The 225,425-nt window shown below is 69.3% G+C and carries 216 protein-coding genes, 1 tRNA gene and 4 pseudogenes (1 of these 221 running past the window's edge); 104 read left to right on the forward strand and 117 right to left on the reverse strand.

Annotated elements, in window-relative coordinates:
- From B7W94_RS02465 to B7W94_RS18035, 4 genes are all read right to left on the reverse strand, one after another.
- Positions 1–654, reverse strand: a 654-nt coding sequence (locus B7W94_RS02465) for an FtsW/RodA/SpoVE family cell cycle protein (RefSeq protein WP_172400048.1), incomplete at its 3' end; no start/stop codon positions are given.
- Positions 651–1,955: a PP2C family protein-serine/threonine phosphatase gene (locus tag B7W94_RS02470; protein ID WP_025102895.1), complete on the reverse strand. Its 1,305-nt coding sequence runs from the start codon at positions 1,953–1,955 to the stop codon at positions 651–653. The genes B7W94_RS02465 and B7W94_RS02470, both read right to left, overlap by 4 nt.
- 7 nt (positions 1,956–1,962) lie before the next feature.
- On the reverse strand, positions 1,963–2,484 hold the full coding sequence (locus tag B7W94_RS02475) for an FHA domain-containing protein FhaB/FipA (protein WP_025102896.1): 522 nt from the start codon (positions 2,482–2,484) through the stop codon (positions 1,963–1,965).
- Positions 2,481–3,206 carry an FhaA domain-containing protein gene (locus B7W94_RS18035; protein WP_025102897.1) on the reverse strand — a complete coding sequence of 242 codons (726 nt, stop codon included), beginning with the start codon at positions 3,204–3,206 and terminating at the stop codon, positions 2,481–2,483. Before B7W94_RS18035 ends, B7W94_RS02475 begins: the two co-directional genes overlap by 4 nt.
- 144 nt (positions 3,207–3,350) lie before the next feature.
- Between B7W94_RS18035 and B7W94_RS02485 the strand changes: the two genes are divergently transcribed.
- Positions 3,351–3,433: transfer RNA gene (locus tag B7W94_RS02485), tRNA-Leu, on the forward strand.
- A 160-nt stretch (positions 3,434–3,593) separates the two neighbouring features.
- On the forward strand, positions 3,594–4,268 hold the full coding sequence (locus B7W94_RS02490; RefSeq protein ID WP_062765915.1) for an alpha/beta fold hydrolase: 675 nt from the start codon (positions 3,594–3,596) through the stop codon (positions 4,266–4,268).
- A 33-nt stretch (positions 4,269–4,301) separates the two neighbouring features.
- Here B7W94_RS02490 and B7W94_RS02495 read toward each other — a convergent pair whose 3' ends face one another.
- A complete protein-coding gene (locus B7W94_RS02495) occupies positions 4,302–5,564 on the reverse strand; it encodes a tyrosine-type recombinase/integrase (RefSeq protein WP_062765919.1) in 1,263 nt (420 codons plus the stop codon).
- A complete protein-coding gene (locus tag B7W94_RS02500; protein WP_139833230.1) occupies positions 5,561–6,214 on the reverse strand; it encodes a helix-turn-helix domain-containing protein in 654 nt (217 codons plus the stop codon). The genes B7W94_RS02495 and B7W94_RS02500 overlap by 4 nt, the downstream gene beginning before the upstream one ends.
- 98 nt (positions 6,215–6,312) lie before the next feature.
- Here B7W94_RS02500 and B7W94_RS02505 point away from each other — a divergent pair, with 98 nt between their 5' ends.
- The 4 genes from B7W94_RS02505 to B7W94_RS18040 all read left to right on the forward strand — a co-directional run bounded on the left by B7W94_RS02505 (position 6,313) and on the right by B7W94_RS18040 (position 7,869).
- Complete coding sequence (locus B7W94_RS02505) at positions 6,313–6,537, forward strand: helix-turn-helix domain-containing protein (RefSeq protein ID WP_062767035.1); 225 nt, start codon at positions 6,313–6,315, stop codon at positions 6,535–6,537.
- Between the two features lie 111 nt (positions 6,538–6,648).
- Positions 6,649–6,849, forward strand: coding sequence for a hypothetical protein (locus B7W94_RS02510; protein WP_062765926.1), 201 nt, complete (start codon positions 6,649–6,651; stop codon positions 6,847–6,849).
- Between the two features lie 21 nt (positions 6,850–6,870).
- Positions 6,871–7,644, forward strand: coding sequence for a Fic/DOC family protein (locus tag B7W94_RS02515; protein WP_062765930.1), 774 nt, complete (start codon positions 6,871–6,873; stop codon positions 7,642–7,644).
- 57 nt (positions 7,645–7,701) lie between these two features.
- A complete protein-coding gene (locus B7W94_RS18040; protein ID WP_157544403.1) occupies positions 7,702–7,869 on the forward strand; it encodes a hypothetical protein in 168 nt (55 codons plus the stop codon).
- 75 nt (positions 7,870–7,944) lie between these two features.
- Here the strand turns inward: B7W94_RS18040 and mobF are convergent, their stop codons facing one another.
- The 5 genes from mobF to B7W94_RS02540 form a co-directional block, all read right to left on the reverse strand.
- A complete protein-coding gene (gene mobF / locus B7W94_RS02520; protein WP_231729538.1) occupies positions 7,945–11,415 on the reverse strand; it encodes a MobF family relaxase in 3,471 nt (1,156 codons plus the stop codon).
- A gap of 468 nt (positions 11,416–11,883) precedes the next feature.
- Positions 11,884–12,726, reverse strand: a complete 843-nt coding sequence (locus tag B7W94_RS02525) for a fumarylacetoacetate hydrolase family protein (protein ID WP_062765933.1) — start codon at positions 12,724–12,726, stop codon at positions 11,884–11,886.
- Positions 12,727–12,756: 30 nt separating this feature from the next.
- Entirely contained in the window at positions 12,757–13,815 is a 1,059-nt protein-coding gene (locus tag B7W94_RS02530) for a Gfo/Idh/MocA family protein (protein WP_062765936.1), read from the reverse strand.
- On the reverse strand, positions 13,812–14,660 hold the full coding sequence (locus B7W94_RS02535) for an amidohydrolase family protein (RefSeq protein ID WP_062765939.1): 849 nt from the start codon (positions 14,658–14,660) through the stop codon (positions 13,812–13,814). The genes B7W94_RS02530 and B7W94_RS02535 overlap by 4 nt, the downstream gene beginning before the upstream one ends.
- Positions 14,657–15,751 carry an enolase C-terminal domain-like protein gene (locus B7W94_RS02540; protein WP_062765943.1) on the reverse strand — a complete coding sequence of 365 codons (1,095 nt, stop codon included), beginning with the start codon at positions 15,749–15,751 and terminating at the stop codon, positions 14,657–14,659. Before B7W94_RS02540 ends, B7W94_RS02535 begins: the two co-directional genes overlap by 4 nt.
- A 104-nt stretch (positions 15,752–15,855) precedes the next feature.
- Here B7W94_RS02540 and B7W94_RS02545 point away from each other — a divergent pair, with 104 nt between their 5' ends.
- Genes B7W94_RS02545 through B7W94_RS02560 form a run of 4 tightly spaced genes read left to right on the forward strand, consistent with a single transcriptional unit; the run spans position 15,856 to position 19,984 of the window.
- Positions 15,856–16,890: a zinc-dependent alcohol dehydrogenase gene (locus tag B7W94_RS02545; RefSeq protein WP_231729540.1), complete on the forward strand. Its 1,035-nt coding sequence runs from the start codon at positions 15,856–15,858 to the stop codon at positions 16,888–16,890.
- A 27-nt stretch (positions 16,891–16,917) separates the two neighbouring features.
- Positions 16,918–18,207, forward strand: a complete 1,290-nt coding sequence (locus B7W94_RS02550; RefSeq protein ID WP_062765947.1) for an ABC transporter substrate-binding protein — start codon at positions 16,918–16,920, stop codon at positions 18,205–18,207.
- Positions 18,208–18,218: 11 nt separating this feature from the next.
- Positions 18,219–19,163 (forward strand): carbohydrate ABC transporter permease, encoded by a 945-nt coding sequence (locus B7W94_RS02555; RefSeq protein ID WP_062765950.1) that lies wholly within the window; start codon positions 18,219–18,221, stop codon positions 19,161–19,163.
- Complete coding sequence (locus tag B7W94_RS02560) at positions 19,160–19,984, forward strand: carbohydrate ABC transporter permease (RefSeq protein WP_062765953.1); 825 nt, start codon at positions 19,160–19,162, stop codon at positions 19,982–19,984. The genes B7W94_RS02555 and B7W94_RS02560 overlap by 4 nt, the downstream gene beginning before the upstream one ends.
- 14 nt (positions 19,985–19,998) lie before the next feature.
- On the opposite strand, the gene B7W94_RS02565 is transcribed toward B7W94_RS02560, so the two are convergent.
- The 7 genes from B7W94_RS02565 to B7W94_RS02595 all read right to left on the reverse strand — a co-directional run bounded on the left by B7W94_RS02565 (position 19,999) and on the right by B7W94_RS02595 (position 27,656).
- Positions 19,999–21,156 (reverse strand): ROK family transcriptional regulator, encoded by a 1,158-nt coding sequence (locus tag B7W94_RS02565; protein ID WP_062765957.1) that lies wholly within the window; start codon positions 21,154–21,156, stop codon positions 19,999–20,001.
- Positions 21,157–21,247: 91 nt separating this feature from the next.
- On the reverse strand, positions 21,248–22,567 hold the full coding sequence (locus B7W94_RS02570) for an FAD-dependent oxidoreductase (RefSeq protein ID WP_062765961.1): 1,320 nt from the start codon (positions 22,565–22,567) through the stop codon (positions 21,248–21,250).
- On the reverse strand, positions 22,567–23,406 hold the full coding sequence (locus tag B7W94_RS02575; protein ID WP_062765964.1) for an IclR family transcriptional regulator: 840 nt from the start codon (positions 23,404–23,406) through the stop codon (positions 22,567–22,569). Before B7W94_RS02575 ends, B7W94_RS02570 begins: the two co-directional genes overlap by 1 nt.
- Entirely contained in the window at positions 23,403–24,539 is a 1,137-nt protein-coding gene (locus B7W94_RS02580; protein ID WP_062765967.1) for an SGNH/GDSL hydrolase family protein, read from the reverse strand. Before B7W94_RS02580 ends, B7W94_RS02575 begins: the two co-directional genes overlap by 4 nt.
- Positions 24,536–25,426, reverse strand: coding sequence for a carbohydrate ABC transporter permease (locus tag B7W94_RS02585; RefSeq protein WP_082758470.1), 891 nt, complete (start codon positions 25,424–25,426; stop codon positions 24,536–24,538). Before B7W94_RS02585 ends, B7W94_RS02580 begins: the two co-directional genes overlap by 4 nt.
- Positions 25,423–26,274: a carbohydrate ABC transporter permease gene (locus B7W94_RS02590; RefSeq protein ID WP_231729541.1), complete on the reverse strand. Its 852-nt coding sequence runs from the start codon at positions 26,272–26,274 to the stop codon at positions 25,423–25,425. The genes B7W94_RS02585 and B7W94_RS02590 overlap by 4 nt, the downstream gene beginning before the upstream one ends.
- A 95-nt stretch (positions 26,275–26,369) precedes the next feature.
- Positions 26,370–27,656: an ABC transporter substrate-binding protein gene (locus tag B7W94_RS02595; RefSeq protein ID WP_172400049.1), complete on the reverse strand. Its 1,287-nt coding sequence runs from the start codon at positions 27,654–27,656 to the stop codon at positions 26,370–26,372.
- Between the two features lie 313 nt (positions 27,657–27,969).
- Here B7W94_RS02595 and B7W94_RS02600 point away from each other — a divergent pair, with 313 nt between their 5' ends.
- Genes B7W94_RS02600 through B7W94_RS02615 form a run of 4 tightly spaced genes read left to right on the forward strand, consistent with a single transcriptional unit; the run spans position 27,970 to position 36,394 of the window.
- The gene (locus B7W94_RS02600; RefSeq protein ID WP_172400050.1) at positions 27,970–28,755 is read left to right on the forward strand and encodes an IclR family transcriptional regulator; all 786 of its coding nucleotides are present in this window, start codon (positions 27,970–27,972) and stop codon (positions 28,753–28,755) included.
- Positions 28,755–31,229, forward strand: coding sequence for a hypothetical protein (locus B7W94_RS02605; RefSeq protein ID WP_062765976.1), 2,475 nt, complete (start codon positions 28,755–28,757; stop codon positions 31,227–31,229). Before B7W94_RS02600 ends, B7W94_RS02605 begins: the two co-directional genes overlap by 1 nt.
- Positions 31,230–31,289: 60 nt before the next feature.
- Positions 31,290–33,767: a glycoside hydrolase family 2 protein gene (locus B7W94_RS02610; RefSeq protein WP_062765980.1), complete on the forward strand. Its 2,478-nt coding sequence runs from the start codon at positions 31,290–31,292 to the stop codon at positions 33,765–33,767.
- A 56-nt stretch (positions 33,768–33,823) separates the two neighbouring features.
- Positions 33,824–36,394, forward strand: a complete 2,571-nt coding sequence (locus B7W94_RS02615; RefSeq protein WP_085604162.1) for a family 78 glycoside hydrolase catalytic domain — start codon at positions 33,824–33,826, stop codon at positions 36,392–36,394.
- 40 nt (positions 36,395–36,434) lie between these two features.
- On the opposite strand, the gene B7W94_RS02620 is transcribed toward B7W94_RS02615, so the two are convergent.
- Together B7W94_RS02620 and B7W94_RS02625 are read right to left on the reverse strand one after the other, a co-directional pair.
- Positions 36,435–37,175: an SDR family NAD(P)-dependent oxidoreductase gene (locus B7W94_RS02620; RefSeq protein WP_197426477.1), complete on the reverse strand. Its 741-nt coding sequence runs from the start codon at positions 37,173–37,175 to the stop codon at positions 36,435–36,437.
- Positions 37,172–37,891 (reverse strand): FadR/GntR family transcriptional regulator, encoded by a 720-nt coding sequence (locus B7W94_RS02625; protein WP_172400051.1) that lies wholly within the window; start codon positions 37,889–37,891, stop codon positions 37,172–37,174. Before B7W94_RS02625 ends, B7W94_RS02620 begins: the two co-directional genes overlap by 4 nt.
- Positions 37,892–38,034: 143 nt before the next feature.
- Here B7W94_RS02625 and B7W94_RS02630 point away from each other — a divergent pair, with 143 nt between their 5' ends.
- The 8 genes from B7W94_RS02630 to B7W94_RS02665 all read left to right on the forward strand — a co-directional run bounded on the left by B7W94_RS02630 (position 38,035) and on the right by B7W94_RS02665 (position 48,042).
- On the forward strand, positions 38,035–39,105 hold the full coding sequence (locus B7W94_RS02630) for a sugar ABC transporter substrate-binding protein (protein WP_197426478.1): 1,071 nt from the start codon (positions 38,035–38,037) through the stop codon (positions 39,103–39,105).
- Positions 39,106–39,176: 71 nt separating this feature from the next.
- Positions 39,177–40,280, forward strand: a complete 1,104-nt coding sequence (locus B7W94_RS02635) for an ABC transporter permease (protein ID WP_085604168.1) — start codon at positions 39,177–39,179, stop codon at positions 40,278–40,280.
- Positions 40,277–41,848 carry a sugar ABC transporter ATP-binding protein gene (locus B7W94_RS02640; protein ID WP_062765992.1) on the forward strand — a complete coding sequence of 524 codons (1,572 nt, stop codon included), beginning with the start codon at positions 40,277–40,279 and terminating at the stop codon, positions 41,846–41,848. The genes B7W94_RS02635 and B7W94_RS02640 overlap by 4 nt, the downstream gene beginning before the upstream one ends.
- 1 nt (position 41,849) lies before the next feature.
- On the forward strand, positions 41,850–42,890 hold the full coding sequence (locus B7W94_RS02645) for an ABC transporter permease (protein WP_062765995.1): 1,041 nt from the start codon (positions 41,850–41,852) through the stop codon (positions 42,888–42,890).
- Positions 42,887–44,221, forward strand: coding sequence for a four-carbon acid sugar kinase family protein (locus tag B7W94_RS02650; protein WP_062765998.1), 1,335 nt, complete (start codon positions 42,887–42,889; stop codon positions 44,219–44,221). Before B7W94_RS02645 ends, B7W94_RS02650 begins: the two co-directional genes overlap by 4 nt.
- 9 nt (positions 44,222–44,230) lie before the next feature.
- Positions 44,231–45,061, forward strand: a complete 831-nt coding sequence (locus B7W94_RS02655; RefSeq protein WP_062766001.1) for a phosphogluconate dehydrogenase C-terminal domain-containing protein — start codon at positions 44,231–44,233, stop codon at positions 45,059–45,061.
- 39 nt (positions 45,062–45,100) lie between these two features.
- Entirely contained in the window at positions 45,101–46,795 is a 1,695-nt protein-coding gene (locus B7W94_RS02660) for a hypothetical protein (RefSeq protein WP_062766005.1), read from the forward strand.
- A complete protein-coding gene (locus B7W94_RS02665) occupies positions 46,792–48,042 on the forward strand; it encodes a ribulose-bisphosphate carboxylase large subunit family protein (protein ID WP_062766009.1) in 1,251 nt (416 codons plus the stop codon). The genes B7W94_RS02660 and B7W94_RS02665 overlap by 4 nt, the downstream gene beginning before the upstream one ends.
- 20 nt (positions 48,043–48,062) lie before the next feature.
- Here B7W94_RS02665 and B7W94_RS02670 read toward each other — a convergent pair whose 3' ends face one another.
- The 3 genes from B7W94_RS02670 to B7W94_RS02675 are packed head-to-tail and all read right to left on the reverse strand — an operon-like array spanning position 48,063 to position 50,186.
- Positions 48,063–49,040, reverse strand: coding sequence for an NAD-dependent epimerase/dehydratase family protein (locus B7W94_RS02670; protein ID WP_062766012.1), 978 nt, complete (start codon positions 49,038–49,040; stop codon positions 48,063–48,065).
- A complete protein-coding gene (locus B7W94_RS18045) occupies positions 49,037–49,198 on the reverse strand; it encodes a hypothetical protein (protein WP_157544405.1) in 162 nt (53 codons plus the stop codon). Before B7W94_RS18045 ends, B7W94_RS02670 begins: the two co-directional genes overlap by 4 nt.
- Before the next feature lie 52 nt (positions 49,199–49,250).
- Entirely contained in the window at positions 49,251–50,186 is a 936-nt protein-coding gene (locus B7W94_RS02675; RefSeq protein WP_082758519.1) for a nucleoside hydrolase, read from the reverse strand.
- Positions 50,187–50,349: 163 nt separating this feature from the next.
- Here B7W94_RS02675 and B7W94_RS02680 point away from each other — a divergent pair, with 163 nt between their 5' ends.
- From B7W94_RS02680 to B7W94_RS02695, 4 genes are all read left to right on the forward strand, one after another.
- A complete protein-coding gene (locus B7W94_RS02680; protein WP_062766015.1) occupies positions 50,350–51,324 on the forward strand; it encodes a carbohydrate ABC transporter permease in 975 nt (324 codons plus the stop codon).
- A gap of 1 nt (position 51,325) precedes the next feature.
- Positions 51,326–52,147, forward strand: a complete 822-nt coding sequence (locus tag B7W94_RS02685) for a carbohydrate ABC transporter permease (RefSeq protein ID WP_062766018.1) — start codon at positions 51,326–51,328, stop codon at positions 52,145–52,147.
- Positions 52,148–52,217: 70 nt separating this feature from the next.
- Entirely contained in the window at positions 52,218–53,492 is a 1,275-nt protein-coding gene (locus B7W94_RS02690; protein ID WP_062766022.1) for an ABC transporter substrate-binding protein, read from the forward strand.
- Between the two features lie 134 nt (positions 53,493–53,626).
- Positions 53,627–54,400, forward strand: coding sequence for an alpha/beta hydrolase family protein (locus tag B7W94_RS02695; RefSeq protein ID WP_062766025.1), 774 nt, complete (start codon positions 53,627–53,629; stop codon positions 54,398–54,400).
- A 10-nt stretch (positions 54,401–54,410) separates the two neighbouring features.
- Here the strand turns inward: B7W94_RS02695 and B7W94_RS02700 are convergent, their stop codons facing one another.
- The 3 genes and pseudogenes from B7W94_RS02700 to istA form a co-directional block, all read right to left on the reverse strand.
- Positions 54,411–55,304, reverse strand: a complete 894-nt coding sequence (locus B7W94_RS02700) for a substrate-binding domain-containing protein (protein WP_082758478.1) — start codon at positions 55,302–55,304, stop codon at positions 54,411–54,413.
- A gap of 114 nt (positions 55,305–55,418) precedes the next feature.
- Positions 55,419–55,601: pseudogene (locus B7W94_RS18575) on the reverse strand (Mu transposase domain-containing protein); the annotation flags it as partial.
- Positions 55,602–55,779: 178 nt separating this feature from the next.
- Positions 55,780–56,577: pseudogene (istA, locus tag B7W94_RS02705) on the reverse strand (IS21 family transposase); the annotation flags it as partial.
- A 99-nt stretch (positions 56,578–56,676) separates the two neighbouring features.
- On the opposite strand from istA, the pseudogene B7W94_RS02710 reads away from it, so the two are divergent.
- The 4 genes and pseudogenes from B7W94_RS02710 to B7W94_RS02725 all read left to right on the forward strand — a co-directional run bounded on the left by B7W94_RS02710 (position 56,677) and on the right by B7W94_RS02725 (position 66,114).
- Positions 56,677–57,911, forward strand: a pseudogene (locus B7W94_RS02710) (IS30 family transposase).
- 357 nt (positions 57,912–58,268) lie between these two features.
- Entirely contained in the window at positions 58,269–58,730 is a 462-nt protein-coding gene (locus B7W94_RS02715; protein WP_085604171.1) for a hypothetical protein, read from the forward strand.
- A 120-nt stretch (positions 58,731–58,850) separates the two neighbouring features.
- A complete protein-coding gene (locus tag B7W94_RS02720) occupies positions 58,851–65,582 on the forward strand; it encodes a DUF7507 domain-containing protein (RefSeq protein ID WP_139833232.1) in 6,732 nt (2,243 codons plus the stop codon).
- Positions 65,583–65,646: 64 nt separating this feature from the next.
- The gene (locus B7W94_RS02725) at positions 65,647–66,114 is read left to right on the forward strand and encodes a hypothetical protein (RefSeq protein WP_025105166.1); all 468 of its coding nucleotides are present in this window, start codon (positions 65,647–65,649) and stop codon (positions 66,112–66,114) included.
- A gap of 22 nt (positions 66,115–66,136) precedes the next feature.
- Here the strand turns inward: B7W94_RS02725 and B7W94_RS02730 are convergent, their stop codons facing one another.
- Complete coding sequence (locus B7W94_RS02730; protein WP_085604177.1) at positions 66,137–66,997, reverse strand: ribokinase; 861 nt, start codon at positions 66,995–66,997, stop codon at positions 66,137–66,139.
- A 49-nt stretch (positions 66,998–67,046) separates the two neighbouring features.
- Here B7W94_RS02730 and B7W94_RS02735 point away from each other — a divergent pair, with 49 nt between their 5' ends.
- On the forward strand, positions 67,047–67,979 hold the full coding sequence (locus B7W94_RS02735; RefSeq protein ID WP_025105168.1) for a nucleoside hydrolase: 933 nt from the start codon (positions 67,047–67,049) through the stop codon (positions 67,977–67,979).
- Between the two features lie 3 nt (positions 67,980–67,982).
- Here B7W94_RS02735 and B7W94_RS02740 read toward each other — a convergent pair whose 3' ends face one another.
- A complete protein-coding gene (locus B7W94_RS02740; protein ID WP_161973058.1) occupies positions 67,983–68,984 on the reverse strand; it encodes a LacI family DNA-binding transcriptional regulator in 1,002 nt (333 codons plus the stop codon).
- A 131-nt stretch (positions 68,985–69,115) separates the two neighbouring features.
- On the opposite strand from B7W94_RS02740, the gene uriT reads away from it, so the two are divergent.
- Positions 69,116–70,525 (forward strand): uridine transporter UriT, encoded by a 1,410-nt coding sequence (gene uriT, locus B7W94_RS02745; RefSeq protein ID WP_025105170.1) that lies wholly within the window; start codon positions 69,116–69,118, stop codon positions 70,523–70,525.
- A 6-nt stretch (positions 70,526–70,531) separates the two neighbouring features.
- On the opposite strand, the gene B7W94_RS02750 is transcribed toward uriT, so the two are convergent.
- The 5 genes from B7W94_RS02750 to B7W94_RS02770 all read right to left on the reverse strand — a co-directional run bounded on the left by B7W94_RS02750 (position 70,532) and on the right by B7W94_RS02770 (position 73,669).
- Complete coding sequence (locus B7W94_RS02750; RefSeq protein ID WP_253247363.1) at positions 70,532–71,668, reverse strand: calcium:proton antiporter; 1,137 nt, start codon at positions 71,666–71,668, stop codon at positions 70,532–70,534.
- A gap of 122 nt (positions 71,669–71,790) precedes the next feature.
- Positions 71,791–72,594: an SDR family oxidoreductase gene (locus B7W94_RS02755; RefSeq protein ID WP_025105172.1), complete on the reverse strand. Its 804-nt coding sequence runs from the start codon at positions 72,592–72,594 to the stop codon at positions 71,791–71,793.
- Entirely contained in the window at positions 72,591–73,064 is a 474-nt protein-coding gene (locus B7W94_RS02760; protein ID WP_085604182.1) for a MarR family winged helix-turn-helix transcriptional regulator, read from the reverse strand. The genes B7W94_RS02755 and B7W94_RS02760 overlap by 4 nt, the downstream gene beginning before the upstream one ends.
- A gap of 27 nt (positions 73,065–73,091) precedes the next feature.
- Positions 73,092–73,406: a hypothetical protein gene (locus tag B7W94_RS02765; RefSeq protein WP_025105174.1), complete on the reverse strand. Its 315-nt coding sequence runs from the start codon at positions 73,404–73,406 to the stop codon at positions 73,092–73,094.
- A complete protein-coding gene (locus B7W94_RS02770) occupies positions 73,403–73,669 on the reverse strand; it encodes a hypothetical protein (protein ID WP_025105175.1) in 267 nt (88 codons plus the stop codon). Before B7W94_RS02770 ends, B7W94_RS02765 begins: the two co-directional genes overlap by 4 nt.
- A gap of 359 nt (positions 73,670–74,028) precedes the next feature.
- Between B7W94_RS02770 and B7W94_RS18435 the strand changes: the two genes are divergently transcribed.
- Together B7W94_RS18435 and B7W94_RS02775 are read left to right on the forward strand one after the other, a co-directional pair.
- Positions 74,029–74,163 carry a hypothetical protein gene (locus B7W94_RS18435; RefSeq protein WP_255218720.1) on the forward strand — a complete coding sequence of 45 codons (135 nt, stop codon included), beginning with the start codon at positions 74,029–74,031 and terminating at the stop codon, positions 74,161–74,163.
- Positions 74,164–74,300: 137 nt separating this feature from the next.
- A complete protein-coding gene (locus B7W94_RS02775; protein ID WP_025105176.1) occupies positions 74,301–74,612 on the forward strand; it encodes a hypothetical protein in 312 nt (103 codons plus the stop codon).
- Between the two features lie 8 nt (positions 74,613–74,620).
- Here B7W94_RS02775 and B7W94_RS02780 read toward each other — a convergent pair whose 3' ends face one another.
- From B7W94_RS02780 to B7W94_RS17835, 4 genes are all read right to left on the reverse strand, one after another.
- A complete protein-coding gene (locus B7W94_RS02780; protein ID WP_085604185.1) occupies positions 74,621–75,598 on the reverse strand; it encodes an SRPBCC family protein in 978 nt (325 codons plus the stop codon).
- On the reverse strand, positions 75,595–75,840 hold the full coding sequence (locus tag B7W94_RS02785; RefSeq protein WP_025105178.1) for a hypothetical protein: 246 nt from the start codon (positions 75,838–75,840) through the stop codon (positions 75,595–75,597). The genes B7W94_RS02780 and B7W94_RS02785 overlap by 4 nt, the downstream gene beginning before the upstream one ends.
- Positions 75,841–75,909: 69 nt before the next feature.
- Entirely contained in the window at positions 75,910–77,094 is a 1,185-nt protein-coding gene (locus tag B7W94_RS02790) for a zinc-dependent alcohol dehydrogenase (RefSeq protein WP_085604961.1), read from the reverse strand.
- 194 nt (positions 77,095–77,288) lie between these two features.
- Complete coding sequence (locus tag B7W94_RS17835; RefSeq protein ID WP_139833233.1) at positions 77,289–77,651, reverse strand: hypothetical protein; 363 nt, start codon at positions 77,649–77,651, stop codon at positions 77,289–77,291.
- Positions 77,652–77,685: 34 nt separating this feature from the next.
- On the opposite strand from B7W94_RS17835, the gene B7W94_RS17840 reads away from it, so the two are divergent.
- On the forward strand, positions 77,686–77,955 hold the full coding sequence (locus B7W94_RS17840; protein WP_139833234.1) for a hypothetical protein: 270 nt from the start codon (positions 77,686–77,688) through the stop codon (positions 77,953–77,955).
- A gap of 112 nt (positions 77,956–78,067) precedes the next feature.
- Here B7W94_RS17840 and B7W94_RS02800 read toward each other — a convergent pair whose 3' ends face one another.
- The 3 genes from B7W94_RS02800 to B7W94_RS02810 all read right to left on the reverse strand — a co-directional run bounded on the left by B7W94_RS02800 (position 78,068) and on the right by B7W94_RS02810 (position 81,223).
- Positions 78,068–78,814, reverse strand: a complete 747-nt coding sequence (locus B7W94_RS02800; protein WP_172400052.1) for an ABC transporter — start codon at positions 78,812–78,814, stop codon at positions 78,068–78,070.
- Positions 78,811–79,797 carry an ABC transporter ATP-binding protein gene (locus B7W94_RS02805; protein ID WP_085604194.1) on the reverse strand — a complete coding sequence of 329 codons (987 nt, stop codon included), beginning with the start codon at positions 79,795–79,797 and terminating at the stop codon, positions 78,811–78,813. The genes B7W94_RS02800 and B7W94_RS02805 overlap by 4 nt, the downstream gene beginning before the upstream one ends.
- Before the next feature lie 106 nt (positions 79,798–79,903).
- Positions 79,904–81,223: a cytochrome P450 gene (locus B7W94_RS02810; RefSeq protein ID WP_085604197.1), complete on the reverse strand. Its 1,320-nt coding sequence runs from the start codon at positions 81,221–81,223 to the stop codon at positions 79,904–79,906.
- A gap of 150 nt (positions 81,224–81,373) precedes the next feature.
- On the opposite strand from B7W94_RS02810, the gene B7W94_RS02815 reads away from it, so the two are divergent.
- Complete coding sequence (locus B7W94_RS02815) at positions 81,374–81,811, forward strand: SRPBCC family protein (RefSeq protein WP_085604200.1); 438 nt, start codon at positions 81,374–81,376, stop codon at positions 81,809–81,811.
- 7 nt (positions 81,812–81,818) lie between these two features.
- Here B7W94_RS02815 and B7W94_RS02820 read toward each other — a convergent pair whose 3' ends face one another.
- On the reverse strand, positions 81,819–82,517 hold the full coding sequence (locus B7W94_RS02820) for an aspartate/glutamate racemase family protein (RefSeq protein WP_085604203.1): 699 nt from the start codon (positions 82,515–82,517) through the stop codon (positions 81,819–81,821).
- Positions 82,518–82,521: 4 nt separating this feature from the next.
- Positions 82,522–83,343 carry a shikimate 5-dehydrogenase gene (locus B7W94_RS02825; RefSeq protein WP_172400053.1) on the reverse strand — a complete coding sequence of 274 codons (822 nt, stop codon included), beginning with the start codon at positions 83,341–83,343 and terminating at the stop codon, positions 82,522–82,524.
- Positions 83,344–83,823: 480 nt separating this feature from the next.
- On the opposite strand from B7W94_RS02825, the gene B7W94_RS02830 reads away from it, so the two are divergent.
- On the forward strand, positions 83,824–84,030 hold the full coding sequence (locus B7W94_RS02830) for a cold-shock protein (protein ID WP_017203899.1): 207 nt from the start codon (positions 83,824–83,826) through the stop codon (positions 84,028–84,030).
- A 92-nt stretch (positions 84,031–84,122) separates the two neighbouring features.
- On the opposite strand, the gene B7W94_RS02835 is transcribed toward B7W94_RS02830, so the two are convergent.
- On the reverse strand, positions 84,123–84,788 hold the full coding sequence (locus B7W94_RS02835) for an HAD hydrolase-like protein (RefSeq protein WP_085604209.1): 666 nt from the start codon (positions 84,786–84,788) through the stop codon (positions 84,123–84,125).
- Positions 84,789–84,932: 144 nt separating this feature from the next.
- Here B7W94_RS02835 and B7W94_RS02840 point away from each other — a divergent pair, with 144 nt between their 5' ends.
- The gene (locus B7W94_RS02840; RefSeq protein ID WP_085604211.1) at positions 84,933–85,148 is read left to right on the forward strand and encodes a hypothetical protein; all 216 of its coding nucleotides are present in this window, start codon (positions 84,933–84,935) and stop codon (positions 85,146–85,148) included.
- A 2-nt stretch (positions 85,149–85,150) separates the two neighbouring features.
- Here B7W94_RS02840 and nucS read toward each other — a convergent pair whose 3' ends face one another.
- Both nucS and B7W94_RS02850 read right to left on the reverse strand, forming a co-directional pair.
- The gene (nucS, locus tag B7W94_RS02845) at positions 85,151–85,846 is read right to left on the reverse strand and encodes an endonuclease NucS (RefSeq protein ID WP_085604214.1); all 696 of its coding nucleotides are present in this window, start codon (positions 85,844–85,846) and stop codon (positions 85,151–85,153) included.
- 35 nt (positions 85,847–85,881) lie between these two features.
- Positions 85,882–86,730, reverse strand: a complete 849-nt coding sequence (locus tag B7W94_RS02850; RefSeq protein ID WP_085604217.1) for a GAP family protein — start codon at positions 86,728–86,730, stop codon at positions 85,882–85,884.
- A 115-nt stretch (positions 86,731–86,845) separates the two neighbouring features.
- Here B7W94_RS02850 and B7W94_RS02855 point away from each other — a divergent pair, with 115 nt between their 5' ends.
- Together B7W94_RS02855 and B7W94_RS02860 are read left to right on the forward strand one after the other, a co-directional pair.
- Positions 86,846–88,042, forward strand: coding sequence for a sensor histidine kinase (locus B7W94_RS02855; RefSeq protein ID WP_085604220.1), 1,197 nt, complete (start codon positions 86,846–86,848; stop codon positions 88,040–88,042).
- A complete protein-coding gene (locus B7W94_RS02860; protein ID WP_085604222.1) occupies positions 88,039–88,683 on the forward strand; it encodes a response regulator in 645 nt (214 codons plus the stop codon). Before B7W94_RS02855 ends, B7W94_RS02860 begins: the two co-directional genes overlap by 4 nt.
- A gap of 1 nt (position 88,684) precedes the next feature.
- On the opposite strand, the gene B7W94_RS02865 is transcribed toward B7W94_RS02860, so the two are convergent.
- The gene (locus B7W94_RS02865; RefSeq protein ID WP_025105189.1) at positions 88,685–89,923 is read right to left on the reverse strand and encodes an MFS transporter; all 1,239 of its coding nucleotides are present in this window, start codon (positions 89,921–89,923) and stop codon (positions 88,685–88,687) included.
- 60 nt (positions 89,924–89,983) lie between these two features.
- Between B7W94_RS02865 and B7W94_RS02870 the strand changes: the two genes are divergently transcribed.
- Positions 89,984–91,045 (forward strand): LacI family DNA-binding transcriptional regulator, encoded by a 1,062-nt coding sequence (locus B7W94_RS02870; RefSeq protein ID WP_085604225.1) that lies wholly within the window; start codon positions 89,984–89,986, stop codon positions 91,043–91,045.
- 13 nt (positions 91,046–91,058) lie between these two features.
- On the opposite strand, the gene B7W94_RS18335 is transcribed toward B7W94_RS02870, so the two are convergent.
- Complete coding sequence (locus tag B7W94_RS18335) at positions 91,059–91,712, reverse strand: hypothetical protein (RefSeq protein ID WP_253247364.1); 654 nt, start codon at positions 91,710–91,712, stop codon at positions 91,059–91,061.
- Positions 91,636–92,562, reverse strand: coding sequence for a hypothetical protein (locus B7W94_RS18340; RefSeq protein WP_253247365.1), 927 nt, complete (start codon positions 92,560–92,562; stop codon positions 91,636–91,638). Before B7W94_RS18340 ends, B7W94_RS18335 begins: the two co-directional genes overlap by 77 nt.
- Positions 92,563–92,682: 120 nt before the next feature.
- Here B7W94_RS18340 and B7W94_RS02880 point away from each other — a divergent pair, with 120 nt between their 5' ends.
- Genes B7W94_RS02880 through mnhG form a run of 6 tightly spaced genes read left to right on the forward strand, consistent with a single transcriptional unit; the run spans position 92,683 to position 99,037 of the window.
- A complete protein-coding gene (locus B7W94_RS02880; protein ID WP_062766063.1) occupies positions 92,683–95,655 on the forward strand; it encodes a Na+/H+ antiporter subunit A in 2,973 nt (990 codons plus the stop codon).
- Complete coding sequence (locus B7W94_RS02885; RefSeq protein ID WP_025105193.1) at positions 95,655–96,245, forward strand: Na(+)/H(+) antiporter subunit C; 591 nt, start codon at positions 95,655–95,657, stop codon at positions 96,243–96,245. Before B7W94_RS02880 ends, B7W94_RS02885 begins: the two co-directional genes overlap by 1 nt.
- A complete protein-coding gene (locus B7W94_RS02890; protein ID WP_062766066.1) occupies positions 96,242–97,795 on the forward strand; it encodes a Na+/H+ antiporter subunit D in 1,554 nt (517 codons plus the stop codon). The genes B7W94_RS02885 and B7W94_RS02890 overlap by 4 nt, the downstream gene beginning before the upstream one ends.
- Positions 97,792–98,385: a Na+/H+ antiporter subunit E gene (locus B7W94_RS02895; protein WP_062637626.1), complete on the forward strand. Its 594-nt coding sequence runs from the start codon at positions 97,792–97,794 to the stop codon at positions 98,383–98,385. The genes B7W94_RS02890 and B7W94_RS02895 overlap by 4 nt, the downstream gene beginning before the upstream one ends.
- The gene (locus tag B7W94_RS02900) at positions 98,382–98,651 is read left to right on the forward strand and encodes a monovalent cation/H+ antiporter complex subunit F (RefSeq protein WP_025105196.1); all 270 of its coding nucleotides are present in this window, start codon (positions 98,382–98,384) and stop codon (positions 98,649–98,651) included. Before B7W94_RS02895 ends, B7W94_RS02900 begins: the two co-directional genes overlap by 4 nt.
- The gene (gene mnhG, locus B7W94_RS02905; protein ID WP_025105197.1) at positions 98,648–99,037 is read left to right on the forward strand and encodes a monovalent cation/H(+) antiporter subunit G; all 390 of its coding nucleotides are present in this window, start codon (positions 98,648–98,650) and stop codon (positions 99,035–99,037) included. Before B7W94_RS02900 ends, mnhG begins: the two co-directional genes overlap by 4 nt.
- A gap of 66 nt (positions 99,038–99,103) precedes the next feature.
- Here mnhG and B7W94_RS02910 read toward each other — a convergent pair whose 3' ends face one another.
- From B7W94_RS02910 to B7W94_RS02930, 5 genes are all read right to left on the reverse strand, one after another.
- A complete protein-coding gene (locus B7W94_RS02910; RefSeq protein ID WP_085604228.1) occupies positions 99,104–99,865 on the reverse strand; it encodes an alpha/beta fold hydrolase in 762 nt (253 codons plus the stop codon).
- Positions 99,866–99,900: 35 nt separating this feature from the next.
- Complete coding sequence (locus tag B7W94_RS02915; RefSeq protein ID WP_139833235.1) at positions 99,901–102,543, reverse strand: penicillin acylase family protein; 2,643 nt, start codon at positions 102,541–102,543, stop codon at positions 99,901–99,903.
- 132 nt (positions 102,544–102,675) lie between these two features.
- Complete coding sequence (locus B7W94_RS02920; protein ID WP_085604231.1) at positions 102,676–104,511, reverse strand: YhgE/Pip family protein; 1,836 nt, start codon at positions 104,509–104,511, stop codon at positions 102,676–102,678.
- The gene (locus B7W94_RS02925; RefSeq protein ID WP_216353862.1) at positions 104,508–105,269 is read right to left on the reverse strand and encodes a hypothetical protein; all 762 of its coding nucleotides are present in this window, start codon (positions 105,267–105,269) and stop codon (positions 104,508–104,510) included. The genes B7W94_RS02920 and B7W94_RS02925 overlap by 4 nt, the downstream gene beginning before the upstream one ends.
- Entirely contained in the window at positions 105,266–105,892 is a 627-nt protein-coding gene (locus B7W94_RS02930; protein WP_025105202.1) for a TetR/AcrR family transcriptional regulator, read from the reverse strand. Before B7W94_RS02930 ends, B7W94_RS02925 begins: the two co-directional genes overlap by 4 nt.
- A 202-nt stretch (positions 105,893–106,094) precedes the next feature.
- Between B7W94_RS02930 and B7W94_RS02935 the strand changes: the two genes are divergently transcribed.
- Positions 106,095–106,802 (forward strand): GntR family transcriptional regulator, encoded by a 708-nt coding sequence (locus tag B7W94_RS02935; protein WP_085604234.1) that lies wholly within the window; start codon positions 106,095–106,097, stop codon positions 106,800–106,802.
- Between the two features lie 48 nt (positions 106,803–106,850).
- Here B7W94_RS02935 and argG read toward each other — a convergent pair whose 3' ends face one another.
- From argG to B7W94_RS02950, 3 genes are read right to left on the reverse strand one after another with little or no spacing between them, the layout of a single operon-like run.
- Positions 106,851–108,296 carry an argininosuccinate synthase gene (argG, locus tag B7W94_RS02940; RefSeq protein WP_025105204.1) on the reverse strand — a complete coding sequence of 482 codons (1,446 nt, stop codon included), beginning with the start codon at positions 108,294–108,296 and terminating at the stop codon, positions 106,851–106,853.
- 42 nt (positions 108,297–108,338) lie between these two features.
- Positions 108,339–108,776, reverse strand: coding sequence for a PIN domain-containing protein (locus B7W94_RS02945; RefSeq protein ID WP_253247366.1), 438 nt, complete (start codon positions 108,774–108,776; stop codon positions 108,339–108,341).
- A complete protein-coding gene (locus tag B7W94_RS02950; RefSeq protein WP_249521388.1) occupies positions 108,739–108,972 on the reverse strand; it encodes an AbrB/MazE/SpoVT family DNA-binding domain-containing protein in 234 nt (77 codons plus the stop codon). Before B7W94_RS02950 ends, B7W94_RS02945 begins: the two co-directional genes overlap by 38 nt.
- 79 nt (positions 108,973–109,051) lie before the next feature.
- On the opposite strand from B7W94_RS02950, the gene B7W94_RS02955 reads away from it, so the two are divergent.
- The gene (locus tag B7W94_RS02955; RefSeq protein WP_085604240.1) at positions 109,052–109,759 is read left to right on the forward strand and encodes a ZIP family metal transporter; all 708 of its coding nucleotides are present in this window, start codon (positions 109,052–109,054) and stop codon (positions 109,757–109,759) included.
- A gap of 21 nt (positions 109,760–109,780) precedes the next feature.
- On the opposite strand, the gene B7W94_RS02960 is transcribed toward B7W94_RS02955, so the two are convergent.
- From B7W94_RS02960 to B7W94_RS03035, 18 genes are all read right to left on the reverse strand, one after another.
- On the reverse strand, positions 109,781–110,188 hold the full coding sequence (locus tag B7W94_RS02960; RefSeq protein ID WP_025105208.1) for a pyridoxamine 5'-phosphate oxidase family protein: 408 nt from the start codon (positions 110,186–110,188) through the stop codon (positions 109,781–109,783).
- An 86-nt stretch (positions 110,189–110,274) separates the two neighbouring features.
- Entirely contained in the window at positions 110,275–110,973 is a 699-nt protein-coding gene (locus B7W94_RS02965; RefSeq protein WP_085604243.1) for a phosphotransferase family protein, read from the reverse strand.
- Between the two features lie 27 nt (positions 110,974–111,000).
- Entirely contained in the window at positions 111,001–112,104 is a 1,104-nt protein-coding gene (locus B7W94_RS02970; RefSeq protein WP_085604246.1) for a DUF4064 domain-containing protein, read from the reverse strand.
- The gene (locus tag B7W94_RS02975; protein WP_025105211.1) at positions 112,098–112,847 is read right to left on the reverse strand and encodes a hypothetical protein; all 750 of its coding nucleotides are present in this window, start codon (positions 112,845–112,847) and stop codon (positions 112,098–112,100) included. The genes B7W94_RS02970 and B7W94_RS02975 overlap by 7 nt, the downstream gene beginning before the upstream one ends.
- Positions 112,848–112,975: 128 nt before the next feature.
- The gene (locus B7W94_RS02980; protein WP_253247367.1) at positions 112,976–116,140 is read right to left on the reverse strand and encodes a PKD domain-containing protein; all 3,165 of its coding nucleotides are present in this window, start codon (positions 116,138–116,140) and stop codon (positions 112,976–112,978) included.
- Between the two features lie 5 nt (positions 116,141–116,145).
- A complete protein-coding gene (locus tag B7W94_RS18345) occupies positions 116,146–116,514 on the reverse strand; it encodes a hypothetical protein (RefSeq protein ID WP_253247368.1) in 369 nt (122 codons plus the stop codon).
- Between the two features lie 215 nt (positions 116,515–116,729).
- Positions 116,730–117,782 (reverse strand): vWA domain-containing protein, encoded by a 1,053-nt coding sequence (locus B7W94_RS02985; protein ID WP_085604249.1) that lies wholly within the window; start codon positions 117,780–117,782, stop codon positions 116,730–116,732.
- Positions 117,779–118,765: a VWA domain-containing protein gene (locus tag B7W94_RS02990; protein ID WP_253247369.1), complete on the reverse strand. Its 987-nt coding sequence runs from the start codon at positions 118,763–118,765 to the stop codon at positions 117,779–117,781. Before B7W94_RS02990 ends, B7W94_RS02985 begins: the two co-directional genes overlap by 4 nt.
- Positions 118,756–119,244 carry a hypothetical protein gene (locus tag B7W94_RS02995; protein ID WP_085604255.1) on the reverse strand — a complete coding sequence of 163 codons (489 nt, stop codon included), beginning with the start codon at positions 119,242–119,244 and terminating at the stop codon, positions 118,756–118,758. The genes B7W94_RS02990 and B7W94_RS02995 overlap by 10 nt, the downstream gene beginning before the upstream one ends.
- On the reverse strand, positions 119,231–120,118 hold the full coding sequence (locus B7W94_RS03000) for a DUF58 domain-containing protein (RefSeq protein WP_085604257.1): 888 nt from the start codon (positions 120,116–120,118) through the stop codon (positions 119,231–119,233). Before B7W94_RS03000 ends, B7W94_RS02995 begins: the two co-directional genes overlap by 14 nt.
- A gap of 31 nt (positions 120,119–120,149) precedes the next feature.
- On the reverse strand, positions 120,150–121,238 hold the full coding sequence (locus B7W94_RS03005; protein ID WP_172400054.1) for an AAA family ATPase: 1,089 nt from the start codon (positions 121,236–121,238) through the stop codon (positions 120,150–120,152).
- Positions 121,239–121,345: 107 nt separating this feature from the next.
- Complete coding sequence (locus B7W94_RS03010; protein WP_085604260.1) at positions 121,346–122,137, reverse strand: DMT family transporter; 792 nt, start codon at positions 122,135–122,137, stop codon at positions 121,346–121,348.
- A gap of 184 nt (positions 122,138–122,321) precedes the next feature.
- Positions 122,322–122,582: a hypothetical protein gene (locus B7W94_RS18350; RefSeq protein ID WP_231729549.1), complete on the reverse strand. Its 261-nt coding sequence runs from the start codon at positions 122,580–122,582 to the stop codon at positions 122,322–122,324.
- A gap of 97 nt (positions 122,583–122,679) precedes the next feature.
- Entirely contained in the window at positions 122,680–123,570 is an 891-nt protein-coding gene (locus B7W94_RS03015) for a F510_1955 family glycosylhydrolase (RefSeq protein WP_025105219.1), read from the reverse strand.
- 77 nt (positions 123,571–123,647) lie between these two features.
- A complete protein-coding gene (locus B7W94_RS03020) occupies positions 123,648–124,244 on the reverse strand; it encodes a DUF305 domain-containing protein (protein WP_025105220.1) in 597 nt (198 codons plus the stop codon).
- A gap of 75 nt (positions 124,245–124,319) precedes the next feature.
- Positions 124,320–124,769 carry a DUF6153 family protein gene (locus B7W94_RS03025; protein ID WP_126894224.1) on the reverse strand — a complete coding sequence of 150 codons (450 nt, stop codon included), beginning with the start codon at positions 124,767–124,769 and terminating at the stop codon, positions 124,320–124,322.
- 46 nt (positions 124,770–124,815) lie between these two features.
- Positions 124,816–125,409, reverse strand: a complete 594-nt coding sequence (locus B7W94_RS18355; protein WP_025105222.1) for a heavy-metal-associated domain-containing protein — start codon at positions 125,407–125,409, stop codon at positions 124,816–124,818.
- Positions 125,410–125,433: 24 nt separating this feature from the next.
- A complete protein-coding gene (locus B7W94_RS03035) occupies positions 125,434–125,715 on the reverse strand; it encodes a metal-sensitive transcriptional regulator (protein ID WP_025105223.1) in 282 nt (93 codons plus the stop codon).
- Between the two features lie 110 nt (positions 125,716–125,825).
- Here B7W94_RS03035 and B7W94_RS03040 point away from each other — a divergent pair, with 110 nt between their 5' ends.
- The 5 genes from B7W94_RS03040 to B7W94_RS03060 all read left to right on the forward strand — a co-directional run bounded on the left by B7W94_RS03040 (position 125,826) and on the right by B7W94_RS03060 (position 129,961).
- Positions 125,826–126,230, forward strand: a complete 405-nt coding sequence (locus B7W94_RS03040; RefSeq protein WP_025105224.1) for a four-helix bundle copper-binding protein — start codon at positions 125,826–125,828, stop codon at positions 126,228–126,230.
- Positions 126,231–126,371: 141 nt separating this feature from the next.
- Positions 126,372–127,001 (forward strand): DUF305 domain-containing protein, encoded by a 630-nt coding sequence (locus B7W94_RS03045; protein WP_197426480.1) that lies wholly within the window; start codon positions 126,372–126,374, stop codon positions 126,999–127,001.
- A gap of 166 nt (positions 127,002–127,167) precedes the next feature.
- Positions 127,168–127,764, forward strand: coding sequence for a recombinase family protein (locus tag B7W94_RS03050; protein WP_025105226.1), 597 nt, complete (start codon positions 127,168–127,170; stop codon positions 127,762–127,764).
- 5 nt (positions 127,765–127,769) lie between these two features.
- On the forward strand, positions 127,770–129,155 hold the full coding sequence (locus tag B7W94_RS03055) for a Mu transposase C-terminal domain-containing protein (RefSeq protein ID WP_025105227.1): 1,386 nt from the start codon (positions 127,770–127,772) through the stop codon (positions 129,153–129,155).
- Positions 129,155–129,961, forward strand: a complete 807-nt coding sequence (locus B7W94_RS03060) for an AAA family ATPase (RefSeq protein ID WP_025105228.1) — start codon at positions 129,155–129,157, stop codon at positions 129,959–129,961. The genes B7W94_RS03055 and B7W94_RS03060 overlap by 1 nt, the downstream gene beginning before the upstream one ends.
- A 697-nt stretch (positions 129,962–130,658) precedes the next feature.
- Here B7W94_RS03060 and B7W94_RS03070 read toward each other — a convergent pair.
- The 4 genes from B7W94_RS03070 to B7W94_RS03085 all read right to left on the reverse strand — a co-directional run bounded on the left by B7W94_RS03070 (position 130,659) and on the right by B7W94_RS03085 (position 134,789).
- Entirely contained in the window at positions 130,659–131,504 is an 846-nt protein-coding gene (locus B7W94_RS03070) for a F510_1955 family glycosylhydrolase (protein ID WP_085604263.1), read from the reverse strand.
- Positions 131,505–131,649: 145 nt separating this feature from the next.
- Complete coding sequence (locus B7W94_RS03075; RefSeq protein WP_025105230.1) at positions 131,650–132,246, reverse strand: DUF305 domain-containing protein; 597 nt, start codon at positions 132,244–132,246, stop codon at positions 131,650–131,652.
- Positions 132,247–132,334: 88 nt separating this feature from the next.
- Positions 132,335–132,814, reverse strand: coding sequence for a DUF6153 family protein (locus B7W94_RS03080; protein ID WP_085604266.1), 480 nt, complete (start codon positions 132,812–132,814; stop codon positions 132,335–132,337).
- 46 nt (positions 132,815–132,860) lie between these two features.
- On the reverse strand, positions 132,861–134,789 hold the full coding sequence (locus B7W94_RS03085; protein ID WP_025105232.1) for a heavy metal translocating P-type ATPase: 1,929 nt from the start codon (positions 134,787–134,789) through the stop codon (positions 132,861–132,863).
- 39 nt (positions 134,790–134,828) lie between these two features.
- Between B7W94_RS03085 and B7W94_RS18440 the strand changes: the two genes are divergently transcribed.
- Positions 134,829–134,960 carry a hypothetical protein gene (locus B7W94_RS18440; RefSeq protein WP_257721412.1) on the forward strand — a complete coding sequence of 44 codons (132 nt, stop codon included), beginning with the start codon at positions 134,829–134,831 and terminating at the stop codon, positions 134,958–134,960.
- Positions 134,961–135,119: 159 nt separating this feature from the next.
- Here the strand turns inward: B7W94_RS18440 and B7W94_RS03090 are convergent, their stop codons facing one another.
- Together B7W94_RS03090 and B7W94_RS03095 are read right to left on the reverse strand one after the other, a co-directional pair.
- The gene (locus tag B7W94_RS03090; RefSeq protein ID WP_025105233.1) at positions 135,120–135,443 is read right to left on the reverse strand and encodes a heavy-metal-associated domain-containing protein; all 324 of its coding nucleotides are present in this window, start codon (positions 135,441–135,443) and stop codon (positions 135,120–135,122) included.
- Between the two features lie 26 nt (positions 135,444–135,469).
- A complete protein-coding gene (locus B7W94_RS03095) occupies positions 135,470–135,751 on the reverse strand; it encodes a metal-sensitive transcriptional regulator (RefSeq protein WP_025105234.1) in 282 nt (93 codons plus the stop codon).
- 261 nt (positions 135,752–136,012) lie between these two features.
- Here B7W94_RS03095 and B7W94_RS03100 point away from each other — a divergent pair, with 261 nt between their 5' ends.
- From B7W94_RS03100 to B7W94_RS03110, 3 genes are read left to right on the forward strand one after another with little or no spacing between them, the layout of a single operon-like run.
- Positions 136,013–136,345 (forward strand): ArsR/SmtB family transcription factor, encoded by a 333-nt coding sequence (locus B7W94_RS03100; protein WP_025105235.1) that lies wholly within the window; start codon positions 136,013–136,015, stop codon positions 136,343–136,345.
- A complete protein-coding gene (locus B7W94_RS03105; RefSeq protein ID WP_025105236.1) occupies positions 136,342–136,950 on the forward strand; it encodes a cadmium resistance transporter in 609 nt (202 codons plus the stop codon). Before B7W94_RS03100 ends, B7W94_RS03105 begins: the two co-directional genes overlap by 4 nt.
- The gene (locus tag B7W94_RS03110; RefSeq protein ID WP_025105237.1) at positions 136,947–137,504 is read left to right on the forward strand and encodes a signal peptidase II; all 558 of its coding nucleotides are present in this window, start codon (positions 136,947–136,949) and stop codon (positions 137,502–137,504) included. Before B7W94_RS03105 ends, B7W94_RS03110 begins: the two co-directional genes overlap by 4 nt.
- A 54-nt stretch (positions 137,505–137,558) precedes the next feature.
- Here the strand turns inward: B7W94_RS03110 and B7W94_RS03115 are convergent, their stop codons facing one another.
- Positions 137,559–138,878: an FAD-dependent oxidoreductase gene (locus B7W94_RS03115; protein ID WP_085604269.1), complete on the reverse strand. Its 1,320-nt coding sequence runs from the start codon at positions 138,876–138,878 to the stop codon at positions 137,559–137,561.
- 92 nt (positions 138,879–138,970) lie between these two features.
- Here B7W94_RS03115 and B7W94_RS03120 point away from each other — a divergent pair, with 92 nt between their 5' ends.
- The 13 genes and pseudogenes from B7W94_RS03120 to B7W94_RS03185 all read left to right on the forward strand — a co-directional run bounded on the left by B7W94_RS03120 (position 138,971) and on the right by B7W94_RS03185 (position 150,172).
- Positions 138,971–139,318 carry an ArsR/SmtB family transcription factor gene (locus B7W94_RS03120; RefSeq protein ID WP_025105239.1) on the forward strand — a complete coding sequence of 116 codons (348 nt, stop codon included), beginning with the start codon at positions 138,971–138,973 and terminating at the stop codon, positions 139,316–139,318.
- A 20-nt stretch (positions 139,319–139,338) separates the two neighbouring features.
- Positions 139,339–139,823 (forward strand): annotated as a pseudogene (locus B7W94_RS03125) (GNAT family N-acetyltransferase).
- Positions 139,824–140,571: 748 nt separating this feature from the next.
- Positions 140,572–141,231 carry a DsbA family protein gene (locus B7W94_RS03135; protein WP_085604272.1) on the forward strand — a complete coding sequence of 220 codons (660 nt, stop codon included), beginning with the start codon at positions 140,572–140,574 and terminating at the stop codon, positions 141,229–141,231.
- A gap of 62 nt (positions 141,232–141,293) precedes the next feature.
- Positions 141,294–142,199, forward strand: coding sequence for a cation diffusion facilitator family transporter (locus B7W94_RS03140; RefSeq protein WP_025105242.1), 906 nt, complete (start codon positions 141,294–141,296; stop codon positions 142,197–142,199).
- Positions 142,192–142,860: a copper resistance CopC family protein gene (locus B7W94_RS03145; protein ID WP_085604275.1), complete on the forward strand. Its 669-nt coding sequence runs from the start codon at positions 142,192–142,194 to the stop codon at positions 142,858–142,860. Before B7W94_RS03140 ends, B7W94_RS03145 begins: the two co-directional genes overlap by 8 nt.
- On the forward strand, positions 142,826–143,383 hold the full coding sequence (locus tag B7W94_RS03150; protein WP_231729554.1) for a signal peptidase II: 558 nt from the start codon (positions 142,826–142,828) through the stop codon (positions 143,381–143,383). Before B7W94_RS03145 ends, B7W94_RS03150 begins: the two co-directional genes overlap by 35 nt.
- Positions 143,380–143,727, forward strand: a complete 348-nt coding sequence (locus B7W94_RS03155; protein ID WP_025105245.1) for a DUF6804 family protein — start codon at positions 143,380–143,382, stop codon at positions 143,725–143,727. Before B7W94_RS03150 ends, B7W94_RS03155 begins: the two co-directional genes overlap by 4 nt.
- Positions 143,724–144,668: a cytochrome c oxidase assembly protein gene (locus B7W94_RS03160; RefSeq protein ID WP_025105246.1), complete on the forward strand. Its 945-nt coding sequence runs from the start codon at positions 143,724–143,726 to the stop codon at positions 144,666–144,668. Before B7W94_RS03155 ends, B7W94_RS03160 begins: the two co-directional genes overlap by 4 nt.
- Entirely contained in the window at positions 144,652–146,223 is a 1,572-nt protein-coding gene (gene lnt, locus B7W94_RS03165; protein WP_238695659.1) for an apolipoprotein N-acyltransferase, read from the forward strand. The genes B7W94_RS03160 and lnt overlap by 17 nt, the downstream gene beginning before the upstream one ends.
- 69 nt (positions 146,224–146,292) lie before the next feature.
- Positions 146,293–146,628: a Cd(II)/Pb(II)-sensing metalloregulatory transcriptional regulator CmtR gene (gene cmtR / locus B7W94_RS03170; protein ID WP_029989944.1), complete on the forward strand. Its 336-nt coding sequence runs from the start codon at positions 146,293–146,295 to the stop codon at positions 146,626–146,628.
- 86 nt (positions 146,629–146,714) lie between these two features.
- On the forward strand, positions 146,715–148,679 hold the full coding sequence (locus tag B7W94_RS03175) for a heavy metal translocating P-type ATPase (protein ID WP_085604976.1): 1,965 nt from the start codon (positions 146,715–146,717) through the stop codon (positions 148,677–148,679).
- A 269-nt stretch (positions 148,680–148,948) separates the two neighbouring features.
- On the forward strand, positions 148,949–149,176 hold the full coding sequence (locus B7W94_RS03180; protein ID WP_025105249.1) for a DUF2188 domain-containing protein: 228 nt from the start codon (positions 148,949–148,951) through the stop codon (positions 149,174–149,176).
- A gap of 3 nt (positions 149,177–149,179) precedes the next feature.
- The gene (locus B7W94_RS03185; RefSeq protein ID WP_313959678.1) at positions 149,180–150,172 is read left to right on the forward strand and encodes an ATP-dependent DNA ligase; all 993 of its coding nucleotides are present in this window, start codon (positions 149,180–149,182) and stop codon (positions 150,170–150,172) included.
- A gap of 7 nt (positions 150,173–150,179) precedes the next feature.
- Here B7W94_RS03185 and B7W94_RS03190 read toward each other — a convergent pair whose 3' ends face one another.
- Complete coding sequence (locus tag B7W94_RS03190) at positions 150,180–150,512, reverse strand: hypothetical protein (protein ID WP_025105251.1); 333 nt, start codon at positions 150,510–150,512, stop codon at positions 150,180–150,182.
- A 531-nt stretch (positions 150,513–151,043) separates the two neighbouring features.
- Between B7W94_RS03190 and B7W94_RS03195 the strand changes: the two genes are divergently transcribed.
- Entirely contained in the window at positions 151,044–151,403 is a 360-nt protein-coding gene (locus tag B7W94_RS03195; RefSeq protein ID WP_025105252.1) for a hypothetical protein, read from the forward strand.
- A gap of 329 nt (positions 151,404–151,732) precedes the next feature.
- On the opposite strand, the gene B7W94_RS03200 is transcribed toward B7W94_RS03195, so the two are convergent.
- Positions 151,733–152,437, reverse strand: coding sequence for a hypothetical protein (locus B7W94_RS03200; RefSeq protein WP_025104224.1), 705 nt, complete (start codon positions 152,435–152,437; stop codon positions 151,733–151,735).
- A 990-nt stretch (positions 152,438–153,427) separates the two neighbouring features.
- On the opposite strand from B7W94_RS03200, the gene B7W94_RS18230 reads away from it, so the two are divergent.
- On the forward strand, positions 153,428–153,712 hold the full coding sequence (locus tag B7W94_RS18230) for a helix-turn-helix domain-containing protein (RefSeq protein WP_025104223.1): 285 nt from the start codon (positions 153,428–153,430) through the stop codon (positions 153,710–153,712).
- A gap of 275 nt (positions 153,713–153,987) precedes the next feature.
- On the opposite strand, the gene B7W94_RS03210 is transcribed toward B7W94_RS18230, so the two are convergent.
- From B7W94_RS03210 to B7W94_RS03225, 4 genes are all read right to left on the reverse strand, one after another.
- Positions 153,988–155,118: a hypothetical protein gene (locus B7W94_RS03210; RefSeq protein ID WP_126894221.1), complete on the reverse strand. Its 1,131-nt coding sequence runs from the start codon at positions 155,116–155,118 to the stop codon at positions 153,988–153,990.
- A 1,348-nt stretch (positions 155,119–156,466) separates the two neighbouring features.
- On the reverse strand, positions 156,467–156,814 hold the full coding sequence (locus tag B7W94_RS03215) for a helix-turn-helix domain-containing protein (protein WP_231729555.1): 348 nt from the start codon (positions 156,812–156,814) through the stop codon (positions 156,467–156,469).
- 9 nt (positions 156,815–156,823) lie between these two features.
- Positions 156,824–157,936, reverse strand: a complete 1,113-nt coding sequence (locus B7W94_RS03220) for a tyrosine-type recombinase/integrase (protein WP_085604278.1) — start codon at positions 157,934–157,936, stop codon at positions 156,824–156,826.
- Positions 157,937–158,078: 142 nt separating this feature from the next.
- On the reverse strand, positions 158,079–158,399 hold the full coding sequence (locus tag B7W94_RS03225) for an EamA family transporter (RefSeq protein WP_253247371.1): 321 nt from the start codon (positions 158,397–158,399) through the stop codon (positions 158,079–158,081).
- A gap of 214 nt (positions 158,400–158,613) precedes the next feature.
- On the opposite strand from B7W94_RS03225, the gene B7W94_RS03230 reads away from it, so the two are divergent.
- A complete protein-coding gene (locus B7W94_RS03230; protein WP_085604283.1) occupies positions 158,614–159,975 on the forward strand; it encodes an NAD(P)-binding domain-containing protein in 1,362 nt (453 codons plus the stop codon).
- A 79-nt stretch (positions 159,976–160,054) separates the two neighbouring features.
- On the opposite strand, the gene B7W94_RS03235 is transcribed toward B7W94_RS03230, so the two are convergent.
- A complete protein-coding gene (locus B7W94_RS03235; RefSeq protein ID WP_085604286.1) occupies positions 160,055–160,738 on the reverse strand; it encodes a Pr6Pr family membrane protein in 684 nt (227 codons plus the stop codon).
- A 215-nt stretch (positions 160,739–160,953) separates the two neighbouring features.
- Between B7W94_RS03235 and B7W94_RS03240 the strand changes: the two genes are divergently transcribed.
- The 10 genes from B7W94_RS03240 (at position 160,954) to B7W94_RS03285 (ending at position 171,211) form a co-directional block, all read left to right on the forward strand.
- On the forward strand, positions 160,954–162,240 hold the full coding sequence (locus B7W94_RS03240) for an adenylosuccinate synthase (RefSeq protein WP_025104217.1): 1,287 nt from the start codon (positions 160,954–160,956) through the stop codon (positions 162,238–162,240).
- A 5-nt stretch (positions 162,241–162,245) separates the two neighbouring features.
- Positions 162,246–163,349, forward strand: a complete 1,104-nt coding sequence (locus B7W94_RS03245; protein WP_085604289.1) for a lactonase family protein — start codon at positions 162,246–162,248, stop codon at positions 163,347–163,349.
- A 68-nt stretch (positions 163,350–163,417) separates the two neighbouring features.
- Positions 163,418–164,806, forward strand: coding sequence for an MFS transporter (locus tag B7W94_RS03250; RefSeq protein WP_085604292.1), 1,389 nt, complete (start codon positions 163,418–163,420; stop codon positions 164,804–164,806).
- 75 nt (positions 164,807–164,881) lie between these two features.
- Positions 164,882–165,463, forward strand: a complete 582-nt coding sequence (locus B7W94_RS03255; protein WP_085604295.1) for a biotin transporter BioY — start codon at positions 164,882–164,884, stop codon at positions 165,461–165,463.
- A 610-nt stretch (positions 165,464–166,073) separates the two neighbouring features.
- Positions 166,074–167,510, forward strand: coding sequence for a dihydrolipoyl dehydrogenase family protein (locus B7W94_RS03260; protein WP_085604298.1), 1,437 nt, complete (start codon positions 166,074–166,076; stop codon positions 167,508–167,510).
- A gap of 135 nt (positions 167,511–167,645) precedes the next feature.
- Complete coding sequence (locus B7W94_RS03265) at positions 167,646–167,948, forward strand: DUF427 domain-containing protein (RefSeq protein ID WP_085604301.1); 303 nt, start codon at positions 167,646–167,648, stop codon at positions 167,946–167,948.
- Between the two features lie 51 nt (positions 167,949–167,999).
- Positions 168,000–168,860 (forward strand): ABC transporter ATP-binding protein, encoded by an 861-nt coding sequence (locus B7W94_RS03270; protein WP_025104211.1) that lies wholly within the window; start codon positions 168,000–168,002, stop codon positions 168,858–168,860.
- Positions 168,857–169,540 carry an ABC transporter permease gene (locus B7W94_RS03275; RefSeq protein WP_085604304.1) on the forward strand — a complete coding sequence of 228 codons (684 nt, stop codon included), beginning with the start codon at positions 168,857–168,859 and terminating at the stop codon, positions 169,538–169,540. The genes B7W94_RS03270 and B7W94_RS03275 overlap by 4 nt, the downstream gene beginning before the upstream one ends.
- Positions 169,537–170,256, forward strand: coding sequence for an ABC transporter permease (locus B7W94_RS03280; protein WP_025104209.1), 720 nt, complete (start codon positions 169,537–169,539; stop codon positions 170,254–170,256). Before B7W94_RS03275 ends, B7W94_RS03280 begins: the two co-directional genes overlap by 4 nt.
- A gap of 34 nt (positions 170,257–170,290) precedes the next feature.
- Positions 170,291–171,211 (forward strand): ABC transporter substrate-binding protein, encoded by a 921-nt coding sequence (locus tag B7W94_RS03285; RefSeq protein ID WP_025104208.1) that lies wholly within the window; start codon positions 170,291–170,293, stop codon positions 171,209–171,211.
- A 157-nt stretch (positions 171,212–171,368) separates the two neighbouring features.
- On the opposite strand, the gene B7W94_RS03290 is transcribed toward B7W94_RS03285, so the two are convergent.
- The gene (locus tag B7W94_RS03290) at positions 171,369–172,595 is read right to left on the reverse strand and encodes an AI-2E family transporter (RefSeq protein WP_025104207.1); all 1,227 of its coding nucleotides are present in this window, start codon (positions 172,593–172,595) and stop codon (positions 171,369–171,371) included.
- 62 nt (positions 172,596–172,657) lie between these two features.
- Between B7W94_RS03290 and B7W94_RS03295 the strand changes: the two genes are divergently transcribed.
- Positions 172,658–172,957 carry a chorismate mutase gene (locus tag B7W94_RS03295; RefSeq protein ID WP_025104206.1) on the forward strand — a complete coding sequence of 100 codons (300 nt, stop codon included), beginning with the start codon at positions 172,658–172,660 and terminating at the stop codon, positions 172,955–172,957.
- 9 nt (positions 172,958–172,966) lie between these two features.
- On the opposite strand, the gene B7W94_RS03300 is transcribed toward B7W94_RS03295, so the two are convergent.
- The 4 genes from B7W94_RS03300 to B7W94_RS03315 all read right to left on the reverse strand — a co-directional run bounded on the left by B7W94_RS03300 (position 172,967) and on the right by B7W94_RS03315 (position 177,077).
- The gene (locus B7W94_RS03300) at positions 172,967–174,673 is read right to left on the reverse strand and encodes a long-chain-fatty-acid--CoA ligase (protein WP_085604307.1); all 1,707 of its coding nucleotides are present in this window, start codon (positions 174,671–174,673) and stop codon (positions 172,967–172,969) included.
- Positions 174,674–174,740: 67 nt separating this feature from the next.
- On the reverse strand, positions 174,741–175,283 hold the full coding sequence (locus B7W94_RS03305) for a GNAT family N-acetyltransferase (RefSeq protein ID WP_085604310.1): 543 nt from the start codon (positions 175,281–175,283) through the stop codon (positions 174,741–174,743).
- Positions 175,283–175,876, reverse strand: a complete 594-nt coding sequence (locus B7W94_RS03310) for a short chain dehydrogenase (protein WP_085604312.1) — start codon at positions 175,874–175,876, stop codon at positions 175,283–175,285. The genes B7W94_RS03305 and B7W94_RS03310 overlap by 1 nt, the downstream gene beginning before the upstream one ends.
- Positions 175,877–175,979: 103 nt before the next feature.
- The gene (locus B7W94_RS03315; protein WP_085604315.1) at positions 175,980–177,077 is read right to left on the reverse strand and encodes an ROK family transcriptional regulator; all 1,098 of its coding nucleotides are present in this window, start codon (positions 177,075–177,077) and stop codon (positions 175,980–175,982) included.
- 122 nt (positions 177,078–177,199) lie between these two features.
- Between B7W94_RS03315 and B7W94_RS03320 the strand changes: the two genes are divergently transcribed.
- A complete protein-coding gene (locus B7W94_RS03320) occupies positions 177,200–178,363 on the forward strand; it encodes an ROK family protein (RefSeq protein ID WP_085604318.1) in 1,164 nt (387 codons plus the stop codon).
- Between the two features lie 179 nt (positions 178,364–178,542).
- Here B7W94_RS03320 and B7W94_RS03325 read toward each other — a convergent pair whose 3' ends face one another.
- The 3 genes from B7W94_RS03325 to B7W94_RS03335 are packed head-to-tail and all read right to left on the reverse strand — an operon-like array spanning position 178,543 to position 181,719.
- A complete protein-coding gene (locus B7W94_RS03325; RefSeq protein ID WP_025104200.1) occupies positions 178,543–179,469 on the reverse strand; it encodes a carbohydrate ABC transporter permease in 927 nt (308 codons plus the stop codon).
- Positions 179,470–179,471: 2 nt separating this feature from the next.
- Entirely contained in the window at positions 179,472–180,443 is a 972-nt protein-coding gene (locus tag B7W94_RS03330; protein ID WP_025104199.1) for a carbohydrate ABC transporter permease, read from the reverse strand.
- 31 nt (positions 180,444–180,474) lie between these two features.
- Positions 180,475–181,719, reverse strand: coding sequence for an extracellular solute-binding protein (locus B7W94_RS03335; RefSeq protein ID WP_025104198.1), 1,245 nt, complete (start codon positions 181,717–181,719; stop codon positions 180,475–180,477).
- A 282-nt stretch (positions 181,720–182,001) separates the two neighbouring features.
- On the opposite strand from B7W94_RS03335, the gene B7W94_RS03340 reads away from it, so the two are divergent.
- Genes B7W94_RS03340 through B7W94_RS03360 form a run of 5 tightly spaced genes read left to right on the forward strand, consistent with a single transcriptional unit; the run spans position 182,002 to position 186,562 of the window.
- Entirely contained in the window at positions 182,002–182,901 is a 900-nt protein-coding gene (locus B7W94_RS03340) for an SIS domain-containing protein (RefSeq protein WP_085604321.1), read from the forward strand.
- Between the two features lie 25 nt (positions 182,902–182,926).
- Complete coding sequence (locus B7W94_RS03345) at positions 182,927–183,919, forward strand: ROK family protein (RefSeq protein WP_085604324.1); 993 nt, start codon at positions 182,927–182,929, stop codon at positions 183,917–183,919.
- Entirely contained in the window at positions 183,916–184,860 is a 945-nt protein-coding gene (locus B7W94_RS03350) for a 1-phosphofructokinase family hexose kinase (protein ID WP_085604327.1), read from the forward strand. The genes B7W94_RS03345 and B7W94_RS03350 overlap by 4 nt, the downstream gene beginning before the upstream one ends.
- A complete protein-coding gene (locus B7W94_RS03355) occupies positions 184,857–185,789 on the forward strand; it encodes a class II fructose-bisphosphate aldolase (RefSeq protein ID WP_085604330.1) in 933 nt (310 codons plus the stop codon). Before B7W94_RS03350 ends, B7W94_RS03355 begins: the two co-directional genes overlap by 4 nt.
- Entirely contained in the window at positions 185,786–186,562 is a 777-nt protein-coding gene (locus B7W94_RS03360) for a DeoR/GlpR family DNA-binding transcription regulator (RefSeq protein WP_085604333.1), read from the forward strand. Before B7W94_RS03355 ends, B7W94_RS03360 begins: the two co-directional genes overlap by 4 nt.
- A 256-nt stretch (positions 186,563–186,818) precedes the next feature.
- Here B7W94_RS03360 and B7W94_RS03365 read toward each other — a convergent pair whose 3' ends face one another.
- From B7W94_RS03365 to B7W94_RS03380, 4 genes are read right to left on the reverse strand one after another with little or no spacing between them, the layout of a single operon-like run.
- Positions 186,819–189,263, reverse strand: a complete 2,445-nt coding sequence (locus B7W94_RS03365; protein ID WP_085604336.1) for a CHAT domain-containing protein — start codon at positions 189,261–189,263, stop codon at positions 186,819–186,821.
- Between the two features lie 48 nt (positions 189,264–189,311).
- Positions 189,312–190,883 (reverse strand): S8 family peptidase, encoded by a 1,572-nt coding sequence (locus tag B7W94_RS03370; protein WP_025104191.1) that lies wholly within the window; start codon positions 190,881–190,883, stop codon positions 189,312–189,314.
- 50 nt (positions 190,884–190,933) lie between these two features.
- Complete coding sequence (locus B7W94_RS03375; RefSeq protein ID WP_025104190.1) at positions 190,934–191,389, reverse strand: hypothetical protein; 456 nt, start codon at positions 191,387–191,389, stop codon at positions 190,934–190,936.
- Positions 191,386–192,009 carry an RNA polymerase sigma factor gene (locus tag B7W94_RS03380; RefSeq protein WP_231729557.1) on the reverse strand — a complete coding sequence of 208 codons (624 nt, stop codon included), beginning with the start codon at positions 192,007–192,009 and terminating at the stop codon, positions 191,386–191,388. Before B7W94_RS03380 ends, B7W94_RS03375 begins: the two co-directional genes overlap by 4 nt.
- A gap of 119 nt (positions 192,010–192,128) precedes the next feature.
- Here B7W94_RS03380 and B7W94_RS03385 point away from each other — a divergent pair, with 119 nt between their 5' ends.
- Positions 192,129–192,347: an SCO4848 family membrane protein gene (locus tag B7W94_RS03385; protein ID WP_025104188.1), complete on the forward strand. Its 219-nt coding sequence runs from the start codon at positions 192,129–192,131 to the stop codon at positions 192,345–192,347.
- A 201-nt stretch (positions 192,348–192,548) separates the two neighbouring features.
- Positions 192,549–193,082 carry a hypothetical protein gene (locus tag B7W94_RS03390; RefSeq protein WP_025104187.1) on the forward strand — a complete coding sequence of 178 codons (534 nt, stop codon included), beginning with the start codon at positions 192,549–192,551 and terminating at the stop codon, positions 193,080–193,082.
- Positions 193,083–193,097: 15 nt separating this feature from the next.
- Here the strand turns inward: B7W94_RS03390 and B7W94_RS03395 are convergent, their stop codons facing one another.
- Entirely contained in the window at positions 193,098–194,396 is a 1,299-nt protein-coding gene (locus B7W94_RS03395) for an MFS transporter (RefSeq protein WP_085604339.1), read from the reverse strand.
- A gap of 70 nt (positions 194,397–194,466) precedes the next feature.
- Between B7W94_RS03395 and B7W94_RS03400 the strand changes: the two genes are divergently transcribed.
- The gene (locus B7W94_RS03400) at positions 194,467–195,057 is read left to right on the forward strand and encodes a winged helix-turn-helix domain-containing protein (RefSeq protein WP_025104185.1); all 591 of its coding nucleotides are present in this window, start codon (positions 194,467–194,469) and stop codon (positions 195,055–195,057) included.
- 1 nt (position 195,058) lies between these two features.
- On the opposite strand, the gene B7W94_RS03405 is transcribed toward B7W94_RS03400, so the two are convergent.
- The 4 genes from B7W94_RS03405 to B7W94_RS03420 all read right to left on the reverse strand — a co-directional run bounded on the left by B7W94_RS03405 (position 195,059) and on the right by B7W94_RS03420 (position 198,342).
- Positions 195,059–196,177, reverse strand: a complete 1,119-nt coding sequence (locus B7W94_RS03405) for an FUSC family protein (RefSeq protein WP_139833236.1) — start codon at positions 196,175–196,177, stop codon at positions 195,059–195,061.
- 175 nt (positions 196,178–196,352) lie between these two features.
- Positions 196,353–197,039: a hypothetical protein gene (locus tag B7W94_RS03410; protein WP_085604342.1), complete on the reverse strand. Its 687-nt coding sequence runs from the start codon at positions 197,037–197,039 to the stop codon at positions 196,353–196,355.
- Positions 197,039–197,956 carry an ABC transporter ATP-binding protein gene (locus tag B7W94_RS03415; RefSeq protein ID WP_025104182.1) on the reverse strand — a complete coding sequence of 306 codons (918 nt, stop codon included), beginning with the start codon at positions 197,954–197,956 and terminating at the stop codon, positions 197,039–197,041. The genes B7W94_RS03410 and B7W94_RS03415 overlap by 1 nt, the downstream gene beginning before the upstream one ends.
- On the reverse strand, positions 197,953–198,342 hold the full coding sequence (locus B7W94_RS03420; RefSeq protein WP_025104181.1) for a GntR family transcriptional regulator: 390 nt from the start codon (positions 198,340–198,342) through the stop codon (positions 197,953–197,955). The genes B7W94_RS03415 and B7W94_RS03420 overlap by 4 nt, the downstream gene beginning before the upstream one ends.
- Before the next feature lie 204 nt (positions 198,343–198,546).
- Between B7W94_RS03420 and B7W94_RS03425 the strand changes: the two genes are divergently transcribed.
- The 6 genes from B7W94_RS03425 (at position 198,547) to B7W94_RS03450 (ending at position 206,068) form a co-directional block, all read left to right on the forward strand.
- Positions 198,547–199,662 carry a class I SAM-dependent methyltransferase gene (locus B7W94_RS03425; protein ID WP_085604982.1) on the forward strand — a complete coding sequence of 372 codons (1,116 nt, stop codon included), beginning with the start codon at positions 198,547–198,549 and terminating at the stop codon, positions 199,660–199,662.
- 331 nt (positions 199,663–199,993) lie between these two features.
- Positions 199,994–201,355 carry a quaternary amine ABC transporter ATP-binding protein gene (locus tag B7W94_RS03430; RefSeq protein ID WP_253247372.1) on the forward strand — a complete coding sequence of 454 codons (1,362 nt, stop codon included), beginning with the start codon at positions 199,994–199,996 and terminating at the stop codon, positions 201,353–201,355.
- Positions 201,355–202,314 (forward strand): ABC transporter permease, encoded by a 960-nt coding sequence (locus B7W94_RS03435; protein ID WP_085604344.1) that lies wholly within the window; start codon positions 201,355–201,357, stop codon positions 202,312–202,314. Before B7W94_RS03430 ends, B7W94_RS03435 begins: the two co-directional genes overlap by 1 nt.
- A gap of 162 nt (positions 202,315–202,476) precedes the next feature.
- Positions 202,477–203,385: a glycine betaine ABC transporter substrate-binding protein gene (locus B7W94_RS03440; protein WP_085604347.1), complete on the forward strand. Its 909-nt coding sequence runs from the start codon at positions 202,477–202,479 to the stop codon at positions 203,383–203,385.
- Positions 203,386–203,531: 146 nt separating this feature from the next.
- A complete protein-coding gene (gene bsh / locus B7W94_RS03445; protein WP_085604350.1) occupies positions 203,532–204,509 on the forward strand; it encodes a choloylglycine hydrolase in 978 nt (325 codons plus the stop codon).
- A gap of 56 nt (positions 204,510–204,565) precedes the next feature.
- Positions 204,566–206,068 (forward strand): lipase maturation factor family protein, encoded by a 1,503-nt coding sequence (locus B7W94_RS03450; protein ID WP_085604985.1) that lies wholly within the window; start codon positions 204,566–204,568, stop codon positions 206,066–206,068.
- A gap of 135 nt (positions 206,069–206,203) precedes the next feature.
- On the opposite strand, the gene B7W94_RS03455 is transcribed toward B7W94_RS03450, so the two are convergent.
- Genes B7W94_RS03455 through B7W94_RS03470 form a run of 4 tightly spaced genes read right to left on the reverse strand, consistent with a single transcriptional unit; the run spans position 206,204 to position 208,452 of the window.
- Positions 206,204–206,971 carry an ABC transporter permease gene (locus tag B7W94_RS03455; RefSeq protein ID WP_085604352.1) on the reverse strand — a complete coding sequence of 256 codons (768 nt, stop codon included), beginning with the start codon at positions 206,969–206,971 and terminating at the stop codon, positions 206,204–206,206.
- Positions 206,968–207,741, reverse strand: coding sequence for an ABC transporter ATP-binding protein (locus B7W94_RS03460; protein WP_085604355.1), 774 nt, complete (start codon positions 207,739–207,741; stop codon positions 206,968–206,970). The genes B7W94_RS03455 and B7W94_RS03460 overlap by 4 nt, the downstream gene beginning before the upstream one ends.
- A complete protein-coding gene (locus B7W94_RS03465; RefSeq protein WP_085604358.1) occupies positions 207,738–208,109 on the reverse strand; it encodes a DUF1048 domain-containing protein in 372 nt (123 codons plus the stop codon). The genes B7W94_RS03460 and B7W94_RS03465 overlap by 4 nt, the downstream gene beginning before the upstream one ends.
- Position 208,110: 1 nt before the next feature.
- Entirely contained in the window at positions 208,111–208,452 is a 342-nt protein-coding gene (locus B7W94_RS03470) for a PadR family transcriptional regulator (protein ID WP_062637516.1), read from the reverse strand.
- Positions 208,453–208,886: 434 nt separating this feature from the next.
- Between B7W94_RS03470 and B7W94_RS03475 the strand changes: the two genes are divergently transcribed.
- The gene (locus B7W94_RS03475) at positions 208,887–214,085 is read left to right on the forward strand and encodes an isopeptide-forming domain-containing fimbrial protein (protein WP_085604360.1); all 5,199 of its coding nucleotides are present in this window, start codon (positions 208,887–208,889) and stop codon (positions 214,083–214,085) included.
- A gap of 50 nt (positions 214,086–214,135) precedes the next feature.
- Here B7W94_RS03475 and B7W94_RS03480 read toward each other — a convergent pair whose 3' ends face one another.
- Entirely contained in the window at positions 214,136–216,697 is a 2,562-nt protein-coding gene (locus tag B7W94_RS03480) for a helix-turn-helix transcriptional regulator (protein WP_253247373.1), read from the reverse strand.
- Between the two features lie 48 nt (positions 216,698–216,745).
- Between B7W94_RS03480 and B7W94_RS03485 the strand changes: the two genes are divergently transcribed.
- From B7W94_RS03485 to B7W94_RS03495, 3 genes are all read left to right on the forward strand, one after another.
- The gene (locus tag B7W94_RS03485; protein ID WP_029989525.1) at positions 216,746–217,300 is read left to right on the forward strand and encodes an ECF transporter S component; all 555 of its coding nucleotides are present in this window, start codon (positions 216,746–216,748) and stop codon (positions 217,298–217,300) included.
- A 44-nt stretch (positions 217,301–217,344) separates the two neighbouring features.
- A complete protein-coding gene (locus B7W94_RS03490) occupies positions 217,345–217,734 on the forward strand; it encodes a DUF6153 family protein (protein WP_085604366.1) in 390 nt (129 codons plus the stop codon).
- A gap of 66 nt (positions 217,735–217,800) precedes the next feature.
- Positions 217,801–218,394, forward strand: coding sequence for a DUF305 domain-containing protein (locus B7W94_RS03495; RefSeq protein WP_025104166.1), 594 nt, complete (start codon positions 217,801–217,803; stop codon positions 218,392–218,394).
- A gap of 130 nt (positions 218,395–218,524) precedes the next feature.
- Here B7W94_RS03495 and B7W94_RS03505 read toward each other — a convergent pair whose 3' ends face one another.
- The 7 genes from B7W94_RS03505 to B7W94_RS03535 all read right to left on the reverse strand — a co-directional run.
- Entirely contained in the window at positions 218,525–219,859 is a 1,335-nt protein-coding gene (locus B7W94_RS03505; RefSeq protein ID WP_025104163.1) for a threonine/serine ThrE exporter family protein, read from the reverse strand.
- 1 nt (position 219,860) lies between these two features.
- The gene (locus B7W94_RS03510; RefSeq protein ID WP_085604369.1) at positions 219,861–221,216 is read right to left on the reverse strand and encodes an anaerobic C4-dicarboxylate transporter family protein; all 1,356 of its coding nucleotides are present in this window, start codon (positions 221,214–221,216) and stop codon (positions 219,861–219,863) included.
- Positions 221,213–221,953 (reverse strand): peptidase E, encoded by a 741-nt coding sequence (locus tag B7W94_RS03515; RefSeq protein ID WP_085604372.1) that lies wholly within the window; start codon positions 221,951–221,953, stop codon positions 221,213–221,215. Before B7W94_RS03515 ends, B7W94_RS03510 begins: the two co-directional genes overlap by 4 nt.
- Positions 221,954–222,050: 97 nt before the next feature.
- Positions 222,051–222,788, reverse strand: coding sequence for an SGNH/GDSL hydrolase family protein (locus B7W94_RS03520; RefSeq protein ID WP_253247374.1), 738 nt, complete (start codon positions 222,786–222,788; stop codon positions 222,051–222,053).
- A 166-nt stretch (positions 222,789–222,954) separates the two neighbouring features.
- A complete protein-coding gene (locus B7W94_RS03525) occupies positions 222,955–223,482 on the reverse strand; it encodes a hypothetical protein (protein ID WP_025104159.1) in 528 nt (175 codons plus the stop codon).
- A gap of 123 nt (positions 223,483–223,605) precedes the next feature.
- On the reverse strand, positions 223,606–224,607 hold the full coding sequence (gene corA, locus B7W94_RS03530; RefSeq protein ID WP_085604376.1) for a magnesium/cobalt transporter CorA: 1,002 nt from the start codon (positions 224,605–224,607) through the stop codon (positions 223,606–223,608).
- Between the two features lie 288 nt (positions 224,608–224,895).
- Positions 224,896–225,425, reverse strand: partial view of an SDR family NAD(P)-dependent oxidoreductase gene (locus tag B7W94_RS03535; RefSeq protein ID WP_085604378.1) — the 3' portion only. 265 nt of this gene lie beyond the right edge of the window; 530 of the gene's 795 nt are visible here — the last part of the coding sequence; its start codon lies beyond the right edge, outside the window; the stop codon is at positions 224,896–224,898.

Here is a 225,425-nt window from a genome sequence, read left to right on the forward strand (position 1 = left end):
CCGCTTGCCGACCGAGGTCAGGCTCTCCCGCGTGCGCACGAGGTAACCGGCGAAGAAGATCGCCAGGCAGATCTTGGCGAGCTCGCCGGGCTGGAAGGCGAACATGCCGCCCAGCGACACCCAGACCTGGGCGTTCGCGTCGGGGATCCGCAGACCGGGCACGAACGGCAGGAGCAGCAGGAGGATGCCGGCGAGGCCGAAGATGTAGGTGTACCGGAAGAGGATCCGGTAGTTGCGCAGCAGGATGACCACCGCGATCGCACCGGCGAGCGAGATGGCCGTCCAGGCGAGCTGCTTGGTGGAGTAGGCGTTCCACCCGGTGTTCCCGAACGCGATGTCGATCCGGTAGATCATCGCGACGCCGAGGCCGGTGAGCAGCGTCGCGATCGGGACCACGAACGGGTCGGCGTCGGCGGCGACGAAGCGGAGCACGACGTGCAGCGCGAAGGCGAGGGCGGCGAGTCCGCCGCCGATCGCCAGGATCATCGGGTCGATCGTGCCGAGAGCGCCGAGCTGGACGAGGGTGAGGGCGGCGCCGCTGATCGCGCAGGCGAAGAGGAGCAGCCAGAACTCGCGGTTGCGCTGCGTCTGAGGCATGCGCAGTCGGCGCAGGGCCTTGATGACGGTGGTGTCGGCTTGGACGTCGGTGCTCATCCGGCACCTCCCGACGGCGTCTCGCTCGGCGAGGGGAGCGGGGTGGGCAGCGGCGTCTGCTCGATGATGTTGGCCTCGGCGCCGGAGCGGAGCCGGTCGACGATGGCCATCGCGTCCGAGAGCGAGCGGGCGCTGATGGTGCGCTCGACCGAGGCCCGCTGGTACGGCGGCAGATCGGCGAGGAGGATCTCGGTGTCGTCGACCGGGGTCGACAGGGTGATCGGACCGATGTTCTGCTGCACGCCCTGGAAGATCACCACGCTGTCCTCGTCGGCGCCGATGAAGTAGCGCGTCTGCGTCCAGCTGTATGCCGCGAACGCGGCGAAGCCGAGCATCGCGAGGACGACGACCGCGCCGGCGATCCAGCCCAGTCGGCGGCGCTTGGCGCGACGGCGATCCTCCTCGATCAGCTCCTCGAGGTACTCGGGCGCCGGCTCGAAGTGGCTCGGCTCGTTCGCGGCCTGCCGCACCGGGTGCAGCCAGTTGCTCCGCGGCGCGCGGACCGGCGGCACGTAGACCCCGGACGGGTTCGACGCCGCGCCGACGATCGTGGCCGTGCCGGAGTGGACGGGGTGCTGTCCGCCTACGTCGACGATCACGATCGTGACGTTGTCCGGGGCGCCGCCGTCGAGGGCCTGCTTGAGGAGGTTGTCGGCCGTGCGCCCCGGGGCGAGCCCGAGCTGCATGGCCTTGAGGATGCGCGCCTCGTCCACCACGCCCGAGAGGCCGTCGGAGCACAGCAGCCAGCGGTCGCCGGGCTGCGCGTGCATGACGAACATGTCGAGCTCGGGGTCGGCGTCCATGTCGCTGAGCACCCGCATGAGCACCGAACGACGCGGGTGGTATCGGGCCTCTTCCGGGGTGATCCGGCCGGAGTCGACCAGTCGCTGCACGAAGGTGTGGTCCGCGGTGATCTGCGTGAGCGCGTCGTCGCGGTAGAGGTAGATGCGCGAGTCGCCGATGTGGCCGATGACGGCGTACTCGTCGACCATGATGATCGCGCTGAGCGTGGTGCCGAGCCCGGCGAGCTCGGGACGATCCTTCGCGGCGCGGATGAGGTCGCCCGCGGCCGTCGTGGCGGCGGCCTGGAGGGCGGCCTGCGCGTCCTCCGTGGAGGAGTACGGCTGATCCAGCGGCTCCATGCGCTGGATCGCGATGCTGGAGGCGACGTCGCCGCCCGCGTGTCCGCCCATGCCGTCGGCGACGACGAACAGGTTCGCCCCGGAGTACCCGGAGTCCTGGTTGTTGGAGCGGACCTTCCCGGTGTGGGAGATCGCGGCGCTCGAGCCTTCGAAGACCATGCCGGCGTTAGGCCCTCAGCTCGAACGTCGTCGCGCCGACCTTGACCGGGGTGCCGAGGCTGAGGGAGACCGGGCCGCCCGTCACCCGCTGGCCGGCCACGAACGTGCCGTTCGTCGAGTCGAGGTCCTGGATCGCCCACGTGTCGCCGCGGAGCAGGAGCCGGGCGTGATGGCTGGACGTGTAGTCGTCGCGGATCACCAGGGCGGATTCGCTGGAGCGGCCGATCGTCATCGCGTCGGAGCCCAGGGGCAGTTCGAGACCCGCCTTCGGTCCGGACGTGATCACGAGGCGCTTCGCCGTGGCCACGGTCGCGGGGCCGGTCGACGGTCGCGCCGACGAGGGACGGGGCGGGGCCGCCGGTGCCGCGGCCGGAGCGGCGGCGGGTGCTCCCGCTGTCGCCTCCGCGGGGAGCTTCCGAGCCCGCACCCCGAACAGGTCGGCGCGCAGGGAGTAGACGACCCCGAACACGAAGAACCACATCAGCACGAGGAAGCCGATGCGGAGCAGGAGCAGGACCAGTTCACTCATCCGAGGGCTCCGAACACGCGGGTCGCGTCGTCGTCGGGGCGCGACGACCGCGACGGGGTGGCGACGGGGACGATGCGGAACACGAGGTCGGTACGACCGATCGTGATCGTGGTGTCGGAGGGGAGGGCGGCCTCGCGGAGCTTCTGCCCGTCGACCTTCGTGCCGTTGGTGGATCCCATGTCGCGGAGCATGGCGCGCTCGCCGTCCCAGAGGATCTCGGCGTGACGACGGCTGGATCCGGCGTCGGCGATGGTGATGTCGGCGTCGGAGCCACGGCCGATCACGGTGCGGGCACGGGTGAGGGTGTGCCGGCGTCCGTCGACGTCGACCACGGCCTGCCAGCTCACGCGTCCTTCGACGGTGCCCGAGGTGACGCGCACGGTGCCGGTGGCGACCTTGTCGTCCGCCTCGAGCGTGAGGGACAGGGGGCCGGCGAAGCTGTAGCCCTGCGACTTCGCGTGTTTCGTCAGGAGTGCGTGCAGCTCGTCCGTCAGCGCGCCACCGAGCCCGCGCATGCGCTCCGCGTCGTCGGGGCTCAGGCGCACGACGTAGTTGTTGGGCGCGATGATGCGGTCACGGCTCACCACGGCCGCAGTGGTATCCGCCTCGCGTCGCAGCGCCGAAGCGATCTCCACGGGCTGGATGCCGCTGCGGAAGGTCTTCGCGAACGCGCTGTTCACTGCGCGCTCGAGACCCTTCTCAAAGCTGTCAAGTAGTCCCACTGGGCTCCTCTGGCATGCCGACCGGTAGGGACATCGTAGCCAGGTGACCTGGGGGAACGCCGCCGACGCCCCTGCCGGGGTGTGCAACGCGGGCGAAAACGCGTGATATCCTCGGAAAGTTGAGTTCTTCGGAGCGAGACGCTCGCGCGAGTGGCGGAATGGTAGACGCGCTGGCTTCAGGTGCCAGTGTCCGTATGGACGTGGGGGTTCAAGTCCCCCCTCGCGCACGCGAGTGAAAAAGGCCCCTGATCTGGGATTTAGTTCCCAAGGTCAGGGGTCGTTTTCGTCGGAAGTGCTAGAAAAAGTGCTAAGCCCCCGCGCTGGTGGCTGTCCGAGTGGTTTCATTCGGCGCTTCGCTGTCTTTGGTGCCGTGGGATCATGGAGGGTATGCAAGCCGCCCAGACTGTCGTGTTCCTGCACGGGCTGGGTGAGAGCCCGGATGCCTGGGATGCGCAGCGTGCCGTGTTGCCGTCGGGCTTCGACTCGTTGGCTGTGGACGTCTTTGGCTCCGGTGACGGGTCTGACAGGGCGGTCTCGTTCAGCCTCGATGGCGCGGCTGACGCGGTGTGGGAGCAGATCGAGCGGCACGGTGCTGACAGGGTGCATCTGTGCGGGCTGTCGCTGGGGGCGATGATCGCGTTGCAGGTCGCGCTCGATCGCCCGGAGCGGGTTCGGTCGTTGACGTTGGCGGCGGGGCAGGTGAAGCCGCCGCGTGCGCTCATGGCCGTGCAGGGCGCAGTGTTCCGCCTACTTCCGGCCAAGGTGCTGGAGAAGCAGGGCGCGCGCAAGGATGTGATGCTGTCGGTGATGCGAGCGGTCAGCCGCGCCGATTTCTCAGGTCAGCTCGATGCGGTGTCGTCTCCGACGCTGGTGCTGTGCGGTGAGAAGGATCGTCCGAACATGCCCGCGGCTCGCACTCTCGCGGCGGGCATCCGCGGCGCGGAGCTATGCATCATCCCCGGCGCTGGGCATCAGTCGCACATGCAGGCACCCGAGGCCTTCGCGACGCTGCTGAGAGAGTTCCTGACTCGCGTGAGCGCACAGGAGGCAGACAACGACTGACGAACCGAGGGGTGTTCGTCGTTCGTGCGGGGCTCAGGAGCCGAGGTGGGCGGCGAAGCGGTCTACGGCCGAGCGCTGCATGGTCGGGGTGACGTGGGAGTAGATGTTCATCGTCGTCGTGATCGTGGAGTGCCCCAGACGCTCTTGGACGACCTTGGGGTGTTCCCCGAGTTCGAGTAGCAGGGTCGCGTGGGTGTGGCGCAGGCCCTTGATCGTGACGCGGTGCAGGGTGTCGAACTTCGCGGTCGCCCACTTCAAGCGGCGGTCCCAGCGGCTGGTCATGGCGTCGGGTGACCGGAGCTTGCCGTCGTCGTCTCCGAAGACATAGGCGTCGGCTTTCGCCAGCTCGAACGACACCTCAGCCCGCGCGACCTTGTAGGAGGCGAGCACTCGGAGGGTTTCGGTGTCTACGTCGATCACGCGAGCCTGCCCGGTCTTGGTGGTCTTCGTCTTCGTCCAATCGTCGGTATCGACGGCGCGACGGATGCTGACCCGCATCGTCTTGGCGTTGATATCCGACCATCTGAGCGCGAGGGCTTCGCTTCTGCGCATGCCGGTGTAAGCGATGAGCCGCCACAGCGGGAACAGTTCGTCTTCGAGGGTGTCGCGGTTCCAGGTGAGGAACGTCTGCAACTGCTCGGCCGTCCACGTCGCGATCTCGGGCTTCTGCGCCCGCACCTCGCTGGACTTCGGGGGCTTCACGGTGCGCTTCTTCTTCGCCGGGTTCACCGTCAGGTGACCATCGTCGATCGCGGCGTCAAGGATCGCACCGAGCACGACATGCACCTTGTGGACCGAGTTCGCGGAGAGTGGCTTGCCCTTGCCGTATTCGTCGTTGCGGCCGTGGTCTTCGAGGTCGCGGTAGTGGCGGGCGATCCGGGTGGCGGTGAGCTTGTCGAGCCGAATCGCGCCGAGCTGGGGCCGGATGTGGTTGCGGATGATCTTCTTGTACCCCGTGATCGTGGACGCGGCGAGCTTCAACCCCGCCACCCACTCGTCGGCGTAGACGCCCACGGTGGGCACTTTGTTGCCGAACTTCTCGTTCTGCTTGCGCTGCCTGAGCGCCTCCTGCAGGGCGTCGTTGGCTTCGTCGGTGCTGGTGAACCCGGAACGGGTGAGCCTGCGCGATCCCATCTCGGGGTACTCGGGATCTTTCAGGACGTAGATCTGGAACCGCCACCGCTTCCCCTGGTCGGTGTCGTAGGACTGGATCGAGCCGGGCTGCCGAGAGCGGGAGCGTCGCTGCTGCTTCTCACCCCCGCGGCCCTGCCCTGCGGACTGTCGTTTCTTGGTCATGACAGGGTGCTCCTCGCGGTGGTCTGTCCGGGCCGGTGGGTGTTGCCGTAGTTTTCGGCGTAGTCGGCGGCGTTGAACACGCGCCCCTCGGGGTCGAGCTGCACGCCCCGCTCCTGGATCACGCGTGCGCGTGCCCGGGCCGTCTCCAAGCGTTCCTGGTAGGCGGCGATGGTCTTCGGGTGCGCGCTCGTCTTCTCGGGGTCGTCCTTGCTGGGGGCGGTCATGCCTTCGAGGGTGGTTTCGAGGTGATGGATGCGGTCAGTGCAGATCACCCATTCCTGCTGCCAGTAGTTGAACAGCCCCTCATCGGTGAGCACGAGTTCCCCGCGCATCCACCTGTCGATCTCTTCCGGCTCATACCCCTCGGGCACGCCGGTGAGCGTCGTCTGCTCGTCCGGTGGGGTCAGGAGCGCGGCGGGGGTGGTGCGCAGCAGGTAGGCGATGACGGTGAGGTCGTCCACGTCCACGCGGCGATCCCCGGTCTCCAGCTTGCTGATCCCCGACGGCGACAGCTTCCGGCCTGCCGCGTGCAGTCCGTCGGACATGGTGCGCAGGTCCATCCCGATCGCTTGGCGGGCGGCGCGGATGTTCTGCGCGACGTGCGTGTTCGTGATCCCTGCGGGGTTGCCCCGCACCCTTTCTGTTTCCATGTAAGAAATCTACAGTGCGATACTTGACAGCGCAAGTGCGATTCTCTACGGTAGGGAGAATCACATTTACGCGCGCGACTGGAACGGATGGTGTGACCATGCGGCAGAGCACCCTCGACATGGACGACCTTCGCAAGCGGCGCAGCCTGGTCATCACCCGCAAGGAAGCTGCCGAAGCTCTCGGGGTCGATCCCCGCACGATCACGACGAGCATCAACGAGGGCACGATCCCGCATGTGAAGCTCGGGCGGCGCATCGTGATCCCGCGCGAGAAGTTCCTCGCCCTCTTCGCAGACACCCCGGCCGACAATGGCGAGCCCTGACGCTCCGCTGCCGGTGGTGCCGAATCGGCACCCCCGATCCCGGCTTCCCTGTGAATGTCGGTGTCGCGACGTAGACTGATCTGAGAACGCCGACCACAAGGAGGCACCCGAATGGCTCTCAAGACTCCCGTATCCGAGGCCCATGTCCGGCGTGTGCTCGCCGAGGTCGAGGCTGGTCAAGAGACGGCCGGGGCGGTTGTGTCCGAGGCGGATCGGGAGATTGCCCGCCGCCAAGTGCGCGGCGAGCTGTCCGGGAATGAGGCGGTGCGCGAGGCGATCGCAGCCGCGCTCGACCGTTTCTCCGGCAAGTAACCCGTCCGGGCAGGAGCACCAGTGCCCGACCGCTACAGCTACCCGAACAGCGATGTTCTCATCAACAAGCTCGGCATCACCGACTACGACCGCTGGAAAGCCGTCGAGACGGCCGCGATCCATCAGCGCATGGTCGAACTCACCGAGCACCCCATCCCCGGCCGCTTCGACCTCGCCCACTTGCAGGCCACCCACCGGCATCTGACGCAAGACCTCTATGTCTGGGGTGGCGACATTCGCGACACCGACACCCACCCCGGTGGCACCGGCGTCGCGCATTGCCGCCCCCAGTTCATCGTTCCCGAGGCCGAGCGCGTCTTCGGTGCACTTGCTGAGCGTGACTACTTGCGCGGGCTGGACGCGGATGCGTTCTCCGACGGGCTGGCATGGGTGTGGGGCGAGACGACGGCGATCCATCCGTTCCGTGACGTGAACACGCGCAGTCAGCACATCATGTTCAACCAGCTCGCCCGCGACGCCGGATGGGTCATCGACTGGGCGCAGATTCCCGGCGACGTGTTCGCCCACGCCCGCACCCTCGCCATCGTGGAAGATCACTCGGGCATCGACGCTCTGATCCGCCCGAACCTGCACCGTCTCGAACATATCCCCACCCTGACGGTGGAGCAGGTGCGCAGCTTCCAAGCGCGGGGCATCTCCCGAACACCGGACGTCCTGGATCGCGAACTCGACGCAGCACGCACACGACGACACCCCGGCCCGGGAGCGGGGCCATTCAGGACAGAGACGCGCCGCCCGGAACCGCCAGCACCGCACGGCGGGCTATCTCTGTAGCGCGTGATGAAGGCTGAACAGACGATCACTCAAGCAACGATGGCAAGGAGGTGCACCGTGCCCGATCAGAGCTTCGTAGAGCATGAGGTGGCGAATATCGTCGCGTCCTGGGCAATGGAGGGGCAACACTGCACGGCAGAGGAAATCGCGCTGCTGCACGACGTTGCCGCCGGTCGCGTCAGCGGGAACATCGCTGACATCGTCCGGCTGTTGGACGCGGACTGAGGTTCCAACGCTCAAGGCTCCCGAGCCGAGTGCATCGGCGCAGAGATTGCCTACACGCAGCACGAACGCACTGCGTCACAAACTGAGCCCGGGGGCTCCTCGTTGCTGATCCGGGCCGGTCCTCGTCGGCCCGGCGTTCCGGCGCGTGAGCGCCTCCTGGCGGGCTTCGAGCGCTTCGCGCTCGATTCGCTGCTGCTCGCGCCTTTGGGTGAGCCATTCGGCTGCTTCTGCGACGGGGCGTGCGTCTAGTTCCGCGATGATCTGCCGCGCACGGGCGGCGCGCTGCCTGGCGCGTTCGGCATCGGCTCTAGGGCTCGGGATGCGGAAGGTGCCGCGCATCTGCCGCATTTGCTCCGCCCCGTACACCTCGATGGTGAGGCGGTCCTGCTCGATGCCTTGCCGCTCGCGCGTCTGACGTTTCGCGGTCTGGGCGTTGCTGAGGGAGTGTTCGGCCTCTTGCACTTCTGGGTGGGCGCCGGCTTGTTGCGTCGCGATGGTGTTCGCCCATTCGGTGATGGAGTGCCAGGGCGATGGCGCGGTGCCCCAGGTCTGGGTGATGAGCTGCTCGATCCTCTCGACAGATTCGGCGGCGGCGTCGCTGTTCCGGGCGGTAGTGCGCTTGCGCCCGAACTTCGCTGCTCTCGCCTCGCCGCGGGCGTCGTGGAGGCGTGCCCGTGCGTGGGCGAGTTCTTGCCCGTCGGCGCGCGCCTGCGTCTCGACCTCGTCGGTGACCTCGTGGCGGGTGTGCTCCACACGCTCCTTCGCATGGGTGACGAGTTCTCTGATCGCCTGAGTTTCTGCGCGGTGGGTGTCTTTCTGCGCGGCGAATCGGGCGGCGGCCTCCTCGAACACGGACGCGCTCTGCTCCGCTCGTTCGATGATCTGGGTGAGGCGTGCTCGCTCGGTCTGCACGAGACGCACCGGCCCCTCATCCACGAGCCCGCGCACTGCCTCGGCCGCCCGCTCGGTGGCGTCGGTGAGGCCGCGGTCGGCGCGGTCGCGTTCCATCGCCTCGATGAACTGCGCCCTCGCGTCGGCCTGGTTCTCGGCCACGATATGCAGCACATTCGACTCCCGGCCACGGGTCATGCCGACGTAGACGCTCGCGGCGCTGGTGGTCTCGGTGAGGATCGTGTGCGACCCGTCCACCGTCGCGCCCTGCACCCCGTAGGCGGTCGCCGCATACGACAGATGCGCGTACCCGGCCACATAGTCGGCGGGCAGGCGCACGGTGCGCTGCCGCTTCCGCCCGTCCCCGGCCTCCCGCACGCGCAACGACCCGTCTTGCTCGACGTGCTGCACGATCCACTGCTGCCGGTTCGCCACACCAAGCTCGGTGTTGTTCTTACGGGTCTGGATCAGGTCACCCGCACCGACGGGGAGGCCGTCGCTCCCGGAGACGGTGCCGTGGTCGTCGACCTCCCCGCGGGCAACCCGCTCATCCCGGACACGGGCGTTGATCGTGCGGGCCTCATCGTTCGAGGTCACCGTGACGGCTTCCCCATCGCCTCGATGCTGCGCGATGTGCTCTCTCGCGTCGTCGCCGCTCGCGTGGAGACGGACAAGACCAAGCACGGCGAGCTGGTCGAAAACCTCGCCGGGGTTCCGGCCGTCGCGCATCCGCACCGTGACCTCGGCATATGCGGGGTCGGTGAAGCGATGCACCTCAGCCATATCGAAAGTGCGGCCCCGGATGTGTGCGGCCATGTCGAGCACCCCGCCGCGCCCGACCGCGGCGAGCTGCGCGCGATCCCCGACGAGCGCGACCGTCGCACCCGCCTCAGCGGTCACGGTCAGGAGGGCGATGGCGGTGTCCTGGTCGAGCATCCCCGCCTCGTCCACGATCACCCGCTCACCCCGCACCAGCCGCGCATCCTCGGACGCGCCTTGGTAGGTGCGCCCGGTCTCGGGGTCGGTGTCGCCGGGTGTCAGGCGTGTCCATACGCCGTCGCTGTTCCATCGCCACCCGTGCGCGTGCACGAGCGCCGCAACACTGGTCGCGGGGACGCCGAGTTCGTCGTGTGCGACCTGTGCGGCGCGCAACGTCGGCGCAACCACCCGCGACACCCGCCCGTGCTCCTGCGCGACCTCGATTGCAACACCGAGCATGGTGGTCTTGCCGCTTCCGGCTGCGCCTTCCACGATCACCAGCGGATCGGTCGACGCGACCGCGGCGGCGGCGCGCTCCTGCCCGGCGTCCAGGCTCCGCGCTCGCGCCGCGCCGCGCACGTCCGGGTGCTGCGGTTCGCGCTTCGGAACTCGTGCGGCGATCAGGTCGCGCAACTCTGTCTCGGCTTGCACCACGCGTAGGCTCGTGAAGTGCGCCACATGCTCCGGCGTTGCTGCGCCGGGCGGGAGGATCGAGAAGCAATCCTCCACCGCCAACGCGGTGGCGATGGTCGCGAAGTCGCGTATCTCGGTCGAGGCGGCTTGCACGCCGTACTCGGTCATGATCCGGGTCGCGTGCTCCTGCACCGTGTGCCGCGTCCACGCCGACCCGCCCGCGGCGCACCGATCCAGCGCACGGTTCGCAACGGTCTGCACGGCAAGGTCGTCCAGTGATGCCGGCGCACGACGCGCGGGCCGACGCAACGTCTCGGGGTCGTAGCCGGCGTCGTGCAACTCTGCGATCCAGGCGTGTTCTTCGCGGAGCGTGGTGGGCTTCTTCGCGGGCCGCTCATGCGCCCACGCCTTCGCCGCAAGCCGGGCCGAGACGACCGGGCCTATCGACTCGCCGGGATGGGCAGCCTCCCACTCGGCTTCGAGTCGTTCCAGGTGGCGGCGTACTTGCTCGCCGCGCTTGCTCATCACGCCGTTGAACCGCTCGAGCTCGACCACCTCACCCGATACCGGATCGAGGGTGAGGCCGCGCCGATCCAGCACCTCCGCAAGTTCCGGGTGCGCGGCGATCACGGCGGTGCCGAGGGCGCGGATCGCCCCCTGCTGCCGGAACAGCGCCGCGGTGTCCAACGCCCGCCACTTCCTCGCCGCCCACACGCGGGTGCCGATCTGGAAGTGGATATGCCGGTGCGGATCACCCGCCCGCGACGTGCGGTGCGACACCGCCACGGTCTGCAACGCCTCGACGGGCACAACCTCCTGCTTGCCGCGCGGCCCAACGCGGGTCACGGAGTGCTGGGCGAGCCAGCGCTGAATCTCCGCCACAGCATCCTGCTGCGCCCGGTCGAGGGCTGCGGACACTTCGGGGTGGAGGGCTGCGGCGATCGAGAGGGACTTCGGGGCGTTCACCACCATCTCCGCGAACCGCGGCGACCCCTGCCGCCCCTCACCCGGCAGACGCGGCCTCCCCATCGACTCACCCGTGAGCGGGCTCGTCCAGTCCACCCACGCGGCATACGCCTCCGGGTCGAGCCCCAGCGCAGCGGTCACGTTGCCGTCGCCGTCAAGCGCGGTGAACTCCGCCACAGACGCCTCCCCGCTGAGGTAGTAGTCATCGGCGCGGGAGCGGTCGGCCTCTACATAACGGCGCGCGTCAGCTCCGGTTCCCCGGAACAGGATCACGCCGCCATGCATGAGGATCACCACCGATGTTTCTAGTACCGCAACTACACTATCTACCACAGTAGCATACGTTCATTCAGAAGGACAGCGTCAGATCTCAAGACACTGTTCTTCTGAATGAGATCGGTGGATACTTCATGTCCCAAGACCTCGCTGATATTCGGGTCCTCGGGTGTCTGGTCGGGAATCAGGGTTTTGCGGGTTGTAACGGACGTAGCCGACGTGTGTAACGCCACGTTCGGGGATTGCGTTTTTGGTGTAGAGAGCGCCAGTGTGGAACCTTGATCGGTCTGGTGTGTATTCAAGTGGTCCTGCTGTGCGCGTCACCGACGACGGGGCCCAGAAACAAGATGGGAGCCCGTATATTCGTCGTTGGTGCGAGGGACCGTTCTTGGCGTGCTAACCACGGATGCTACTCATGCAGCCGTTGAACCATGGCAACGGTTCCCAGCGCATCTAGGAGACCCGAACCTGCAGCACCGGAAGACCCGCTCAGACCACCCGCTGGCGCTGCACCCCGAGGCCCTCGATACCGAGCTCCACCACATCGCCCGGCTGAAGGTAGGGGAACCGGCCGGAGAGCGCGACGCCCTCCGGCGTGCCGGTGTTGATGAGGTCACCGGGCTCCAGGACCATGTACTGCGACAGGTGCCACACCAGGGTGGGCACGTCGAAGATGAGATCCGCGGTGCTGGAATCCTGCCGGGTCTCGCCATTCACCGTCGACCAGAGCCGCAGCGCGTGCGGGGTTGCGATCTCGGACAGCGGGACGAGCGCCGGGCCGAGCGGATTAAATGACGGGCCGCTCTTGCCCTTCGACCACTGGCCACCGGATTCCTCGATCTGCCACGCACGCTCGCTCACATCGTGGCTGACGACGAATCCCGCGATCGCGTTCGCCGCCTCCTCCGGCGAGCGAAGCCGATGCGTCCGCCGTGCGATCACGACGCCGAGCTCCACTTCCCAGTCGAGCTTCGTCGCCCCCTGGGGGAATGGCAGGTCGTCGTTAGGCCCGACCACCGTGTTCGGATGCTTGAAAAAGATGATCGGCACCTCCGGTGGGGCATCGCCGGACTCCGCCGCGTGCGCGGCGTAGTTCTGCCCGACGCAGATCACCGCCGTGGGCCGTGCGATCGGGGCGCCGACCCGGAGTGCTTCGGCCCCGTTGAGGAGCGGCAGATCTGCAGCAGCAGCCCGTGCTCGCTCGATGCCATCGGCCTCCAGGAACCGCCCGTCGATATCGGCGGTGAGGGGGCGCAGGTCGCGCACCGCGCCGGTGTCGTCGCGCAGGGCAGGGATCTCCTGGCCGAGGGGGCCGAGGCGGAGGAGGTGCATGAATGGTCCTTCTTCGTGAATCGAGGTCTGTCAGCGGGGAACGAAGACAGCGCGTTCGCGTCGGCCGCTGTCGGCAGAGCGGAGCACAGCCTCGATGCCGGCGACCGCCGCAGCGGCCGGCCAGACCGGGGCGGGATTGTGCGCGGTGCGACTCACCATGTCGGTGCGAGCGTCGCCGTCCGCTGCGGCGTCGAGCATTCCGAGGAAGGCGCGCACCGGCGCACTCGCCGGATACGGCACCTCCGAGTGCGGTGGCGACACCTGCCGCGAGGAGCCGTCGACATCGTCGAGGCGGGCTGTCGACATCAGCAGGTCATGTTCGACGATGCCGTCGCTGCCGATGTAACGCACGACGTGCCGCATCGGCAGCCCCGGCGGCAGGGTCCCCGTCGAAGCGGCGGCGCCGGTCACGCCTCCCTCCAGCCGGAACGCGACCACGTCATCGACGTCGACGGGGCCACCACGCTCAGCGGTGAAGGCCGAGACGTCAGTGAACGATCGCCCCGTGGCGTAGCAGATCGCCGCGAACGCGTGCGTGAGCTGCGTGGTCGCCTGCCCACCGCCGGATGCCGCGGAGTACGCGCTGCGCGCGTCGTCCGGAGCGGTCTTCGCATACAGGGCGCCGGCGCGCGACGAGAACTCGACGATGACTTGGCGCAGCTCGCCGATGCTCCCGGTCACCCAGTCGCGCACCGCGCTTGCCGCCTGCGTGTACTGCGCCGTGTACCCGACCATGAGCAGGGCATCCGTCTCGCGCACCCGGTGCACGATCTCGATCGCTTCGGCAGACGTCAGGGTGAGCGGCTTCTCCACCAGGACGGCGAGCCCGGCATCCATGGCGGTCGTCACGAGGGGCGCGTGGGTCGAGTGCGGGGTGGCGACGACCACTCCGTCCAGCTCTGCTTCGGTGAGCGCGTCGTCGAGGGAGGATGCCGTGGGGGCGCCGAACTGCGCGCCCGCCTGTGCGCGCCGGTCGGCGTCGGCGTCCACGATCACCGCGATCTCGGCGCGGGCATCATCAGCGAGTGCGGGCAGGTGGTGGCGGCGGGCCCAGTCGCCGGCACCCACCACCGCGATGCGGTACGTCATGCGGTACTCCTCCTCCAGAGGGCGGCCATCGTGCCGCCCAGCACTGCCTCGCAGGCTTGTGCGCCGAAACCCATCGCGACGTCGCGCACGAGTTCGAGCGCCCGCGCGTAGTCGATCCCGTGCTCGGGCGACACGGGAAAGTCCGACCCCCAGACGACCCGATCAGGCCCAAAGGTCTCGAGGACCGTTCGCAGCACCCGGATGCCGGTGGGGAACGAAGCATCGGCGCCCTCGGGATCCACATAGGCGAAGCCCGACGCCTTGACGAAGACACTGGGGGCGTCGGCGAGGGAGACCAGTCCCGCCAGCTCGTCCTCGTCGCGGACCAGACCGAGGTGGTGCAGCAGGACGGGCACGTCCTGGTGGCGGCGTGCCCAGTCACCGATTGCCGGATGCCACGGCGGGGGTGCATGCAGACTCAGCAGCATCCCACGTTCTGCGAGCGCGATGCCGAGGCCCTCGGCATCGGGGGAGTCCCACCATCCGTCCGCACCGTCAGCGAGATAGTGGCCCACTCCGATCCGTGCCACCTCCTCGGGCAGTGCCAGCACGCGCTCGGTCATCCGACCATCGTGGTAGGTCGAACTCCACCGGGAGTCCATGTCCGCCACGAAGGACAGCGTCTCCGGATCCTCACGGGCGGCAGCGGCGACGTGGGAATCGTCATCGATGGGAGGATCGCCGATATTCGCCGACACGACCAGAGCGCGGCTGACCCCGGCATCCGTCATCGCGGCCCGCAGGCGCTGGATCGAGCCGTACCGCTCGGTGTCGATCTTGGCGGCGTCGGCCGTACGGGGGTACGGCCACCGCGGCCATGCATGGCAATGCGCGTCGATGATCATGCGAGTCCCAGCTCCGCAGGCTCGAGTCCGACGCCCGGCCGGTCGTCGAGGGTGGGCACGCTGGCGGTGCCGTCGACGCCCACCAGCACCTCCAGCCAGACGCCAGGTCCGAACGCGCTCACCAGATGCAGTGCCCAGGGCTGCAGGCTCGCCGCGTGCGGGGCGAAGAGCAGGCCCGCGTCGACGGCGTGCCGCCCGAGCGTGCGTGCCACCTCCAGCCCTCCGCACCAGGTGACGTCGAACTGCGCGACGTCCACGCATCCCTCCTCGATGAGGCGGATCCCGTCGCGCAGGGAGAAGATGTGCTCCCCGGAGGCGATCCGCGGGGCCACGGTGTCGCGCAGGCGGCGGTGGCCGTCGAGGTCGAGCGGATGCACCGGCTCCTCGATCCAGTCCAGTCCGAGCCCCTCCGCTGCGCGCGCGACCTGCCGAGTGAAGCCGACGTCCCACGACATGAAGCAGTCCAGCGCCAGGGGGATGGGTTCGGGCACGGCCTCTCGTACGCGCTCCAGGTCGGCGATCACCCCCGCCACGGCGCCGGGGCCGTCGGCGGGGCCGAGACGTGCGGGAACCTTGATCGCACACGCCTGCCGCACGGCCTCGGGATCGAGCCGGGCGAGAAGATCGGGATGCGGGACGGTCAGATAGTGGGGCACCGGCCCCCGCGCACCGCCGAGCATGCCGACGAGAGGCAGGCCGGCCGCGCGGGCGGCGAGGTCCCAGAGTGCGAGTTCGACGGCGCCGATGCCCATCGCGGCGATGCCGCCCTCGGCGTAGGGCTGAGTCGCCCGTCGCAGCTCCTCCACCCGTTCGGAGCGCGCAAGCGGGTCCTGCCCCTGCAGGAGATTGGCGAGGTGACCGGTGATGAGGGCCTCCGTGACGACGCCCCCGCGCGACTGCCCCACCCCCCACACGTCAGGGTCATCGGTGCGCACGAGCACCCACACCAGGTCGGCACCGGGGCCCCGCCAGGTCGAGCGCTTCTCGGCGTGCCGTGGGAACACGCTCATCGGCGTCGAGACGCGCGTCTCGTCCAGCCAGGTGCCACGGGAGAACGGCGCCACCTTCGTGACGACATCGGTGATCCGCATCTATTTCCTCGCTGAACTGGGGCCGGAATGCCCTGCTTTACATTGTGCAGCCACCGTAGTAGCTTTCAGGCAGTTGTTCAACCAATGGATCGGATGTTCGATATATGGAACTTGTGACGGCCACCATGCAGGCGCTGGTGCTCGCGGAGTACGGACGGATGTCGGTCGAGCCGCGACCCGTGCCGGCCCGCGGCCCTGGCGATGCGCTGCTGCGCATCCTCTTCACCGGCATCTGCGGCTCGGACCTGCACGGCTACACCGGAGAGAACGGTCGTCGCTCACCCGGCCAGGTGATGGGACACGAGACGGTCGCGCGGATCGCCGAGCTGCCGCCCGGATACGTCGGGCCTCTGAGCGTGGACCAGCTCGTGACGATCAATCCGACGCTGGCGTGCGGCGAATGCGCTGCGTGCGCAGCCGGGCGAGACAACAACTGCGCCACGCGCCGGGTAATCGGCGTCGACCCCAGCGTCAGCAGCGCGTTCGCGGAGTACATGGCCGCGCCGGTGGGCAACATCGTGCCCCTGAGTCCGTCGATGACCGCCGAGCACGGCGCGCTGATCGAACCCCTTGCCGTCGGTTACCACGCCGCGGTGCGCGGTGGGATGAAGGCCGGTGACGACGTGCTCGTGATCGGGGCCGGGCCCATCGGGCAGGCGGCGATCCTCGCCGCCCGGCGCATCGGAGCACGACGAGTCCTCGTGAGCGAACCGTCCCCATCTCGGCGCGCGCTCGCCGAGACCCTCGGTGCCGAGCCCGTCGACGCCTCGGACGCCGACCGGATGAAGGAGAGCGCCCCGGGCGGCGTCGACATCGCGATCGACGCCGTCGGTGTGTCCGCGACGCTGGCGACCGCCCTCACCGCGACCTCGCCGGGCGGGGCCGTCGTCCTCGTCGGGATGAACGCTCCAACGGTGTCGATGCCTGCCTACGAGGTCTCGACCCAGGAGCGCACGGTGCTGGGGGCGTTCTGCTACACCGACGACGAGTTCAGAGCGACCGCGCTGTGGGCGGCATCGGCCGACCTGGACCCTCTCATCTCGCGGGTCGTCGACCTCGCCGATGCCCCGGACGCCTTCGCGGCACTCGCCGCGAGTCCCGAGACGGCCAGCAAGATCCTGGTCAGCTTCGACAGCTGACCTTCCCCTCAAAAGAAGGAGTAAGACATGCGCTTCGCATCCACCCGGCAACGTCGCCGGCTCGCCACCGGGATCGCCGGTGTCGCGATCGGTGCCCTGGCACTCACAGCGTGCTCCGGCGGCGGCGGCGACGCCGCCGAAGGAGAGGCACCCACCGAAGTCACGGCCCTAATCACCCCCGAGCAGGATGCCGGCTTCGAGCCGTACTACGCGGGGTTCACCGAGGACACCGGATTCGAGTTCGACCCCACCACGGTCGAGGTGAACTCCCTGGTCGAGCAGCTGCGCATCGAGATCAACTCCGGCACCGCCTCCGACATCGTCCGCGTCTCGCTCGGCAGTCTGACCGTGGGCGTGCTGCCGCTCGCCGAGGAGGGTGCGCTGCTCGACCTCAGCGATGAGCCGTGGGCCGCGGACGTGCCCGAGACGTTCAGCGGGCTGCTGAAGACTGACGACCAGACCTGGGCCTACCCGACCTCCGGCCAGTCGATCCTCATGTTCTACAACAGGGCCGTCTTCGAGGAGGCGGGCGTGGAACCGCCCACCACCTGGAGCGAGTTCCTGGACGTCTGCGCCGACCTGAAGGACGCCGGGGTCACCCCGGTGGCGCAGGGGCTCGGCACCCCGGCCATGGTGCAGTTCATCCCCTACATGCTGGCAGCGACGCTCGTGAGCTCGGAGAACGACGACATCGACGCGCAGATGCAGGCCGGAGACACCAGCTTCGTGGACGACGAGGGCTGGAACGAGGTGTTCGACAAGTACACCCAGCTCATCGACGAGGAGTACATCACGCAGGACGCGATCGGGGCCACTCTGGATGCGGCGATGCAGCAGACCGCCGCGGGGGATGCCGCGATGATCCCGCTCGTCTCGTCGAACTCGCCCGCGCTGTTCTCCTACTTCGAGGACGGCGAGGACGGTGTCGGAGCGTTCGCGCTGCCGGCCACGGACGACCCGGAGGAGACCTTCGTGCCGCTCTCGCCCGAGCTGCTCGCGGTCAGCGCGACGGCGAAGAACCCCGAGGGTGCCAAGGCGTTCCTGGAGTACCTCTCGGATCCCGAGCGCGCCGCCGAGTACGCCGACGCGACCAAGACGCTGCCGATCCTCGCCGGCGTCGAGGCCCTGCCGTCGACCGTCGGCGACGCGCTGCAGCCGTTCCTGGCATCGCAGCAGTTCGTGCCGTTCGTCAACCACCGCTGGGTCAACGGCGACACGCAGGCCGCGCTGATGCAGAACGGTCCGCTGCTCGCCACGGGCGGGGCGAGCATTCAGGACGTGCTGGCGGCAATGGACGCCGCGTACGCACTGGGCTGAGAGGAACGACGATGACGACGAGCGTGGCGCCCGCCCCTCCACAGCCGCGGGCGGAGTCTCCTGCCTTCCGCGGGCCGACGGGCCGACGGAAAGGGCGCCGCACGGGATTCCTGTGGTTCGCCCTGCCGGCCATCGTGCTCTACGTGCTGGTGGTGGTGTACCCGACCCTCTCGGGCGCCGCGCTCGCGTTCACCGATTCGAAGGGCGGTCGCAGCGCCGACTTCATCGGACTGCAGAACTTCGTCCGTCTCGCGAACGACCCTGCGGCACTGGCATCCATCGTGAACACGGTCGTGCTCACGGTGTCGCTCGTGGTGGTGCAGACGATCGTGGCTCTGATGCTCGCCCTCGGCCTGCACCAGCGGCTGCGCACCCGCGGCATCCTGCGCACCGTGTTCTTCCTGCCCTTCATCCTGCCGTCGCTGATCGTCGGTGTCCTCTGGCAGTTCCTCTACAGTCCGGACGGCCCGATCGACAGCGTCCTCGACTCCGTCGGGCTGGGCTTCCTCGCACCACTGTGGCTCGGGGACTCCTCGATCGCGCTGTGGTCGGTCATCGTCGCACTCATCTGGCAGAACGTCGGGTTCTCGATGGTCGTCTATCTCGCGGGGCTCGAGCAGATCCCCGGTGAGCTCTACGAGGCCGCGGCGATCGACGGTGCAAGCGGCTGGCGGACCTTCTGGAACGTCACTCGGCCCCTGCTCGGCCCGGCCACGACCATCAACCTGACGCTGACCATGGTCGGGGCGCTGAAGATCTTCGACCAGATCTTCGTCATGACCAACGGCGGCCCCGGGTACGCGACCGACGTGCTGTCGCTGGTCACCTACCGACAGTCGTTCGTGCTGGGCAACTGGGGCTACGGGTCGGCGATCGCGCTGGTGCTCGCGATGATTGTCGCGGCAGCGGCCTTCGTGCAGCTCTGGCTTCGCGGAAAGGTGGAGGTGGACCGATGAACCGCTATGGCCCGCGGACCTTCGCGCTGGAGATCGCGTTCGTGGTGCTGGGTGTGGTGGCGCTGTTCCCCATCTACATCCTCGTCACGGTCGCATTCAAGTCGCCTCCGGCGGTGGCCGAGTCCACGCTGGCTCCTCCGCCCGAGCTCTACCTGGAGAACTTCATCACCGCGTGGACGGAGGCGGATCTGCTCGCCGCGCTGGTGCAGACGGCGTTCATCACGGCGCTGAGCGTCGCCGGTCTCGTGGCGCTCGGCTCCGCCGCCGCCTACGGGCTGGTGCGCGGGGCCGGGCGGATGCACCGGCTGCTGCTGCTGTTCATCACGCTCGGGATCACGGTCCCGATCCAGCTCGGGATGGTGCCGCTCTATCAGCTGATGCGCGACCTGCATCTGCTCCAGACCCCGTGGTCGGTCATCATCTTCAGCGTGGGCTCGCAGCTTCCGATCACGGTGTTCCTCTACAGCGGGTTCCTCGCGGTCCAGTCGCGCGAGTACGAGGAGGCGGCGCGCGTCGACGGAGCGAACGGGTTCCAGACCTTCTCGCGGATCGTGTTCCCGCTGCTGCGGCCGATCACCGGCACGGTCATCATCCTGTCGTCGATTCACGTCTGGAACGACTTCCTCACGCCTCTGCTGTATCTGAGCGGCAGCGACGCGCGCACCCTGACGGTCGCCATCTTCTCGTTCCGAGGTGAGTTCGCCACGCAGTGGGGCATCGTCTTCGCCGGCATCCTCATCGCGATCATTCCGGTCGTGACGCTGTTCTTCCTCCTGCAGAAGTACGTCATCAAGGGATTCGCGAGTGGCCTCAAGGGGTGAGGCGGCGCGCGCGTCTATTCGGCGGTGGGGTCGAGCACGTCGGCGTGGAGCACCACGGCCGCCGCGCCAACGGCTGCAGCATCCCTGGGGTTCACCGACGACTGCACGGCAACGGGGGCGACCCCGCGTGCCTTCGAACGACGGTCCAGCTCCTGTTGAACGGCGCTGATGTAGAACGAGATGGCGCTCGCGAAGCCGCTCCCGGCGAGCACGATGCGCTCGACATCGAGGAGGGTGACCAGAGCACCCGCGGCCTGAGCGAGCGCCGTGAACGAGGGGGTCAGAGCCTCCAACGCGTCGCGTTCACCGGCCACCGCGGCGGCCCCGAGTCGCGACATGGTGACGACCTCGCCGGTGCTGCGGCGGTAACGCTCCAGAGCGGCGGCGGGGGAGGCGATGAGATGCAGGCACCCGCGGCCTCCGCAGGGGCAGGGCGCGCCGTTCACGTCGAGGGAGAGGTGCCCGAGGTCGCCCGCTCCGCCGTGCGCACCGCGGAGCGGGCGTCCCCGGGTGACGACGCCGACGCCGATCTCCGTCTCCATGTGGATCACGGCCAGCTCGCCGATCTCTCCCGCGGCACCGCTCCAGTACTCTCCGACGGCGGCGGCGATGGCCTCGTTCTCCAGCACGATCCGCATCCGGAGCCGTTGGGCGAGTCCCTCCCGGAGAGGATAGCCCTCCCGTCGGCGGTCCGCGGAGGCCGAAGCGGACGGGCCGAGATCGCGGTCGGGGGTTCCCGCGCCCGCCACCCCGACCCCGGCGACGAGGGCGGGGTCGATGCCGAGCGAATCGAGCAGGTCCCGCAGACTCGTCGCGAGCCCGTCGAGGAACTCGTCGGGAGGTGTCTCGGCGGGCGCGGCGGCACGCGAGCGACCGACGATCGCACCCCACAGGTTCGAGACGATGAGGACCGTGGACTCCGCGGCGATGTGGATCCCGACGGCGAACCGCGCGGTCGGGTCGATCTCGACGAGGATCGGGCGCTTGCCGCCGGTGGAGGCGCCGTGCCCGGATTCCACGACGAGGCCATCGGCGAGAAGATCGCGCACCACGCGCGTCATCGTCGCGGCCGTGAGCCCGGTCGCCTCCGCGAGCTCGATGCGACTGATGGGGCCGCGCGTGCGGATCACGTCGAGGACGATGCCCCGGGTGTTCTTCCGCGGAGCGCGCACCGCACCTGAGTCTCTGACCACGTCTTTCTTGCTTGCTTCGATGGAATGAACGGTTGCGCTCAGTGTACACAGGATCGACTCTGCGCCGTACTCAGGAGCGGCTCTGCGCCGAGGCGAGCGGAGCGATCGCGACGTCGCCCGGCAGGATCGCCCCGCCCGCCCGCAGCCGCTCGCGCAGCGATGCGAGCGGGACGCCGCTCATCGGAACCCCGGCGCTCGCCGAGAGCGCCGCGTTCGCGCCGGCCGCCTGTCCCATCGCCATGCACGACGCCTGGACCCGGTACGCCGAGTTCGCCTCCTGATCGCCGGCGACCGCGCGCCCGGCGACGATCAGATGCGCGCTGCCGCGGGGGATCATCGCCCCCCGCGGGATGGAGGGGACCGTGCCGTACTCCAACGGCCGGATGTCGATCCCGTCCCCGTCCGGCTGGTGCACGTCGATCGGGTAGAAGCTGTGGGAGACGGCGTCCTCCCACTGTCTTCCGCTCACGTAATCCTGCACGGTGATGCGCTCGTGCCCGTCGATCGTGAAGGTCTCGCGGATCCCGCACTCGACAGCCCACGACTCGATGCGCACCTGCTCGAGCCCGGGTTGGCGCCGGAGGAACCCGTAGATCCGGGTGAGCGTCCGTCGTCCCTCGACCTCGGCGGCCGTGCGCGTGAGGCTGGTGCCCCCCTCGATGCCGGTGACATGGATGGCGTTCTCCCCGCGCCCGCGCAGGAAGCGCGCCATGGGGCGCTCGGTCATCGAGAGGTCCTCCGCGCGCAGCTCGCCGGACGCAACAGCCCGTTCGTGCGCGGCGTCCAGGGCGTCGATGTCGAGTCGGTCGAAGTCGTAGCCGCCGAAGCGGACCATGATCGTCCCGGGCTGACGCTGCTCGTTCCGGAGGCGCTCGAAGCCGGCGAGGGCCACCGCATCGGCATCGCCGGAGCAGTCCACGATGCGCCGAGCATGCACGGTGTACAGACCCTCCTTGTCACAGAGTGTGACCGTCCACCCGCTGTCCGCCGGCTCCACCGCACCCAGCATCGTGTGCAGCCGCAGGTCGACTCCCGCCTGCAGCACCTCGGCGTCGAGGACGCCCGCGTAGAGCGCGGCGTTCACCGGCACCTGCAGCTTGTAGTGCGGCAGGCGCCAGTCGCTGAAGTCCGGCAGAACATCACCGGCGACTCGCACCGCCGTGGTCACCAACCGCCAGCCGATACCGGCGATCACCTGATGCCCCCAGGCGTGGAAGAGCCCCGGCAGGGCCACGCCGGCCACCGTCGTCGTACCGCCCAGAGCGCCGTTCTTCTCGACGAGCATCGTGCGGGCACCCATGGACGCGGCCTGGATCGCCGCGGGGACTCCGGCGGCTCCTCCGCCGACGACGAGGACGTCGATCTCGGCACCTTCGCGCTTCCCGAGCATCAGGCTCGCTCCTCGGCGATGTCGCCGGAGTACCCGAGCACTGCGGAGAGCTCGGCCGCGGACTCGACCACGGCGTCGAGGAGCGCCCGGTCGTGCACGTCGCTCCTCCGGGCCGCCGGATAACCCACGCAGATCGCGGCGGTCACCCGTCCAGTGTGGTCGCGCACCGGGGCGGCGATGCCGCAGACTCCGGGCGTCTCCTCCTCGAAGTTCGTGGCGTAGCCGGCCGACCGCACCGCGGCGAGCTCGGCATCGAGTTGCGCCCGGTTCGCGGTGTGGGCTGTGAGGTTCACCAGCTCCGCCGGAGAGGCGCCGGCGAGCAGGACCTTGCCGGCTGCCGTGTGTGCGAGGGGATCGGGCTGATCCGCGATCGCGCGCATGTTGCTCGGGTTGATGTTGAGCAGCTGCCGGCTCACCAGCACCGAGATGTCGACGCGGCGACCGTGCTGCAGCGTCGAGAGATGCACCGTCTCGTCCGTCCGCTCCCAGATCCTGCGCAGCACAGGGGCGGCGACCGCGCTCAGATCGTTCTGCAGCTGATACGTCCGATTCAGCTCGAAGAACCGCGGTCCGAGCACGTAGCGGCGGTTGGAGTCGATCTGGCCGACGAGTCCGTGGATGGCGAGCGCGCTCAGCAGCGTGCGCCCGGTCGACGCGTGCAGGCCCGCCTGCTCGACGAGCTCCTTCAGCGAGACCCCGGCGGGGCCCGCCGCCGCGATCGCGGTGATCAGGTCCACGGTGCGGTCGATGGTCTGGATCGGACTGCGCTGACCGAGCGTCGGGCGCGAGGACGGCTCGGACTTCGACGAATCCGGTGTCTCGTTGTCTGTCGTCGTCATGCGTCCTGCCTTCTGTCGTCGTACTGGTGGGGATGTGAGCTTCGGGTCCGCTCGAGGAACAAGCGGGCGACGCCGGCCACCGCGATGTGGCCGCGCGTGCTGAAATGGATGCCGTCGTCGGAGGCGCCAGGACGCCAGCGCCCAGGTCGATCCGGATCCTCCACGGCAGCGGCGAGATCGATCACGCCGGAGAGGGGATCCGGTATCGTGCGGATCCACCGGTTGATGGCGACGCGCGTCGCCTCGGCGCCGCGGGGAACGCCACCTGAAACGTGCGGCGGCGCGGTCACGGGCGGCACGGTGCAACCGACCACCGGCACGCCGAGAGCCTGCAGGGCGGACCAGTGCGCGAGGAGGTCGCCGCGCAGCGCCTCGGCATCCGCCGTCGCGTCGGCAAGATCATTGGTGCCCAGCGCCGAGACGAAGACGTCCGGCCGCACCTCGCGCAGCAGTGCGAATCGGTGTCGCAGATGTGCGGCGCTCCGCGATCCACGTGCCGTTGCGCCGCTGATGCTCAGGTTGATATGGGCGATGTCCGGTTCGCAGGCGCGCCGCAGCCACCCGTGGTGCAGCGTGCCGGCGCCGCCGTCCCCGAAGCCCACCGCGTTGGAGTCGCCGAGCACCGCGACGAGGAGTCGGTCGTCGTCGGCGCTCGCCTCGGTGAGGATGAGGCGGGGGCCGAAGCCGTAAGATTCGTGGTCGCCGGGGATCTGGGAGCCCAGCGGGATCCTCTCGCCCGCGTGATCCACCTCGACGAGGGTGCTGCTGATGAGCACCTCGCCCGCCCCGGCATGGATGGGGAGGGGGTCGGAGAGGACCTGCCCACCCGGTTCCAGGAGCACTCGGGCGGCGCCGCCGAACGTCGCCTCGTGCTCGTGACTGTCGGCGGTGCGGACGGCCGCGGAGACGCGTATCGGATTCGTGCCGGGCGCCTCTCGCCCGCCGTCGTTGATCCAGTTGGCGTACACGAGGCGGATGCTGTCGGTCGCGCGCTGCATCGTGTGTGACATGCGGGTGCGCAGCGAGAGAACGCTACCGTCCGTGGCGTTGTGCGCCACACGGACGGGCAGGTGAAGGTCGGTGCCGACCGGGCGCAGAGTGAGCTGCCCGGTCGGCGCCGTGGGTGCGATCATCCCTTCAGCCCCCCGGCGAAGCCCTGGATGATGTGCCGCTGAAGGAAGAAGTACACGATGAGCACCGGGAGCGCCGCGATCACCATGCCGGCGAAGATGAGCCCCCACTCACTCGCGAACTCGCCCTGGAACGAGAAGACGGCGACCGGAAGCGTCCGGTTCGGCGTGCCGGCGAGATAGAGCATGGGAGTCAGGAAGTCGTTCCAGATGTTGATCGTGTTGATGATGATGACGGTTCCCGTCACCGGCCGCAAGAGCGGGAAGACCACTCGCGAGAAGGTCTGCCACCACCCGGCGCCATCGATCTTCGCCGCCTCTTCGAAGGTGGGCGACACCGTTTTCAGGAAGCCTGCATAGAGGAAGACGGTCATCGGCATCAGCGACCCCGCGTAGTAGATGATCAGCGACAGGTGGGACTGCAGGAGCCCCAGGTCTCGCATCAGGATGTACAGGGGCACCATCCCCAGCTGCCCCGGGATCATCAGGCCGAGGAGGAACAGCACGAGCTTCGGGGTGCTCCAGCGGCGTGTGCCCCGGACGATGGCGTACCCGGCCATGGCTCCGATGAGGACTGCGACGGTGATGCTGATCACGGTGACGATGAGGCTGTTGGTCAGCGCTCGACCGAGGTCCGCCTCGGACCATGCGGTCGCGTAGTTCTCCAGGTAGAGGCTTTGCGGCGGGGAGATGGGGGAGCCCGCCGCCTCCGCCGCCGTCTTGAACGACATCGAGACCATGATGTACAGCGGGAACATGTACGCGACCGTGGCGAGGACCATCACGATCTCGAGCACGGGCTTGCCGTAGCCGCCGATCCCGCGCCGGCGCCGCGGTGTGCGGCGAGCAGGCGCCTCTGCGGGCACCACATTGCTGATGGACAGACTCATGCTTCGACCTCTCCTCGACGGGTGATCGACATCTGAAGGAAGACGATCGCGGCCACGATCATGGTGAGGACGAGGGCGATGGCAGACCCGTAGCCGTACTCGCCGTAGACGAACGCCTCTTTGTACATGATGAGCGACAGGGTCTCAGTGGCCACACCGGGGCCGCCGCCGGTCATGACGAACACCTGGTCGAAGAGCTTGAGCGATGAGGTCATCGTCAAGGCCATGGCGATCGTCGTGGACTGACCGAGGAGCGGACGCGTGACGCTCCAGAACCGGCGCAGCGGACCCGCACGGTCGATCGCCGCGGCTTCATACAGCTCCTGGGGGATCGACTGCAGGCCGGCAAGGTAGATGACCATCGACATGCCGACGTGGTGCCAGATCACGCTCGCGATGATCGACCACAGGGCGATCTGCGAATTCCCCAGCCAGCTCTGCGAGAGAGCTCCGAGACCGACGATCTCCAGAAGGGAATCGAGCGGACCGTTCGGGGTGTACACGTACTGCCAGAGCAGACCGATGATGACGGGCGGGACCATCATCGGCGCGAAGAACAGGGTGCGCATGAGGTTACGTCCGCGGATCGCGGCGTTCAGCGCCAGCGCGAGAAGCAGCCCGAGACCGGTCTGCACGAGAGTGAGGGTGACGGCGATGGTCAGCGTGTTGACCAGCGATGCGACCGCAGCGGAGTCCCCGACGAGCGCGATGAAGTTCTCCAGGCCCGTCCAGTTCGCTTCGGTGCCCCCTCGCCAATCAGTGAACGCGTAGTAGGCGCCGGCAACGCTCGGATACAGCACCACGACGGCGTAGAACACGAGGGCTGGGATGAGGAACCAGTTCGGCACCCGGCCGACGCTGCTGCGTCGCGACCCGGTGGAAGGGGCACCTCCCAGTGAGGAGGGCCGCGCGGAGGCGTCCCCCCTCACTGCGAGGCCGGCACTCACGAGAGGCTCTCCTGATATGCCGCGTCGAGCGCTGCGAGGACGTCGTCGATGGTCTTCGACCCCTCGACCACCTGCTGGCTGGTCGTGATCAGCGCCTCGGCCACCTTGCCGCCCGGCCACGCGTGGTTGGCGAACGGCGCGGTCCGTCCCTCGTCGAGGAAGGGCTGAACGGTGTTGTTGAGCGCGTTGTCGATCGGCTCCGCGTTGCTGAGCGCCGGGATGGATCCGGTGGCAGCCGCGATGGACGAGATGTTCTCCGGCTCCGCGATGTACTCGAGGAAGGCGAGCGCGGTGGCCGGGTTCTTGGCCTTGGCGTTGACGACGAGGTAGTCCGGCGAGAACGCGACGTACGTCTCCGACGCATCGTCGGTGGCAGGAACGGCGAAGTTGCCCATCTCGTCCTCGCCGCCGGCCATCATGCCCGCCAGGACCGGAGACGCGGCAGACGGCATGATCACCATCCCGGCTTCACCGTTGCCCACCTGCTGCATTGCGGGGTCCCCCGGCATGCCGAGCGGCGACGGGGTGGTGTAGCCGTCCTCGATCAGCCCGAAGGTCTTCTCGAGCACCTCTCGCCAGCCCTCGGATTCGACGAACGAGGTCTCGCCCGCTTCGAGGCGGTCGTAGAAGTCCGGCTCAAGTCCGTCGACGAGGGTGGCGGCGAGCGCCAGGGGCGTGAACTGGGCGATGTAGCTGTCGGCGAGCCCCAGCGAGATCGGGACCTTGCCGGCATCCTTGAGCGTCTCGCATGCCTCGATGAACTCGGACCAGGTTGTGGGAACCTCGATGCCGAGGTCGGCGAACAGGGTCGTGTTGTAGAAGGCGAGCATCGCCTGCCCGTAGGTGGGAAAAGCGTAGGTTCCGCCGTCGGCCTGCTGCAGGGAGTTGAAAGACTCGGGCACGAACTCAGCCCACGGCTGGTCGGACAGATCCATGAGGTTGCCCTCGGCCTGCAGGTTGAGCACCGAGGAGGGGGACGAATACCCGGGCGAGGAGCGGAACAGATCGGGAGCCGTCCCCGATGTGATCTGGATGCGTAGCTGCTCGTTCAGGGCGCCCGCCTCTGCGAACGTGCCCTCGATCTTCGCTCCGGTGTCGGCCTCGAACGATTCGATGAGAGGTGCGAGCCCGCGGTCGCTCGTCGTGGCGAGGTTCATCGTGCCACCGACCTCACCCTCGGTCGCATCGGCGTCGCCGGCGCCCGGGTCCCCACAGGCCGCCAGGCCCAGCGCGGTGATGGCGGCAACGGTCAGGGCTGCGGTGGCCCTGCGTCTGGTCCTCAAACGCATTATGTCCTCCATTGGATCTGTGTGTGCACCCAGCGATCGTGGGAGCGGATGAGGTGCTGCAGTAGTTCGACAATATAGAACGTCGTTCGTGAATGTCGCTCTCGACGATGACATGCTCGCGTAGCGGGTGTCAAGACTGCAGCTGTTCCATATATGAAACTACGCTTTCAAGACTGGAACGAGCTGACTCTAACCCAGGTTCCGGCCCCGATCAAGCACTCCTCGCCGCGTGATTGACTCCCGACCCGCGGCTGGATAGCGTGAATCCGTTCGTTATCTGAAACCCACGTTCTAAATGAGGAACTTCATGTCTGCTGAGAATCTTGCGCGGTCATCCGCTCCCGCCGTCGTCCGCGCCCTGCGAATCCTGGAGCTGCTCGCCGAAGCGGATGACCGGATGAGCCTGACCCGCATCGCGGAGGAACTGGGGCTGGCGAAGTCGACCGCCCATCACGTGCTCTCCGCCCTCATCGACCGCGGGTGGGTCGAACGCGATCCCGGGTCGCGGGAGGTCTCGCTGGGGCTGCGTGCCTGGGAGGTCGGACAGGGGTACGACGTGGCTCAGACGTTGAGCCAGCGGGCGCGCGCGTTCATGGATGAGATCCGTGACGAGCTCGGCGAGACGGTGCGCCTGGCAGTTCGTTCGGGTAGCGACCAGGTCTGCATCGCCAAGAGCGCTGGACAGCAGAAGCTCGTGTTCGACCAGCGCATCGGCGCTCGACTGCCCTGCCACGCCACGGGCCTGGGCAAGGCGTTGCTGAGTGGGCTCGAGCCTGATGAGGTGAAGCAGATGTACGCCGAAGGGCTTGAGCAGTTCACGGAGACCACCATCATCGATGTCGATGAGTTGATCGAGAACCTGGCTGCGGCCCGCGAGGCCGGCTTCGCCGAGGATCACGGCGAGTACATCCTCGGCATCCGGTGCGTCGCCGTCCCGGTGCGCTCGCGGGACGGTCGCACGATCGCGGCGCTCTCCGTGAGCGGTCCCACAGCCCGCTTCGACGATGAGCACATCGCCTCGTGTCTGGAGGCGCTCCGCATCGGGGCGGATGCTCTGAGCGCGAGACTCGGCGATGAGACGGAGCTGCGCTGATGTCAAGGATCGGATCGTCGATCGACTGCGTCACACTCGAGCTCTCGCTGAAGCCGTTCCCCGGCTTCGATGAGGCGGCGCTGACGCAGACGGTCTCGGAGGCGTTCCGCCAGTGGCTGCCGCTGCTGCGAGCCGCGAACTCCTGTTCGATCATGCTGTGGATCTCCGACGGCAGCGAGATCCTGGAGTGGGCCGGAGACCTCGATCAGCAGATCGAGTGGGCGCGCTACATCGGATTCAACAACACCGGGGCCGGCGCGTACGGCGAGGTCAAGGCGCCGGAGCGGGTGGCGCGACCGTTCGCGAAGTCGAGCCCCGACCTCGACTACGCGGCGGTCGCTCGTCTGGTGCGAGTGATCAAGCGGATCGGCACGGAAGAGCTCGGCATCCCGACGAGCGTGGGGGCGACCTTCGACCCGGGGCCCGAGTTCGCGCCGTCCTCATTCAAGTTCGAGCGTCACCCCGAAGTCGTCGCGCGCGGTGAGGACGTGGGCATCGGACCGATCATCCAGATGCTGAGGCACTCCAGTTCGCTGCGCGCAGACGACCGCGCTTATGCGGCCTACCCGAAGGGCATCCCGGAAGGCACGAGTTTCGGGGAGTTCCTGGGACGGCAGGCCCAGGACTATGCGACGGCGATGGGCTTCGACTACCTGTGGCTGTCCAATGGCTTCGGATTCAGCGCCTTCGCGTGGACGGACCTGGGGGCCGGCTTCGACGGCCGCGCCTTCCACGACGACAGAGCGGCCGCGCTGCGGCGGGAGTCGCTCTCGTTCTGGGAGGACTTCGCGCGCAACTTCCATCTTCCCGTCGAAGTCCGCGGCACGAACCACACAGCAGGGATCGACATCGGCTCGGACGCCGTACCGGCCCTGGAGCTCTATCAGGCCGGGCACTTCCAGTCGCCGCCACCGAACTCACCCTGGGGGCCGCTGAACGAGGACTTCGGAATCGAGATGTCCGGCTTCCTCTCGCGCATCGCCATGCTCCCGGCCGGCTCGCAGGGGTATCGGTACCGCTTCTACGCGAACGACCCCTGGTTCTGGCAGCAGCCGTGGTGGGACTTCTACAACCGGGAGCCGTTCGACATCTACCTGCCGCTCGGTGTCTCGCGCATCGACGGCCTCGGCCGAGTGCAGACGCCGTCGAGTGTCAACATCCTGTCGATCGACACCGCTCACGGCGTCCTGGACGAGCGGGTCGGACGCGAAGTGGGCGGACACATCCTCGCGGCGCTCGAATCCTCGCCCGACGAGGCGGGACCGCTCGTCTGGGTCTACCCGTTCCGGGAGTATCACCAGGCCGACACATCGCTGGGTCAGCCCTACTTCGAGGACTGGCTCCTCACCTCCGCGCTCAACGCGGGACTGCCGGTGAGCACGGTCGTCAGCACCGACGACCTCGGCCCCGCCCTGCGCGCAGATGCTCTGGCCGGCCGGACCCTGCTCGTGCCGACGGGCGCGATGACCGAAGCGATCAGCGCAGAGCTCAGCGACCATGTGACCGGCGGCGGATCCATCGTCGTGTATGGAGCCCCGACGAGGCTGGGCGCTCGCGCGGCCGACCTGCTCGGCCTCAGCGTGGAGACCGGTGAGCAGCCGCTCGCCGGCGACCTGCTGCTGCTCACCGACCTCGAGAGCGATCGCAGTGAGCAGGGCGAGATGCCCCGTGTGCTCCGTCATATCGAGCTGCTCTCAGACGGGGGGATCGGTGCTGTGCGCATCGTCGATCCGCACACCGAGTCCGCTGTCCGTGTGCAGGACGAGGAAGGACGCGAGCGGGTCTACGCCACGGCTCGACGCGACCCGGCGTGGGGCGGCGGTGCGGCGATGTGGGTGCGCGGTTCCTCGCCGCACGCGTTCGCCGAGCCGGACGAGCGCGGGGTTCCGGCTCAGGTGCCCCACGACCCGGATAGCTTCGTCGACCCCGGGGTGCTGCTGCGGGACGTCGCCGGGATGGCCGGGTACCTGATCTCTCACGACCTGCGCCGGCCCTCGTCAGGCCGGGCGGTGCTCGGCCTGCACCGCAACCGCTCGGCGTTCTGGTTCAACGGCTACCTGACCGACACCACCTCGCGAGTGCGACTGCGTTTCCCCGCCGGCGTGCCGATCCTTAACCATCAGGAGTGCTGGCTCGAAGGCGGCGTCGGTCACTACCAGCTGCCGAAGTCGATCCACGCGGAGTGCCGAGTCTTCGTCGAGCAGTCGGCCGACGGCATGATCCGCTGCAGGGAGATCGCGCCGTACCCGGCATGGATGACGCGGGGGATGCGCATCAGCGGGCTCCGGGACGCCACTGTCACGCTTCACCTGCCGCCGACCGATCGCGGGCGAGTCCGGCTCGACATCGACGGCGAGCTTCTCGACGAGGCGGCGTTCTCCATCGATGTCGCTGGGAGCTGCACGCTGCACGACATCAGTGGGACGCTGACGGTCGCTTGGGAGGACCTCGGAGTGATCCGCGCGCGGAACTAACTTTACTTAAGTTATAAAGATCGTTACTCTCGAGCCATCCGCCGCGAGGAAGAGGAACAGATGACGTATCACGCCCTGACGACCGGGTGGACGGCCCGCATCCTGACGGAGACCGCTCCCTCGGAACTGGCCCCGCAGCTGGGCGCCGGCATCCCGGCCACCGTTCCGGGCGTCGTGCACACCGACCTCCTCGCAGCCGGGCTCATCACCGACCCGTTCGTCGACGACGCCGAGTCCGCGCTGCAGTGGATCGGGCGCAGTGACTGGGAGTACCGCACCACGTTCGACTGGAGCGACGACGGGTCCGACCGCCGCGACCTCGTCGCCGAGGGCCTGGACACGGTGGCTCATATCGAGCTCAACGGGAGCGCCGTGGCCGATACGGCGAACCAGCACCGCAGCTATCGCTTCGACGTGAGCGAGCTGCTGCAGCCGGGATCCAACGAGCTCGTCGTGCGATTCCGTTCTCCCGTGCAGTACGCGCGGGAGCAGGAGGCCGTGCTCGGGGAGCGTCCGCATTCGTACGCGCATCCGTTCAACGCCATACGCAAGGCGGCGTGCAACTTCGGATGGGACTGGGGTCCGGACCTCGCCTCGGTGGGCATCTGGAAGTCGATCGGAATCGACACCTGGTCGACATCGCGCATCGAGTCGGTTCGCCCGCTCGTCGATGTGCGCGACGGCGAGCCGACGCTGACGACTCACGTGCAGGTGGACTGGGCAGACGAAGCGACGGGGTCGGCGACGCTGTCCTTCAATGTCGCCGGAGCACACGCGTCCCTGGATCTCCTCGCCGGCCAGACGACAGCGACGGTGACGCTGGACGTCCCCGATGCCGAACTGTGGTGGCCGCGCGGTCACGGGGCGCAGACGCTCTACCCGCTGAACGTGGAGCTGGCCGCCGGCGACACCGTGCTGTCCCGCTGGAGCCGCCGTATCGGGTTCCGCGGCGTGTCGCTCGATGTGGGACCTGATCCCGACGGCAGCGCCTTCCGCTTCGCCATCAATGGAGAGGATGTTTACATCAGGGGTGCGAACTGGATCCCGGACGACGTGTTCTTCCCCCGCATCACCCGCGATACGCTTCAGCGGAGCATCGACGACACCCTCGACGCGAACATGAACATGCTGCGCGTCTGGGGTGGCGGCATCTATGAATCGGACGATTTCTACGATCTCTGCGACGAGAATGGCATCCTGGTCTGGCAGGACTTCCTCCTCGCATGTGCGGCGTACTCCGAGGATGCGGCGCTGTGGGACGAGTTCGAGGCGGAGGCCACCGAGGCCATCACCCGGCTGACCGCGCATCCGAGCCTCGTCCTCTGGAACGGCGGCAACGAGAACATCTGGGGCTACGTCGACTGGAACTGGCGGACGCCTCTCGACAGCAGGACTTGGGGTGAGGGGTACTACACCGAGTTGTTCCCCCAGCTCGTCGCCGAGCTGGCGCCGAACACGCCCTACTCCGAGGGAAGCCCCTTCTCGTTCAGCCCGTACCTGCACCCGAACGACCCCGCGCACGGAACGATGCACATCTGGGACGTTTGGAATCAGGTCGACTACTCGCACTATCGCGACTATCGCCCCCGCTTCGTCTCCGAGTTCGGCTTTCAGGGGCCTCCGGCGTGGTCCACGCTCGAGTACGCCGTGCACGATGAGCCGAGAGACCCCTTCGGACCGAACATGCTGGTGCACCAGAAGGCGACTGACGGGAACGAGAAGCTCCGCCGAGGGCTCGGCGAGCACCTGCCGGAGCCGCGCTCGTACGAGGACTGGCACTGGGCCACTCAGCTCAACCAGGCCCGAGCGGTGAGCTTCGGAATTGAGCACTTCCGCTCGCTCCTTCCCCTGAACCAGGGGTCGATCGTCTGGCAGATCAACGACTGCTGGCCGGTCGTCTCGTGGGCTGCCGTCGACAGCCTCGGCCACCGCAAACCGCTGTGGCACGCTCTGCAGCGGGTGTATGGCGAACGGCTCCTCACCGTGCAGCCCAGGGAGGACGACCTCATCGCAAGCTTCCACAATGACGCGCCAGAAGCCGTCTCCACCCAGGTTATGATGCAACGCCGAGCCCTCGACGGAACCGTGCTGGCCGAGCAGACGATGCCGCTCGAGGTCGACGCGCGGGAGGCGAGCGCGCTCGTCGTCCCGGCCGACGTCGCGACGCCGGGGGACGGCGCCTCAGAGTTCCTCGTCGTGACCGCGTCGACCGGAGAGCGCGCGTTCTGGTATTTCGTCGAAGATCCCGCTCTTGCCCTCGAAGCCGCGCCGATCGATGCGAGCGCCGAGGAGGTGGACGGAGGGTACCGTGTCCATGTCACCGCCACCGGGCTCGTGAAGGACCTCACGCTCCTCGTCGACAAGGTCGACCCGTCGGCGCACGCGGATGCCGCGCTGCTGACGCTCCTGCCGGGGGAGAGCGTCGAGGTGATGGTCCGTGCGCGCCCGGGACTGGACCCGTCGGAGTTCATCGCCGAGCGCGTCTTGCGCTCGGCGAACGACCTCGTGGCCACGGCGGGCGTCGCGGCGCAGCCATGATCGTTCAGGGCGCTGTGGAGTCGACACCGTGATGAACCGGGATGTAGAGCGCGACGATGCCTAGCGTCCGGCGTCTCCGTGTCGAGGGTGTGACGGAACCGATCGGGATCGACGTGCAGCGACCCCGGTTCTCCTGGATCGTCGAGGCGAGCGAGAACGGTGTGCAGCAGGTCTCCTACCGTCTGACGGTCGAGAGGGTTGCGCCGGCCGGTGCGGAGACGGTCTGGGATTCCGGGCCGGTGACGTCCTCCGACGCCCGGTCAGCCGACTACGACGGCGAGGAACTTCTGGCCGGCACCGGTTACCGGTGGCGGATCACCGTGGTGACCTCGGCCGGAGAAGCAAGCGCACGGGCGTCGTTCCGGACCGGACTGTTCCGCGAGCAGGACTGGGGCGGGGCGATGTGGATCGGGGGTCATTCGGAGCCGGCGTCCCCCGGCGCACATCCGGCTCCGCTCCTGCGCCGCGAGTTCGTCCTTCCCGCTCCGATCGTCTCCGCCCAGCTCTATGTGGCCGCGGGAGGGTACGCCGACGTTCGCATCAACGGCCGGCATGCGCCGCGCGGCGTCCTCGCACCGGGATTCACCGACTACGACTGCACGGTGCAGTATGACGCCACAGAGGTGGCGCAGCTGCTGCGGCCGGGGCGCAACGCCGTGAGCCTCGAACTCGGCCGCGGCTTCTACGGCATGACTGCGGCCAACACCTGGCAGTGGCAGCGCTCTCCATGGCATGCAGAACCGTGCGCGAGAGCAGTCCTCATCGTCTCTCACGAGGACGACACGCGAACCGTCCTCACCACGGACGGAGCGTGGCGCACCGCTGACGGACCGACCACGTTCGATGATCTCTACGCCGGGGAGTCCTTCGACTTCCGACGGGTCGTGGAGGGGGTCGACCGGGTCGGATTCGACGATTCCGGCTGGAGACCGGCCGCCGTCGTGTCGGGTCCGCGCGGCGAACTGCGGCGTCAGCGGCAGCCACCGATCGTCGTCGCTGAAGCGCTCATGCCGTCCTGCGTCAAGCGGCTTGGCGAGGGCACCTACCTCGTCGAGTTTTCCCGCACCATAGCGGGGTGGGTCACCGTCGCTGCGGCGCCGGTGGCGCAGGCCTCGGTGCAGATCGGCTACGCCGAGAGCTTGCGCGCGGACGGCACGGCCAACACGGACGACCCGCACTCCTATTACGACGGCCGCTTTCAGACGGCTCAGGTGGAGTTCGCCGGCACGGGCGAGCGGCAGGAGTGGGCCCCGAAGTTCACCTACTACGGCTTCCGATACGTCCAGCTGACCGGATGGCCGGACGATCATCCGCCGACCGCGGACTCCATCTCCGCCCAGTGCGTGCACACCGACGTCGAGCCGGCGGGCTCCTTCTGCAGCTCGGAACCGTTGCTGAATGACATCCATCGCATCGTCGTGGACACCGTGCTCAACAACCTGCACGGCATCCCCACCGATACTCCCACGTTCGAGAAGAATGGGTGGACGGGAGACGGCATGGTGGGAGCCGAGCTGATGCTGCTGAACTTCGATGCGCATGAGCTGCTGGCCAAATGGGCGGCTGACATCGCCGCGACCGCGCGGCACACCGGCATCCCTCGTGTCATCGCTCCGCACGGCGGCTGGTCCTATGACTGGGGATCGACTCCGACCTGGAATGCGGCGATGCCGTTGATCGCATGGTGGCTGTATCTCTATGCCGCCGATGAGCGGACCATGGCCACCCATCTCGACACCCTGGTGAGACACGCGCGGCTCGAGCTCGAGCGCGCGGACGCTGAGATCGCTGCGACCACGCTCGGGGACTGGGTCGCGCCGGATGCTTCTCCGGGCGGCGGTAACCCCCCGGAGGATTCGCGAGTGCCGGCCACAGCCTTCCTGCATCAGACGATGGTCGCCGTGGCACGTGCGGCGGAGACGCTCGGCCGCACGGACCTCGCGAACGAGTTCCGTGCACACGCCGATCGCATCGCCGCGGCATTCCGTGCGCGCTTCTTCGATCCGGACCGGAACATCGTCCGTGGCGAGCAAGAGGGGGAGTTCCGGCAGTCGCACAACGTCCTCGCGCTGGCCTTCGGGCTGATACCCGCAGGCCGAGAGCAGGCGGTGGCGGATGCCGTAGCGGCCGACGTCGTAGCGCGGGGATTCCACCTCAACACTGGCGCGCTGGGTACGAAGTACCTCTTGCCGATGCTCAGCAGGCATGGACATGCTCAAACGGCCCTGAGAGTTGCTCTGCAGACCTCGTATCCCAGTTGGGGCTTCTGGCTGGAGCATGGCGCAACGACGACGTGGGAGCATTGGGCGCTGGCATCCCGCTCGCGCGGGCACTACTTCCTCGGAACGGTCGACGACTGGCTCTATCACGATGTCGCCGGCATCCGCCCCGTCGCCCCGGGGTATCGGATCTTCGAGATCGCACCCGCCGTGACCTCGATTCTGGAGGCGCAGGCGTCGGTGTCGACAGCCTTCGGAACCGCTGCCGTGCACTGGAGGCGTCTGGGCCACGAGATCGCGCTCGACGCGACTGTTCCCGTCGGAGCCGAAGCCATACTGCGGCTCCCCGGCACTGAGCCTCAGGTCCTCCGTTCTGGGCGGCACACCGTGCGTGTTTCGTGCCCGTGAACCGCGGGCTGGTGCGGGCATCGCGAGCTGAGCGCAGGCATCAGAGGGTGGTCATCCCGCCGTCGACCACGAACATCGATCCGGTCGCATAGCGGGACTCGTCTCCGGCGAGATAGACCATGATGCCCTCGATATCGGCGACGTCGCCGGCGCGCCGCATCGGGATGCGAGAGAGGATCGCCGCCCGCGCGGCCTCGTCCTCGACGATGCCCGACACCAGCGGGGTGAGGACGTGTCCCGGTACGACCACGTTCACCCGGATTCCGACGTTTGCATAGTCGGCCGCCGCCGTGCGGGCGAGGCCGTGCACGCCCGCCTTCGAGGCGCTGTAGGCCGCGAACCCGGCTCCCTCGCCGTTGAGCGCCGTCGGACTGCCCGTGACGATGATCGATCCGCCGCGCTGCGTCATCGCGCGCACCGCGTGTTTCAGCGTCAGGAACGTCCCCGTGAGGTTGACGTCCTGCGTGCGCCGCCAGACCTCGAGGTCGAGATCGCCGACGCGCGCGTCCGAACCGATGAGCTGCACGCCCGCGTTCGCGACGACGATGTCGATCGGCCCGGCTGCGGCGAAGGCGGCGGCCACTGACGCCTCGTCCGCGATATCCATGCGGATGGCGCGGGCCGAACCGCCGCTCTCCTGCGCAGCCTCCCGGGCCCCGTCGACGTCGCGGTCGGCGAAGACGACCCTCGCGCCCTCGCGGACGAAACGCTGCGCCGTGGCACGACCGATGCCCGAGGCTGCGCCGGTCACTATTGCGGTGCGTCCCATCAGGGCGTTCACGAGGGCTCCGTCCCGTCCACCGGCTCGTAGTACTGACGCGAGTCATCGAGGTGCCCACCCATGGCGGCGCGCGCACCCCGTGGATCGCGGGCGCGCAGGGCGTCGAGCACGGCGCCGTGCTGGGCGAGAGTGCGCTCGCGCCGTCCCTCGAGCTCGAGGCTGTGCTCACGGATCGGCATCATCACCGCGTTCAGGGATTCGAGCAGAGCGACGTACAGCGCGTTGTGCGTGGCGAGTGCGATGCGGCGGTGGAACTCGGCGTCCTCAGCGGCGGCGGCGGCCGCGGTCGCCGCCGCCGCCATTTCGGTGAGGCTCGCCTGGATCTCGTCCAGATCGGCTTCGGTCGCCTTCTCGCACGCGAGTTCAACCAGGCGCAGCTCCAGCGTCGCGCGCACCTCGCTGATCTCAGGCGGCCCGAGCAGTTGCTGCGATTGCGCCCCGCTCAGATAGAGCTGCAGGCTCTCAGACACGCGCGAGGAGCTCACATGCGCGACGCGGGCGCCTCGGCCGGAGCGCACCTCGACGACGCCCTTGGCCTCCAGGCCACGGACTGCCTCGCGGATCACGGTGCGCGAGACGCCGAATTGATCGGAGAGCTCCCGCTCGGAGGGAAGCCAGTCGCCCGGTGCGAAGCCGCCCGACGCGATCGTCGCCAGCATGCTCTCGGTCACCCGCGAGGCCAGGGACGGCTCGCGCTGCAGCTGAGTGAACTCCATCGGTCCTCCTGTTTTTCTTCGGACGCGCCTCCATTCTCGCAGGTGGCGGCTTTCCTCCGACGACGTTGTGTTACGGCATTCGGCCTGGCTATAGTGTGGCATACCAGAGACCAAGCGTGTCTCTATCGAGTCAAGGAGGCCTCGTGTCCCGCACACGCACCCTCGCTGCCGGCGTCGCCGTCGCAGCGTTCACCGCACTGGCACTGTCCGGTTGCGCCACCACCGGAGGTGGCGGCGGGGACACGGGATCCACAGAGAAGCCGGCCATCGATGTCGGCGTCTCTCTGCAGGGCAAGACGATCTGTTTCGGGTTCTCGGGAAGCGAGACCGAGTTCTGGGCGGCAGGCATCGCTGCGATCTCAGACTCGCTCGAAGCCGCGGACGCCCGGGTGATCGAGCACAACTCGAACGAAGACCCGAACAAGCAGCTGGAGCAGATGAACGACTGCATCACCCAGGGAGTCGACGGGATCATCATCATCCCGGAGGACGGATCGAGCGCCGACACGATCATCGCCGAGGCGAACAAGGCCGACATCCCGATCGGCGTGTTCAACCGTCCGCCGGCATCCGAGGACGGCGCAGCCATCGTGGCCGTCGCCGACAACCGTGGCGTATCCGCGGCGACGATGGAGCACATGGTCACCGAGGCTGAGGCGCTCGGACTCGACCGGAAGATCCGCTCCATCATCATGGTCGGCAATCTGAGCGACCAGAACGCCGTCGAGCGCCGCAACGGCTTCTACGACGTCGTCGACGCGAACCCGGACCTCTTCGAGGAGCCGATCGAGGTGCAGACGAACTGGGACGCCGCGACCGGCCAGGCGAATCTCGAGGCCGCGATGCAGGCGAATCCCGAGATCGATCTGCTCTTCACCTCGTCTGACTTCCTTTACCCGCAGATCCGCTCCGTGCTGGAGCCGCTCGGTCTCTGGAAGGCCGCCGGCGAGGACGGGCACGTGATCATGGGCGGCATCGACGGTGACAACCGCGCCTGCAACCTGCTCAAGGATGGGTTCGTCGACGCCACCGGCGTGCAGGACCTCTTCACGGAGGCGGAATCCCTGCTGACCGCGCTCGCCGAAGCGATAGACGCCGGCGAGACCGACGCGGACGAGTTGCTGCTCGACCCCGGTTTCGCGCTCACCCAGGACAACGTCGAAGAGAAGGAGAAGGACACCTGGGGCTGCGTGATCACGCCCCCGAACTCCTGACCGTCCCCGGTGCGGCGCGTCCTCGGCGCGCCGCACCCCGACTCTGCCCGCCACCCGTCGGAGGAACCCACGTGTCCACCACCCAGAAGACCGCCCCGCCCGCCGCGGCGCCCGAGAGCGCGCGACGCGTCGACGGGCTCCATCGCTTCCTCGCCGGCGAGGGCTTTGTCCTCGCCCTGATCGTCGTTTACGTCCTCGCCGTCTCGCCTTTCGCGAACGGCCTGCTCACCGAGCGCAACGCCGTGAACGTGCTGTCCAATCTCTGGCCGCTCGCGATCATCGTCATCGGCCAATCCTTCGTGCTCATCCTCGGGGGTATCGATCTGTCCCAGACGGCCGTGATCAGCGTGGCGAACACCTTCGGCGCGCTGTTCATCGCCCAGGCGTTCGCGCCGGCTCTGTTCTCGGACACCGTGTTCTGGGGCAGCGTGATCGGGGAAGAGGGGGGAGCGCTCTCAGACGCGGGCCTCGGCGGCACCGTGCTCGCGATCGTGCTCACCGTCGCGGCCGGGTGCCTCATCGGCCTGTTGAACGGCTGCGCGGTCGCCGTGCTGCGCATGCCGCCCTTCATGGTCACCCTCGGCACGATGCTGCTCTTCGGCGCCGTGGCCATCTGGATGACCCGGAGCGAGAACGTGACCAGCCTTCCGCCCGAGTACCTCGCGATCGGCAGCACGCAGGGGGGCGGCGTCGCATCGTTCCTCACGCTCTCGATGGGGGTGGCGGTGGTCGTCGCGATCGGCGCGCACTACGTGCTCTCGCGAACCACCTACGGCGCCTGGCTCTATGCCGCGGGGACGAACCGGCGCACCGCAGTGGTGTCCGGCGTGCCGCACACCCGGATGGTGATCTCCGCCTACGTCATCAGCGCCGGTCTGGCGGCGCTGGGCAGCGTGCTCTACTCCTCTCGACTGGGGGCGGGCCGCCCGACGCTTGGCGACGACATGTTGCTCGATGTGATCGGCGCCGCCATCATCGGCGGAATCTCGTTGTTCGGCGGCAAGGGCAGCGTGCTCGGAGCGTTCCTCGGGGCGCTGTTCTTCGTGATCCTCAGCAACAGCCTCAACCTGATGAATCTGCCCTTCCACGTGGTGTGGGTCGTGAAGGGACTCGTGATCGTGGCGGCGGCGCTGCTCGACGTGGGCCGCAACCGTCTGATCGGAGGCCGGCGATGACCTCGACCCCCCGCCTGGAGCTGCGGGGCATCTCGCACGCCTTCTTCGGCATGCCGGTGAATTGCGACATCTCGCTGCGGGTCGAGCCCGGCGAGGTCCTCGGCCTCGTCGGCGAGAACGGAGCCGGGAAGTCGACGCTGATGAACATCGTCGGTGGTGTGCTGACACCCGACGAGGGTCGGATGCTGATCGACGGCGACCCCTATGCTCCGAAGTCCACCGGCGAGGCACGAGCGCGGGGCATCGCGCACGTGCACCAGGAGCTGAACCTCTTCTCGCAGCTCTCCGTCATCGACAACGTGTTCCTCACCGCGTACCCCCGACGCTGGGGCGTGTTCACGGACCGGCGGAAGGCGCGCCGCGACACCGCGGACGCCCTCGCCCAACTGGAGCTTCCCTTCTCGCCGTCCACCATCGTCGAGCAGCTGAGTCCCGGTCACCGCCAGATGCTCGAGATCGTGAAGGGCACTCTGGGAAGCCCTGGGCTCATCATCCTCGACGAGCCGACCACCTCGCTCACCAGCCGCGAGACACACCTGCTCTTCGCGCTCATCGAGCGCCTCACGGCTCAGGGAACCTCGTTCATCTACGTCTCCCACATTCTCGATGACGTCAAGAAGCTCTCAGACCGCATCGCCGTGATGCGCGACAGTGCCCTCATCGACGTGCGGGCCGAGGCCGACCTCCCCGTCCGGGAACTCATCACGCTGATGGTGGGCCGCCCGCTCGACAGTCTCTACCCCGACCGGGCAGGTCACACGCCCGCCGATGTCCAAGCAGCCCCGGCATTGCGTCTCGACGACGTATCGGCGACCGGGCTCGTCCACCGCGCAACGCTCACCGTGGATCGCGGCGAGGTCGTCGGCATCTTCGGACTCATGGGCGCGGGACGCACGGAGCTTGCACGCGTGATCGCGGGGCTCGACGCCGCCGACAGCGGCCGCATCGAGGTGGCGGGCACGGACGTGACGCGCCTGTCGCCCCGCGCGCGGATCGCGGCAGGGTTGGCCTTCGTCACCGAGGACCGCCGTGGCGAGGGGCTGCTCATGGAGTTCCCGGTGGTCGCGAACGCCGCGCTGCCGTCGCTGGCACGGTGGAGCGGGGGAGTGCTGGCGCCGCTGCGCCGCCGCTCCCTGCGTGCGCGCGTTCAGGCGGTGACCGAGGCCCTGCGTTTGAAGGCGACGGACCTGACGCGCTCGCCCGTGCAAGCCCTCTCGGGCGGGAATCAACAGAAGGTCGTGCTGGCCAAGTGGCTGCTCACCGAGCCGGAGCTGCTGATCCTCGACGAGCCGACCCGCGGCGTCGACGTCGGCGCGCAGTACGAGGTGTACCGCACGGCGCTGGAGCGTGCCGATGCCGGGACGGGCATCCTCGTCATCTCGTCCGAGCTGCCGGAGCTCCTCGGCATCGCGGACCGCATCGTCGTGATGCGCCTCGGCCGCATCGTCGCCGAATACCCGCGGGCGCAGTTCGATGCTCGCATCATCCTCGGCGCCGCGTTCGGCGAGCGACCCGACGAGGTCGCCGCGGGCGAGGCCGCATCCATCCAGATCCAGGGAGGCGTCTGACATGTCGCGCGTGAAGGACCTCGCACTCCAGAACGTCCCGGTGATCCTGCTGGTCGTCGTGTTCCTGGCTTTCGCCGCAGTGGACCCGCGCTTCCTGTCCGGGGACACCATCACCCTCATCCTGCGCCAGTCGGCGTATGTCGGGATCCTGGCCGTGGGCATGACGCTCGTGCTGATGACCGCCGGCATCGATCTGGCGGTCGGGTCGCTGCTGTACCTGACGGCCGTCGTCGTCGGTCAGATCGTGCACACCGTGGCGATGCCGATCTTCGCGGTCCCGATTCTCGCCGTGCTCATCGGAGCGATGTTCGGCGCCTTCAACGGCTTCGCGGTGTCGGTGCTGAAGATCATCCCGTTCATCGTCACCCTCGCCATGCTCACCGCCTTTCGAGGCCTCGGCTACGGAGTCTCCGACTCGCGCGAGGTTAACTATCCCGACGCGATCACCGCGCTGGGCGCGCAGTCGGTGCTCGGCATCCCCCTCCCCATCGCCGTGTTCGCACTCGTGGTCCTGCTCGCCCATGTGACGGTCACGCGCACGCCCTTCGGGCGGCAGCTCCTGGCGACGGGTGAGGACCGCCAGGCCGCAGCGCGCGCCGGCGTGCGCGTCGGGCGCATCCAGTTCGCCGTCTACGTCATCTCCGGCGCCCTAGTGGGGTTGGCGAGCTTCATCGCCGTGATCCAGCAGTTCTCCGGCACGGTCACCCCGGCGGCCGGGAAGGGTATAGAGTTCGACGCGATCGCCGCCGCCGTGCTGGGCGGCACGAGCCTGTTCGGTGGACGCGGCTCGGTGTTTCCCGGCACCGTGGTCGGGACGCTCCTCATCCAACTCGTCAACACCGGACTCGGGTTCATCCGCGTCGACCTGTACCTGACGCAGATGGTACAGGCCGGCATCATCCTGCTCGCCGTGCTGATCGACAGCCTCCGCACGGGGCGACTCGAGAAGCTGCGACGCACCGTCATCACCAGCGGGCGGCAGGACGATGATCCTCCGCCGAAACCCGCGGCACCGGCCCAGACGCAGGAGGCGGGGCGATGACGACACCGCTGCTCACCTTCTACGGCGATGACTTCACCGGCTCGGCGGACGTGATGGAGGCGCTCACGACCGCCGGCGTCCAGACAGTGCTGTTCCTCGAGACGCCGACCGCCGCGGACCTCGCGCGCTTCCCCGACGCCCAGGCGGTCGGGGTCGCCGGGATCGCCCGGACCATGACTCCCGAGCAGATGGACGCCGAGCTGCCGCCGATCCTCGAGGCCCTGCGCGCCGCAGGAGCGCCTCTCTTCCACTACAAGATCTGCTCGACGTTCGACTCCTCACCGACGATCGGCAGTATCGGCCGAGGACTGGACATCGCGCGCCGCACCTTCGACGCGGGCCTCGTTCCGATGGTCGTCGGAGCGCCTGTGCTGCGCCGCTACCAGGTGTTCGGAACCCTCTTCGCGACGGCGGACGGTGTGACGCATCGGCTCGATCGTCACCCGACGATGACGCGTCACCCCATCACACCGATGGATGAGGCCGAGCTGATCGCACACCTCCGACACCAGACTGCCGCGAGGGTCGCCCTCGTCGACCGCCTCACGCTCGCAGCCGGGCCCGACGCCGTCGACGCCCGCAGGGCTGCCGCCGCGGCCGACGGTGCCGACGCGCTGCTGTTCGACGTGCTGGACGAGAGCGACCTCGTGCAGATCGGCCGCGCGATCGACGCGATGATCCGGGACGCCGACCGTCCGGTCGTCGCGGTGGGGTCCAGTGGTGTGGAGTACGCGCTCGCCGAGTTCTGGGCGGAGCGGCGCGGCGCGCCGGCTTCGCCGTTCCGACCGCGGCATGGTGCGCGCGTGCAGACCCTCGCGGTCAGCGGGAGCCGCGCGCCGGCCAGCGACGCGCAGGTCGCTGACGCCCTGGCGCGAGGATTCGTCGGCGTGCCGGTCGATCCGGTCGCCGTCACAGCCGGGCCGGACGGGATCGCCGCGCTCATCGCCGCGGCACGACGTGCCCTGGAGACCGGCAGGGACGTGCTCCTGCACACACCGCCCCGAGACGAGCGGCCCATCGACCCGCACGGCCTGGGTCTCGCCCTCGGCGAGGTCACCGGTCAGGTCGTCCGGGGAAGCGGCGTGCGGCGACTGGTCGTAGCCGGCGGCGACACGTCCGGACTCGTCGCCCGCTCGCTCGGAATCCTCGCGCTTCAGATGATCGCCGAGGTCGCGCCCGGTTCCCCCCTGTGCCGCGCTACCGCGGACGATCCCGCCGTCGACGGTCTGGAGATCGCCCTGAAGGGCGGCCAGGTCGGCCGCCCGGACTACTTCACCACGGTGGCCAGCCTCGACGGCGCCGCATCTTCCACTCCCACTCCCAACCAGTAAGGAAAGACAATGACCTCGATCGCGATCGTCGGTGCCGGTGGCAAGATGGGCTTCCGCACCAGCGCGAACCTTCAGGAGACGGACTACGCCGTCTCGCACGTCGAGCCGAGCGAGCAGGGGCGAGCGCGCCTGACGACTCTCGGCATCGACGCGGTGGATGTCGCAGACGCTGTCCCGGGCGCCGACGTGGTGATCCTCACCGTGCCGGACAACCGGATCGGCCGCGTCTCGAAGGAGATCGTGCCGCAGATGCAGACCGGTGCCACCCTCGTGGTGCTCGACGCCGCCGCCCCCTATGCGGGGGAGATCGCTCTGCGCGACGATATCAGCGCCGTCGCTTGTCACCCGTGCCATCCGCCGGTCTTCAGCGACGAGGTCGAGGCCGAGGCGCAGCAGGATTACTTCGGCGGTGTGGCCGCCAAGCAGGACGTCGTCATCGCGCTGATCAGCGGAACCGACGCGGACTACGACCGCGCGGAGCCGGTGGTGCGCGCGATGTTTGCCCCGGTGCGCGACGCCTACCGCATCACCGTCGACAACATGGTCCTGCTGGAGCCGGTCCTCGCCGAGACCACCGCGGCCACGTGCGTGACGATCATCCGTGAGGCTACCGACGAGGCAATCTCCCGCGGCGTGCCCGCGGACGCCGCGTTCGCTTTCATCCTCGGCCACCTGCGCGTGGAGCTCGCGATCCTGTTCGACCAGATCGGATCGCCGTTCTCGGATGGGGCCATCAAGGCCATCGAGTCCGCGCGCGACATCCTGTTCCGGCCCGACTGGAAGCGCGTGTTCGACGAGGAGAACGTCCGCGCGTCGGTGGCGGAGATCGTGGCGGAATAGCGGCGTCGACAGGACGGGAATCGAGGCACGATGACACGGATGCTGCATGCCGGAGCCTGGACGCTCGAACTGGACGAGCAGGGCGTGCTGCGCCACATCCGGTTGGGCGATCGGGAAGTGCTGCGCGGCCTCGCCGGTGTGGTGCGCGATGCGGACTGGGGCACGGTGGAAGGTTCGGTGACGATCGAGCGGTGCGAGGTCGAGGAGGAGGGGTTCTCCGTGCTCTTCACATCCGAGCACCGCGGAGCGGGAGTCGACCTGGTCTGGGCCGGGACAGTCACCGGTCATCCGGACAGCACTGTCCGGATGACCTTCGACGGCCGTGTGCGCCGATCGACGCGCACCAACCGGATCGGGCTGGTAGCACTCCACGCCCTCGAGGGAGCCGATCGTCCCGTCGACGTCGTCCACGCCGACGGCACGGTCGAGTCGTCCCGGTTCCCCGATCTGGTCTCGCCGCACCAGCCGTTCCTCGATGTCGCGGCGTTCCGGCAGCGCACCCAGGACGGCGCGCAGATCGAGATTCTTTTCGAGGGAGACGTGTTCGAGACCGAGGACCAGCGCAACTGGTCGGACGCCTCGTTCAAGACCTACAGCCGTCCGCTCTCCCTGCCGTTCCCCTACACGCTGCAGGAGGGGGAGCTCGTCACCCAGTCGGTGACCCTCCGAGCGACGGGCGCGCTGCCATCGCGCGCCGGCAGCGCGCCGGCACCCGTCACCGTGCACGTCGACGACGCCCCCGCACCCTGGCCGCGCCTCGGCGTGGGCTGGGCGGCGCCGTACCCTGCTGCGGCCGACGCTATCGCCGCGCTGGGCCCGGCGTGGCTCCGCGTCGACCTGAACGTCGACGCGGACGGACGGGTTTCGGACGCACCCGCGTTGCACGCCGCAGCCGCGACCGGGCTGCCGCTCGAACTCGCCCTCACCGTCGCCGAGGATGCTCCGGCCGAGGCGCTCGCCGGGCTCTTCGCCACGGACCAGGTCGATCACGTCCTCGCGTACACGGAGGGTGTGCCGACCACCCTCGCGTCGACGCTCGACGCCGTGCGTTCCGCAGCCCCCGCGGGGACGCCGGTTCGCGGTGGGACCGACGGCAACCTCGCCGAGCTCAACCGCTTCCCGTCGGCGTCCGGCGGCGAGGGGGTCGTGCTATCGATCAACGCCCAGGTGCACGACGGTGCGGATCTCGCCGTCATGCAGACGACCGAGGCGTACCCGTCGATGATCTCGACCGCGCGAGGCCGCGGCAACACGGATCACGTCACCGTGTCGCCCGTCACCCTGCGGCCCCGGCGCAATCTCTACGCGACGGCGGAGGCATCTGCGCACCGTGTCGACGGCGTGGACCCCGCCTCGGTCGACCCCCGGCAGCACGAGCCCTTCGCGGCGGCATGGACCGTGGCGGTGCTCTCCGCGCTGTCCGCCGCCGGCGCCCGCGAGGTCACGCTGTTCGAGCACGCCGGTCCCCGCGGCATCCTCGATGCCGATGGCAGTAGCACACCCGTGACCGACGTGCTGACGCGAGCGTTCGCGGCCGACGTAGCCCTCCGCCTCACGAGCGACGATCCGGCAGCCGTCGCAGGGGTCGCCCTGCGACTCGACGCCGGCGTCACCATCGTCCTCGCGAACCTCACGGATCGACCCCGAGACGTCACCCTCACCGGAATCGTGTCCGCGACGTCGCGCACGATCGCCCCCTTCGACATCCTCCTCCTCACCGATGGGACATCATGAGCACCGACCGCATCCACGCCCACTACGTCATCGAGACCGGTGGCAGCCTCGAAAGCGCCGCTGCAGCGATGGCGGGGGAGCAGTCCACGGGGACGTTCGTCGCGTTGCCGGGCGAGACCCCCGAGCTGCACGCGCGTCACGCGGCGACCGTCGAGCGCATCACGCCGCTCGACGACGCCGTCGTTCCATCGCTGAGCGGTGCCGTCGCATCTGCCGACAGCCGCTATCGTCGCGCCGAGGTGGAACTGTCCTTCCCGCTGGAGAACGTGGGGACGGCGCTGCCGAACCTGCTGGCGACGGTCGCCGGGAATCTCTTCGAGCTGCAGCAGCTCAGCGGCATCCGTCTGGAGGCGCTGGACCTCCCGCCCGCGTTCGGGGCGGCGCACCCGGGCCCTCAGTTCGGCATCGAGGGAACCCGCCGGCTCGCCGGCGTTCAGGACCGCCCCATCATCGGCACCATCATCAAGCCCAGCGTGGGACTCACCCCCGATGAGACCGCAGCCCTGGCCGGTGACCTCGCCCGCGCCGGACTCGACTTCATCAAGGACGACGAGCTCATGGCGAACTCGCCGCACTCGCCATTCGACGAGCGGCTCAGCGCGGTCATGCACAGCCTGCAGGATGCGGCCGACGACACCGGTGCTCTGGCCATGTACGCGGTGAACGTCACCGACGAGCTCGACGAGATGCTGCGGCATGTCGACGCCGTCGCCGAGGCCGGCGGCACCTGCGTGATGGTCAGCGTGAACGCCGTCGGTCTCGGGGCGCTGCGGGCGGTTCGCGAGCGCAGCTCACTTCCGATCCACGCGCACCGCAACGGATGGGGCGCGATGACTCGGCACCCGCTCCTCGGCTACTCGTATGCCGTGTGGTCGCAGCTGTGGCGACTGGCGGGCGCCGACCAACTGCACGTGAACGGCCTGCGCAACAAGTTCTGGGAGCCGGACGCCTCGGTGCTGCGCTCGGCGCGGGCCTGCCTGCGGCCCGAGAACGGACACCCGGCGGTGATGCCGGTGTTCTCGTCGGCGCAGTCCGCCGACCAGGCCGCCGACACGTATGCCGCACTCGGAACGGTCGACCTGATGTACGTGTGCGGCGGGGGCATCATGGCCCATCCCGACGGGCCCGCTGCGGGCGCGACGAGCATCCGGCAGGCGTGGCGGGCCGCCGTCGACGGCGTACCCGCGTCCGAGTACGCGCAGACGCACGCGGAGCTCGCGGCCGCACTGAGTCTCTTCGCGCGCTGACCCGACGCCGCGGCACCGGCTCAGGCGCCGCGGAAGGCGCGGTACGCGCCGATGTACTCCGCGATGCCCTCGGAGAGGTCGGGGAACCGGAGGGCGTAGCCCAGCTCGTCGCGCAGGGCCGACACGTCCAGCACCCCGCGGTAGGCGCTCTCTACCGATACGTCGGTGCCCGCACCCGGCTCGAAACGTACGCGGAGGTCGGGCAGTTGACGACGGACGGTCTCGATGAGCTGCTCCTCGCTCACCAGCGAACGCCCGGTGGCGGCGAAGAAGACCCTCTGCGCGGTGTCCGGCCGCTCGAGCAAGCGAGAGACGACCCCTGCGACATCGGCGACGTGAGTGAAGTCGCGTGCCGGCATCCGCTGGGTCCCCAGGTCCACGTCGATGCCGTCGACACCGCCCTCGACGAGGGGCTTGAGTCCGATGGGCCATTGCATCCCGAACCCGTACACCGCGGAGGGCCGGACGATGCGCACGTTCATGCCGAAGCTCGCCGCGTACTCGAGGGTGAACACCTCAGCCGCGGCCTTCGACGCGCCGTAGAAGCCTCCGCCGGGTCCTTCCGTCTCGGTCACGAAAGGGTGGCGTACCGGGATCGGCTCCACCTGGACTGTCGGCAGCACGGCGATCGACGAAAGGTAAACGAAGTCCTGCACTCCGGTGTCCCGCGCGATCTCGAGCAGGCCGATGGTGGGCAGGACATTGCTCTCCAGCGCGCGCAGTGGTGCCGTGCGGAGCTCGACGACATCGACCACCGCGTCGACGTGCACGATTCCGTCCGGGCGGTGGCGTTCGCACACGCGACGTAGGCCGTCCTCGTCGTCGGCGGCGAGAACCTCGAGACGCAGCCGGTCGGTTTCGTGCCCGAGGAGGTGCCGGGTCTCAGGACGGAGCGGATGCCGGCTCACTCCGACCACGTCGTGACCGTCGTGGAGCAGCTCTCGCACCACATGACCGCCGATGAATCCCGTCGCTCCGGTGACGAGGACTCCGCTCATCGCCCCGCGTCCCGGGTGCCGGCGCGCACTTCGCGTCGATGTAGGCCGTGGGGATGGTCGGGTCCCGCCTCGGCGAGCGCGACTCCGTCGTCACGCAACGCCGTCCCCAGGAGGGTGAGTTCGAAGCGGTCGGTGAGCAGCGCCGTCGACGAAGTCATGCCCTCAGCATAGTGAGGCGGTGCACGGCGCCGGCGAGGCCGCTGCCGCTTCTCACGGCTGCGCGTCGGGAGCGCTTTTCGTCGTCGACGGCGGGTGTCGACGCTCTGATTCCGCTTGACGGATCTTTGCGAAGAAGTCTGCGAGAAGGTAGCGGGTGTCGACGCGCTCACAGACTCGGATGCGGCGATCTCCCGCCCCTGCGATCATCGAGCCATCCGGCGCGAAGCGGGGAGCGATGCGCTTTTTCCACACTGCGCCGAACGGATTGAGGATGACACCGATCGCCGGCGAGTCTCCCAGCGAGCGGAAGTCGACCGCGCGCCCCATGTTCGACGCATTCCATTCGAGCAGCTGGCGAACCAGGTAGGCGCCGACTTCGCCGTGCGGTCTGACTTTCGCATCGAGTTCGGCATAGCCCACCCCCACCAAGGTGTAGACGTTCATCGGCAGCTGCCAGAGGGTGACTCCGGACGCGAACACGACGTTCGCGGCGTTCACGTCGTTCGAGAGGTTGTACTCCGGCCAGTACACCGCTTCGATGTCGTCATAGGGCGGACCTCCGATCCACACCACGGTTATGTCTCGGTCAGCGATCGACGGCTCCAGGAGCAACGCGCTCGCCACATCGGTGAGGGGCCCCAGCACCGCGATGAAGAGGGGTGAGCTGTCGTCCGTGAGCGACTCCTCGATGATGAGTCGCGCGGCAGCGGAATCGATCGCGGTTCGCTCGTCGGGAAGGGCGGTGGGCGAGCCGTCCGCGATTCGAATCGCGTCGCTGGACGGCGTGAGTTTCAGCAGCAGATCGACCTCTCTGCGACTTTCGCCGAGTGAGTCCGGTGTGCGCGCATTGCCGAAGTGGGCCGGGAGGATGCCCCGTATGTCGAGCGTCGGCGACAGGAGCGCGTGCACGATCGCGAACTGATCATCTGCCTCGTTCTTCGCGTCCGTACTGATGAGAACACGCGTGCGGTTCGGTGTGGGTGTCATGTCATCGTGCTCCGCTCCGGTGCGCTGGATGGGCGATTCCCGCATCCATACTAGTCATTCAACCATCTTTATTAAGTGGTTGTAATTAGTTGGAGAACTTTGCTAGCTTTCCACTGGTCGATGAAGCAGCAACCACACTTCGACGACGATGTGCGAGAGGACGATGACGTTGAGTGCAACGGTTTCCGGGCTGAACTCGGTCCCCGCCGCTGTTGCGGCACAGGAAGAGGCTGCCCGGCTCAAGCCGCCGGCACCCGCGCGCAAGCGGGTATCCCGCTCGGGCATACGGGCCCCGTGGTGGTTCCTGGTCCCCGCTCTGGGGATCTACCTCTTCATCGTCGTCTGGCCGAGCATCACCGGCGCGATTTACTCGTTCACGGACTGGAACGGCCTCGCATCGGATTGGAGCTTCGTCGGCTTCGAGAACTTCGCCGAGGTGTTCAGCGATCGGCGCGCGGTCGCCGCGCTCGTCAACACCGTCGTGCTCGCGGCTGTCGTCATGGTCGTGCAGAACGTCATCGGGCTCGGGCTCGCGCTCGCCGTCAACAACACCATCAAGAGCCGTTCCATCCTCAAAGTGGTGTTCTTCGCGCCAGTCGTGCTCACCCCGCTCGTGGCCGGCTACATCTGGAGCTATCTGCTCGCCCCCGAGGGCGGCATCAACTCGGTGCTGTCGTCCGTTGGGCTGTCGGACCTCGCGCATGACTGGCTCGGCGACCCCAACACGGCCCTGTTCGCCATCTGCGGCGAGATCATCTGGCAGTTCTCGGGTTACTCGATGGTGATCTTCCTGGCCGGTCTTCAAGCCGTTCCCGAAGAAGTCCTGGAGGCGGCGACGATCGACGGGGCCGGCGTATGGCGCAGATTCTTCAGCGTGATACTTCCGCTTCTCAACGGCGCCATCGTCATCAACCTGATGCTGTCGCTGATCGGCGGACTCAAGCAGTTCGACCAGGTGATGGCGATGACCGGCGGGGGGCCGGGGACGGCCACCGAGACGATCTCCACGACGATCTACAAGAGCGCGTTCAGCACGGGGGAATATCCCGTGTCGATCGCGCTCGCCGTGGTGATGACCATCCTTATCGCGGTCCTCGCGTCGGTCCAGTTCCGGCTCACCTCGCGAAAGGCAGACTGACATGAACAGGTACACAAGACTGAGCTTCGTGCGCGAGGTCGCGCTCATCATCGTCGGAGTCCTCTTTCTCGTTCCGCTCTTCGCGCTCGTCAACGTCGCATTCAAGCCCTCGAATTCGCGCACCTCAGCACTTGAGCTCGACTTCCCGCCCAGCGTCGCGAACTTCGGTCTCGCGTGGGGGCAGGGGGCGCTCGGGGGAGCGCTGATCAACAGCTTCATCGTGGCCGTGTGCAGCGTCCTCGGCGTGGTCGTCATCGCGGCGTTCGCCTCTTATCCACTCGCTCGCATCACCCGCCGGTGGTCGCGGCTCACCTTCTACCTCTTCATCGGTGGACTGCTCATACCGACGCAGCTGGGACTCTTGCCGCTTTACGTCACCATGCGAGACCTCGGTCTCCTCGGCACTCTCGGCGCGCTGATCCTCATGAACATCGGCACCCAGCTTCCCTTCTCGATCTTCCTGTACACGACGTTCATGCGTGAGATGCCCCTGGACTACGAAGAAGCGGCGCTGTTGGACGGTTGCGGCCCCGTGCGCACGTTCGCCAGCGTCGTCTTCCCGCTCCTGCGAGCGGTGACGGGCACGGTCGTGATTCTCAACTCGGTCTCGGTGTGGAACGAGTTCTTCACACCGCTGCTGTACCTGTCCGGGAGCGGAAACACCACAGCTCCCGTCGCCATCTACAACTTCGTCGGCCAGTACGTGGCGCAGTGGCCGTTGGTTTTCGCCGGCCTCATCATCACCGTCCTGCCCATTCTCGTTCTGTACTTCATTTTGCAGAAGCACATCATCAAGGGCTTCGCAGGCGGCCTCAAGGGCTGATCAGACTTCTCACCCCGCACCCGAACCAGCTGCCTGCGATGCAGGAGCAGCGCACACAAAGGAGATACCAGTGGCATCACATTCACGAGGCCTCAGCGCCGCGAGCCTGGCCGGCATCGGCATCCTAACGATCGTCCTCGCCGGCTGCTCGACGTCAACGACCGGCGAGGGCGCCGGTGATGGGAACACCCTCACCTTCGCGAGCGGTCAGCAGGCGGCGGCGCAGGCGCTGATCGACGGATTCGAGGAAGCGAACCCGGAGTACACGATCAAGGCCGACTTCATCGAGCAGGATTCGGCATACATCCAACAGCTCCGCACGCAGCTTTCGGCGGGCACCGCCCCCGACGTGTTCAAGGTGTGGCCGAGCGGTGGCGACGCGATGGCGATCTGGCAGGTGGCCAAGGACGGCCTCGTCGCGCCGCTCGATGACGCCGAGTGGGCCTCTGACGTTCCCGAGAACCTCTTCGACGTATCGTCCCTCGATGGCACGCTGTACTCTCTGCCCGCCACGACCGGCGGGATCGGGGCCATCTACAACGACCAGGCACTCGAAGAGATCGGTGCGGTCGCACCCACGACCTGGAGCGAAGTGCTCGAGCTGTGCCACGCGGCGACATCGGCAGGCAAGGTCGCGTACGCACTGGGCAACAAAGACGCATGGACGGCGCAACTGCTGCCGTACGCGCTGACGGCAACGCTGGTCTACGGGCCGAACCCCAGCTTCACTGCTGACCAGGAAGCCGGTGAGGCGAGCTTCTCCGAATCCCGGTGGGTCGAAGCTCTTGAGAAGGTGCAGCAGATGCGGGATGCCGGGTGCTTCAACGAAGGCCCGAACGGAACGAGCTACGACGCGCAGATGACGCTCGTCGCTACGGGGGATGCCCTGGGAGCTGTACACGTGAGTCAGGCGGTGTCCGCGGCGATCCAGTACGCAGACGAGGCAACGACGTTCTCGCTTGCACCGATGCCGGCGACCGACGACCCGGCAGAGACATACGTCCCGGTAGCTGCGGGCATCAACTTCGCCATCAACGCCGAGGCGAAGAACCCGGAGCTGGCGGCGAAGTTCCTCGCATACGTCGCATCCCCGGAGGGTCAGGCTCTCTTCGCGGTCGCATCGAACAGCTCGCCTGCCCTTCCGGCGGACGGCTACGAGCCTGACGCGATCAACAAGACGCTGCTCGAGGCGCAGGAATCCGGCCGCGCCAGTGTCTATCCGGACCAGACGTGGCCGAACACGCAGGTCAAAGAGGAGTACCTGATCGCGATGCAGGAGCTCTTCAATGACGGCGTGCAGCCGGCTGAGCTGCTGCAGCGACTCGACGACGCTTTCAACAGCTGATTCGAGCTCATCGACCTGAGACCGGATGGTGCACGGGCGGTGCCTCTCGTCGTTCTCGCCGAGGGGCACCGCCGGCGGTGTCGGACTTTCGTGTGGGGGGAGTCGATATGAATCGATGTGCTGAGCGCCCGCTCGTGCGAGCGACGGTGGACGACATACCCCTGCTGTGTGCGCTTCCGGAGGAATCCAACGGCAGGCTCGCGCTCTGGATACCGTACTTCGGCGGCACCAAGGAGGACGGCGCCCGCACCCTTCGTCGTTTCGCGCAAGCAGGGTTCATCGGTGTGGGCATAGACCCCTGGCAGCACGGCGACCGGGCGACGAGCGAATCGCCCGGCGAGTTCTCCGCAGGGGTTTTCGCAGCATTCCGATCTCGGATGTGGCCGATCCTCGGGCGAACGACGCTTGACGCGATGCGCGTCATCGACTGGGCTGACGAACTGCACGGAGTGGGCTCACGCGGTGTCGTGGCGTGCGGCGTTTCGATGGGCGGCGATATCGCGATCTCGCTGGCCGGTGCGGATCGGAGAGTGGCCCGCGTCACCGCGATCGGTTCGTCTCCGGACTGGACCCGTCCCGGCATGGAGCACGTGGATCGTCGCGGGGTGATCATCGACCAGGGATCCCCCTCGTTCTCCGGGCAGTGGTTCTACGACAGGTTCGACCCCGTTTCTCATCTCGGCGCGTTCACCAGGGACCTCGAGCTGACTTTCGAGGTGGGGACAGCGGACACCCACGTGCCACCGGCTGGTGCCGCGGAGTTCCTCGAGCGACTCGAGGCGGAGCACCCGTGCGAATCACGACGCATCCGCATCATCCGACACCCTGGACTGGACCACACGGCTCTCGTGCAGAACGTCGGTATCAGAGAGCGAGCTCTGGACTGGCTCCTGGCACCTGAAGCGTGATCGATTGAACTCAAGCATCGCCTGCGCGATACGGGTGGACTGGGCCGGTCGACTCTCGGGCGATGAGCTGCGGAGTCGGGGCCGCGATGAGTGCAGGATCTGCTCCGTCGAGGATGCGCATGATGGCTTCGCCCGTCTTCTCTCCGAGCGTATGAACATCGCGGCTCACCGCCGTGAGCGGCGGCTTCGTGATGCGACACAAGACGGAGTCGTCGCAGGCGAGGATCGAGACGTCCTCCGGTACGCGAAGACCCATCGCGACGATCGCCTCGACGGCTCCGGCGGCCATCACGTCGTTGTCGAACATGATGCCCGTCGGCGGTGTGTCGGACCGCAGGAGCTGGCGCACCGCAGCCGCACCGCCCTCGCGTGAGAAGTCCGCAGCTGCGATCGCCGTGCTCGCCCCTGCAGCCGCGGCTGCGGTGATGAAGGCCGTGGTGCGATGCGTCGTGTGCGAGAAACCGACCGGTCCCGACACTCGGCCGAGTCGGGTGTGACCGAGCTGCACCAGGTGATCCACGGCCGATTGAACCACGGCGGCCTCGTCCGTCCACAACACCGAATGCTCCCCCGCGTCCTGCGGGTTGGCCAGCACGAGGACCGCGAACCCCAGTTCATCGACCAGGCTGAGCCGTGGGTCGTCGTCCACGAGGACGTCCACGAGCAACACCGCTCCCACCTTGCCGCTCTCGTGCCAGCGATGATATGCATCGAGCTCGGATTCCATATCGGGCACGACCTGCAGCAGGAACGGCCGGCTCTGCCTGGTCAGAGCATCCTCGACACCCGCCATGAAGTCGTTGTAGAAGGCCTCGATGCCGAGAGTACGGACAGGACGGCGCAAGACCAACCCGACCGCGCGCCCGTCCCACCCTTTTCCAACCGGATCCGTGTTCTGAGCCATGCTCAGCAATATTACGCATCCCGGAGGAGCGACGGTCGACTCCGGAGCGCGCAACCCGCGTAGATGCGAACGGCGGTCCGGCTCGCGCTGTCTGCTCGCGACAACCCCGGAGGATTAGTCGGCCAGATCTCGGACGAGGTCATCGCCCGCGGCGACCGGCCGCGGAGCGCGGAACTGCTCCCGCAGTGCCTTCGCGGTCTCCAGATGCGCTGGGTCCGTGATCGTCATCCCGCGCGCCCAAACCCGCGCATGCTTGGCGATCAGCCGCCCATCGACTCTGACTCTGACGCGGTCGAGATCCGCGGAGACATCGACGAGACGCCCGACTGCGCGAGGATCGGCGGAGTAGTCGTTCTGTGTCGACGCGGACGTAGTAGTCCCGCCGCAGCCGGACCCGGTTCCGCCAGCCCAGGTGCAACGGCAATATCGCGGCCCGGTCCGCGTCGATGCGCTGCGCCGACGACGCCTTCAGCGTGCGGACCGTGCGCGCGTTGGCGATCTGTAACCAGTCGGTGAACTGCTCGTTGAAGTCCGCAGGAGATGCGAACAAGCGTCCCGGCATGAACGACGTCTCGAACCAGCCGTTGCGGCGCTCGACGATCCCCTTGGACTCCGGATCCCGAGGAGGCAGCAGCACCAGCTTCGCTGCCAACGTCCCCATGAACGACGCGACACCTTCCGCCCGCCTGGGGCCCCGCCCGATCCCGGGCTCGTTGTCCCAGATGAATCGGCGCGGGACCGCACTGATCTGCTGCAACAGCTCCCAGGACCCCAGCAGCAGGTCCTCCGTCTTGCGGGTCGGAATCATCCGCCCGGCGATGAACCGCGAGTGCGCGGCCGTGATCACCAACACCGGCAACAGCTTCGCCGTCCTGTCCTCGAGCGGGATCTTCCTCGGCGGGAACCACAGATCACACTGCGCCGCATCTCCCGGCTCCCAGACCAACCGGTCCGCCGGATCGATGCGCCGCTGCTCGGGCCGCAACCCTTTCACATCGTCACGGAACCAGCGGATCGAGCCCGTCCACCCCACCCGCTCGGCCAGCACCGTCGCCGGCATCTCGGGCGTCTCCCGCAAAAGTTCCTTCACCCGCGCTTCGAACGGCGTGAGCGACGTCACCGTCGCCGTCCGCTCATACCTCGGCGGGGAATCCGACGCCAACGCGGCATACACCGTCGTCCGCGAGATCCCCAACCTCGTCGCGATCTGCGCCTTCGCCACACCCTCCCCGGCAAGCCGGCGAATCAGTGCCCAGTCCTCCAAAGTGATCACACTCCAATCGTCGAGTGTTCACTTTTCAAGCGGGGAGGTTCAAGTGATCGTTGCAACACTTCGTCCATTCTGGGAGTTGTGTTGTCGTCGATTCGTCGTGTGAAGAAGGGACCGGGGCGTCGTCCGCAGTCGGCCAAGCGTGAGCGGTTCATGAGACTGCGCGATCAGGGGTGGAGTATTGCGGCGGCTGCCCGGGAGGTCGGTGCTTCGCGGACCGCTGGGCACAATTGGGCCCGCGGCTACAAGACCTATCGCGACGGTGCGGTCGTCGGGTTCGTCCCGGCGCTGGATCGGCGCGAGGCCCGTCAGATCAGCCCCCGGTTCTTGTCAGAGGATGACCGTGTCCGCATCGCCGATCTGCAGCACACGGGTGCGAGCGCGCGGGAGATCGCGACTGCGTTGGGGAGGGCCCCGTCGACGATCTCACGCGAGCTGGCCCGAAACACGACCTCGCAGGGCGAGTATCGCCCCTTCGAGGCGCAACGCTTGTCCGCGAAGCGCCTGGGCCGCGACCATATTCGTCGTGTCGATCGCGATGCGCGATTGTGGGCTGTGATCGACGAGAAGCTGCAGTCCCGGTGGAGTCCGCAGCAGATCAGCCGGCATCTCGAGGAGACGTTCCCCGACGACACCGCGATGCGGTTGAGTCACGAGAGCATCTACCAGGCCGTCTACCGGCCAGGGTCGACACTGATGCGGCCGTCCACGCTTGCCCCGCACTCGCCATCGCCGTTGCGGACCGGTCGCGATCATCGCAAGGCGCAGCAGCGCACAGATAGACGCAGGCCACGGTTCGAGCAGCCTATGCTCACCATCCACCACCGGTCCTTCGACCCGAGCGATCGATCGGAAGCGGGGCATTGGGAGGGAGACCTCATCATCGGGAAGGACCAGGGTTCAGCGATAGGCACGCTGGTGGAGCGGCAGACCCGCTCGACGCTGCTCCTCCACCTCCCACAGCGCGACAGCGAAGCTCTCCACGACGCGCTGGCCATCACGATGGCAGGCCTCCCACCGGGGCTGGTGAGGTCGATCACCTGGGACCAGGGCACGGAGATGGCTCGACATCTCAAGATCACCAAGACGCTCGGCGCGCCCGTTTTCTTCTGCGATTCGCACTCGCCCTGGCAGCGCGGAACGAATGAGAACACAAATGGGCTGCTCCGGATTACTTTCCCAAGGGCACCGATCTGAGCGCGCACTCGATCGAGCACCTGCGCGCCGTCCAAGACGAGCTCAACCACAGACCCCGCGCTGTGCTCGACGGTCGCTCGCCCGCGCAGCTCTTCGCCGCCCTGATAGCCTCAGAAAATCCATCAGTGTTGCGACGATGAGTTGAATCCGCCGCGCCGCTACTGTCCAGTTTTCGAGCGTCGCTGGCAAGGGCTCCGCAGACGCGAGCGTGCTCCATTAGCTGAGTCTTGAGAAGCGATACCGCGGCCAACCAAAAGTGCTAAAGAAAGTGCTACGCAATTTGTAGGTCGGGGTATCGCGGTGGAGTTACCCACAGGTCACATGTCGTAGATCGTTGATTTTATGCGGCAGAACGCGCTACTGAGATTCGCGGCGCGAGCGGGTCGAGGTCAGTTCAAGTCCCCCCTCGCGCACAGCGAGATATTCATGAAAGAGTCGGTCAGAGTCTGACCGGCTCTTTCTGTTTCCCCGCGAACGCTTATCGAACGGTCTGCCGCATGAGCCCCTGGATGCACACCGTCGGACTCGTCCTCGTCCGCATCGTCTTCCCCGGTGCCCTGGCTCTGACCGCGTTGCTGCTCATCTGGTACGGCTTCGGCGTTCTGGACGAGACCCCCGGGTTCGCCTGGGTGATGATCGCGACGGGGGCCGCAGGGTTCCTTCTCTCCCTTCTGCTGCTCTGGCGACTCAACAATGCCCGCGGTCGCGAGGATTACCGGTGGTACGTCGTGCCGGAGGACGAGGCGGAGGAGGCCGTCCCGCCGGAGCCGCTCTCGGCCGAGGAGAGGGAGCGCCTCACTCGCGAGCTGGAAGAAGTGAACCGTCGGTGGCGGGAGGCGCTGGAGGCCGGTTTCCTCTCCGGTGGCTCGCTCGCCGCCCACGAGATCCGCGCGGAACTCGAGGAGCGCGCGACGGCTCTGCGCTGTCGACTCGAGGCGCCTTCCCCTCCCGGACAGTGACGAAAGTCCTCATCCTGTAGCGACGAAAGGTGACCTGGAGTTCCATCCGGGGCCGCCCTACTCTCAGCCGTATCCCAGTTCGGAGGGGTGGGTGGACTGGGCAGGAACAGGGGAGTGTTCATGCAGTTCTCTCTGCACACGAATTCCGAGCGCGAAGAGAAGAAGGACCGGAGAACGCGACGGCGGCTGCTGTCGCCGCGGCGTCCGTGGGCGGTGGCGACCATGCTCGCCCTCGTGCTGGGATCGCTCGTCGCGCCCGTGCTCCCCGCGACGGCGGCCCCGGGTGACCCGGCTCAGCTATACCTCGGCGTGTCGTATGAAGGACCCGTCGTCGGGTCGGACAAGGATCTGACCGCCCCGACGGAGTGTCCGGCGAACTCCGTCCTCACGGCCGTGCGGACGGAGAACCGCACCGCGGACGCGCCAGGCTCCTCGGCGAACTCGATCCTCACGCGCTTCAGCCTCCAGTGCTCGTCGATCACCGTGAGCAATGCGGGGGTCATCACCTCCACGGTGAACCCCACGTGGATCGAGGGGCCGGTCTACGACCAGAGTCGCGGCAACGTGCAGACGGCGACGTGTCCGGCGAACACCTTCGTGCATCGCATCACCGGCACCACCTTCGTCGGCGACAACGGCGCGCGGTGGCCCTCGTCCGTGCAGATCACGTGCCGTCCGATGACTTTCACCACCGCGGGGGAGCTGCGGATCGACCTCGCGGCCTCCGCCACCGTCCTCACCGCCGGGCAGAACTTCAACACGAACGGCGGCCTCAACACGCCGACCCCTCGATGCGGCCCCGCCGGGACCACCGGGACGAGCGACATCGTCGTGCGCGGCTACCGGGCGCAGAGCGGTGGCGAGGGCATCGACGGGTTCAACCCCTCCTGTACGACCATCCCCGACGACTTCGGCGATGCGCCGGCCAGCTACGGCTCGGTCTCCCAGGAGCTGAATGCGGCGACGTATCTGGGGTGGTCGGCCGATGCCGAGACGGCGATGCAGTACAGCGCGAACGCGACGGGCGACAACGTGGTCGGCGGCACGGCCCCGAACCAGACCATCAACGACGAGACGGGGGTGGCGTCGTTCGGGCCGATCATGGCCAGCGTGACGAACACCTATTCGGTGTCGGTGCTGGCGTCGAACAAGGTGCCGGGAGTGCCGGCAACCCTGGTCGGCTGGATCGACTTCAACCGCAACGGCGTGTTCGACGCGAACGAGGGCGCCACCGCGACGGTCCCGGCGGGCACGGCGGACGGCTCGTCGGTGACGCTGAACTGGTCCGGCATCGCCTCCCAGACGGTGGGCGGGCAGACGTTCGCCCGATTCCGCATCCAGAGCGGGACGGGGTTGACCACGGCGACGCCGACGGGGACGGGCGGTCCGGGTGAGGTGGAGGACTACGCCGTCACGATCACGGCTCCGGCGCCCTCTCTGGCGTTGACGAAGACGGTCACGCCGACTACCGCCAGCGCGGCGGGGGACACGGTGACCTATTCGTTCGCGGTCACGAACACCGGCAACGTCGCCGTCTCGGGGCTCGGCATCCGCGAGTCCGCGTTCAGCGGTACCGGGACGCTCGGGGCGGTGAACTGTGCGGCGACGACGCTCGCCGTGGGGCAGAACACCACCTGTATGGCGGCGTACACGCTGACCCAGGCGGACATCGACGCGGGCACGGTGACGAATACCGCGCTCGCCACCGGAACCTCCGAGGCCAACACCGGCGTGGAGAGCAACCCGAGCACCGCGACGGTCACGACGACCCGCACCCCGGCGCTCACGGTCGTGAAGTCGGCGACCCCGTCCGGACCGGACGACTTCACGGTCGGACAGGTGATCGACTACTCGTTCATCGTCACCAACACGGGCAACGTGACCGTCTCGAACATCGCGGTGAATGAGACGGCGTTCACGGGTTCCGGCACCCTGTCGGCCGCGGTATGCCCGACGGCACCGCTCGCCCCGGGCGCGCAGGCGACCTGTACCGCGAGCTACACCCTGACCCAGGCCGACGTGAACGGGGGATCGGTCAGCAACACGGCGACCGCCACCGGTGTGCCGCCGGGGTCGCTGACGCCTCCGGTGTCTCCGCCGTCGACCGTGCGCGTGCCGGTGGACCCGGCTCCGGCGATCTCGCTGGAGAAGAGCTCCGAGACGACCGCGATCACCGGCGCCGGGCAGACCATCGACTACTCCTTCCTCGTCACGAACACCGGGAACGTGACCCTGACGAACGTCGGCATCGACGAGGAGTCCTTCTCCGGCACCGGAGCCCTCGACGTGACCTGCCCCGCCGGCGCCGGATCCCTCGTTCCGGGAGCGCAGGTGACCTGCACCGCGAGCTACACCGTGACGGCCGCGGACTACAACACCTCGGCGCTCACGAACACGGCCACCGCGACGGGAACGCCGCCGACGGGCACGGCACCCGTGTCGTCGCCGTCCACGGTCGAGATCCCCGTCACCGCCGCCCCGGCGCTCACGGTGACGAAGTCGGCGGACCGCACGGAGATCACCGCGGCCGGACAGACGATCACCTACTCGTTCCTCATCACGAACACGGGGAACGTGACGATCGCCGACGTCGGCGTGACGGAGACGGCGTTCACCGGAACGGGAACCGCCCCCGTCATCACCTGCCCCGCGGCCGCCGCCTCCCTGGGCCCGGGCGCGCAGGTGACCTGCACCGCGCCCTACGTGGTGACCCAGGCCGACATCGACGCGGGCGGGGTGACCAACACCGCGACCGTGACCGGGGAGCCGCCCACGGGCGAGCCGCCGGTGTCACCGCCCTCGACCGTGGTGGTCCCCGCGGACGAGACGCCCGCGATCACCCTCGTCAAGACGGCCGATCCGACGTCGATCACCGCCGCCGGGGCGACCGTCGACTACGCCTTCCTCGTGACGAACACGGGCAATGTGACCCTCACCGACATCACCGTGACCGAGACCGCGTTCTCCGGCACGGGCACGGCGCCGGAGATCACCTGCCCCGCCGCCGCGGCGACACTCGCTCCGGGTGCCCAGGTGACCTGCACCGCGTCCTACGAGGCGTCGCAGGCGGACGTCGACGCGGGTCAGGTGACCAACACCGCCACCGCGACGGGCACGCCGCCCCGCGACCTCGAACCGCCGGTGTCGGCGCCCTCCACGGCGATCGTCACGGTGCCCGGCGCGCCCGCCCTCACGGTCGCGAAGACGGCCGACCGGACGGAGATCACCGCCGCGGGGGACGTCATCACCTACTCGTTCCTCCTGACGAACACGGGCAACGTGACCATCGCGGACGTGACCGTCGACGAGGTGTCGTTCTCGGGTACCGGTGCGACTCCCGTCGTCACCTGCCCCGCAGCGGCCGCGTCCCTCGAACCCGGAGCTGAGGTGACGTGCACGGCGACCTACGAGGTGACGCAGGCCGACATCGATGCAGGCGGCGTGACGAACACCGCCACCGTGACGGGCGACCCGCCCGGAACCCTCGAGCCGCCGGTGTCGCCGCCGTCGGAGGTCGAGGTGCCGTCGATCCAGACGCCCGGCATCACGGTCGTGAAGTCGGCCGATCCCTCCACCGCCGCCGGCTACACGGTGGGGACGGAGATCACCTACACCTTCGTGGTGACGAACACGGGCAACGTGACCCTCACCGACGTGACGGTGGACGAGACGGCGTTCACGGGCTCGGGAGAGGTGTCGGCGATCACGTGTCCCGCGGGGGCCGCATCGCTCGCGCCGGGGGCGCAGGTCGAGTGCACCGCCACGTACACGCTGACGCAGGCCGACATCGACGCCGGGCAGCTGTCGAACACGGCGACGGCGACGGGCACGCCGCCGTCGGGGACGCCACCGGTGTCGCCGCCGACGACGGTGGAGATCCCCGGCGACCCGGCCCCGGCGCTGACCGTGACGAAGACCGCTGACCGGACGGAGATCACGGCAGCGGGGCAGACGATCACCTACTCCTTCCTCGTGACGAACACCGGGAACGTGACGGTGCGCGACGTCACGGTGGAGGAGGGCACCTTCACCGGTACGGGTCCTGCTCCGGTGGTGACCTGTCCTGCGGGTGCCGCCACGATGGTTCCCGGCGCGCAGGTCACGTGCACCGCCGAGTACGTCGTCACCCAGGCCGACATCGACGCGGGTGGGGTGACCAACACCGCCACGGTGACGGGCACGCCGCCGTCGGGAGAGCCGCCGGTGTCGCCGCCGTCCGAGGTCGAGGTGCCGTCGGAGCCGTCGCCGGCGCTGACGGTGTCGAAGACGGCGGACCGGACCGAGATCACGGCCGCGGGCCAGACGATCACCTACACGTTCGTCGTCGCGAACACCGGCAACGTCACTCTGACGGACATCGAGGTGACGGAGGCCTCCTTCACCGGTACGGGGACTCCGCCGGTGGTCGAGTGCCCGCCTGCGGTGTCCTCGCTCGCACCGGGGCTCGACGTCACCTGCACCGCGGAGTACGTCGTCACCCAGGCCGACATCGACGCGGGCGGAGTGACCAACACGGCGACCGCCACGGGCACGCCGCCGTCGGGGGAGCCGCCGGTGTCGCCGCCGTCCGAGGTCGAGGTGCCGTCGGAGCCGTCGCCGGGCCTGTCGGTGGTGAAGTCGTCCGACCGGTCGACGATCACCGCAGCGGGTCAGACGATCACGTACTCCTTCCTGGTCACCAACACGGGCAATGTGACGATCGCGGACGTGACGGTGGACGAGACGGGCTTCACCGGCACCGGCACGGCTCCGGTCGTGACGTGCCCGGCGGGCGCCGCGTCCCTCGCGCCGGGAGCCCAGGTCACCTGCACCGCGCCGTACGTGGTGACGCAGGCCGACCTCGACGGCGGCGGGGTGACGAACACCGCGACCGTGACCGGCACGCCGCCCTCGGGCGAGCCCCCGGTGTCGCCGCCGTCGACCGTCCTGGTCCCCGGTGACCCGGCTCCCGCGCTGACCGTGGCGAAGACGGCTGACCGCACCGAGATCACCGCGGCGGGCCAGACGATCACGTACTCGTTCCTCCTCGCGAACACGGGCAACGTCACGCTGACGGATGTCGGGGTGGACGAGGTCTCGTTCACCGGCACCGGCACGGCGCCGGTGGTGACCTGTCCCGCGGGAGCGGAGTCGCTCGCTCCGGGAGCGGAGGTGACGTGTACCGCGCCGTACGTCGTGACGCAGGCCGACATCGATGCGGGTGGCGTCACGAACACCGCCACCGGCACGGGGACACCGCCGTCGGGGCAGCCGCCGGTCTCGCCGCCGTCGACGGTCGAGGTGCCCTCGGACGGGTCGCCGGCCCTCACGGTGGCGAAGACCGCGGACCTCACGCGGATCAGCGCCGCAGGGCAGACGATCACGTACTCGTTCCTCATCACCAACACGGGCAACGTCACGATGACGGATGTCGGCGTGGACGAGGTGTCGTTCTCGGGGACGGGAACCGCGCCGGTGATCACGTGTCCGGCCGCGGCGGCCTCGCTGGCCCCCGGTGCGTCCGTGACCTGCACGGCGCCGTACGTGGTCACCCAGGCGGATGTGGATGCCGGGCGACTCACGAACACGGCCGTCGCGACGGGAGAGCCGCCGACGGGTCCGCCGACCGGCGAACCACCGCTCACGCCTCCGTCGACGGTGGAGGTCCCCGGTGACCGGAACCCGGCGATCGCCGTGGTGAAGTCGGCCAGCCCCGACACGGCAGCGGCCTACGTCGTGGGCCAGGACATCACCTACTCCTTCGTCGTGACCAACACCGGCAACGTCACGCTGACCGATGTCGCGATCACCGAGGGCGACTTCTCCGGGACGGGTCCGCTGTCGGCGATCGACTGCCCGGCCGGGACCGCGTCGATGGCCCCCGGGGCCCAGCTCATCTGCACGGCGACGTACGTGCTGACGCAGGAGGACATCGACGCCGGCCAGGTGACGAACTCCGCGACCGCGACCGGTGTGCCGCCCGGGGACCTGCAGCCCCCGGTGTCGCCGCCGTCCGAGGCGCGCGTCCCCGCGCTGCCGACCCCGGGCGTCAGCATCGTGAAGTCCGCGACCCCGGCCGTGATGACCACCGTGGGGGAGACGCTGGAGTACTCCTTCGTCGTGACCAACACGGGCAACGTGACGCTGAGCGACGTGGCGGTCGAGGAGACGGAGTTCTCCGGAGAGGGCGACCTCTCGGCCATCTCCTGCCCCGATGAGGCCGCGCGCCTCATCCCCGGGCAGACCGTGACCTGCACGGCGACGTACACGACGACGCAGGCGGACGTCGACTCCGGCCGGCTGACCAACACGGCCACGGCCACCGGCACACCGCCATCGGGCACGCCGCCGGTGTCGCCGCCGTCGACCGTCGAGGTGCCCTTCGACGGGACGAACGAGCTTGCGATCGAGAAGCGCGCGACGACCGTGGACGTGAACGGCAATGGGATCGTCGACCTCGGCGACCGGGTGGAGTGGACGATCGTCGTCAGCAACATCGGGGCGCAGACGGTCTCCGACATCGTCGTGTCCGATCCGACCGCGGGCCCGGTGACCTGCCGGGCGACCAGCCTCGCCTCCGGGGAGCGGATGACGTGCACCGTGCCGCCGCACACCATCGATGCCGCCGACGTGCGTCGCGGTGAGGTCCGCAACGTCGCAACCGTGAGCGGGAACACGCCGGGCGGGCCGATCGATCCGCCGACCTCGCAGACGGTCACCCGCGTGGTGCCGACGCCGCCGACCGGGCTCGCGGTCACGGGTGGGACGCTCGCCGCCGGCGGCCTGCTGCTGGGCGGAGTGATGGTCCTCGCCGGCCTGGGTCTCGGCCTCACGCGGGTGCGACGGCGAGAGGAAGAGCAGGAACAGCGCTGACCGAGCGTCGTCCGTGGCGGGTGCGTCCACCCGCCACGGGCGATCCCGGTCGAAGGAGGAGCCCATGATGTCCACACGCCACCGCAGCACTTCGCGCCTCGCGGCACCGATCCTGATCCTCGGTCTCCTGCTCAGCGGTTGCTCCCCCGCCGCCGAGGAGCCGGCCCCGACGCGCACGGCCGCGGAGGGGGCGCCGCAGATCCCCGGTGAGGACGAGGGGGTCGTCGGAGCGACGAGCGTGCCGGAGGACGTGCCGGACGCCCCAGAGGTGCGCGCCGGGACCCAGATCACGACCTGCACCACGGAGGACGACGGCGGGACGGCGGAAGGCGTGGTCGGCAATCCCACGGACGCGGACGCGACCTACGTCGTGACCGTGTTCTTCACCACCGATGCGGCCACGGTCGTCGGGTCCGGTCAAGCGACGGTGGAGGTCCCCGCCGGCGAGGAGGCCGACTGGTCCCTCACCGCGGACTTCGTGCCGCCGAGCGACCTCCGCTGCGCGCTGCGCGGAGCGGGCGCCGCGTCCTGACCCGATCCCGGTCGCGGGGCCGCTACGACACGGGCACGTAGCGCGCGAGCGGCTCGAAGGGCGGCTGCGAGGAGAGGTCCGCGACAGCGGCCGCGCCGACCGCGCAGGCCGTCTGCAGGGCCGCTCGCGGGGAGAGTCCGCTCTGCAGGGCAAGCACGAGCGCGGCGCAGAAGGCGTCCCCCGCGCCCACGGTGTTGACGGCGCGGGTGGGCACGCCGTCCGCCCGGGCGATCTCCTCGCCGCCGCGGAACAGGGCCGCGCCCGCGGCGCCGTAGGTCACGGCGACGAGTGCGGCATCCGCCAGCTCCGGCATCAGCTCGCGCTCGGTCTCGTTCACGATGAACAGATCCACCCGCTCGAGCAGCGCGTCAGGGAGGGGCCGTGCGGGGGCGGCGTTGACCGCGACGAACCCTTCGGCGCGGGCGACCACGTTCTCGACGACGGACAGCGCGATCTCCAGCTGCAGCAGAACGGCCTCGTCCGGCGCGAAGGCGACGCCCTCGGGGGAGACGAGCTCGTTCGCGCCGGGACACACCGCGATCTGGTTCTCGGCCTCGGCGTCCACGACGATCAGCGCGGTCCCGGTGGGTGCGGCGACCTGGCGGAGATCGGTGGTGTCGACGCCGGCCCTCGCGAGCTCCTCGCGCATCCAGGCGCCGTCGGCGTCCGCCCCCACCGCGCCCACCATGCGGACCCGCCCTCCCAGCTTCGCGGCGGCGACGGCCTGGTTGGCGCCCTTGCCGCCGAGGTCGCGGGAGAGTCGGCCCCCGGCGACCGTCTCCCCGGCGGTCGGGAGCCGGTCGACGAAGGCGGTGAGGTCGACGTTCGCGCTTCCGACGACGACGAGGGCGGGGGCGAGGACGGCGTCCGGCTTGAGGTTCATGAGAAAGAGTGTAAACGTTTACGCACACCCGATTGCAAAGGAGCACCCCATGCCCGTCCCCGTCCTCCTCGACTGCGACCCCGGCCACGACGACGTCTTCGCCATCTGGCTGGCGGCCGGGAACGAGCAGATCGACCTCCGCGGCGTCACCACCGTCGGCGGCAACGGCTACCTGGAGCACACCACGAGGAATGCCCAGATCGCCCTCACGGTCGCGGGCGTGACCGGCGTGCCGGTCGCGGCGGGGGCCGACAAGCCGCTTCGCCGTGAGCTCACGCCGGGGGCCTGGATCCACGGCGACAACGCCCTCGGCGGACCCGTCCTCCCCGAGCCCACGGTGCCGCTCGACCCCCGGCACGCCGTCGACTTCCTCGCGGAGACCCTGAACGCGTCCGCGGAGCCGATCACGGTGATCCCCACAGGCCCCCTGACGAACATCGCGCTGCTGCTCCAGCAGTACCCGGAGGCCGCCCGCAACATCAAGGAGATCATCTGGATGGGCGGATCGACCGGGCGCGGCAACGTCGGCGCCTACCCCGAGTTCAACGCCTGGGCCGACCCCGAGGCGGCTGCGGTCGTGTTCGCGTCCGGTCTGCCGCTCACCATGGTCGGACTCAACATCTCCCATCAGGCCCTCATCACCGAGGAGGTCGTGCAGCGGATCGCGGCGGTCGGCAACCGCACGGCGGCGTTCGGTGTCGAGCTGCTGCGCTTCTTCTCCGCGTCGTACGACCGGGCCGAGGGGATGCCGGAGGGGCCGCTGCACGACCCGATCACCGTCGCCATCGCGATCGATCGCGCCGTCGCCACCGTGCAGCGCTGCCACGTCGACATCGAGACGGCGGGCGAGTTCACGGCCGGTGCGACCTGCGTCGACCTCCACGACATGCTGGGCAAGGAGCCCAACGCCGACATCGCGCTGACCCTGGACGTGCCGGCCTTCTGGAATCTGGTGACGGATGCCGTCGCAGCGCTGGCCTGACGATCACGCGCCCGGCGGGGGAGACGTCGACTCCGCCACGCGCAGAGTCGGCGTCACGCGCCGCAGGGCGTATGGCGTCTCCGGATCGTCCATCCGCCGCACGAGCGCTTCCACCGCTTCCGCGGCGAGCTCGTCGAACGGCTGGACCACGGTCGTGAGCCGCGGCTCGCACACGTCCGCCAGCATGGTGCCGTCGAACCCTGTGATGAGGATGTCGCCCGGGACGCGCAGGCCTGCGCGCTTCAACGCGGCGATCGCGCCCGCGGCGACCAGGTCGTCCCCCGCGACGATCGCATCGGGAAGCGGACCGCGGGCCCGCAGCCGCGCGACGGCGGACTCTCCGAAGGAGAGAAGGTACTCGCCGAACACGTTCTCCTCCACCGGCAGCGACCGCGCACGGACGATCGACTCGAACGCGGCGCGGCGCTCGCGGCCGACCGACGTCACGTCGTTGCCCGACACGAGGACGATGCGAGAGGCGCCGCGGGAGGCCAGATGGTCGACGGCGAGCCCGATGCCATGATCGTTGTCCACCCCGACGAAGTCGGCATCGAGGTCCAGCACCCGCCGGTCGACCTGGACCAGCGGGAGCCGCTGGGCGGTGTCGGCGACGGCGTCGAAGGACAGCTCCGCGTCGGACGGAACGACGAAGACCCCCTCGACACGGCGCTCGACGAGCATGCGCAGGCGGGCGCGCTCGCGGTCGACATCGCCGTGCGAGTCCGCGATGACGAGATCGAACCCGCGACGCTGCAGGTGGTCCTCGAGCCGGTGGACGAGTTCGCCGTAGAACGGGTTGCTGATCACCGGGACGACGACGCCGATGGTCGCGCCCGTGCCCTCGCGCAGACCGCGGCCGATGAGGTTGACCCGGTAGCCGAGCTGCTCGGCCACCCGCGCCACATGCTCCGCGGTGGCTCCGGACACGCGCTCCTTGCCGTTCAGCGCGCGGGACACCGTGGCGATCGACACCCCGGCCGCGGCTGCCACATCGTGCAGCGTCACCGACGGCTTCCTCATCCGCACCTCGACTCCCGACGGGCACCGACATCGGCGCCTCGACTCCCAAGATAAGCCGCGCGTAAAGGATTACGCATTCCGGCGCCCCCGCACCGACACGAAGAAGTGAGTACGACATGCACACCACCGCCCTCCGGCCCCGAACGGCCGTCGCGCCCCTGATGGTCGCCCTCCTCGCGGCCTGCCTCGCGTTCCAGCTCAACGCGAGCATGCTCAGCCCGGCGCTGGTCACGATGGAGCGCGAGCTCGACGCGACGGCCTCCGAGATCGCCGCCACCCAGACGGTGTTCTTCACCGCCGCCGCCCTGTTCACCCTCTTCCTCCCGCGGCTGGGCGACCTCATCGGACGGCGCCGGGTGCTCGTCGGCATGCTCGTGGTGATGGCGGTCGGCTGCGTGGTCGCGGCGCTCGCGACCAACGTCCCGATGCTCTTCGTCGGCCGCCTCATCCAGGGTGTCTCCGGTCCCGTCGTCCCGCTGTGTCTGATCATGCTGCGCGCGGCCGTCAGCGACCCGAAGATGTACGGCACCCTGCTCGGCGTCGTGACAGCCGTCAACGGCGGGATCGCCGGCGGCGACGCGCTGCTCGGCGGCTACCTCGCCACGAACCACGGTTTCGCCTCGATCTTCTGGACCATGGCCGGCGTCGCTGTGGTCGCGGCACTCGTCGTGCGCCTTCTCGCCCCGGAGACGATGGCGGAGGACCGCCCGCGCATGGACTGGTGGGGGTCGTTGCTCCTGGTCGTCTCCGTCGGATCGATGCTCATCGCCCTGAACGAGCTCGGGAAGCTCGCAGAGGCGGACGTGCTCCTGGTGGTCGTGCTGGCCGTCGTCTCCGTGGTGTCCTTCCTCGCGTTCTGGAAGCTCGAGGGTGCGCTGCGGGACCCGCTCGTCTCGCCCGCCCAGTTGAAGCAGCGTGCCACCTGGGCGCTCTCCGCGACATCGTTGCTGACACTCTCCGGGATCTTCGCGGTGATGAACGGCGTGGTCCCTGCACTGGCGCAGGACACCGCGATGGGACTCGCGATGAGCGCGGAGGAGGTGTCGTTCTGGATCCTGATGCCGTACGCGCTGGCGGGCCTGCTGATGGGACCCCTCACCGGACGGCTCGCCGCGACGGTGGGCTACCGGGCGATGCTGCGGATCGGGCTGGTCGGCACGATCGTGGTGCTCGTGCTGATGGTCGCGAACGTCGGAACCTCGTCGCGGATCATCCTGCTGTTCCTCTCAGTCGCCGCCGGCATCACCTACGCCGGCATCGGCAACATCATGTTGAACGGCCTGGGGGTCGTGCTGTCGCCCACGGAGAAGCCGGGCTCCCTCCCCGGGCTGAACACCGGTGCGATCAACCTCGGGGCCGGGCTGAGCTTCGTCGTGATCTACGCGGCCCAGACGTCGTTCGGCGGCAGCGGGGACGCGGCGGGTGGCTACGTCGCCGCGCTCCTCACCGGTGCCGTCGTGCTCGCCGGCGCGCTGACGTTCTCCCTCTTCATCCCGAAGCCCGTCCATGCCGAGCTGACCCGCTGAGGCGGCTCAGCTGAAGAGGATGAGGACGTAGACGGCGAAGGTCGCCAGGTGCGCCGCGCCGTGCATCGCGGTGACCCGCTTCGCCGCGAACGTCGTCAGCGAGAGCAGCAGCGTCACGGCGAGCATGAGGAGGTTCGCCGGCGACTCGGCGAGCACCACCTCCTGGCCGGTGAGCATGCCGATCAGGAGGACCGCCGGGATGGTCAGGCCGACCGTCGAGACGAGCGCGCCGTGGCAGAGGTTGTTCACCCGCTGCGCCTCTCCGTTCAGGGCGGCGCGGATCGAGGTGATCGACTCGGGGAGGAACACGATGCCCGCGATCAGCAGTCCCGCCAGGGCGATCGGAGCGCCGAGCCGGCCGAGACCATCGTCGAGCAGGGCCGCCATGTCGTGCGAGAGCAGCACGATCGGGACGACCGTGACGACGAGGAGCACGAGGCGGGTCAGCACCTCGACGCGGTGGGCCGCGAGCACCTCGCGAATGGGGGTCCGGGGTTCTTCCCTCTCCGCCGCACGGACCGGTCGCAGCCGCTCGTCCACCTCGGTGAAGTCATCGGCCTGCGCACCCATCTGCCGGAACAGGAAGAACGCGTAGAGGGCGAGGGTGAGCACGATGATCGGGATCTCCTGGCCGATCGTGTACGCACCGTTGTCGCCGATGAGGCCGGGGAGCCCGAACGCCAGGGCGACGAGGACCACGAGCATCGACAGGTACGCGGACGTGCCGGTGCGGTTGTGCGCCATCCCCCGATGGCGGAGGCCGCCGAGGAGGAGGGCCAGACCGATCACGAGGTTGAGGATGATCATCGACACGGCCATGACCGAGTCGCGCGCGATCGTGGCGTGCTCGCCCGGTCCGAGCATGACCGCCGAGATGAGGATCACCTCGATGAGCACGATCGACAGCGTCAGCACCAGAGAGCCGTAGGGGTCGCCCAGTCGGTGGGCGAGGGCCTCGGCCTGCTTCACGACCCCGAAGGCGCACACGAGGATGACGGCGACGATCGCGAGGAGGGCCACCACCAGGAGCGGCCCGGGCACGGGCGGCGCGAGCAGCGGGTGCAGGGCGAGCAGGGCGGCGAACGCCCCCCACCCCAGCGCCACGCGCAGCACATCGGTGCGGGTGATGAACGACCGGATCATGACGGACTCCTTCATGAGTCAGTCGTCGTGTGCGGGTACTGCTCCCTCGTCCGCTGCTCCGGGTGCCGGAGACACCTCGAGGATACCCGCGCTCCCGGAACAGCGGCTGAGCAGAGCCGGACTCAGCCCTGCGGGGCGTCGTTCCAGGACCAGATGTCGTCGCCGCGCAGCACCGCGTCGGCCCCGCCGTCACAGTAGATCGTCTGCCCCGCCATGTGGGTGTTGGCCGGACTGGTCAGCCAGACGAGCAGCTCGGCGATGGAGGACGCCGGCTGGTGGTAGTTCAGCGGCATCGGCACGGCGGCATCCACCATGGCCAGGCCCTCGGGCGAGTCGAGCAGGCCGGCCGTCATCGCCGTGGTGACGGTACCGGGGGCGACGGCGTTCAGCGGGATGCCCGCTCCCGCCCACGCCGGGGTGACGCTCTCGCGACGGACCCAGCGCGACAGGGCGCGCTTGCTGGACGAGTAGTTGAGGAACCCGGCCTCGGGCGTCGCGGCCAGGCGGTCGCCGATCTCGATCGCGCGCGCCTCGTCGCCGGCGAGGGCGGCGTCGACGAGCTCGGGCGACACCGGCTGCAGCGAGGCCATCGACGACACCACGGCGGCGCGGGGTGCGTCGGCCAGGCTCAGCGTGGGCTGCAGCGCGGTCAGGAACTCCGTCACGCCGAAGAAGTTGATGGACACCGTCTTCGAGATCGGAGCCGAGATGCCGGCGCAGGCGATGACGGCGTCGATCCCGTCGTCGGCCGCCTCGACCACGGCGCTCGCCGCGGTCAGCCGCCCCTCGTGGGTGGACAGATCTCCGTCGACCTCGACGCCGGCGAGGTCGACGCCGATGACGGTGTGGCCCTGAGAGCGGAGCAGTTCGGCGGTGGCGGCGCCGATGCCGGATGCCGATCCGGTGACGACATAGGTGCGGGTCATGAGGTTTCCTCCTTGATGGACACGACCGGCGGCGTGCCGGACAGTGCGGTGACGAAGCGGCCGAGCTGGCGGCGGAATCCGTCGATCTCGTCCGGTGACCAGCCTGCGAGCGCATCGTCGACCATGCGATGGCCGGCCTCGACCAGGCGCGCATAGGCCGTCCGGCCCGCGTCCGTCAGGCGGACCTCGACCGCGCGTCCCGAGCGCACGGGGTCCACGACGCCGTGCGTCGCCATGCGAGCGACGAGCTTCGACGTGGTCGGCCGCGACAGCGTCGCGTGCGCGGCCAGGTCGCCGAAGCCCATCGCACCCCCGTTCATCCCGAGCAGGTAGAGCGCGCGGATGGCGGACGGATCGAGGGCGACGTCGACGGCTTCGGCGACCTGACGTTGCAGGTCGCTCTCACTCCATTCCGACACCACCCGGACGAGGGCCAGGTGGATGCCGGCGACGTCTTCGCCGGTGGTCATGTGTCCAGGGTACGCCTCAAAGTTGCCTCAGGCAACAGTTGTGATGTACCCCGCGCTCGCCGTGTCCTCCACGAGCGCGAAGAAGTGTCGACCGCCCGCGCGCCGCGCGCGCCGCCACCGGCGCTGCTGCCCGTCGCCGTAGTCGAGCACGATCCACGCGGGCGCAGGCGTGCCCTGCGGGCCGAGGACGAACGAGCACGCCCCGAGGCCGGGGGAGGCGAGCTCGGCGACGAAGCGGTCGTCCCCGGGGGTGAACGGCGCCGTGTCATGGAGCTCGGCCGGCTGCAGGCGGAGGACGGTGTCGGCGTGTTCCTGGGTCTCCGTGCGGAGCCGGCGCCTCATGCGGCACCGCCCTGGCGTGCCGCCCACTCCCGGGTGTCCCGAAGGCCCTGGGCATCGAGGTAGGCGCGGATCACGTCCGCGGTGAGGCGGATCTGCGCCTCCGTGCCCATCGCCGCCTGCATGACGCCGATCGCGGGCGCCGGCTTGCCGTCCACCCGCTCGAGCGCCTCCCAGACGATGTCCTCGCGGCCGCCGCGGCCGAGGGCGTGCGGCATCGAGGTGAACCCCGTCCTTCGCTGATCAGTGGGTCGTGTCTCTGGCATGCGTGTTCCTCTCTCGGGGCGGATGGGCAGGCTCGCGCCGAGGGACGGGGGTCCCTCGCGAGGCGCACGTCGGACGGCAGGGTGGTCTCCCCGGGGTCGGTGCGCGTGGTGCGGTGGCGCGCGCTCCGCCGGCGGCCCGGTGAGGGGCGTGCGGAGCGGTCGGCCTGGCCGGTTGCTGTCCTCCGACGGTACCACGTTATTTTTAGTCATTCAAAAGAAGTGGCGAATCGTCCGCACGCCGGGTGGGGTCCTGAGCGATTGCCGCGTGCGTTTTTCTCCCGTTCAGCGGGAAATTTGACTTCCCTGTGCTTCCGGGTATGGTCGGGGGTTACGCCAGCCAGTCACAAAGGGGAAGCGCCATGTCAGGAAAGTCCACACCGGGTCGCGCAGGGAAGAAGGCGCCGCAGCTCTCGCTCAAGGAGAAGCGGGCGGCGAAGCGCGCGAAGAACGCCCCGGACGAGTTCCTCAAGCCTCGCAAGGGCGCGAAGAGCTGAGGACTCCGGCCCGGTGGGGGTGGCGGTGCTCCGCCGCGCCCACCGGGGCTACCGGGGCGACGGCGACCTGTCAACGGGCCTTGTCCTCAGCGCGGATCCGACGCACTCTGGAGTCCCCGCTACGAGAGGAGCGCGTCATGTCGAATCCGGAAGCCTTCATGTACCCGGACGAGCCGTTGCTGTCGGAGGAGGCTCTGCGGCTCGCGGAGGAGGACGACGTCGATTCCGACGAGGAACCGTCCCGCGAGGGCGTCGCGGCGCATCTCGCCGAACGGGGCGGCGACGACCCCGACGCCCTGCAGGACGTGCCCGCCGGTGGCGCCGGTGCGGACGCCGGTGCCGGAAACGCGGCCCGCGTCGACCCGTCGTCGAAGAACCCGCCGGAGCCCGCCTACGAGTCGACCCACAGCAAGGAGCCGGGCGTCGGTCCGCGCCACGAGGGCGCCTGAGCCGGCGCTCAGCGGAAGAGGCGGGTGATCCCGCTCTCCACCTGCGCGAGCTGGATGAAGACGAGGCCGCGCCAGAGCGGACGCAGCGGTGCCTGCAGTGCCCGTCGCACCGGACCGCGGGGCCCGGTCTCCCACGTGATCGTCGCGCGGAGCTGCGTCCCTCCCGCGGCCGGTTCGAGTGCCATCGTGAGGGTGCGCGGATTCGCATGGGGCGCGTCGGGGTACTCGAAGCGCCAGGTGAGCGCCCCGTCCTTTTCGTCCCGGATCACGCAGAGGCGATGGAATTCGGGCTTGCGGCGCAGGGGTCGTCCGTCCGGCGATGTCGTCGGGGCGAACGCCTCCCAGGGGCCGTCACTCCCGGCGGGGAGGACGCTGGCGACGCTCTGCTCCCACTCCGGGAGCCGTTCAGGATCGGCGAGCACCGCCCGGACCTCGGCGTCGGCGGCCGGCACGAACATCGAGCGGGACCCGGTGATCCCCCCGGCGGCCGGCTTTCGGCCCGGCTGAGGGGAGCGCGCGGTGCCTTCGACCTCGTCGAGCTGGGCCGTGAGGTCGTCTTCCGTCACGGCCAGCCGGCCGAGGATGGCGGCGATCAGGCCGCTGGGTTCCGCGAGCAGGGCGCGAAGTACGGCGGCGGAGTCCCCGCGGCGACCTCCTTGGGATGCGGCTCGGAGCACCGCGAGGGCACGCTCGGTCCAGTCGTAGCCGTCGGTCTCGTGGAAGACGATGCGACCCGGACCCACCGCCGGGGCATCGATCCCCATGGCGAGGAGCTGCCCCGCGTGCTGCGCCTCGACGGCCGCCCGGGCGGTATCGAGGCGGATCCCGGCCCTCCGGAGCACCTGCCCGCCGGTGTCCGCATCGAGCGTGAGAGCGAGCAGCAGATGATCGATGTCCGCGTCGTGCACGCCGAGGCGCGACGCCTCCTCCATCGCCGCGAGCGACAGCGTGTGCATGGTGGCAGCCGCCTGCGTGAACCGGCTCATGCGTTCCTCCGCGGCACCGGGATGCTCGGATCGATGCGGCGGCTGTGCTTCTTGTGCACGGCCTGCCGCGTGACGCCGAGGGCATCCGCGATGGTCTGCCAGCTCATTCCGGCGCGGAGCGCGGCCTCCACCTGACGCAGCTCGAGGGCGTCGGCGAGGCTCCGCAGCGAGGCCACGGCGCGCAGCCCGGCACGCGGATCGGTCGTGTCCGCCGCGGTGCGGGCGATGTCGAGGGACTCCATGCTGTCAACCTACGTTGCTTGCCGAAGCCCTGTCAACCCGGGTTGCTCCGGGGCCCCTCGACGGGCCCGTCAGGCGCCGGAGGGGTGCAGCACGACCTTGATGCAGCCGTCCTTCTTCTCCTGGAACGTCCGGTACAGCTCCGGGGCGTCCTCCAGCGCCGCGTGATGCGTCGTCAGATCCATCACGCCGAGCGGGTCGGATGGGTCCTCGACGAGGGGAAGGATGTCGTCGATCCAGTTCTTCACGTTGCACTGCCCCATCCGCAGGCTGATCTGCTTGTCGAACAGGGTCTTCATCGGCAGGATGTCGGCGTCGCCCGCGTACACGCCGCTCAGCGAGACCGTGCCGCCTCGGCGGACGGCGTCGATCGAGGCGTACACCGCCGCGAGCCGGTCGACACCGGCCTTGTCGAGCATCTGCCGCGCTGCGGGATCGGGCAGCAGGCCCACCGCTTTCTGCAGGAACTCCACTCCGCTGTTGCCGTGCGCTTCCAGCCCCACCGCATCCACCACGGCGTCGGCGCCACGGCCTTCCGTGGCATCGCGGATCTCCTCCACGGCCGTGTCGGTGAGATCGAGCGTTTCGATGCCGTGCCGCTCGGCCATCGCGCGCCGCTCCGCCACCGGTTCGACCGCGATGACGCGGTGGCCGCGGTGGCGGGCGATCCGGCTGACGAACTGTCCGACGGGTCCGAGGCCCATCACCGCGAGGGTGCCGCCTTCGGGGAGCTGCGCGTACTCCACGCCCTGCCACGCCGTCGGCAGGATGTCGCTGAGGAAGAGGTAGCGCTCATCGGGCAGGTCCGGCGCCACCGGGATGTGGTTGTAGTCCGCCAGCGGCACGCGGAGGTACTCCGCCTGCCCGCCGGAGACCTGGCCGTAGAGCTTGGTGTAGCCGAAGAGCGCCGCGCCGCTGCCGTACTTGCGCACCTGGGTCGTCTCGCACTGCGATTGCAGCCCGCGGAGGCAGAAGAAGCACACGCCGCAGGCGATGGTGAAGGGGATCACCACGCGATCGCCCGGCTTCAGCTTCGTGACGTTCGCACCGACCTCCACCACGACGCCCATCGGCTCGTGTCCGAGGATGTCTCCACGGTCGAGGAACGGCCCCAGGAGCTCGTAGAGGTGCAGATCGGAGCCGCAGATGGCCGACGAGGTGATCCGGATGATGGCGTCCGCCGGCTGCTGGATCACCGGGTCGGCGACCTCCTCCACCGTCACGTTCCGCTTGCCCTGCCAGGTGAGTGCCTTCATCATGTCCTCCACGTCTCGATGTCCGTCGTCCCTCCACGCTCTCGGGAGAGCGGATGCGTGGCCACCCGGTTGACAGGTCGTGGCCGACGTGCGATCCCCGGGAATCAGTGGAAGGGGCAGCCGCGCCCGGATCCGGTGGCGGATTGTCGACCGGGGTTGCTCGAAGGGTCGCTCGAACCGTCTGAGGCGGCCGATCAGAGCACCTGCTCAGAAGCTCCCTCGCGCACGATGCGTCGCTCGTGCCACTTCCAGGTCACCACGCCGACGAGCCCCCATGCGGCACCGACCACGATCGCCGTCAGCATCTCGCTGCCCGCCGCAGCGAGACCTCCGGATTCGATGAAGGACCGTGCCGCGGTCGTCACATGGGTCAACGGAAGTACGCCCGCCAGCGCTTCGAGCGGCGCCGGGAAGAGCGTGACGGGTGCGATCACCCCGCATACGAGAGGGAGCGCGTAGCCGGCGACGTTCGAGGCGACGAGCGGGTCGCGCATACCGAGCCCGAGGCCTCCGATGATGACACCGAGGCCTGCACTGGCGACCACAGCCGTTGCCACGAAGAGAGGGATCTGCGACCAGACCGATGGCGCGATGGACGCCCGCGACAAGAGAAGGATGGCGTACGACGATGCGATTCCGGTCACCACGCCGATCAGCACGGGTACGGACAGCCGCCCGAGCCACAGCGACGTGTTCGTGCGGGGTGAGAGAAGGAGGAACGCTCTCGTTCCCTCGAAACGATCGGTGACCACAAGAGTGCTCACCGTCACCGTGGCAGCGATCGCTCCGGAGGCGAGAGACGCCGCCAGGGCGTCGCCGGGCCTGAGGCTCGCCGTCCCGCCGGAGGCGAGCAAGAGGTAGAACAGCGCGGTGAGGAAAGGGACCACCACGAGCCCGACCAGGAAAGTGATCGGGGATCGTGTCTCCGGCAGAGACACGTAAGAGACCCGGGCTCCCACCGCGAATGCGCCCCTCACGAGACGGCCAACGTTCCGTTGACGCGGGCGCGCGTGATCGCCGCGCGCAGTCCCACACCGGCCAGCACCACCCACACACAGCTCACGGCGACCGAGAGCCCGCCCCATGCCACTGCGGCACCGACGGATTCTGCGTGGCCGGCGAGAACCGCGCTGGTGAGCGGGTGCACCAGGGCGACGGGTGCGAGCCAACCGGGGAGCTCCGCGAATGGCACGACGATTCCGATGAGCATCCACACCGGAACCAGGATGAGGGGTTCGAGTGCGGAGGCGGAGGGGTTCACGACGAACAAGGAGGACAGCAGCGCTGCTGATCCGATGCAAGCGATGAGTGCTACCAGCACGCCGATCGTCGATTCGATCGTCAGCTCGAGCTCATGCGAGATCACGAACTGGATGAGCATTGCGAACGGAATCCCCACCATCCCGATGAGCGCCGCAGACGCGGTCAGGGCTCCGAAGACGACTCCAGGCCGGTGCACGCTCAGAACGTGCGATTCCAGAGTGCCCTGGAATCGCTGATACATGATGAGTCCCGCTGCCGTGGTCGTGGTTGCCCAGACGCCGGCCGTCGACGCGTCCAGCCACGTGAGCGGCGCCAGCGGGGCGCCGACGTTAATCGCGCCGAGTCCCCGCAGCAGGAGGAAGCTCACCGGAGCGAGCAATGCCGTCTGCATGAAGAACGGCACCCGCAGCAATTGCCGGGCGTGGAAGCCCGCGAGAGCGAAGAACACGCGCATCACGCGTCGCCCGGATTCTCTGCCGGGACGCGGCTCCTCGCCAGAAACGCGAGGTAGGACTCTTCCAAGCTCGGCCTGCGCAGCCCCAGCGGCTCGAGGTTCAGCCGCTGCGCGAACGAGGAGTGCGGGTCGGTGTCGGACCATGCGACGTCCACATTCCACCCCCCGTAGGTCTGCGTGGGGAGCACCTCGACGACACCCTCGACGCTCCTCAGCGTCGCCTCGACCTCGTCGGAGAAGGTGAGCGTCCGGTAGCTGGTCACTCCTGTCAGCCCTGCGGCGGAGGCGATGTCCTCCACGCTGCCCTCGACGGCGATGCGCCCATTGTCGATGACAGCGATGCGATCCGCGAGTTCTTCCGCCTCCTGCATGTAGTGGGTAGTGAGGAGCACTCCCGTGCCGGCCTCACGAAGACCTCGGGCGAGGGCCCGCAACTCCCGGGCCCCTTCCGCGTCGATGCCGATGGAGGGTTCGTCGAGCAGGATCAACTCCGGTTCACACAGGACCGCACGGGCGATGTGCAAGCGTTGCCGCATTCCGCGCGAGAACTGCTCGACCCGGTCCTTGCTCCGCTCGCCGAGCCCGACCATCTCCAGAGCATCGGAGATCCGCTGATCACGCTTCCTCCGGGGGACGCCTTGCAGCTCTGCGAAGAACCGAAGGTTGTCTGTGGCGGATGCTCTCATATAGAACCCGCGGTCACCGCCGAGCACCAGACTCATACGAGCACGGACATGCCGGTAGTGCGTCGTGACGTCCATCCCGCGGAAGAGAATCCGCCCATCCGTGGGCGTCAGCAGAGTGGCGATCATCTTGATCAGAGTCGTCTTGCCTGCACCGTTGGGACCCAGATAGGTGACGATCTCCCCTGATCGGATCTCCCCGGAGACACCCCGCACCGCCTCCACTTCGTCGGCGCCGCGGGAGTACGTCCTCGTGACGTTCTCCAGCGTGATAAGGGCCGCGTCCGAGCGATGACCCCCCATTCGCACAGCCTCCCGTCCATCGATGAGTCGTCAGCGTACAGCAGTGTTCGGAATCATCCGGTCGGGCGAAGGGGGCGAGGAGGGCCCGGGGGTGGGGGGCCGATCTCTATCCGGCCGTCAGTCGGCTGATAGGGCAGACCCGTCCTCCGGACGTGGGCTTGGTGGGCAGACGGCGGCGGTTCACGTCGAGCCCCTCGTCGAGCACCGTCAGCTCCGGGTCGCTCAGCACGGCGACGGCCGCGGAGAGTCCCGCGATGACGAGCTTCTCCCCAGGACAGCGGTGACCGGTGGCGACGTCGCCCCCGCCCTGGGGGACGAAGGTCGTGATCTCCTCGTAGTCGTCCACGTCGGTGAACCGCTCGGGGGCGAAGCGCTCCGGGTGGGACCACGACCGCTCGTCGGTGTTCGTGCCGAGGATGTCGAGGACGACCCGGCCGCCCTCCGGGACCGTGACGCCGTCGATCTCGACCTCGGCGATAGTGCGACCAGGCAGCATCGGCACGAACAGTCCGGTCCGCCGCACCTCCTGCGCGAACATCGTCGCGAGCGTTCCACCCACGAGCGATCCCCGCTCGGCGGTCTCGGCGGCGATCCGGGTACGCCACTCGGGGTGGTCGTGCAGCTGCTTCGCGGCGAAGGCCACGAACCGCGCGGCGGCGATCATCGGACGGATGCTGTTCTGCAGCTCGACGCCGGCCACCTGGGCGGGCAGCAGCTCGCCGTTCTCGTCGCGATGCGCGGCCCACAGGGCGAGCGCGGTGCCCTCCGGTGCCGTCAGATCGCCGGCGCGGACGGCTTCGATGAGGCGACGCGCGTGCCGGTCCGAGAAGATCCGGTTCGCGAAGGCCTCGACGTAGGCGGGGGAGTAGGGGGCGCCGAACCCGTCCACGATCTGCGCAAGGCGCGTGGCCCAGCGGGTCTGCGCCGCCGCCGTCCCCGGCAGTCCGGCCCAGCGCATCATGGCGCGCCCGAAGGCGCCGACGGCCGCGTCGTAAGCGCTGCGGGTGCCGCCGGCACGCCAGTCCTCACGCTCGGCCGCCCACTCCCGTTCGAGGAACGGTGTGAGCCGTTGGACCTGCGCATCCTCGTACGCGGCTTCGACGAACGTGGCCTTGCGGTGGCGGTGGGCGGTGCCGTCGAGCGCGTGCACGGACCCGTGCCCGAACAGGGGCTCGCGGACGATCCCCGGCATGGCGCCGGCGCGGGCGATGCGGCTCTCGTCGTAGAACAGCTCCACCCCCTCGGCACCGCGGACGAAGGCCGCCGGGTGCCCGAGGAGGCGCATCGGGGCGGACCTGGCGCCGGGGCGGGCTCGGCGCCAGATGCGCTCGCCGAAGTCGTAGCCGCGGGTGAGCAGCGACGGCGAGTCCTCGTGCAGGACCGCGTCGAGGCCGTCGGAGAGTCGGGAAGTCAGTCGCTGAAGCATGATCCGACCCTGTCACGCGAGCTCGACGGGCCCCAAGGGGGCGGCGTCCTCGAGGCGTTTGTGCTAGCCGGGACGGTCGGTGTCGCCGATGTCAAGCACCTGCCCGAGCGAGGCCCGCGGCGCGCAGGATGGGGGCAGAACGGAGGAACCATGGCCACCAACACCCACGACCTGACGTGCACCACCCATGACGTGTTCCGCGTGCTGGCGAACGGCTGGCTCTACCCCGCGTGGGTGGTCGGCGCCTCCCGCATGCGCGACGTCGACGACTCCTGGCCGGCGGCGGGCGCCCAGCTGCACCATTCGGTCGGCACGTGGCCCGCGCTCCTGGACGACACGACCGAACTGGTGGAGTGGCACCCGCCGCACCGTGCGGTCATGCGGGCGCGCGGCTGGCCGGTGGGCGAGGCGCAGGTGACGATCCGCGCGCGGACGACCCCGAGCGGATGCCAGGTGCGCATCGATGAGGAGCCGGTCAAGGGCCCGGCGACGATCCTGCCCCGGTTCCTGACCACGCCGATGCTCCGCTGGCGGAATGCGGAGACGCTCCACCGTCTCGGCTACCTGGCCGAGGGCCGCGCGTCCTGACACGCGTTCAGCGCGTCGGCGCCATCGCGGCCGCGACGGCCGCCTCCACATGCAGGGCGGTCGTCGGGAACACCGGCACCGATGTATCCGCCGCGGAAACGAGGAGCTCGATCTCCGTGCACCCGAGGATCACGCCGCCCACGCCGCGGGCGATGAGCCGGTCGATGACCTCGACGTAGCGACGGCGCGATTCGTCGCGGATGATCCCGTGGACGAGCTCGTCGTAGATGACCGCGTGCACCACGCGGCGGTCGTCCGCCTCCGGCACGAGGGTCTCGATGCCGTGAGCGGCGAGGTGTGCGGCGTAGAACGGCCGCTCCATCGTGAAGGCGGTGCCCAGCAGCCCGACCCGACCGAGCCCCGCGTCGGTCACTGCGGCGGCCGTCGCGTCCGCGATGTGGAGGAACGGGATGTCGACGGCGGCAGCGATGCGGTCGGCGACCAGATGCATGGTGTTCGTCGCGAGGACGAGCAGTTCGGCGCCGGCGGTCTGAAGCGCCTGTGCGCGGGCGGCGAGGAGTCCGGCGGCGGCGTCCCAGTCGTCGTGAGCCTGCATCGCCTCGATGTCGGCGAAGTCGAGGGAGTCGAGCAGGATGCGGGCGGAGTGGTGTCCGCCGCGCAGGGCGCGGACGCGTTCGTTGGCCAGGCGGTACCACTCCAGCGACGACTCCCAGCTCATGCCGCCGAGCACGCCGATGGTCTTCATCGGGTCACGCCCCCGCCCGCATGAACTCCTCGGCGGCGCGCACCTGCTCCGCCGAGGGGCGGATGCCGGTGTAGAGGACGAACTGCTCCAGCGCCTGTCGCGTCGCGACCTCGGCGCCCGTGATCACCGTCTTACCCGCGGCCCGACCGGCGGCGATGAGCGGCGTCTCGGCGGGCAGCGCGACGACGTCGAACACGACCGCGGCGGCGTCGATGGTCGGCTCCGGGAAGGCGAGGGCGTCGGCCTCCGCACCTCCGGCCATGCCGAGCGGGGTGACGTTCACGATCACGTCGGCCCTCGCGTCTCCGACCTCGGCGCGCCAGGCGAACCCGTACAGCTCGGCGAGGGCGCGGCCCGCTGTCTCGTTCCGGGCGACGATGGTCACGTCCGTGAAGCCGGCGTCGCGGAACGCGGCGGCCGTCGCCTTCGCCATGCCGCCCGAACCCCGGAGGAGGACCGACGACGCCGGGTCGAGGTCGTTCTCCGCGATCAGCTGCGCGATCGCCGAATAGTCGGTGTTGTGGGCCGTGAGGACGCCGTCGTCGTTCACGATCGTGTTGACGGAGTCGATGGCCTGTGCCGAGGGGTCCATGCGGTCGACGAGCGCGATGACGTCCTCTTTATAGGGCATCGAGATCGCGCACCCGCGGATGCCGAGGCCGCGCACCCCCGCGATGGCCTGCGCCAGATCGGTCGGCGCGAATGCCTTGTAGATCCAGTTCAGACCGAGGGCCTCGTACAGGTGGTTGTGGAAGCGCGTGCCGTTGTTGCTCGGCCGCGCGGACAGCGAGATGCAGAGCGTCATGTCCTTGTTCAGCATGGTCACCGAATCAGGCTACCCCTGCGTCTGTCAAGGTCCATGGCGGAAGATCGCGTCCTCCCCTATGGTGAAAGTGCATGCAAGGGGATCGATCGTCTACGCCTCTCCCCAGGAGGCGGAGGCCCTCCCCACGGGCCGGGCGATCCGTGCATGCGATTGGGCCCTCTCGAGTAGTTCAGTCCCCAATGAACTCCTCGAGAGGGCCGCTACCCGGCCGTCCGCCACGAAGATTTTCAAATTTGTCCCCCAAAAGGGGGACAAGAAGCGCGCGGAGGGGTTAGGCTGTTTCTGACGCACCCTCCGGTCGTCTTCGGCCCTCATCGCTCCCCCCGCGGTGAGGGCCACACCATTTTCCGGGCGCGTCCGCTCATGCAACATTTGGATTACCTTCTCGCAACGGCTATTCCGCCGGGGGTCCCCTCCACTAGCGTTAGCGATGTCGGTGCACCCCTGCGTCGGCTTCTACATCAGCAGAACAGGCAGTACATGAGCACCCAGGGCACGGTCAAGTGGTTCAACTCGGAGAAGGGCTTCGGCTTCATCTCCCCCGACGACGGAGGCGCTGACGTCTTCGCGCACTACTCCGCCATCCAGTCATCCGGCTACCGCTCTCTCGAAGAGAACCAGCGGGTCGAGTTCGATGTGGCGCAGGGTCCCAAGGGCCTGCAGGCAGAGAACATCCGCCCCGTCTGAGGCGGAAGCAACACCGGGAACTCCCCGTCGGATCCACGCGCAGGCGCTGACCCGGCGGGGAGTTTCGTCTTCCCTGACGGCCCTGGAGCCGGTCAGGGCAGCAGGAGTGCGCGCAGCTCGTCTACGCTCGAGACGCGGAACGCCGCGTCGTCGCCCTCGTGCGGGTCGCTGAAGCCCCAGCCGACGAAGATCACGGGCACGCCGTTGGCGAGACCGCCCTCGACGTCGTGGTGCCGGTCGCCCACGAGGACCGGGCGGGAGGTGTCGGCACCGAGCGCGCGCAGCCGGCGCAGCGCCTCGGCCACGATGTCGGTCTTTGACGCGAGCGTGGCCTCGTCCGGCGTGGCGCCCACGGTCGTGAGGAACGACGGCCGCAGTCCGAAGTGATCCACCAGGGCGTCGACTTGATTCTCCGGCTTCGAACTCGCCGTCGCCTGGGGGACGCCCGCCGCGTGCACGTCGTGGATCAGCTCGGCGACCCCGGGGTACGTCTGCACGTCGGTCGTGTACCCGTCGGCCTTGCCTAGGGTGCGGTAGAACGCCACAGCCTCGGTCGATTGCTCCGGTGTCATCCCGGCCTGGTCCTGGAAGGACTGGAACATGGGAGGGCCGATCCAGTGCACGAGTTCCTCGCGCGTCGGCGCCGGGTGGCCGAAGTGCGTCAGGGCGATGTTCAGGCGACGCAGGATCCCGACCGAGGCGTCGACGATGGTCCCGTCGACGTCCCAGAGCACACACGAGTAAGGCGAAGAGGGCATGCCTCCAGCCTAGGGTCCCGCGAACGGGTGCCCGCCCGTCCTGCACAGGTGTGCACGAAACGGGTTTCTCCACCGAACGCGTGAACACCCTTCACGCCGATCTAGAGTCGTGACAGCCGCGGGATCACGGGTGAGAATGGGGGCATGTACGTGTCGGTGGAAGTCATCACGATGCTGGCGACGGCCGCGACGACTCTCGTCGCGATCATCAGCGGATTCGGCTGGATGATCGGTCGGATGGACACGCGGTTCGCCGCGGTGGACGCGAAATTCGACCGGATCGAGCACGAGCTCACCGAGGTCAAGATCGCGATCGCGCGGCTGGAGGGTCCGCGGCCGCGACTGGTCTCGACGCGCTGAGGTCAGAAGAGGCGGGGGATGCCCGACTCGATGCCCTTCATGTCGTCGTAGTCGAGCACGAGGCACCGGATGCCGCGATCCTCGGCGAGGACGCGGGCCTGCGGCTTGATCTCCTGGGCGGCGAACACGCCCTGCACCGGGGCGAGGTGGGGGTCGCGTCCCAGGAGCTCGAGGTAGCGGGTGAGCTGCTCGACGCCGTCGATGTCGCCGCGGCGCTTGACCTCGACCGCGATCGCCACGCCGTCGGCGTCGCGCACCAGCAGGTCGACCGGGCCGATGGCCGTGGGGTACTCGCGCCGGACCAGGGTGGCGCCCTCGGCGACGCGGTCCACCTGTTCCGCGAGCAGGCGCTGCAGGTCGGCCTCGACGCCGTCCTTCTGCAGACCGGGGTCGATCCCGAGCTCGTGGCTGGAGTCGTGGATGACCTCGTAGATCTGCACGCGGAGGGCATCGCCGGTCTTCTTGTGGGTCACGCGCCACACCTCGACGACGCCGGCGCCGGCCTCCTCTTCGCCCGGTTCCTCGGTCGCGAGCGCGCACGGCGGGCTCATCCAGTTCAGCGGCTTGTAACTGCCGCCGTCGGAGTGCACGAGCAGACTCCCATCACCCTTGTGCACGAGCAGGCGGGTGGCGAGCGGAAGATGGGCGTTGAGCCGGCCGGTGTAGTCGACCGAGCAGCGGGCGATGACGAGACGCACCCGACGAGCCTACTTCGTCGTCGCCGGTCACGCGGTCAGAGGAACGCGTCGAAGAGTCCGAGCTCCGTCGCGGCCGAGCGGGCGATGAGGAAGCCGATGATGCCGATGATCCACGCCGTGTTCTCCGCGCCCGTCCGCTCCATCCAGGCGGCGAAGCGCTCCAGCGGACGCTGCACGAGCGGGGCCGCCACGAGTCGGAGCACGAGGAGCACGAGCGCCGGGGCGATCATCAGCGCGCAGTACCCGGCGAGGGAGAGCACCCGGAGCGGCGTGTCGACGCCGGCGTCCGCGAGCATCGTCATCGCCACGATGTACGGGAGCATCGTCGCGACCTCCACGAGCCCCGCGGCGATGGCGACGGCCATGACCGCGAACCCCCGAGTCTGCGGGTCGAGCAGGCGTTCCCGCCACCGAACGATCCGACCGGGACGCGCAGCGGCCGTCGCGGCGGCGGACGGAACGGGAGGGGATTCCGGGGCGTTCGGCCCGGACAGCGGTTCGCCGGCCGGTCCGCCGGGGCCGGTCGCCGCGGTGGTGGCCGCGGGCGCTCCGACCGGCGCCGCCTCCGCAGGCTTCGTCGGCATCACGAAGGCGGTGACGAGCAGCGCGGCACCGACGACGAGACGGGTGATCATGCCCGCGGGAGAGCTCAGGAAGTCGGAGGCGACGTCGACGAGGTTCACCAGCCCCCAGAGGAAGAGGAGCCCGACCACGAGATAGAACACGGCGATCGTCGCGAGATAGAGGAGGATCCGTCCGGCGCGTACGCGTCCGGGGTGCAGGAGGAGGAAGACCGGGATGAGCAACGTCCCGACGCTCAGACCGTCGATGAGCGCGAGCACGGCGAGGGAGAGGGGCAGCGGCAGCCCGCCGAAGAGTTCCATGCTTCCACGATCCCGGCGGCACGCCGAGCGCGGATCGGGCGAAAGTCGGGGTCGTCCGGATGCCCTCATCCTTTGGTCGGATGCGACGCCGTCCGCGCCGTGGTTGCATGAGGACATGCACGATCCGGCCGACGGAGGGCCCGCCGCCTGGTACCGGCGGCACCGTTGGTGGGTGGACCCGCTGGGCATGGCCGCTCTCGCGACGGTCATGGCGGCGCTCGGGTTCCACGGCATCTGGGGACCCTTCTCCCTTCTACCGGAGGACGTCTCGCCGTGGTGGGCCCTGGTTCTCGCGATCCCGGCCTGCGCTCTCGCTCTCGGCAAGCGGCGTCATCCGTGGACGGTGCTCGCGCTCGTCGCCGGGCTCTTCATCGCCGACCTCCTCACCGTCGGCGGCGTCGGGACGCTCGTGGTGCTGCTGGACGTGCTGTGGACGGCGGCCTTCCTCGCCGGCCCACGCGGGCGCCGCGTGCTGCTCGTGCTCCTGGGCGTGGCGACCGTCGCCCTCTTCCTCGCCGCCCTGCTCCTCTCGGCGGCGACGCCCGCGGTCGCGGTGCTGTTCGCGGTGCAGTTCGGCGCGATCTTCGGTACGGACTACTGGTGGGCGGTGGCGGTGTCGCAGGCGCACGAGTTGGCCGACCTGCACCGTCAGCGGGCGGAGGACGCCGCAGCGACCGCCGCCCGAGATCGGGCGCAGGCCGTGCAGCGCGAGCGCGAGGCGATGGCGCGCGAACTCCACGATGTGGTGGCGGGACACGTGATGGCCATGGCCATCCGGGCGGAGGCGGCGCTCGCAGCGCCCCCGACCCGGGCGGACGATCGCGCCGCGCTGCAGGCCGTGCGCGATGCCGGGCTGGACGCGCACGGAGCTCTGCGCACCATGATCGGGGTGCTGCGCCGCGGCGACGGGGCGCTCGCGCCGACCCCGGGATGGGCCGACCTCGAGGGCCTCGCCGCGGAGGCCCGACGCTCGGGCTTGGACGTGCGCCTCGCCGTCGAGGATCCGGGTGCGCTCGGCGGCGGCGGAGAGCAGGCGGTTGTGCGGGTGGTGCGTGAGGCGTTGGGGAACTGCGTCCGCCATGCGAACGGCGCCGTGGTCGACGTGGCCATCGGCCCTGTCGACGGTCAGGCGCACGTGACGGTGCGGTCGCGGGGCGGCGCGCCGACCGTCACCGCCGGGCAAGGCGGCGAGGGGTGGGGGCTGCAGATGCTTCGCGAGCGCATCACCGCGCTGGGCGGGACGTTCCGGGCCGGTGCGGAACCCGACGGCTGGCTGGTCGAGGCGCGACTGCCGGTGGGGGGCCGGGCATGACGGCACCGACTGTGCTGCTCGCCGACGACCACGGCGCGATCAGGGCCGGCCTGCGCATCATGCTGGAGACGCACGACATCACGGTCGTCGGGGAGGCCGCCGACGGCGAGGTGGCCGTGCGCAACGCCGCAGCGCTCCGGCCGGATGTCGTCCTCATGGATCTGCGCATGCCGGGACGCGACGGGGTCTCGGCCACCCGCGAGATCGTCGAGCGCGGACTGGGGGATGTGCTCGTCCTGACGAGCTTCGACGAGGACGAGCTCGTGCTCGCGGCGATCCGGGCGGGAGCGGTCGGATTCCTCCTGAAGACGGTCGACGCGCCGACTCTCGTCCAGGCGGTGCGTGCTGTCGCCGCCGGAGACGGGGCGCTGGATCCGCGGGTCACACGCCGCGCGCTCGCCGCGGTGGCGGCGTCCACCCCGGAGCCGGCGCCGATGACGACGTTCGCGCTGCCGGAGCTGACGCCCCGGGAGCGCGACGTCCTCGACGGGATCCTGCAGGGGTGGTCGAACGCCCAGCTCGCCGCGCGCCTGCGGATCTCCGTCCCGACGGTGAAGACGCACGTCTCGAACGTCCTCACCAAGCTCGGCGCGCGCAGCCGGTCGCACGCGGCCGCGCTCGTCCGCGGGGTCGAGGACTGAGTCAGCCCTCGACGGTCGGAACCGCCGGAGCCTTCTCCTCCGCGCGGAGCGGGCGGGCGGCGCCGGAGAAGAGCCCCGAGAGCACCACGAGTGCGACGAGGATGAAGAGCGTGTTGAGCAGCCCGATGTGCTCGCTGATGACCCCGAGCACGGGCGGGCCGCCGAGGAACGCCACGTATCCGATGGTCGCCGCCGCGCTCACCCGTGCGGCGGCCTTGGCCGGATCGTCCGCCGCGGCCGACATGCCGAGGGGGAAGCCGAGCGACGCACCGATGCCCCACAGCGCCGCGCCGACGAGGACCAGCGGCAGCGTGGGCGCGAGGATGAACAGGAGGATTCCGGTGGCGGCGGTCGCGGCCAGGATGCGCAGCACCAGCACCCGGCCGAAGCGGTCGACCAGCGGCCCGCCGAAGAGGCGCACCACCGTCATGCCCACGGAGAAGACCGCCAGGGCGACGGCGCCTGTGCCCTCCGCGAAGCCGTGTCCCTGCTCGGTGCCCAGGGCGATCCAGTCGTTGGCGCCGCCCTCCGCGAAGGACATGCCGAGCATGACGGTTCCCAGCAGATACGTGCGCGGTTCGCGCCAGGCCTCGAGCGCGGTGTGCATGCGCTGGCGGAACGGGGGCTTCTCGTGGTCCTCGGGGTCGAGGGCGGCCTCCCGCACGGGCACCTGGAAGAAGCAGACGACGGCGATGACGGCGATGAGGACGCCCATCGACACCGCGTGCGTGCCGACGTCGACCTGGAGGGCCGCGGCGAGGGCGCCGATGCCGGCGCCGAGCACGGTGCCGAAGCTGAAGAACGCATGGAAGACCGGCAGGATGGTGCGGCCCATCTGCTGTTCGATGGCGGTGGCCTCGACGTTCATCATGACGTCGACGCAGCCGTTGCCGAAGCCGAAGAGCACCATGCCGATGAGGACTACGGGCACCGACCCGAAGACGGTCGCGCCGAGGCCGACGAGGGCGATGCCCGTGGCGAACGTGAGCATCGCCAGGAGCATGCCGCGCCGCGCACCGGTCCGGGCCATGACGGCGGGGCTGGTCGAGATGCCGAGGATGGACGCCACGCCCATGCCCAGGAGGATCAGGCCGACCTGCGCATTGTCGAGGTCGAGCGCCTCCTTGATCCCGGGCACGCGGGAGGCCCAGGTCGCGATCGAGAGGCCGCTGGCGAGGAAGATGGCGAAGATCGCGGTGCGCCAGCGCACGAACTGCGAACGGGAAAGGGCGGTGTCCATGGCGGACAGCCTATCGAATCGATTCGACCTTGCGCGACCGAACCGGGCTATCCTCGGAGTATGACCAGGGAGACGCCGCGCCGGCCCACGATCGCCGATGTGGCTCGCGAGGCGGGGGTCGCCACCTCGACCGCGTCGGTCGTCTTCAGCGGCAAGGCCAAGGTCGCACCCGCCACCCGCGACCGGGTGCTGGCCGCCGCGACCGGCCTCGGCTACACGGGGCCCGACCCGCGCGCCGCCTCCCTCCGTCGCGGACGCAGCGGCATCGTGGCGGTGGTCCTCGAGGGGCATCTGCGCGCGGCCTTCCTCGACCCCGTGACGACCGCCATGATGGACGGCCTCACCGACGGCCTGGCCGACCTCAGCGCCGGAATCCTCCTCATGCGCGACGAGCCGGGCGAGGACGGCTCGGCCATCGCGAGCGCCCCCGTCGACGCGGTGGTGCTCATCGGCTGCTCCGGCCGCACCCGCGCGTCTCTCGAGATCGTGCGCGGACGGGGCCTCCCGGTCGTCGTCATCGAGGGGGACGCGGGGCTCGACGTCCCGCGCATCACCCTGGACAACGTCGCCGCCTCCGCCGAGATCGCCCGGCACGTGCGCGACCTCGGACACCGGGACGTCGCGCTCGTCACGCTCTCGCTGGACGCCGAGCGCGAGCGCACCCTCATCACGCCGGAGCGTCTGGCCCGCGCCACCGTCGACGTGACGGTCGACCGCCTCGCCGGCATGCGGGAGGTCTTCCCGGACGCACCGGCGATCTCGGCCTCGGGCAGCCTCATCGACGAGGGCATCCTCGTCGGGCGGATGCTGCTCGCCGATCCCGACACCCGCCCGACCGCGGTGCTCGCGCAGAGCGACCTGCTGGCCGTCGGTGTGATCCGCGCCGCGGAGGAGCTCGGACTCCGCGTTCCCGAAGACCTCTCGGTCGCGGGTTTCGACGGCATCCCCCTCGATGGCCTCGGCGATCTCACCCTCACCACGAGTGTGCAGCCGGCGGTCGAGAAGGGGAGGGCGGCGGGAGAGCAGGTCGCCAGGATGCTGCGCGGTGAGCCGGGCATCACGCAGGACCTGCACTGCGTCTTCCGCGCCGGCACCACGACCGCGCCGCCTCCGTCGCGCTGACCGCGCGCACCGGTCAGGAACGCGCTGGCCCGAGGGGAAGCGTCGCCGGCGCGTAGTCGAGGATGCGGTAGCGCCCGCACGCGACGACGTCCGTGGGCGTCGCGGCGGTCGGCAGGTTCCACGCCACCGTCTGCGCGTCCTCGACGAGGAACGACACCTCACCCGCCGCGAAGTCGCGGCGGTCCACCAGCCACGCGTACCCGTGGAGCTCGTGGTCGACCTGCACGAGCCGGGCCGGGTCGGTCGCGTGCAGCTTCGGCAGCCGCACGGTCCAGAACTGTCCTGCCCCGGTGCGCCCCGACGAGTCCACCCAGTCCGTGACGCAGGCGAGGTCGGGGTCGGGAGCGCTCGCCGCCTGCACGATGCGGGGTACGGACGCGGCGCCACCGACGAGGAGGACGACGGCGACGACGGCGGAGACGACCCGCGTCAGCGTGGCTCGCCGCGTCCGGACGCGCGGCACGGTGAGGAGAGCCAGGATCGGGGCGAAGACGAGCGGCTGCAGGTATCGCGCCGCGTGCGTCCCCGCCGCGATGCCGCCGACGAGCACGATGAGCGGGAGCGCCCAGGCGGCCGTGGCCACCAGGCGGTCACCGGCGTCCGACGCGTGGGCCGTCCGCACGACCGCGAGCAGCGTCAGCGCCAGGACGGCGACCGTGCCGAGCACCCCCCCGGGGGGACGACAGCCGATCGATCGCGAGGCCGGCGTAGTACGCGGCGGAGTGGATCCATTCCGCGGGCTGGATGTAGCCCGCGCCGGAGTTCGCGATCCATGCCGAGAAGGGAATGCGACCGAGGAAGCCGAGAATGCTGCCCCCGACCAGCGCGGCGATCAGCGCGAGACCCCGGCGCCGGACCGCGAGCGTGGTGAGACAGAGGCCGCCCAGGACGAGGGAGAGGGGCACCGCGGCCCAAGCGGCGAACAGCGGATTGCTGAGGGTCGCCACCGTCGCGACCATCCCCAGAGACACGGGCAGTGCCGCACCCTTGCGGGGGCGATCGAGGAAACGCCGACACAGGCCGACGGCGAGCAACACGCCCACGACGGTCGCGGAGTAGTACGTGGTCGTCAGCACCAGCGATGCGAGTTCGAGCGCGTCGCGGGACGGCGAGGACTCCGTGACGATGAGGAGACAGAACACGGCGAGGGCGCCGACCGACCAGGCGACCGGTGCGCGACCCTCGACGCACCGCCCGGCGACGAGCCGGATCGCCCCGTAGAGCGCGAGCACGTTCACGACCGCATTGACCGCCAGCACGCCGTTCACGTCGAACGGCAGCACGGCATCGAGGGCCGTGAACACCGCGATCTCGGGCAGGAAGAGCACGCTGGACAGCGCCCAGTCGCCCCCACCCCCATCCAGGATCGATCGGCCGACGAGGGCCACGATCAGCGAGTCCCCGTCGTCGAACATCAGGAGCGATCGGGGTGACGTCGCCAGGTGTCCCACGGCGAGGAGCGCCAGCGCCAGCGCGGCCGCCCACCCCGCCAGCTCGCGCCCCCAGACCCGCCGCATGCGACCACTCTGACACGCGATCTCGAAGCTCGCGGGGCCGACAGGCGCCTCGGCCCGGTAAACTGTACGGAGACCGCCCGCCTGAGCCACACGGCCGACGAGCCCCGAGGAGCCGCGTATATGCTGATGCTCCTCGCAGTGTTCCTTCTCGGGTCGCTCTTGATGCCCGTCCTGGTGCGCTGGCTGGGAGCTCAGGCTTTCGCCGTCGCCGCCCTCGTTCCGGCCGCCGCGTTCGTGCATGCACTCGTGCTCACGCCGCAGGTGCTCGACGGCCCCGTGCCGTTCGTCTCCGTGCCGTGGATCCCGCAGCTCGGACTGAACCTGTCCATGAACATGGACGTCCTCGGGTGGGTCCTCACGCTCATCGTCACGGGCGTCGGCGCGCTGGTGCTCCTCTACTGCCGCTGGTACTTCCACGACGAGGCCGCCGGCATCGGGCAGTTCGCGGGCGTCCTCCTCGCGTTCGCGGGGGCGATGTACGGTCTGGTCCTCACCGACGACCTCGTGATGCTCGTGATGTTCTGGGAGGCCACGAGCATCCTCTCCTACCTCCTCATCGGTCACTACCGCCGCCGTGCCGCCAGCCGACGCGCCGCGCTGCAGGCGCTCCTCGTGACCACCCTGGGCGGACTGGTGATGTTCGTCGGCGTCGTGCTGCTCGTCGTCGACACCGGGACGTCGAGCATCCGGGAGATCCTCGCCATCGCGCCGACCGGCCCGATCGTCGATGCGGCGATCGTCATGCTCCTGATCGGCGCCATCAGCAAGTCGGCGCTGTTCCCCTTCCACTTCTGGCTGCCCGGCGCCATGGCGGCCCCCACCCCGGTCAGCGCCTACCTGCACGCCGCGGCCATGGTGAAGGCCGGCATCTACCTCATCGCCCGCTTCGCGCCCATCTTCGCCTTCAGCCCGACGTGGCGGCCGATCGTGCTCACGCTCGGCATCCTCACCATGCTGCTCGGCGGCATCCAGGCGCTGCGGGAGACCGACCTCAAGCGCGTGCTCGCGTTCGGCACCGTGAGCCAGCTCGGCTTCTTCGCGGTCGTCGTCGGCTACGGCACGCAGGCGGCGGCGCTCGCCGGCATCGCCCTCGTGATCGGGCACGCGCTGTTCAAGTCGGCGCTGTTCCTCATCGTCGGCGTGATCGACCGGCAGCTGTCCACCCGTGACGTGACCGAGCTCTCCGGCGTCGGCCGCCAGGCACCGGTCATGGCCACGACCGCGTTCATCGCCGTGGCGTCGATGGCCGGCGTGGCCCCGACCATCGGATTCGTGGCGAAGGAATCGACGCTCACGGCGCTCCTGGACGACGCCCTCGGCGGCTCGGTGTGGGGCCTCGTCGCCCTGATCGGCGTCGCTCTCGGATCCATGCTCACTGCGGCATACGGCGTGCGCTTCCTCTGGGGCGCGTTCTGGACCAAGCGCGATGCCGAGGGACAGCGGCAGCCGGACACGGTCTGGCCCGACCCGCCGGTGGGTTTCCTCTCCGCGCCGATCATCCTCGCCGGAGTGACGCTCGCCGCGGGTATCGGCGCCCCGGCCCTCGACGTCGCCCTGCAGCCGTATGCGCTGACCGCGACCCCGGGACTCGACCACGAGGGGGCAGCCGTCGAGGGACCTGGTCACCTCGCCCTCTGGCACGGCCTCGAGCCCGCTCTCGGCATCTCGATCCTGTCGATCCTGCTCGGCATCGGACTCTTCCTGCTCACGCGCCGGACCGGGTGGGACCGCCGCCCCCGCCTGCTGCCGTTCACCGCCGCCGACGCCTATTACGTGGTGATGCGCGGCATCGACAGGCTCTCGGTGCTGAGCACGACGCTCACCCAGCGCGGCTCGCTGCCCGTCTACGTGGGGACGATCTTCGTCGTCTTCGTCGCCGCCGAGGTCACCGCGCTGGTGGCGAGCGACATCGACCGCTACCAGCTCTCGCTGTGGCACACGCCCGCCCAGCTCGCCGTCGCCCCGATCATGGCCGTCGCCGGCGTCGTGGCGGTGCGTGCGCGCAAGCGCTACACCGGCGTCGTGCTCGCCTCGGTCACCGGTCTGGGCATGGTCGTGCTCTTCGCCACCAGCGGGGCACCGGATCTCGCGCTCACCCAGATCCTCGTCGAGACGGTGACGATGGTGACCTTCGCGCTCGTCCTGCGCCGACTGCCGGCGCGCATGGGCGAGCACAACGCCTCCGTGAGCCGCATCCCGCGCGCTCTCCTCGGCATCGGCGTCGGCCTCACCATGGCGTTCGTCGCCGTCGTCGCGACCCAGTCCCGCGTGGCCGACCCGATCTCGGCGATCTTCCCGGAGATCGCGTACGAGATCGGCCACGGCAAGAACGTGGTCAACGTGGCGCTCGTCGACCTCCGCGGCTGGGACACGATGGGCGAGCTCTCCGTGCTCGTGCTCGCCGCGACCGGTGTCGCCTCACTCGTGTTCGTCACGCACCGCGCCGATCTCCTCGCCGCCACGAAGACCCTGCCCCGCTCGGTGCGGAAGTCCGCGCGCAGTCGGCCACTCGTGGAGACCACGGACGGTGTGCGCTTCCAGACCGCGGAGAACCGCTCGGCGCCGCGCGCCTGGCTCGTCGGCGGCCAGAAGATGAAGCCCGAGAACCGGTCGATCCTGCTCGAGGTCATCGTCCGCATCCTGTTCCACACGATCATCGTCGTGTCGATCTTCCTGCTCTTCGCCGGGCACAACCTCCCCGGCGGCGGCTTCGCGGGCGGGCTCGTCGCCGGCATGGCGCTCGTCATGCGCTACATCGCGGGAGGGCGCTGGGAGCTGGGCGCTGCGGCGCCGACCGATGCCGGTCGCCTCCTCGGCACGGGTCTGATCCTCGCCGTGGGCACCGCGGTCGTGCCGCTGTTCTTCGGCCTCGCGCCGCTCACCAGCACCTTCTGGGAGTGGGAGATCCCCGGCATCGGACACATGGAGTTCGTCACCTCGACGATCTTCGACATCGGCGTCTACCTCGTCGTGATCGGACTCGTCCTCGACGTGCTCCGCAGTCTCGGTGCGGAAGTGGACCGGCAGGCGGCACAGCGCACCGGCGCGGGCGTCGCCGTCGACTTCTCCTCGCGGGCAGGGGGGAACGGCTGATGGACGTCTCGCTGGCCCTCATCGCGATCATGGCCGTGCTCTTCGCGTGCGGCGTGTACGCGATGCTGGAGCGCAGCCTCACCCGCGTCCTCATCGGTTTCCTCCTGCTCGGCAACGCCACGAACCTCCTGCTGCTCATCGTGATGGGCGTGCCGGGCAACGCGCCGTTCTTCGGCACCGAGGGCGACCTGAGCGACCCGCTGCCGCAGGCCCTGACGCTCACCGCCATCGTCATCACGTTCGCGGTCTCCGCGTTCCTGCTCGCGCTCATCTACCGGTCGTGGCAGCTCGGCCAGGCGGACACGGTCGAGGACGACGAGGCCGACATCGCGCTGCGCGAGCGCACCGACGCCGACGAAGACCTCATGGACGACGAGTCCGAGTCGGGCGACGACGACGCCACCACCGACTTCGTGGGCGTGCAGACCGCTCCGATCACCGTCCTGCACATGCGCGACAACCCGGCGATCCACGATGACGCGCCGTACGACGCGCCCTTCGTCCCCGAGCCGGAGCCCGAACCCGATGGCGCCGCCGACGGCGCTGCAGACCGGGACGACGACACGACAGACGGGGAGGGCAGGCCATGACCACGCTCGTCCCGCTCCTCGTCGCCCTGCCGCTCCTCGGTGCGGCGATCACCCTGGTCTTCGGTCGCAATGCGCGCCTGCAGGTGTTCGTCACCGTCGCGACACTCGCGGTCGTGTCCGTCATCGCGGCGGTGCTGCTCGTCGTCGTCGACGCGGGCTCCCCGCTGGCGGTCTCGGTGGGCGGGTGGCCGGTGCCGTTCGGCATCGTCCTCTACGTCGACCGTCTCGCCGCGCTCCTGGTGCTCGTCTCCAGCGTGGTGCTGCTCGCGGTCCTCCTCTTCTCCATCGGTCAGGGCGTGGCCGACGGGCCGGACGAGACCCCGATCTCGATCTTCAACCCCTCGTACCTGATCCTCGCCGCCGGCATCTTCAACGCCTTCATCGCCGGCGACCTGTTCAACCTGTACGTCGGGTTCGAGATCCTCCTCGTGGCCTCGTACGTGCTGATCACCTTGGGCAGCACGGAGTCGCGCATCCGCACCGGCGCGGTCTACATCGTCGTCTCGCTCGTCTCGTCGATCCTGTTCCTCGCGTCGATCGCGATGATCTACGGCGCCCTCGGCACGGTCAACATGGCCCAGATCGCCGAGCGGATGGCGGAGCTGCCGCAGGACACGCAGCTCGTGCTGCACCTCATGCTCGTGGTCGCCTTCGGGATCAAGGCCGCGATCTTCCCCGTGTCGTTCTGGCTGCCCGACTCCTACCCGACGGCCCCCGCGCCGGTGACCGCCGTGTTCGCCGGCCTGCTGACCAAGGTCGGCGTGTACGCGCTGATCCGGACGGAGACGCAGCTCTTCGCCTCGAACAGCATCGACACGCTGCTGCTCATCATCGCGCTGGCGACGATGATCGTCGGGGTCCTCGGCGCCGTCGCGCAGGCCGAGCTCAAGCGGATCCTGTCGTTCACGCTCGTCAGCCACGTCGGCTACATGATCTTCGGTCTCGCGATCGCGACCCCGGCGGCGATCGGCGCGACCGTGTACTACATCGTCCACCACATCGTCGTGCAGACCACTCTGTTCCTCGCGGTGGGACTCATCGAACGTCGGGCCGGCAGCACCTCCATCCTCCGGGTCAAGGGTCTGCTCAAGATCGCGCCCGTGATCGCGCTGCTGTACTTCATCCCGGCGATCAACCTCGGTGGTCTGCCGCCGTTCTCCGGGTTCATCGGCAAGTTCGCCCTGTTCGAAGCGGCCGCGTCCGTGGGCACCCCGCTCATGATCGTGCTCATCTTCGGCGGCATCATCACGTCGCTGCTCACCCTCTACGCCCTCATGAGGGCCTGGAACCTCGCGTTCTGGCGTGAGGAGGAGGACTCGACCGAGACCGAGGGGCGCATCTCGTACCTCACCGGAGCCCCCGCCGCGGATGAGCAGCAGGAGCGCCGGCACATCCCCAAGATCATGACCGTGGCCACCGCCGGGATGGTCACCGTCACGGTGGCCCTGACGATCTTCGCCGGACCGCTGTACGCTCTGTGCGACCGTATCGGGGCGGGCCTGCTGCAGCCGGTCAACCTCGTTCAGCTGGAAGACGAGGTGGAGGGATGAGCCCCGAGACCAAGAGCGTCTGGCGGGACATCGGCATGCAGCTGCCGTTCCTCGCCTGGCTGATCGTGCTGTGGATGCTGCTGTGGGCCCAGTTCACGGTGCTCTCCTTCCTCACGGGGCTCGTGGTGGCGATCTTCGTGACGCGGGTGTTCCGCCTGCCCACGGTCGAGCTCTCCGGGCGCATCAACCTCTGGTACGGCGCGCTGTTCGTCGTGCAGTTCCTCTTCGCGATCCTCCGTGGCGCGCTCTCGGTGACCGTGCAGGTGTTCGACTTCCGCCGTCAGCCCGGCACCGCCATCATCGCGGTGCCGCTCCGCTATGCCGACGACCTCGTCATGACGCACGTCGCCGTGGTGTCGTCGCTCATCCCGGGCTCCCTGGTGGTCGAGGCCGATCGCGACCGCGGGATCCTCTACCTGCACGTGATCGGCGTGCGCAGCCGGGAGGACGTCGAGAAGCAGCGGCAGGGCGTGCTCGGCTGGGAGAAGCGCATCGTCCGGGCGCTCGGCAATCCGACCCAGTACCGGGCGCTCAAGGCCGACGAACGTGCCGGCCGCATCGACCCCGCGACGATCGGCGGTGCCCGATGAACACCCTGCTCCTCATCATCCTCGCCGTGTTCGGTGTGGCCGCGATCCTCGCCGTCATCCGCATCGTGCGTGGTCCGTCGATCCTCGACCGTGCCGTCGCCGCCGACGTGCTGCTGACCGAGGTCATGTGCGTGCTCGGCGCCGAGATGGCCATCAACGGCCACACCCGCAACATCCCCGTGCTCCTCATCATCGCGGCGGTCGGTGTGTTCGGATCGATCGCGGTCGCCCGGTTCGTCGCGAGAAGGGACAACACGACACCATGAACGTGTTCGGTCTGATGATCCCTGACGCCGTCGTCGACGTGGCGGTGCTCGTGCTCATCCTGCTCGGGGCGATCCTCTGCCTCTCCGCCTCCGTGGGGCTCCTGCACTTCCGCGACGTGCCCACGCGACTGCACGCCGCGACGAAGCCGCAGGTCCTCGGGCTGCTGCTGATCTGCGTGGCGATCGCGCTGTCGCAGCGGTCCGTCGGCGGTGTGCTGTTCGGCCTCGTGCTCGTCGCCCCCGTGGTGCTCATGCAGTTCGCGACCGCACCCCTGTCCGCGCACATGGTGGGCCGGCAGGCGTACCGCAACGGCACGATCGAGCAGCGCGGTCTCGTCGTCGACGAGCTCGCCGAGTCGAAGCAGACCCCTCCCGCCGCCGGCTGACCGTTTCGAGTCGCGCACTGTGCTCCATTTCGGCCGCAGATGCCGCACAGTGAGCGATTCGAAGGGCTAGGTGCGGGCGGCGAAGGCCTCGATGAGGCGGGCGGCGGGCTCCGAGTCGCTGATGAGGGTGCCGTGTCCGTGGTCCGGGATGACGGCGAGCTCCGCCCCCGGGATGGCGTCGAGGATGTCCTGGCACCAGCTCATCGGGGCCAGCGGGTCGTCCTCGCCGCGCAGCACCAGCACCGGGCAGGCGATACGCACGAACGCCTTCTCCGGCTGATGCACGATGGTCGCCCGCATCTTGCGGATCAGTTGCGGGCCGCCGCGGAGGTATTCGCGGGCACCGCGCCAGATCACGAGGGGGCGCTCGCCCAGGAGGTCCTGGAGGAGGTAGCGGGCCTGGGCGCCGATGTTCCGTTCGGCCTTGTCGACGGTCGGGCCCGCCAGCACGACCCCGGCCACGAGGGACGGATGCCGGGCGGCGAGTTCCGCCGCGATCTGACTGCCCATGGAGTGCCCGATCACCACGACGGGATCCGCGCCGACATGCCGGAGATAGGCGGCCACCAGGTCGGCGTGCCGCTGCATCGTCAGCGTCCGTGTGGGCTCCGGGGCCTCACCGAAGCCGGGGAGGTCGAGCGCGATCACCCGCCCCTGCAGCCGCTGGGTGAGGTCGAGGTAGACGCTGCGCCCCATGCCGATGCCGTGCAGCAGCAGGTAGGTGGGCGGACCGTCGCCGAAGGTCTCGGCGATCAGGGTCGCACCGCCGTGCTCGAACTCGAGGAGGGTGGCCGGCGTCCCCTTCGGGGCGAGGTAGCTGGTGGGCACCTGTCCACGCTAGCCGAGCACCCTCCACCCGCCTCTCAGCCGGCGGGCGTGAGTGTCAGGGTGTCGACCGCGGCCGCCTTCACGGCCTTCGGCGTGAACGCCCAGTGACGCTGGACCCCCGTCGACCAGTCCTTCGTCTGATCGACGTAGTGCGCGTGGAACGCGTGACCGGAGGCTCCGGTCAGGTGGATCCAGGTCGAGTCGTCGAAGTCGGCGAGGTCGACGACCATGCGCATGGAGGGCACGGTGGTGGTGGCGTACGAGACGCCGAGCTGCCACCCCGTCGCATCGACCACGGAAGCCCCGCCGCCCACCGGATAGGGCCCACGGTTGAAGAGGGCCTCGATCGGGGCGATGCCCGAGGAGCCGAACGTGTCGCTCGTGAGGGTGAGGGCGTGCAGGTCGCCCCAGTTCCAGCGCGCCACGTCCGTGCCCTGGATCCCGGACAGCTCATCGTACGCCTCCTCGGCCGACAGCGCGAGCATCTCGTCCCGGCCATCGACATCGAGCTCGGGGTTGCTCCACAGCGGGTCATCGGGGTCCTCCAGCATCGCGCCGACGACGGTGAACAGGCGGCCCTGGCCGTCGATCGGGAGCGGCTGCTCGCGCTCGGCGAAGATGTTCTGCACGAGGTTCGACCACAGCACGTTCGCGTACGCGGCCCCGGCGGACGACGCGCTGTTCTGCCCGTCCCACCCGCGCAGCAGCTCTACCGCGCGCTGCGGACCCGCTCCCTCGACCTCGACGTCGGCCATCGCGGCCACGAGCTGTGTGCCGATCCACATCTCGCCGTCCATCTGGATCTCGCGCATGTCGTCTGCCGTCAGTGGCCCGGCGGCGGCCCGGCGTTCGATGAGGTGGGCGATGCGGGCGGCGCGGTAGCCCTGGTCCCAGTCCCGCGAGAGGAAGTGCTCGTAGTCGTCGGTGACGATGGCGTTGTTGGCCGTGACGATGTATCCGGAGCGGGGGTTGTAGGACACCGGCAGCTCCTCGAACGGGATGTACCCGGTCCAGTCGTAGCTGCTGTCCCATCCGGGCTGCGGCATCCAGCCGTCGCCGGCCCCGCGGATCGGGAGGCGGCCGGGGGTCTGGTAGCCGATGTTGCCGTCGACGTCGGCGTAGATGAGGTTCTGCGCCGGCACGTCGAACAGGGAGGCCGCGCGGCGGAAGTCCTCGAAGTCCTGGGCGGTCGACAGCGCGAAGATCGCCGTCGCCGTGGTGCCGGGGTCGAGCGCCGTCCACCGCAGGCTCACGGCGTACTCGGCATCGTCGGACCCGGGGGCGTCGGGCACGGTGCCCTCCGCTGTGAGCCCGGGCGTCGGGTCGTCCGCGATCGCGGTGAAGTCGTCCGTGAGGCCGGAGATGATCGGTCCGTGCACGGTGGAGCGGATGGTGAGCTCGATGTCGTCCCCGCCGGCGACCTCGATGGTCTCCGTGCTCTCCTCCAGCGGCACGAGTTCGCCGTCGCGCCAGTAGGAGTCGCCCTCGATGCGCTCGACGTACAGGTCGGTGACATCGGTGGTGAGGTTGGTGAAGCCCCAGGCCACGCGCTGGTTGTGGCCGATGACGATGCCGGGCAGTCCGGAGAAGGAGAACCCGCCGACGTCGAACGGGCAGTCCTCGTCCACCGTCGAGCACTTGAGCTGCACCTGGTACCAGACCGACGGGAGCGAGGCGCCGAGGTGCGGGTCGTTGGCGAGCAGCGGCATCCCGGACTCGGTGAGGTCACCGGAGACCACCCAGGAGTTGGAGCCGATGCCCTCGCCGACGTCGCCGACGAGCATGCTCGCCGCTTCGATGACGGAGGACGTCTCCTCCCACTCCACCGTGGTGAGCGCCTGCTGCGCCTCGCCGTCGCCCTGAGGCGTGGGGAAGGCCGCAGGCTCGGCGCCGGGCTCCAGCGGCGGGACGGTGGAGATGGTGGGCACGATCACCGGGTTCCGGTCGAAGGGGTAGTCCGGGTAGAGCGTGCCGAGCAGGGCCTCCACGTCGGCGTCCGGGTCGTCGGCGAGCTGCCCGGCGAGCAGTGCGCGCTCGGTCTCGTCCTCGACGTTGGTGCGGAGATCCCAGGCCATCGCCTTCAGCCACGCCACCGAGTCCGCCGGCTCCCACGGCTCCGGCTCGTAGTCGGGGTTCTGCAGTCCGAGGACCGCGTACTCGAGCGACAGCTCCGCGCCCGAACGCGAGGACAGGTAGGCGTTGACGCCGGCCGCGTAGGCCTCGTAGTAGCCGCGGGTGACGTCGTCCATCGCCTCGACCTCGGCCTCGGCGGTGGTGCGCCAGCCCAGGGTGCGCAGGAACGCGTCGGTGCCGGCCTGGGAGGCGCCGAACAGCTCGGCGACCCGCCCGGAGGTGACGTGGCGGCGGAAGTCCATCTCGAAGAACCGGTCCTGCGCGTGCACGAAGCCCTCGGCGAAGAAGAGGTCGTCCGAGGAGTCGGCGGTGATCGTGGGCACCCCGCTGGCGTCGCGCTGCACCGTGACCTCCGCCGTCAGGCCGTCGAGCGTCGTGGTGCCGGAGGTCTGCGGGAAGGAGCGCTGGATCGTCCACGTCACGAAGAACGCGGCGGCGACGGCCACGATCACGACAGCGGCGACCACGAGGAACGCGATGCGTCCGATGCGGGCACCCAAGGAGAGGCGCGGGGGAACGGCGGACGCCGGCGAATCGGTCATCATCGTCGAGAACTCTTTCGGGTAGCCAGGTGGGACTCAGTCCCACCGAGCCCCAGTACGCGTTTCACGGGTACGCGCTCTCGCATCATAGCCCTCCCGCGCTCGCCGCGGGACGGACCGCGGCGAGCGGGAGGCTCAGCCGATGAGGCTGGGCTGCAGATCGCGCAGCGTGCGGCGATGCGTCATGCGGGTCACCCCGATCATCGCCAGCAGCAGGGCCCCCGCCAGCCAGGCACCCAGCACCGCCAGATCCCAGCCGGCCCGGGCGTAGTCGCCGCCGTACATGAGCTGGCGCATGGCATCGACGACGTAGCCGAGGGGCAGCACGTGATGCAGCGCGGCGAGGGGAGCGGGCAGAGTCTGCCACGGGAACGTCCCGCCCGCGGTGACGAGCTGGAGCACCATGAGGACGAGCCCGAGGAACTGCCCCACGGAGCCGAGCCAGACGTTGAGGGCGAGGATGATCGCGGCGAACGTGGCCGAGGCGAACATCATCACCCCGAGGGTGCCCAGCGGATGATCGAACGTGAAGCCGAGCGTGAGCGCCAGGATGCCCATCAGGCCGAGCATCTGCACCGCGCCGAGCATCGCCGGCGTCAGCCAGCCCGCGAGCGTGATCCGGATCGGGGAGTGCAGCGCCGTGACCGCGCGGCGGGAGATCGGCTTCACGATGAGGAACAGCGCATAGATGCCGATCCACGCGGAGAGGGCGGCGAAGAACGGGGCGAGGCCCGCGCCGTAGTCCTCGGCGGAGGCGACCTTGTCGCTGGAGACCTTCACCGGGTCGGCGATCGTGTCGGCCTGCAGTGAGCGCAGGTCGGGGGTGGAGGCGGGGATGGCCTGCACGCCGTCGGCGAGGCCGTCCCGCAGCTCCGCGGTCCCGGAGGACAGGGTCTGCAGACCGTCGCGGAGCTGGGCCGCGCCCGCGTTCGCCGCGGCCGCGCCCGTCGCGAGGGTGCCGGCGCCGCCGGCGAGATCACTCGCCCCCGCGGCCAGCGAGGCGGAACCGGCGGCGAGCTGATCGACCTTGCCGACCGCGTCCTGCACCTGGGCGTTGCCCTCCTCGATCCGGGTGCCGAGAGGATCCAGGCGCGCGAGCACCGCGTCGATCTCCTCAGGCGCGAGTCCCTGCTCGGTGAGGACGTCGGTGATGTCCGCGCGCACCTGCGGCAGCGCATTCGTCGCCTCCTGCACTGCGGCTCCGGCCCGGTCGGCGACGTCGGCGAGCTGGCGGTTGCCGGCACTCACCTGCTGGGCGCCGTCGGCGAGGGTCTGCGCCCCGGAGGCGAGCTGCGCGGAGCCCTCGGCGAGCTGCGCTGTGCCGTCGGCGAGGGACGTGCTGCCGGAGGCCGCGGTGCTCGCGCCGTCGGCGAGCTGCGTGGCACCGTCCGTCGCGGAGACCAGGTTGTCGCGCACGTCGCTGAGCCCGGTCAGCAGTCTCTCCGCGGCCTCGCTGCCGACCATCTCGGCGACGGAGCTGCGGATCTTCTCCACGGCCTGCGAGCCCATCGACGAGGCGAGGTAGTTGTTCGCGTCGTTCGTCTCCAGCTCGATCCGGGCCTGGTGCGGGTCGTCGCCCGCCGCGGAGGTGAGGGCGGCGGAGAAGTCGGCCGGGATCGTCACGGTGAAGTCGACCACGCCGTGCCGCAGGGCGTCGGCGGCCTCGTCCTCGGTCATGCGCTGCCAGTCGAAGGCGTTGCCCTCGATGAGGTTCTCCGCCACGTCCTCGCCGTAGTTGACGGTCTCGTCGGTCGCCGGCTCGGTACCGGTCGTGGGGGCGGGAGCGCCCTCGTCGTCGACCACGAGGGCCACGGGGACCTCGGAGAACTTCGCATACGGATCCTGGTTCGCCCAGAGGTAGAGGCCGCCGTAGAGGATCGGCACGCAGATCAGGGCCACGAGGGCGAGGATGCCCATCCGGCTCGCGGTCAGGCGGCGGAGCTCGGCGGCGATCATGGCGGGAACCTTCATCGCGCTTCTCCTTCCTCGTCGGTCGTGGGTTCGCCCTGGTCTGGGGCGTCATCGTCGGTCGCGGATCCGTCCGCCGCCACGCTCTCCTCCGGCGTGTCCGCCGCGGGTTCCGGACGTTCGAGCACCAGGGGCTCGATCGGTCCGGACGCGTTGATCGCATCGAACTCGTGCATCCGCTCGAGGGCGACGGCGGCGGAACCGCCGACGATCACGAGCATCGCGTACCCGCGGTCCGCGAACTCGGCCGCGATGCGCCACCATCCGTCCGGGCTGCCGCCGTGACGATCCGGGGCGACGAGGACGATGCCCTCGACGCCCTCGCGGAGCACCGCGAGCTCGCACAGGATGCGCACGCGCGCGGCCGGGTCGACCGAGCCGATGGGGACGGAGGCGAGCTCCTGGTACCCCACCCGGCCGAGCCAGCGCCGGGCGTGGAGCGGGGTCGCGCCGCGTCCGGCGAACATCAGCTCCTCGCCCACCACCCCGGCGACGGTGATGTCCGGGTGCGGGTCGCTGACGTCGGGGGCGTCCACGAGCGCGACGCGGCGGCGCAGCTCCTTCGGGCTCGCCGCCGCATCGATCGTGACGCGGCCCGTGTCCGGACGCATCCGCCCGCTCGCGATGAGGCCGAGCACGGTCGGCCGCTGCTCGGTCTCCGCGAGGGCGTAGCGGACCGCGCCGGAGTGGAACTCGAGACTCATGGACGGAAGCGCCTGGCCGGCGCGGCCCTTGCTGACCTCGTGCAACGTGATTCTCATGCGCGGACCTCCTGGTCCTCGGCGGTGATGTCCTGGTGAGTGGAGAGCAGCTCGTCGGCCTCGCGCCAGGAGAGCCCCGCGATGCTGAGCACGGCCCGGACGGCGACGTCTCCCGCGCCGCGGCTCTGCGCGTCGGTGCGGGAGACGACGGTGCGCGCCATCTCCTCGATCAGTCGGGCGAGCGTCGGGGCGGCGAGGTCCGTGCGGAAGCTGCCGTCCTCCTGTCCCCGTCGTACGAGGGCGGCGACGCTCCGGCGCAACGGCGCGAGGGCCGCGGCGGTGTGCTCGACGTGCGCCTCGTCGAGGGCGAGCGCGGCGGCGACCTGGATGTGCCCCGCCTCCTCCCAGAGCCGGGCGGCCAGTCGGGCGAGAGCGAGGCGGGCGTCGGGGTCGTCGATCGAGGCGGCGATGGCGTTGAAGCGCTGGGCGCCGGTGGAGACGAGTTCGCGGATCAGGGCGTCCCGATCCTCGAAGTGCCCGTAGAGGGTGCGGCGGGACAGGCCGGCGGTGCGGGCGATCGCGTCGAGGGAGGCGTGCGGGTCGGTGGCAAGGGCGCTGCGAGCCGCGGACAGGATGCCGGCGCGGTTCTCCGCAGCGTCGCGACGAAGGGCGCGAGTGGTCATCCCTTCATGGTAATAACATGCACAGCTCTGTGCAAGATAACTCAGCAACCTCGCAGCGTTCCGGCCGTGCGGGAGGACGCGGAGGTTCCTCCGGGCCGCGCCGTGTTATGTTACGCGTCGCGCTTCGGCGCATTCTCAGCGGAGAGACCGGTCCGGACCGGGACTCCGGCGGGATCGGTCCAGGGAACGGCGGGGGGACGCCATGATCGAGAAGAAGGATGATGTGCGCGCGGGGAGTGCGACATCGGTGGCAGGGGATCGGCACCGCGGTCTGCAGGACAGGCTGACGGACGCGATCGTCTCGGGGGCGCTCGCGCCGGGGACACGGCTGGACGAGCGAGACCTCGCTGTCGCACTCGACGCCCGGCCGGCCGAGGTGCTCCGCGCCCTCGACCGCCTCGCCGCGGTCGGGCTCGTCGCGGTGCGCCGCGATGGCACGCGGTGGGTGACCGCGCTCGACGGCGACCGGGCGCGTGACGTGGTGGCCCTGTTCGGCGACGTCTGGATCGGCTCCGTCCGGCGCACGATGACGGTGCTCCACGCCGACGACCTCGCGTACCTGGACGAGCTCGTCGACGATGTGGCCCTGGCTGTCCGGTGGCGGGACGGAGCCGCGTTCGGCGGAGGCCTGCGTGCTCTCGCCGTGGCCTTCGCCCGGATCGAGGGCAACACGGAGCGTGCCGAGCTGGTCGGGAACCTGGGCACGCTTCTCGCGTGCGTCGCCCGTCGCGCGGGAAGTGTCTTCGACTGGTCGGATGTGCGCGCCGCGGTCGCACGGATCGCCGTCGTGCTCCCGGGACGAGACGCCGCGGCGATGCGCGCCGCCCTCATGACGCTGTTCGATGACGTGCTGCCGGGGATCGTCGACCGCGCGGTGGCACCGACGCGTCCGCTCGCCGCCGCGTCCTGATCGCGGCCCCAGGAAGGGGCGCCCGGTGAGCCGCGGCGCCCCGTGCGCTCAGTCGGTGCCGGAGTCGAAGGCCGCGCGCTCGGAAGCGGTGTCGACCGCGTCCGCGAGATTCTCGTCGGCCTCCGAGATCGAGCCGTGCACCGATTCGGTGATCTCGGCCGACTCGCCCGCGGTCACCCGTCCGACGAGCTCGCCCGTCGCGCCGCCGACGAGGCCGAGGCCCGCATACTGCTCCAGGCGGGCGCGGGAGTCGGCGATGTCGAGGTTGCGCATCGTGAGCTGGCCGATCCGGTCCACCGGGCCGAACGCGGCGTCGCCGACGCGCTCCATCGACAGCTTCTCCGGCCCGTACGACAGGTTCGGCGAGACGGTGTCGAGGATCGTCCAGTCGTCGCCGCGGCGCAGGCGGATCGTCACGGTGCCCGAGATCGTCGAGCCGACCCAGCGCTGGATGGACTCGCGGAGCATGAGCGACTGCGGCTCGAGCCAGCGGCCCTCGTACATGAGGCGACCGAGGCGGCGACCCTGCTCGTGGTAGGTGGCGAGGGTGTCCTCGTTGAGGATGCCGTTGACGAGGCGCTCGTACGCGATGAAGAGCAGCGCCATGGCCGGAGCCTCGTAGATGCCGCGCGACTTCGCCTCGATGATGCGGTTCTCGATCTGGTCGCTCATGCCCAGGCCGTGGCGCCCGCCGATCGCGTTCGCCTCCTGAACCAGGGCCACCGGGTCGCTGAACTCGACGCCGTTGATCGCGACCGGACGGCCGCCCTCGAACGTCACCGAGACGTCCTCGGTCTCGATGGCGACGGACGGGTCCCAGAACTTCACGCCCATGATCGGGTCGACGGTCTCCAGCGACACGTCGAGGTGCTCGAGCGTCTTCGCCTCGTGGGTCGCGCCCCAGATGTTCGCATCCGTCGAGTACGCCTTCTCGGCCGAGTCGCGGTACGGGAAGCCGTGCGCGACCAGCCATTCGCTCATCTCCTGGCGACCGCCGAGCTCCGTGACGAAGTCCGCGTCGAGCCAGGGCTTGTAGATGCGCAGGCGGGGGTTGGCGAGGAGGCCGTAGCGGTAGAACCGCTCGATGTCGTTGCCCTTGTAGGTCGAGCCGTCGCCCCAGATGTCGACGCCGTCCTCGCGCATCGCACGCACGAGCAGGGTGCCGGTGACCGCGCGACCGAGCGGCGTGGTGTTGAAGTAGGTCTTGCCGCCGGAGCGGATGTGGAAGGCGCCGCAGGAGAGCGCGACGAAGCCCTCCTCGACGAGCGCCGTCTTGCAGTCGATGAGGCGCGAGGCCTCGGCGCCGTACTCCAGCGCGCGCCCGGGGATCGAGGCGATGTCGTCCTCGTCGTACTGTCCGAGGTCACCCGTGTAGGTGAAGGGGACGGCGCCCTTGTCGCGCATCCAGGCGACGGCGACGGAGGTGTCGAGTCCTCCGGAGAAGGCGATGCCGACGCGCTCGCCGACGGGCAGGGACTGGAGGACCTTGGACATGGCTCCCAGTCTATCGGCGGCGGCGTGTCGTCCCGTCTCGCCTCAGACGAGCCGCGTCATGACGCCGAGCACCGCATAGGTGCCCAGCGCGCGGCGATCGCACGTGACGAGCGGGACGCCGGCATCCCGTGCGGCGAGGCCGACGAGGCCGTCATAGACCGCCCCGCCGGAGATCCCCGCATCGGCGAGAACATCGACGGCGGTGAGCGCGGTGTGCCCCGCGAGTGACGCCGAACGGGGAAAGGCGGTGCGGATGGCGAGCGCCGCGGCCGAGGGGGTCAGTCGATCGGGGGGCGGCAGGCGGGTCAGGACGGAGTACGTCTCTGCCGAGGCGTGTCCGGCGAGACCGAGGGCCGCACCGGCGCAGAAGGTCTGCACCGCGCCGTGCGCCGTGTGGTCTTCCACGAGAAGAGCGACCGCCGCACTCGTGTCGAGGACGAAGTCAGCGCTGGTCGGCAAGGCGGAGCTCGCGAACGTCATCAGGTGTGAGGGTGGTGCCGGAAGAGCGGACGACGAGGCGGCCGTCTTTCTCGACGAGGTTGTCGGGGGCCTCGATCTCGATCCGGATGCCGTTGCCGTCGAGGACGAGGTCCACCGGCCCGGGAACCAATCCGACACGCTCGCGGAGTGCGGCAGGGATCACGATTCGTCCTGCCTTGTCCATGGTTGCCTTCATGCCGAGAGAATACCATTCGGGTGGGTGGCACGAGTCTCAGCTGCGGGAAGTGAGAGAGTGGGCGCACGGGAGGTCGGACATGGGTGGAGCGATTCTGTGGGGAGCCGTCGCGGCGGCTCCGCTGTTCGTCGGCGCGGTGCTCGCGATGCTGCGCAGCTGGCCGCCGCGGTGGCTGGGCATCGTGCTGGGTTTCGGCGCCGGAGCGCTGATGGCCTCCATCGCCTTCGAGCTGTGGGAGGAGGGGCTCGACCGGGGTGGTCCGATCCCGCTCGTCACCGGCGTCGCCCTCGGAGCCCTCAGCTACTACATCGCCGCCCGCATCCTCGACGCCAGGGCCGCGAGGAAGAAGGGCGAGGCCGGGGGAGGCCAGCTCGCGGTGGGCGCCCTCCTCGACGGGATCCCGGAGCAGCTCGTCCTCGGCATCGGTCTCGCCTCGGGGGAGCCGGTGAGCATCGCGCTCGTCGTCGCCATCCTCGTCTCGAACCTCCCGGAGTCCATCGGCTCCGCCGCCGACCTGCTCGACGGCGGCATGCGACGGTCCAGAGTGCTGCTGCTGTGGGCCGGCGTCGCCGTGGTCTGCGCGCTGGCGACGGTCGCCGGCTTCGCGCTGGCCAGCGTGACCGGCGAGGTCTTCCGTTCGGGGGCGAGCGGTTTCGCCGCGGGCGCCCTGCTCGTCATGCTGGTGGACTCGATGGTCCCGGAGGCGCAGTCGAAGGCGAAGGAGTCCACGGGGCTGGCGACCGTCCTCGGATTCGCGCTCGCCGCCGGTCTCGCCTTCGCGTCCTGAGCGGAACGCGCGCTCGGCGGCTCAGACGCCGCCCGTGCGGGCGTCGCGGCGGACGCTGCGTCCGGTGATGCGCTCGATGCGGAACGACAGCGGGAGGTCGCGGTCGTCTCCGGCCCACGGATGCACCCGCGCCGCCGCCCCGGCCGCGTCCTCCTCGGGTACCTGCGACAGGACACCGTGCATCAGCACGCTCCAGCCCAGGCCGCCGATCGGATCGTGGTAGTCGACCTCGAACGACACCTCGGCCGACTCGCGGGAGAGGGCCGCCAGGTGGCCATCCGGAGATGTGCGCAGGAGCAGCTCGTGCCCCGAGACGACGAAGTTCACCGGATGGATCTGCACCAGGCCCTCGTCGACGAATCCGATGCGGCCCACCGTGGTGGTCGCCAGCAACTCGTAGGACTGCTGCTCGTCGAGTTCGTGGATCATGCGGACGCTCCCTCCCCCTGTGCCGCCAGTGTAGCCACGGCGCATCGGATCATCGAGGGCGTCCGACCGGAATCACCCGGTGAGCGTCAGTCCGACCACCTCTCCAGGTCGGCGGTGAGCGCAGCGAGGTACGCGGGAGGGCCGGCCTCCGCGAACCACAGCCACAGCTCCGCGGCGTGCACCGGGTACCACGCGCGGACGCGGGCGGGATCGGCGCCGTAGCCGTCGATGAGCGCCCGCTCGGACCGCGGATCCTTCCGGGCGGCTCCCCACGCGGCTCGCGCCAGCTCCCGCAGCGGATCGCCACGGTGGGACGCCTCCCAGTCGACGACCCCGGAGATGCGGCCGTGCTGCGCGAGCAGGTTGCCGTCGGTCCAGTCGCCGTGGCAGAAGACGGTCCCGGACGACGGCGGGATGCGCAGCGGGAGGGGAGGCGCACCGGCGGCGCGATACCGCTCGATGATCATGGCGTCGTCGGGTGCCGGAAGAAGGTCGTCGGGTGGGTCGAGCCGATGCAGGGCGCGGAGCAGCGGTGCCGACGAACCGAGGCCCAGGATCCGGGCGTCGGCGGCGGCGTCGTCGAGGCGGGTGCCGGGGAGCGCCGTCATGAGGATCGCCCCCGGCCGCTCCTCGACCACCTCGGGCACCGGGAGCCCGGAGCCGACGAGTCGGCGGAGGGCCCGCAGCTCGTTGTCGTGCCGTGCCGGATCGGCGAGGCGCTTCTCGACCAGCCGGCGTCCGCCGCGCTCGACGAGCCGCACCGCGCCGACCGCTCCCTGCCTCATCCCGTCATCCTCGCACCGGGCGGGTGGTCACTCGAAGCCGGGATAGTCCTGCAGCCGCTCCTCGAACTCCGCGCGGTCGGCCTCGCTCAGCACCTTGCCGGCGATGACCACGAGCTGGAGCCCCTCGACCGGCTCGCCGGTGCGCGCACTCTGCGCCTCCCGCGAGGTGCGGAAGCCGCCGTCGGCATCGTTCGACAGGTCATAGATGTTCGCGTAGAAGCGCAGCGGGTCGGGGTAGTTCTCCGTGTAGTACTCCCACGTCGTCTGCGTGCGCGGGTCGCCACTGCCGTAGAGCTTGGCGATCATGGACGGGTCGATCCCGGAGTTCGCCGGGTCGTTGAAGGAGTACAGGTTCCACAGGCCGTGCGCCGCCACCACCTCGTCGATCGCAGCCATCACCTCGAGCTTGCGCGCGTAGCCCTGCACGGGCTGCTCGGTCGCCCAGGCCGCCGAGGTGTACTCCGACAGCATCGACTCCCCGCCGTAGCCGTTGCGCTCCGGCCGGATGTCCTCGTCGCCCACCTGAACCCAGGTGAACCCGAAGTCGGCGGAGAGCCGCTCCCGGATGTCGGTGAAGAGAGCGTCGGCCTCGGCGCGCACCTCCTCCATGGACTGCTGGGTGAGCGCTTCCTGCGGGGCCGTGCCCTTGATCCCGGGGTAGGCCTCCGCATGCCGCTGCTCCGCGGTCTTCACGCCTTCGTAGTTGCCGGACGCCGAGGTGCGCAGTGCGCTGAGCGCCCCGACGGTCGCGACGTTGAACAGGATGGTGAGGACGAGCGCGATGATCCCGAGCCGCCGTCCGCCCGGCGTGAAGAGCGCGGCCACGATGACGGCGAGCACCACGAGCTGCAGCGTGATCATCGTCACGCCGTACAGCAGGTCGGTGCCGCCGACCACGAGCGTGCCGAACAGGATCAGGACGAAGAGGATCGCGGCGACCAGCGCGATCCAGCCCAGGGCATTCGCCGAGGGCTTCTTCTCCTCGGGCGGCAGCGGGGAGAGGGCGGGCGGCGTGGGACCCACCTGGTGCTGCCGCCGGGCGCCGCGATAGCCCCCGGGCGGCGGGACCGGCGGGGCGCCCTCGGTGCCGCCCACATACCGGGCGCGCTGTCGCTCGTGATCGCTCACCATGGCTTGTCCACCCCGGTGCCGCCGGGCTCATCGCCCTGCTGCTGATCGCGTTCCTGCGTCCCCTGCTCGAGCTTGTCCTGGAGATCCTGCAGCTTGTCCTCCGACGGCTGCGGCTCCTCCTGCTCGTCCTGCGGCTCCTGCGGCTGCTGTTGCTGCTCCTGTTCCTGCTGCTTCTGCTTGAGGCGGTCCTCGGTGCTGTCGAGAGTGTCCGTCATGTCGCGCTCGGGATCGGGAGACTGCTGCTGCGCCTCCTCGCTGTGGCACTCCTCCGGGGTCTCGACCGTGATCGTCAGCGCCTCGCCGTAGAGGGTGGTCGCCCCGGCACCGTCGCCCTCGGCCCTGGCGGCGTCGCCCATCCGCTCGACCACGAGGGCGAGATTGATCCGGACCGGGCAGACCTCGAGCCCGGTGGCGAGATCCAGGGCACGCTCCAGTTCTGCGCGGGAGGCGGGGAGTTCATCGGCCCCGGCCAGTGCGGTGCCGATATTGTACGGCGCCTTGAACGGCTCGAACCAGTTCAGGACGTCCTGTCCTCGCGCCGAGGACTCGGAACCCGCGAAGTCGTCGACGACGTAGGCGGTGATGGCCTGATGGGCGAACGCGTACATGCTGAGCAGCTTGCCGACGAAGAGCAGCGCGGCGAGGGTGAGCGGGATCGTCCCGATCGCGACCCAGCGGCGGATGAGCCGGCGACGGCGGTTCGAGCGGAGGAGGTCTGTGGCGGCCTCGTCCCGGGCAGGCATCACGACGCACCTCCTCCCCTGTCGTCGGCGTCTGAACATCCTATCCGCGGCCAGTGGACGGGAGGCTCCAGACGACGGACGCCGGCCCCGAGGCGATCGAGGCCGGCGTCCGTGCGTGAGCGGTCCGGTTACTCCGCCGCCCTGACGCGGAACGTGTCGAAGGACACGCCGAGCGGTGCGGTGGCGCTCGCAGAGCGGCTGCCGCTGAGACCCACGCCACCCGCCGGAAGCGGGGCGGCGTCGGTCGCCCGCAGCTGCCAGTCGGCGGGCTCCGCGGCATCGGTCGCCCAGAGCTTCGCGACGAGGGAGGCCTTGTCCGCCCCCGTCACGGCCGCCTTGAGCGTGTAGGTGGTGCCCGGGGTGACCGTGACGCCGTTCAGTGCCCGGGTCGCGAGGACGGTGCCGTCGCGGTGCGCCACGAGCCAGACCGTGCCGTCGGGGCGGAGCCAGGCGCGCACGAGATACCGACCGGCGGACGAGTCCCGGGCGATGACCCCGATGTAGGAGCCTCCCGTGCTCGACGGCTGATCCACGCGGAAGGTCGTCTCCAGCGCCGGGTTCGGCACCGACGGGGCGTTCAGCGTCGCGTGGCGGGTGTCTCCCGCGGCCAGCTTCAGCTGCCCCGAGCCGTCGGCGACGCTGGCCGCGGCGGCGGATCCGCCGGTGATCTTCCAGGCGCCGCCGGCGAGGGCTTCGCCCCAGCCGGGACCCGCCGTGCGCTCGAACTCGTCGCTCGCGAGCGGCGCGGGCTCCGCCACCACGGCTTCCCGGGTGGTCGTCGCCGAGCCCCCGACGTCGTCCGTCACGGTGAGGGTGACCGTCCGCGTGCCGGCGGTCGCGTAGGTGTGCGTCGCCGACGCGCCTTCGCCGGTCGTGCCGTCGCCCCAGTCCCAGCGGTAGCTGCGGACGCTGCCGTCGGCGTCCGTCGATGCCGACGCGTCGGCCGACACCGTCAGCCCCGAGGTCGAGAGCGTGAACGAAGCCGTGGGCAGCGCGTTGGCGCCCTGGACGACGACCGGTTTCGTGACCGATCCCATGAGGCTCTGGCTGTCGGTGATCGTGAGCGTGACCGTGTACGTGCCGGGCTTCGCGTACGTGTGCGACGGCGTCTTGCCGGTGCCCGCGGACCCGTCGCCGAAGTCCCAGCGGTAGTCCGAGATCGTGGCGGAGCCGGGCGGCACGGACGTGCTCGCGTCGAAGGTCGCGGTGAGGCCGCTTGCCGCGGCCGTATAAGCGGCGACGGGGGCTGTGGAGCCATTCCCGACGCTGTAGTGGGTCTTGACCTGTCCCGCGGTCAGGCCATACGGGTAGACCGCGAACTCATCGACATTGCCGACCAGGTGGGCATCGCCGGCAAGGTTGGCAGGGGCAGCAAGCGTCTTGGTCGGCTCATTCGCCCAACCCTTCAGCCTGCCACCGCCAATCTTCCAGTACCCGTTGAAGTCCTGCGCTTTGGTGACGGTAGGGAGCTGGCCGTCGAGCTTTCCGTCGATGAAGAGCTTCATTCCCTCGGGGCTCACCGACGCGACGACATGATGCCAGCGGTTGTCGTTGTATGCCGTCGCGGTCGTGAGCACTTTGGTGCCGTCGTTGTATACCCCGAAGTTCAGGCGGCCATTGTCTGACATGTAGACGGTTCGGTCGTAGTTCTTCGAGAAGAAGCCAACGGCCGAGCTCTCGAAGTCGAACAACACGCCGCCCGCGGTCGTCGAGGTCTGGAACCACATCTCGGCCGAGAACGATGCTGGCGCCGCGGCCTTCGTGGTCGTGTCGACTCGTCCGGTCTCCGTCCCGTCGAGGGCTGTCGCCCCGGCCACGCCCTTCGGCACGCCTGATGACCGAGGCGTCGCTCCTGAGCGGATGAGCGGGCTGTTCGTACCTGCCACATCCTGCGCGACGGTTCCCAACGGGTAGTACAACTGGGGGCCGTCAGCGAGCACGGCGTTGGAGTACGCAGGTGTGGACGCGGCCGCCGTGGCGGTCGTCGTCTTGCTCGAAACCGTGTGGCCGTTGCTGTCCGTGGCGGTGAAGGTGTACTGCTGCTGTGCGCCGACCGGAGCCGTCGTGTCCTCGAAGCTGACTGCGGGCAGGTTCCACCACGTGGAGTCCACCTTGGTGGTGAACAACGGGGTGGTCGAGTCGGCGCGGCGCAACTCGTATGTGAGCGTGAGATCGTCACGGTCCCAGTTGGCGGGAATGGTGACCTTCACGCGCCCGGGGGTGAGCGAAGTCGCGGTCGGCACCCACTTGTCGCCGGAGAGGCGCGGTCCGTCCTTCGGGCCCTCTGGAGGGGTGGTCGAGAAGCGGACGAGTCCTTCGAACTGTCCGTTGTTGACGGAGCGGAACTCGCCGCCGATGGAGATCATGTTGCCGGTGCCGGTGATCGACAACCCGGCCTGACCGAGTCCTGTGGTGGTCCCGACCGCCCAATCGGGTGACCAGGCGTACGGCGACGGGGCGGGCGTGCCGCCCCAGTCCTTGCGACTGGGCGCGGTCGGCGCGGGTGCCAGCGTTCCGCGAGCATCCGCCGTGTATGCCTCGGAATAGCGGTGTACGCGCGGAGCCTGCTCCGGGTGGAGTCCCAGAGTTTCGCATGAATGCGTGTGGCTGGTCGTGTAGACGACCTTTCCCGTGGAGTAGACGCCGTAATGGTCGCCGAGGCAATCCGCGATCCAGCGCACCTTACCGGTGCCGGCCTCGGCGGCGAAGGTGCCCTCGAGGCTGCCCGTCGCCGCGTTGGCGAAGCCCCAGCCTGTGCCGTACACGCCGGTCGCGTCGGTGGCGAGACCGAACGTCCCGGCCTTGCCGGCGTAGATGCCGGAGCCGGCGCCGTTCTTGACCGTCTTCGCAAGCTCCCACTCGGTGTTGAGGGCGCCCGTGGTCTTGTCGACGGAGGCGCTGCCGCGCATCTCGGTGTTGCCGTTGACCTGGGAGAAGCGTCCGCCCACGATCGTGTCCGCGCCGGCAGGGTCCATGACCATGGCATCGACCTGGAGGTCGGTCTGCGGGGCCCACGGACGGAGGGCGCCGTTGGTGGTGTCGAAGGCGGCCAGGTTCTTCCGCGGCGAGCCGTTGGCCTGGGTGAACAGGCCGCCCGCGTAGACCGTCGTGCCCGACGTCGCCAGCGCGTAGACGCCGGATCCGCCGATGGAAGGCACGAAGCCCGGGACGAGCTCGCCGGTCTTCGCGTCGATCGCGGCGATGTTCCAGCGGTCCTTGCCGTTCACCTTGTTGAACGAGCCGCCGATGTAGATGCGGGTGCCGTCTGGCGAGGCGGCGACGGCCTTGATCACGCCGTTCACCTGCGGGGCGAACGGCAGCAGCGCACCGGTGTCGATGTCGTAGGCGAGGACGTCGAGCGCGCCGTCAGTGCGGTCCCGGGAGGGGCCTTCGGCTCGCGGGCGTTGTCGAACTTGCCGACCGCGTACACGGTCGAGCCGATCGTCGTCTGGGCCCAGACGTACCCGTTGTCGATCTGCACGGTCGGGATCGGATCGGAGGTGACGACGTTCTCGTCCCGCTGCAGCAGCGGAGGCAGTCCGCCCGGATCGTCGGCCGCCGCGGCGGCACCGCCGCCGAGGGCGACCAGTCCCGCGGTGACCATCACCCCCACGATCGCCCCGGCCACGCCCGTGCGTGCGCGCTTCCAGACAGCACTGTTCCCCATGTGTGTTCCCCAGTCATTCGATGGCCGACCCCACGTCGGCACGACATCGTCGGACGATCGACCGCGAGAGCTCCCCCAGAGATGCTCGGACCGCGGCGGTTCGTCCCGACGAACCCCCACCGAAGGCACAAAAGCCTCCGGCGGGTAACACAATACCATCGCCGGACGCGGAGTACACGCCGTACCCGCACGGATGCCCGGGGTCTCGGGGCCTGTCAGGGAGTGTCGAGTGGAGCGGGCCGTGCCGAGCGGGGAGCGCGCAGCCCGCGGAGCCGGGCGACCAGGATCGTCGCGCGCGTGAGCTCCACGCCGAGCGCGGCGAGGACGACCAGCGCGGCGACCCAGTACAGCTCGATCACGTTCCCCACCTCGCCGGCGTCGGCGTAGGCGGTGGTGCTCGACGGTGCGGCGGGGAGGGCCGGGGCGACATCCGCCTCCCGGTGCTCGTACTCGACGCCGAGCTGCCCGGCGATCGTCTCGAGGTTGCCCTCGTCGATGACGGACAGCGCGTCCGCACCCTGGTACTGGATGTACTCGGATTCGCTCTGATCGAGTCCCCCCGTCGTCACGCGCATGGGCCCGCCCTCCGCCGTCCCGTATCCGAAGACGGCTCCGGCGTCGGTGTACCGCGCGCTGTCGGCGAAGGACTCCGGGTCGGACCCCGTGGTCTGCTCGCCATCGCCGAAGTAGAAGACCATGCGCGAACGGTCCGGCGACGACTCCGCCGCGGCGGCGAGGGTCTCGCTCAGCAGCGGAGCGGCCACGCCGATCGAGCTGCCGCGCGACTGGCTCGTGACCTCGGGGCGCAGCACGTCGAGTGAGCCGAGCAGGGCGGTGGTGTCGGTGGTCAGCGGGATCCTCAGCTGGGCTGCTGCATCCGAGGTGAGGAGGGCGAAGCGGGCGCCGGGGTACTCCTCCACGAGCGCGCGCACGTCGGCGCGCACACCGTCGAGCCGGGGGGAGTCGTCGTCCCAGTCCTCGGCCACGATGCTCGCGGTGGTGTCGACGACGAGCACGATGTCGGTGTCGGTCGCCAGGGTCTGCGTGGAGCCTCCGGGGAGCCCCGGCCGCAGCAGCATCACGGCGCAGGCGAGCACCATCACGAGGCGCAGCGCCCAGAGGGACCGATGCACGGCGAGAGCGCGTCGGTCGGTCACGACCTCACCCCCGGCCCGCGGAGCACGCACGAGCATCCAGACCGCCACGCCGGCGACGCCGGCGCACAGCAGCAGGATGAGGAACACGGGGAGCACGGGCTGGAAGATCACAGGCGCACCCTCCACACCAGCACGAGGAAGCCGAGCGCGAGGACCGACAGGACGGCGATCCACAGGTTCGGGGTGTCCGTCCAGACCACCTGCGCCTCGCCGCGCAGCGCCGTGGCCTCCTGCTTCTGGACCTCGTCGATGATGTCCCCGACGGTGGTCGTGTCGCGGAGCCCGTAGGCGGCGCCTCCCGTGGCCTCGGCGGCGGCGGCCAGCTCGGCGCTGACGTCGGCGTCCTTGCCCTCGACCGGGTTGATCGCGAACACCCGCACGTCCTTGGAGGCCGCATACGCCGCGGCCTCGTCGAGCGTCACGATCGAGGCACCGTTGATCTCGTTGTCCGTCGCGAAGATCACCGACCGGGACCGGTCGTCGTCCGGGTGATCGAAGCCCATGGTGCAGGCCGCGAGTCCGTCGCCGATGAGGGAGGCGCCGTCGCCGTTGAGCGTGCCCAGCCAGTGCTCCGGGATCTCGTCCACGTAGTCGAAGCTCGACATCATGCTCGCGAGGTGCTCGCGGATGAAGTCGTAGTCGTCGGTGAGGGGGAAGATCTGCACGGGAGAGCTGTTGAAGATCGTCAGGCCGATGCGCTCGCCCTCGAAGCCGTCGAGCAGCTCGTCGAACACGGAGAGCACCTCGACGTCGACCTCCGACATCGACCCCGACACGTCCAGGCAGAGCATGATGTCGCGGCTCGTGTCGACGGGTTGGATCGACTGGGCGGACATCGGACGCGCGGCCACGACGCCGGCGACCAGCGCGGCCCCCGCACCGAGGGCGAGTAGACCCGTCAGGGCGGCGGCGCGACGGGACAGCGCCTGGCGGAAGGACGGCAGGGCCCGCAGCCGCTCCGCCCTGGCCACGCGAGCGGTGTCCGCCGCCCGCCGGTCGCGGTGGCGGCGCAGGCCGACCGCGAGACCGATCGCCACCGCGGCGACGACGACCGCCGCGGCGAGGACCGGCATCCAGACGTTCGCTAGTGCCACGCGCGCACCACCGTCCTGGCGGCTTCGGCGCCGGCGGCCGGATCGATGGCGGGTCCCTGCCGGAAGATGCTCGGATAGTAGTGGCGGCCCATCGCGTCGATGAGCGCCGGGTGCACGCCGCGGGAGACGAGGTCGTCGAGGGTGAGCACCGGTGCTTCCAGACCGCTGTACTCGTTGACGAACGTGCGCACGACGCGGCTCAGCTCCAGGTTCGCCTGCCGCGCGGAGAGATGGCGGTCCCGGTAGTCGTGCTCGACGCGGTCGATGCGGTCGAGGTACTCCGAGCGCAGAGCAGACAGCACGTCGAGCGTGGACGGCTGACCGGCACCCGAGGCCGCTGCGGAGGCGGCGGTGCGGGGGCGCGTGAGCCGGAACAGCAGCCACGTGCCGACGATCAGCAGGGCCAGGATGCCAAGGGCGAGCAGCATCCATCCCCACCCGTACTGCGCGGGCGGGTAGAGCTCGTCAGAACCGGGCATCGGACCTCCGGTTCAACAGGTGCAGCAGCTGGGGAACGGCGTCGTCCTGACCGTCGAGCGCGGCGTGACTGATCTCCATCCGCGTGAGCAGGTCGGCGAGTCGGGCGGCGTCGGCCGCCCGCTGCGCACGGAGCTCGTTCACGATCGTGCGGTCGCCCTGGATGAAATCGGGGACCTCCCAGAGGCTGTCGACGTCGGCGCGCATCCGGGCGGAACGATGGTCGAGCACCGGTTCGGCGTCGCGCAGGGTGAGCCAGAGCACGTCGTGCTGCACGCGCAGGCGGCGCAGCAGGCGCTCGGTCTCGGTGGTGACCGGGGCCTCGTCGGTGAGCACGACGACGATCATCCGCCGCGCGATCGTCCGCGTGACGAAGGACAGCAGGGCGTCGCGATCGCTGGGGGCCGCCGCGTCGTCGACCGCGCGGTCGATCGTCCGCAGCGCGTGTTCGAGGGCGCCCTCGCTGCGGCCCGGCGCCAGCCGGCGGACGCGGGAGGCGTCGCCGTAGACGACCGTGAAGTCGTCGCCGTGCCGGAGTGTCAGCACCCCGAGGGCTCCCGTCGCCAGGATGGCCAGGTCCTTCTTCGAGCGCTCGTCCGCGGCGAGAGCGGTCATCGAGCGTCCCGTGTCGACGACGAACATCACCGTGTGCATGCGCGTGGCCCGCGACCGCTTGACCAACGGTGTGCCGAGGCGGGCGGTCGCGCGCCAGTCGATGTCGCGCACCTGGTCGCCGTACTCGTACTTGCGCAGGTCCTCGAAGTCGAGGCTCCGCCCGTGCAGCAACGACGCGTAGGCGCCGTCGAGCGCGTGCAGCGACTTGCGGTTCGAGTGGATGAAGAGCTTGCTCTTCACCTGCGTGATGAGACTGGGCATCGGGCGCGGGATCCCTGGACGTGTCGGCGGGTCAGGGGGTGGGCACGGCGGCGAAGATCTGGTCGATGATCTCCTCGCTGCGGATGCCCTCGGCGTCGGCCTCGAACGTCAGCAGCACGCGGTGCCGCAGCACGAGGTGGCGCAGGGCGCGGATGTCCTCGGGGAGGACGTGGGTCCGGCCGCTGAGGAGGGCGAGGGCGCGGGAGGCCTGGAGGAAGGCGATGCTGGCCCGAGGGCTCGCGCCGTACTTGATGAAGCGGGCACGCTCCTCCCCGATGTACGGCGCGGGATTCCGGGTCACATACGCGATCGACACGATGTAGTTGCGGATAGCGGGGTCGACGTAGACGCGGCTCGCGACGTCCTGCAGCAGGTGCACGTCGTCCAGGGTGACGGCGCTGTGCACGTGCCGGTCGGGGTCGAGCACTCCCGAGTCGATGCGGCTGAGGATCTCGAACTCCTCCGCCGGGCTCGGGTACTCCACGATCTCCTTGAGGAGGAACCGGTCCATCTGCGCCTCGGGCAGCTCGTAGGTGCCCTCCTGCTCGATGGGGTTCTGCGTCGCGATCACGAGGAACGGCTTCGGCAGCGGGTGGATCTCGCCGCCGATGGTGGTCTGGTGCTCCTGCATCGCCTCGAGCATGGCGCTCTGGGTCTTGGCGCTGGAGCGGTTGATCTCGTCGAGCAGCACGAAGTTCGCGTGCACGGGTCCGAGCACCGTCCGGAAGCTGCCCGTCGCGGCGTCGTAGATCTGGTTGCCCGTGATGTCGCTCGGCAGGAGGTCGGGCGTGCACTGGATGCGCTTGAACTTGGCCTTCACGGTGTCCGCGAGCGTGCTGGCGGCAGTGGTCTTGGCGAGGCCGGGCACGCTCTCCAGGAGGATGTGGCCGCCGGCGATGAGCGCGACGAGCAGGCTGGTGCGCAGGCGTTCCTGGCCCACCATCTTCGCGGAGTACGCGTCGGAGATCGTCTGCAGCACGGCACCGGCGCGCGCCATCTCGGCGTCGGTCGGTGCCGCGGAGCCAGCGGCGGGTGCCGGCGCGGCGATCGGCGCGGCGGGCGCGGGCGGCGGCGGGGGTGCGGAGATCGTCGGCGGGGTCTGCGCGTCGGCGTCGGTCATCGGTCTTCGTCTCCCTCGGTCACACGCGGGCCCGCACGGCGCGCCCCTCCGCCGACCAGCGTAATCGCATCCGCGCGGACCGACCTCGACCCGCGCGGGCGGCGCGCTCAGCGCGAGCGCCGCCCGCGCATGCGCGTGATGAGCACGCCGAGCAGGCACAGCGCGCCACCCACGAACATGAGCGGGGTGGGCACCTCCCCGAGGATCAGCCACGACAGGAGGATGGCGAGGGCCGGGACCACGTAGGTCGTCGCGGAGGTCTTCCCCGCGGTGCTGCGCTGCAGCACGTACGCCCAGGTGGTGAAGGCGATGGCGGTGGGGAAGATGCCGAGGTAGACCACCCACAGCGTCGCGTCGAGGGGCGCCGTCTGCACGTCGGCGATCAACGCGCCGAGCCAGGGAAGCAGGGCGATCGTGCCGGCGGCCGCTCCGAGCCAGGTCAGCGTGGTGGCGTCGACCCCCGAGGTGAGCAGGTGTTTCTGCAGCAGGGTGCACCCCGCGTACATGACCGCGGCGAGAAGGCCCAGCAGGAGGCCCGTGAGGTCGGGGCCGGTGCTGCTGGTGGAGTTCATGCCGATGAGGACCACCCCGAGGAAGGCGATGGGGGCGCCGATCACCAGGGGGCGGGGGAATCCCTCCCGGAGGAAGAGACCGCTGAAGACGACGACCATGAGCGGCGCCAGGTTCACGACCATCGCGGCGGTCCCGGCGTCGAGGGTCCGTTCGGCACTGTTGAGGGCTGTCGGTAACTTACGAAGTTTGAAAGTGCGAAGTTGCCAGTGCGGTCGACTCGCGCCGCGGGAGCCATCGAGCGGGGTCGATGGTCTGCGCTGTCTGTCGGCAGGTTCTGGGGGTGGTTCCGAGGTGGGCTCGGAAGTCGCCGGTGAGGTGGGCGGCATCGGTCTAGCCGGATCGTGGGCCAGCGCTGCCAGATTGAGTGCGGGGTTGTCGCAGAGCTCTTGCGCTGCCTCCTGGAGTCTGCGGCGGCGTATCAGGGTCCCCGGGGGAAACGCCGACGTCTGTGGGCGAGCGGTTGCGTGGTGCGGGTCGACGTGGGCAGGTGGCTGGCTAGGTTCTCCACGGTCAGTATGGTGGGGTCGGTTTCGGCGACGTCGAACAGGCCCGTTCGCAGCCGGCGGCGCGAAGCTCGGCGGCCTGCGCGTCCGGGTTTTGCTCGCGCTTGGAGACTCGGGCGTAGCCGACTTCATGTGCCATGCCGAAAACGGTACCTCTGCCGTTCCGGCGAGGATTGGTTTCGGCAGGGGGTTTCGGCGGATCGGTTCTCGGCGTGTCGTGCACCTGGTCTGTGGACTTGAGTGCTTCGTGGCGGTGGACTTCGGTCATTCGCTGACGCACGCTTCAGCAGCTAGGGGGCTTTGCCCTCTGGGCGATTACCGTCGCTTGGCCGTCAGTCCTTGGTGAAGTCGTACGCCGCGAGTTCTTACAGGTGGGGGTCTGGTCGGAACAACACCTGTCCGGGGCTGTCCGGGCTGGTGAAGAGTCGGATACCGCGGTCTTCGGCGACGATGACCCCGTCGGCCTTGGTGGTGGTGAGGGCTTGCAGTCCTGTACCGAGCTCGCTGCCTGAGGCCCAATTGCCCGAGGGTGCTTGATACACGAGCTGTCCGTCGGTACCTGCTCCGACGAGGCGTCCATCGCTGAACGCTGCGATGAGGACCATTCTCGGTGCTTCCGGCTCGAGGGTGAAGGTCCTGCCTCCGTCGCGGCTGATGTGCAAGCCGGTGGAGGTGGTCGCGTAGATTACGTCGGGGTCGGCGGGGTCGACGAGGATGTCCCATGCGTCGATGCCGGCGCCGTTGTTCCAGCTGTGTCCGCCGTCGTCGGAGCGGTGGACGATACCGAAGTTGTTCACGTAGATGCGGTTCGGGTCGCGGGGGCTGACGGTGAGGTCGTGGAAGTCGGCTTCACCTGCCAGTGAGACGTTCTGCCAGGTGTCACCGCCGTCGTCGGAACGGATGAGTCCGAGGTTGCCGGACCCGAAGTGGCCGGGACTGTTCTTGCCGGGGTGTCCAGAGGCGTAGAGCGCACCACCGGCGGCGGTGAATCCCATCGCGTCGAAGTCGTTTCCGGCGATGGGGCCGGTGAGTTCTGCATCGCGGGTGAGTGCGTCGAGTTGGTATATGCCGCCGTGACTGGCGATGAGGAGGCCGCCGGTGCCCGGGTTCTCGGCGAGCCCGTGAATGTGTTCGAGGGCGACCTGTGTGTCGTGATCAGGGTCGGTGGGCCCGATGCAACCGGTCAGGATCAACATCGCGGTGGTGGCGAGGGTGAGCGCGGTGACGGCGCGGCGATGGGCGGGATGGGCGGGCATATTTTCTCCAGGGCGCAGATGGGCGACACCGGGTGGCCGTCTGTCGGGGACAGCCACCCGGTGGGGAGGGGACATGCTCACCGTTGGGTGAGCATGTCCTCCATCTGCGCGATCTCGGCTTCCTGGTCGTCGACGATCTTCTGCGCGAGGGCGAGAGCGTCGGGGTTCTCACCCTCGTTCAGCTCGGTCTGCGCCATGTCAATAGCACCCTCGTGGTGGACGATCATCTGCTCGAGGAACAGCGTGGAAGCGGTCTCGCCGTCGGCTTCTTCGAGGGCCGTCATGTCCTCTTCGGACATCATCCCGTCGCTGTGGTCCATGCCTCCCATGCCGGTGTCCTGTCCCCAGGTTTCTAGCCACTGGTTCATGGTCTCGATCTCGGGGGTCTGGGCGGCTTTGATGTCCTCGGCGAGGGCGGCGACTTCCGCATCGACATCGTCCTTGGCCAGCAGCGTGTCGGACATCTCGATGGCCTGCTGGTGGTGCATCGCCATGCCCATCGCGAAGGAGACGTCCGCGTCGTTGAACGTCGCGTCGCTCGCATCGGCGGTCGCGCTGCTGCTGTGGTCCATGCCTTCCATGTCGCTGCTGCCGGCGGTGGTGTCACCGCATCCGGCGAGGACGAGCGCCCCGGCGAGGAGGCCGGCGCTGACGGTGAGAGTGCGGAACTTCATGATTACTCCAATGTCGTGAGGTGGGCGTGTGCGGGCGCGTGAAAGCGCCCCGTGTCTGCGAGGGGCAAACACAGTTCACGTACGACTGATGGAGAGGACGGTCAGGTTCGGCGGGCGGACCGGTGCCCGCACCACTGGATACGTAGCGGGTGGCACGATGGCGGTCCGAGGGAGGAGGAAACCCGGCCCGGGGCGGATGGTGAGGACGATCGCTGCGGCGAGGAGCGCGAGCACGCACGCCATGAATCCCATGGCGTCCATATCGCCCGCGCACCCATCTCCATCGGAGCAGGGCGCCGCGGCACCGGGCTGTGCCGTCACGGGGGTTGCATCGTGAGTCCCGCTGTCGTGGTGCGTGATGTGTGCGCCAGCGGTGACGGCTGCGTGGTGTGCCGGGCCGGTGCTGAGCACGTGCATGCCGAGCAGTCCGATCAGCACGCCGAGCACCAGCGTGGAGGTGAACAGGACAGCGCGCAGCAGCGACGGGCGCCGGTTCATCCAGCGACGCGGTTCCGTTGCCCGCATGCGACGTCCTCCTTCCTGCACGACGGGACCCTACAGAGCTGTCCTGTCAGCTCCCCTGAAGTACCGCGCTAGGGGTGACGTCGGGGCGCAGGTCGAGCCGGCGCAGCAGCTGCGCGTTGAGGGCGACGACGATCGTCGATAGCGACATCAGGATCGCACCGACCGACATCGGCAGCACGAAACCGACCGGGGCGAGGATGCCCGCCGCCAGCGGTACGGAGATGAGGTTGTACCCCGCCGCCCACCACAGGTTCTGCTTCATCTTCCGGTAGCTCGCCCGCGACAGCTCCATCACCGTCAGCACGGAACGCGGGTCGTCGCTGGCGAGGATGACGGTGTAGCCGGCCTCGTCAACGGCCACGCGGACGGCGTCGAGGCGCAGCGGAGCGCTGCTGTGAACGGTGACAGTCGATACCCCACCGGCATTCAGGTCAACGCTCACCTGCTCGACCTCGTCGAGGGCAGAGAGTTCTTCGGTGACGCTACTCACGCAGTGCCCGCACGTCATACCCTCCACCAGAATCTGCGTCGTCGCCCCGGCCGGCGCGGCGGTCTTCTGCGCGGGCGCTTCCGGGGCCGCGCAGCAACTGCACCCGGCACCGGAGTCCTTCAGTCCCAGTTCGACACGTTCAATCGTCATCAAGGATTCCTCTCGTCGGAATGGTCAGGAGCGCACAAGCCGGGCGATCGCAGCGTTCGCCTCGCGGACTTTCTCCTCCGCCACCGCCCCGCCCTGCGCGGTGGCCTCGGCAACGCAGTGGCTGAGATGATCACCGAGTAGCGAAAGGGCGACAGCCTCGAGCGCCTTCGTCGCCGCGGACACCTGAGTGAGGATGTCGATGCAGTAGTCGTCGTTCTCCACCATCCGTGCGATGCCCTGCACCTGACCCTCCGCCCGACGCAACCGTTTCAACAGCGCGCCCTTGTTATCCGCATACCCGTGCATGGCGGTCATACTATACCCGAGGGGGGTATATCAACCCCCTTCGGTGCACCCCCTTCCTCGCCCTAGCGTCACCTGCGCCGGGGAGAGCCCCCGGGGAAGGGGAAACAGTCATGACTGTCGCAGATCAGATGCTCGCCACCCATCCGAAGGTCGGCTCCGCCGCAGCACAGGACACACTGCTGCGCTGTATCGAGGCGTGCGTGGAATGCGCGCAGGCGTGTACCGCCTGCGCCGACGCGTGCCTCGGAGAGGACATGGTCGCCGAGCTGGTCACGTGCATCCGCAGAAACGCTGACTGTGCCGATATCTGCGCGGCCACGGGCGCAGTACTCTCCCGGCAGACCGAGCCCGACGCGGCGACCGTCCGCGCGCTCCTCGAAGCGTGCCGCATGGCCTGCGCGTCCTGCGCGTCCGAGTGTGAGCAGCACGCCGACATGCACGAACACTGCCGGGTGTGCGCCGAGTCCTGCCGCCGCTGCGAGCAGGCGTGTGCCGACCTGCTGGCCGCGCTGTAACCCGCCGCCGCGCCACAACCCAGGGTGCTGCTGAGCAGCAGCGCGCTCGTCGCACCACCAACCTCACGGGCGGCGCATCGCCGACGACCGCTTGCCCCGTCCTCAGCGCCCGCGCCCGCCACCGATTGCACCAGGAGAACCATGACTTCCAACGAGCAGCACGGAACGCACGCCCACCAGAACCCTCAGGGTAGTGATCACTCGAAGGAGAGCAAGCACGGCTCCGGCGGGCACTCATGGAAGATGTACCTGCGGTTCGGGGCGATGATCCTCACCGGCATGGTCGTCATGTACTGGGTGATGTTTGTCGGCTCCTGGGAATGGAGCCACGTCCGCTTCAGCGAGAGTCGCGTGTTCATGGCCCTCACCATGGGCGGCACCATGGGGTTGGTGATGCTGGCCTGGATGCTCAACATGTACAAGAACACCAAGGCGAACATCGCCGTCGTCGCCGCCAGCGTGCTGCTCATCGGCGGCGGGATAGCCTTCGACCGCAGCCAGATCACCGTCGACGACACCGACTGGATGAGCGCGATGATCCCTCACCACTCGCTTGCCATCACCCGCTCCGAGCGGGCCCAGATCCAGGATGTCCGCGTCTGCGAACTCGCCGCCGAGATCAGCAAGGCGCAGCGGAACGAGATCCTCGAGATGGACTGGCTGATCGACGACATCCAGCGCAACGGCGTCGCCGACACCGTGGAGGAAGCGGAGGCGCGGCCCGCGCCCACCTTCGACCGGACGGCGCAACGCCAGTGCCCCACCCAGTAACCAGGGCGTCTCACAAAACAAAAGCTTTTCAAGACGCCTCTGACATCCCGTGGGTTGAGCACCGCGACCGGCGTGCTTCCGGCATGCAGGGTGTCTCGGGAACTCGTCTCAACGAGAATTGTCTCAGCACTGTCCCTGGTGAGGGTTTTCGAGTCAGAATGATCGGGTGAGGCTTCTCGGATACACCCGCGTAAGCACGGCGGCCCAGGATGCGCAGCTTCAGCTCGACGCGCTCATCGGCGCCGGCGTGCAGAGACGAGATGTGTTCTCGGATGTCACCTCCGGAAGTCGTGCGGCGGTTGAGCGGCCCGGCATGAAGCGTCTCCTCAACTACGCGGAGGCAGACGACACGGTCGTGGTGTGGAGGGTGGACCGGTTGGGGCGCTCCCTGATCGATGTTCTCAACACGGTGAATCTCTTGCGCGAACGTGACGTTCATGTGCGATCGATTTCCGATGGCATCGATCCGGCGACGTCGACGGGGCGGTTGATGCTGAACATGCTCGCCACCCTCGCCGAGTACGAACGCGAGCTCATCGTCGAACGGGTCAATGCGGGCATTGCAGCCGCCCGCCAGAACGGCACGAAGTTCGGCCGGCCCGCTTCCGATCCGGCCGTGATCGCCGAGAAGCTCCAGGTCGTCGCCGACGCACGCAAACGCGGCCGCACTGCAGAAGACGCAGCCCGGCTCGTCGGGTGGAGCCGAGCGACCCTGTACCGGCACCAGCGAATCCACGCCCCGCGCGAGCACGTCCCGATGTAGATGTCATGGATGGCCAGGAAAGGTGGCGGTTGCTTCGACTGCACGTCGAAGACCAGGTGCCCCTCGCGGCGATCGCCCGCGGCACGGGAGTCAGCACCCGCACACTGCAGCGCTGGCACCACCTCTACCGAGCCGGAGGGATTTCCGCCCTCGACCCGCACACTCGCGCCGACGCCGGAAAAAGGCGCACTGCTCCTGACACCGTGGCGTTCGTCGAGTGGCTCGCGCTGACCAAGCCCCGCCCCAGCCTGGCAACCCTGCATCGACTCACCGCCGAGTTTGCACGACTCCACGAGCTTTCCGCGCCAAGCTATGCCACCGTGCGAGAGATCGTGCTCTCCCTCGATCCCGCCCTTGTCACTCTGGCCCTCGATGGGCCCAAGTCATACCGAGACCGGCACGAGCTCGTATACCGGCGCCGCGCTGAACGACCGAACCAGATCTGGCAGGCTGACCACACCGAACTCGACATCCTCATCGCCGGAGCGGACGGGAAACCTGACCGACCCTGGCTAACAACGGTGCTGGATGACTACTCCCGCGCTATCTGCGGGTACACCGTCTTCACCGGCGCACCCTCCGCCCTCAACACCGCGCTCGCACTGAGGCAAGCGATCTGGCGCAAAACCGATCCCGCATGGGCGATGTGCGGGCTCCCTGACATCCTCCACGTCGACCACGGCTCCGACTTCACCAGCCGCCATCTCGAACGCACCGCGGTCGCGCTGCACTTCCGCATCATTCACTCCGCTGTCGCCCGCCCTCAGGGGCGCGGGAAGATCGAGCGGTTCTTCGGCACCATCAACACCGAACTCCTCGCCACCCTGCCCGGCCACCTCGGCCCTAACCACCGCTCGCCCCGACCCGCACTCGACCTCCCCGCCCTAGACCGCGCTATCGGCTCGTTCGTCACCACATACAACGAACGACCCCACCGCGAACTCGGCACCTCCCCTCGAGACGCATGGATTGCGGACGGCTGGCTGCCGCGAATGCCGGACACCCTCGACGACCTCGACGGGCTCCTCCTCACCGTTCCAAAGAACCGGGTGGTGCAACGCGACGGCATACATTTCCAGGGCCAGCGCTACCTTGCACCCACCCTCGCACCCTTCGTCGGGCGCACCGTCACCATCCGCTACGACCCCCGCGACATCTCCGAAGTTCGCGTCTACGACCACGACTCGTTTATTTGCATCGCCGTCGACGAAGCCCACCCGAACCTCCGACTCAGCCTCCGCGACGTCGAAACTGCTCGCCGCGCACGCCGCCGCGAACTGCGCCGTGCGATCAACGACCGCATCCCCACCACAGCTCCTCGGGAAGAGCCACGGGAAGCACCGCCCCCGCGCCGACGGCCGCGGCTGCGCACCTATGAAGAGGACGACTGATGAGCGAAGCATTCATCATCACCAAGGAACACCGCCGCTTCCGAGAGTTCGCGAACGCCGTCCGCAAAGAGCACACCATCGGCATCTGCCACGGCGACGCGGGCGTCGGGAAGACTAACTCCGCTCGCCGTTACGCGAACTGGGATGCGCTTGAACCCTTCCTCATGCGATGGGGACCACGCGGCGACGATGACGCGAAACACTATGCACTCGCCAACCGTTCGCGCGCCGTCTTCTACACCCCCGAGGTTCTCTGCCGACCCAAGGACCTCATGCATGACATTGAACGCTGGGAAAGCAAGGTCGGCGTCTGTGCGGACGAACACCTCCGCACCCTCGATCCCGAACCTCTCCCGCCCGGACGCTCCGCACATCTCGTCGAACTGCTCATCATCGACGAAGCCGAGCGACTCACTGCCACCGCCCTAGAGCTACTTCGCGACAAACACGACCGCACCCACATCGCGATCATCCTCATCGGCATGCCCGGCATCGACCAGCGCTTCCGCCACTACCCCCAGCTCTACAGCCGCCTCGGTTTCTCCCACCACTACCGCTCCCTCGCGCGAGACGAGCTGCTCTTCGTCCTCGACCGCCACTGGAAACGGCTTGGGCGCACTCTCGATCCTGACGACTTCACCGACGCTCAAGCCATCGCCGCGATCGAGCGCATCACCCGTGGAAACTTCCGCCTCCTCGAGCGACTCTTCCCCCAGATCATCCGCGTCCTCAAGATCAACGACCTTGAGACCATCACCGACGATGTCGTAGAAGCTGCCGCTAGCGTCCTCGTCATCGGCACCTAGCGACATCGAACGGTCTCAGAAAACCGCCGTGCATCACCCAACTCCACACACCTGGTCGTCGACGTCGACGAGGCCACCGAAAACGATCGTTATCGGCGGGGCTGGTCTGGCCCTGGTCGCGGCTGATTCCGCTCGGCGCGAAGCTGAGCTTCTACTCGGTCTCGCGCTCTCCGTTCGGTGCGGTCCGCTCGCAGGATCGATCGGATGACGAACCAGAAGAACCCGGCGATCCCTATCGTGGGGATGATGGACCAGACGGCGTTGACCCAGTAGTTGTCGAGGGCCATGCGTTGTTCCTTGGTGGTTCGCGCCAGATGAGGGCGGCTCCGATGATGGCGAGGACGACCGCTGTTTCGGAGCTCCCGACGGTGGAGGTCCAGAACGAACTCGCGGTGGTCGTCAGGTCGATGGTGAAGTGGGTGGCGAACAACACAGCCGCCAGCAAGACGATGAGTGTCCCAAGCCGCACGAGCCGACGATGCCGCTGGAGGGGAGATCGTCGGGCCGAGAGGCGGTTACCCGTGGGCTGTTTGGTCCGGTGTGGTGTGAGGTGGTGGAGGTTCACGAGAACATCGCTCCGATGAGGAAGAAGCTGCCGATAGCGAGCAGGACAGCGAGAACGGTGGCACCGGCGATGAAGACGGACATGTGCCGGAAGGGGTTGCGCCGTTGAATCATGGTCGGGATCTTTCGCGCGTCATCGGGCCGGTGCCAGGACCGTGGTTGTGTCGGGCGTGATCTCGACGATGCCCCTGTCGTCGACGACGAGGAACCGGTCCTCTGCGAGGGCTGTGAAGGCTTGCGCGGCGCCCTGGAGGCGTTCGAGGCTCTCCCAGGTGCCATCGGGCTGCTGTACCCAGAGGGCACTGCCGGTTCCTATCCCGGCTAGCGTCCCGTCCGGTTGTGCGTCGAGGGTGTAGAGCAGCGGGGCGTCGGGGACGGGGGTGAAGGTCGCGCCGTTGTCGGTGCTGAGGAGGAGGCCTTCTTCCGCTGCCGCGTAGACGCCGTTGTCGGTTGCGGCGAGATCCGCGGCCGAGAGGGCGGCCCCCGTCGACCACGTGTCGCCGTTGTCGGCGCTGATGAGCACATCGACGCTGTCGGAGGCGATTCCGAAGAGGGTGCCGTCGGTTGCGGCTGTGAGGGTGTGGAAGTCAGTCGTGCCGTTGAGGGCGATCGGCGACCAGGATTCGCCGTAGTCGTCGCTGCGGATGATGCCGAGGTTCGGGGCGCCGAGGTTGGGCGGCGTCTGGGTACCCGGGTGCCCGGACGCGAACAGCACGTCGCCGTGGACGGTGAAGCCCATCGCGTCGAAGTCGTGGCCTCCGATCGGACCGCTGACGGCGCCTTCAGATGTGAGGGTGAAGATCCCTCCGTGCGTGGCGACGAGGTAGTTCTCTCCACGAGGGTCGGGGGCGATGCCGTGGATGTGCTCGATGACGGGGGGCGCAGCACCGGTGGGGGCGAGCTGTGGTGCGGCGCAGCCGGTGAGGGTCAGGATCGCTGCAGTGAGCGAGAGGGCGGACAGGGGTCTGCGGCGGTTCATGAAACTCCGAAGTAGCAGCGGGATGCGGCTGAGACGCACCCCCAGAGGGTGAGGATGGCGCGGGGTCGCACGCGCGCCCCGTGATGTCGAGCGATGTCGAGTGACGCCGTGGGGCGCGGGTAGATGCCGCGCCCCACGGGTCGGGTCACAGAGTGGCGAGGATGTCTTCCATCTCGGAGATCTCGCTGGTCTGCGCGTCGATGATCGTCTCGGCCAGCGCGACAGCGTCGCTGTTCTGGCCGTTGTCGACTTCCTCCTGCGCCATCTCCACGGCGCCCTGGTGGTGCTGGATCATCTGCTCCAGGAACAGACGCCCGGCGTCTGAGCCGGAGGCGTCTTCGAGGGCCTGCATGTCGTCCTCGGACATCATGCCGTCGCCGTGATCCATGCCCTCCATGCTGGAGGTGTCCGCACCCCACTCTTCGAGCCACTGATCCATCTTCTGGATCTCGGGCTCCTGGGCGGCCTTGATCTTCTCTGCAAGCGCGACGACACGCTCGTCGACGCCGTCCTTGCTCAGCAGCATGTCGGACATCTCGATCGCCTGGGCGTGGTGTTCCTTCATCATGCTCGCGAACATGATGTCGGCATCGTTGGCGTCCGCGGAGGCGGGGGCGGAGCTGCTGCTGCCGCCGTGGTTCATGCCTTCCATGTCACCGCCGGAGGTGGTGCCGGCGCACCCGACGAGGGCGAGCAGGGCGGTGAGGGTGACTGCGGCGGATGCCGCGAAACGGGTCTTCATGATGTTTCTCTCCAAGAGTCGGTGATGAAGCGCCCAGCAAGGATGCTGAGCGCAAGGGCAGTGCCGGCAAGACGCGGCACGCCGGTGATCACGTACGACTGATGCAGAGAACGGTGAGCGAAGGCGGCTTGAAAAAGTGCAGAGCTCCGTGAGTCCGGGCCGGCGTCGCGGGCTGTGCGAGCGCGTGGATCAGCTGACGCCACCACCCGGTGGGGCGTGCGAGCAGAATGACGGCGACGAGGAGGGCGAGCACGCACGCCATCCACGCCATCCCGTGATCGTCCGAGCACGTCGCACACCCCGCGTCCGCAGCCGCAGAACCCGGAGCCGATTGCGAAAGGTGAGTGCCTGCATGGTCGGTGCCGGCCGTGTGGCCGGTGCTGGCAGCGGCGAGGTCGCTGTGTCCGACAGCGACCGTGTCACCGTGCCCGGAGGTCATCGCGTGCGTGTTCATCGAGTGCATCGCCAAGAGCCCACAGATGACCGCGACCGCGACCGCGACGACCGTGAGGAGGGTTCGGGTGAGCGTGCGCTGGTCGTGCACGCGCCGCGCGACTGTGATCAACACCGCTCCACCTCCTTTCCTCCAGGGTACGTCGCCGCCGCGACAACGCCTACCGGGTGATGACCGCTTCTGGGGCGAGGTCCAGTCGTCGCAGCAGCTGCGCGTTCAGCGCGACCACGATCGTGGACAGCGACATCAGCACCGCTCCGACCGACATCGGCAGCACGAACCCGATCGGGGCGAGCACGCCGGCCGCGAGGGGGACGGAGAGGAGGTTGTAGCCGGCTGCCCACCACAGGTTCTGCTTCATCTTGCGGTAGCTGGCGCGGGACAGGTCGATCACCGACAGCACTGATCGGGGGTCGTCGCTGGCGAGGATGACACCGGCGGACGCGATCGCGACGTCCGTGCCCGCACCGATCGCGATACCCACGTCTGCCTGCGCGAGCGCGGGTGCGTCGTTCACCCCATCACCCACCATCGCCACCGAGCGGCCCTCGCCCTGCAGCTCCTTCACCTTCGACGCCTTGTCTTCTGGGCGAACCCCGGCGAAGAACCTGTCGATGCCGAGATCCGCCGCCACGGACGCCGCGACAGCCTCCGCATCACCGGTGATCATGACCACCTGCACGTTCCTCTCATGCAAGGCTCGGATCGCCTCCCGGGACTCCGGACGGATCTCATCGGCCAATCGCAGGGCACCGGCCACCGTGCCGTCGACGAGGACGTGCAGGATGATCGCGCCGTCCTCGCGCCACTGATCTGCAACACCCAGCTCGCTCGCGTGCTCCTGCTCGAGCATGTACGGGCCACCGACCTGCACGGTACGGCCGTCGACGCGGGCCTTGACCCCCACCGCCGGCGAGGACTCGAAGTCCTGCGACGCCGCGACAGTCAGGCTCTTTTCCTTCGCGGCGTTGACGATTGCACGAGCGAGGGGATGCTCCGAATCGGCCTCGGCCGCGGCAGCGAGGGCGAGCAGTTCGTCCGCGCTCAGGGAGCCTGCCGGTTCGATGGCGGTGACCGCGGGGGCGCCCTTGGTCAGTGTGCCGGTCTTGTCGAACAGCACCGTGTCCACGGTGCGCATGCTCTCCAGCGCGAGACGATCCTTCACCAGGACACCAGCCCTGGCGGCACGTTCGGTCGCGATGGACACGACGAGCGGGATCGCGAGACCGAGTGCGTGCGGGCAGGCGATCACCAGCACCGTGATCGTCCGAACCACGGCCTGATCGGGAAGTCCGACGAGCGTCCACACGATCGCGGTGATGACACCGGCACCGAGGGCAAACCAGAACAACCACCCCGCGGCGCGGTCCGCGAGGCGCTGCGCCCGCGACGACGAACTCTGCGCCTCCGTCACCAGCTTCTGAATGCCCGCCAGCGCAGTGTTCTCCCCGACCGCGGTGATCTCCACCCGGACACCGGAGTCAGTGGCAACCGTGCCCGCGATCACCTGATCCCCGTCGGCGCGGCGCACCGGACGGGACTCACCCGTGATCATCGACTCGTCCATGCTCGCCGACCCCTGCACGATCCGCCCATCGGCGGGAACGCGACCGCCGGGGCGGACCACGACGACGTCCCCGACCTGCAGATCGGACGGGGCCACTGTGACAGTGGCATCACCCTCGACCTTCTCCGCCTCGTCGGGCAAGAGCGCGGCAAGAGAGTCGAGCGCGGACGTGGTCTGCGCGAGCGAACGCATCTCGATCCAGTGCCCGAGCAGCATGATGACGATCAGGAGCGCCAGTTCCCACCAGAAGTCCAGCTCGTGGTGCAGCAGGCCGACGCTCGCGCCCCACGAGGCAAGGAACGCGACCGTGATCGCCAGGGCGATGAGCAGCATCATTCCGGGCTTGCGGGAACGCAGCTCACTGACTGCGCCCGTGAGGAACGGGGCGCCACCCCAGACATACATCACCGTGCCGAGAACAGGCGAGATCCACATCACCCATGCCGCATCGGGTAGCGAATACCCGAGCAGCATGGAGAACATCATCGAGAACGCGACCACCGGAACAGCCAGCACGAGCATGATCCAGAACAGCCGCCGGAACTGCCCGACATGATCACCGTGACCCCCGTGCCCCCCATGGCCGCCGTGGCCGCCGTGGCCCGCATGGCCGCCATGTGGGGCATGCCCGTCGTGCTGCGCGTGACCTGCGTGCGGGTCGTGTCCGGCATGCGGGTCGTGGCCTGCATGTGAAACGGGTGCCGCGTGATCTGCTCGGGACTCGTGAGCCACCGTCGGCGGTGTCCCCTCGGCATGCTGTCCGTGGTGGTGCATAGAGGTGTGATCCTGCTGGCTCACGATGAGCCTCCTTCGCTTCAGATGCGTGCAGAGTCGGGTGGAGAGACCCGCCGGTCAGCTGGGCTGAGGCGCGAGCGTGTATCCCGCTTCCTCGACGGCGGCCTTGATGAGCGACGGATCAACCGCCACTGCGCTGTGAATCGTCACACGCGAGGTCGCCCCGGCGTTCAGGGAAACGGTCACGCTCTCGACACCGTCAACGGACGATAATTCGTCGGTCACGCTGGACACGCAATGTGAGCACGTCATCCCGTCAACGAAGACGTCCCGGGCGAGAGCCGACTGACTCGTCTCCGCGGCCGCGGCATCAGTCGGGGACGCGCAGCACGCGCACCCTGCGTTGGCGTCCTTCAACCCGAGTTCGATGCGTTCGGTCATTATGCGATCCTCCAGATCTCAGATGGTCAGGAACGGACGAGACGAGCGATAGCGTCATTCGCTTCACGGATCTTCTCCGCCGCAACCTCGCCACCTTCGGCACTAGCCTCCGCGACACAGTGGCTCAAGTGATCGCCCAGCAGCGAGAGCGCGACCGTCTCCAGAGCCCTCGTCGCCGCGGACACCTGCGTGAGGATGTCGATGCAGTACTTGTCCTCATCAACCATTCGAGCGATCCCCCGCACCTGACCCTCGACACGACGCAGACGCTGCTGCAACGCCTCCTTGTTGCCCTCGTATCCGTTCACCCTCTCAGCATACCCCGTGGGGGTATGTGGCGGGGTGGAAGCGTCAGACCTGGGCGCCGAGCGCCACAAGTGGGGGCTGACTCGGCCACCACACGGACTTCTCCACCCGCCCGGCCACGGGACTCAACCAAAAGCGCCTGCCGCAACCCCATTCCGGAGACCGTTAGTGGTGACCTCGGGCTGCTCCCTGACAGAACTACGCCGTAAACGATCGTTTTTGGACGGTTAGTTCTCATCGGCGAAACCCGATATAATCGGTGAATGACGATGACAACTGAGATGACCGCCGCTGTATCGCTGTTCCACTCGCTTGCCGATCACAGTCGCTTGTCGATACTGCGGCGACTGTCGATGGGCGAGGCTCGGGTGAGGGACCTCACCGACGAGCTCGGGTTGGCGCAGTCAACCGTGTCGGAGCACGTGGGATGCCTCCGCGAATGCGGACTTGTCATCGCCCGCAGTGAAGGTCGACAGAACTTTTACTCCGTCTCCACTCCGGAAGTCATCGACATCCTGGAAGCCGCCGAGCGACTCCTCGCCACGACCGGCTACAAGGTCGATCTGTGCAAGACCTACGGGCGTGATGCCCGATGATTGGAACCATCGCGGCCGCCATCGGACTGTTCGCGGCCACGAACATCGACGACATCGTTGTCCTCACGGTGCTGTTTCTCGCGTCGACACGCGGCTCCCTTCCAGGATGGAAAGTCGTTGCAGGGCAATACCTCGGCTTCATCGCTCTCGTCGCGATCAGCGTCATCGCCGCCGCCGGCCTCACCATCGTCCCGGACCAATGGGTCGGATTCTTGGGCCTGATCCCACTCGCAATTGGTGTCTATGGCCTGATCCGAACCCTCCGGCGCCGGGGCGACGATGACGACGACGACAGTGCGATCAGCGCAGGAGGACTGTTCGGAGTCGCCGGCATCACGATCGCCAACGGCGCCGACAACATCTCCCTCTACACGCCGGTCTTCCGCACCAACCCCGTTCCGGACACCATCGTCACCATCATCGTCTTCTTGGTGCTCGTCGCCGTGTGGTGCCTCGTCGCGCGCTTCGTCGGCACCAACAAGACCGTCACAGAAGCATTGGAGAAGATCGAGCATTGGCTCGTGCCCGCCGTTTTCATCGGGCTCGGCCTGTACATCCTGATCGAGTCGGGCGTAGTCCTCCGTCTCATCGACGTTCTGTCATGACCAAGGTCGCCAGACTGGCCGTCGCCGCCGGTGCCATCGCTGCAGCGTTCGCGATCGACCAACTCACGAAGGCCTGGGCACTGTCCTTTCTGGGTAACGGCGAGGAGATTGAACTCGGCCTCGGGGTGAGCCTTCGTCTCGTGTTCAATCCCGGCGTCGCCTTCGGTCTCGGTGGGGACGTGGGAGCACCTCTCGTCGTCGGCATCATGGCACTCACCACCGGACTTCTGGCCTGGATAGTCGTCCGAGCTGTGCGCGGACGCAACATGGGCCCCACCGCTCTTCTGGCCGTCGCGGCCGGTGGGGCGATAGGCAACCTGTGGGACCGCACTACTCGCGCGCACACCGAACCGCTTAGTGGAGAGGTCGTCGATTTCATCGCCGTCGACTGGTTTGCCGTCTTCAACATGGCTGACGTCTTCACCACCCTCGGCCTCCTCGGATGGGCCGTCCTGCTCCTGCTGCACCGCGACCAGGCCTGGGACGCCGAGGCCGTGCGGCCGCTGCGCGAAGCCGTCTCCGACAAGATCCAGACCACGCTCCTCGCGCGCTGAGCAACGAGAAGGGGGCGGGATCGCTGATGCGATCCGCCCCTCTCATGTGTCCGGTCAGACGGTGGCCGGGGCGCGGCCGATCTGGAGCACCTGAGCCGGCGGGGCACAACAGGCACCGCCCAGAGATGCCCCGGAAGCATCGAACAGTCCGGCACCGCCGCATACCCCCGTGTCGGGCAGCACCAGCTCGACCCGTCGAGCGGCCTCGTGGTCGCCCGCGAGCTCCGCGACGACGCTGCGCACCTGCTCGTACCCGGTGAGCGCGAGAAAGGTGGGTGCCCGCCCGTAGGACTTTGCGCCCACGAGGTAGAAGTCAGGCTCCGGCTGGGCAAGGTCGGCAGCTCCCGTCGCGGCGACCGAACCGCAGGAATGCACGTTCGGATCGACCTCCGCAGCGATCCGCACGGGCGCCTGCAACGTGGGGTCCAGTTCCAACCGCAGCTCCGACAAGAACGACAGATCGGGGCGGAAGCCGGTGAGCACCACGACGCGATCGGCGCTGAGTGTGCGGCCATCCTCTGCGACGAGGACCGGCCGGCCCTCCTCCGTCGTGACGCGCTCGACGCGGAACCTGGTCACGAGCGACACCAGCCCAGCGTCGACGAACTCCTTCGCCTTGATCCCCAGCGCCCCACGTGCCGGCAGCTCGTCGGCCTCACCACCCCCGAAGGCGTTCCCGGCGGTGGCGCGGCGCAGCGCCCACGTCACTGTGGTGGTCGGGTCGCGGCGCGCCATGCGGGCCAGCGCGAGGACCGCCGTCACCGCCGAGTGCCCGGAACCGATGACGACCGTGTGCTTCCCCTCGAACCTCTCACGGTCCCGGAAGTCGGGGATGCAATACGACAGCAACCCGGCCGCAGCCCGCTCTCCCAGCGCGGGCAGACCGTCCGCGCCCGCGGGGTTGGGCGAGGACCACGTGCCCGAAGCGTCGATCACCGCGCGCGCCTGCAACCGATACTCCTCCCCCTCACTCGGCTGCACGTGCACGGTGAAAGGCTGATCGCCGCGGCCCGCGTCAACGAGACGGTCACGACCCAGACGGGACACCCCGACAACCCGAGAGCCGTACCGAACGCGATCGCCCAGCTCAGCAGCAAGCGGCGCGAGATAGCCGCTGATCCACTGCGCACCGGTCGGATACCCCGTCGTAGGCGCTGCCCATCCGGTGGGCTCGAGAATCCGCGCCCCGGCCGTGTCGATCAACTCCGGCCACTCCGAGAACAAGCGCACATGCCCCCACTCGGCAACCGCCGATGCCGGGCCAGCCCCAGCCTCCAATACAACGACCGGCAGGTCTCGCTCGACCAGGTGGGCGGCAGCCGCGAGCCCCTGCGGGCCGGCACCGATCACCACGACAGGCAACGCGCTCTCCATCACACTCGCTCCTCAACGCATCGACAGAACTCGATTGATCGAGAATCCTCGATGTATCGACGAATGTCAATGTGACGTGCCAGAATCGTTCCATGCCCACGACGCTCCCACTCCTCCCGACCGACGCGGCGGCGTGCTGCTCGCCCGTCACCGGCGGGGTGCTGACGCCCGACGAGGCCGAGCGGATAGCGCGCACGTTCAAGGCTCTGGGTGACCCCACGCGCGTGAGACTTCTCTCCCTGATCGCCGCATCCAGCGACGGTGAAGCATGCATCTGCGACCTCACCGAGCCCGTCGGACTATCCCAGCCGACCGTCTCCCACCACATGAAACTGCTCGTCGATGCGGGCCTCGCCACCCGCGAACAGCGCGGCCGCTGGGCCTACTACCGCGTCGTTACCGACCCCCTCGAACAGGCCTCTCGCGCGCTGAGCCCGTGAGCGGCGTCCTCATCCGGTCGATGACCACCGCCGACTGGGCAGCGGTGGAATCCATCTACCGAGAAGGCATCGCCACCGGCAACGCAACGTTCGAGACAGACCCGCCAACGTGGGGCCAGCCTTCGACTCAGGGAAACTCACCGTCGGGCGGCTCGTTGCCGAGGACACCGCCGGTTCGATCCTCGGAAGGGTCGCCGCCTCACCCGTGTCATCTCGCGAGGTGTACCGCGGCGCTGTCGAGCACTCGGTCTATGTCGCGCACGAGGCTCGCGGGCACGGCGTCGGCGCCGCACTCCTCGACGCCTTCCTCCAAGCCGCCGACAGCGCCGGCATCTGGACCATGCAGTCCAGCATCTTCCCCGAGAACCCCGCCAGCCTCGCCCTCCACGACCGCGCCGGCTTCCGCGGCGTGGGACACCGGGAACGCATCGCTCTCATGACCTACGGCCCCTGGACTGGACAGTGGCGCGACACGATCCTCGTCAAGCGGCGCCACCCTCGCTGACCGCGTGCCGAAAATCCGGGCCGAAACAGCCTGTCCCGCAACCTTGGTTTCAATACGGGAGCCGTTTACAGCACGCCGCGATGAGGCGCCGTACGTACGTCCCGCGAACGATTGTTTTCGGCCGGGGCGTCCCGACCGAATGGCTTATGGCTCAGCGATCCGGTGTTCCGTCTTCGCTGATACAGTCGTTTTGACATGATCCGCCCTCTCCGCGCGCGCCCGTACAGGCCGGCGAGCAGGGAGCGGCTGATAACGAGGATCATTACTGCGGTCGGCCTAGCCGTGCTCTTGACTGCGGGGGCCTGGCTCGGCGGAAGCCACCTGGATGCGCCGGACAGCTCCGAGCACGTGTCGGTGATGCTGGCTGCTTTAGCTGCTGATGCTCCAGCCTCGGAGCAGGTTGGCGACCCGCCTTCCGGTGACGGGTTTGCAGCCCAGTTCACGGACGCAGCGACAGTCGGTGGCGTTGGTTGCTTGATCGGCGTGCTCTGCTGCGTGATTCTGTTCATCGTGGGCCGAGCGTTCCGCGTTGCTAGGGCGACTTCTCGGGAGACGACCGTCCTGCTCCGCCCGGTGAGGCCGCTGCCGGCGGACGCGCGTGCGGACGTCCCATCGCTGTCCTTGACGCAACTTTCCCTTTCGCGCACCTGACGAGCGCTCCTTCGAACGCCAGCAGCTTTGTGTGGTGGCGTGCTCCTGGCATTCCGTACGGGAGCTTTTAGAGAGTCATTCGTGTCAAGGAGTGTCTATGAAAACGTGGGTAAAGGCGACGCTCGTCGCCGCGGTCGTAGCTGTTCTGCTGATTGTGGCAGGCGTCGTTTATGGGCTGAGCAGTCAGGGGGTTCCATCGGCCGGCACGGATGAGAGCGGTCCGCAGGTGCAGAGGGAGAACTCCCACGTCCTGGATGATGGCGGCGAGGGCGCGGTGACAGTGGTGGAGTTCCTGGACTTCGAGTGTGAGGCGTGTGGCGCGTTCTACCCGCTGGTTGAGGATCTCCGGGCGCAGTACGCCGGTGAGATCACGTATGTCATCCGCTACTTCCCGTTGCCCGGTCACTTCAATTCGAAGAATGCGGCTATCGCTGCGGAGGCGGCCGCACAGCAGGGGCAGCTGGAGGAGATGTATCACCGGTTGTTCTCGACGCAGGCGCAGTGGGGCGAGGCGCAGGAGTCCCGAGCTGACCTGTTCCGCGGATTCGCGGAGGAGATGGGCCTGGATACGGCGGCGTACGACGAGGCCGTAGCGGACCCGGCGACGGCGGAGCGGGTGCAGTTTGATTTCGCCGAGGGCGAGGCGCTCGGCGTCAGCAGCACCCCCTCATTCTTCATCGATGGGGAGCCGGTCACGCTAGAGGCGTGGACGGACTTGGGAGACCGCATCGATTCCGCCGTGAACGGCAAGCGGTGAAGCCGCCGCTGGAGACCCGCAGTTTCGCGGGCCACATTTAGTCGCCGAAAGGAAGAATGATCATGGGTGCAGGTCATAGCCACGCGTCGGGAACGTCCCGTAAGCGGCTGGTGGTCGCCTTTTCGATCACACTGTCTGTTTTTCTCATCGAGGTAGTCGGTTCGGTCCTGACTGGCAGTCTCGCGCTTCTGGTGGACGCGGCGCACATGCTCACCGATGTGATCGGCCTGGCGTTGGCTGTGACGGCTGCGCATCTGATGAACAGGGCACCCACTCCCCGTTATACGTTTGGGTTGCGACGCGCCGAGGTCCTTGGCGCTCTCGCGCAGGCGACCTTGCTGTTGGGTGTGGGCTTGTTTGCCCTGGTCGAGGGAATTCGCCGACTGTTCGAGCCTCCCGATATCGCATCGGGAAGCCTGTTGTTCTTCGGAATCGTGGGGCTCGTGGCCAATATCGCGTCTCTGCTCGTCCTGATGGGTGGACGCGGGCTGAACCTCAACATGCGGGCTGCGTTCCTCGAGGTCGCCAACGACGCGCTCGGCTCCGTCGCCGTTATCGTGAGCGCCATCCTGATCGCCGCTCTCGGCTGGTATCAGGCGGACGCAGTCGCCGGGGTCGTCATCGCGATACTGATCATCCCGCGCACTGTCGTCCTGTTGCGCGCCTCCGGGCGCATGCTCCTCGAATCCACTCCTCGCGGCCTGGACCTGGACGAGGTACGCCGACACATTGTTGAGCTTCCCCATGTGGTCGCCGTCCACGACCTGCACGCCAGTCAGGTGTCTACCGACCTCCCGACGCTGAGCGCTCACATCGTCATTGATGACACCGTGACCATGGACGCCTACGCGGCCTTGTTGCGATCGCTGCAGGAGTGTGTGGCCGAGCATTTCCCGGTGAGTGTCGAACACTCCACTTTCCAAATCGAACCCGAATCGCACACTGGAGAACACTTCACCCATGCGTAACAACGCTTCCCGCACCCGCCGAATCGCCCTGGCGGGGCTCGTCATCGCCGCCATCAGTGTCCTCGGCCTCGCCTCCCCGGCCGCCGCTCACGACGGGTTGGTCTCCTCCTACCCCGAGGCTGGCGGCACTATCCCGAACTCGCCGGACGAGATCACTCTGACCTTCAGCGCGGAGCTGACCAATCTAGAGGGTGCAACAGATATCGAGGTTCTCAACGACCAGGGAACCAATGTGGCGGTCGATGCGCCCGCGGTCAGTGGCACCGCCGTCACCCAGCATCTGTCCCCGGATGCCGGCGGCGGGTTGTTTACCGTCCGGTGGAAGGTGGTCTCCAGCGACGGTCACCCCACCAGCGGCGAGTACTCGTACTCGGTTACGGCCAGCACCCCTCCCGCCGCGACCTCACCAGCCATCCCCACCCCGGAGCAGAGTGCCCAGCCCAGCTCGAGTGCGACACCGGAACCGAGCACTTCACCCGCGGAGTACGGAGGCACAGCGTCGGGCGGCGCAGCGATGGGCGACGGGCTGTTGCTGCCGTTGATGTTCGTCTCCTCGCTCATTCTGGTCCTGGGCGTGAGCGCGGCCGGGGTGATCCTCGCCGGTCGCGCCCGTCGGCGACGCGACCGTGCAGAAGGGGAAGCTGGGGCCGGTGAAGAGTGAGCGTCTGCGGCGGTCCGCTCTCGCGGCCATCGTCGCCGCGATCGTCGTCTTCATCGACCAGGCCACGAAAAGCATGGCACTCAGCGAGCTGAGCCAACGCGAGAGAATCCCGCTCCTCGGGGATCTCCTTGGTCTGCAACTCGCGTTCAACCCTGGCGCCACCCTGTCCTTCGGCGCCTCCGCCACCGGTCTGCTGACTGTCTTCGGTATCGCCGTCACGGTGATCCTGGGTATCGCTGCTGCCCGCGCAGGGACCACTCTCGCTGCGATCGGGTTCGGTTTCCTCGTGGGCGGAGCACTCGGCAACCTCATCGACCGCTTGTTTTCCCCACCCAGTTTCGGGGTGGGGCACGTCACGGACTTCCTCGCCTACGGGGATCTCTTCATCGGCAACATCGCCGACATCGCGCTGGGGGTCGGGGCCCTCCTCCTTCTGAGCGCCGCGTGGCGCAGCCGAGAACCCCGCCACCCCGATCCGCCGAAACCAGCCAATCATCTGGCACAAGAGACGACATCACTATGAATGCGACGCAGAAACCCGCATCCCCCTATCAGCGAAACGCTCTCGCGCCCGGGCTGATCGCCGCAGCCATCCTCTTCCTGGCCCCAGCCCTCATCCGGGCGAACTGGGCACCCCTGGTGTTGTTCGTCGCATCCATCCTCGCCCTGATCGTGGGATGGTTCGCTATCCAGGCGCGGCACTGGTGGTGGGTGCCGGTATTCGCCGCGATCGCTGTGCTCTGGAACCCGGTCATGCCATTCCCGTTCTCCGGCGACATCTGGGCCATGGCGCAACCGGCCGCAGCCGTGGTGTTCCTGGTCGCAGGTGGCACGATCAGGGTGGTCCGGCAAGATCCCCTACGATGACCGACTGGCTACCCGTCGAGCCCCCTACGCTCGGGGCGTTGGTCGCGTTCCGCCCTGGACCGTTTCCGCTGCTTCCGGTGCTCGCGGCTGTGCTCGCGGTGCTGTATCTGGCCGGGGCAGTTCGGCTGTGCAGGATGCGACGCCGCTGGCCTGTGTGGCGCGCCGTCAGTTTCCTCACCGGCTGCGCGCTGCTCGCCGCGGTGACCGGTCTCGGGGTGGAGGCGTACGGCTATGCCCTGGTGTCGGTGTTCATGTTCCAGCAGCTCACCCTCATGATGACCGTGCCCCCACTGCTGGTGCTCGGCTCCCCGGGGACGCTGCTTCTTCGTGCCACACCACACCACGGTCTCGGACGACACGTTCTGCATTTCACGCATCGCGGTTTGCGGAGTCGCGTCGTCGGCTGGGTGCTGAGTCCCTGGTGCATCATCCCGCTGTATCTGTTCGCGTTCTACGGCCTCTACCTGGCGAACGCGGCTGACGGGATCCTCACCCAACCCGGAGGGCATCTCATCCTAGAACTGGTATTCCTCGCCGCCGGTGTGCTGTTCACCATTCCCGTGCTTTCCTCCGACCCGTTACCGGTCCGATTGGGACACGGCGCCCGCGCTCTCGACGTGTTCGCCGAGGCCGCCCTCCACGCGTTCTTCGGCGTGTTCCTCATGATGGGGAGCACAATCCTCGTCGCGTCTTTCGTCACTCCCACCCTGGCCCTGGGCCTGGATCCGCTCGAGGATCAGCGGCTTGCCGGTGGGCTGGCGTGGTCGTACGGGGAAGCTCCAACCGTGTTGATGCTGCTGTACGTCATGCACCGCTGGTTCCGGGAGGACAGCGCCTCCGCGGCCGCCACCGATCGCTACGTCGACACCCACGGGAACGCTGATCTCGACGCCTACAACGCCTATCTGAACAGACTGAGCGCCCGTGATCCGGAACCCTGAACCCGCCACACACGGATCTCCTCAGGCGGCACCGTCCTCCGTTGCTCGGCCAGCCGCGAAACGAACCATCCCAGTACCGGGCGCTGTCGTTGTAGCCGCGGTCGCCGGGTTCTGTCTGGACCTCGCCTACCCGGAGACGGGATGGTGGCCTCTGGCGTTCGCCAGCGTCACCGTCAGCTTGTGGCTGCTGCGCGGTCGCTCCCTCCCAGCCTCATTCGTCATCTCCCTCACCTACGGGGCCACGTTCTACGTCACCCACCTCTCGTGGGTGTCCACCTTCCTCGGGCCTTTGCCTTGGGCGGCGCTGTCAGGACTGCAGGCTCTTCTCTTCGCTGCAGGCGGCCCCCTCATCACGCTGGCATATCGCTACAGTCGCGGACGACTGTGGGCGCTTGCGCCCGCGTGGGTGGCGGGAGTCTGGGTGCTGCGGGAGACCGTAATGGGTACCTGGCCGTACGGCGGCTTCCCGTGGGCCCGCCTCGGCGTCGTTCTGGTCGACACCCTGTTTGCCGAGGCGGCCTCTTGGCTAGGAACAACCGGGCTATCGTTCCTGATCGTCTTCCTCTGCGCTGGAGCCTTGGACGTGGCGCTCCGGCGACGCCTGAGCCACCTCGTTGCCCTCACGCTGATCGGCGCCGTCGCCGCGCTCGTCCCCGCATTCCCGACCACCTACATTGGTGATCTACGCGTCGGGTGGGTGCAGGGTAACGGGCCCAGCGCATACTTCGATCCCCGATCGGAAGGCGACATCTTCGATGCACAGCAGACCGCCACTACATCGCTGATCGGTGAGGACCTCGACCTCCTGGTGTGGCCGGAAGGATCGGTCGACAGCGACCCGCTCCGCGAAGCCGATACTGCCGAACGCTTGGACGCCCTCACCCAGACGATCGGGTCGCCGCTGCTGGTGAACTCAGCCACCACACGGGAAGGCTTGACGTTCAACACCTCTCTACTCTGGACCGGAACCACCGCCCCACAGGCGTACGACAAAGCCAACCCGGTGCCCTTCGGGGAGTACGTGCCCGACCGTTGGTTCTACGAGCTCCTCGCCCCAGACCTCGTCGGCATGATTCAAAGGGAATACACGCCGGGCACCAACCTTCCTGCGATGAGTGTCGCGGGCTCGCGCGTCGGCCTCGCAATCTGCTTCGACGTCATCTACGACCGGGTCATTCACGACAGCGCTGTGAAGGGTGCGGAGGTTTATGTGTTCCAAACCAACAACGCCGACTTCCGCGGCACGGACGAGAATTTGCAACAACTCGCCATCGCCCGCATGCGCGCCCTCGAAACCGGCCGCACCGTGGTGAACGTCTCCACCACCGGCACCAGCCAAGTCATCCGCACCGACGGAACAACCGCCGCCGCCGTCCCCGCAGACACTGCGGCCGCGAAGGTCAGCAGCGTTCCACTGCACAGGGGGATCACGCCGGCTGTCATCCTGATGCCCTGGATCGGTCCCGCGATAGGCGGACTGAGCGTATTGATGTTGATGCTCTCGATAGCAGAGCGGCGCCTTCGCTCACGGTCGCCTCACGTTAGATCGAAGTGAACGGTATTCCAGACGAAACCCATTGAACGCGACCGCGTAATTGGTCACTTATCGCTGTATAGTCATCTTGTGCTGACTATTGCTTCTCGTCTCGATGTGATGAATCGTCTAGGTCGCGCGATGGCGGATCCGTCGCGCTCGCGGATCTTGCTCACGCTCTTGGACGCGCCTGGCTACCCGGCGGAACTTTCACGTGATCTCGGTCTGACGCGCTCGAATGTCTCCAACCACCTAACGTGTCTGCGGGGGTGTGGTCTGGTCGTTGCGACGCCGGAAGGGCGTCGTACGCGCTACGAGATCGCCGACGCACATATCGCGGTGGGCCTGCGGCACATGCTGGAAGCGGTCGTCGCCGTCGACGCGGGCGTTCCGTGTGCGGACGAGAAGTGTGAGTGCTGCGCGTGAGTGAGGAGTGCTGCGGCCCGGATGAGCCCCGCAAGCCCCATACCGCCGGTGACGCGTGCTGTGTTCCCGAGCCGGTGCAGACTACCGTGCCCCCGGCTCACGAGGAAGGCGACGCGTGCTGCGGCCCAGCCCTGCCGTCCAAAGACAGCACGGGCGACGATGAACACGAGGTCCGTCCGCCGTGGTGGCGCGACATCGCCCTGCTCCCGTCCGCACTCTCTGGCCTGTTCCTGAGCGCCGGCTACGCGCTGGAATGGGCGGGTATCGAGATCCCCGCGCTCGTTCTGCAGTGGGCTGCTCTGCTGGCCGGGGCATATACGTTTGTTCCCGGTGCGATCCGCCGGCTGCTCCGGGGTCGGCTCGGCGTCGGGCTGCTGATGACCATCGCCGCGATCGGTGCGGTTCTGCTCGGCCACGTCGGTGAGGCTGCGACATTGGCGTTCCTGTTCTCGCTGGCGGAAGCTCTCGAGGACCGCGCGATGGATCGGGCGAAAGAGGGTCTGCGTGCGCTGCTGTCCCTGATTCCCGAGACGGTGCGTGTCTCTCGTCTCGCTGGTGACACGACGCTCCCGGTCACGGATGTCCGTGAGCTTGACATCCTCATCGTCGGGGCGGGTGAGCGCGTCGCCACCGATGGTGTTGTCGTCGAAGGCCGATCAAGCCTGGACACCTCGCCGATCACAGGAGAGTCCATCCCTGTCGACGTGTACCCCGGCAGTGCGGTCGCGGCGGGCTCGGTGAATGGTGCATCGACGCTGCGGATCGAGGCGACCGCGGATGGGCGCGACAACTCGCTCACTCAGATCGTGTCCCTCGTGGAGCAGGCCCACGCACGAAAGGGCGACCGCGCACGGCTTGCTGACCGGATCGCCCGCCCTCTCGTGCCCGTGGTGCTGATCGCAGCGGCCCTCGTCGCCGTGTTCGGGTTCGTCGTGGGAGATCCGTCGACGTGGATCGAGCGTGCACTCGTTGTTCTGGTCGCGGCGTCTCCCTGTGCTCTTGCGATCGCGGTGCCGGTCACGGTGATCAGCGCTATCGGTTCCGCGTCGAAGTTCGGCGTCGTGATCAAGTCCGGGGAGGCGTTCGAGCAGCTCGGCACCATCCAGGCAGTCGCGCTGGACAAGACCGGCACCCTCACACGCAACGAACCGACCGTTGTCGACGTGCGCCCCGCAGGCGGCATCTCACGCGACGAGCTGCTGACCTGGGCGGGAGCAGTCGAAGCGACAAGCAGCCACCCTCTCGCTGCCGCGATCACCGCGGCCGCACCCAGTTCAGCTGCGGCCGTGGACGTGGTCGAAGACGCCGGCCACGGCATCACCGGCCGCGTCGACGGCACCCTGGTCCGCGTCGGCAACGTCCGCTGGCTCGCCCCCGGCGTAGTCGCCACGGCCGCTGACGAGATGGCCGAAGACGGCATGACCGTGGTCGTCGTTGAAGCGGACGGCACAATCGCGGGTCTCATCGGCATCCGTGACGAGCTGCGCCCCGAATCCGCAGAGACCTTACGGCTCCTGCAGGATGCCGGGATCAGGATCACAATGATTACCGGCGACAACCAGCGCACCGCCCGTGCGATCGCCGCGCAGGCGGGCATCACCGACGTCCGCGCAGAGCAGCTGCCCCCGGACAAGGCCGCGGTCATCGAACAACTCGCAGCCGGGCGCCCAACGGCCATGGTCGGTGACGGCATCAACGATGCCCCCGCCCTTGCGACCGCGACCGTCGGGATCGCCATGGGATTGAAGGGGTCGGCTGCGGCGATCGAGTCCGCCGACGTCGCCTTCACCAGGAACGACCTGCGACTGATCCCTGGCGCCCTCGCCCACGCCCGTCGCGGCCGCCGCATCATGACCGCGAACATCGTGCTCGCCCTCGCGATCATCGTCGTCCTCTTCCCACTCGCGCTCTTCGGTGTGCTCGGGCTAGCCGGCGTGGTCCTCGTGCACGAGATCGCAGAAGTGTTCGTGATCCTCAACGGCGTTCGTGCTGCGCGGCGCCCTGCAGCCCTGCGCGCCCTTGCAGCAACGCCCGAATCCGTCCGCGTCTGACCCACCCGACCTCGACGACAACCGCGCCACCGATCTGGAGATAGCCATTCAGGCGGCTCTTCGAGGCTGAACAAGTCACCCGTCGGCGACCCATCAGTGGGCGAGCCACCCTGCTGCGCGAAGCGAGAGACCGCGAACGCTTCGAAGCGGGGCGGTAGCACCGGAAGCGGATCGATTCGCCAGCTACATAGTCGGCCGAGTTTCCCGCAAGGGGCTGTCCCTCTATCGAGCGACGGGCCGACGATGAAGCTCACGACGAAAGGAGCAACATGCCTACCGGAGACGTTGAGACCTTCCACGAGGACGGCGCATGGCACAACCGCGTGACCGGCGACAGCTCGACCACAGGCGGCCCGCATCAGACGAAAAAGGATGCCGTGGCCGCGGGGCGTGACCTCGCGAGGGAACGTAAGGTTGAGCACATCATCAAGAACGAGAACGGGCAGATTGCGGAGCGCAACAGCTACGGCAACGACCCGCGAGACGTGAAGGGCTGAGCTGTGCCCCTGCCGGCCGGGCTGCGTCCGCCGCTAGGCGTGGCGTTGGCCCGGCCGGTGGAAACGGTCCCGGCCGCGGATGCGCTGCCCGGCGGGGCGAGGTATGAACCGAAGTGGGATGGATTTCGGCTGCTGCTCGTGGTCGACGACGACATCACTTTGTGGTCGAGACAGGGTAAGAACCTCACCCGCGCCTTTCCCGAACTGGTAGCGGCGGCCGCGCAGCTTCCCAACGGTGTCATCCTCGATGGTGAGGCCGTGGTGTGGTCGGACGACCGCCTGGACTTCGATGCGCTGCTGCGCCGCACGAACGGCAGCTCCAGCACCGTCGCAAAGCTCTCCCGCGCACAGCCGGCATCGTATGTGGCCTTCGACATTCTCGCGATCGCGGATCGTGACGCACGCGATCTACGCCTGGACGATCGGCGCACGTTGCTCGAAGAGTTGGCGCGGGAGTGGTCTCCGCCGCTGAACCTCTCTCCTGTCACCGCGGATGCTGCGGAAGCCGCACGGTGGTTCCGTGCGCTCGTGGCGTCGGGGATTGAAGGGCTCGTCGTCAAGGGCGGGGCACAGCCCTACGTCGGCGGCGATCGAACGTGGGTGAAGGTGAAACACCATGACACGCTGGACGTCATCTGTGCCGCCGTGATCGGATCGCGCGAGCGTCCCGAAGAACTCGTGGTCGGGCTGCCGATAGACGGCGAGCTGCGGATCGTGGGCCGCTCGGCACGCCTGGCGGCGAACACGGCGCGGAAACTGGGCCGACTGCTGCAGGAGCCTGCGGCATCTCACCCGTGGCCGCAGGAGGTGAAGCCGGGAGCCCTGAGCCGTTTCAACCGATCAGGACGAGAGCCGGTACGACTGACGCTCGTGCAGCCGCTGGTCGTCGAGATCTCAGCGGACGTGGCGATGGCGGGCCAGTCCTTCCGCCATGTCGTGCGGTTCGTCCGCGCCCGGCCGGAGATCCCCGTCGCGGAGGTCGAGCCCTCCCGCTGATCCAGGGTCACCAGACGTCGGTCGGCGCCGAAATGCGCTGGCACGCTCCCTGCCATATCCAGCACCGCAGCGTCTCATCGTCGATCGTCACCTCGACGCCCACGGCATCCGCGGTCCAGCGCTTCACCTGCACGACGCAGCGCACGTTCGTATCCCCGAACTGCAGCCACGCGTGACCCCATAGGCGCGTTTGCTCGGGAACGATCGTGAGAGGCTGCCCGTGCAACCGCAGCTGGAGTGCGTCGAGGGTACGCAACGGCCCGCGCTTGCGAGCCTCGCGCAGCTCTCGCTGTTCGCCCCTCTGCGCCGGCAGATGCGGGTAGCGCTTGTTCGTTCCCACCGCTACATCGTGGCGTCAGCAGCGGACGTTCGGGGTTTCGGTTAGCCGGCCCTATCGGTCCATCCCGCGATAACGTGTCCTCTGACGCTTGGCAGCGTCACGTGCAACCCGGGTGGCTTCGGCGTCGCGGGCGGTGCAAGCCGTGGCTTCCGCGGCTCGCGCGCTCTGCCGCTTGCGGGCAGTCTCGGTATCGCGCGCCCGTCGTTGCGTCCGATGAGCTGAAGACACGCGGCGGCGATCGATTTCTTCTGTTCGGCGTGCGAAAATCGTCACTGTAGTCGGACGAGCTGCGCAGGATCTTCAATCGCGACATCGCGTCCACTAACTGCAGGCGGTGCCGCCGAACTGCACCCCTCCGTGGTGTTCGTTGGCGCCCAGCCGGGAGTGGTGGGTACAAGGCTGCTCAGGCCGCGCTCTGAAGGGATGGATCGCTCGCCGTGAGTGAAGCGGTCGAAGTGGTCCTCCGTCAAAGCGCCCCCGATCTCCGATAAGGGTGCTCGAAAGTCGGGGAGGGTAGCGCGAGAGAAAAGTATGATCGCGTTCATGGTCTCGTCGGACACTGTCGATCTCACTCGTCGTCTCACCGCCGCCCTCGGTCCGACTCTCGTTTCAACGCTGGCAGGTTCCAGAGACACGCGAGCTGCGCTCAGTTGGAGCGAGGAAGGTGGGAACCGTCCTAGCCAGGACGCACTCCGGCGCCTCGAGTGCGCCGACGCGGTCTGGCGCACGGTTAGCGGCGCCGAAGGTGACCAGGTGGCCCGGCTGTGGTTTGTCGGCGCCAATCCGTTTCTTCATAATGAGGACACTGCGATCACTGCGATCCGTGACGGCCGATTCGATGAAGTCATCGGTGCTGCTCAGGCGCTGGCGGACGATTCATTCACGGGGTAGGCGGCTGCGATCGGTCGTTGTCGACTAGCGCTCGAAGTGCCGCCCGCATTTCGACTCGAGCTGCTTCTGGCGACAGGTTCCCAGCTAGTATTCGCCGAACGCGATCGACCTCCTCGCGGGCCAGTCGATGACCTCCGAGCTGGTGCCCAACCTCGATCGCAGCCAGCACTCGTCGCGCTTGTGGATCCAAAGACGAGTCATTGTTCATTGCTGTCCTCTGAGAATTGATAGCGAGCCCGCGACCCCGGGGGCACTGCCCACGAACGATCTCGTCATCGCTTTGGCGGTCGTCGCAATCTGAGTCGATGTTCGGCCCAGGCCACCTCAAGTCACCTGTCTGCAATTGAGGCGATGACTGCCGCAACCCGGTGAGGGTCGCGGTGGCCGAGCAACCACTGTGCTGGAGTTAGGTGCCTGAGTTCGAGGGACGGGTCCGTCATGAATGCATAGACACGGTCAGCCGGCCAGGACTTTGGGAATGCCTGTCCTACCACTGCGATGCCCTCGACAACCGTGCAGAATCTGTCGAACTGCCACACCGGATATCGACGTTTACGGTTCACGAGGAAGTAGTAGAGGGAGCCCTGCTGCGCGCGCCGTCGGACCTGGCGCAGGCCGATCATCAGGAAGTCGGCTGTTTCGTCATCGCTCCAGGAATCGATGACGGCTTCGAGCCGAAGCCGGTATTCGACGCGAAGCCGGCGGTTCGACCTACCGGGCGCTATGGTCTGGGCTGCCGCTGACTCACTGTCGGTGAGCGCCTCGGCGACGGACGTTTCAGGCGGCGCGAACAGATCGCCTGAGGTCTCGAGTACGAGGTCCACCATCGTGTGGAGCAGTGCGTCGACGAGCTTCCAATCGCGCCCAGCTTCCGCCGCGGCCTGCACAAGGCGCGTGAACGATTCGAGAACTGCTTCGATCCCCTCCTGGTCCTGGTCCTGGTCCTGGCGGTGGTCCTGGCCGTTGTCGCGATCGCGACTGCTGTCTTGATATGAGAGGGAACCTCCCTCAGGGTCTTGCGGCGCGCCGGGCACTGGACACCTCCGATGCCTCAAGCGCGTCGGCGACGCGGCGCGGATCGTTTCCGCGCATCAACCAATCGACCGGGGAAACTAAGCCGCCGTCTCCCTCAAGGTGCCGGTTCGGGGTCGTCATGAACGAGTTGATCGTCACTGTTGCCCAGTGCTTTGGGATGGCGGGAACAACGGTTGAGGCTCCCGGCACAACTTTGAATTTCGGGCGCCCGGCGAACTGCCAGGACGGGTACCGCAATTGCGAGCCGCATCCCACAGCATGCAGGTAGCCACGGCGGGTGAGCCGTCGCAAGACAGTCGGAGTCACACGCAGCAGCACGTGCGCGGCGTCCGCACTCAGCGAGTCCTCCGACTCAACGCGGTTCGCCAAGGACTCCCCGGGGCGCTCATGGCTGCTTTCGCGCGCTCGGGTGTTCCGCGCTCGAGACTGCGCGCGGAAGCGCGGACCTACTCTCAGACTCCGCGCCACTTGCTTGTCGTACCCGATATAGCCACGACGACGCCATTCGATGGCTACATGCCGACGGAGATCATTGGCTGCGCGTCGGCGATCCGAAGCGTCCCAATCCGTCGGAAGACGAGACGGTATTCCGCCCGACTCGGGGAGCAAGTGTTCGAAAAGCTCCCGAAACGTAGGTCCCTGCGAGTGGCGACGCCGATACTGGGCTATGAAGATCGCGGCGGCCAGCGCCCATTCGTCAGCTGTGTCGTCGCTTGTGAGCTCCTCGAAGGCGTAGCTCCAGGCTGCGGGCGGGGGGTGCTTTGTGGTTCGCCACCAAGCCGACCATGCCGTTTGTGCCACGATCACCCTCACAATCGCGGTCGCACGCGACGGGCCTGCCCTGCGGTGCGACCGCGGTGTCCGAAGGGCGGGCAGCACACGTGCAGAGTGGAGAGGATCCGGCAGAAGTCGATTGTTTCGTATGGCCACCAAAATTATGGCATACCTGTAAGCCCATACCGGTAAGCAATCCCGGAAACGCTAGAGACGTGACTGGGCGCAGGCGGACGAGCGACGTCGAATGGGCTGTGTTCGCACAGAGCCTCGGCGTGCGCCTCCGCCAGCTTCGGCAAGAAGCTGGATTGAGCCAGGAAGAGGTGGCTTCACGCGCGAACCTCAGCCGTTTCATCTATCGGCAGTACGAGAGCGGTGAGTCGAGGCGAGGCGAGCCGATGAACCCGGCGTTGCGTTCTATCATCGCGATCTCGCAGGTATTCGAAGTGTCGATCGACACGCTGCTTCCGCACCCTTTTCCCGACCTTCGCAGTCGTTGAGCCGCTGCTGTCGGGAGACGGTGACCTGGCCCTCTGCTGAGCTTCCAGAGCGCCAGCAGGACTCTCAGATCGATCGGAGATGTGGGCGCCCGGTGGACCGAAGGGGTGCGGGTGACCGGCGCCCACGTCCGGCAGAGTCCGCAGTATCCACCAACCTCCGGAATCCTGCTTTCTCTGACCTGGCGTTCGGAATGCCCTGCGCATTCGAGGGCACCTGCAACCGCGACACCCTCGCAGGCTCTCAATGAGTCACCGATCGATGTGTCAGACACGCTCTAGGTGGTCGGGGACAACCGGCCGTCTTCGAGCAACGCCGCAACGTACGTGGAGCGGGAAACAGCGAGCGCTTCATACCACTTGACGGCTGTGCGAATGTGTATGCCTGTGAGCGCCGCGAGGATAGTGGGATGGAGCTGGCCGGCCAGCGACGTGCGAGCGCCCCTGCGGGTATTCGCAACGGAAAGCCCTGCCCGATGCAACCTCGAGGTCAAGGTGGTGTTTGCGAGGTGGTACCCCGATCGCGTGCCCGGGAATAGCCAGAAGGTGTCTTCGACGGTGTGCTGTAAGCGCTGAGCTTCTCTCGCCTCCTGGGTTGCCAACGCAACGAGCCCGAGTTCCTCTGGCAGGTAGAGCGTCTCCGGGCCGAGGTCGATTCGCGCCAAGCCGTCCGAAGTGTCGATCTGATCCAATGTGATGCGAACGAGGCGATACGGATCGACTCCGTAGAGCAGCAGCAGCGCTCCCGCGAGCTTCGTCCCCGGCGCGAGAGACGCATCGTGCAGGATCTGGTGTAGCAGCGACTTTCGTTCCTCATCTGCTGGTCCTCCTGGTGTGGGGCCGGGGGGCTTCCTTCGGAAAACCGTCAACTCTCTGGCGAGACCGTTCCGCCTTGCCCACCTCAAGAATCCCGTTACACGATGCCGCTCCGTTCCCGTGAGCGCCCACTCATCGAGTTGCGACTGAGTGATATCGCGTAAGGAGATCCTGCGTTGATCGAACCAGCTCAGCAGGTCGATGACGATATACAGCTCACGTCGGCGTGACGTGGTCCGCGACCCCATGATCGGTGCAGGCAGTGCCTGGAGCTCCCGCACGTGCTTCCATCGTGCGTATTGAATGAACGCCGTTCTCTCAGTTGCGCCAGCGATATTCTCTGCGATGTCTGGTATCCACAGTTCGAATCTCCTCAGGTGGAAATCGACTGGCTCGAGAACTCCGTACTCGACGAGGAGAGAGCGAACGTGTCGCGTTGTCTGATCGACTCCGATGTCGTCGAGAGCTTCGTGCGTGATGGGGGTATCGGCCGAGAGCAGCGTCTCTAGTATTCGAAACGATTTCGTGCTGAGGAAGACATGGAGGTCCTTGCCCGCGGAATGCGCCAACAACCCGTCGCGAACTGCCGTCATCTCAGGGTGGAGTGAAAGCGCTTGCGAGGAGAACAGGGACGCAATGATGTTCCTGATCGTGCATCGGTCGCACAGTCCGGACCGCCGAACTCGTCCACGCTCGCCACACACGGCACAGTCATTGAAACTCGCCGGGTGATGGCGCCAACAGTGGTCACAATATGGCGCCCCGTCGACTCGGGCTATGACAGGACGGATGTTGCCGCAGCCTGTGCATTGATGGCCGGGTTTACGTCGACACGTGGCGCAGAGCGGGTTGCCGAGATCGTCTCGGGCGTGTACTCGGCGCATGGCCCCGCAGCTGAAGCATCGCACGACCTTACGACGGCACTTCTCGCAGACAGCGCGCGATGTGCCTGCGAATCGGCATTCTCCTATTAGGCCGCACCTGGTGCAGGTGTCCACTGCGGCGGCGAGACGGCACGATGAGCAGAGTGGCTCCTTGTCGCGCCATGAAGCTACCGGGCGTAGTTTGTGACAGGAACTGCACGTGCGTAGCCTATCCGGCAGCGTACGAGCACAGGTCTGACATAGCGGTGAGCCGTCCGGGAGTCTGGAAGAGACCGGGGCAATCTTCTTGCATTTGCTGCAGCTCTGCGCCCGTGCCTTCGTGGCGCACGGTGTGCAGGTTCGGCCCTGACTCGTTCGGTTCGGGAGTGGCTTTTCCGTCCGGCACACTGCGCATAGGACGGGAGGTAGGTCAGGAGAGTGTTCTCGCAGCTCGAGGTACAGGCGACCGAGAGCGGGGGTGCCGCTGGCCGGGTTGCTCAGCAGGGCTATTGGGTCGGATGCGAGTTCGAGTGCTACCTGAAGCTGTTTGGCGACGTTCGGAGACGCCGCCTCCAGTGCTCGTTCGACCTCCGAAGCGGTCACAGTGAGTCCGGCAGTTTCCGTCGCGGTGACCGCGATCCTGGTGCGTCTGTCGCAGAGACTGCGCCAGCAGGGTCGGCAGTACGCCAATTCGCCCGAACGCCGCGCGTTGCGGACGCTGTTGCCGCACTCCGCACAGTCGAGAGTCGTGCGCGTAAGCGTCTGGGCACAGGAAGGACACATCCGCGCCGACGCAACGCTAACGAGCGAGCGCTTGGGCGTAGCAGAGCATCTCTCGCAGGCGGGCAGGCGAAAGTGTTGCTGCGACGGGTCCGCTTCCCACACGATTCTGTGTAGCGCGCGTGGCATGCGAACATCACCGCGGATGGGCATAGAGGGATCATCCGTCAATGCAGCGAGCAGGCGGCGCGCCTGTGAGGTGCTGGTCAACACCGCAGTAGTGGCTGCCGCCACTGCGTCTGTGAAGCTCGGCTCGGCGTCGGGCGTAAGGATTGCTATGACTTTTTGGACAAGTTCATCAAGTGGGTGCATCTGGGAGGATTTGGGCTCGTTTGGGCCGCGCGCCGCTGGCTCTCAAGGCCGACGACCCGCCGGGGACATCGGCGTTGAGGGCGGTTCCCGTGCGTACGGAAGGGGTGTTGGCGGCGACTGGGCGGATGAGGTCGTCCGCGCTGCACTTCAAGATGTCCATGAGAGCGACGAGCACGTGGAGGTTGAGCCGGTCGGGCTTCTCAGTGACGAGTCGGTAGACCTGGCTGTAGGACATGTCGACGTCCCGAGACTTGAGCGCCCTCTGGATGTCGGCCGCTTTGAAAAGGCGCGCGGAGTTCATCAGGTCACGTAGGCACCACTCGTACTCGATCACTCTCACGATTTAACCGTGTTCAGGCTCTCCTGTGACCTTTCGAATCGCGTCTCGCATCATGCTGTTCATAAAATCCGATGCGAGGTGCGTGTAGATCGCGGTCGTGGACGCGTAGGTATGGCCGAGTTGTTCCTGGATGAACTTTGCGTCGACCTTCTGCAGCGCGAGGCCTGTGGCATAGGAGTGACGGAGCGAGTGGGGGGTCAGCGAGGGGTCGAGGGACAGCTCGTCCCGATAGAACGCGAAGCGGTCAGCGATGTCACGCGGCTTCATTCGGGTGCCTCTCTCGGTGAGGAATATGGTGTTACCGGAGATCCCCGGCTTCGCGAGGAGCGGCCGCACCTCGCTGAGGTAGTCCTGTAACGCCTCGACAGCCCACTCGTAGAGGGTCGCGACTGTGCGACTCTTCGGACCGCTCCCCTGGGAACCTTTGCCCATCCGAACTTGGACAACGCCGATGTTGCCGAACTGCGGTTGTCTCGGGGATCGGAATAGGTCGGTGATCTCGAGGTGGCATGCCTCATTTGCCCTCAATCCCCATGCGAATATCACTTTAAAGAGAGTGGCGTCTCGGTATGCGAGCGTGGCGCCCTTCCTCTTCTCTGTTAGTCGAATGTCTACTTCCCGATCCGCTCGGTCAAAAAGCAGCTGTAACTCATCCGACGAGAGTCCACGACGCCTGGGGTCGCCATCCACTCCCGGAGTGTGCCGAATGGAGTTCTCTTCGTGCACGATCTGGACCGGGTGCGTGCCAAATCGGTCCTCGCACTCCTCGACCCACGCGTAGTGAGGCGACAACAAGTACTCGCAGAAACCACGGATCGAGTATTGATAGTTGCGGCGCGTGGACAACGCTAGCCCCCGCGCTTCCAGTTCCGACGCCCACTCGTCGAACATCCGCGACGACCAGTTCCAACGCCACTCGTCTACGAACTCTTGAAACGCGCACACCTGCGACTGGCTGCGAGCTACGAACGCCTTCCGGAGGCCGCGGCCGCCACGCATCTGAGCCCCCCACCCCGCGACCATGCCCGCGAAAACTGTCTCCCGCTCGTGTAGAAACTCCACCCCGGGGGTCAGGTGCAGCTTCGCTGAACCGGGGGGCAACTCGTTCGCGGCCATGAGACTCCTTCCGTTTAACGGTTCAATCATGCGTTAAGCGGAAGATTTTCGCAAGGAGTGTCCATCCGACGCGGTTCGGGACGTGGCTCACAGTGCAAAGATGTAGGCTGGATGCACCTCGAAGCGCCGGAATTTCTTTCTTTTAAAGGAACTTCGCTCGCTCCAGGTTGTAGATGCAGAACCATCCGACACCCCACGCGGCGATCAGCAGCCAGTGGCGGCGCTCCGGGAGCCGGATGCCGTGCCGCAGCGCGATGATCGTCAGCACGAGGGTGCCCACGGCCATGCGCAGCAGCGCCAAGGCCCCGGCGTCGTAGTGCGGCCCTGCGCCACGGATCCCGATGAAGGCCGAGGCCCAGAGCACCACCGTCACCGCGGCCGCGAGCAGGACCAGGGCGCCGCGCGATCGCGCGGGCGAGCCCTGCGGGTCGAGCCGCTCCGATGCCCTGATGTCCTGTCGCACCGTCCGATCCTGGCACCGGCCGCCGACATCGGCGATGCGCGGAAGCGACACCCGTCGTCGCATTCCCGCCAGCGTCGCCGCGCGGCGCTGCTAACGTCGAAGAGCAGCCACTGTCCGGGCAGGTCGAGCGTTCCGCTCCCACCGGGGAAGAACTGTCCTCCTCTCCCGGATACGGCTGCGCCCGATACATGACGGAAGAGTTTGAGGACGATACGTGACGAACAGTGAACGAGTAGCGATCATCGGCGCCGGCCCCTCGGGGATGGCGCAGCTGCGGGCCTTCGAGTCCGCGGCCCGTGCGGGGGCGGAGATCCCCGAACTGGTCTGCTTCGAGAAGCAGGCCGACTGGGGCGGCCAGTGGAACTACACCTGGCGCACCGGGCTGGACGAGTACGGCGAGCCCGTGCACTCCAGCATGTACCGCAACCTGTGGTCGAACGGCCCGAAGGAGGCCCTGGAGTTCGCCGACTACACCTTCGACGAGCACTTCGGACGGCCGATCTCGTCGTACCCGCCGCGTCCGGTGCTGTGGGACTACATCGCCGGGCGCCTCGCGAAGACGCAGGTGCGCGACCTCATCCGCTTCGAGACCGCGGTGCGCTGGGTGGAGTTCGACGAGGACCGTGAGGTGTTCCGTCTCACCAGCGAGCACCTGCCGACCGGGCGCACGACCACGGAGGAGTTCGACCGGGTGGTCGTGGCCAGCGGGCACTTCTCCTTCCCGAACGTGCCGCACTTCGACGGCATCGAGACCTTCCCCGGATCCGTCGCCCACGCGCACGACTTCCGGGGCGCGGAGGCCCTCGCCGGGCGGGACGTGCTCGTGATCGGGTCGAGCTACTCGGCGGAGGACATCGGCAGCCAGGCCTTCAAGATGGGCGCCCGCTCGGTCACCGCGAGCTACCGGACCGCGCCGATGGGCTACGACTGGCCGGAGGGCTTCGAGGAGCGCCCGTGCGTCGAGCGCTTCGAGGGCCGCACCGTGCACTTCGCCGACGGCACCTCGAAGGAGGTCGACGCGGTCATCCTCTGCACCGGCTACCTGCACAAGTACCCGTTCCTGCCCGCGGAGCTCGCCCTGTCCTCGCCGAACAACGTCTACCCCGACGGGCTGTACCGGGGCGTGCTCTGGCAGGGCAACCCGCGCCTGGCCTACCTCGGCGCACAGGACCAGTGGTTCACGTTCAACATGTTCGACGCACAGGCGTGGTTCGTGCGCGACGTCATCCTCGGCCGGATCGCCCTGCCCGACGAGGGTGAGCGTGCCGCGTCCATCGCCGCGTGGCGGAAGCGGTTCGCGGAGATCGACTCGGCGGCGACGGAGATCCGCTTCCAGGCCGACTACATCCGCGACCTGCTGGAGTGCACGGACTATCCGGCGTTCGACCTCGATCGCGTCGTGGAGATCTTCCTCGCCTGGAAGCACGACAAGAAGGCCGACATCATGGGCTACCGCGACCGCGTGTACCCCTCGGTCATGACCGGGACGCTCGCCGCCGCACACCACACCCCGTGGCTGGACGAGCTCGACGACTCCCTCGAGCGCTATCTCGAGGCCGACGCGCTCCTCGTCTGATCGCCGACCCACCCCCTTCCGGTCGTCCCACCCCTTTTCGTACGTCCGCAAGGGGGTGGGGCGCACGGGAAGGGGTGGGTCACGGCCGGGCCCGACGCCGCCCGATCCCCACGACGAGCGCGGCCGTGGCGAGGATGATCGCGGCGATGAGGAGCACCCAGAGCGCGACGCCGCCGTAGCCGCCGTTCAGTGCGGGATCGAGGAAGGGGTACGGGTACCACCACGGGTTCCCGGTCGCGGGTGCGGTCACGAGGTTCGCGCGGAGCAGCGTGTAGACCACCCACACGATGGGGAAGATCGCGGCGATCCCCACGGTGCCCCAGCCGAGGGCACGACGACGCGGCGCGAACAGCACGTCGGCGAGCAGGACGAGCGGGATGACGACGTGCAGCACCTCGTTCGACCAGGCGACCGTGGCCCCCTGCGGCAGCGCGATCCCGCGGAGCAGCGTGTTGTAGACGACGCCCGTGACGATCATGTAGGTGCTCGCGCACACGAGCAGCGTTGCCAGCCACGTCGGCTCGACTCTGGCGTCGCGGTGCGTCAGCCCCCAGATCCCGCCGACGGCCAGCACCACCGCGGCCAGCACGTTGGAGAGGATCGTGAAGAAGCTGAAGAAGTTCGCGAAGACGGTGGGCAGGTGCGCGCCCCACGCGGTGTCCGCGGCGAGGGCGATCTCCAGTGTGCGCACGAGCTGCGCGACGATCGCCGCCACCGCGAGCGCCGCCGCCGAGAGTCGGATGTAGGGCCACCACCGCGTCATCGCCACCTCCGTCGCCACTGTAGCGGCCCCCCCGCGCCGTCCCGCCCGGCGCGAGGCGGGGCCGAAAAGGTGCCTCCGCGGCCCCGGGAAGGCGCGTATTCCGTCCCGTATCGGCCTTCCCGGGGGCTGTCCGAGGCCTGCCGATAGGATGGGAGCGCCCGAAGAGGGCCAGCTCATCGGCCGGTGCAAACCCGGCGAAAGCCAAGGGGTTACCCATGCCAGGAATCGTTATCGTCGGCGTGCAGTGGGGCGACGAAGGAAAGGGCAAGGCCACCGATCTGCTCGGTGAGCGCACCGACTGGGTGGTGAAGTTCAACGGCGGCAACAACGCCGGGCACACCGTCGTCGTGGGCGATGAGAAGTACGCCCTGCACCTGCTGCCCTCCGGCATCCTGTCGCCCGGCGTGAACCCGGTCATCGGCAACGGCGTGGTCATCGACCTCGAGGTGCTCTTCTCCGAGCTGGAGGCCCTGTCCGCCCGCGGTATCGACGTCTCGCGGCTCAAGGTCAGCGCCAACGCGCACATCATCACCCAGTACCACCGCACACTCGACAAGGTCACCGAGCGCTTCCTCGGCAAGCGCAACATCGGCACCACCGGCCGCGGCATCGGTCCGGCCTACGCCGACAAGATCAACCGCGTGGGCATCCGCGTGCAGGACCTCTTCGACGAGAACATCCTGCGCCAGAAGGTCGAGGGCGCCCTCGACCAGAAGAACCACCTCCTGGTGAAGGTCTTCAACCGCCGCGCCGTCACCTGCGACGAGATCGTCGACGACCTGCTCTCCTACGCAGAGCGTCTGCGCCCGATGGTCGCCGACACGGGCTACCTCATCGACCAGGCCCTGAACCGCGGCGAGGTCGTCGTGTTCGAGGGCGGCCAGGCCACGATGCTCGACATCGACCACGGCACCTACCCGTTCGTCACCTCGTCCTCGGCTACGGCCGGCGGCGCCTCGACCGGCTCCGGGGTCGGCCCCGGCGCCCTCGACCGCATCGTGGGCATCGTCAAGGCCTACACGACCCGCGTCGGCTCCGGTCCGTTCCCGACCGAGCTGTTCGACGAGCAGGGCGAGTGGCTGCGCAAGCAGGGCTTCGAGTTCGGCACCACGACCGGGCGTCCGCGCCGCGTGGGCTGGTACGACGCCCCCATCACGCGGTACGCCACGCGCATCAACGGCATCACCGACCTCGTGCTCACGAAGCTCGACATCCTCACCGGGCTCGAGAAGATCCCGGTGTGCGTGGCCTACGACGTGGACGGGGAGCGGTTCGACGAGGTGCCGGTGAACCAGACCGACTTCCACCACGCGAAGCCGATCCTGGAGTACTTCCCGGGCTGGAGCGAGGACATCTCGACCGCGCGCACCTTCGAGGACCTTCCGCAGACGGCGCAGGACTACGTGCTCGCGCTGGAGGAGATGAGCAACACGCGCATCTCGGTGATCGGCGTCGGTCCGGAGCGCGATCAGGTGATCGTGCGCCACGACCTGCTCGACTGACCGGCATGACGCGGTTCTGGCTCGGGGGCTACGGCCCGGCGATGGAAGGCTCCGCCGAGGGGATCGGCGTGCTGGCAGGCGACGAGGGCCGGGAGGCCGCGACGCTCGCCTACCGCGGACCCGTGACGCAGACGCCGTCGCCGTCGTGGCTGGCGGCGCATCCGTCCCTCGACGTCGTGTATGCGGCGCTGGAAGGCGATGCCGCCGTGCAGGCGTTCGCGCGCACCGGGGAGCTGGCGCTGACGCCGCTCGGCGATCCGGTGGCGACGGGGGACGGCGTCTGTCATCTCGCGGTGTCGCCGAACGGCCAGACGCTCGTCGCCAGCTGCTACGGCGACGGGCGGGTCGTCCGTTTCGGACTCGCCGCGGATGGTCGTCTCGTGCCGGCGAAGGAGGATGCGGCGGCAGCCCTGCGTGCCGCCCTCTTCGGCGACGGCGACCCGGATGCGGCCCCCGCCACGCCCGCCGGGGACGGCATCGCGGCGGTCGACCCGTACGGCGCCACGGGCCGCGCATCTCACGCGCACGCCGCCGCCTTCCTGCCGGACGGCCGCGTGGCGACGACCGACCTCGGCTTCGATCTCGTCCGGTTCTGGCGCCTGCAGGGCCCCGGGCTCGTCCTCGACCAGGAGGTCGTGCTCCCGCGCGGCACCGGTCCGCGCCACATGGTCGTGCATCCGAGCGGTCACCTGCATGTCGTGACCGAGTACTCCTGCGAGGTCTTCACGCTCGCGGCCGCCGCCGACGGCACCTGGGGTGTCGTCTCCTCGGCTCCGGCCAGCCCCATCGCGCAGGTCGGCGTGGACTTCCCTGCCGAGCTCACCCGCTCCAAGGACGGTCAGTTCCTCTACACCGCCCTCCGTGGCAGCAACACCATCGCGGCGCTGCGGGTGCGCGGCAGCGGCGAGGCCCTGGAGCCGGTCGCGCTCGCCGACTCCGGAGTCGACTGGCCGCGACACCACCTCGTCTACCAGGGCAAGCTCCTCGTCGCCGGTCAGCGCTCCGACACCGTCACGCTGCTCGACCTCGACGAGCGGACGGGAGCACCGCTCGGAGTCCGGCACGAGGCGCAGGCTCCCGCGCCGACGAGCATCCTCCCGCTCCGCTGACTCCCTTCCGGACCTGCGTCCATCCGGGACTTGACCTCAACCATTCTTGAGGTTCTAGCGTCGTCCTCATGACGACCGAGACCGGGCGCACCGCGCCGTCCACGCCCGCCCCGTCCCGCATCCTCGGCGGCGAGTACGTCTGGATCACGATCGGCGCGTGCGCCCTCGTGTTCCTCGGCGCCTTCGAATCGCTGGCGGTCACCACGGTGATGCCGGCGGTCAGCGCCGACCTCGACGGCGAGCGGCTGTACGCGCTGGCCTTCGCCGGACCGCTCGCGACGAGCGTGATCGGCATGGTGGTCGCCGGCAACTGGTCCGATCGGCGGGGCCCCGTGGCGCCGCTATACGCGTCCGTCGCCCTGTTCACCGCGGGACTGCTCGTCGCGGGGCTCGCGCCGACCATGGAGGTCCTCGTCGCGGGACGCTTCGCGCAGGGGCTCGGCAACGGCGGACTCATGGTGGCTCTCTACGTCGTGGTCGCCCGGGTGTACCCGACGTCCCTGCATCCGGCGATCTTCGCGGGGTTCGCCGCCGCGTGGGTCATCCCCTCGCTGATCGGTCCGACGATCGCGGGTGCGGTCACGGAGGTATGGAGCTGGCACTGGGTCTTCCTCGGGGTCGTGGTGCTCGTCGTGCTCGCGCTGCTGATGGTCGTCCCGGCCCTCCGCGGCCTCGCGCGCAGCGGAGACGCCACCACGCCGTGGGCTCTCGGACGGCTGGGGTGGTCGGTGCTCGCCGCCTCCGCCGTGCTCGCCCTCGACCTCGTGGGCGAGGTCCCGGTCGCCGGGCCGTTCCTGTCGGCGGCCGCGGTGGTGATCGCGATCGCGGCGGTGCGCCCGCTCCTTCCGCGGGGCGCGCTCATCGCCCGCCGGGGCCTGCCGTCGGTGATCCTGGTGCGCGGTCTCGGGGCGGCGGCGTTCTTCGGGGCGCAGATCTACCTGCCGTACCTGCTCACCGATCGGTACCTGCTGTCGCCGACCCTCGCCGGGCTCGCGCTGACCGGGGGTGCGCTCGCCTGGTCGGCGGCGGCGACCGTCCAGGGGCGGATGGGCGAGCGCCTGTCGAGCGTGACCGCGGTGCGGGTGGGGACGGTCCTCGTGGTCATCGGGATCGCCTTGATCCTGGCGATCACGGTTACGCAGGCCACCCCGCTGCTCGCCGCCCTCGCCTGGGTCGTCGCGGGTGCGGGCATGGGGTTGATGAGCCCGCGATCCAGTGCGCTCGTCCTCGCGATGTCCTCCCCGGCGGAGCAGGGGTTCAACAGCGGGGCGATGACCGTGGCCGACTCCTTCGGAAGCGCGCTCGCCCTCGCCGTCACGGGCTCGCTCTTCGTCACGCTCGGGGCCATTGCCGGAGTGGATGCGTTCGCGGGAGTCTTCGCGCTCGCCGCGGTGATCGGTGCGGCGGCGGCCGTCCTCGCCCCGCGGACCAGGAGTGTGGAGCCCGCTGCGGAGTGATTTGCGCGGGATGTGCGGGCGCCCCTACCCTGGTGAACGGTGTTCAGGTGAACACCGTTCAGGAAGGGACACCCGATGGCATCCACCCCCCGCGACACCTCCGCGACCCTCGGCCGCGTCGCTGTCTTCGCCGCGCTCATCATCGTGCTCGGCACGGTCGTCGTCCCGCTGCCCGGTGGGGTGCCCATCACCGGACAGACGCTCGCCGTCATGCTGGCCGGTCTCGTCCTCGGCCCCCGGGTCGCACCGTGGTCGGTCGCCCTCGTCCTCGTGCTCGCGGCGGTCGGTCTTCCCGTCCTCGCGGGCGGACGCGGAGGTCTCGGGGTCTTCGTCGGCCCCACGGCCGGGTACCTGCTCGGCTGGATCGCGGGCGTCGTCGTCATCGGACTCCTGATGCGCACCGGCCGCCCGACCTGGTGGCGTACCGCGCTCGCGGCCTTCGTCGGCGGGGTGCTCGTCGTCTACGCCTTCGGCATCCCCGTCCAGGCCCTCGTCACCGGCGTTCCCCTCGACCTCACGGCCCTCTCGACCCTGGCCTTCCTCCCGGGCGACCTCATCAAGGTGACCGCGGCCACCCTCATCGTCGTGGCCCTCCGTCGCGCCTATCCCCGGGCCTTCGCCGACACGCGTCCCGCGCGCCCCACCGTCGTCGCCTGACCCCAGTACGGTCCCGGACGGTCCCGTCGGCACCGTCCGTCCCGTCGACTCCGTCTGTCCCGTCGACTCCGTCGGTCCTGTTGCGGATGCACGACCAGGACACGACTGCCGGCGGATCGCCCCGTCCCGATCGTGCATCCGTCCCCAGGTCGTGCATCCGGAACGTCGGACCCGACCCTTCTGACCCGACCTCTCTGACCCGACCCTTCTGACCGGACCCTTCTGACCGGACCCTTCTGACCCGACCTCTCTGACGGGACCACGAAGAACGACTCGGCTGGGATCGAACCACCCCCGGGCTGGTCCGGGCAGTCCCGGTCGTTCAGGTTTCGGATGCACGACCGGGGCACGGCTGCCGGCGGATCGTCCCATCCGAGTCGTGCGGCCGTCTCCAGGTCGTGCATCCGGAGCGTCGGAATCAGGAACGTCGGAATCGGAAACGTCGGCGGAAGGAACGTCGTGCATCCAGGTCGTGCACCCGGAACATCGGAACCGGGAACCGAACGGGAAGGACGGGCATATCGGCGGACGGGAACAACTCACCCGTGACTCGACGTTCCTCATGAGCGAGACTGGGCCACGGACCGCCGCGGCCACGAGAGGGGCGAGCATGACTGCTGCCGACAAGACCGACGAATACGACCTCATCGTGCTGGGCGGTGGTCCGGTCGGGGAGAACGTGGCGGACCGTGCCGTGCAGGGCGGTCTCACAGCGATCATCGTGGAGAGCGAGCTCGTCGGCGGGGAGTGCTCGTACTGGGCGTGCATGCCGTCGAAGGCGCTGCTCCGCTCGGCCCAGGCGCTCCGTGCCGCGCAGCACGTCGCCGGCGCCGCGCAGGCCGTGACCGGCTCCCTCGACGTGCGCGCGGTGTTCGAGCGTCGCGACTCCTTCACGAGCAACTGGTCCGACGACGGGCAGGTGAAGTGGCTGGAGTCCGCCCACATCGACCTCGCCCGGGGGCACGGCCGGCTGACCGGCGAGCGCGAGGTGACGGTGACCGACCAGGACGGCGGCACCCGGGTGCTGCGCGCGCGCCACGCGGTCGCCATCAGCACCGGTTCGGATGCGGTCGTCCCGCCGATCGAGGGTCTGCGGGAGGCCTCGCCCTGGACGAGCCGCGAGGCGACCAGCGCCGAGGAGCTGCCCGACAGTCTCGCGGTCATCGGCGGCGGCGTGGTCGCGGTCGAGATGGCCACCGCGTACGCCGCGCTCGGCTCGTCGGTGACGCTGCTGGCGCGCAGCGGGCTGCTGGGCGGGATGGAGCCCTTCGCCGGAGAGCGGGTGGCCGACGGCCTGCGTGAGCTCGGCGTCGACGTCCGCACCGACACAGGTACGACGGCGGTGCACCGCGACGGTGAGCGGGTCACGATCACCCTCGACAACGGCGAGACGGTGACCGCGGCGGAGGTGCTCGTCGCGACCGGACGCTCTCCCCGCAGCGCCGACATCGGGCTCGAGGCGGTCGGGCTCGAGCCGGGCCGCTGGATCGAGACGGACGACACCCTCCGCGTCCCCGGGCATGACTGGCTCTACGCCGTCGGCGACGTCAACGGCCGCGTGCTGCTGACCCACCAGGGCAAGTACCAGGCGCGCGCCGCGGGCGACGTCATCGTCGCGCGGGCGAAGGGCGACGCGGTGGACGACGCACCCTGGGGCCGTCACGTCGCCACGGCCGACCACGCCGCGGTGCCCCAGGTCACCTTCTCGATCCCGGAGGTCGGGTCCGTCGGGCTCACCGAGGCGGCGGCGAAGGACGCCGGCACCGCCATCCGCGTCGTCGACTACGACCTCGGGTGGGTGGCGGGCGCGAGCCTGTACGAGGACGGCTTCGCCGGGCAGGCGCGCCTGGTCGTCGACACCGACCGCGACGTCGTGATCGGTGCGACGTTCGTCGGCCCCGAGGTCGCCGAGCTCGTGCAGGCCGCGACCATCGCGATCGTCGGCGAGGTCCCGATCGCCCGACTCTGGCACGCCGTGCCCTCCTACCCCACGATCAGCGAGATCTGGCTGCGGCTGCTGGAGGGCTACGGCCGCGACTCGGCCTGATCCGGGCAATCCGATCCCGGTCGCGTGACGAACAGAACGCGCATTGTGTCCCAGATTGACGACCACGCGCGCAACCCCGTGCCGGATGTCGCACCCGTCTTATACGCTCGAACCCACATCCGAGGAGGCAGGACCATGAAGGCTGTACTCGCAGGAAACGTCATCGCCGAGGCCGACCAGGACGACCTCATCCGCATCGAGGGGAACTGGTACTTCCCGCCGGCAGCCGTCGCGCCGGACGTCCTCGTCGAGAGCCCCACGCCGTACACCTGTCCGTGGAAGGGCGAGTGCCAGTACTACTCCGTCCAGGTCGACGGAGAGCTGCACAAGGATCTCGCATGGTCGTATCCGCATCCGTATCCGTCGGCGTTCGACCGGGTCGGCAAGGACTTCTCCGGCTACGTCGCCTTCGCCCCGGGCGTCGAGGTCTCGGCCTAGCCCGCACGACGCACGACCGCACGTCCGCACGACCGTCGGAGAGACACCCTCATGATCGAGTTCCGCAACGTCACGAAGCGCTTCCCCGACGGGACGCTCGCCGTCGACGACTTCAGCCTCGTGCTGCCCTCCCGCAAGACCACCGTGTTCGTCGGCTCGTCCGGCTGCGGCAAGACCACCCTGCTGCGGATGATCAACCGCATGGTGGAGCCGACGTCGGGAGAGGTCGAGATCGACGGGGAGAGCGTGCTCTCGGGCGACCCGGTCGCCCTGCGCCGGCGCATCGGCTATGTGATGCAGAACTCCGGGCTCATGCCGCACTTCACCGTCATCGACAACGTGGCCACCGTGCTGCGGCTGAACGGAGTGAAGCGCGCGCAGGCGCACGAGCGTGCTCGCGAGCTGCTCACGACCGTCGGCCTCGACCAGGCGCTCGCCGACCGGTACCCGAGTCAGTTGTCGGGTGGTCAGCAGCAGCGTGTCGGGGTGGCCCGCGGGCTCGCCGCCGATCCGAATATCCTCCTCATGGACGAGCCGTTCGGTGCGGTCGACCCCATCGTCCGCGCCGACCTCCAGCAGGAGACCCTGCGGCTGCAGCACGAGCTCGACAAGACGGTCGTGTTCGTCACGCACGACATCGACGAGGCCTTCCTCCTCGGCGACCAGGTCGTCATCCTCGACAAGGGCGCCCGGATCGTGCAGGTCGGCAGCCCCAGCGAGATCATCGAGAACCCGGCCGACGACTTCGTCTCCTCCTTCATCGGGGCCGACCGCGGCCGCCGCGCGCTGCACCTCAAGCAGACCCCGCGGGGAACCGTGGTCGTCGACTCCGAGGGCCGCACGCAGGGGGCGATCGTCGATGCGCCGGAGGGCGTGGTCGACGGAGCCGACACGGTGAAGGCGGCCCCGTGAACTGGGTCGGCGACAACCTCGGGCTGATCCTCGAGCTCACCGCGGTGCACCTGCAGCAGAGCGTGATCGCGATCGTGCTCGGTTTCGTGCTGGCGCTCCCGCTGGGGTGGGTGGCCTGGCGCTATCAGCTTGTGAAGGGTCCGGTCATCGTCCTCACCGGGCTGCTCTACACGATCCCCTCCCTCGCCCTCCTCATCCTGCTGCCGTCGGTGGCGGGCTACCCGGCGCGCAGCCCGGCCAACCTCGTCATCGGCCTGACGATCTACGCGATCGCGATCCTCGTCCGCGCGGTGTCCGACGGCCTGGACTCGGTCGACCCCGCGATCCGGCAGTCGGCGGTCGCGATGGGCTACGGCGGGTTCCGCCGCTTCTGGACGGTCGACTTCCCGCTCGCCGGGCCGGTCATCCTCGCGGGCCTCCGAGTGGCGGCGGTGAGCACCATCTCGCTCGCGACGGTCGGCATCCTCGTCGGCGTCACGAACCTCGGCTACCTGTTCACGAACGGCCTCCAGCGCCGCATCCTCGCCGAGGTCTTCACCGGCATCGTCGCCGTCGTCGTCATCGCCCTGGTCATCGACCTCCTGCTGGTCCTCCTCGGGCGGGCCCTCATGCCGTGGACGCGGGCGGCGGCCACCCCTGCCGCTGCGCGGCGGACGATCACGTTGAGGACGGCCGCATGAACGTGTTCACCGAGGCCTTCGCCTGGCTGTTCTCTCCCGACCGCTGGGTCGGGACGTACTCGCTCCCTGTCCTGTTCGGCCAGCACGTCTTCTACACGGTGGTCTCCGTGCTGATCGCCGCGGTGATCGCCGTACCGCTCGGCTGGCTCATCGGGCACACCGGGAAGGGGCGGGAGATCGCGGTCGCCGTCTCCGGAGCGGCCCGCGCCATCCCGTCCTTCGGCCTCATGGTGCTGCTGGTGCTCCTGCTCGGGGTGCTGCGCACGCCCCTCGCGGCGATCATCACCTTCGTCGTCCTGGCGATCCCGTCCCTGCTGGCCGGCGCCTACACGGGCCTGGAGGCGGTCGATCGCCGCACCATCGACGCGGCGCGGGCGATGGGGATGACCGGCTGGCAGGTGTTCTGGAAGGTCGAGGTGCCGCTCGGCATGCCGCTGCTGGTCGGCGGCCTCCGCTCGGCGCTGCTGCAGGTCATCGCCACGGTGACGATCGCGGCCTACGTGAACCTCGGCGGCCTCGGCTGGCCGATCATCCAGGGCATCCCGCTCCGCCGCTTCGACCAGGTGCTCGGCGGCGCGATCCTCGTCGCGGTGCTCGCGCTCCTCGTCGACCTCCTGCTCGCGCTCGCCCAGCACGCCGCGGTGCCCCGCGGTGTGCGCACCCGTCCGCAACGCCGCCGCGCTCGGGCGACCGCCCCCGCGGCCGCACCCGCCTGAACCACAGCATCGTCCCCCAGAGAAGAGGAAGTCCATGTTCACTGCACGAAAGTCCCGCCTCGCCCTTGCCGGCGGCGTCGCGCTCGCCGCCGCCCTCGCCCTCTCCGGCTGCGCCAACAGCAACCCGCTGGACGCGCCCACCGACGACGCCGGCGACGGTGGGGGCAGCGACACCATCGTCATCGGTTCGCAGGCCTACTACTCGAACGAGATCATCGCCGAGATCTACGCGCAGGCGCTCGAGGCCGCCGACTTCGACGTCGACCGTCAGTTCAGCATCGGCCAGCGCGACGCCTACATGCCGGACGTCGAATCCGGGGCGATCGACCTGTTCCCCGAGTACACGGGCAACCTGCTCGAGTACCTGGACAAGGATGCGACCGCCACCAGCCCGGACGACGTCTACGCGGCCCTGAAGGACGCGCTCCCGGACGGCCTCACCGCGCTCGACTACGCCGAAGCCTCCGACCAGGACACCTACACGGTGCTCAAGAGCTTCGCCGAGGAGAACGACCTCACCTCGATCGCCGACCTCGCGGACGTCACCACCCCGGTCACGATCGGCGCGGCTCCGGAGTTCGAGCAGCGTCCGTACGGTCCCGCCGCGGCCAAGGAGGTCTACGGCGTCGACCTGGCGTTCTCGGCCACCGGTCCCACGACGCTGGAGTCGCTGCTCGCCGGCGAGATCCAGGTCGCGGACATCTACTCGGCCGATCCGGCATTCCAGACCGAGGACATCGTGGCGCTGGAAGACCCGGAGAACATCATCCTGGCCTCGAACGTCGTCCCGATCGCGTCCAGCGACGTGGCCGACGAGATCGCCGACGTCATCAACGGCATCAGCGCCAAGCTGACCGCCGAGGAGCTCGTCGCCCTCAACGTGCAGAGCACGGTCGACCAGAAGTCGGCGGAGGACATCGCGAAGCAGTGGCTCACGGACAACGACCTCATCTGAGTCGTCTCCCCGCGAAGCGCCCGGCCCTCAGGGGTCGGGCGCTTCGTCGTCCGCGCCCGCCGGCGTGCACAGCTTCGGAGATCTCGCCCGACACGCCGCGGAGGACCCCCGGCTCACGGCGTGTCGCCCGGATCTCCGAAGTTGTGCAGGGGTGGGATCAGGTGCGGGAGTCCTGCTTCGGCACGACCACCTGCTTGACGATGATGAGGATCGAGGCGGTGACGGGCACGGCCACGAGGGCGCCGAGCAGACCGAGGAGCGTGCCGCCGGCGAGGGCGCCGATGACGACGAGCGAGCCCGGCACGGCCACCGCCTTGTTCATGACCCGGGGGGTGAGCACGTACGCCTCGATCTGCATGTAGACGAGGTAGATCGCGGCGAAGACCAGCGCGGCGATCGGGTTCGTGAACAGCGCGAGGATGGTGCCGATCATCCAGAACAGCACGGAGCCGACGAGCGGGATGAGTGTGACGCAGAAGGCGATCGCGGCCATGAGCGGCGGGAACGGCAGGCCGAGCACGGTGTAGAGGATGAGGGCGAGGGTCGCGTTGCAGAACGCGAGGACGACCATCCCCATCACGTAGCCGCCGACCGAATCGGTGATCTGCTGGGAGATGTCGCCGGCGCGGTCGCGGTCGCGGGCCGGGACGAGACGCAGCATCCCCTGGCGCATGGCCGGCAGGGTCGCGAGGAAGTACAGCGTCAGCACGAGCACCACGATCGCGCCCGAGATCCCGCTCGCGATGGACGCGCCCACCTGGAGCGCCCCGCCGCCGATCGTCGCGAGGTTGCCGAAGTCGGAGAGGAACTTCTGCACCTCCGACACGAGGTCCTGGAACTGGTCACCGAACTGGTTGTTGAGGGTGGCGTAGAGGTCGGACTTCGTGAAGTCCTGGATCATGCCGGGGACCGACTTCACGAACCCCGCGATCTGATCGACGACGATGGGCACGATCATCCAGAGGACGAGGGCCACGACGACGATGAGAGCGAGGATCGTCACCACGACGGAGAGCGCGCGGGAGATACCGCGGCGTTCGAGGAAGCGGACGGCCGGGTCGAGGCCGAGCGCGGCGAACAGGGCGAGCGCGATGTAGATGAGGACGGTGGAGAGGTTGTAGAGCGCGCTGCCGATCACGATCGCCCCGAGGCCTCCGAGGGTCACGAGGAACCCGAAGACGAACGGCCGATCGATCCGCGTCCAGAACGAGCGGCTGGGCGTGGTCGGCTCGATCACCACGGGGACGGACGGCTTCGCGGCGGCATCGGGCGCCTCCACCGCGGCTCCGACCAGCGCGGCGTCGACGGGGGCGGGGACGGAGTCCGGGGCGGGACCGCCCTGGCCGTCGTGCGGAGCGGAGGCCGGCGACTGGTCGTTGCTCATGAGCACACGATAGCGGTGCCCCTCGTCGGAGGCCGGGTGATCCGCGGCTCTAGAGTAGGGGCATGACTGCCGCTGAGGATCCGAAGGCCGAACTGCTCCGGCTGCGTGCGAGCATCGACAACATCGACGCGGCCCTGATCTTCCTGCTCGCGGAGCGGTTCCGCGCCACACAGCAGGTGGGCCACCTCAAGGCCGAGCACGCGATGCCGCCGTCCGACCCGAACCGTGAGGAGCAGCAGGTCGCCCGGCTCCGCGCGCTCGCGGAGGACGCCCACCTCGACCCGGAGTTCGCGGAGAAGTGGTTCAACTTCGTCGTGGCCGAGGTCATCCGCCACCACACCGAGGCCGCCGAGGGGCGCTGAGCCCGAGCGTCAGGCCCCGCGCTCGGCGAGCAGCCGGTCGCGCACCTCGCGCCGCATCACCTTGCCGATGAGCGACCGGGGGAGGTCGTCGACGGCGGTGATCCGGCGCGGCACCTTGTAGGCGGTCAGGTGGGTGCGGCAGAAGTCGCGGAGCCCGTCCATGTCCGCCGCCGCGCCCTCGCGGAGCACCACTGCCGCGGCGACCTCCTCGCCGCCGCTCGCCCGAGGGAGCCCCACGACGGCGGCGGCGACGACGTCCGGGTGGGCTTCCAGCGCGCTCTCCACCTCGCTGGGCGCGACGTTGAAGCCGCCGGTGATGATGAGCTCCTTCCGGCGGTCGACGATGGTGACGAACCCGTCGGGAGAGACCTCGGCGATGTCGCCGGTGCGGAGCCAGCCGTCCGGCAGCAGGGTCTCGGCCGTCTCGCCGGGGCGCCCCCAGTACCCCTGGAAGACCTGCGGTCCGCGCAGCAGCAGCTCACCGGGCTCGCCCGTGGGCACGTCGACATTGGGGTCGTCGGGGTCGACGACACGGATCTCCGTGCTCGGGAACGGGACGCCGACGGTGCCGGGGCGCCGCGTCGGACCCATCGGGTTGCCGAGCGCGACCGGGGAGGCCTCGGTCATCCCGTACCCCTCGACGAGCAGTCCCCCGGTGGCCTCCTCCCAGCGTCGCACCGTCGCCACGGGGAGGCTCATGGCCCCGGAGATCGCGAACCGCACCGTCGAGAGGTCGACTGTGCCGCGGCCGGCCGCGCGGGCCAGCTGGTCGTAGATGGGCGGGACGGCGGGGAGGAAGGTCGGCGGGCTCGTGCGGGCGGCGTCCGTGACCAGGCTCACATCGAAGGCCGGGAACAGCACCACCTTCGCCCCGATGCTCAACGCGAACGTGAGGCACAGGGTGAGTCCGTAGGCGTGGAAGAGCGGAAGCACGGCGTAGAAGGTCTCCTCGCCGTCGCGGAGTCCGGGCACCCAGGCCCGCCCCTGCATCGCGTTGGCCCGCAGATTCGCATGGGTGAGGATGGCGCCCTTGGGGACCCCGGTCGTCCCGCTCGTGTACTGCAGGACGGCGGTGTCGCCCAGCGACGGCCCGGGGGTGCGGCGGGGGAGCCGCCGGTGCGACACGAGCTTCTTCCACGGCGTCAGGTGCCGCGCGCGTGGCGTGCCGGTCAGCTTCGCCCGCGATGCCCGGGCCTTCGGGACGGGGAGTCGCAGGAGGAGGCGCTTCGACAGGGGCATCGCCGCCGTGAGGTCGACGCTCACGATGTGGCCGACCCGGAGGTCGTCGGGGAACCCCGCGACGGTGTCGGCGACCTTGTCCCACACGATCGCGACGCGGGCCCCGTGGTCCTCGAACTGGTGGCGCAGCTCCCGCGCGGTGTAGAGCGGGTTGTGCTCGACGACGATCGCGCCGAGACGCAGGACCGCGTAGAACGCGACGACGTGCTGCGGGCAGTTCGGCAGCACCAGCGCGACCCGGTCGCCCTTCGTGACCCCGAGGTGGCGGAGTCCCTCCGCGGCGCGGTCGATCTGCTCGCCGAGCTCCCGGTAGGTGGTCACGGCGCCGAAGAACTCGAGGGCGGGGCGGCGCGCATACCGCCGGACGCTGGCGGCCAGCATCTGCGGCAGGGTCTGCGTCGGCTCGTCGATGTCGGCCGGCACGCCCTCGGCATAGGAGCGGAGCCAGGGACGGGAAGACAGCGGCGCGTCGGTCATGCCCTCATCTTCCGACACGGACCTGTGCTCCGTCTCCCCCTTGCGCTCACCACCGCTCGGCGTGCAGTCACCCGTCCGCGAGGACGCCCATGACGAGGGCGTCGACCCACTCGCCGTCCCAGCGCAGCGCCTCCCGACGCCGGCCCTCGACGACGAACCCGGCCTTCTCGTAGGCGCGCTGCGCCCGAGGGTTGAACGCGTACACCTCGAGCTCCACGCGATGCAGTCCCACGGTGTCGAAGGCGTGCCGGATGACCGCGCGCGTCGCCTCGATCCCGTATCCGGCGCCGAACCACCGCGGGCCGGCGAGGGCGATGCGGAAACCGGCCGAGCCGTTGTCCTCGTCCAGGTCGCTGAGGACCACCTCGCCGATGTGCGCGCCGTCGTCGCGACGGAGGATCGCCCAATCCGCCCGGTCGTCCCGGTCGGCGAGCGACCGGAGCCAGGTCTCGACGCCCTCGCGGGTGAAGCGCGCGTGGGTGCCGGTCAGCCGCAGCACCTCGGGCTCCTGCAGGGCCGCCCAGGTGCCGTCGAGATGCTCCGGTCCGAGCGGCACGAGGTCCAGCCGCTCGGTGGTCAGGGTGGGGACGGGAGTGAGGGAGAGCGCCATCAGACGGGGAGCACCCGCCCCGAGACGATGCCCTCGACCGCACGCACGTACGCTTGGCCGACCTCGTCGTCGGTGACAGGGCGGTGGCCGGGGAAGGTCGAGAAGTACCCGGGGGAGTTCGCCAGCACGTCGGGGGAGACCGCATTGATGCGGATCCCCCGCGGGGCCTCGGCCGCCGCCGTGATCACGAACGACTCCAGGGCGCCGTTGGCCATCGCCGCCGCCGCTCCCGTCGCGATCGGCTCCCGCGCGAGCACGCCGCTGGTGAGGGTGATGGAGCCGCCGTCGGTCACGTGGTCGAGGGCGACCCGCACGACGTCGAGCTGCGCGAGGGTCTTCCCGGTGAAGGCGGCGAGATAGTCGTCGCGGTCGAGATCGGTGAACGGCTTGAAGGGCACGGAGCCCACGGCGACCACGACGGCGTCGACCGGGCCGACCCGCTCGAAGAGGCTGCGGATGGAGGCGGGGTCGGTCACGTCCACGTTCTGCTCGCCGGAGCGGGACGCCCGCACGACCTCGTGTCCCCGCACGTCGAGGGTGGCGGCGACCACCCCGCCGATGCTGCCGGTCGCGCCGATCACGAGTACCTTCATGCGGATTCCCTCCCAGGACGGATCGAGACGACGGACGGCCGCCTCGCGGGATCGAGTCTCCCATCCCTTCCGGGCGGGAGGGGACGGATGACGGGCGCGTCCGTCAGCGCGGGCTGAACTCGGCGGCCACCACGCGGGTCGCCGCGCCCAGCAGGACGGCGTCGTCGAGCGCGCTCGGCACCACGGTCGGTCCGAGGGAGGGGTGCGAGGCGGCACGGACCGCGGCGGCCGTCGCGTCCACGAACTCCGGGGAGACGATCCCGTCCGGACCGCTCAGGACGATCGTGGGCAGGTCGACGGCGGCGGCGATGACCGAGAGCGACGTACCGAGCCGGGCGCCGGCGGCGGTGAGCACCGTCGCGTGGTCTGCGCCCGGGGTCTCCAGGCGCCGGGCGATCGCGGGAGCCGCCGCCCACGCGTGGACGCAGCCGTCGCGGCCGCACAGGCACAGCTCACCGGGGTCGCCACCCGCACCGACGTGCGCGAGCTCGCGGGCGCCGATGGAGCGTTCCACCGGGGCGCCGTCGTCGCCGACGACGCGGATCGCGGTGCCGATGCGGGCGCCGATGCGGACGAGCAGGAAGTCGGTGCCGACGGAGGCGAACCGCTGCGCGGCGTCGGCCACGAGATCGGCGTCGTCGAACAGGTGGACGGGCGCGTCGAGGACGTCCGCGAGTCGAGGGCCGAGACCGAGCAGCGCGGAGGAGCCGGTGGGCACGCCGATGCCGATGCCGAGCGCGGGACCGTCGGCGAGGGCCCGCAGCTCGGCGACGAGACCGGCGATGGCGGCGGCGGCGTCCGGGGTGCGCGGCCGGCGGAGGCGGTGCGCGATGCGGCCGTCCGGCGAGGCCAGTGCGCCGACGATGTCGTCGGGTGCGGAGAGGTCGAGTGCGATGACCTGGACGGCACGCTGGTCGAACTCGAGCATCACGGCGGGCTTCCCCGGCCGGGACTCCTGGCTGGGTCCGCTCTCCCGGATCACACCGTCGGCGAGCAGGTCGCGCACGACCTCGGAGACGGTGGGGCGGGCGAGGCCGGTGAGCCGGGACAGATCGGCGCGACTCAGGGCGGACTGCTCCATGAGGGTGCGGAGGACGAGGGCGCGGTTCCGCTCCCGGATACCGCGGGCGTGACCGTTGCCCGGTGGCTGCGCGGCTCGTGCCCGATCCGCGGGGCGCTCTAGGATCTGGGGGTAGCGCACGATGCTCCTCCCGATCGACGCTCGGGCTGACTAAGTTCAATGAATAAACTAACGGACCGAGCGTACGGAGCGGTACGCGCGCTGTCAATCGACGGACCTCGGCCCCGAGAAGGAACCCGCAGATGTTCACCCACGACGACGCGCTGGACACCCAGGCGGCGGTTCGGCGAGCGAACCTGCGACGGGCGCTCCAGCTCGTCTTCCAGGCCTCCGGTTCGCAGACCCGCGCCGGCATCGCGCGGGCGACCGGCCTCACGGCGGCGACCGCGTCGTCCCTCGTCGCCGAGCTCATCGAGAACCGCTTGATCGCGGAGGGTGAGCAGGCGGTGAGCACGGGGGGCAAGCGCGCGACCACGCTCAGCATCGACGCGGAGCACCACCTGATCCTCGTGCTCGTCGTGCAGCCGACCAGCGCGTACCTGGCGCTCGTCGCCCTCGACGGCTCCGAGGTCGAACGACGCAGCATCTCCTACACGATGCAGACCCGGGACCGGGTCCTCGACGAGACGGTCGCGGAGGTCGTCGCCGCAACCGGGTCGCGGCTGCTCGCGGTCGGTGTGCAGGTCCCGGGGACGACGGACGGGCGCACCGTGCTGGAGAGCGTGCAACTGGAGTGGCACGAGGTGCCGCTGGCGGAGCGCTTCGAGAGCATCGCGGGCGTCCCGGTCCTCCTCGTCAACGACGTCGACGCCGAGGCCATCGCGGAGGCCGGGCTGGACGCCGCCCCCTCGGGCTACCGCCTGTTCATCCACAGCGGCGGGGGCATCGGCGCCGCGGTCACCCTCGACGGGGAGCTCGCGCCCGGACCCCGCGACCGTGCCGGGGAGATCGGGCACGTGCAGGTGGTGTTCGGCGATGCCGCCCGCCCGTGCCGCTGCGGGCGGCGCGGCTGCCTGGAGTCGGCGGCCGCGATGGGACCGATGCTCGGCGAGGAGTTCTCGGACGCCCTGGACGCGTCGGCGGTCCGTGCCCTCGTCGCCCGGGCGGATCAGACGCTGATCGACGACGGGGCGCGGGCGCTGGCCCGCGCCATCAAGCTCATCGGGGCGCTGCTCGATCCGATCGAGGTCGTCATCGGCGGCCCCGCGACGGAGCTCGGCCCCCGGTTCCTGGAGCGGGTGCGGGCCGAGAGCGGCTACCCCGCGCGCGGCACCGCTGACATCCCGATCCGGTACGCCGACCCGCGCGTGGCCCCCTCCGCCGGCCCCGCGCAGGCCGCCCTCACCGCCGTCCTCGGCGTGCGATGGAGCCCCGAGCAGCTCCGCGCCGGCGGCCCCCGCCCCTGATCCCGCCCCCGACCCGCCCCTGACCACTCCCGTCGGATGTTCCGGCGGCACGATCCGGGTACGGGCGCACGACCGGATCCGCCCGGAACCCCTGCCCGCGCGCCGCGGTCGTGCAGGGGCGCCGGACGGGAACCCGGGGGGTGGACGGGAACCCGGGGGTGGGCGGGAACCGGGACGGGCTACTTCACGCTGCCGGCGGTGAGGCCGCCGACGAGACGCTTCTCGATGAGCATGAAGAGGATGATGACGGGCAGGATCGCGACGATCGAGACGCCGAACACGTACTGCCAGCTCGTCTCGTACTGACCGACGAACTTCGTGAGCGCGACCGACAGCGGCTGGTTCTTGTCCGTCGACAGGATCACCAGCGAGGCAGCGAACTCGTTCCAGCAGGCCACGAACGTGAACACGATCGCGGTGACGATGCCCGGCCAGACGAGCGGGAGGTTGATCCGGAACAGGACAGTGAGGCGCCCGGCACCGTCGATCTGCGCCGCCTCGTCGACCTCCTTGGGGATGCCGGCGAAGAACGAGTGCATGATCCACACGGCGAACGACAGGTTGAAGGCCGCGTTGATGAAGATCATCGCGGTCCAGGTGTCGCCGAGGCCGAGGACGGTGAACTGCCGGAACAGGCCCGACGTGAGCACCGCCGGCTGCAGCATCTGCGTCACGATCACGAGGAACAGGAACACCATGCGGCCGGGGAACCGGAACCGGGCCGTGTAGTAGGCCGCCGGGAGCGACACGAGCAGCACCAGGAGCGTCGCGAACACGGAGATGACGATGGTCGAGACGAGGTTGTACGGCAGCGGCGTCTCGGGCGTCGACCACATCGTGAGGTAGTTCTCCCAGTGCCACTCCACCGGGAGGTAGGTCGGGTCGACCGAGCGGATCTGCGCCTTCGTCTTCACCGATCCGAAGAACATGATGAGGTACGGCAGCACGAAGATGGCGAGCACGAGGAACCCGGCGGCGGTGCGCAGGATCACCCGGGGCAGCGTCACCTGATCCGCGGTGTAGCGGCGCCGGCGGCCGGGGATCGGCGGGGTGCGTCGTCCGCGGGAGTCGGCGGTGGTCACGAGGGCGGTCTCGGTCACGGTCATGATCAGACCTCCTTCATGGGCTTGACGATCTTGACGTAGGCCGCGACGATCGCGATCACGATGAGGAAGGCCACGACCGACAGGGCGCTCGCGACGTCGACCTTCTTCTGCAGCTCGATGTACTTGAAGATGAGCGTCATGATCGTGTCGGCGCCGTAGCCCGGGATCGACCCGGTCATCACCTTGAGGATCGGCAGCGAGTTGAAGACGTTGATGATGTTGATGAGGATCGCCACGGCGAGGGCGCTCCGCAGCTGCGGCAGGACGATCGACCAGTAGGTGCGGGCCGCTCCGGCGCCGTCCATCTTGGCGGCCTCGATCGCATCGGCGGGGACGGACTGCAGCCCCGCGAGGATCGTGTAGGTCGTGAAGGGCAGCGACACGAACACCGCGATGACGATGGACCAGGCGAACGCCGTCGTCGGGTTCTTCGTCCAGCCGTAGCCCACCGCGTCGTCGGAGAGCCCGATGTCGTAGAGGAACTTGTTGAAGACCCCGAAGTACGGCTCGAGGCTGTAGTAGAAGACCATCGTGGTCATCACCACGGACGCGGCCCACGGCACGATGACCGCCATCCGCACGAGCTGGCGACCCGGGAACGCCTTGTTGAGGATCTGCGCGAGTCCGAGCGAGATGACGACCGTGAACAGCACGACCGACACGACCCACACGATCGTGCGGACGAAGATCGGCCAGAACTCCGGGAACGTGAAGACGGTCACGAAGTTGTCGAAGCCGACCGAGCCCTTGTCCAGGCCCGACAGCGAGATGTCGCGGGTGGAGTTGAAGAACATGACGCCGGCGGGGAACAGCACCACGCCGATGATGAGCACCAGCGCGGGGGCGATCCACGGCAGCGCCTGCAGGAGGTCCCGCCCGCCGGGGCGACCGCGCACGGCCGTCCCGGCGTCCGGGGTGCGGGGGCGGCCGGTGGCCGCCCCCGCGAGGTTCGAGGATTCTGTCGTCTGGCTCATGGGGGATTCCCGAACCTCTCCGTTCCGCGGGTCAGCCCGCGTCCACCTGGTCCTGGATCTGCTTCAGCACATCGGCGGCCGGCTGATCCTGGATCTGTCCGAACAGCGACTTGAAGGCGCCGTCCGCGGCCGACCACTTCGGGTTGGTCGACGGGTAGAACTGCGCGTCGGGCAGCACGTCGAGGAACGGCTTGAGGGCCTCCTCGCCGGACAGCTCCTCGGCGCCGGACTTCGTGACGGGGAGGAAGCCCTCCGCCTGCACCCACGGCACGTAGACCTCGGGCGAGTAGAAGTAGTCGAGGAACTTCGTGATCGCCTCCTGCTTGTCGCCGTCGTTCTCGAACGCCATGAGCTGGTCCATGACGCCGAGGGTGAACGGCGAGCCGTCCTCGGTCGGGATCGGGACGATCGAGTAGTCGAGGTCCGGGTTGTTGTCGGCGATCTGGCCGACCGTCGGCGGCAGGCCGACCTGCATGCCGATCTTGCCCTGGATGAAGATGTCCATCAGCGGGGAGCGCTGCGTGGAGCCGGGGTCGGCCTGGGTCGCCCCGGCGTCGATCATCTTCTTGATCTGCTCGGCGCCGACGAGGTTCTCCGGGGTGTCGATGGTGATCTCCGACGCGTCGCCGAAGGATCCACCGCCGCCCCAGAGCCAGACGGCGGCCTCGGCCTGCGCCTCCTCCGAGCCGAGCGGCATGCCGTAGCCCGCGACACCGCCGCCGAGCCCGGACACCTTGGTCGCCGCGTCGAGCAGGGAGTCCCAGTCGGTCGGCGCCTCGACGCCCGCCTGGGACAGGAGGTCGTTGTTGACGAACAGGGCACGCGCGGAGGCGATCATCGGCAGGGCGTAGGCGGTGCCGTCGACCTCGGCGTTGGCGAGGAAGGAGTCCTGGAAGTCGGAGTAGACGTCGTCCGACACGACCTCCTCGACCGGGTAGAGCAGCTCGTCCTCGACGAAGCCCGCGAAGGGGCCGCCGTTGTAGATGTCGGGCGCCTCGCCGGCCTGGACCTTCGTGGAGATGACCTTCTCGAGGTTGTCCCACGACTGCACCTCGAGGTTGACGGTGATGTCGGGGTTGTCCTTCGTGAAACCGTCGATGACGTCTTCCCAGAGACCCTTCGTGGCGTCGGAGTAGCTGGGGACGAGCAGGTCGAGCGTGCTGGCGTCGTCGCCGCCGCCGCTGTCTCCTCCCGATCCACCGAAACCGCAGGATGCGAGCGACAGCGTGGCGACGGCCGCGACCGCTGCGGCCCCGTATCGCCGTGACTTGTTCATGGGCATTGCATTCCTCACTGTGGGTGCTGCTCCAGCGGGCGGGATCCGCTCTCCGGAGAGGGGGGTGGTGCACAGTCGCAGAACACTCCACGCGACGGTGCGTGTTGATCACGCCGCCGAGGTGGTCGCGATCGTCCGAGCGGGGGCTCGGGGGAACTCGTCCCGATTATTTGTCAGGCAAACAAACAAATCAAGATGTTGCTCTCTTGGGACGAAATACTATGATCGGATCACGCCCGAAACAATCACAAGTACGCAACAACTCGTCCGAAAGGCCTCCTCATGACCGATTCGCTGCCCGGCGCGCACATGCGCGAAGAGCTCCGCTCCCAGCCGCAGATGTGGGCCACCGCCGCCGAGCTCACCGCCGAGCAGGCCCTCCTGCCGACCCGCGGGGCACGGGTCGCGGTCGTCGGCTGCGGCACCTCGTGGTTCATGGCCCAGTCGTACGCCGCGCTGCGCGAATCGTCCGGCCATGGCGAGACCGATGCCTTCGCGGCGTCCGAGGCCTTCATCGACCGCGGCTACGACGCGGTCGTCGCCCTCACCCGCTCCGGCACCACGACCGAGGTGCTGGAACTCGTCGACCGCATCAAGGCGCGCACCCGCACGATCGGCGTGATCGGCGACCCCGACTCCCCGCTCGTCTCGCTCGTCGACGACGCGGTGCTGCTGCCGTTCGCCGACGAGCAGTCGGTCGTGCAGACGCGCTTCGCCACGACCGCGCTTGCCCTCTTCCGCGCGTCGCTGGGCGAAGACCTCTCCGGAGCCATCGCCGACGCCACCGCCGTGCTCGCCGAGGAGGGCGACGACACCGAGCTGCGCGACGCCGAGCAGTACACGTTCCTCGGGCGGGGCTGGACGATCGGCCTGGCCCACGAGGCCGCCCTGAAGCTGCGCGAGTCCTCGCAGTCGTGGACCGAGGCGTACCCGTCGATGGACTACCGTCACGGTCCGATCGCCATCGCCGCGCCGGGCCGGGTGACGTGGCAGTTCGGAGAGGCACCGGAAGGCCTGGCCGCGGAGGTGCGCGCCACGGGCGCCCGTTTCGAGCACCGGGCTATCGACCCGCTCGCCGACCTCGTGCGCCTGCACCGGACGGCCCTCGACCGTGCCGTGGCCCGCGGGCTCGACCCCGACCAGCCGCGCAACCTCACGCGATCCGTCATCCTGGATGCATGACGCCAGCGATCCCCGGAGCCGAGCGATGACCCCGAACGACGCCGCGGACGCGATCCCCGACGTCGCGAGGGACGAGGCCGGCGAGAAGCTCGCCGCGGTGCGCACGCTCGGCGCCGGGTCGCCCGTCCTGGCCTTCGACGTCGGCGGGACGGACATCAAGTCGGCGCTGTTCGACGCGGAAGGACGGGCGCTCGGCCTCCGCCGCACGCCGACTCCCACGGCCGACGGCGACCGCACCCCCGCGCTGCTCGACCGGCTGCAGGTGCTCGCCGCGCAGCTCAGCGACGAGCATCCCGACGTGGTGCCCCGCGCCGCCGGGCTCGTGGTGCCGGGAATCGTCGACGCCGCGGCAGGGGTCGGCGTGTTCGCGAGCAACATGGGCTGGCGGGACGCGCCGCTGCGCGCGCTCGCCGCGGAGCGTCTCGGCCTCCCCGTCGCGTTCGACCACGACGTGCGCGCCGCGAGCTGGGCGGAGCACGAGCTGGGCGGCGCGCGGGCCTACGACGACGCGGTGATCCTCGTGATCGGCACCGGCATCGCCGGCGCCCTGCTCGTCGGCGGCCGCCCCTACACGGCCGGGGGCTACGCCGGCGAGATCGGGCACTCGCCGATCGCCGACGGACCGGTGTGCCCGTGCGGTGCCCGCGGCTGTCTGGAGGCCGTCGCCTCGGCGGGCGCCATCGCGCGCCGCTACCGGGAGGCCACGGGGACGACCCCGGACGGCGCCAAGGACGTCATCGCCCGAGCGGCCGCCGGGGATCGGGTCGCCGCCGACATCTGGGACTCGGCCCTGGACGCGCTGACCCTGTCGCTCGCGCAGCTGACCGCCGTGGTCGCCCCCGAGGCCGTGGTGATCGGCGGCGGACTGTCGCGGGCGGGCGGCGCGCTCTTCGACGAGCTGCGCACCCGCCTCGCCGCCCGCCTCAGCTTCCACCGCCTCCCCGCGCTCGTCCCCGCCGAGCTGTCCGGCAACGCGGGCCTGATCGGCGCCGCCCTCCGTGCCAGGGAGCTCGCATGATCCTCACCGTCACCCCGAACCCCGCGCTCGACCTCACCTGGCAGGTCGATCGGCTCGTGGCCGGCGGGACCCACCGCGCCGAGACCGGGGCGTCCCGCGCCGGCGGCAAGGGCCTCAACGTCGCCAGGGTCGCACACGCCGAGGGGGCCTCCGTCCTCGCGCTGACCACGGCCGGCGGTCCGGTCGGCGCGGAGTTCGCCGCGGAGCTCACGGCCAGCGGGGTGCCCCATGTGCTCGTGCCCGTCGCGGCCGACACGCGTCGCAGCATCGCCCTCGTCGACGAGGCCGCGGGCGACACCACGATCGTCAACGAGCGAGGGGTGAACCCGACCGATGCCGAGTGGGGCGGGCTTCTTGCGGAGGTCGTCGACCGGCTTCCCGGCGCCGCGGTCCTCGTCGTCTCAGGGAGCCTTCCGCCCGGGGCGCCGGAGTCGCTCGTGCCGATGCTCGTCGCGGTGGGTGCGGACGCCCGCGTCCCGGTGATCGTCGACACCTCCGGCCCGGCCCTCCTGCGCGCCGCCGACGCCGGGGCGACCGTGCTCAAGCCCAACGCCGCGGAGCTCGCCGAGGCCACCGGGATCGCCGACCCCGTCGAGGGCGCGCGCTCGCTGCTGGCCCGCGGTGCCGAGCTCGTGCTCCTGTCGCTCGGTGCCGACGGCATGCTCGCGGTCACCGCGACCGATCTCCTGCACGCCCGACTCGACGAGCCGCTCTCCGGCAACCCGACCGGCGCCGGAGACGCCGCGGTCGCGGCCTGCGCCGTGCTCACCGCGGAGGGCGAGCGCGACCCCGAGGTCATCCTCCGTCGCGCGACCGCGTGGTCGGCAGCCGCCGTCCTCATGCCGCTCGCCGGCGACATCTCCCCCCGCTGGCGCGCGCTCGAGGAGCAGCTTCGCGTCTCCCGCCCCGACCCCGCCTCCTTCCGGAAGGACCCTTCGTGACCCTCGTCTCCGCTCGGGAACTCGTCTCCGCGGCTGCCACCGCCGGCACCGGCATCGGCGCGTTCAACGTCATCCACCTGGAGACCGCAGAGGGCCTCGTCCGGGCCTCCGCGCTCGCACAGCTCCCCGTGATCCTGCAGATCTCGCAGAACTGCGCCGACTACCACGGCGGTCTGGAGCCGATCGCCCTCGCGACGCTCGCCGCGGCACGACGCGCGGAGACCCCGGTGGCGGTGCACCTCGATCACGCGGAGCGACCGGACCTCGTCGATGAGGCCGTGGCCCTCGGCTTCGGCTCGGTCATGTTCGACGGCGGCGCGCTGCCCTACGACGAGAACGTGGAGGTCACCGCCGAGGTCGCCGCCCGGGCCCGCGCGGCGGGGGTGTACGTGGAGGGCGAGCTCGGCGAGGTGGGCGGGAAGGACGGCGCCCACGCCCCCGGGGTGCGCACCGATCCGGACGAGGCGCGGGCGTTCGTGGCCGCCACCGGCGTGGACGCCCTCGCCGTGGCCGTGGGGTCGTCGCACGCCATGACCGACCGCACCGCCTCCCTCGACCTCGACCTCATCGCCCGCCTGCGTGCGGCTCTGCGTGGCGCCGCCGCGGACGGGACCGACGTGCCCCTGGTGCTGCACGGCTCGTCCGGAGTGGCCGACGCCGTGATCGCCGATGCCGTGCGCGCCGGGATGACGAAGGTCAACGTCTCCACCCACCTCAACGGCTTCTTCACCCGCGCGGTCCGCGAGGTGCTCGCCGCCGACGAGCGTCTCGTCGACTCCCGCAAGTACCTCGCTCCCGCCCGCGCCGCCCTCGCGGACGAAGCCGCCCGGATGCTGCGACTGTTCGCCCTGCTGCCGTCGCAGAATCCCGCTCCGGTCGCAGAGGTTCCCGGCACGGCTGCGACCTCGACGCGAAACGACGACCGGTGAAGCGCGCGGCCCGACTGCACGCGATCCTCGACCTCCTCGCGGCGGACGGGGAGGTGACGGTGGAGGAGCTGGTGGAGCGGTTCGGGGCCTCGCCGGCCACCACCCGCCGCGACCTCGACTCCCTCGCCGAGCAGCGGCTGCTCACTCGCACGCACGGCGGTGCCGTGGCCCAGACCGTCGCCTATGAACTGCCGCTCCGCTACAAGAGCCATCTCCGCACGCACGAGAAGGAGAGCATCGCGCAGACCGCGGCGGCGCTCGTCACCCCCGGCATGGTGGTCGGCCTCTCCGGCGGCACGACGACCACCGCCATCGCGGCCGCGCTCGCCGCCCGCGAGGACCTGGCGGCGGAGGGCGGGATCACGGTGGTCACCAATGCCGTGAACATCGCCGCCCAGCTCGCCACCCGGCCGGAGATGAAGGTGGTCGTCACGGGCGGGGTCATCCACTCGCGCACCTACGAGCTCGTCGGCCCGTTCGTCGAGCAGCTCCTCCGCGGGGTGCGGCTGGACATCGCGTTCATCGGCGTGAACGGGATGGACGCGGCAGCCGGGGCGACCACGCAGGACGAGCGCGAGGCGGCGGTGAACCGGATGATGGCGGAGCGGGCGCGGCGGGCGGTCGTCGTGACCGACGGCAGCAAGCTCGGGGCCGAGGCCTTCTCCACCGTCGGCGGGCCGGAGCTCTTCGCCACGGTCATCACGGATCGAGGGGCCGACGGGGCCGCCGTCGACGCGCTGCGCGCTGCGGGCTACACGGTCCTCCTCGCCTGAGGCCTCCGGCCGCACGCGGACGCCCCGAGGGCCTCGGCGTCCCCAGATCGCCGAGGCCCTGCGGGAGCATCGCGGCTGCATACCGCGACGCTCCCGGAGCAGATGGTGTCCGTCTCGTCTTCCCGCTCCCCAGCGGCGTTTCCCCAGAACCGACGGCGCCTCCCTCGTGCCTCTCCCTTCGAGGCCATTCGCTCGACACCTTCCGAAGAACAGGAGAAGGCGGGTGCGATTCTGATACCCCGATCCGGGAAAAAAGTCAGAATCCGTTGCCGTGACACTGGAACGGGGCGGAAACCCCCGTCCTGAGCGCGGCGCTCGCCAGGGCGTCGGCGGGGGACGCGCCGCCGGCGAGGCCCTCGTGGACCGCGGTCAGGAGCTCGCACGCGTCGTCGTCCGGCACCGTGACGGGAGCCGCGATCACCGCCTCCGCGCCCGCGTGCAACCACACGCGCGTCATGCCCAGGGCCTCCTCGCCCCAGCGCACGGAGGACCGACCCAGCTCGCACGCCGAGAGGATCACGGTCCGCGGCACCCGGGCGATGAGGTCGACGTCGTAGCCGAAGAGCACGCCGTCGGCGAGTTCGAACCCGGAGAACAGCGGATTGTCGACCGCGTGACGCCCGTGCGCGGCGATGTGGAGCACGTCGACGGAGGCCGCCAGCGCGGTGACGGCGCTCACGGTCGCGGTCGAGTCCTGCAGCATCCGGGTCGTTCCCTGTCCCGCCCACGACTCCGCCGCGCGCTGGACTTCTTCCGCCGCCCGCGGCACGCGCGGTCCCGCCGCGAACCCGACGCTTGGGGCTGAGGAAGCCGAGGCCTCCCCGTCGAGCCAGCGCGAGACCGAGGTCGCAAGGGTGAACGGCACGCCGTGCATGCCGGGGAGCATGGCCCACGGCACCCCGCCGAGGATTCCGGGAACGGTGATCACGAACCGCGCGGCGCCCGCGGCGGCCCGGCGCATCGGCCCGAGCAGCTCGTCGTCGAGGACAGCGAGTCGCGCCGTCAGAGCGCGCGCGGTCACCGGCCCCATCGCGCCGTCCCGGGTGAGAGCGGCCATGTCGAGGTCGGCGCGCAGGCCGTCGAGAGCGGCCCGCACTCGCGGCCAGGACAGGTCGACGAGGGTCGCGCCGTCCGCCTGCACCGCGACCCCGTGCAGTCCGGTGCCGGTGAACACGAAGGCGAGCGCCGCGGTATCGGCGGAGAGGAGCGCGGTGGTCTCCGCCAGTGTTCGGCGCTCCCTCGTCGCTCCGGAGCCGGTGGCCGACCACTGCCGCTCGCGCACCCGGTCGCGGAGCGCGCGGACGGTGGGGTCGGTCGTCCAGTCCGCCCCCGCGAGGTCGGCACGCAGCATCCGGAGCTCGGCGAGGTCGGCGGCGAGGGCGTCGTCGTGCGGGGGGCGGACCGGGGCGACCTGCTGACTGAGGTGCCGGGCGCGCTCGGACCACTCGAAGAGCGTCGCCGGGTCGCGACGGCGGACGGCTGCTGCGAGTCCCGTGAACACGAGGTCGCTGGCGTGCATGGCGACGGAGGCCTGCAGGTCGAGGGCGCCGAACGAGCGCTGCCATGCCGACAGCAGGTCGAGCCCGGTGGCGGCGGCGCGCAGCGCGTCCCCGTCGCGACCGCGCCCGGCGGCGCGGGCGGCGCGGACCTCCTGCGCGCGGAGTCGGAGCGGCGTCGGGGCCGAGGCGGGGATGCGGGGGAGGCGGCCGGTGCCGTCACGGCGGGCGGTCAGCCGCAGGGCCGTGGCCTCGGTGCGGAAGCCGCTCCGGTCGAGCTCCTGCGCCACCTGCTCCCACGCGGCGGCGTCGAGGGGGCGATCGGGCCGGATCCGCTGTCGGGCTTCCAGCTCCACCGCCGCGGCGCGGGCCGCCCAGCCGCTGCTGCCGAGGGCGGTGAAGCGGCGGGCGGCCGTCCTCGCCGCCCGCGCCGCGGCTCGCGGATCGTGGCGGACGAGTGAGCGGGCGAGGTGGAACTCCGCCTCCCCACGGGCCTGGCGCATCCGCTGGGCACCGAACTGCACGGCCACGCGGGCGAGCAGCGCCTCCGCCTCGGTCGTCAGCCCGGCGTCGCGGAGCACCTCGGCGCGGTCGAGGTCGCTGATGGCGGTGGCGAGGGCGCTGGTGGCGGCGAACGTCGGCCGGGATTCGGCCATCAGGCGCAGCGCCGACACGAGGTCGCCGCCGAGGAGTGCGGCATAGCCGAGGTTGTGCGTGGCCTCGGCGAGCGAGTCCCGTTCGTCGTGCGCCTCGTAGATCGAGATCGCACGGCGGAGATCGGCCATGCAGGTGTCCAGCTGATGGCGCTGCATCCGCACCACCGCCCGGTTCATCAGGCAGTTGGCGAGGGCGGGGGTCTCGGTCCCGGTCGCGGCCAGGGCGTCGATCGCGGTGGTCAGGCTCGCCTCAGCCTCCTCCATCCTGCCCCCGTGCATGAGGAGGGCGCCGAGCTGCCCGCCGAGGAGGGCGACCGTCTCGGCCTGCAGCCCGTCCCTGGCCAGCGCCTCCCGGCACAGCGCCTCCGCGGCCGCGGGCTCACCGGTCTGCGCGAGCACGTAGGCGGCCGTCCCGTCGATGCGGGCGCGGAGGTCGGCGTCGTCGGTGCGGGCGGCGGCCTTCTCCAGTTCCCGCCTGGCACGGGTGAACTGCCGGGCGTTGGCCGCCTCGACGCCGCGTCGGTGCAGCGCGCTCGCGGACAGGGGCATCCGTCCAGGATGCCGTGCCGGAGCGGTCGTGCGGAAGGGTGCGAGGGGTCAGAGCCGCTCGTGCGGCGTCGGCAGGGACTTCAGCACGGCGGCGACGGCCTTCCCGGCGACGGCGGGCTTCACCCCCGCGGCCGGGACGGCGCCGAGCTGGGCCGCGACCCGACCGGCGATGTACGGAGCGGCGAAGGAGGTGCCGCTCCACACCGCGAAGCCGCCGCGGTAGTCGTCCGGGTCGAGCGTCTCGCGCGGCAGCCCGTCGATGTCCGCGCGGGTCGCGGCCTGCGCGCCGCCGACGAAGGCGGGCGAGGTGCTGACCACGGCGGCGCCCGGGGCGTACACCTGCACCCAGGGGCCGACGTTCGAGAACAGGGCGACGGAGTGCGCCGACGGGTTCAGGGCGCCGACCGACACGTGCGGAGCGCCGTCGTCGGACGGCAGCCCGTTGTCGGCGCCGGGCCACGGCCACAGCGAGGCGGGGAACGAGGGCCGATCGATCGCGTCGTTGCCGGCCGAGCAGACGACCACGCAGCCGAGCTCCCTGGCCTTCGCGAGCAGCTCGTACAGGGTCCTGCTGAAGAGTCCGTCGGTCGGGGTCTCGTGGTAGTAGCTGAGGGAGAGGTTGAGCACGTCGATCGGGAAGCCGGTCGTCGGATCCTCGCGGTGCCGCCGCAGCAGTTCCACGACCTGCGCCACGGTCTCCAGGAGCGTGCTCTCGTCGACCACCCCGAGCGCGCCGGCGACGCGGATGGAGAGGATGTCGGCGTCCGGGGCGGCCTGACGCACGAGGCCCGCGATGAAGGTGCCGTGACCGGCCACCGCGTCGATCTCGCCGTCGAGCTGCCCGTACAGGTCGGGGTAGCGTTCGGGGTCGGCGTCGTCCGTGAAGCCCACGGGGACGCCGTCGAGTTCGACGTGCCGGGTGACGATGTCCGACGGCAGCCAGGCGTGCTCGCCGCAGCCGGTGTCGAGGATCGCCACGACCGGTCGTCGTCCGCGCTTCGGAGCGGCTGCTCGAGCCGGAGCGGGGCCGAGCCAGGTGACCGGCTGCCGGGCCCCGCGTCCGGGCTCCAGGTAGTCGTCGCTGCCGCCTCCGCCGGGAGCGGCACCGCGGACGGGGTTCGTCCGCGTGAACGGGTTCGTCCGGGTGAACGGGTTCGTCCGGGTGAACGGGTTGAGTCCGACCGGGTCGATCGAGAGCACGTGCTCCAGGCTGGTCCGCGGCATGGTCGAGCGCGACAGTCGGCGCGCGCGCTGCAGCACCCGCCAGGCGTCGGGCGCCACGGGGGACTCGCCCCTGGTCGGCTCATCCGGCGTGGTCAGGCGTGCCCGCAGGAACCCCGCGACACCCGGGACGAGCTCGCCGTTCCCGATCTCTCGCTCCGGCGACTCCAGCTCCAGCCGCCAGCCGAAGGAGTCCGCGGCATCCCTCAGGGCGCGCAGCTCGCGGTCGTACGCCTCCTCCTCGCCGAGGGCACGCGTGATGAGCAGCCGCTCGGGCAGGTACGCGGTGGGGAACGCGCGGATCCCATCCACCGGTTCCGTGCTGGGGTCGAGGGCGGTGCCGCGGCGGATCGATCCCTCCGCGCGGTCCTGCCAGGTCCATCCCTGGGGCTGCTCCATCGGTCATCCTCTCCGTGGGGATCGCCGGCGACGGCGCCGGCGATGCGGGGTCACAACTCGAACTGCGGGGTCTCCAGGGTGCGGGTCTCATCGCCGACCGTCGCGGTCAGGCGCACGCGGCTGAGCCCGGACGGCACCTCGTCGAACACGAATCGGCCGGTCTCCGCCGGGGTCGTGCGGCGCTCGCGCTCGCCCTGCAGCAACAGGATCTCCGCGGCGGCGGTGTCCACCCAGCCGTCGATCCGCCGTCGCCCGGACGCGGTCGTCGTGACGTGGAGGAGGATGCTCGTGCTGCCGTCGCTGAACTGCAGGGTGAGGGCGTCGGTCTCGCCGCGGACCGCGCCGAGCTGGCCTTCCACGAGCGTGAGCAGCGCGTACTCGCGGTTGAGCCCGTCCGCGGCGACCGCGGCGACCATCCGGTCGATGAGGCCGGCCGGGACCGGATCGACCTCTCTCCAGAGGCTGCGCAGGCGGGCGAACAGCCGGGCGTCGTCCTCATCGCTCATGATCGTCCCTCCGTCCGGGTGGCCGGGGCGTCGAGGAGGTCGCGGAGCTTCGCGAGGCAGCGGCTGCGGGTCGGGCCGATGCTGCCGACCGGCATGGAGAGGTCGCGGGCGAGGCGCGCGTAGTCCGGGCGGTCCTCGAAGGCGATCACCCGGAGCAGGCGCTGACAGCGCTCGGCGAGGCGGCGGACGGCGGCCCAGAGTCGGCGGTTCTCGTCGTCGAGCGCGGCGTGCTCCTCGGCGGACGCCTGCTCCGGGAGGAGGGCGTCCAGGTCGTCGGATTCCGCGGTGTCGACGCGACCGACGGCCTTGCCGACCTTCCAGGCCTCGCGGCGGGCGGTGGTCGTGAGCCAGGCGGAGACGGCACGCGAGTCGGCGATGGCGCCGTGGCCGCGCACGAGCTGAAGCCAGGTCGTCTGCACGACGTCTTCCGCGAGGGTGCGTTCGAGGCCGTAGGCGCGCACGACGTGCCAGAGCACGGGCGTCATCAGCCGCACCAGGTCGTCCATCGAGCGGCCGTCGCCATCGCGCCACGCATCGAACAGGTCCGCGGCGCGTTCCCAGCGTGCGCGCCCGTCGTCGGATGCCGGATCGAAGGCGGCGCCGGGGGCACCGTCGATCATGAAGCCCATTGTGATCACACCAACCAGGAGCACGGCAAGGGCTCGGTGATACATGTCGCCGTCCAAGAATTCCGACGGCCGGATCCGTGGTGCGACGCCGCCCTCGCTAGCGTGGAGGGGTGATCGCTCTCGTCGTCGTGCTGTTCCTCAACGCCGGTTTCAACGTGCTCGTCTGGCCGCGGTTCTACAGCCGCGTCGCGAAGGACCCGCGTGCCAGGGACGAGAACGGCAAGGCCACCCCGTTCCTCCGCGTGCACGTCATCCTCATCGCGATCGCGCTGGTGCTGGCCGTGGCCTCCGCGGCGGCGGGGATCACCGTGCTCGCGCTCGCGCCATGAACCGGTGGTCTCCTATCGGCTCTGATGTGACGGCGACCGACATCGATCGCGACCACTGTCCCGGGTGAGCCGCCGGCGAGATGTGTTCAGCTCTACGCGCTAGACGTCTTTGAACAAGACGAGAATCGGGAGAATCGGCACGGCGGTTGTCGCAGGATTGGTTGCTGAAGGGTGATTCGTGCGGATCGGTAGCCTGGGAGCATGCCGGAACTCTTCCGAAGTGCCGCCGGAAGCTTGCAGGAAGCCGGGTGGACGTTTGAGCCGCCGACGTCGATGGAGAACGGCGTTCCCTCCCCGCTGCGCGCGGCACCCGAAACGGTGATCCGCTGGGTGTCCTCGTTCTCACTCCTGTCGAGCTCAGACGAGACAGTGTGGTTCTTGTCCCGCGACGACTACTCGACCGGCGCGGAGGGGGCGTTCGCGTGGAACGAGTGTGAACTGCTGAGCATCCAGGCTGCGACGACGGATGATGAGGCGGTCGCGGTCTCCCGTTTCTGGAGGCGCCACGCACCCATCCTGCTTTCCGTTCGCAACGGATACGAGTACCTGGCGGTGCGAGACGACGGAGCAGTCGTCCACGGTTCCGAGCCAGAGTTCGAAGAAGCGGTCGTCGTGTTCTCTCACTTCGAAGATCTGCTGAGGTACACCACCGCGCGGCCGGCCCGGCGCGACCAGGTCGTCGACAGCTTGCTGTTCGGTGCCGCCGACGTCACTGGCCCGACGCCAGGCGACTAGCGCAGTGTCTCCACCTCAGTCCCCCTCGTACCGGGCGGCGTGCGCGGCCCAGCGAGACTCGACCGGGAGGCTGCGGAGGGCGCGGTTCCCGATCGCGAGGGCGGCGGCCACCACGCACAGGGCCGCGCAGATGAGGATGGTGCCCTGTCGTCCGAGCCCGGCCAGGCCGAAGCCGGCGATGAGCGGGGCGAGCGGCATCGCGCCCATCGCGAGGACCCCCATGGCGCTGTTCGCGCGTCCCAGCAGTCGAGACGGCGTGGCCACCATGAAGTAGCCCATCATCCCGGCGTTCAGGGCGGGGACGAGCAGCACCGTGGCACCGAGGACGGCGGCGACGGTCCACGGCGCCGACGCGAACGACAGCACGACGGCGCCGAGGGCGACCACTGCGAGCCCGCCGATCGTGAGCACGCCCGCCGGGATCCGGGGCACGAGGAGCGGGGCGACGATCGCGCCGACGAGCATCACGGCGCCGATGGCCGCGCTGACGGTTCCGATGAGGAGTTCGGAATGGCCCGCCTGCTGCAGCGCATAGACGGCCGTGGTGATCGCGGCGTTGAAGCCGAGGTTCACGATGGTCATGATGAGCATGACGCCGCCGAGGTCGGGGCGGGACAGCAGCCAGCCGAAGCCCTCGCGGAACTCCCGCCAGGCGTTCGGGCGCGCGGGGGGCGCGCCGCCGTCGTCCTCGTCCAGAGCGCCGACGTCGGCGATGCCCGCGCGCCGGACCTGTCCCCCGAGGAGCCCGGCGGTCACGGCGGCGACGAGGTGGCACAGGGTCATGACCGCGCCGACGAGCCAGCCGCCCACCCCGAGGAGCAGGCCGCCGAGGGGTCCGCCGGCGAGCTGAAGGGCCGCATCGCGCCCCTGGTTCGCGGCCTGCGCGCGCCCCATCGCGTCGTCCGGGACGATCTCCTTCAGCGCGCTCTCGCCGGCGACGTCGAAGAGGCCGCTCCGCGCGGCCAGCAGCACGTCGATCACGAGGAGGGTCGCGAAGGTGAGGGCGCCGCCGAGGGCGAGGAGGGTGAAGGCCCCGGCCAGCACGATCCCCAGAATCGAGCCGACGAGCATGAGCACGATGCGCCGGTGCCGGTCCGCGATGATCCCGCCCACGAGGGTGAGCAGCACCCGTGCCACCATGCCCGCCCCCGCGATGATGCCGGCCTGTGCGGGGTCGTTCGTGATGACGAGCGCGAGGAGCGGGACGGCGAACCCGAAGAGCGCCGAGGCGAGCCCCTTGCTCGTGTCGCTGACGAGCCAGGTGAGGTAGCGCGTGTTCTGCCACAGGCGGTGCGGCGTGGTCGTCGTGCTCATGGCTCGACGATAGTTCCGCAAGAATAATTGCGCAACTGTTCGTGCGCATTTGCGTGACTAGGATCGGGGAATGGCTGACGACGCGGAGAAGACCTCTCGGGAGGACGCCGCCTTCATGACCTCGGCCATGCTCAAGGCCTACTCGCACCCGCTGCGCCGCCAGATCCTCCGCCTCATCGCACGCCGCGGTTTCCTGCGCGCCGCGGACATCGCCGGTGCGCTCGACGTGCCGGCCAACAGCGCCAGCTTCCACCTGCGGGTGCTCGCCGAGGCGGGGCTCATCGAGGAGGCTCCGGAGCAGGCCAGAGACCGCCGCGACCGCGTGTGGACGGGACGCAAGGGGGCCCTCACCGTCGGCGGTCCGGAGAATCCGGTCGCGGACGAGGCGCTCGGCGATGCGGTGGTGGCCGCGCTCGCAGAGGACCACGTCGACCTACTGCGCCGGGTGGTGGCCTGGACGCCCGAGTACGTGTCCGGTCGCACCGCCGAGGTGCATGCGTCGTTCGTGCAGCGCACCATCCGACTGACCGAGGCCGAGTTCGACGACGTGATGCACAAGATCGATGACGTGCTCTCCGCCGCCGACGACGCGCACGACGACACCGACCCCGCGGGCCGTCACTGGCAGCTGGACATCGTCGTCGCCGACGACACCATCTGACTCACTCGTCTTCGTCGTCGAGGCGCTCGCCGCTGAGGATGAGGATGCGGCGGAGGTGCATCGCCGTGAGCACGCCCGGTCCCATCGAGCTGCGCACGTCGAACGTGCGGTCGTCGACCTTCTCCAGCAGGAGCCGGATCGCCCGCGCCGCCTCCGCGCGGCGGCGGTGCGCCGCGCTCGAGGCGGGGTCGTCCTCCGCGATGACGTCGGCGACGGCGTGGCAGGCCGCCGACAACGGCGCGGGCAGCGCCGGATCCAGGGGCATGGCCGCCGGACGCTTCCAGATCGTGTCGGCCGTCGCGTCGGCGATGTCCCGGATGAGGTGCGCGATGCGGTCGAGCGTGGAGAGCTGCTCGTGGATGTGGGCGGTGCCCGCATGCCGGCGTCGCGCGCGCGGGTTGTAGCGGACGCTCTCGTCGGCCTCGGCCAGGGCGGCACGGAGGTCGGCGGTGGTCTCGGCGAGCGCTGCGGCATCGTCGGCCCACTGTGCGGTCTCCGGCGGCCAGGACTCCGAGACCGCGGAGCCGATGTCGTGGAGGTGCCCGGCGAGCTGTCGTCGGAACTCCTCCACCCGCGCCTCGGCCGATCCGATGAGCGGGGCGGGGGCGAAGAGGAGGTTCACCACCAGACCGATGACGATCCCGACCCCCATCTGGGCGAGGTAGCCGAGGGAGTAGTCGTCCGCGTTCTGACCGCCGATGATGAGCACGAACAGCGCCGCCATCGGGACGTACTCCTTGCCGACGCCGAACCAGCCGGTGCCGGAGACGAGGACGCCGAGGCCGACCACGAGGGGGATCGTCCACCACGTCGGCCCGACCGTGAGCACGATCAGCGCGGCCAGACCGATGCCGGTGGCCAGACCGAACAGGGTCTGCAGGCTCGACCGCATGGATCCCATGAGCGTGGGGTACATGCTCACGAGCGCGCCCAGGGGAGCGTAATACGGGTACTCGTCGGTGACCCCCGGCATGTGCGGCGCGATCGTCCACGCGAGCCCGACGGCGAGTGCTGTCTTGGCCACGAGGAGCAGACGAGCGGGGCGGACGGCCTCGCGGACGCTGCGGGCGAGGTATGAGCGGCGTTCGCGGACGCGCAGGCGCGAGAGGTCGGGCGTCACGTCATCCTCTCCTCGCGGCGGTCGGGTGGTCCTGTCCGGCGAGGATAGGGCCCGCAGGCGGCGTGCGGCCACCGGGTTGCCCCGGCTCCGGTCGCCGGGTAGAGGGCGGCCGAACGCGGATGCCGCGACCGCGCGGGGTGCGCGGCCGCGGCATTCGCGGATTCCGGTCGTCGCGTCAGGGCGTGGCCCGACGGAACGCGAGGAAGGAGACGACGCTGAGGACGGTGACGACCACGAGCCCCCAGAGGGCGAGGCCCACGGCCCCGAGGTCGAGGATGCCGAGCCACACGTCGCCCCACAGCTCGAGCCGTGTCACGAGGAACACGACCCCCACGAGGAGGAGCGCCAGGGCGACGCCGACGATGGTGAGCACCATCGGACCCCAGCTCTTGTAGATCGTCGCGCCGGTGAACCCGACCACGAAGAAGAACAGCGCGAGCGTGAAGTAGACGACGAAGGCGCCGAGCGGGCCGGCTTCCCACAGCCACGGCAGGTGGAACACCCAGCCGTTCACTCCGTACCCGTTCGTGGCCAGCTCGATCGCGCCGCCCAGGAGGAAGAGGATCCCGAGCAGCGCGCTGCCGAGGATCGCGGTCAGCAGCGTTCCGATGAAGAACTCGCGCCGCGTGACGCTCATGGCCTGCGAGAACGGGAAGGTCAGCGTCATGGCCGACAGCCCGATCGCGAAGAAGTACCACAGCGGGGCCTGGCCGCCTCCGCCGTACTTGGGGGCGTCGCCGGGGATCATCGCGTAGATGAGGACCGAGATCACCACGGCCGAGGCGAGGATGATCAGCGGCACCCAGACGAAGGTCTGCCGGTTGATGAGCTGCAGGCGGATGACGTTGAGTGTGCGTCGCATCAGCGGACTCCTTCCGTGGTGGCGTCGGCTCTGGTGCCGGAGCGGGTCTCCGCCTTCTGGGTGAGGCGGACGATGAGCTGCTGCAGCGAGACGGGGGCGAGGTCGAGGCCGGCGGCCCGCACCTCCGCGCGATCGTCGGCGGTGAGGGCGCCGAGCACGGTGACGGAGGCGACGCGACCGAGCTCGTCGCGGTGCAGCACCTCGCGATCGCCGACCCAGGCGTCGACCTTCGCGGCATCCCCGACGACGGTCACGGCGCGGTCGCGGACGGCATCCGTGTCCTCGTTGAGGAGGATCTGGCCGTTGTCGATCACGATGACCTTCTCGATGAGGTTCGCGACCTCGTCGATCAGGTGCGAGGAGAGGATGATCGTGCGCGGGTGCTCCGCGTAGTCCTCCACGAGGCGGTCGTAGAAGATCTGCCGGGCGACCGCGTCGAGCCCGAGGTACGGCTCGTCGAAGAACGTGATCTCGGCGCGGGAGGCCAGGCCGATGATGACGCCGACCGCGGAGAGCTGCCCGCGGGAGAGCTTCTTGATGGTCTGCTTCATCGGCAGCTGGAACTCCGCGATGAGCTCGTCCGCGAGGCCCTGGTCCCAGTGCGGGAAGAACAGGCGCGCGGCGGCGAACGCGTGCCGCGGGGTCGCATCGTCCGGGTACTTCTGGCTCTCCCGCACGAAGCAGATCCGGCCGAGCACATGGGCGTTCTCGTACGGGTGCTCGCCGAACACCTTCACGGTGCCGGAGGATTCGAAGTTCTGGGCCGTGAGGATCGACATGAGTGTCGTCTTCCCGGCGCCGTTGCGGCCGAGGAGCCCGTAGATCGAGCCTCCCTCGAGAGCGAGCGACACGTTGTCGAGCGCCCGCTTCTCCTTGTAGCGCTTGGTGAGGTTCTGCACCTCGATGACGGCGGTCATGCGGGGTTCTTCCCTTCTGGGGTGGGGGCGGATGCGGCGCGCTGCCGGAGCAGGTCCGCGAGGTCTTCCGCGCCGAGACCCAGCGTGCGGGCCTCCGCGAGGAGCGGGTCGATGTAGCGGTCGGCGAAGGCCGCGCGGCGCTCGCCGAGGAGCAGCTCCCTGGCGCCTTCCGAGACGAACATGCCGATGCCTCGGCGCTTGTGGAGCACTCCCTTGTCGGTGAGCATGGCGACTCCCTTCGCAGCGGTGGCGGGGTTGATGCGGTAGAACGCGGCGAGCTCGTTCGTCGAAGGGGCCTGCGCCTCCTCGGCCAGCGAGCCGTCGAGGATGGAGTCCTCGATCTGCTCGGCGATCTGGAGGAAGAGCGGCTTGCCTTCTTCGATCACGAGTCCTCCGTGGTTCGGTGGTTACTTACTCAACTAAGTAACCACGGAACCAACCATGGTGTCAACCCCTCTGGATGTGGGCGGGCACAGCTTCGGAGATCTCCGCCGACATGCCGCCTGACGGTCGGTTCCGGCGGCGTGTCGGCCGTCAGCTCCGAAGTTGTGCACGGGGAGGGGGTGGCGCGGGCCGCGTACAGTGGGCTGGTGCCGGAGTTCCCCTACAGCCGCCTGCGTCGCTGGCCCGACGTCGAGGCGGACAACCTCCAGGCCCACGATGCGACCGACCTCCTGCTCGTGGAGCGCGCACTCGCGCTCGACGTGCCGGGGTCCGAGACGGTCGTGATCGGTGACGAGTACGGCGCGATCACGCTGGCGCTCACGGCGGCCGGGCGCTCCGGTGTCCGGGTGCATCAGGACCTCGCGACCGGACGCCGCGCCCTCGCGCGCAACGCCGAGGAGCTGGGAATCAGCGGGTTCGCGCCGCACGAGCTCGATGCCGATCTGCTCACCGGAGCGAGACTGGTGCTGCTGCAACTGCCGAAGGCCCTCGCCGAACTGGAGGAGATCGCCGACGCCGTGGCCCGCTGGGCCGCCGCGGACGCGGTGCTCGTCGCGGGTGGCCGCGTGAAGCACATGTCCCTCGGTCAGAACGACGTCCTGGCGCGGAGCTTCGCCCACGTGCAGGCGCAGCGCGCCGAGCGGAAGTCGCGGCTGCTCGTCGCCACTGAACCCCTCCCCGTACCGGAGTCCCCGCCGTTCCCGGTGTCGGCGCGGCACGGCGATCTCGTCCTTGTCGCCCACGGCGGCGCCTTCGCCGGACCCCGTCTCGACATCGGCACCCGCACGCTGCTCGATGTGCTCGACCTCGACGGGAACGATGCCGGCCGCCGCGTGCTCGACCTCGGCTGCGGGACGGGAGCGCTCGCCGTGTCCTGGGCGCGTGCTCACCCGCGGGACCTGGTCGTCGCCACGGACCGCTCGGCCGCCGCCGTCGCCTCCGCCCGCGCCACCGCGTCGGCGAACGGGGTGGCCGATCGGGTCGAGGTCACCCACGACGACGCGGGGTCGGCGCTCGCCGCGGGGAGCTTCGACACGGTGCTCCTGAATCCGCCGTTCCACCTCGGCGCCAGCGTGCACACCGGCGCCGCGACCCGCCTGTTCGAGGCCGCCGCGCGCCTGCTCCGACCGGACGGGGAGCTGTTCACGGTGTACAACTCGAGCCTCGGCTACCGGGCCGAGCTGACACGGCTCATCGGCCCCACCGAGCAGCTCCGGCGCACCCCGAAGTTCACGGTGACGCGCTCCGTTCGTCGCCCGTGAGCACGGTGCGCCGAGATTGCTAGACGCTCGTACTATCCCCCGGTCAGCGCCGGAAACCCGGGCACGTCCGCAGTGCAGGATTTGCCGCTGACCGGCCATTTCGTTACGTTGGTCTGCGGGCCTGACGGCCCATAGACCAGTCCGCGGTCACGTCCTTCCTTCGATGAGCTGTGCGGCGAAGAGGCGTGGGCGTACGGTCGATCCCCTCTGCGGCGGATCCGAAATCCGCCGCCTGTGCCGCCACAGCGAAGACGTCGAACGGCCTCGTGAGGATCACCCGGGCGTGACCGAAGCAGGCTCAGCCACCCGAAGGCCGAGCCGCAGGGGAAACGTGTCCGAAACAGCACTCGAAGCGCGCCATCTGTACAAGGTGTTCGGGAGGAATCCGAGCGCCGCCGTCCGCCGGCTGAAGGCAGGGGAGAGCCGTGCCGCCGTCGCCGACGCGGGGACCGCCGCCGTCATCGACGCCAGCTTCACCGTCAACCGCGGTGAGATCTTCGTCATCATGGGCCTGTCCGGATCGGGCAAGTCCACCATCATCCGCATGCTCAACGGGCTGCACGACATCACCGCGGGCACCGTCACCGTGGGCGGCGACCCGATCACGGGCATTCCGGCCGCCCGCCTGCGGGAGATCCGCCGCGACCGCATCTCGATGGTGTTCCAGCACTTCGCGCTGCTGCCGCATCGCACGGTCGCCGCGAACGTCGCCTACCCGCTCGAGCTCAAGGGCGTCGGCAAGGCCGAGCGCCAGGCCAAGGCCGAGGAGATCCTCGCCCTCGTCGGGCTCGAGGGTCAGGGCGACAAGCTGCCGTCCGAGCTGTCCGGCGGCATGCAGCAGCGCGTGGGCATCGCCCGCGCCCTCGCGGCCGACAGCGACATCCTGCTCATGGACGAGGCCTTCAGCGCGCTCGATCCGCTGATCCGCCGCGAGATGCAGGAGCAGCTTCTGGAGCTGCAGCAGAAGCTCCAGAAGACCATCGTCTTCATCACGCACGACCTCAACGAGGCCATGTTCCTCGGTGACCGCATCGCCGTCATGCGCGACGGCCGCATCGTGCAGATCGGCACGCCGGAGGACATCCTCATGGACCCGGCGAACGACTACGTCGAGCAGTTCGTGCAGGACGTCGACCGTGCCCGGGTGCTCACCGCCGCCAACGTGATGGAGCGTCCGCGCCCCGTCGTCGCCGAGTCGGCCGGTCCTCGCACCGCGCTCCGCCAGATGCGCGACGCCTACATGTCGGCGACCTACGTGGTCGGCAAGGATCGCCAGCTCGTCGGCGTGGTCACCGACCGCGACGCCGTGAAGCTCGTGCGGCAGGGCGCCACGCGCCTCGACTCGATCATCAAGCCGGTGCTGCAGAGCGTGCGCGAGGACGACGTCCTCATGAACCTGTTCGTCCCCGCCGTCGAGTCGCCGCTGCCCCTCGCGGTGACGGATGCCGACGGCCGCCTCGCGGGAGTGATCCCGCGCGTCACCCTGCTCGCGGCGCTCGGTCCCGGGCCCGGAGCGACCGAGGAGATCCTGCTGCCGATGACCCCCATGCCCCAGGCCGAGATCGACGCCGTGCTCGACGATGGATGGACGGCCGAGCCCGGCCCTTCGACGAGCTCAGGGACCCAGGATGGGTTCGGGTCAGAGGCACAGGGTGGCTTCGGCTCAGAGGCACAGGCGGAGGAGGTGCGCTGATGGACGGTTTCCGCATCCCCGTGGGCGACTGGGTCGCCGCCGGCGTCGACTGGATCACCGCCAACCTCGACGGCCTGCTCGACGCGGTCTCGTTCGTGGTGAGCTTCCTCGTCGACGGTCTCACCCGTCTGCTCCTCACGCCGCACTTCGCCGTGATCATCGTGATCGCGGCGCTGATCGCCTGGCTCGTGCGCTCGTGGCAGCTCGCCATCGGCACGATCCTGTCGTTCGGGCTCATCGTCGCCATGGACCTCTGGGTGCCGGCGATGCAGACGCTCGCCCTGGTGCTCGTCGCCGCCGTCGTGGCCGTGCTGATCGCGGTGCCGCTCGGCATCTGGTCGGCGCGCAATGCGACCGTGCGCGCGACGCTGAAGCCGGTGCTCGACTTCATGCAGACCATGCCGGCATTCGTGTACCTGATCCCGGCGATCGTGTTCTTCGGCATCGGTGTGGTGCCCGGACTCGTCGCCACCGTGATCTTCGCGCTGCCTCCCGGCGTGCGCCTGACCGAGCTGGGCATCCGCGGCGTCGACGCGGAGACCGTCGAGGCCGGACACGCCTTCGGAGCGACGCCGGGGCAGATCCTCCGCGGCATCCAGCTCCCGCTCGCGATGCCGACCATCATGGCCGGCGTCAACCAGGTCATCATGCTCGCCCTGTCGATGGCGGTCATCGCCGGAATGGCCGGTGCCGACGGGCTCGGGAAGATGGTCGTCGAGGCGATCTCGACGATCAACATCCCCAAGGGCGTCGAGGCCGGACTGGGCGTCGTGCTCATCGCCGTGTTCCTCGACCGGGTGACCGCCGCTCTGGGCGCGCCCGGCGAGAACCGCTCCTCGCTCCTCGGCATGCTGAAGGGTCGCGGTTCGTCCCGGCCCTCCGCTCCCGTGGCGTCGGAGTCCGCAGCCTCCGTGCCCGCCGAGGAGGCCCCGACCGAATCCGAGCTCGCCCGCGCCTGAGCCCCCGCGTCCCCGTTTCCGTCCCACCCCGCTACGTCCGGTGCGGGACGGAAATGGGGCGCTGGGGCGCGGATCCCGGCACGGTTTCGATCCCGGCACAGCTGTCCCGCGGCCTCGTCCGCACCTCCTGAACCACATACGGAACGCAAGAGAGAGAGTCACATGAAGAAGAAGATCCTGACCATCACCGCCCTCGGGGCTGCCGCAGCGCTCACCCTCGCCGGATGCAGCGGCGACGGCGCCGGTGGCACGAGCGGCGGCGGCGACGGTGCCGAGGACAAGGGCACCATCACCCTCGGGTTCCTGCCCTCCTGGACCGACGGCCTCAGCACCGCCTACCTCCTCCAGGATCAGCTCGAGAAGATCGGCTACACGGTCGAGATGAAGACGCTCACCGAGGCCGGCCCGCTCTACACCGGGCTCGCACAGGGCGATGTCGACATGTACCCGTCGGCGTGGCCGGAACTCACCCACGCCTCCTACATGGACAAGTACGGCGACGACATCGAAGACCTCGGCACGTACTACGAGAACGCCAAGCTGACCCTCGCGGTGCCGGAGTACTCCGAGCTCGCCTCGATCGAGGACCTCGCGGGCAAGGGCGCCGACTTCGACGGCAAGATCTACGGCATCGAGCCGGGTGCGGGCCTGACCGCCCAGACCCAGAAGATGATGCCCGAGTACGGCCTCGACGGCGAGTACGAGCTCGTCACCTCGTCGACCGCGGCGATGCTCACCGAGCTCAAGACCGCGACCGACAAGAAGGAGGACATCGTCGTCACGCTGTGGCGTCCGTTCTGGGCCAACGACGCCTTCCCCGTGAAGGACCTCGAAGACCCGAAGGGCGCCATGGGCAAGGCCGAGGGCCTGCACTTCCTGGGCACCGCGGGCTTCGCGGACGAGTTCCCGGAGGCGGCGGAGCTGATCGAGAAGATCAAGCTCGACGACGAGCAGTACGGCGCGCTCGAAGACCTCGTGGTCAACGAGTACGGCGAGGGCAAGGAAGCCGACGCGGTCGACGCCTGGCTCGAGGAGTACGGCGACCAGTTCGACTGGACCGTCACGAGCTGACACCCGTCGCACGTCTCGAAGGAGGGTCTCCCGCAGCGGGAGGCCCTCCTTCGTCATGGGTGACCCCACTTACATTCGGGGGCGGAAGGTGGAAGCATGGCGCGAAACCGGCGGGTCGACCGGCCCGCGGATGGGGGGACACGACCATGTGCACAGGACTGAGCTTCACGACCGCCGACCACTACTTCGGGAGGAATCTCGATCTGGAGTTCTCGTACAACGAGACCGTGACCGTCACACCGCGGAACTTCCCGTTCCCGTTCCACCGGCTGCCGTCGATGCCGACGCACCACGCGATCATCGGGATCGCGACGATCGCCGACGGCTACCCGCTCTACTACGACGCGGTCAACGAGAAGGGGCTCGGCATGGCGGGGCTCAACTTCCCGGACAACGCGCACTACCCGGCACCGGGGTCGGGGGACACCGAGGTCACGCCGTTCGAGTTCATCCCCTGGGTCCTCGGACAGTTCGAGACGGTGGCCGAGGTGAAGGAGGCCCTCCGGTCGGTGAGCCTCGTCGACATCAACTTCAGCCCGGAGTTCCCGCTGTCGCCGCTGCACTGGATCATCGCCGACAAGAGCGCATCGATCACGGTCGAGAGCGTGCGCGGCGGCCTCAAGGTCTACGACAACCCGTGGGGCGTGCTCACGAACAACCCCACGTTCGACATCCAGAGCTTCCGGCTCAACGACTATCAGCACCTCTCGAAGCGGCAGCCGGAGAACACGTTCGCCTCGGACGTGCCGATGGACCTCTACAGTCGCGGCATGGGCGGGATCGGGCTGCCGGGAGACCTGTCGTCGTCGTCCCGGTTCGTGAAGGCGGTGTTCACGCGCATGAACTCGGTGTGCGGGACGTCGGAGTCGGAGTCGATCAGCCAGTTCTTCCAGATCCTCGGCTCTGTCGCCCAGCAGCGCGGGTGCGTGCAGGTCGGCGACGAGGAGAAGTACGAGATCACCATCTACTCGTCGTGCGCCAACACCGCGACGGGCGTGTACTACTACACGACCTACGAGAACAGCCAGATCACCGGTGTGGACATGCACAAGGAGGATCTCGACGGCTCCGAGCTCGCGGCGTACCCGCTCGTGAAGGGGCAGCAGATCGCGATGCAGAACTGATCTCCGCTCCGCGCAACCCCCTCATCGGGAGGGCGGCCGCGGCGTAGCCTGTGGCCGTGGACGGGTTCGCGGCGGTCGACTTCGGGTTCGCCCGCGAGGTCCTGCAGCGGGGCATCGCGGCGCTGTACCTCGTCGCGTTCGTCTCGACGCTCAACCAGTTCCGTCCGCTCCTCGGTGAGCACGGACTCCTGCCCGCGCCCGTGCTGCTGGACTGGGTGGCGCAGAAGCGCGAGCGCCGGAAGCTGCTGCACCCCACGCTCTTCACCCGCGTCCGCTACACCGACCGGCGTCTGGTCGCGCTGTCCTGGGCGGGGATCGTCATCGCCGCCCTGCTCATCGCCGGGGTGCCCCAGCTCGGGCCGCCGTGGGTGCCGATGCTCGCCTTCCTCGCCCTGTGGTTCGGCTACATGTCGGTGGTGAGCATCGGGCAGACCTTCTACTCGTTCGGGTGGGAGATGCTGCTGCTGGAGGCGGGGTTCCTCGCGGCCTTCCTCGGCTCGAACGACCAGCCGCCGCCGACCGTGGTGATCGTGCTGTTCTGGTGGCTGCTGTTCCGGCTGGAGTTCGGCGCCGGGATGATCAAGATCCGCGGCGGACGCGAGTGGCGCGACCTCACCGCGATGACCTTCCACCACGAGACCCAGCCGATGCCCGGGCCGCTGAGCCGCCAGGCGCATCTGCTGCCGCGGTGGTTCCACAAGCTCGAGGTCGTCGGGAACCACGTCGCGCAGCTCGTCGTGCCGTTCTTCCTCTTCGCCCCGCTGCTGTCGCTGTGGCTCCCCGACAGCGGTGGCTGGGTCCCTGAGCTTGTCGAAGGGGTCGCGTGGGTCGGTGCCGTCGCGGGCGGGATCGTGATCGCGACGCAGCTGTGGCTCGTGCTCACCGGGAACTTCGCGTGGCTGAACTGGGCGACGATCGTGCTCGGGTTCTCCGCGATCGGCCTCCCCGGCATCGGGACTCCGGAGCGGACGCCGGAGACCTCGCTGCCGTGGACGGTGTCCGGCATGCCGCTGTGGTGGGTCGTGGTGACCTCGGTGGTCGGGGCGCTGTTCGTCGTGCTGAGCGTGCCCGCCGTGCGCAACCTCTTCGCGCGACGACAGCTCATGAACGCGAGCTTCCACCGCTGGCAGCTCGCCAACGCCTACGGAGCCTTCGGCACGGTCACGCGGGAGCGGATCGAGATCGTCGTGGAGGGGTCGGACGACGAGGAGGGCCGGCACTGGCGCGAGTACGAGTTCCGTGGGAAGCCCGGGGACGTGCGGCGGATCCCGCGGCAGTTCGCCCCGTATCACCTGCGGCTGGACTGGCTCATGTGGTTCCTGCCGCTCGGGCACTCGCTGGACGACTGGTTCTCCGTGTTCCTCGTGCGGCTGCTGGAGGCGGATGCCCCGACGCTGCGGATGCTGCGTGTGGACCCCTTCCACGGCGAGCGGCCGCGGTGGGTGCGCGCCGTGTCGTACCGCTACCGCTTCACCACCCGCGCCGAGCATCGTGTCGACGGCGCCGTCTGGGTGCGGTCCGGTCGCCGCGTGGTGCTCGGTCCGGTCGGCCTCCGCTGACTTCGAGTCGCGCACTGTGCGGCAAATCCGGGCCGGATGGAGCCATTCAGGCGATTCGAACGGCCGCCGAGCGCGGCGAAACGCCCCGGCCGGGGAGAGTCCCCGGTCGGAGCGTTCCGTCTCGCTGAGCGTCGATCAGCTGACCTTCTTCCGGTACGAGATGATCGCGAACACGTAGGCGACTACGAGGATCCCGACGCACCAGGCGAGAGCGACCCAGATGTCGGACCCGACCGGCTCCCCCGCGAACAACGCCTGGATGGAGTTGACGATCGAGGTCACCGGCTGGTTCTCGGCGAACCACTGCACCGGTGCCGGCATGGTGTCGGTCGGCACGAACGCCGAGCTGATGAAGGGGAGGAAGATCAGCGGATACGAGAAGGCGCTCGCGCCGTCGACCGTCTTGGCGTTCAGGCCGGCGATGATCGCCAGCCACGTGAGTGCCAGTGTGAACAGCATCAGGATGCCGATCACGCCGAGCCAGGCCCAGACGCTCGCGCCGGTGCGGAACCCCATGAGGAACCCGACCCCGAAGATGATCGCGAGGGTGATGGCGTTCGCGGTGAGCGACGTCAGCACGTGGGCCCACAGCACGCTCGACCGGGCGATCGGCATGGAGTGGAACCGCTCGAAGATGCCGCTCTGCATATCGGTGAACAGCCGGAACGCCGTGTAGGCGATGCCCGACGCGATCGCGATGAGCAGGATGCCCGGCAGCAGGTAGTTCACGTAGTTCTCGGCGCCGGTGCTCTGCTGGAGAGCGCCACCGAAGACGTACACGAACAGGAGCATCAGGGCGATCGGGGTGACCGCGGTGGTGATGATCGTGTCGGGGCTGCGGAAGATGTGCCGCATGGAGCGGCTGGTGAGCGTCGCCGTGTCGGCGGCGAAGTGCGTGGTCATGCTGCCTTCTCCTTTCCGGATGAGGGGCCGATGAGGGTGAGGAAGATCTCCTCGAGGGTGGGCTGCTTCTCGACGTACTCGACCTTCGCGGGCGGAAGCAGCCGCTTGAGCCCGGCGAGCGTGTCGTTCGCGATGATGCGGCCCTCGTGCAGGATGGCGATGCGGTCGGCCAGCTGCTCCGCCTCGTCGAGATACTGCGTGGTGAGCAGCACGGTCGTGCCACCGCCCGCGAGCTCCTTCACGACGTCCCACACCTCGATGCGCGACTCGGGGTCGAGGCCCGTGGTCGGCTCGTCGAGGTAGATGACCTCGGGGTCGCCGACCAGGCTCATCGCGATGTCGAGCCGGCGCCGCATCCCGCCGGAGTACGTGCCGACCTTGCGGCCGCCGGCCTCGGTGAGCCGGAAGCGCGCGAGGAGCCGATCGGCCACCGCGCCGGCGTCGGGCAGATGCCGCAGCTTCGCGACCAGCACGAGGTTCTCGCGTCCGGTGAGGATCTCGTCGACCGCGGCGAACTGTCCGGTGAGGCTGATGCGCTCGCGCACTCCGACCGGGTTCGCCGCGACGTCGATGCCCTGCACCGTCGCGGTGCCCGCGTCGGCCCTCAGCAGCGTGGAGAGGATGCGCACCATGGTGGTCTTGCCCGCGCCGTTCGACCCGAGGAGGGCGAAGATCGATCCCCGCTCCACCTCGAAGTCGACGCCGCGCAGCACGTGCAGATCCTTGTACGACTTCTCGATGCCGTGCACCGAGAGGGCTGGCGTCGTCATGACTCGTCCTCCTTCTTCCTCGCCTCCGCGACCGCCTTGTTCAGCCGCGCGCGCTCCTTGTCGACCCACTGCGTGCCGCCGTAGGCCTCGGCGTAGTTCTCGGCGAACTCGACGGGGTCGTCGCCGATGATGTCGTCGATCGGGGTGCCGTCGATCGCGGCGCGCTCCCACAGGTCGGCGAGGTCGAGGAAGATCTGCACGAGGGTGTCCCCGTCGGTGATCCCCCCGTAGTACATGGTGTAGCGGTGCTGGGCGTTGGCGACCGTGCGGTACGGCTCCGGCAGAGCCTCGATTCGCGCCTTCGCCTGCTTGTACTGCTTCTTCTGCTCGAGCGATCCGCTGAGCGCTTCGATCCACTTCGCGGCCATGTCAGTTCTCCTTGTTGGTGGTGTTCGTGTTGAGTCGTTCGATGTGCGTGCGGAGGAAGTCCCAGGTCGTCCAGAACTCCTCCAGCTCCTGTCGGCCCTGCGCGTTCAGGGTGTACACCTTGCGGGGCGGGCCCTTCTCGCTCGGCACCTTCTCGACGTCGACGAGCTTCTTCTGCTCGATCCTGACCAGCAGGGCGTAGACGGTGCCTTCCGCGGTGTCGGTGAAGCCGTGCTCCCGCAAACGCGTGGTGATCTCGTATCCATAGGCCGGCTGCTCGGCGAGGAGGGCCAGCACGATGCCCTCCAGGGTTCCCTTGAGCATCTCGGTCATCTGCTTGCCCATCGTCCCCTCCTCTCGTTCCAGTGTCTTCCGTTCGGTACTCAGTGTTGCTGGGTACCGGTACAAAGTATCACTGAGTACCGGTACTTAGCAACACCGAATACTGAACTTTCTCACCCCTCTTTCCGCCGAGACCCCGGGTACGCGGCGAGACCCCTGGGTGGCGACGCGAAGACCCCGGGGTGTCGACGACAACCCGGGGTCTCGGCGGAAAGAAGAGGAGGGGAGAGAGGGGAGAGAGGGGAGAGAGGGGAGGGGTGAAAAGGAGGGGTGAATTCCCCCGGTTCGGCCGGAGGGCTCCGCGGCGGACCGGCAGGCTGGCGGAGGCCCGGACCGAGTCCACCCTGCCCGAAAGGGTGCTCGGCGGTCGCCTGAGGGGGCGGGGGCTTCCGTGTGCGCGGATGCGTGCCGGAACGCGATGAATGGGGAGAGCAGTCATGGGATTCCGTGTTGCCCGCAAGGACCGCACGTCCGATGGCCTTCCGCCGGAGCGGCACAGCCGCTGGCGGGGCCGGACGAAGAGGCTGATCGGCGGTGCCGTGAGCACGGCGATCGTCGCGTCGTCGATGATCGTCGTCGGCGGGACGCTGACCGCCGCACCGGCCGCCGCGGCGGAGCCGTTCCTGTGCACGCCGGGAGCGGTGTACGTGCAGAGCGCCACCGAGGTGCGTGAGTTCGCCGTGAACGAGCAGGGCGGTGCCCCCGGCGACGGCGGCACGCTCAGCTCCATCAACCTCGGCACCAACCACTCGAACAACGCCCTCGGCCTCTCCTCGACCGGGCGGTACGCCTACACGGTCACCAACGCCGCCGGTACCAAGACGCTGGCCAAGCACGACCGCGTCACCGACACGACCGCGCAGACGACGTTCACGCTGAACTCCTCGGTGCTGCGCGGCGCCGTGCACCCCGTGACGGGCGTCTACTACTTCGCCAGCGGCACGGTGAACGGCGCCATCAACCTCTACGCGTGGAACGAGAACGTCACGCCGCAGACCTACACGCAGGTCGGAACCCTCCGTCCGACCACGGGCAGCAGCGCGTTCGGCGCCAACGGCGACATGGCCTTCAGCGCCTCCGGTCAGCTCGTGCTCGTCGCCGACAACTTCATCTACTCCTCCGACCTCCCGGCCACGCTCGAACCCAGCACCGCGACGATCGACGCCAAGCAGGTGCACGACATGGGCGCCGGCGTGCAGGGCAACGGCATCGCCTTCGGAAACCTCGGCCACATCTTCGTCTCGGTCTCCGGTGGCGGCAACCGCATCATCGAGGTCGACCTGCCCCGCGGGGAGACGGTCAACACGACCCAGCTGGGCACCTTCTCGCCGACCGACATGGCGAGCTGCACGTTCCCGAACACGCTGACGCTGAAGAAGGACCTCCCCGAGGGCCGTCACGCGGCGACCGATCAGTTCGGCCTCCGGGTGCAGTCGCCGGCCGGCTACCAGGTCGCGCAGACCGACGCCGTCACCCGCGGCGACCGCTCCGGTCTGCAGCCGGACTACGCCGGTCCCGTCTTCACGAACCAGGGCGACACCTTCCGGCTCTCCGAATCGGCGGCGGGCTCGACCGACCTCACGAAGTACGACGCCTCCCTCGTCTGCCGGCAGGTGAACGCCGACGGCTCGACCACCCCGGTGGCCGTCACCGCGGACGGGCAGGTCACCCAGCCGGCCGGCCCGCTCGGCACCGACGTCACCTGCACCTACACGAACGTCCGCCTCGCGCCGGACCTCGCTCTCCGCAAGACCTCCGACCCCGCCGACGGCACTGCGGTGCAGGCCGGCCAGCGACTGACCTACACGGTGCAGGCCGAGAACACCGGCAACACCCGCCTCGACCCGGTCACCGTGACCGACGACCTGTCGGGTGTGCTCGCCAACGCCGAGTACCAGGGCGACGTGGCGACGGCGATCGACGGTGACCCGGTGTCGTCCGGCGCCGCCACCGTCACGGGCGACGACCTGGCCTGGACCGGCGCCCTCGAGCCCGGGCAGGTGCTCACGATCACCTACTCCGTGGTCGTCGACGAGGGCGTGGAGGGCGAGCGCATCGCCAACCGCGTCACCGCATCCGGCACCCCGCCCGGGGGCCTGCCCCCGACGACCCCACCGGCCGTCACCACCGAGCACCCGGTCGCCGGCTTCGAGGTCGCGAAGACCTCCGATCCCGCCGCAGGCACCGTGGTGGAGCCGGGACAGACCATCGAGTACACCGTCACCGGCACGAACACCGGCGCGACCGTCCTCGACCCGGTGACCGTCACCGACGACCTCTCCGGCGTGCTCGCGAACGCCGCCTTCAACGACGACATCAGGACCGCGGTCGGCGGCACGACCGTGACCACGGGCGGTGCGACCCTGACCGGGAACGACCTCGCCTGGACCGGAACGCTCCAGCCCGGACAGACCGTGACGATCACGTACTCGGTGACCGTGGGCGATGACACCTCCGGCGAGATCCTGCGCAACAGCGTGACCGGATCGGGCACCCCGACCACCCCGAACCCGGGCGACCCGACCGGGCCGCAGGTTCCCGGTGAGCCGATCGTCCCGCCGACGGTCACCACCGAGCACCCCGTGATCGGCTCCGGCTTCACGATCTCGAAGTCGGCCGACCCCGCCTCCGGCTCGGCCGTGTCGGCGGGCGACACGATCACCTACACGATCACCGGCACCAACACGGGCGACACCGACCTCGATCCCGCGGAGATCGTCGACGACCTGTCGGGCGTGCTCGGCTCCGCCGGCTACAACGACGACGTCACGGCCGACCGCGGCTCCGTGCGGGTCGCCGACGCCACCCTCACCTGGACCGGGGCCATCCCGCGCGGGGAATCGGTCACGATCCGCTACACGGTGACGGTGGATGCGGGTGTCGAGAAGGCCCTGCTGCACAACGTCGTCACCGGATCGGCCACGCCGCAGATCCCGACCGACCCCGCCGACCCCTCCGGGGCGAAGACCCCGGGGACCCCGATCGTCCCGCCCGCGGCGGAGACGGAGCACCCCGTCGTCGACACCGGCTTCGAGGTCTCGAAGTCGGCCGACCCGGCCTCCGGCACCGCCGTCCGCGCGGGCGACACCCTCACGTACACGGTCTCGGGCGTCAACACCGGCAACACGGTCCTCGACCCCGCGACCATCGTCGACGACCTCTCGGCCGTCGTCGCGAACGCGGAGTACGGCGGCGACGCGAAGGCCTCGTCCGGATCCGTCGCGCTCTCCGGCACCACGCTCACCTGGACCGGGACGCTCGCTCCCGGCGACCGCGTCGACATCACCTACACGGTGACGGTGGACGAGGATGCGACCGGCGTGCTGCTCCGCAACACGGTGTCCGGTGAGGGCACCCCGCTGATCCCGACCGACCCGACCGACCCGGAGAGCCCGACCACGCCGGGCACCCCGGTCGAGACCCCGCCGGCGACGACGGAGCACCCCGTCGCGACGCCCGGGTTCACCGTCACCAAGACGGCCGACCCGGAGTCGGGCACGCGGGTCGACCCCGGCAGCGTGATCACGTACACCGTGACCGGCCGCAACACGGGCGACACCGTCCTCGACCCCGTCGAGATCGGCGACGACCTGCGCGCGGCGCTGGCCCACGCGTCCTACAACGACGACGTGTCCGCCACCCGCGGCGACGTCCGCGTGGCCGACGGCGCCCTCTCGTGGAACGGCGTGCTGCGCCCCGGCCAGGACGTCGTGATCACCTACTCGGTGACCGTCGACGCCACCGCCGGCGGCGAGACCATCGCGAACACGGCCACCGGAGAGGCGACCCCGCTGATCCCCGCCGACCCGAGCGACCCCGAGAGTCCCACGACTCCCGGCACGCCGATCACGCCGCCGCCGTCGAGCACGGAGCACCCCGTGAACGAGCCCGGCTTCACGTTCGCCAAGACCGTCGACCCCGCCGCCGGTACCGCTGTCGACCCGGGTGACGTGCTCACCTACACGCTGACCGCGGCCAACACGGGCCAGACGGTGCTCGATCCGGTGACGATCACCGACGACCTGTCCGGTGTGCTGCCGTACGCGACGTTCAATGCGGACGCCGTGACGAGCATCGCAGGTGCTGCTGCGGCTCCCGCGACCCTGGACGGCACCGAGCTGTCGTGGACGGGAGCGCTCGCAGTCGGCCAGACCGTGACCGTCACCTACTCCGTGACCGTGAGCGCCGACGGCGTCGGCACCGTGATCGAGAACGCGGCGTCCGCGACGGCGACCCCGCCGGGAGGATCGACGATCACGCCGCCGCCCGGTGTCACGACCAACCCGGTCAACGAGCCCGGATTCTCCGTCTCGAAGAGCGTCGACCCGGCTGCGGGCACGGCGGTCGACCCGGGCACCGTCCTCACCTACACGGTGACCGGTGTGAACACGGGCGAGACGGCTCTCGACCCCGTCACCATCGCCGACGACCTCTCCGGTGTCCTGGCGCACGCGGAGTACAACGACGACGCGACCGCGACGATCGGCGGCACGGCGACGACCGCGCCGACGGTGGCCGCGGACCGGCTGTCCTGGACGGGTGCGCTGCAGGTCGGCGAGAGCGTCACGATCACGTACTCGGTGACCGTGCGCGCCGAGGCCGGCGGCGCCGTCCTCGAGAACTCGGCCTCCGGCTCGGCGACCCCGCCGGGTGGGGTGCCGCCGATCGAGACGCCGCCGGCGACGACCGAGAATCCCGTGAACAAGCCCGGCTTCGAGCTGCGCAAGTCCGCCGATCCCGCGTCCGGCACCCGGGTCGACCCGGGCAGCGTCGTCACCTACACGGTGACCGGCGTGAACACGGGGGAGACGGCGCTGACTCCGGTCCGCATCCTCGACGACCTGTCGGGCGTGCTCGCCCACGCCGCCTACAACGGCGACGCGACGGCGACCCTGAGCGACGGCACCGCGCCTGAGCCCGTCGTCGCGGACGACGAGCTCACCTGGGCCGGTGACCTCGCGGTCGGCCAGCGTGTCACGATCACCTACTCGGTGACCGTGCACGGCGACGCGGGCGGTGCGATCATCGCGAACACCGTCGAGGGCACGGCCACGCCTCCCGGCGGCGCCGAGCTGACCCCGCCGCCGGTGACGACGGTGAACCCCGTCGGCACCCCGGGCTTCACGTTCGTCAAGTCGTCCGACCCCGCGTCCGGCTCCGCCGTCGCGACGGGCAGCGTCGTGACGTACACGCTCACCGGCACCAACACCGGCGAGACGGGTCTGGACGAGGTCGTCGTCACGGACGACCTGACCGGAGTGCTGCGGCATGCCGACCTCCGCGGCACGGCGACCGCCACGGTGGGTGACCGTGTGGTGGCCGCGCCGACGATCGACGGCACGACGCTGCGCTGGACGGGCAGCCTCGCCGAAGGAGAGCGCGTCGTGATCACCTACGCGGTGACCGTGCACGCCGACGCGGCGGGGGCGACGCTGCGGAACGTGGCCACCGCCTCGGCCACGCCGCCGGGCGGGGAGACGATCACCCCGCCGACGAGCACGACCGAGAACCGGGTGCTGACGCCGCTCGCCCTCACCGGCGGACAGCTGGCACCGTGGATCCTCGGCCTCGCGATCGCCCTGCTGATCGGCGGCGCGGTGCTGCTGCTGGTGCGACGTCGCCGCATGCAGAGCTAGCGGTTTCCGAAGAAGGCCCCGCCCGTCGTCTCCGACGGGCGGGGCCTTCGTCATCCCGGGAGGAGTCCGTGCCGGGCGGCCTGTTCGAGCGCCTCCGTGCGGTTGGCCACGTCGAGCTTGCGGTAGATGCTGCGGAGCTGCGTCTTCAGGGTGTTCGGCGAGATCCGCAGCTCCGCGGCGATCTCGGGCAGCGGCGCCCCCGTGGTGAGTGCGTGCAGCACCACCTGCTCCCGCGAGGAGAGCTTCGGGCGCGCCGCGAACGACGGCAACGCCGAGCGGGTGGGCAGCGGCGGGTCGCCGACCGGAGCGAGGTCGGCCCGGACGGCGGCGAAGTCCTCGGCACCGAGCAGAGCCAGCGGAGTGCGCAGGTCCCGGTCGGCGAGCTGAGCGTGCAGCGCCTCGGTCACGGCCTGCGCAGCGGCGGGACTGACGCGGTGGAGCGCCGCACTGTGCACCGCGGCGGCCTCCGCGCGCTCGCGGGAGGTGGTCGGCTCGAGGCGCGTCGCGGCGAGCAGCCGCACCGCATCCGGAGCGCGACCGTCGATCAGGGCGATCCTGGCCCGTTCCAGGAGGGTGCCGAAGCGGTCGGTCCCGGCGTCGCGCTGCTTGATGCCGCGCGCGGCACGGACATCGCCGAGCGCCAGGTGCAGCAGGATCCGGGGGCGGCTCAGCGCCTGGCGCGCCGACGTCGACCCGGCCTCGCGCCCGCGCATCCGGGCGAACGACTCCAGCCGCTCCAGTCCGCCGGCGGCCTCGCCGTCGTGCAGCGCGATCCACGCCTCTACCGCCGCCATCGTCGTCCAGTGCTCGCTCGTCGCCCGGTGCGGCAGGAAGGCGCGCACGTGCTGCTTGGCCGCAGCGAGGTCGCCCTCCTCGACCGCGAGCATCGCCTCCGCGACGCGGTAGAACGTGCCGCGGTACCCGTCCAGCAGCGCGGGGTCCCACGAGCCGTCCCGGATGATCTCGACGTAGTGCCGCGCCTCCGGGAGGTCGCCGTTGAGGGCGTGGATCCCGCTGAGCAGGCTCACGGCGTGGAAGGCGTTGCCCGTGCCCTGGGACGCGGCGAGGGCGGCGGCCTCAGCGAAGAGGCGGAGGGCCTGCTCCCGGCGACCGCCGTAGTACAGCGAGATCCCGAGGTGCGTGCAGAGCAGCGGCATCTCGATCGCGTACTGCTCCCACTGCGACTCCGAGGTCTCCGTGTACAGCGCGAGCGCGCGGGCCGCGACCTGCCCGGCCCGCTCGGGCATCCCGACCACCCGCAGCGCCGCGCTCTCCGCGGTCCAGATGAACAGGCGCTCCGTCGGCGAGAGGGCGCTCCGCCGGGCGTTCGCGGCGGAGATCGCCATCCGCAGCAGCTGCAGGCCGCGCACCCGTCGGAGTCGGTTGGCGTTGAGGCAGATGCCCAGCAGCATCGCCACCAGCGGCTCCTGCTTGAGCCGAGCGAGGGGCAGGTCGCCCAGCAGCGCCACGACCCGGCGACCGTCGTGATCCAGAAGGTGGCTCCAGCCCGACATGATGACGTGGGCGGCGAGGTGGAGGTCGTCCTCCTCCATCGCCAGGCGGAGCCCCTCGAAGGGGGCGTCGCGCCGCAGCGCACCCTCGATCGCGAGGCGTCGGAGCAGGCGGATCTCGGCCGGGAAGCGCTCCAGGAGGTCGCGGCGCAGAAGGGCGCGAGCCGGCGCGGCGATCGTGAAGGTCCGGCGCCCGGATTCCGTGGACCACCGCCCGAAGCCGAACGCCTCGGCCTCGTCGAGGGCGGCGCCGATGTCCGGATCACTGCTGAGAGCCTGCGCCAACGGCAGATCGACCGTGTCCGTGATGCTGATCCGGATCAGGCCCTCGAGGACGCCGGCACCGAACGTGCCCTCCTCCATGCGGCTGCGGAGGTAGTCGTCGACCGCCGCGGTCGCGACCTCCACGATCGTCGTGCCGTCGGGGACACGTCCGCGGAGGGCGACGGCGCGGATGACCGCCGCGAACCCCTCGGTCGCCTCCCGCACGGCGACGGCGGTGTCCTCATCGACGTCGAGCGCGCGGCGGATCTCGTCCGTGTCGAAAGCGAGGTCCTCCGGAGAGATCAGCGCGGCGTCGATCACGAGGCCGATGCCGCCGCTGTCGAAGGGGCTGGGGCGGTTCGTGGCGACGATCAGGCGGACGTGCGGCGGGACGGCGACCGTGCGGCACAGGTCGAAGACCGCATCCCGGTCGAGCGCGGCGGCGTCGTCGAGCACGAGGACGAGAGGCTCCTCGTGATCGCACAGGTACTGGGCGACGGCAGGCCACCCCTCCCCCGTTTCCGAGGCGGGATGACGGCCGCCGACGGCCTCGCCCGCGCCGCGCAGCACCCGCAGCAGGGCGGCGGCGAGGGCCGCGCTCGTCGCCAGGGCGGGCGTGGCCGTGAGCCACACGACGCGGTCGGGGGAGGTGAAAGCCCAGCCCACGAGGGCGGTGGTCTTCCCGGAGCCCGCGGCTCCGCGCAGCAGTGTGAGCGGAGCTCCCTCGTCCAGCGCGGCGTTCACCCGCGGACGTCCGATGACGTGCGCGGAAACCCGCGGCAACCTCTTGTCCCCTTGCGCGCCGAAAGCCGGCATCGTCCCTCCCCAGGTACGCATCCCCACCCCTACGATATCCAACCCGCCCGCGGTTCTAGGCTCGGAGGGGTGAGTGGTCCGACAGTCCCCGTGTCCTCCCGCCGCGTGCCGACCAGCGCCCTCCTCGTGAGCGCCGCGCTCGGCGCGGTCCAGGCCCTCGTCTTCCTGGCCGTAGTGCCGATCACGAGCGTGCTGGCCGCCACGTCCCCTCCCGCGTACGCGGTGGTCGCGGGCGTCCACACCGCGCTGCCGTTCCTCGCGCGCGTCGTCACCCGCGTGCCGGGGATGGCGACACTGGCTGCCTTCGTGACCGGCGTGCTGACGGTCGCGGTGTCGCCCATCGGGCTGCTCGGCGTCGTGCCGCTCGTCCTCGGCGGCGTGGTCCTCGACCTGGCGCTGCCGTTCCGGCGGGACGCCCCCGTCCGCCCGGCCCGGGTCCTGCTCGCCGGCGCCGTTACCGGTGCGGTGCTCTTCGTCGTCGCCCTCCCGGTGTTCTCGCCCGAGCACCTCGTTCCGCCGGTGCTCGTCGCCACGCTGTTGGGCCGGGTGGTGGGGGAGCTCGCGGTGGCGGGTGTCGTGCTCGCCGTCCGCCGACTGCTGCGGCGAGCTGGCGTCGCCCGCTGAGCCGGCATGCCGGTGGACATACCCCCACGGGGTACCATGAGCACATGGTCGGTCGTCGCGTGCTCCAGGGAGCGCTGCTCGCCGTCCTCCTCGTGGGCGGCGTCCTCCTCGGACTCCTCGGCATGCACGCCCTCGACACCCACGGCACCCCGGGGGCGCATGCGGTCGCGGGGCACACGGCCCCGGCTCACCCCGCGGCGTCGGCAGCGCATGAGGCGGGCGGAGCGGATGAGGCCGTCGTCCCGGATGACCCTGCGCACGACAGCGGGGCAGCCTGCGTCCTCGCCCTGCTCGGCGGACTCCTCCTGCTGCTGCGCCCCTCTCGCGCTCTCCTGATCGGACCTCTGCTCCGCGCTCTCCGCTCGCTCGTGGACGCGGCCGCCGCCCCGCTTCGTCCTCCCTCACTCCACGTCCTCTGCATCAGTCGGACCTGATCGGCGCCGATGCGCCCGGGCGCCGCGACCGCGGACGCCCTTCCGACAGACAGAGATGAGAGAGAAATGACCAATCGAACCACTGCCGCCGCTGTCCTCGTCCTGGCGGGAACCCTCGCGCTCGCGGGATGCGCCTCGACGGCACCCGCGGGGCCGGCCGACCACTCCGGCATGGGGCACTCCACCTCGGACGCTCCGCTGGCCGGCGCGAACGAGGCCGATGCGATGTTCGCGTCCATGATGATCGTCCATCACGAGCAGGCCGTCGAGATGTCGGACATCGTGCTCGCGAAGGACGACGTCGACCCTCGGGTCGCCGACCTCGCGGAGCGGATCACGGCCGCTCAGGGTCCGGAGATCGAGAAGATGCAGGGCTGGCTCGACGACTGGGGTGCCGAGGCGGGTGACCCGGCCGCGATGGACCACGGCGACGGCATGATGAGCGACGACGACCTCGCCGCGCTCGAGGCCGCCGCGGGCCCGGAGGCGTCCCGGCTGTTCCTGGAGCAGATGATCGCGCACCACGAGGGCGCGGTCGCGATGGCCGAGGCGGAGGTGGCGGACGGCGAGAACGCCGACGCGGTCGCCCTCGCGCAGGACATCGTCGATGCGCAGACCGCCGAGATCGCGGAGATGAAGGAGATCCTCGCCACGCTCTGATCGGCACCCGGCCCCGCGTCGCCTCCGCGGCGCGGGGCCCGTCGCCCGTTTACCGGGTGCTCTACCGGATCGAGGACGGGATCCTGACGGTCGTCGTCGTGCACGCCGGCCACCGTCGCGAGGTGTACCGCTAGCGATCGCGGCGGCGCAAGCGGCGCAGCGGAGCGGACAGGCGGTGCCAGAGGGTCGGCGCGGGCTCCTCGTCCTCGGCGGGCGGCGGGGCGACGGCGAACTGGACGAACTCCTCCGCGCCATGGTGCACGACACGATAGAGCGCCGTGCCGATGAGCACGCCGAGCGCGATCGACATGACCGACACCAGGGCCGCGGTGAAGTCGGCGAGGCCGTTGTCGGTCGCCACCGCCTCGGTGAGCCCCACCAGCCCGGCGGCTCCGGGCACCAGCAGCCAGAAGGCCGGGAGGAACGTCAGCTGCGACGGGGCTCCGTGGCGCAGCCCGGCGATCCAGAACACGACCGGCGTGACGGCGACCGCGCCGACGAAGCCGCCGACCGCCGGGTCGATGAACTCGGTTCCCGCCCACTGGCCGAGGTACGCGACGACCAGGGCGAGCAGCACCCACCCGAACGTGGACGGCGGGGAGGAGAAGTGCAGGTAGTTGCCGAGTGCGAACACGAGGATGCCGAGCAGCGGCACCCACCAGGGGAGGTACGAGGAGGAGGCGTCGAGGGCCTCGTACGAATCGCTCGAGACGCCCACCACGGCGCCGGCGGCGAGGATGCCGAAGGCGAGGAGCGCGAGCTGCACGAACCCGTAGATGAGGCGGGATGCACCGGAGATCATCTGCCCGGCCGCGAGCTCTACCGTCGCCGTGGTCAGCACGCCGCCGGGGAGGAAGGTGACCAGCGGGGCGATCAGGAGGCGGATCGGGTCGCCGATCTCGATGACCTCCGCGAGCAGGAACACCGCAGCCGCGCACACGAAGGCCGCGGCGATGGGCATGACGAGCTGCAGGGTGGGAGAGCGCACGAGTTTGAGCAGGCCGATCCCGAATCCGAGCACGAAGGCGACGAGGGCGCCCTGCCAGGTCGGTGCGAGCAGGAGGGCCAGGCCGGTCGTGAGGATGGCATGGCCCAGCGTCCGGGTGAACCAGCCGAGACGCGGACGCATCGCACCGATCTCGTTGAGCCGCCGGATGCCGTCCAGCGGGTCCACGTCGCCGGTCTTCGCCTGCGCGATGAGGTCGTACAGCGCGGCGATCTGATCGAAGCGGAACGAGGCGTTCGTGGCCGAGCGGAAGGCGACCCGCTGCTCCTCCGCGTCCCCCGTCTCCACGATGATGATGGTGGGCAGGACGACGAAGTCGGCGCCGTCTCCGCCCGACGCCGTGGCGACCTCGGCGATCGTGTCCCGGATGCGGTCGACGGACTCCGCCGACGCGTTCATCCCCTGGGCCAGCCCCAGCAGGAACTGCCGCAGCGCCGAACGGTCGACGACGTCGGTCATGTCACCAGAACAGGAACGACAGCGCCACCCCGACGACGATGGCCGTGCCGACGTAGACGAGGTTCGGCAGCTGGAACGAGTGGTCCAGGACGAACTTGCCCATCTTCGTCGTCCCGGTCTGGTCGAACGCGACCGTGGCCACCTGGCTGCCGTTGGCGGGCAGCGTGTAGATGCCCATCGCCGCCGGCCACAGCCCCACCAGCAGAGAGGCGGGCAGCCCGATCGTGATGCCGATCGGGACGATCGCGTTCGTGGCGCTCGATTGGCTGGTCGTGAGCATGGCGACCGCGAACAGCGCCAGCGCGAACAGCAGCGCTCCGAGGAAGGCGGAGGATCCGGAGACCACAGAGCCGAGTCCGTCGACGATGAGGGTCTGGGTCGCGGCGACGAACGTGTTCGCGAGCCAGGCGATGCCGAACAGGGCGATGGCGCCGACGATGCCCGCGGGGAAGGTGGACTGCTTCGGCACGTCGGCGGCCTTCACCTTGCAGAACACGAAGATCAGTGCGGCGATGATGCCCATGACGACCTCGATGATCACGGTGACGCTCAGGCGCAGCGGATCGCCGTCGTCATCGGTGCCGATGACCGGACGGAGGTTCTCGAACAGGCCGAAGAAGACGATCACCGCGACGCCCGCGAGGAACAGCGAGGCCGAGAGCACGGCGGTCGCCGGGAGCTTGTTCTCGTGAGCGTCGACCACGGGCGGCTTGATCTGTCCCTCCGCCAGGCGCTTCTGGTACTCCGGGTCGTCCTCGAGGTCCTTGCCGTGGCGCATCATGACCAGCGCGGCGACGAGCAGGCCCGCGATCGAGGCCGGCCACATGATGAGGAGCAGGCCGCCGAGATCGACGCCCTGCGGTGCGAGCAGCACGACCATCGATGCGGTGGCCGCGGAGACCGGAGAGCACAGGATGCCGACCTGCGAGGCGACGGCCGAGACCGACAGCGCCCGCTCCGGCCGGATCTTCTGCTGGTACGAGACGTCGTAGATCACCGGCAGCAGCGGATAGAAGATGTTGCCGGTGCCCGCGCCGACCGTGAAGAGGAACGACATCGCCGGCGCGAGGAACACGACGGACTTCGGCCGTTTGCGGATGACCTTGGCGGCCACCGACACCATCCAGTCGATACCGCCAGCGGCCTGCATGGTCGAGGCCGCGGTGATGACCGTGATGACGATGAACACGGCGTCGACGGGGGCGTTGCCGGGGGCTTCCCCGAACACGAACACGAGCACCGCGACGCCGACGAGGCCCCACACGCCCAGGCCGATCCCGCTCGTGCGGGTGCCCATGAAGATCGCCAGGACGACGACAATGAGCTCGGCGACGAGGATCCAGACGCTGTCGTTCACGACGACGGCCCCTTCACGATCGGCGCCGATCCGGTGAGGACCTCCACTGGCAGTTCGGTCTCGACGATCCTCCCGTCGACCGCCTCGACCTTCAGCGCCAGCGGGTTCTCGACCGGGCTGACCGCGGTGACGAACTCGCCGTTCTCGAAGTGCAGCGACTGGAGGTTGCCCACCGCATAGCCGGTGGACAGCTCACCGCTGAGGAGCGAGGCGTGGAAGAGGGGCCGGCGCTGGTCCTCCGCGTCGTAGTGCGGGCAGAAGCTGCCGTGCAGGAAGCCCAGGCCCTCCGGGAGCACCTGCAGCGTGGGCCCGTAGCTGTCGGTCGTGCCGCCCTCGAACCAGCAGATGCCGCCCGCGCTGCCGCCGGTGAACACCACGTTCGAGGAGGGGTCCTCCCACATCTCGCGCATGATCTCGTCGAGGCCCTGACGCTTCCACACGTCGAGCATGTTGGCGGTGTTCCCGCCGCCGACGTGGATGACGTCGAAGCCCTTCACGAAGCCGGCGAGGTCGTCGACCGCGCGGTGGAACAGCGGCAGGTGGTGCGGCGCGCATCTGTCGGAGTCGTACGTGGAGTAGAAGCTCACGATGTAGGCGGCGTCGTCGCCCGTGGCGGTGCCGACGAAGAGGACCCGGGGCCGCTCCTTGCCGGTGAGCTTCAGGATGTACTCGTGCGTCGGATCGTTCCGACGTTCCATCATGGCCTTGCCGGCCCCGGTTGCGACGACGTGCGACATGCCCCCACCTCACTGTCGGATGTGAATGCGCTCAACCTAGCGTCGCGCCGTCACCGCCGTCCAGAGCGGTCACCCGGGCCGGGTGAATCCGGGCCTCTCAGCCGAAGACGCGGGCCGTGCCGACCAGGCCTTCGAGGAGGGCGGTCGTGCGGGCGCGGGGGCCCTCCGGCGCGATGCCGAGCACGCGGGCGAGCTCCAGAGCGAGGGCGGCGTGTCCGACCGCGCTGGGGTGGAACGGGTCGTTCATGAGGCCCCACGGCACGCCGCCACCGCCCAGCTCTGCGAAGTGCGCGTGCTGGTCGACGAGGATCACGTCCTCCGCGGCCGCGACCTGGCGCACGGCCTCGGCGAAGTCGGCGATCCGCGCCCGCTCCGGCGCATTGCGGACGTCGATGGCGGGCGGCGTCTGGAGCACCGGGATGGCGCCGAGCCCGCGCACCCGGCGCACGAAGTCGTGGAGGGAGGCGGCGTAGTCGTCCGGCGAGATCACCGGTCGCGGCCCGCCGTCCGAGGCGTCGTTGGTGCCGACCATGAGGGTGACCACGTCCGGCTGCCAGCCGGCGACCCGACGCTCCCAGTCGTCGAGGATGTCGACGATCCGGTTGCCGCTGATCGCGGTGTTGAGGACGATGTCGCGGACGCGCTCGAGCTCGCCTCTGATCAGCTCGTGGAGGTGCTCCGGGTAGCTGCGCCCGCCCTGGGTGTGCACCAGGCCATGGGTGATCGAGTCGCCGGTGATGATCCAGTTCAACGGTGCAGGGTCGCGGAGGGCGGCGGCGAGGCGGCCGAGGTCGGCGGAGGCGGTGGCGGGGGAGGCGGAAGGGGCGATCGGCACGCCTCAGAGCTTATCCGTCGCCCGCCTTCTGCTTCGCGCGGGAGCGTAATGCCCCGGCGCCGTCCCCGTCCTGTTTGCCGCGGGGCGTGGGTCTCAGGCGCTCGCGCGAGGTCAGGCAGTTACCGCTGGTGTGGCCTGTTGCCCGGTGAATGCCTGTTCCGGCGGGTCAGTCCCGGTCGGCGCGACTGATGAGGTCCATCAGCTCGTCGAGCGTGTCGACGTCGATGACCTCGGTGCCGTCGGGCTCGCGCACCTCGATGCCGTCGACCTCCAGCTCCTCGTCGAGCTGCACGAGGATGCGCGACTCCGGGAACTGCTTGGGGGCGACGAACGCGAGCAGCACGGCATCCGCGAACACGACGACCGAGGTGGCCTCGAGGTCGTCCCGCAGGTCGATCTGTTCGACGACGGGCTCGTCCTCCACCGCGTCCTCGATGTCGAGCGCGACCTCCTCGACGATCGCCCGCCAGCGCTTCTCGCTCATCGAGAGCACGCGCGCGATGGCCGCGACGAGCTCGTCGGGATCCAGGTCCTCCGCGGTCTCATCGCCCTCCAACTCGGGGTCGACGTTCACGTTCACGACGGTGCCGGCCGCATCCAGGCTCGCCCGGCCGTAGACGAGACCGTTCTCGGAGACGGGGTCTTCGAGCAGACCGCTCTCGACGATGCGGGACAGGAGGAGATCGAGCGCCATGCTTCCAGTCTCGCGCATCTCGCCCGCCGTGGGCCCTGGTTCTTCACGCCGGAGGGAGCTCCTGGGCGCGCTCCGTGCCCGCAGACCGGCCGCGTTCCGGCGTTCCCCGTGACCGCCTGCGCGTCAGAGCCACCTCTTGTACTTGAACACCCCATAGAGCCCGACCGCGAACGCGGCCATCGCCCCGATCGCCATCGGATACCCGAACGCCCAGTGCAGCTCGGGCATCACGTCGAAGTTCATGCCGTAGACCGTGCCGACGAGCGTGGGCGCGAAGATGATGGCCGCCCACGAGGAGATCTTCTTGATCTCGTCGTTCTGGGCGAGCCCCGCCTCCGAGTGCCGCCGGGCGACCAGCGCCGACTGCACGGTGAGGGCGTTCTCCAGGATCGCGCGGAACGAGTCGACCCGCTCGTTCACGCGGATCGTGTGGTCGAGCACGTCGCGGAGGGAGCGCTGCAGCTCCTCATCGATGCGGTACTTCTCCGACCCGCGGCGCAGCCATTCCAGCATGCCGCTCAGCGGGTGCACCGCGCGCTGGAAGTTGATGACTTCGCGGGAGAGCTCGTAGATGCGGCGGGAGAGGGCGTCGTCGTCGCTGTCGCCGAAGAGCTGGTCCTCGATCTCGTCGATGTCGTTCTCCAGGCCCGCCACCACGGGCTCGTACTCGTCCACGACCTCGTCGAGGATCGCGTAGAAGACCGCCTCCGGTCCCATCGCGAGCAGATCCGGGTTCGCCTCCATCCGGCGGCGGACCGCGGCGAGGTTCGGCGACTCCGCGTGGCGGATCGTCACCACGAAGTCGGGGCCGATGAACAGGTGCAGCTCCCCGAACTCGATCGACTCCTCCTTGTCGCGGTAGCGGGCGGGGCGCAGCACGGCGAAGAGGGTGTCGCCGTAGCGCTCCACCTTCGAGCGCTGATGCCCCGAGAGCGCGTCCTCGACGGCGAGCGGATGCAGGTCGAACTCGCGGGCGACGGAAGCGACCTCTTCGGGACTCGGCCGGTACAGGCCGATCCACGCGATCCCGCCGGCGGCATCCAGCATCCGGTAGGTCTCGTCCAGGTTCTTCGGGGTCTCCACGCGACGTCCGTGGACGTACACGCCGTTGTCGATGAGCGCCATGATGCGGCTCCGTTCTCGCGGGCGCACGGATGCGAGGGTCCGTGCGGATTCGTCAGGGGGCGGGAGACGCCGCCGATGACTGCGAGGCGAGAGGCGCGCACGCGGAGCAGGAGCTCAACGCGTGTGCGCGGGGAAGCGCGACGCAGCGAGGGCGGCGTCGTTACTATCGTCGGACATCGCCATCACCGCCTTTCCGTGCTTCTCCGGGGCCAGCTTACCCCTCCGTTTCGAATCGCCCGAATGGCCCCATTCCGGCCGCAGATGCCACCATGTGCGCGATTCGAAAGGTCAGGGGACGATCGCGTCGATGTAGCCGCCGTCGACGCGGACCGCGGCACCCGTCGTCGCCGAGGCGAGCGGGGACGCGAGGTACGCGACCATGTTCGCGATCTCCTCCGGTTCGATGAGCCGCTGCAGCAGGGACTGGGGGCGGTGCACGCGCATGAACTCGCGCTGGGCCTCCTCCCACGGCAGCTCCGGGTCCACGAGCGAGTACACGAAGTCCTCCACGCCGCCGGTGTGGGTTGGCCCCGCGAGCACCGAGTTCACCGTCACGCCCGTGCCGGCCGCCTCCTTCGCGAAGCCCCGGGAGACGGCGAGCAGCGCGGTCTTCGACATCCCGTAGTGGATCATCTCCGCGGGGATCACGACCGCCGAGTCGCTCGCGATGTCGAGCACCCGACCCCAGCCACGCTCCGTCATGCCGGGCAGGGTCGCGCGGATGAGCCGGACGGCGGCGAGCACGTTCACGTCGAAGTACCGGCGCCACTCGTCGTCGGAGATGTCGAGCGCGGGGGTGGCCCCGAAGATGCCGAGGT

The sequence above is a fragment of the Microbacterium sp. LEMMJ01 genome, from assembly GCF_002114135.1.
Classification (GTDB): Bacteria; Actinomycetota; Actinomycetes; order Actinomycetales; family Microbacteriaceae; genus Microbacterium.

Coding starts and splice junctions, on each gene's coding strand:
- B7W94_RS02675 (WP_082758519.1), bottom strand. CDS start 50,186: ATGACACCCACACCGAACCGCACGCGTGTTCTCATCAGTACGGACGCG.
- B7W94_RS03140 (WP_025105242.1), top strand. CDS start 141,294: ATGGGTGCAGGTCATAGCCACGCGTCGGGAACGTCCCGTAAGCGGCTG.
- B7W94_RS02625 (WP_172400051.1), bottom strand. CDS start 37,891: ATGGAGTTCACTCAGCTGCAGCGCGAGCCGTCCCTGGCCTCGCGGGTG.
- B7W94_RS02645 (WP_062765995.1), top strand. CDS start 41,850: ATGTCGCGCGTGAAGGACCTCGCACTCCAGAACGTCCCGGTGATCCTG.
- B7W94_RS02960 (WP_025105208.1), bottom strand. CDS start 110,188: ATGATCCACGAACTCGACGAGCAGCAGTCCTACGAGTTGCTGGCGACC.
- B7W94_RS03010 (WP_085604260.1), bottom strand. CDS start 122,137: ATGCCGCCCACCTCACCGGCGACTTCCGAGCCCACCTCGGAACCACCC.
- B7W94_RS03435 (WP_085604344.1), top strand. CDS start 201,355: ATGGACGGTTTCCGCATCCCCGTGGGCGACTGGGTCGCCGCCGGCGTC.
- B7W94_RS03455 (WP_085604352.1), bottom strand. CDS start 206,971: ATGACCACGCACTTCGCCGCCGACACGGCGACGCTCACCAGCCGCTCC.
- B7W94_RS17840 (WP_139833234.1), top strand. CDS start 77,686: ATGGACGCCCGCGACAAGAGAAGGATGGCGTACGACGATGCGATTCCG.
- B7W94_RS02890 (WP_062766066.1), top strand. CDS start 96,242: ATGACCACGCTCGTCCCGCTCCTCGTCGCCCTGCCGCTCCTCGGTGCG.
- B7W94_RS03035 (WP_025105223.1), bottom strand. CDS start 125,715: ATGCACGGGTATGCGGATAACAAGGGCGCGCTGTTGAAACGGTTGCGT.
- B7W94_RS02470 (WP_025102895.1), bottom strand. CDS start 1,955: ATGGTCTTCGAAGGCTCGAGCGCCGCGATCTCCCACACCGGGAAGGTC.
- B7W94_RS02585 (WP_082758470.1), bottom strand. CDS start 25,426: ATGAGTCTGTCCATCAGCAATGTGGTGCCCGCAGAGGCGCCTGCTCGC.
- B7W94_RS03180 (WP_025105249.1), top strand. CDS start 148,949: ATGCCTACCGGAGACGTTGAGACCTTCCACGAGGACGGCGCATGGCAC.
- B7W94_RS03000 (WP_085604257.1), bottom strand. CDS start 120,118: ATGCCCAGTCTCATCACGCAGGTGAAGAGCAAGCTCTTCATCCACTCG.
- B7W94_RS02555 (WP_062765950.1), top strand. CDS start 18,219: ATGACGACGAGCGTGGCGCCCGCCCCTCCACAGCCGCGGGCGGAGTCT.
- B7W94_RS02670 (WP_062766012.1), bottom strand. CDS start 49,040: ATGAGCGGAGTCCTCGTCACCGGAGCGACGGGATTCATCGGCGGTCAT.
- B7W94_RS03440 (WP_085604347.1), top strand. CDS start 202,477: ATGAAGAAGAAGATCCTGACCATCACCGCCCTCGGGGCTGCCGCAGCG.
- B7W94_RS02895 (WP_062637626.1), top strand. CDS start 97,792: ATGAGCCCCGAGACCAAGAGCGTCTGGCGGGACATCGGCATGCAGCTG.
- B7W94_RS02860 (WP_085604222.1), top strand. CDS start 88,039: ATGACGGCACCGACTGTGCTGCTCGCCGACGACCACGGCGCGATCAGG.
- B7W94_RS03370 (WP_025104191.1), bottom strand. CDS start 190,883: ATGGAGCAGCCCCAGGGATGGACCTGGCAGGACCGCGCGGAGGGATCG.
- B7W94_RS03365 (WP_085604336.1), bottom strand. CDS start 189,263: ATGCCCCTGTCCGCGAGCGCGCTGCACCGACGCGGCGTCGAGGCGGCC.
- B7W94_RS03145 (WP_085604275.1), top strand. CDS start 142,192: ATGCGTAACAACGCTTCCCGCACCCGCCGAATCGCCCTGGCGGGGCTC.
- B7W94_RS03250 (WP_085604292.1), top strand. CDS start 163,418: ATGACGACCGAGACCGGGCGCACCGCGCCGTCCACGCCCGCCCCGTCC.
- B7W94_RS02750 (WP_253247363.1), bottom strand. CDS start 71,668: ATGATCCGGTCGTTCATCACCCGCACCGATGTGCTGCGCGTGGCGCTG.
- B7W94_RS03380 (WP_231729557.1), bottom strand. CDS start 192,009: ATGATCGACGGTGCCCCCGGCGCCGCCTTCGATCCGGCATCCGACGAC.
- B7W94_RS03340 (WP_085604321.1), top strand. CDS start 182,002: ATGACCGATTCGCTGCCCGGCGCGCACATGCGCGAAGAGCTCCGCTCC.
- B7W94_RS02885 (WP_025105193.1), top strand. CDS start 95,655: ATGGACGTCTCGCTGGCCCTCATCGCGATCATGGCCGTGCTCTTCGCG.
- B7W94_RS03270 (WP_025104211.1), top strand. CDS start 168,000: ATGATCGAGTTCCGCAACGTCACGAAGCGCTTCCCCGACGGGACGCTC.
- B7W94_RS02955 (WP_085604240.1), top strand. CDS start 109,052: ATGGGTGGAGCGATTCTGTGGGGAGCCGTCGCGGCGGCTCCGCTGTTC.
- B7W94_RS03110 (WP_025105237.1), top strand. CDS start 136,947: ATGACCAAGGTCGCCAGACTGGCCGTCGCCGCCGGTGCCATCGCTGCA.
- B7W94_RS02920 (WP_085604231.1), bottom strand. CDS start 104,511: ATGAAGGTTCCCGCCATGATCGCCGCCGAGCTCCGCCGCCTGACCGCG.
- B7W94_RS02780 (WP_085604185.1), bottom strand. CDS start 75,598: ATGAGCCGGTTCACGCAGGCGGCTGCCACCATGCACACGCTGTCGCTC.
- B7W94_RS03070 (WP_085604263.1), bottom strand. CDS start 131,504: ATGAACCGCCGCAGACCCCTGTCCGCCCTCTCGCTCACTGCAGCGATC.
- B7W94_RS03295 (WP_025104206.1), top strand. CDS start 172,658: ATGACTGCCGCTGAGGATCCGAAGGCCGAACTGCTCCGGCTGCGTGCG.
- B7W94_RS03155 (WP_025105245.1), top strand. CDS start 143,380: ATGAATGCGACGCAGAAACCCGCATCCCCCTATCAGCGAAACGCTCTC.
- B7W94_RS02760 (WP_085604182.1), bottom strand. CDS start 73,064: ATGACCACCGGCGAAGACGTCGCCGGCATCCACCTGGCCCTCGTCCGG.
- B7W94_RS02900 (WP_025105196.1), top strand. CDS start 98,382: ATGAACACCCTGCTCCTCATCATCCTCGCCGTGTTCGGTGTGGCCGCG.
- B7W94_RS02805 (WP_085604194.1), bottom strand. CDS start 79,797: ATGGGGGGTCATCGCTCGGACGCGGCCCTTATCACGCTGGAGAACGTC.
- B7W94_RS02715 (WP_085604171.1), top strand. CDS start 58,269: ATGAGCCCCTGGATGCACACCGTCGGACTCGTCCTCGTCCGCATCGTC.
- B7W94_RS02615 (WP_085604162.1), top strand. CDS start 33,824: ATGCCTAGCGTCCGGCGTCTCCGTGTCGAGGGTGTGACGGAACCGATC.
- B7W94_RS03410 (WP_085604342.1), bottom strand. CDS start 197,039: ATGCGACGCACACTCAACGTCATCCGCCTGCAGCTCATCAACCGGCAG.
- B7W94_RS03055 (WP_025105227.1), top strand. CDS start 127,770: ATGGATGGCCAGGAAAGGTGGCGGTTGCTTCGACTGCACGTCGAAGAC.
- B7W94_RS02550 (WP_062765947.1), top strand. CDS start 16,918: ATGCGCTTCGCATCCACCCGGCAACGTCGCCGGCTCGCCACCGGGATC.
- B7W94_RS02535 (WP_062765939.1), bottom strand. CDS start 14,660: ATGATCATCGACGCGCATTGCCATGCATGGCCGCGGTGGCCGTACCCC.
- B7W94_RS03040 (WP_025105224.1), top strand. CDS start 125,826: ATGACTGTCGCAGATCAGATGCTCGCCACCCATCCGAAGGTCGGCTCC.
- B7W94_RS02525 (WP_062765933.1), bottom strand. CDS start 12,726: ATGCACCTCCTCCGCCTCGGCCCCCTCGGCCAGGAGATCCCTGCCCTG.
- B7W94_RS03335 (WP_025104198.1), bottom strand. CDS start 181,719: ATGAACAAGTCACGGCGATACGGGGCCGCAGCGGTCGCGGCCGTCGCC.
- B7W94_RS02790 (WP_085604961.1), bottom strand. CDS start 77,094: ATGAAGGCACTCACCTGGCAGGGCAAGCGGAACGTGACGGTGGAGGAG.
- B7W94_RS02815 (WP_085604200.1), top strand. CDS start 81,374: ATGGCCACCAACACCCACGACCTGACGTGCACCACCCATGACGTGTTC.
- B7W94_RS02970 (WP_085604246.1), bottom strand. CDS start 112,104: ATGGTGAGCGATCACGAGCGACAGCGCGCCCGGTATGTGGGCGGCACC.
- B7W94_RS02640 (WP_062765992.1), top strand. CDS start 40,277: ATGACCTCGACCCCCCGCCTGGAGCTGCGGGGCATCTCGCACGCCTTC.
- B7W94_RS03090 (WP_025105233.1), bottom strand. CDS start 135,443: ATGACCGAACGCATCGAACTCGGGTTGAAGGACGCCAACGCAGGGTGC.
- B7W94_RS03025 (WP_126894224.1), bottom strand. CDS start 124,769: ATGCGGGCAACGGAACCGCGTCGCTGGATGAACCGGCGCCCGTCGCTG.
- B7W94_RS18355 (WP_025105222.1), bottom strand. CDS start 125,409: ATGACGATTGAACGTGTCGAACTGGGACTGAAGGACTCCGGTGCCGGG.
- B7W94_RS03245 (WP_085604289.1), top strand. CDS start 162,246: ATGACGCGGTTCTGGCTCGGGGGCTACGGCCCGGCGATGGAAGGCTCC.
- B7W94_RS02810 (WP_085604197.1), bottom strand. CDS start 81,223: ATGCTTCAGCGACTGACTTCCCGACTCTCCGACGGCCTCGACGCGGTC.
- B7W94_RS02660 (WP_062766005.1), top strand. CDS start 45,101: ATGCTGCATGCCGGAGCCTGGACGCTCGAACTGGACGAGCAGGGCGTG.
- B7W94_RS02880 (WP_062766063.1), top strand. CDS start 92,683: ATGCTGATGCTCCTCGCAGTGTTCCTTCTCGGGTCGCTCTTGATGCCC.
- B7W94_RS03310 (WP_085604312.1), bottom strand. CDS start 175,876: ATGAAGGTACTCGTGATCGGCGCGACCGGCAGCATCGGCGGGGTGGTC.
- B7W94_RS18345 (WP_253247368.1), bottom strand. CDS start 116,514: ATGGGGAACAGTGCTGTCTGGAAGCGCGCACGCACGGGCGTGGCCGGG.
- B7W94_RS02720 (WP_139833232.1), top strand. CDS start 58,851: ATGCAGTTCTCTCTGCACACGAATTCCGAGCGCGAAGAGAAGAAGGAC.
- B7W94_RS18350 (WP_231729549.1), bottom strand. CDS start 122,582: ATGACCGAAGTCCACCGCCACGAAGCACTCAAGTCCACAGACCAGGTG.
- B7W94_RS02995 (WP_085604255.1), bottom strand. CDS start 119,244: ATGCCCGGTTCTGACGAGCTCTACCCGCCCGCGCAGTACGGGTGGGGA.
- B7W94_RS03160 (WP_025105246.1), top strand. CDS start 143,724: ATGACCGACTGGCTACCCGTCGAGCCCCCTACGCTCGGGGCGTTGGTC.
- B7W94_RS02785 (WP_025105178.1), bottom strand. CDS start 75,840: ATGGAGTCCCTCGACATCGCCCGCACCGCGGCGGACACGACCGATCCG.
- B7W94_RS02775 (WP_025105176.1), top strand. CDS start 74,301: ATGTCGAATCCGGAAGCCTTCATGTACCCGGACGAGCCGTTGCTGTCG.
- B7W94_RS02865 (WP_025105189.1), bottom strand. CDS start 89,923: ATGGACACCGCCCTTTCCCGTTCGCAGTTCGTGCGCTGGCGCACCGCG.
- B7W94_RS03135 (WP_085604272.1), top strand. CDS start 140,572: ATGAAAACGTGGGTAAAGGCGACGCTCGTCGCCGCGGTCGTAGCTGTT.
- B7W94_RS02830 (WP_017203899.1), top strand. CDS start 83,824: ATGAGCACCCAGGGCACGGTCAAGTGGTTCAACTCGGAGAAGGGCTTC.
- B7W94_RS02475 (WP_025102896.1), bottom strand. CDS start 2,484: ATGAGTGAACTGGTCCTGCTCCTGCTCCGCATCGGCTTCCTCGTGCTG.
- B7W94_RS03100 (WP_025105235.1), top strand. CDS start 136,013: ATGACGATGACAACTGAGATGACCGCCGCTGTATCGCTGTTCCACTCG.
- B7W94_RS03075 (WP_025105230.1), bottom strand. CDS start 132,246: ATGAAGACCCGTTTCGCGGCATCCGCCGCAGTCACCCTCACCGCCCTG.
- B7W94_RS02930 (WP_025105202.1), bottom strand. CDS start 105,892: ATGACCACTCGCGCCCTTCGTCGCGACGCTGCGGAGAACCGCGCCGGC.
- B7W94_RS03210 (WP_126894221.1), bottom strand. CDS start 155,118: ATGACGGCAGTTCGCGACGGGTTGTTGGCGCATTCCGCGGGCAAGGAC.
- B7W94_RS02915 (WP_139833235.1), bottom strand. CDS start 102,543: ATGATGACCGATTCGCCGGCGTCCGCCGTTCCCCCGCGCCTCTCCTTG.
- B7W94_RS02950 (WP_249521388.1), bottom strand. CDS start 108,972: ATGAAGGCAACCATGGACAAGGCAGGACGAATCGTGATCCCTGCCGCA.
- B7W94_RS03475 (WP_085604360.1), top strand. CDS start 208,887: ATGGGATTCCGTGTTGCCCGCAAGGACCGCACGTCCGATGGCCTTCCG.
- B7W94_RS02610 (WP_062765980.1), top strand. CDS start 31,290: ATGACGTATCACGCCCTGACGACCGGGTGGACGGCCCGCATCCTGACG.
- B7W94_RS02570 (WP_062765961.1), bottom strand. CDS start 22,567: ATGCTCGGGAAGCGCGAAGGTGCCGAGATCGACGTCCTCGTCGTCGGC.
- B7W94_RS02870 (WP_085604225.1), top strand. CDS start 89,984: ATGACCAGGGAGACGCCGCGCCGGCCCACGATCGCCGATGTGGCTCGC.
- B7W94_RS03060 (WP_025105228.1), top strand. CDS start 129,155: ATGAGCGAAGCATTCATCATCACCAAGGAACACCGCCGCTTCCGAGAG.
- B7W94_RS03515 (WP_085604372.1), bottom strand. CDS start 221,953: ATGTCGCACGTCGTCGCAACCGGGGCCGGCAAGGCCATGATGGAACGT.
- B7W94_RS03505 (WP_025104163.1), bottom strand. CDS start 219,859: ATGACCGACGTCGTCGACCGTTCGGCGCTGCGGCAGTTCCTGCTGGGG.
- B7W94_RS02505 (WP_062767035.1), top strand. CDS start 6,313: ATGCGGCAGAGCACCCTCGACATGGACGACCTTCGCAAGCGGCGCAGC.
- uriT (WP_025105170.1), top strand. CDS start 69,116: ATGCACACCACCGCCCTCCGGCCCCGAACGGCCGTCGCGCCCCTGATG.
- B7W94_RS03280 (WP_025104209.1), top strand. CDS start 169,537: ATGAACGTGTTCACCGAGGCCTTCGCCTGGCTGTTCTCTCCCGACCGC.
- B7W94_RS02820 (WP_085604203.1), bottom strand. CDS start 82,517: ATGAAGACCATCGGCGTGCTCGGCGGCATGAGCTGGGAGTCGTCGCTG.
- B7W94_RS03375 (WP_025104190.1), bottom strand. CDS start 191,389: ATGAGCGATGAGGACGACGCCCGGCTGTTCGCCCGCCTGCGCAGCCTC.
- B7W94_RS03345 (WP_085604324.1), top strand. CDS start 182,927: ATGACCCCGAACGACGCCGCGGACGCGATCCCCGACGTCGCGAGGGAC.
- B7W94_RS02945 (WP_253247366.1), bottom strand. CDS start 108,776: ATGACGTTCGCGAGCTCCGCCTTGCCGACCAGCGCTGACTTCGTCCTC.
- B7W94_RS02850 (WP_085604217.1), bottom strand. CDS start 86,730: ATGGAACTCTTCGGCGGGCTGCCGCTGCCCCTCTCCCTCGCCGTGCTC.
- B7W94_RS03015 (WP_025105219.1), bottom strand. CDS start 123,570: ATGCCCGCCCATCCCGCCCATCGCCGCGCCGTCACCGCGCTCACCCTC.
- B7W94_RS03490 (WP_085604366.1), top strand. CDS start 217,345: ATGGTCGGTCGTCGCGTGCTCCAGGGAGCGCTGCTCGCCGTCCTCCTC.
- B7W94_RS02580 (WP_062765967.1), bottom strand. CDS start 24,539: ATGATCGCACCCACGGCGCCGACCGGGCAGCTCACTCTGCGCCCGGTC.
- B7W94_RS03465 (WP_085604358.1), bottom strand. CDS start 208,109: ATGGCCGCGAAGTGGATCGAAGCGCTCAGCGGATCGCTCGAGCAGAAG.
- B7W94_RS02975 (WP_025105211.1), bottom strand. CDS start 112,847: ATGCCTGCCCGGGACGAGGCCGCCACAGACCTCCTCCGCTCGAACCGC.
- B7W94_RS03290 (WP_025104207.1), bottom strand. CDS start 172,595: ATGAGCAACGACCAGTCGCCGGCCTCCGCTCCGCACGACGGCCAGGGC.
- B7W94_RS03285 (WP_025104208.1), top strand. CDS start 170,291: ATGTTCACTGCACGAAAGTCCCGCCTCGCCCTTGCCGGCGGCGTCGCG.
- argG (WP_025105204.1), bottom strand. CDS start 108,296: ATGTCCAAGGTCCTCCAGTCCCTGCCCGTCGGCGAGCGCGTCGGCATC.
- B7W94_RS03300 (WP_085604307.1), bottom strand. CDS start 174,673: ATGACCGACGCGCCGCTGTCTTCCCGTCCCTGGCTCCGCTCCTATGCC.
- B7W94_RS02500 (WP_139833230.1), bottom strand. CDS start 6,214: ATGGAAACAGAAAGGGTGCGGGGCAACCCCGCAGGGATCACGAACACG.
- B7W94_RS03255 (WP_085604295.1), top strand. CDS start 164,882: ATGGCATCCACCCCCCGCGACACCTCCGCGACCCTCGGCCGCGTCGCT.
- B7W94_RS02655 (WP_062766001.1), top strand. CDS start 44,231: ATGACCTCGATCGCGATCGTCGGTGCCGGTGGCAAGATGGGCTTCCGC.
- B7W94_RS18045 (WP_157544405.1), bottom strand. CDS start 49,198: ATGACTTCGTCGACGGCGCTGCTCACCGACCGCTTCGAACTCACCCTC.
- bsh (WP_085604350.1), top strand. CDS start 203,532: ATGTGCACAGGACTGAGCTTCACGACCGCCGACCACTACTTCGGGAGG.
- B7W94_RS02925 (WP_216353862.1), bottom strand. CDS start 105,269: ATGAGAATCACGTTGCACGAGGTCAGCAAGGGCCGCGCCGGCCAGGCG.
- B7W94_RS02685 (WP_062766018.1), top strand. CDS start 51,326: ATGAACAGGTACACAAGACTGAGCTTCGTGCGCGAGGTCGCGCTCATC.
- B7W94_RS03395 (WP_085604339.1), bottom strand. CDS start 194,396: ATGAGCACGACGACCACGCCGCACCGCCTGTGGCAGAACACGCGCTAC.
- B7W94_RS03350 (WP_085604327.1), top strand. CDS start 183,916: ATGATCCTCACCGTCACCCCGAACCCCGCGCTCGACCTCACCTGGCAG.
- B7W94_RS02605 (WP_062765976.1), top strand. CDS start 28,755: ATGTCAAGGATCGGATCGTCGATCGACTGCGTCACACTCGAGCTCTCG.
- B7W94_RS03235 (WP_085604286.1), bottom strand. CDS start 160,738: ATGACGCGGTGGTGGCCCTACATCCGACTCTCGGCGGCGGCGCTCGCG.
- B7W94_RS03415 (WP_025104182.1), bottom strand. CDS start 197,956: ATGACCGCCGTCATCGAGGTGCAGAACCTCACCAAGCGCTACAAGGAG.
- B7W94_RS18435 (WP_255218720.1), top strand. CDS start 74,029: ATGTCAGGAAAGTCCACACCGGGTCGCGCAGGGAAGAAGGCGCCGCAG.
- B7W94_RS03525 (WP_025104159.1), bottom strand. CDS start 223,482: ATGGCGCTCGATCTCCTCCTGTCCCGCATCGTCGAGAGCGGTCTGCTC.
- B7W94_RS02490 (WP_062765915.1), top strand. CDS start 3,594: ATGCAAGCCGCCCAGACTGTCGTGTTCCTGCACGGGCTGGGTGAGAGC.
- B7W94_RS02600 (WP_172400050.1), top strand. CDS start 27,970: ATGTCTGCTGAGAATCTTGCGCGGTCATCCGCTCCCGCCGTCGTCCGC.
- B7W94_RS03305 (WP_085604310.1), bottom strand. CDS start 175,283: ATGGCGCTCTCCCTCACTCCCGTCCCCACCCTGACCACCGAGCGGCTG.
- B7W94_RS02735 (WP_025105168.1), top strand. CDS start 67,047: ATGCCCGTCCCCGTCCTCCTCGACTGCGACCCCGGCCACGACGACGTC.
- B7W94_RS03495 (WP_025104166.1), top strand. CDS start 217,801: ATGACCAATCGAACCACTGCCGCCGCTGTCCTCGTCCTGGCGGGAACC.
- B7W94_RS02770 (WP_025105175.1), bottom strand. CDS start 73,669: ATGCCAGAGACACGACCCACTGATCAGCGAAGGACGGGGTTCACCTCG.
- B7W94_RS03195 (WP_025105252.1), top strand. CDS start 151,044: ATGATCGCGTTCATGGTCTCGTCGGACACTGTCGATCTCACTCGTCGT.
- B7W94_RS03120 (WP_025105239.1), top strand. CDS start 138,971: ATGCCCACGACGCTCCCACTCCTCCCGACCGACGCGGCGGCGTGCTGC.
- B7W94_RS03085 (WP_025105232.1), bottom strand. CDS start 134,789: ATGCTCGTGCTGGCTGTTCCGGTGGTCGCGTTCTCGATGATGTTCTCC.
- B7W94_RS03005 (WP_172400054.1), bottom strand. CDS start 121,238: ATGACCGACGCCGACGCGCAGACCCCGCCGACGATCTCCGCACCCCCG.
- B7W94_RS02560 (WP_062765953.1), top strand. CDS start 19,160: ATGAACCGCTATGGCCCGCGGACCTTCGCGCTGGAGATCGCGTTCGTG.
- B7W94_RS03325 (WP_025104200.1), bottom strand. CDS start 179,469: ATGACCGTGACCGAGACCGCCCTCGTGACCACCGCCGACTCCCGCGGA.
- B7W94_RS03020 (WP_025105220.1), bottom strand. CDS start 124,244: ATGAAGTTCCGCACTCTCACCGTCAGCGCCGGCCTCCTCGCCGGGGCG.
- B7W94_RS02835 (WP_085604209.1), bottom strand. CDS start 84,788: ATGCCCTCTTCGCCTTACTCGTGTGTGCTCTGGGACGTCGACGGGACC.
- B7W94_RS03480 (WP_253247373.1), bottom strand. CDS start 216,697: ATGCGTACCTGGGGAGGGACGATGCCGGCTTTCGGCGCGCAAGGGGAC.
- B7W94_RS02700 (WP_082758478.1), bottom strand. CDS start 55,304: ATGGCTCAGAACACGGATCCGGTTGGAAAAGGGTGGGACGGGCGCGCG.
- B7W94_RS02730 (WP_085604177.1), bottom strand. CDS start 66,997: ATGAACCTCAAGCCGGACGCCGTCCTCGCCCCCGCCCTCGTCGTCGTC.
- B7W94_RS03265 (WP_085604301.1), top strand. CDS start 167,646: ATGAAGGCTGTACTCGCAGGAAACGTCATCGCCGAGGCCGACCAGGAC.
- B7W94_RS03045 (WP_197426480.1), top strand. CDS start 126,372: ATGACTTCCAACGAGCAGCACGGAACGCACGCCCACCAGAACCCTCAG.
- corA (WP_085604376.1), bottom strand. CDS start 224,607: ATGGCGCTCATCGACAACGGCGTGTACGTCCACGGACGTCGCGTGGAG.
- B7W94_RS02765 (WP_025105174.1), bottom strand. CDS start 73,406: ATGAGGCGCCGGCTCCGCACGGAGACCCAGGAACACGCCGACACCGTC.
- B7W94_RS03320 (WP_085604318.1), top strand. CDS start 177,200: ATGTTCACCCACGACGACGCGCTGGACACCCAGGCGGCGGTTCGGCGA.
- B7W94_RS02755 (WP_025105172.1), bottom strand. CDS start 72,594: ATGACCCGCACCTATGTCGTCACCGGATCGGCATCCGGCATCGGCGCC.
- B7W94_RS03460 (WP_085604355.1), bottom strand. CDS start 207,741: ATGACGACGCCAGCCCTCTCGGTGCACGGCATCGAGAAGTCGTACAAG.
- B7W94_RS02540 (WP_062765943.1), bottom strand. CDS start 15,751: ATGCGGATCACCGATGTCGTCACGAAGGTGGCGCCGTTCTCCCGTGGC.
- B7W94_RS02965 (WP_085604243.1), bottom strand. CDS start 110,973: ATGAGGCAGGGAGCGGTCGGCGCGGTGCGGCTCGTCGAGCGCGGCGGA.
- B7W94_RS03115 (WP_085604269.1), bottom strand. CDS start 138,878: ATGGAGAGCGCGTTGCCTGTCGTGGTGATCGGTGCCGGCCCGCAGGGG.
- B7W94_RS02510 (WP_062765926.1), top strand. CDS start 6,649: ATGGCTCTCAAGACTCCCGTATCCGAGGCCCATGTCCGGCGTGTGCTC.
- B7W94_RS18340 (WP_253247365.1), bottom strand. CDS start 92,562: ATGCGGCGGGTCTGGGGGCGCGAGCTGGCGGGGTGGGCGGCCGCGCTG.
- B7W94_RS03470 (WP_062637516.1), bottom strand. CDS start 208,452: ATGGGCAAGCAGATGACCGAGATGCTCAAGGGAACCCTGGAGGGCATC.
- B7W94_RS02495 (WP_062765919.1), bottom strand. CDS start 5,564: ATGACCAAGAAACGACAGTCCGCAGGGCAGGGCCGCGGGGGTGAGAAG.
- B7W94_RS02855 (WP_085604220.1), top strand. CDS start 86,846: ATGCACGATCCGGCCGACGGAGGGCCCGCCGCCTGGTACCGGCGGCAC.
- B7W94_RS02575 (WP_062765964.1), bottom strand. CDS start 23,406: ATGACGACGACAGACAACGAGACACCGGATTCGTCGAAGTCCGAGCCG.
- B7W94_RS02650 (WP_062765998.1), top strand. CDS start 42,887: ATGACGACACCGCTGCTCACCTTCTACGGCGATGACTTCACCGGCTCG.
- mnhG (WP_025105197.1), top strand. CDS start 98,648: ATGAACGTGTTCGGTCTGATGATCCCTGACGCCGTCGTCGACGTGGCG.
- B7W94_RS02665 (WP_062766009.1), top strand. CDS start 46,792: ATGAGCACCGACCGCATCCACGCCCACTACGTCATCGAGACCGGTGGC.
- B7W94_RS03400 (WP_025104185.1), top strand. CDS start 194,467: ATGGCTGACGACGCGGAGAAGACCTCTCGGGAGGACGCCGCCTTCATG.
- B7W94_RS02545 (WP_231729540.1), top strand. CDS start 15,856: ATGGAACTTGTGACGGCCACCATGCAGGCGCTGGTGCTCGCGGAGTAC.
- B7W94_RS02840 (WP_085604211.1), top strand. CDS start 84,933: ATGTACGTGTCGGTGGAAGTCATCACGATGCTGGCGACGGCCGCGACG.
- B7W94_RS03390 (WP_025104187.1), top strand. CDS start 192,549: ATGCCGGAACTCTTCCGAAGTGCCGCCGGAAGCTTGCAGGAAGCCGGG.
- B7W94_RS03240 (WP_025104217.1), top strand. CDS start 160,954: ATGCCAGGAATCGTTATCGTCGGCGTGCAGTGGGGCGACGAAGGAAAG.
- B7W94_RS02530 (WP_062765936.1), bottom strand. CDS start 13,815: ATGACGTACCGCATCGCGGTGGTGGGTGCCGGCGACTGGGCCCGCCGC.
- B7W94_RS03330 (WP_025104199.1), bottom strand. CDS start 180,443: ATGAGCCAGACGACAGAATCCTCGAACCTCGCGGGGGCGGCCACCGGC.
- B7W94_RS03260 (WP_085604298.1), top strand. CDS start 166,074: ATGACTGCTGCCGACAAGACCGACGAATACGACCTCATCGTGCTGGGC.
- B7W94_RS03105 (WP_025105236.1), top strand. CDS start 136,342: ATGATTGGAACCATCGCGGCCGCCATCGGACTGTTCGCGGCCACGAAC.
- B7W94_RS02725 (WP_025105166.1), top strand. CDS start 65,647: ATGATGTCCACACGCCACCGCAGCACTTCGCGCCTCGCGGCACCGATC.
- B7W94_RS03220 (WP_085604278.1), bottom strand. CDS start 157,936: ATGGCCGCGAACGAGTTGCCCCCCGGTTCAGCGAAGCTGCACCTGACC.
- B7W94_RS02935 (WP_085604234.1), top strand. CDS start 106,095: ATGATCGAGAAGAAGGATGATGTGCGCGCGGGGAGTGCGACATCGGTG.
- B7W94_RS02680 (WP_062766015.1), top strand. CDS start 50,350: ATGACGTTGAGTGCAACGGTTTCCGGGCTGAACTCGGTCCCCGCCGCT.